Source organism: Mesorhizobium prunaredense (assembly GCF_900156895.1).
Lineage (GTDB): Bacteria > Pseudomonadota > Alphaproteobacteria > Rhizobiales > Rhizobiaceae > Mesorhizobium > Mesorhizobium prunaredense.
In genome coordinates, this window is sequence record NZ_FTPD01000023.1 from 61257 (window position 1) to 291942 (window position 230686).

The following is a 230686-nucleotide window of genomic DNA, read 5'->3' on the forward strand; positions in this document are numbered from 1 at the left end:
TGGTCGCGGGATTGCTGCCCTGGCTGTTGACCGATCGCTATCGTCTGCCATGGTCGACCCTGCCGGGCCTGGTCGCGGTCGGCTGGTTACTGATTGTCGTCGCAACGGCCTTGCTGCTTCATGCCTTCGCCCGTTTTGCTCTCGAGGGCCTGGGCACGCCCGCTCCGGTCGCGCCAACCGAGCGACTGGTTGTCGGCGGCATCTACCGCCATGTCCGCAATCCGATGTATGTGGCCGTGCTGGCGATCATCCTTGGCCAGGCGCTGCTGTTTTCGAGCGCGGCTCTCGTCGCCTATGCCGCTGTCGCCGCCGTCGCCATGGTCTCGTTCGTGAAGTTCCATGAGGAACCGACGCTTGCCCGCCGCTATGGCGCCGAGTACGAGGCCTACCGCCATGCTGTTCCAGGCTGGCTGCCCCGCCTGACGCCATGGCGGCCAACGAGGGATGATCGTCCGCGGTGATAGCGCAGACGATTTGCAGAAGGTTTAGAACGACCAGCTTCGGGCCTTGGCGATGATGAAATCGCGGAAGACGTGCAGCTTCGCCTGGTTCTTCATCGCATCGGGATAGGCGAAATAGGTGTCGAAGGACGGCACTTCGGTCTCCGGCAGCAACTGCACCAGCCCTGAGTCCTTGCTGACCACATAGTCGGGCAGCATGGCGATGCCGGCGCCACCCTGTACCGCGCGCTTGATCGACAATATGTCGTTAATCTGCAGCGTCGGCACCCTTTGCCCGCCTTCGAAATCGCCGACCGTTTCCAGCCAGTTCAATTCCGACAGATGCGCCGGCACCGGCACGCCGAAGGTGACGATGCGATGGCTCTTCAGCTCGGCGATCGACGCCGGCTTGCCATATTTGTTGACGTAGGAAGGGGCGGCGTAGAGATGGAAATGCACGGTGAACAGGCGGCGCTGTATGAGATCGGGCTGCTGCGGCTGGCGCAGTCGGATCGCGCAGTCCGCCCGGCGCATGGTGAGGTCGAGTTCCTCGTTCGCCAGGATCAGCTGCAGGCTGATCTCGGGATAGAGCTCGATGAATTCCTGCACGCGCTCGGTCAGCCAGCCGGCACCGAGCCCCACTGTGGTCGTTACCCTGAGCACGCCGGAAGGCCGATCCTTGGCCTCGGTCAGCCGCGTCTTGATCGTCTCCAGCTTCATCAGCACGTCATGCGCCGTGCGGAACAGCATCTCACCCTGCTCGGTCAGCACCAGGCCGCGGGCATGGCGATTGAACAGCGGCACGCCGACATCATGTTCGAGCGCGCTGACCTGCCGCGAGATCGCCGATTGCGACAGATGCAGTGTCTCGGCGGCATGGGTGAACGACCCAGCTTCCGCCGCAGCGTGAAACACGCGTAGCTTGTCCCAGTCCAACGCCATAATGCCCCTCGCTTGTTATTTGGCGTTTGCCTGTTTTTAGCACCTGAATGAAAAATCAGGCTTTTGCGCGGCTTTTCTCGGCCGCTTGTTTACTCCGCAGCTTCGCGGTGAACTTCGATCCCGGCGAGGTACTTTTCCGCCTCGAGCGCGGCCATGCAGCCGAGCCCCGCCGCCGTCACCGCCTGGCGGTAGATGTCGTCGGTCACGTCGCCGGCGGCGAACACGCCTGGCACGTCGGTGCAGGTCGAATCCGGTGCCGTCCACAGATAGCCGTTCGGCTTCTGCTTCAGCTTGCCGGCGAACAGCTCGACCGCCGGCGCATGGCCGATCGCGACGAACACGCCGTCGACCGTCAGATGCATCTCCTGGCCGGTCACAACATTGCGCAGCTTCAGCCCTTCCACCGACGGCGGCAGCGGCATCTTGCCGGACTGACCGGTGATCTCGTCGACGACGGTGTCCCAGATGACGCGGACATTGTCCTTCTTGAACAGCCGCTCGCTGAGGATGCGCTCGGCGCGGAAGTCGCTGCGCCGGTGGATGACCGTCACGCTCTTGGCCAGATTGGAAAGGTAAAGCGCCTCCTCCACCGCCGAATTGCCGCCGCCGATCACCGCGACATCCTTGCCGCGATAGAAGAAGCCGTCGCAGGTGGCGCAGGCCGATACGCCGAAGCCCATGAAGGTCTGTTCGCTCGGGATGCCCAGCCATTTCGCCTGCGCACCGGTGGCGATGATCAGCGCGTCGGCGGTATAGGTGGTACTGGAATCGCCCTTGGCACGGAACGGCCGCACGTTGAGGTCGACCTCGGTGATGATGTCGTTGATGACGTCGGTACCGACATGCTCGGCCTGTTTCAGCATTTGCTCCATCAGCCACGGACCCTGGATCGGATCGGCGAAGCCCGGATAGTTTTCGACATCGGTGGTGATCATCAACTGGCCGCCCTGTTGCAGGCCGGCGACCAGCATCGGCTTCAGCATGGCGCGGGCGGCGTAGATTGCCGCCGTATAGCCGGCGGGACCGGAGCCGATGATGAGAACGGGTGCGTGCTTGGACGTCATATCAGGGCTTTCACAACAACCGGACGCGAATGAAGCGTCCGGCACAGGGATCGATTTCGGCCCTAATCTAGGTGTTGCGGACGACGCCAGCAAGACGACCTGGCCTTCGTCCCCGGAAAGCTTCCGCACAAACAGACGATCCATGAACATCTTGGCGCGGTGGCTGTGCCAAAATCACCGACTTAGAGACTGTTTCGAAATTCGCTCTGGCGAGTCATATGGTGGTGGTTTCGAGAACCGGCGCGCAGCGGACATTGGGTCCGTGAGCACCGGAAGCGCAGAAAATGCCATCAGATGGCCGCCAGAGTAGAGTTTCCAAACGGTCTCTGAAGGGATGGAATGGACACCGACGTGGTTTAATTACAAAATTACGAAAGATTCTTGCGTGAAGCGCCAAAGGTATCCATGCCGCTCAAAGCCGATCTCGATGCCATCGACTGGAAGATCCTGCGCGAGCTTCAGCACGACGGGCGGATGACCAATGTCGAGCTGTCCGGCCGTGTCGGCATTTCGGCGCCGCCATGCCTGCGTCGCGTCAGGCGGCTGGAAGAGACCGGCATCATCCGCGGCTATCGCGCCTTGCTCAATGCGCCGGCGCTCGGCCTGGATGTCGTCGCCTTTTGCCTCATCGGCCTGCATCACCAGGCCGACGCGGAGCTGAAAACCTTCGCCGAACGCACCCGCGGCTGGCCGATCGTTCGCGACGCCTGGATGGTGTCGGGCGAATCCGACTTTTTGCTGCATTGCGTGGCGAGCGACCTCGGCGCCTTTCAGACCTTCGTCATCGAGGAACTGGCCTCGGCGCCGAATGTCGACACGGTGCGGACGGCACTGACCATCCGTCGCGTCAAGGACGAGGGCCTGGTGGCTTTCAGCGAAGCGAGACCTTAATCCCGGCCGAGCTCGGCGACGGCGTCGCAGAGTTTGCTGTGATCGTTATCGGTCGTCAGCTTGCGCGTCCTGAACATACGTTCGCCGGAAGTCCGATTGGACCTGCCGTTCACCAGCCAGCCCTCGCCTAGCCCGGCTCGCCGCCCGGCTTCCATGTCATCGGCCTTGTCGCCGACGATGATCGATCGGCTGATATCCACGCCCAGCAGATCGCGGGCGCGCAGAAGCATGCCCGGATTGGGCTTGCGCATTGGATGATCACCTGCTGCCAGTTCGCCCGTCCCGCTCGAATGGTAGGCGCAGGCGAGCACCAGATCGATCCGGCAATTCTGCGCTTCGAGAAGCGCCAGCAGCCGGGCATTGACCGCGGCGAACTCCGGCCAGCCGAAATAGCCGCGGGCTATGCCTGACTGGTTGGAGACCACGATCGCCGGCAGGCCGGCCATGTTGGCCGTTCGGATCACCGGCAGCATCTGCGGCCGCAGCACGATGTCAGCCGGATCGCTGGGATAGCCGCTATCGACATTGATGGTGCCGTCGCGGTCGAGGAACAACGCCGGCGTGCCAGCTGGAAAAACCGGGCTACCGATCCACTCGACCCACAGGCCCGGCGCTTCGAGCGGGTAGTGATCGGACCTCACGACCGGGCCGGTGTCAGCCATCACAGAGGCGCGCTTCGACCATTTCGCACAGATGATGATAGAGGCACAGATGCCCCTGCTGGATGATCGGCGTCGAGGTCGAGGGCACGTTGAGCAGGATGTCGGAGAGCGGCTTGAGCTTGCCGCCGCTGTCGCCGGTCAGGCTGATCACCGTCATGTCCATCACGCGCGCCTGTTCGGCGGCGGCGAGGATGCTGGCCGAGTTGCCGCTGGTCGAGATGGCGAGCAGCACAGCCCCCGCGGCGCCATGCGCCTCGACCTGGCGTGAAAACACCGTGTCGAAGCCGTAATCATTGCCCCAGGCGGTCAGCACCGCCGCATTGGCCGGCAGCGCGATGACGTTGTAGGCCTTGCGCTCCTTAAGGAAGCGGCCGACCAGTTCGCCGGCGATGTGAATGGCGTCGCTGGCCGAGCCGCCATTGCCGCAGATCAGCAGCGCCTTGCCCTGCGAAAGTGCGGCGACGACGGCGGTAACCGCCCGCTCCATCTCGCCAGTGAGGTCGCGCTCGACCATCGCAGTGATCGCGGCCGCCGAGCGGGCCAGGTAGTCGTTCAGTTCGGACATGAAAACCTCAGTTTGTGCTGCCGGCGCGCAACTTGCCGATGGTGCCGGTGGTGCTCTTGCCGGCGACGAGATCGACCAGCACGACGCGGCCGCCCGCCTTTTGGACGATTTCGGCGCCGACCACCTGATCGATCGTGTAGTCGGCGCCCTTGACCAGTATGTCTGGCTTCAGCGCCTCGATCAGCGCGAGCGGCGTGTCTTCCTCGAAGACGACGACGGCATCGACCGAGGCAAGCGCGGCCAGCACGCAGGCGCGATCATGCTCGTCGTTGACCGGGCGTCCCGGCCCTTTCAGCCGGCGCACCGAGGCATCGCTGTTGAGGCCGAGAACCAGCCGGTCGCACTGGCTGCGCGCCGCATGCAAAAGGCTGACATGGCCGGCATGAAGGATATCGAAGCAGCCATTGGTGAAACCGACGCTCAGGCCTTCGTCCTTCCACGTCGCCACCAGCCGTGCGGCGGCAGCAGCATCGAGGATTGCATCCTTGTGGGCAATCGGTCCATGCGAGCGAAACAGCGCGCCGGTGAGTTCTTCGACCGTCAGCCGTGCGGTGCCGCGCTTTCCCACCACCACGCCACCGGCCGCATTGGCGATGGCCGCGGCAATGACGCGGTCGGCGCCCGCAGCCAGGGCCAACGCAAACGTAGCGATGACAGTGTCGCCGGCGCCGGAAACGTCGAACACCTCCCGCGCCTGCGTGGCAATGTGGCGGGCATCGTCCGCGTCGACGACGCTCATGCCTTTTTCGCTACGCGTCGCGACGACGAAATCGAAGCCATGTGCCGAGATCAACTCACGCGCCGCGGCCACGATCTCGTCATCGGCAAACACCGCGCGTCCGACCGCCTCGCCAAGTTCCTTGCGATTGGGCGTGATCGCCGTCGCCCCGCAATAGCAAGCATAGTCGCGGCCCTTGGGATCGACCAGCACCGGCTTGCCCGCCTCACGGCAGATCGAGATCAGCTCGCCGGCGACGCCGTCGAGCAATATGCCCTTGCCGTAGTCGGACAGGATAACGATGTCGGCTTGCGCGAGCGCGGTGCGGAAATGCCGGACCAGCGTTGCCCGCTCAGCGTCGCGCAGCGGCTTGATTTCCTCTTCGTCGAAACGCAGCACCTGCTGGTTGAGCGCGCTGAAGCGGCTTTTCGACGAGGTCATCCGGTTGGCGTCCTGCGCGAGACCGCCAGTGTCGACGCCAAGCTCGGCGAGCATGCGCATGAGATTGTCGCCGGCCGGATCGGCGCCGATCACCGAAACCGGTATCGCGGCAGCGCCGAGCGAGACGATGTTGGCGACGACATTGCCGGCGCCACCCATCGCCGAGGTTTCGCCACGCCCGCGCAGCACCGGAATGGGCGCTTCAGGCGAAATCCGCTCGATGACGCCGTTGACGAAACGGTCGAGGATGAAGTCGCCGACCACCAGCACGGTGACGTTGCCGAACCGCGAGATGGCGCGGTGAAGCGGTTCGGGAGAAGGCAGGTATTGCTCGCTCATGTCATCTTCGACGTGCAATGAGAGCCGGTCCCGATGCTGTGAAAACGCTGGACTGGCAGGGCTGGTCGTTCATGGCGAAGCCGATATACCGCAATTCGGCTCAACGCAACGGCAGGCTCGGAACGGACCACAGCCAACGCCGGTTGGCGGATCAACTTTCTGCAAAGCCACATGAATACCCAATCCGACGAGCACCGCGCCGCCCGCACGCCGCATCAGGCGTTGCGCGTCGTTTGACGCTCGCCCAACCGCCGGATTGCGACCTGCTTTATCGACAGCCCCGCACGCCTCCCCTATAAGGGCCGGAATCGGCACAAGATACCAGAGGCTTTCATGATCATCGTCACGGGCGGCGCCGGCATGATCGGCTCAAACATAGTCGCCGCGCTCAATGCCGAAGGGATTAGCGACATTCTCGTCGTCGACGACCTGACCGACGGCCACAAGATCGCCAATCTCGCCGACCTGCAGATCGCCGATTATCTCGACAAGGACGATTTCCTGCCGCGGATGGAGGCCGGGGACCTCGGCCGCATCGAGGCCGTCTTCCACCAGGGCGCCTGCTCGACCACCACCGACTGGAACGGCAAGTTCATGATGGAGGTGAACTACGCCTATTCGAAGCGCCTGCTGCATGCCTGCCTGGCGCTGCGGCTGCCATTCCTCTATGCCTCCTCGGCTTCCGTCTATGGCGGCGGCGCCGAGTTTCGCGAGGAGCCGGACTGCGAGCGCCCGCTCAATGTCTATGCCTATTCAAAGAAGCTGTTCGACGACTATGTCCGCCGCACCGTCTTCGATACCGATCATTCGCCGGTGGCCGGTCTGCGCTACTTCAACGTCTATGGGCCGCGCGAGGCGCACAAGGGCGCCATGGCCTCGGTCGCCTACCATCTGTTCAACCAGGTCGAGCAAGGCCACAACCCAAAGCTGTTCGGCGCCTATGACGGTTTTGGACCTGGCGAGCAGAGCCGCGACTTCATCCATGTCGGCGACGTTGCCGATATCAATCTGTGGTTGTGGAAACGCGGCTCAAGCGGCATCTTCAACTGCGGCACCGGCCTTGCCCAGCCGTTCCGCGCCATAGCCGAAACGGTGATCGGCACGCTCGGCAAAGGCGAGATCGAGTTCATCGACTTCCCCGATCACCTGAAGGGCAGCTACCAGAGTTTTACGCAAGCTGATATGTCCCGGTTGCGCGCCGCCGGTTACAATGGTCAGTTTCGCACAGTGGAAACCGGCGTCAGAGACTATGTCGAATGGCTGAAAGCCCAACGATCCTCGTGATCGGCCCACGCTGGGTGGGCGACATGGTGATGGCGCAGTGCCTGTTCTCAGCGCTGAGACAGCTTCACCCGGACGCGGCGATCGACGTGCTGGCGCCGGCATGGGCGGCGCCACTGGTCAAGCGGATGCCCGAAATACGCCAGCAGGTCGATCTGCCGCTGAAATCCGGAGCGCTGGAATTCCGCATGCGAAGGCGCTTCGGCCGCCTGCTGCGCGGCCACTACGACATCGCCTATGTCATGCCTGGAAGCTGGAAGTCGGCGCTGGTCCCGTTCTTTGCCCGCATTCCGCGCCGTGTCGGCTACCTCAAGGAAATGCGCTACGGGCTGCTGACCGATATCGTTCCCTTGCCCGACGATGTGAAACGGCGCACGGCGCAGGCTTATTTCGGCCTCGCGCAAGGCGGCACGTTCCGTACTCCCAAGCTCGCCGTCAACACGAAAAACCAGGCGGCATTGCTGGGCCGCTTCGGGCTGGAGGCGAAAAAATTCGTCGCGCTGATGCCCGGCGCCGAGTTCGGCCCCGCCAAACGCTGGCCGAGCGAACGCTATGCCGGCGTTGCCCGCGATTTGATGGCCAAAGGTTTTGCGGTCGCGCTGTTCGGGTCGAAGAACGACGCCGACGTAACGGCGGAAATCGCCACGCTTGCACCGGGCGCTGTCGACCTCGCCGGCCAGACGCGGCTGGAGGACGCCATCGACCTGATCGCCGCGGCCAGGCTTGCGGTGTCGAACGACAGTGGGCTGATGCATGTTGCGGCCGCGGTCGGCACGCCGATCGTAGCCGTATACGGATCGACCTCGCCGCACAATACGCCGCCGCTCGCCGAGCAGCGCGAACTGGTCTGGCTCGGCCTGTCCTGTTCGCCCTGCCACCGGAAAATCTGCCCGCTCGGCCACCTCAACTGCCTGAACACGCTTGAGGTGGCACAGGTCGCGGCGGCGGCGGAACGGCTGCTGGAAATGCCGGCCGCCGCATGAGGGTGCTCATCGTCAAGACATCTTCGATGGGTGACGTCATCCACAGCTTTCCTGCCGTCGAGGATGCGCGCCGCAACCGGCCGGACGTGTCGTTCGACTGGTGTGTGGAAGAGGCCTTTGCCGGCATCGTGGCGCTGCATCCGGCGATCGCAACCATCCACACCGTGGCAATCCGGCGCTGGCGCACAAGCCCGCTTGGCCGCGGCACATGGCGCGAGGCAGCGGGGTTGCGCCGCGCCTTGCGGGATTGCCGCTACGATCTCGTCATCGATGCGCAAGGATTGCTGAAGTCGGCCGTGGTGGCGAAACAGGCCGCGGCGCCGATCGCCGGCTTCGACCGGTCGAGCGCTCGCGAGCCTTCGGCGACCTTGTTCTACGACCGCCACTATGCAGTGCCGCGCGACCTGCACGCCATCGAACGCACAAGGCGGCTGTTCGGGCTGGCGCTCGGCTATGAACCGGATTTTTCCGGGCTCGAGTCCGGCATCGTGCCGCCGGCCGTCGGTTCGACTTTTGTCGGCGGAAAAACCGCCTTCCTGCTGCACGGCACCAGCCGCGAGGACAAGAAATGGCCGGTCGGCAACTGGATCGAGACTGCCCGGCTTCTCGTGGAAAGAGGAATGACGCCGGTCACCACCTGGTCGAACGACAGGGAAAAGGCGGTTGCCGAGGCGATCGCCCAAGCCGTTCCACAGACCGCGCTGGTGCCGAAATCACCGCTTGCCGAGATCGCCGCGATCATCGGCCGGTCGGTGCTGATCATCGGCGCCGATACCGGCCTTACCCACCTCGCCAGTGCCTTCGGCCTGCCGACCGTCGCGGTGTTTGTGGCGACCGAACCCGGCCTGACCGGCCCGCGCGGGCCGTTCTCGTCAACGCTGCTGGCCGCGCCCGGCAGCCGCATCTCGCCGGAGGAGGTGGTGGTGGAGGCAGAGAGGCTGCTTGCGCTCAAATCGCAGGCCGCGACATAGGACCTTTTCAGAATTCGCTCTGGCGAGTCGAATAGCGTGGTTTTCGAGAACCGGAGCGGAGCGTACCTAAAGTACGTGAGCTTCGCGCATGACCCCGAAAATCGGAATCGATTTTCGGAAAGGATCATGCGCAAATCAAAAGACCTACAGCGTCCTTTGCGCGTCCAAAAGACGCGCGGCGCTGTAGGAAGCGCAGAAAACCGCGCTAGTCGGCCGCCAGAGTAGAATTATCAAAAGGTCCTAAATGAACTGCACCTGGACGATCTCATAGCCCCGCGCGCCGCCTGGCGCGTTGACCTCGATGGCATCGCCGACTTCCTTGCCGATCAGCGCCCGCGCGATCGGTGAGGAGATCGAGATGCGGCCGGACTTCACGTCCGCCTCCTGGTCGCCGACGATCTGGTAGGTCTTCTTCTCTTCCGTGTCCTCGTCGACCAGCACCACGGTCGCGCCGAACTTGACCTTTTCGCCGCTGAGCTTGGTGATGTCGATCACTTCGGCGCGGGCGATAAAATCCTCGAGCTCGTTGACGCGGCCTTCATTGAGACTCTGCGCCTCTTTCGCCGCGTGGTATTCCGCGTTTTCAGAGAGATCGCCGTGCGAGCGCGCTTCGGAGATCGCTTCGATGATGCGCGGCCGCTCTTCCTGCTGGCGCCAGCGCAGTTCTTCCTTCAATGACGCGAACCCCTCGCCTGTCATCGGGACCTTGTTCATCATGCCTGACCTTTCCTGCCGCCGCCCCCGCATTCCGGGAGCGACCTTGTCAATGGGTACAAAAAGAAAACGGTCCGGCAGCCTCGGGCTAACGGAACCGTGTCACCGCTATTTCCCTCAATATAGCAATCTTCGCGGGTTTTTCACGCCAAAAAATCGGTTTTGAAAAATTCGCCCGCCATTTGCGGAAATGCCGTCATGGCAGCCCGGCTGGCCGGGCGAGCGGCAATAAAAACCGGCTGCGATTGCTCACAGCCGGTGTGAGGCGTGTTCGGGCTTCGAATCAGCTCTTCATGAAACGGTCTATCTGCTCGGACAGCATGCCGTATTCACGAGATCCCTTGCCGGTGCGCTTCTCGATCTCGCGGAGCTGTTCCCGGGCGCCGGCGAGATCGCCGATCTGCAGATGCGCCTCGCCGAGATATTCACGTACCAGCGTGTAATCAGGATCGATGCGCAGCGCTTCCTCATAATAGCCGAGACCGACGGCGACGCGTCCGGAATGGCGGTGCGAGTAGCCGAGGTAGTTGAGGATGCGAGGGTCTTTCTTGTCCGCAGCCAGGCTGAGCACGACGATCGCCTCGTCATAACGTCGGGCCATCGCCAGCGCGCGGCCGGCTTCATAGATATTGTCGTCGTCCAGCATGCCTTGCTTGGGTGCAACGCATTTCTTCAGCTTCTTGTCCCAGACCTTGCCTTTCTTGCACTGCGTCGTCTGGCCGCCACCATCGCTGCCGGCGCCGCCGCCGCCTCCACCTTCACCGGCCGCAAACGCCGGAACAGCAAACAGCGGCAGGGCGGCAACCGCCAGAACCTGGATCAGCAATCGTCTGCGCATCGAACCCTCCTTGAAGCATGACAATGCAAGACTAACGCCGGGCAAAAGCCGTTTCATCCCGGAAAAAAGTCCCGCCCACTGAAAGCTTTTTTAACGACCCGCGCCAGTCGGAAAATAGAAGCGCGAACAAAACGTGACGAGCGCTGCAAATCCGCTATCATCCAGCAAACGCCAACGGAGTATACGGAGACGGCCAGTGCAGCGGCGCCTTGAAAAAGAATGGGAGCTTTCGATCGGTCCCGACACGGTGCGCCTGTTCATCCTCAAGGCGAAGGCGTTGAGCGCCGCCGTCAACGAAGACTATGCCGATGGCGCCGAGCACGAGGTAGAACTCGATGGCGAGGCGCAAGACAACCATCATCATGACGGTCTCGTCGAGGAACGTTCCGAAGACCTCACCGAAGAAGAGCTGCGCGAGCTGATCAACGACCTCAATGTCGACGAGGCGGCCGAACTCGTCGCCCTCGCCTGGGTTGGACGCGGGGACTATGACGCCTCGGAATGGGCGGACGCGCTGACGGCCGCGCGCGAGCGCGCCAACAAGCGCACGGCGAAATATCTGCTCGGCATGCCGCTGTTGGCCGACTGGCTGGAGGAAGGGCTGGAAGCGATCGGTGCGTAACACCGCGGTTACCGTTTGTGATCGGCCAAAGCCCTCGTTCAGGGCAACTTCCGCATTCGCCCGCCGTTAAGGGCGAATGGCGGCGCTGACTCCTTCCACATCGATCAGATTGGCCGGATTGATCAGATTGGCGCTATCTTTGGCGGCGGCGATGCTGTCCGCAGGAGCGGCCTTGGCCCAAGCTCCGGAATTGCCTGATACCGTGCCCGTCCCGGAGCTCAATCAGTCGCAATCAGCGCAAGAAGCCGCACCTGCCGACGTGCCGATCCCCGAGCCGCGCCCTGGGGATGCGCCAAAGCCTGATCAACCCGCGACCGACAAAATGGACCAGCAGAAGTCGGACCAGCATCAGGAAGCCCGGCCGGAGCCGCCGGCAGTCGCTCCGACGCCGGCCGAAAAGCCCGCCGAGGCAGAACCACCGGCCGCCGCGCCAAAACCACCGGAGAAGCCGGCGCAAGCGCCGAAGAAAGAAATCCCTCCCGACCCGCGCTCGGCCGCTGTGCCGCAGGAGAAAATGCCGGACGAGGAACTGGCCTGCCGCAGGCGGCTGAAGTCGATGGGCGTCGACTTCGAGGAACGCAAAGCCGAGCACGATGCGGCGGTCGGCTGCTCTATCCCCTATCCGATCGCACTGAAGACGCTGGGCAAGTCATTGGATATCAACCCCGAAATCGAGTTGAACTGCCAGATGGCCGAGGCCGCCGCGCGCTTCGCTATCGATATCGTTCAGCCGGCGGCCAAGGCCGAGCTCGGCGCCGAACTCAAGTCGGTCGACCAGGCATCCGCCTTCGTCTGCCGACACCGCAATGGCGGCGGGAAATTGTCGGAGCACGCCTTCGGCAACGCGCTCGACATCGCCAGCTTCACGCTTTCGGACGGCAGGAGGATCGGCATCGGCCCGGCGCCGCCGGAAAAGGACGCGAAATTCCTGAACGCAATACGCAAGGCAGCCTGCGGACCGTTCAAGACCGTGCTTGGCCCGGGCAGCGATGCCGATCATTCGCTGCATCTCCATCTCGATCTTGCACCGCGCCGCAACGGCGGCACCTTCTGCCAGTGATATGGTTCCGCACCGACGCGCGCCGCAATTTGGCCGCAGCCGTAAACGCAGCCGCTGATTTTTCCTTTACTGTTGGCGGGTAAGCTCCGTTTCATCTGATCATGACCCCGAAAAGTGGGATCCGGTTTTCGGAGAAAGATCAATGATCAAACGATGACATAGAGCCTGATCGGCTCGGGGACTGGGAACCTGCCAATGGCCGGGATATTTCGCGCCGCGTCTGTCGCCGTGCGGCAAGTGAGACGCGCGCGCATGATTGCCGGCGGGCTTGCCATCGCAGCGATCTCGGCCTGCACCACCGGCAGCGTGCTTTCGCTGGAACCGGCCGTCGATGTCGGCAGCCAGACATCAGCTGTCCCAGAGTACGCCGGCCAGAAATACGCTGGAATGCAGCGCCTCGTCCCGTCCAACCCTTACATGACCGCCGCCTATCCGCGCATGGACGAGCCGATGGCGCCGACCGAACAGATGCCGGCCAGCGAGGTCGAGTGCCGCAAGGATTTGAAGCGCCTGGGCGTCGTCTACACCGACCTTGCGCCGATCCGCGAAGGCCAGTGCGGCATCGACTACCCGGTCAAGATCTCGGCCATCGGCAGCATCGGGATGAAGCCGGCCGCGACGCTGACCTGCGACATGGCCGCCACCTTCGCCGGCTGGGCCAGGAATGAACTGGTCCCGTCCGCCCGCTGGCGTTATTTCTCCGGCGTCAGGACCATTCGCCAGGGCTCGAGCTATTCCTGCCGCAGGATCGCCGGCGAAGGCACGCTGTCGGAGCACGGCAAGGGCAACGCGCTCGACGTCATGAGCATCGAGCTCGGCAATGGCAAGGAGATCGACGTGCGCAGGCCCGGCCTGTTCGCCTTCCGCACCCGCGGCTTCCTCAACACTGTGCGCGCCGACGGCTGCCAGTATTTCACCACCGTGCTCGGCCCCGGCTACAATTACGACCACCGCAACCATTTCCATTTCGACATCAAGAACCGCAGGAACGGCTACCGCGCCTGCCGCTGAACCCGAGCGCGTGCCCACTGCCCAAGGTCTGCGCCGCCGCGTAGAATGACGCCACATAAGGTGATGTCATATCGCTCGGGTGGTGTCTCGTGAGCCGACGAAGCCTTCGACGACGCGCAACGACCTGGCTGGTGGCGTTCTGTGCCGGCTATCTCATGCTCGCCTATTTGGCCGCGCCGGAATTCTGGACCCTGCGCGACCGCAACTTCCGCACGCAGCGCTTCGAGATGGTGACGCACACGCCGCAAGGCATCGCGGGCGATCCGATCAATGTCGGCCTCGTCGGCACCAAAAAAGAGCTGGTCCACGCCTTCGCAATCGCCGGATGGGACACGGCCGACGCCCTCACGCTGGAGACCGCGGTCGAGATCGGCGAAAGCGTGCTGTTCGATCGGCCCTATCCCGACGCGCCGGTCAGCCGGCTGCTGTTCGAAGGCCGTGCACAGGATCTGCCTTCGAGAAGCCGGTCGGCGACAGTGCCGACCGGCGTCATCATGTCCGCTTCTGGCAGACCGATGCGACCGGAGACGATGGCCGGCCGCTCTGGCTGGGTGCGGCAAGCTTCGATCGCGGCGTCGGCCTCAGCCACGACACCGGCCAGGTCACACACCATATCGGTCCCGACATCGACGCCGAGCGCGACTTGCTGATCCGCGACCTGTCTGCCGCAGGCATGCTGATCTCGACGAGCGAAATCCCAGGCATCGGTGCGACAAAGTCCGGGCGCAATGGCGGTGGCGATCCCTATTTCACCGACGGCAAGGCGGTGGTGGGCGTGCTGCGGCAACTGCCGTAGGCGCAGGACCAACGGCCGGCCTTCCGCCTCGAGTCTTCCGCCTGCTATCGGGACCCGGCGATCACGATCTTGCCGAACGGTCCACTCTCCAGATGTTCGAAAGCCTGCGGCACCTCGTTGAAACCATAGACCTTGTCGATCACCGGCTTGATCGCAAGCGTCTCGATCGCCTCGTTCATCCGCTCGAAGGCGCGGCGGTGACCGATCGAGATGCCCTGCACGACAATCCGGTTTTGCAGGAACGGGATGATCGGAAAGCTGAGCTCCATGCCGCCCAGAAGGCCGATGACCGACAGCCGGCCGTCGGCGCCCAATGCATTGAGCGAGCGCCGCGCATTATCGCCGCCGACCATCTCCAGCACATGCCTGATGCCTGCGCCATCGGTCAGGTCGCGTGCAACTTCGTCCCATGCCGGCTGCGTGCGATAGTTGATCACCTGCCAGGCGCCGAGTTTTCTTGCGCGCTCAAGCTTCTCGTCGCTGCTTGACGTGACGATGGCGCGCAGCCCGAAGGCGGCCGCAAACTGCAGCGCAAACAGCGACACGCCGCCAGTGCCCTGGATGAGCACGGTCTCGCCCGGGATCGGTCTTGTCGCCTCGACCAGGGCGAACCACGCCGTCAACGCCGCGATCGGCAGCGTCGAGGCCTCGGCGTCGCTGAGAGAAGGCGGCGCCGCCACGGCGGCATCTTCGTGGAAAAGCACATAATCGGACAACGTGCCGGGCAGCGACGACCCAAGCGTATGCTTGTGCAAAACAGGCGGTGCGTCGCCGTCCGGCCAATCGGCGATCACCTGGCCAAGCACACGCTGCCCGACGCGGAAGCGGCTGACCTCGCCTCCGATGGCCACCACTTCGCCGACGGCGTCGGATGTCGGCACGAAAGGAAACGCAAGGTCCGGGATCAGCACGCCGTCGACGATCATCCTGTCCTTGTAGTTCAGCGCAACGGCTTTGATCCGCACCAGAAGGTCGCGTGGTCCCGACTCGGGAATCGTTCCTTCAGCCGGCTCCAGCCTTGACAGGCCGAAACCGGTCATCTGCCAGGATTTGTTGATTTCAGGTCTCATTTTCGGTCCGCGCTCCGTTGTTGGTGGCCACGCGAGACATCTAGGCGATTTGACTATAGATAAAAGCGCTTCCATACGGCATATTAGGAAACAAATTGAGGACTTGTATTCTACAATTAAGGGGAAGCTCATGGAATCGGCCAGCCTGCAAGGCGTTCTCGCATTCGTACAGACGGTCGAGGCCGGCAGCTTCACCGGCGCCGGCCAGCGGCTGCATGTGACCAAGTCGGCGGTCGGCAAGGCGGTCGCGCAACTGGAGCAGCGATTGGGTGTCCGCCTGCTCAATCGCACAACCCGCAGCCTGAGCCCGACCAGCGAAGGCTTGGGTTACTACGAAGCCTGCGTCAGGGCGCTGTCCGAAATCGAAACCGCCCAGTCTTTGCTCGCCGCACGTCGGCTGGTGCCTTCCGGCCGGCTACGCGTTGACGTGCCGCTGGCCTTCGGCCGCAGATGCGTTGCACCCGTGCTCTTCGATATTTCCAGACAGTTTCCGGACCTGACGATCGAAATCTCCTTCAATGACCGGCGCGTCGACCTGATCGAGGAAGGCATCGATCTGGCGGTCCGCATGGGCGACCTCGACGACAGTCTGTCGCTGGCTGCGCGCCGCATCTACGCCCAGCATTCGGCGGTCTGCGCGGCCCCCTGCTATCTCGAAAAACACGGCAGGCCGCGATCGATCGAGGACCTCGCCAGCCACAGCGTGATCGGCTATGGCCGCGACGGCATTGTCCGGCCCTGGACCGTAAGACATGCCGACGGCCATGTTGGAAAATTCGTGCCAAGGCCGCGGCTTGTCCTCGGTCACGGCGAACCGATGCTGGATGCAGCCCTTGCCGGCTGTGGCATCGTCTTTCTGCCGACTTGGCTGGTGGCCGACAGCCTCAAGAGCGGCGAACTCGAGACGGTCCTGTCGGACTGTCTCGTCGAAGACATCGTCGTGCACGCCATCTGGCCGGTGACGCGCAGCCTGACGCCAAAAGTCCGCGTTGTCGTCGACGCCCTGATCGAGCATTTTTCGTCGCCGCCATGGGATGCCGCATGAGATGGTTGCGCCCGCCGGCATGAAAAATGACGGCCGTCTATTTTCGAAGACGGCGCCGCAATGCTATTGACCGCGCATGCTTTACGCTGAAATCGCCATCGTGGTCGTCCTCATCTGCGTGAACGGCCTTTTGGCAATGTCCGAGCTTGCCATCGTCTCGTCACGGCCGGCCCGCCTCAAGGCGATGATCGACCGCAACGTCACCGGCGCCGGACGCGCCTTGGCGCTCGGCTCCAATCCAGGCAAGTTCCTGTCGTCGGTGCAGATCGGCATCACCCTGGTCGGTGTTTTGTCCGGCGCCTTTTCCGGCGCCACGCTTGGCGAGCGACTGTCCGTGTTCCTGGCATCGACCGGCATCCGCGAGAGCCTTGCCGACCCGATCGGCGTCGGCATCGTCGTCGCCCTGATCACCTACTTCTCGCTGATCATCGGCGAACTGGTGCCCAAGCAGATCGCGCTGCGCGATCCCGAACGCGTCGCCGCCAGGGTTGCTCCGGCGATGACCATCCTCGCCACCGTCTCGGCGCCGCTGGTCTTCCTGCTCGACATTTCCGGCCGCGCCATGCTGTGGCTGCTTGGCCAACGCGGTGAAAGCGAGGAGAAGGTCACCGACGAGGAGATCAAGATGCTGGTCGCCGAGGCCGAGCATCACGGCACCATCGAATCCGACGAGCGGCGCATGATCGCCGGCGTCATGCGGCTCGGCGACCGCGCCGTCCGCGCGGTGATGACGCCGCGCACCGAGGTCGACTGGATCAACCTGCAGTCCGACGACGCGGCGACCCGCAAGCTCTTGATGGAGACCCAGCATTCGCGCCTGCCAGCCGGCGATGGCAGCGTCGACGCCATGATCGGCGTCGTCCAGACCCGTGACGTGCTGGCCGCGATGCTCGGCGGTCGCGCGCTCGACCCGCGCCGGCACGTGCGCACCGCTCCAATCGTCCATGACCAGGCCGACGCGCTGGATGTCCTTTCGACGCTCAAGGAATCCAACGTGCCGATGGCGCTGGTCCATGACGAATACGGACATTTCGAAGGCATCGTCACCCCGGCTGACATACTGGAAGCGATCACAGGCGTCTTCAGGGCGGACCTCGACGCCGGCGACGAGGAAAACGCCGTCAAACGCGAGGACGGCTCATGGCTGCTCGCCGGCTACATGCAGGCCGACGAGATGGCGGACGTTCTCGGCATCGACCTGCCCGAGAACCGCGACTACGAGACCGTCGCCGGTTACGTGCTGGCGCATCTGCACCATCTGCCGACGACCGGCGAATGCGTCGATGCGCAGGGCTGGCGCTTCGAAGTCGTCGACCTCGACGGCCGCCGCATCGACAAGCTCATCGCCACGCGCCTGCCCGGCGGCCATCGCGAAATCGCGCGGTAGCAGTCAACACAATGTGCCGCTCCGTTGTCGAGGTCCACTTTGACCCTGGGACGAAGCCGCTCGCGCGGCAATGGCGCGCGAGCGGCTTCGTCTTTGACCCTGAGCGGCCGTCCCGAGACGGAATGGCATCTTGGAAGCGGACGTCACCGAAACGGGACCAAAAACCCGCCGCGGCCGCTGAACCGCGAAGGTCCGGATGCCTGATGAGCGACGGCGCAGCCTCAGTTCCAAGTGTGGAGGCAGGCCCTCCAAGATCCATCGCCTTGGCGTCTGAAGATCGTGACGATAGTTCCCTCATAACGCTGCGTTTTACCGCCTTCGCCCAAAGCGTTGGCCGACCATTTCCCTGTTGCATAGGCAATGTCGCCGACAGCCTGCGCATCGATCATCTCGATGCGATGATCCTTCACTCCAGCCGAGATCAATCCATTCCAGAAGTCTTTGATTGCACTCGTTCCCCTGACGACTGCGTGAGTGGATGGCAACACGACCGCGTCTTGTGTGTATAGTGCAGCTACTGCGTCAGCATTGCCGCTGTTGAAGGCCGAATTCCAGCCATCATTTGCTCGCTGAATTTCGTCGCTGATATTCTCAGTTGATTGTGTCATGGCGTCCACCTTGTTTATCGCCTTCCCAATCAATTCGCGGCCCGAAGGCCTTCATTCATTGTTGCGAGCGTCTGTGCTGCTTGCAGGTCAGGCAACGTCAGGCCCTCAGTAAACCCGGAATAAATCAGTGCGAGCCGCTCGCGCGCGCCAGGCGCGGGACAGTCGGCTCGCACGAGGCTCAGTGCAGCACGCAGTTCCCAGAAACGCGCTCCCTGAGCCCGGGCCGTCGCCAGTGCGTCCAACAGGCGGTCCCTCGAATCTCCGGTTTTGTCCTCCCCAAGTTGCAGCAGTACCTCCCCCTGCAGACGCAGTATCTCGGCCGCAAACCAACGCTCTTTAGTGCGCTCAATCCCTGCTTGCGCTGCTTCGAGCAGAAGGAGTGCAGCATCGTGATCGCCGGCTCTGACCTCGATTTGCGCCTGAAGGGCGATGAAATAAGGAACCATGAATTCTGCGCCAGTCGCGCGCCACTCAGTGAGACCTCGTTGGAGTTCCAGGCGGCCACGATCGAAATCGCCCGCATCGGCGATCGCCCAGGCGCTCAAGATTGTGGCGCCGGCGAGCCACAAGCGGAATCCGGCTTCGCTGGCGATGCGGGTCAATTCTGAACACTGTTCCTGGACGCCCTCGTGATCGCCAATGATCTGGCGGATAACCCCGCCGAAGAATAGCGGCAGCGCGAGGCTGTTGCGATGATCCACAGCATGCGCTTCAGCAACCGCTTCGTCGTTTGCCTGTAGAGCCTGATCGGGAAACCCGAGCGGCAGCAATGTGCGAGCGAGATAGACTAGGCACACGACCCGTGGATCGAAGGCGTAAACAAACGCCGGCGATCTGTGCGCTCGGGGGTCGTAAAGGGCAAGCGCCTCCTCCAGATGGATCCGGGCGCGGGTGAACTCGCCGGCAGGAAACGCACTGACGCCGGCTGCCCGATGAGCAAAAAAGGAGAGCCCGCTATCGTTGTCCGCTTCCGCCAATTCAAGCAGGCGATCCGCGACGCTCCGTGCCTCAGTAAATTCGGCAGCATAGATGTGGTAAAGGGATAGGCCGTAAAGCACCGGAAAGAGCTGACGCGTCTCGCCCAACTCTTCACAGAGTTCGCGCGCCCGACCATAGGCCTCCGCTGTTGGAGGTGCGGCGAAGCCATGTGCCGCAACATGCGTGCTGCCAAGCGCCAGCTGAATTGAAAGTTCCCGGCGCGAACGCTCTTCGGACGGGGGTAGCGCCGAAAGCCCGCTCAGGGCGTTGTCGAATCGGGCGAGCGCCTCCGTCAGGACCGAGCGCGAAAGCGCTCGGCGCCCGGCCAGTTCATTGTACTCGACAGCCTTCTCCAAAAGGCCCGCCTGACCAAAGTGGTGAGCAAGCAATTCGGGTTCCGTGGCTACGATTTCGGGGAAGCGCTCCTCGAGAATTAAGGCGATCCGAGCATGCAGCTGCTGACGGCGGCTGTGCAGCAGACTGCTGTACGCCGCATCCTGCACAAGTGCATGTTTGAAGGCATAGCTCGCTTGACTGTCACTGCCACGGCGGAAAACAAGGCCCGACGTGACTAACTGATTCGTTGCGCGCTCAAGTTCCAATTCAGGAAGACCCGTGGCTGCGGCAAGCAGCTCGTGCGTGAACTCGCGCCCGATCACTGCTGCGACCTGCGCCACGTCCCTGATAGAATCCAAACGGTCGAGGCGGGCCATCAGCGAGTCGTGGAGCGTCGCTGGAACCGCCAGCGGAGGTAGCGGGCCAGCCAGAACCAGCTCTCCATCGCGCATTTGAAGCAGGCCTGATTCAAGGACGACCTTGGTCAGTTCTTCGACAAATAGCGGAACGCCCTCGGTCTTGGACAGAATCTGGTCCAGCACTTCGGCCGGCAACTGCTTGCCCCCTGTCATCGCCGCAATGATAGAGGCTGCCTGGGCGCGGCTGAGCCGATTGAGCGTCAAAAATGTCGCGTGCGGGAGACCACTCCAGCGGACTGCGCCTTCCGGTCGCGAAGTTGCAATCAGCAGTACAGGTAGTTGCTGAATTCGGCCTGCGATTTGGTCGAATAGCTCGGCCGAGGTCGGATCTAGAAAATGCGCGTCCTCAAGCAGCATCAGCACTGGTTGGCTGCGGGCAAGAGCCTCTAGTTGCTCGATCAGCAACTCGAACGTGCGCGTCTTCTGTTTTTGCGCCATAAGATCGACCTTGGGATAGCGCCCCTCAGTCGGGATGGACAGCAATGCGGCGATCAGCGGTATTGCCTCGTTTGGGTACTTGGTCGAACCGGCGAGAAGTTGCTCGAGACAGTCAAGCTGACGGTCGGGCGGGTCGGTCCGCCTTATGTCCCCGGCTCGGAGTAACTGATCCGTGACAGGATAAAGGGCGGTTTCTACGTGATAGGGGGAGCAGTAGTACCGCAGTCGCGTGTGTGCCTCGTCTTTCAAGTGCTCCCGCAGCTCTTGCAGAATACGGGACTTGCCAATGCCAGCCTCGCCGAACAGCTCGACTACCTGTCCTTCACCGGACGCCGCGAGCCGCCACCGGTCGAGCAGCAAGGCGACATCGTGTTCGCGCCCGGCAAGCGGCGCAGATTCGTCTGCATGAAGTGCTTCGAACCGACTCTCTGCGCGGCCCTCTCCAATCACTTTGAATGCGCTGACGGGCGTGTCGAACCCTGCCAGCATCTGCGGCCGAATGCTGGTCACCTCGAACAGGTTTCCGATCAGTCGATAGGTAAGCTCAGAGATGACTACCGTTCCCGGCTCGGCGATGGCCTGGAGCCGCGCGGCAAGATTGGGAGTCTCTCCCACGACCGCGTTCTCCTGCGCTGACCCGATGCCAATGAGGTCACCTACGACCACCACCCCGGTCGCGATCCCGACACGAACTGAGAGTTGCTGGCCGCCCTTGACGGACAGACCGTTGACAGCGTTCACTACCGCAAGCGCCGCACGGACGGCGCGTTCGGCTTCGTCTTCGTGCGCCTGCGGCCAACCGAAATAGGCCAACGCACCGTCGCCCATGAGCTTCGCGACGTGCCCCTCGAAGCGAAGGACTTCGCCAGCCGTGGTATTCTGGAACTGCCTCAGGAGGTCGCGCATCTCCTCGGGGTCAAGTCGTCTGGCGAGCGCCGTAGAACCGACGAGATCCACAAACATGACCGTCAGTTGCCGCCGTTCCGCCTCCCGGGGGCGACCAGGTTCGCCGAACCGCTCAACCGAAGCCGACATCGGCGAGGCAGAAGCCGGCTTGGCCGACACTACCTCCGGCTGGCCTTCCATCGCGGCAATCGCCTCAAGTATTCGCTTGCGGTGGCCAAGCGCGCCAACCCCGATTTCTTTCAGGTCTTCGGCGGTGAGGCGGGGCAGGATTTCGGCATCGATTGCGTTGTCGTCGAAAACCGGAACATATTGCTCCAGGCCCAAGTTCTTGAGCCAAACTGCAATATTCATTTGGCCCGTCACGGCCATCGACGCCTCCTTCGGCGGGGCACGAGTTTATCACACTGACATTGCGATAACACGCTCCTTCGTGCATCCACGACGCCGGCGCGACGTGCACGTGCCTCTCGCAGCGGTGCCCTCCGCCTTAGCGCTCCGCGCCGGGCTGGACCTCACCCGGCTCGATGGCAACGGTGACTGCTGACAGCCTTGGGGCCGCGCTCAAAGTCGAGCCTAACCGTCCGTCGCGGCTCCTCTACGCGCTCGCCAGCATCGGTCTCCTCGAAGTGGGGCGCTGGCGACGGCACGGGGGCATCTGCGAGCATAGCGGGGCGGTTTAGGGAGCCCAGGAATGCTGCCGCCGGATAAGGTCATGGCGGGTCGGGCCGCGAGCGTAGCACAGCGCGCTTCATATTGCCGCGAGCGGTGCTCAAGGTCGCTGCGTTCGCTCAATGAAGCAAGTCATCAACGCGGCTGCCGCCTCGGCGTGGGTTTCGAGCAGGAAGTGACCGCCGTCGAAGATGTGCGCTTCCATACGTGGCAGGTCTTTCATCCACGACAGTGTTTCGGCGATATCGAAGAACGGGTCGTGGCGGCCCCACAGCATCAGCGCCGGCGGTTGCCGCGTTTCGATATAGTCGGCGATGAGACTGAAGCGAGCGGCATGGTTGGCGTAGTCGGCGAGGAGCGCGCGTTGCGTGTCCATGCCGCCAGGCTGGTTCATCACCCGCCAGTCCTCGATCCAGGGTTCGCCATTGATCCGGGCGGCGATATCCTCCGGCAAGCCGCCCAAATATTGCTCGCGGGTGCCTTCCAAGGTCAAAAACGCGGTAGCCTCCCTTTCGTTCTCTTCCGTCGGGTTTGACCAGAACTCGAACGTGGCTTGCCATTGCGGTCCGAACCCTGTGCGGTGTGCGTTGGCGCTCTGAATGATGAGGCCTGAGACGAGGTCGGGGGATTGCATAGCGACCTGGAGACCTACAGGCGCGCCCCAATCGTGCAGGTAGATGAAGCGCCGATCGATCCCGAGATGAGTTAGGAGCTCTTTGATTGTGCCGCTGAACGCTTGGAACGAGGGCGCGGGCAACGGCGCCGATTGGCCGTAGCCAGGCAAGTCGGGGGCGATGACGAAGGCGACACGCGCAAGGCCGGGAATGATGCCCTGGAAGGTGCGCGACGAGCTCGGGAAGCCGTGCAGGAGCAGCAGCGCGGGATTGGACGCATCTCCCGCGGTGATGAAGGAAAGCTCGGTCCCGCCGGACAGGCGCAGCCGCTGTTGCGTGGGGGATGTCATGCCTGCGCTCCTCGCACTGGTCCGGGATGGCCGGGGCGCCGATCAGGGTGCATCTCCTGTGTTTCCTTGATGAACTCGATCATCAGGGAGAGGGCTGGTTCGGCGTGCGTCTCGAGCAGGAAATGCCCGCCGTCGAGAATATGCGCTTCCATACGCGGCAGATCCTGCATCCAGGACAGCGTTTCGGCGATATCGAAATAGGAGTCGTGACGGCCCCACAGCATGAGCGCCGGCGGTTGCCATCTCTTCAAATAGGCGGCGATCGTATCGAAACGCGCGGCATGGCTTTTGTAGTCGCCGATAAGCGCGCGGTGGGTCTCCATGCGGCCGGGAAGATTCATCACCCTCCAGTCCTCGACCCAGGGTTCGCCCCTGATCGTTGCGGCGACATCCTCTGGCAGGCCGCCGGTATATTGCTCGCGCGTGAATTCGAGGGTCAGGTCAGGGGTCGCGGCCGCTTCGTTCTCCTTTGTCGGTTCTGACCAGAATTTCAACACGGCGTCCCAAACGGGACCGAAGCCGGTTCGATGCGCGTTTGCGTTCTGGATGATGAGACCAGAAACCAGCTCGGGCGCTTGCGTGGCGATCTGCAGACCCACTGCGGCGCCCCAGTCATGAATGTGGATGAAGCGGCGCCCGATCGCGAGGTGGGTCAGCAATTCGGAAATCGCCTCGCTGATCGCGGCGAAGGAGGGTGTCGGCGGGACGTCGGACTGGCCATGGCCGGGAGGTCGGGCGCGATGACATAGGCTGCGCCCGCCAGACCTGGAATGACATCGCGGAATGCCCGTGCGGAGCTGGGAAACCCATGCAGCAGGAGCAAAGCGGGGTTGGATCGCCCGCAGTGACGTACGCAAGCTCGGTTCCGCCGGAGAGACGCATTTGGCGTGGGGCAGGCAGTCTCATGTCAGGATTCCCTTTTTGCCGTCCGGAATTGGAGTTAAGTCCAAACCGGTGGCGCGAGTTCCGCATCTCGCCGACAGCGTTGGCCGGCGAGACGCGGGGGGTAGTGCGGCTCCTGTTTCGGATTCGCTACTCGGCCGAGGATCAGCGGCCGGCTGGTGTTGCGACAACGCGCTCTATCGCCGTCGCCAGAGCGATCGTGCCGCGCCGGTGCTCGCTGCTGTCCTGGCGCGTGAACAGGCCGTTGGCGATTCCCTCATACATACCGAGCAGCGCATCTGCCACCTCGCCCGGCACGCCTTCCTCGGCAAGCAGTGCGGCACGCTCCTCCGGCGCAACAAGCACAGCCGTTACCGGCCGGCCGAGAACTTCTGCGAAGGCCGATGCCACATCGTTGGCGCTCCAGTCTTCCGGTCCGCCCAGCTCCACGATCCGCTTGCCGGTCCATTCCTCGCGCAGCACGGTCGCTGCCGCGCGCCCGACATCGATCGTGCTCACCATCGGGATTTTCTGCGACGGCTCGATAAAGCTCGGCAATATGCTTTGCGACAGGACCGGTTGCGCCACCTCGCTCCAGGTTTCGACAAAATACCCCGACCGCAGGAAAGCGGTGGCCGGTGCCACGCCGTCGAGCAGCGCCTCGAACCGGTTGAGGGTGGCGATGACGCCGGTGCCGGAGGCATGCTGCGCTCCGATGGACGACAGGACGACGGCCTTTGGCAGACCTGCACGCCGTGCCGCATCGGCAATCGCGGCGCCGATTTCTTCCGTGCGCTGATAGGGATCACCGCTCACCGGCGGCGGGTTGAGCAGGAACGCTGCCCGCGCGCCCGTCAGTGCATCGGCCATGGCGCCGGCATCCTCGACGCTCGCGATCGCCACTTCGGCGCCGAGGGCGGTCCATTCCTCACTTTGTTCCTTGCGACGCAGGACGACGCGCACGGCCTCGCCGCTTTCGATCAGGGCGCGCGCGACCTCGCCGCCGGCCCGTCCGTTTGCTCCAAGCACGACATACATCACTTCTTCTCCTCCTCAGCTCGCTTGACGGGAGAACAATAGGCGCAGGCTTTCCATGCGTCCAATGCATGGCGTATATAGCCATCATGCGCGAAGTGGATTTACGCCGGATCGACCTGAACCTGCTGGTGGCGCTCGAAGCGCTGCTGGACGAGAAGAACGTCACCCGTGCCGCAAGCCGACTCGGCATGAGCCAGCCCGCCGCGAGTCGAGCGCTCGGCCGATTGCGCGCGCTGTTTTCGGACGCGCTGCTGGTCGATGGACCGGGCGGCTATGTCCTCAGCACCCGTGCGGAAGAGGTGCGCCCCGTGCTGCGCGGCATCTTGGCGGGTGTGAGAGAGATGGTGGAGGCGAACGCGTTCGATCCCGCCACGGCCACCGGCCGGATCCGGCTGCTGATGCCCGATCTCCAGGCCGCCGTGCTCGCGCCGCATCTGCTCGCCCGCCTTGGACGCGAGGCGCCGTCCCTCGATCTGGATATCGTCGCGCCGGGCACGGACGCGGTCGAAGCGCTGGAGCAGGGTATCGCGGATGCGATGGTGGCGCTGGTCGACGAAGCCCCGGCCGGCATCCGCCGGCGCGGTCTCTATGACGAGAAGCTCGTGACGCTGATGCGCGCGGAGCACCCAGCTCTCGCCCGAAAGCTGACGCTCGAGCGTTTCCTGGAGCTTGAGCATATCGTGGTGAGCGTCACCGGCGTCGGGCCTGCGCCTGTCGACGAGGTGCTTGCCCGCATCGGGCGAACGCGGCGGGTGAAGCTGCGCGTGCCGAACTTCTTCGCGGCGGTCGAGATCGCCGCTCGCTCCGACCTCGTCATGACCCTGCCTTCGAGCCTGGCGCGAGCGGCCGCCAACATGAAGCGCTTCGTATCGTTGCCGCCGCCCCTCGACCTTGGCAGCTTCACGATGAGCCTTGTCTGGCACGCGCGCCAGCAGGACGCGCCCAGGCACATATGGTTGAGACGTGCCATTGTCACGGCGGCGGCGGACATGTCATCGGCGATTGACGTTGGAAATTGAGGCCGCAAAGCGGCTCTCTGGAGCACAACGCCTGGAGCCGCTCCGCGTTCGATTGCAGCGGATATGACGGTGGAGCACTGCTGCCCGGCCTGCGGTTCAGACCGGCAGGCGGAACTGTTTGCGCAAGCTCTTGTCAAACATCTCTGCGGGGGCAAACCGGCGCAGAATGCTGACCTGGCGCGCTGCCTTGCCGGCGGTATAGCGCCGCCGCGGGCGGGCATCAGTCGCCGCCTTGACCACCACATCCGCCACCATTTCCGGCGCATCGGCTTTGGGCATCACATCGCCCAGCAGCGCCTTCAACCCGGCGCGCGCCCGATCATATTCCTGCAACACCGAATCCGGCTCGATTCCGTTCTGGTCGAAGACGGTACGCACGAATGCCGGCTCGATGACCGAGACGCGAATATCGAAAGCGCGAACCTCATGGTCGAGCGATTCCGAATAGCCCTCAAGCGCGTGCTTGACCGCAGAGTAATGAGCTGAGTATGGCGCAGGCACCAATCCCAGAATCGAGCCGATATTGATGATGCGCCCTTCGCCGCGCTGCCGCATCGACGGCAACACCGCGTTGATCATGCGGATGACGCCGAACAGGTTGACGTCGAACAGGGCCTGCACCTGTGCGACCGAGGATTCCTCGGCACCGCCAAGCAAACCGACGCCGGCATTGTTGACCAGGAGGTCGATCCGCCCGGTCTGCGCCAGCACGGTCGAAACGAGGGCGCCGACAGAAGCGCCATCGGTCACGTCGCAAACCAGCATGATCACCCCGTCCGGGCCGTTGCTGACAGGGCGGCGACTTGTCCCGAACACGGTGAATCCTGCCCGCGAAAGCGCCTCGGCGCTGGCGTGGCCGATGCCCGAGGACGCTCCGGTCACAACAGCGGTCTTTCCGGAATTCGCATTCATTTCGTGCTCCAAATTGTGAGGGCCAGACTTTTCTCGCCGGTTGAATTATGATCATAATAACATATTACAATCATAATGCAATGCCGAAAAGGAATGGCAGTCACGCGCTACAAAAAGGGCCGAAAGAACGCGTCGCGCGGCCGGATCATGGGCGTTGCTGACCCCAACTGCGTCAGGACGAAGTGGTGTCCTGACGTGTCGGGCGCGGGCTGTCTGCCAGGGGTAGCTTTGTCGTAGAGGGTGCCCTTGCCGCTGCCCATATGCAGACCTCGCCGACGGCGACGCTGGAGGTCGCGGCGCGGACCAGGCCGACATTTCCGGCGTGTTCCCTGACCGCTCGTTCGCGCCTTGGCAGGGCGAGCGATCAGCCCGCCGGCTGGCCGCTGGTCGTCGAAGGGATGCGGGCGACGACCTTGATCTCGAAATCGAAGCCGGCAAGCCAATTGACGCCCACTGCCGTCCAGTTCGGATAGGGAGGTGCGCCGATCTCTTCCGCCCGGACGGCCAGCACCGTTTCGATCTGTTGGTCCGGGTTGGTGTGGAAGGTGGTTACGTCGACAACGTCATCGAAGCTGCACCCGGCGGCGGCCAGGACCGCGCGCAGATTGGCAAAAGCCCGCCGAACCTGATCCTCGAATGCGGGCTCGGGCGAGCCGTCCTCACGGCTGCCGACCTGACCCGAGACGAAGAGAAGATCGCCAGAGCGAATGGCCGCGGAATATCGATGAATATCGTACAACGCGTGGCGTTTGGCCGGATAGATGGCGTCACGTGCAGGCATTTCGTGTTCCTTTCTGTCTTGAAAACGGGAGCGGACCGGCAGCGCGCCGGAGCTGGGGGAATCTATCGGGATCAACGCTGCACGATGGTGCCATGCAGCTGTGGATCGGCGGGACAGGGTGGGTCACAGCCGCGCCAACTCCTCGTCGGTGAAATCCGCCGCGACGGCGACGTCCTTCTGCCGGTCGAGCTCCTCGATGCGCCCGCCGAGTGTCCTGCGGATGCCGGCATAGGCCTCGGCACCGAGCACCAGCCGCTTCGGAAGCGGACCATGCTGGTCGGCAAGCCTGATCATTGCGTCCGTCATGCGCTCGGGGTCGCCCTTGATCACCCAGGAGCCACCGAGCGCCTCGCGGATCCGACCGGCGGGTGTTCCCTCATAGGCCGCGAGCGGCTTGGTCCGCGCGAGATTGCCGCCGAACCCGGTCCGCGCCGGCCCAGGTTCCACAAGGGTGAGCTCGATGCCGAAGGGAGCAGCCTCCTGCGCCACGGACTCGACGAACCCCTCGATACCCCACTTGGTCGCGTGATAGAGGCTGAAAGCCGGATAGGCGATCTGGCCTCCCTCGCTCGATACCTGAAGAATCCGGCCGCCACCCTGGCTGCGCAGGTGCGGCAACGCCGCCCGGATGAGTGCGATCGAGCCGATGAGATTGGTGTCGATGATGTCCCGAACCTGCGCATCGCCAGCCTCTTCCGCCGCGCCGAGCAGGCCATAGCCGGCATTGCTGACGACGATGTCGATCCGAGCGGATGCGGCGAAGGCGCGGTCGACCGCGGCACGGACCGAGCTCTGGTCCTTGAGGTCCATTGCAACGATGCGGAGCCGTTCGGGGTAGCGTGCACGCAGGTCGGGAAGTGCGCCCTCGCTGCGGCTGGCACCGGCAACGCGGTCTCCCCTGATCAGGGCCTTCTCCGCCAGCAGCCGGCCCAGTCCGGACGACACACCTGTGATGAGCCAGGTCTTTGCCATTTCTCATATCTCCAATTGATCCAGGCAGGAGATAGCGCGATCGCATTGCGCGGGTTAGCCGTTGAAATCGGCATGAGATGATGCAAAATCCCCATCAATGCCCCGCCCGTCGCTCAACGATCTCACCGCCTTCGTCGCCGTTGCCACACACCGCAGCTTCCGCCGCGCAGCCGACGAGATCGGCACGGCGCCTTCCACATTGAGCCACGCCATGCGTGCGCTCGAGGAGCGCATGGGCGTGCGCCTTCTCAACCGCACCACACGCAGCGTCTCGCCGACGGAAGCCGGTTTCCAGTTGCTCGATCGCCTTCAGCCGGCGCTCGCCTCGCTGGACGAGGCGCTCGACAGCGTCGCCGGGTTCCGGGGCAATGTCGCGGGCACCGTCCGCATCAACGCACCGCGACTGGTGGCCGGGCTTCTCGTTCGCGGGGTTCTTCCGCGGATGGCGGAGCGCCATCCGGATGTGACCGTGGACATCGTCGTCGAGGGGCGGCTCATCGACATCGTGTCCGGCGGCTTCGATGCCGGCGTGCGCCTCCTCGGATCGGTCCCCAAGGACATGATCGCCGTGCCGCTTGCACGCCGATTGAGGTTCATCTGTGTCGCGTCGCCCGCCTACCTCGATCGCTTTGGCGACCCGGGAACCCCCGAGGAATTGCAACGCCACCATTGCATCGGCCACCGTATGCCCAGCGGCAAGCTTTACCGATGGGAGTTCGAACGCGCCGGCCAGGAACTCGTGATCGAGGCAAACGGCCCCATCGTCCTCGACGACGAGGAGCTGATGGTTGAAGCCGCAATTGAGGATCTGGGCGTCGCCTACGTGGCCGATTGGGCCGCCGAAGCGGCCTTGTCCGACGGCCGGCTGCGCAAGGTCCTGACCGCGTGGATGCCCGCTCCGGAAGAAGTTGCGGTTTACTACCCCGGACATCGAGCCGTACCGCCCGCACTGCGGGCCTTTCTCGATGTCGTCAAAGACCTGCGGAACAAAGAACCTTGACCAGAGCGACGAGCAGCCGCGCCGGTCGTTGGGCCAGGGGCTTCGGAGTGCTCAGTTCGTTGCTATAGCGCCAACGAACCAGTGTTCTGCCAATGATCGCAGTGCGGACGAATCCTGCATTAGGCCGATGACCTTCGATCGGTCAGGCTGAAGCAAGCGATGACGCAAGTTGGGGTCGAAGAACGAACCCGCTGCGGTAGTTCGCTCGCCCTCGGTCGAACTCACGCCCATGACCCTAAGCCCTTATCCGCCACACACGTGTCCCGGCCTAGGATCGTTGCAGATCTGCCGATACCGTTCGGGGCAAGATACGACCGCGGGCAAACCGTCAGCCGAATACAAGCTCCGGCAGAACCGCTTCCCAGACATCTCGGTGAAGGTGCACCCGGAACTCTTCCTCATTATCGGACTTGCGCCAGCGCACGATGGCGCCGACCTCGCCACGCAGGAAGCTGAGGCCTTCGGGAGGCGACCAGCTTCTGGCCATGCGTCCGAGGGCCTGCCCTTGTTTGTCCTGTATCATCCAGAGCGGGCCATCGCGGACGATCTGGATCGGATCTCCTACCTTCGCCGCCGAGATGGCGGCGAGGGAGGGATGGCCCGGCCTGAGACGCCCTGCCCATGAAAGGTCCACGGTCTTAAGGTTCGGCACCTGGTACAGCGCGGTCGCAAGAGCGACGCCGTCGGCGACAGCCGGCGCGGCTCGGCGCAGCACATGCTCTTCGTCCTGCTGGACGAACGGATGCTGCCCTTGAGCAATGATCGCGAGGCTGCGTCGCGCCCGGGTCATGGCGACATAGAACAGGCGGCGCGGCGCATCGGGGTCCTCGCCTTTGGAAGGCTTGTCCCAACCGCCATTCAGGATGACGACATCCTCGAATTCCAGGCCTTTCGATCGATGCGCCGTCAGCAGCAGCAGCGCACGCTGATCGCTGCGGGCATCATAGGCCCACTCAGCGAACCACTCGACAAGGTCCGGCACGGGCATGGTCTTGTTCGCAAGCTCCTTTGCAAGCGCGGCGATGCCTTCGGCGATCAGATCCGTCCAGCGGTTGGACGGTATCGCGTTCAGCATATCCACCAGATCACGGACGGCCAGCAGACGGGTATTATCGCGGCGCAGTGTGTCGATGAACTGCTGCATCTCGCGCAGGCGCCAGATGCTGGGCAGGCTCTCGTTTGCCATCTCCACCGGGATGCCAAGCGTTTCGGCATAGGCCCGCACCGAAGCCAGCCGCCGCCAGTCGCGCGCGATGATCGCGGCGCGCGACCAGTTCCACTCCGGATCAAGGCGCGAAAGCCGGACGAGTTCATCCATCGCGGCCATTGCCTGCGCCACGTCACCGGCCCGGCAGTCCAGCACATGCACTCGCCCTTGCGCAACCGGATCGAGCGCCGCCATGTCTCCGCCGGGCGGCGCTACGCTGCGCTTGCGATCTAGGGCAATGTCGTGTCCCGCTTTCATGCGGTCAGCGGCGGGCGCAATGACTGCGTTGGCCGCCGCAATGATATGTCCGGTCGAACGGTAATTCTCGACCAGGAATTGCGGTCGTGCACGAAAGTCGGCCTCGAACTGCCGGATGAAGCGGATGGACGCACCGGCGAAGGCGTAGATGTTCTGATCGTCATCGCCCACCGCAAAAAGGCTGAGCCGAAGGTCCGGATCGTCCAGGGAGCGGCCCGCAACGGCCGAGATCAGCGCGTATTCCTCAGGGCCGATGTCCTGATACTCGTCCACCAGAATCCAGCGATAACCCTGGATCAGGGTGTCGCGTTGTGCCTCCGCCTCGGGCTTGCTGAGCCCTTCGCCGTTCAACTGGCGCACGGCCTCCATGACGATCCCGTCGAAGTCGTGCGTCGTCTCGTTCGCACTTCCGGCAAAGCTCGCCCCCACCAGCCGCATGGCGAGGGCGTGGCATGTGGATATGGTCACCGCATTCGCGTCATCGCCGATCAGGTGGCGGAGCCGGATGCGTATCTCGGCGGCGGCGTGACGGTTGTAAGTCAGCACCAGGATGCCGCGCGGATCCTCGCGACGGACCCGGATGAGATAGGCGATGCGGTGCACCAGAACGCGCGTCTTGCCCGAACCCGGTCCTGCCAGGACCAGGACGCTGGTCTTTTCGCGGTCGTCGGCGACGATCTCTTGCTGAACCGGGTTCTTCAGTGCCTCAACGATTGCTTTCCAGGAGGTGCCGGTGGTTTGACGCCGGATCTCGCCGCCCTTGCCGGGCATCCAGCGGCGCAGGAAGGCGTCGCGATCGAGCACGAAGTAGTCCTCGGACAGCCGCAGCGCCTGATCCATCGCGGCAAGGCCCTTTTCGGCATAGGCCGCCATCACATGGGTCTGGATCGTCTGCTCGGCGTAGTGTTCCTCGAGGGGTACAAAATCCTTCGCGGTGAACTGGCCGCCCGAAGGGTTCAGATAGACCGTCATCGCCGGCCGAAAGATCGTCAGCCCCTTGCCTAGCGTCACCACCTCCTGCTCGTGCAGCCACAGAAGTGCGCGGTCCATCAGCTTGGTCATGTCCTGAATGCCGCCGCCGCGCAGCAGGGCGTCTCCGGTCAGGGTGGCGAGCAGATCGCCCATCGTGGTTTCGACCTGGATGTCCTTGCCGCGGCTGCCATTCGGCAGCTTGCCCAGAAGATGCCCCAGCAAAAGTTCGGCGCCCTGCTGCCGCAGGCTTGCCGTCTGTTCCAGTGCCTGCCAGGTCCGTTGCAGTGTCACCATCAATGTGTTGCGCGAAGCCTTGCGCAGCCGCAGATTGCCCTTGCCGCCATCCTGATCGCGCCCGTCACGGCCCATGCTGCGCAGCAGCTTTTCCACGATGTCTGGTCGCACTGCGCTGTGCCCCTGATTGCGGAGCGCCTGACAGGTTTCGGCCAGATGCAGGGGAATGCCTCCGGCACCTTCGGCATCGGGGGCGGCCTCGCGCATCAGGGCGATCAGCGCGGTTTCAAGCCGTGCGGCCTGCGCCAGTCGCTGCTGCGAATGCCCCTCGACGGCGACATGGACAAAGACTGTGACCGTCACGTCATTGCGGGCCACCCCGAGCGCCTCGAGGTCGGCCATTGCCTTGATCAGCATGCCGCCTGTCAATCCGCTGACCCCGGCCAGCTCATCGGTGGAAATTCCCTGATCGGGGGGCGCGTTCATCAGGTGACGGGTGATGTCCAGAAGCTGCTTGCTACGGGTGCCGGTGATCATGGCCTTGGCCAGGATCGCCTCGACTTCTTTCAGGTTGCGGATTCTAAGGGATGAGGGGAAGACCTGAACTCGGTTTTCGTCGCGGCTCAGGAGCGTGGCCTCTTCCAGCCAGGACACCGCGGTTTTCACCCTCGTGTCGTCGGTGGCGCTGTCGCGCTCGAACTCCTGATCGCGTTCGGCTCGCACGACTTCGCCCGGGGTGGCGACCACGGTGCCGGTCTTCTTCGTCCGGTCGTCCAGCCGTCGCAGCGCCTTGAGTATGGCCCCGATTTCGTGCCGGGCCAGGCGCGAGCGCGCCGAAAGCGAAAACTGCCGCTCGACATCCTCGACGGCGAACAGCAGCACGCAATTGGCATGCGCGCGATCGCGGCCCGCTCGCCCGGCTTCCTGCAGGTAATTCTCCAATGATCCGGGAATATCGCCATGCACCACCAGCCGAATATCGGGCTTGTCGATCCCCATGCCGAAAGCGTTGGTCGCGGCGATGATGCGCAGCTCGCCGATGCGGAAGCGTTCCTGAATGTCGCGCTTTTCCTCGGGCGTCAGACCGGCGTGGAACCGTTCCGCCGACAGACCCTGCTGTTTGAGGAAATCGGCGACGCGTTGCGCCTCGCTGCGGGTGGCACAGTAGACCACCGCACCCGAAGCGCCATCCTGTGGCAGCTTGGCCTCGATCACGTCGAGGATATCGGCCAGCTTGGTGCCGGGCTGCGTCGGCCGGACCTCGAAGCTGAGATTGGTGCGCACCGCGCCGCCGTCCAGCAGCATCAGTTCGCGCTCCAGACGTGATCGGAAATGGTCGCGGATGTCGCGCACCACTTCGGGCTTGGCGGTGGCGGTCAGACAAAGCACCGGGGCAGCAGCTTCATCCCCTACGGATTCCTTGATGAAGCGGCTGATATAGCGGTAGTCGGGCCGAAAATCGTGGCCCCATTTCGACACGCAATGCGCCTCGTCCAGCACCCAGAGTCCGATTTCACGCTGCGCCAGGACCGAGCGGACCGAATTGCTGCGCAATTGCTCGGGCGAGATCAGCAGCATTGCCGCCTCGCCCATACGCACTCGGTCCAGCGCATCCTGCCGCTCGGGCATCGACAGCATTCCGTTGACGGTGACGGCCGAGGAAATGCCGGCCCGCGCCATGCCCTGCACCTGATCGGCCATCAGCGCGACCAGCGGCGAGATCACCACTGTCAGCGCCCCCGTCTTGTCGAATTTCGACAGGGCGGGAATTTGGTAGCAGACCGATTTGCCGGTGCCGGTCGGCAGAATCCCGAGGACGCTCGCCCCGCGCATCGCCTCATCGACGATTCGCTCCTGCAGGGGGCGGCCCATATCGTCCACCGGCTCCGCGCGGAAGGCATTGAACCCGAACCAGCGCGACAGCGCGCGGACCGGGTCGTTTTTCTCGCTGCACCAGGCGCAATCCGGGCTTTCGCAATTGGTATCGCGCAGGTGCCGCACGATCAGTGCAGACTCGCGGAATTGCGCCCGCACCCAGGGCGGCATGACGGAATCCCCGCCCGCGACCAGGACCCAGGACAAAGCATAGGCCATGGGCCATCCGAGAAGCGGGTTCGAAAGGCGGCTCAGCGTCTGCTCGGCCCGCCTCTCGCAGGCACGCCCCGCCAGCAGCCGGGAAATCGCTTCTCTCGCCGCAAGAGGACCCGGCGCAGGAGCTCCCCGAACCTCCTGGAACACTGCGTCGAACCCACCTGGGTTTTCCATTCTCGTAGTAAGGAAATGAAAGGCTGCTACGGCATCGGGCTGGTCGGCATTCTGCTGCGTCAAAGCCGCCAGTTGATTGCGCAGCACCTGAAACACCAGTCGCGCATCCATTTCCGGATCGTTGACGTGGCCCGCTTGCAGGCGCCCGTCATGATAGTGCTTGACCAGGTGGTGGTAGGGATTGCGCGGAAATGCGAGCGGGTTGAGCCATAGGGTGTCGATCGGCGATCGAAAAATATTCGCGAGTCCTGGCCGCAATGCGACCAGATGAGGCAAGTCATGTCGAATGATGTTGTGGCCGAGCAGATGCTCGGCCGCGGCTGACTCTGCTTCCAGACGGTCAAGGGCCGCTTCGAGATCGCGTTTCTTTGCGAGGATTGAGGGACGAGCGTCATCACGCACCGCCGCAAAGGCGAAAATGGTAGCGGTTGCAGGATCCACTTCCAGATCGATCGAAACGCAACGCTGCAAAAAGGGTTGGAAAGGCTCAGTCATAGTGCAACGCTGTACTCACGGGATGAAATGTTTAGCGATCATGGTCGCGCTCGACGAAAGGTCAACGTTCAACTTGAGCCACAAAAACGTTGCCCGACAGCCACCTATCCAGCTCAGTTCAATAACGCGACCCGTAACTGCGCAGGTTGTCGACTAATCCTGATTGTGCCTCACAGAGGTTAATGTGCGCAGCGACAACCATCCGAGAAGCAATATCTGCCAAATGCCGCAATCTGGGGGCTATAGCACACGGTGCTTGCCTAGAGGTGCCGCGAAGGGTTGAGGAGGCTGAAGGTTTCGATTTGAAATTGCTCGCTGCGACTGATGGGATGAGAAAGTCGCGCGAACTTGCTGCCACAAGTGCGGACCGTCCGCAATCAGCGCGGAACTGTCAGAAAGCGGAAGTAGCGACAGTAGCAGATCGCTCACCTGTCCCAACAAACGACGCGCGGTGAGACGGGCGGCACGCCAAACGTGCTGTCAGGGCTGGGCGGAACGCCGCAGAGCGGCGTTCCGTGGCTTCGTTCACAAGTCTAGTTCTTGACCACGTCTTCCAGAAAGAACCGGCCCAGCGGATTCTGGTAGAAGTTCTCGATGTTATTACGCGAGACGTTGATGAACGGGCTGTAGTACAGATCGATCCAGTTGACGTCCTCTTTGGCCATCTTCTGCAGATCGGTGTACATTTGCTCGCGCTTGGCCGGATCCATCTCGATGCGCGCCGCCGCGACCAGCTCCTTGACCTTCTCGTTGTTGTAGCGGGTCATGTAATTCATGTTCGCGTCGTGGCCGAGAACGAAGGTGGTCTTCTGGTCTGGGTCGAGGATGTCGTTGGTCCAGTAGTTGACACAGACGTCATAGTCGCCGGCCACCAGCATGTCCCATTCCTGGCTCGGGTCGACCTTCTGGATTTGAACGGTGACTCCGGCTTTGGCGAGTTGCTGCTGCAGCAGCACGGCCGTCTGCTCGACGATCTCGTCGCCGGCCCGCACGACGTAGTTGAGCGTCAGGTCCGAGGCCCTGGCGTCGGCCAGCATCTGCTTGGCCTTTTCCGGATCGTAGGGCCGCTTCAGATTGTCGGCGTAGTAATAGAGCGCGCCCTTCGGGACGTAAGAGTTTGCGACCTCGCCGTAGCCGAACGTCACCGTGTCGACCACAGCCTGCTCATCGATGGCCAAGTCGAGGGCCTGCCGCACCTCCTTCTTCGCCAGCGCGCCATGCTCGTGGTTAATCAGCAGGTGATCCTCGCGGGTCGACGGGTCGAGATGGACGGTGAGGTTGGAATCCTTCTGCAGTTCGGCTACGCGTGAGAACGGCACAAAGATCGCGGTGTCGAGCTGGCCGGCCTGCACGTTCAGCATGCGGGTGTTATCGTCCGGCACGGAGATCCACTCGACGCCGTCGAGGCTGACGCGATCGGCCTCCCAGAAATGCGGGTTTTTCGTCAGGATGACACGGTCGCCGCGCCTCCATTCCGTGATGGTGAAGGCGCCAGAGCCGATGGGTGTTTCGGCATATTTCTCCGGACCGAGCGTCTCGAAGCCCTTCTTGGAAAGAACCGAGGCGATCGGGAAGGCCAGCGTCGCCAGGAACGGCGCGGTCGCCTGCTTGAGTTTGATCGTGACGGTCTTTGGATCGGTTGCCTCGACCGTATCCATCACCTTGAAAGGATCCGCCCATAGCGAGCCCTCGTCATCCCTGATGCGGGTGAGGCTGAACACCACGTCGTCGGCCGTCAGGTCGGAGCCGTCCGAGAACTTTGCGTCGCGCAGCTTGAGCGTATAGGTGAGGCCGTCCGGGCTGACCTCCCAACTCTCGGCGAGACCGGGCTCCAGCTTGGTGCCCGTCTTGTCGACGCGGATCAGCACGTCATAGACGTTGGCGAACACCCACAGGTCGATGTTCTGGGCGGTCTTGATCGGATCGAAGGTGGTCGAGTCTTCGCGCCGGCCAATCGTGAGTACGCCGGCGGCTTCTGCGAGCGTCGCCCCCAGGGACAGGCTGGTCATAACGGTGACCAAGCCGATGCGCATCCATTTGCTTCTCAACATCCGTATTCCCCTTCTGGTTTGCCTTTGGTTTCAGTTTGCGACCCCGTCGGCCTGCGGGGTCGCCATCTTCGAGGGAGCAAGCAGCGGCTTGTCCGGATCGATATGCGGAACGGCGGCAATCAGCGCGGCGGTGTAGGCATGCTTCGGCCGGGAGAACACTTCCTCCGACCGACCTTCCTCGACGATCACGCCGCGGTGCATCACCACAACACGCTGGCAGAGATTGCGAACGATTGCGAGATCGTGGGCGATAAATATCAGCGTGAGCGACATACGTTCCACCAGTTCGCGGAACAACTCCACGATCTGCGCCTGGATGGTGACGTCGAGGGCGGCCACGCACTCGTCCGCAATGATAAGTTTCGGGTCGACGGCCAGCGCGCGAGCTATGCCGGCCCGCTGGCATTGGCCGCCGCTCATCGAGCGCGGCTTGCGGTCGAGGAACGCGCGCCCCAAGCCGACCAGGTCGAGCAGTTCGCCGCAGCGTGCCGGAATTTGCGCGGTCTCGATCTTGCCCTGTACCCGCAGGACCTCGGCCAGCATCTTGCCAACGGTAAGATGAGGATTGAGGGCGTTGTAGGGGTCCTGGAAAACCATGGCGGTTTGACGTCGCAGCATGCCGAGGACTGCGCGACCCGATGCGATGTCCGTACCATCGAACCGTATCGTGCCTGACGAGACCGGCGTAAGTCCAAGGACGGCGCGCGCCAGAGTGCTCTTGCCGCTTCCGGATTCGCCGACAATGCCGACCGTTTCGCCCGGCATGACACGGAGTGTGACCCCATTGACGGCATCAACCGCGCCTCGCCGGAACAGGCCGCCCGTGGCGAAGCGCACGTGCAGCTTCTCGATATCGACCACCGGCACCGCTCCGGGTGTCCGGAGCTTCTCAGCCTTTGCCGGCATGTCCTCCTCCGGCAGCGAGGGATGACTGGCGATCAGCGAACGGGTGTAGGCATGCGCCGGCGCCGCAAGCAGACCGCGCTTCTCTCCAATCTCCACCAGTCGACCTTGCCACATCACCGCGATGCGGTCGCAGACTTGGGCGACGATGCCGAGATCGTGGGTGACCAGGATCACCGAGAGTCCACGCCTGGCGCGGATGTCCATCAGAAGCCGCAGGATCTGCGCCTGTATCGTCACGTCGAGTGCCGTCGTCGGCTCGTCGGCGATCAGGATCCTGGGATTGCTCGATAGCGCCGCGCCGATCATGGCGCGCTGGCGCATGCCGCCGGAGAATTCGTGCGGGTAGCTATCGTATTGCCGAGCCGGATCCGGAAACCCGACCTGGGCGAGGATATCCACCGCCGCGGCGCGCGCCGCCTTGGCGTCCAGCCGCTGGTGAAAGCGGATGCCCTCGGTGATCTGGTCGCCGATCCTCATGACCGGGTCGAGATGGCTGCTCGGATTCTGAAAGATCATGCCGATTTCACCGCCGCGCACCGCGAGCATCTCGGCTTCTGGCGCGGTCGTCAGCTCACGCCCGGAGAGTGTGATCGAGCCACCGCTGATCCTGAGCCGGCTCGATGGCAGCAGCCTAACGAGTGAGCGGCAGAGCAGGCTCTTGCCCGACCCGCTCTCGCCGACCAGCCCGAGCACTTCTCCCGCGGCGAGATCGAACGACACGGCATCAAGCAGGGTACGCTCCCCGCCGTCACCGTCATGGACGACCGTCAGGTCGGTGACCTTGAGCAGCGCCGCGATCACTCGTGAACCCCGAACAAATCGGCCAGCCCGTCGCCGATCATGCTGAAGGCGAAGGCGAGCGTCACGATCGCAAGCCCCGGGAACAGTGTAATCCACCACGCGGTGGTGACGAAGGCTTGGCCTTCCGCCACCATCACGCCCCACTCCGCGACTGGCGGCTGCACGCCCAGCCCGAGATAGCTAATGGCCGCGCCATTCAGCAGGACGAGGACCGCGTCGGACATCGCGAAGACGACCGAGCCGGCAGCGGCATTGGGCAGGAGGTGACGGAACATGATGCGCATGCGGCTGAAGCCGAGGCTGACCGCCGCAACCGCGTAGTCGTGGTTCTTGAGCACGAGCATCTGGGCGCGGATGAGCCGCGCGTAGGAAACCCAGCCGACGAGGGCTATGGCGATGTAAAAACTGGCCAGGCCAGGCCCCAGGATCGCAATGATCGACAGCATCAATACCAGGAACGGGAAGGCCAAGATGACGTCGACCAGCCGCATGAAGATGGCGTCGACTATCCCGCCGAAGAAACCGGCTACCGTACCCAGCGTGGTGCCGATGAGAAAGGGGAAGATAACGCCGATGACGGCGATCTTGAGGTCGATGCGCGTACCCCAGATGACGCGCGAGAGGATGTCGCGGCCGAAATTGTCGGTCCCGAACGGGTGCAGCCAGGACGGCCCCTGGAGCCGTGCTGTCGCGTCCTGGGCGATCGGATCGTAGGGCGCGATCAGCAGCGCGCCGAGCGCGAGGACGACGAACGCCCCAAGCAGGAAAACGCCGGCCGCCAGCGTACCGCGGCGGCGAAAGCGGCCCTTCCTGCCGAGCGCGGGCGCGGCCAAGGGCTCGCTCACAGCTTCACCCTCGGATCGAGAGCCACCGTGACGATGTCAGCCAGGAAGTTGATCAGCACGGTGGCGCAGGCGAAGACCATCGCCACGCCCTGCACGACCATGTAGTCGCGCGAGAAGATGGCGCGCACCAAGAGCTGGCCCATGCCGGGCAGCGCGAAGACGGTCTCCACCACGACGGTGCCGCCTAGCAGCCAACCTATGTTTACGGCGAGAAGGTTGACGGTCGGCACCAACGAATTTGGCAGCACGTGGCGCCAGAACACGATGCTCTCCGGCATGCCGCGCGCGCGCGCGGCAGTCGCCACGTCGGACTTCAAGCCTTCGACCATCGCCGCCCGCAAGCTGCGCGCCAGAACGGTCGACAGCGACAGCGAGACAGTGAGGCTCGGCAGCACGAGATGTGCAAGCTTTCCAGAAAGCGTGTTGCCGTAACCGGACACCGGGAGAATGGCGAGTTCGACGCTGAACAGGATGATCAGCATCAGGCCGAGCCAGAAGGGCGGGAAGCCGATGCCGAAGGTGGAAACGATGCGGATAACTTGGTCCGCCAGCCTGCCCTGATTGCGCGCCGCGATCGCCGCCACTGGCACGGCGATCAATACCGACAGCACAACGCTGCAAAGCACCAGCGTCAGAGTGGGCTCGATGCGCGTGGCGATCAGCTTCAGTACATCGATCTTGTAGAGGATCGAGCGTCCCATCTCGCCGTCGGCGAGGTTGCGCAGGAAGTAGAAATACTGGGCGAGCATGGGCTCATCGAGGCCGTACTGCGCGCGGATGCGGGCGATCGCTTCGGGGGTGGCGCGGGTGCCGAGCAGAACGCGAGCGGGGTCGCCGGGGATCAGCCGGACAAGGATGAACGTGATCACGCTGATGCCGAACAGCACCGGCAGGAACTGAAGCGGACGGTATAGAACGAACTTATAGCGGTGCATGGCCCTGAGGTGTTTCCCCGTCCGCTCCCTTCCCCCTGCATTCCGCCTGCATCAGCCTGCCTTGTTGCGCGAGAGGAACCCCGAAAGGATCGGATAGTATGCAGCTGGGTTCTCGTAGAAGGGCATGTGACTCGCATTCGGGATGATGTGCAACTCCGACTGCGGCAGGCCAAGCTTCATGCGCAGACCACAGGCTGGTGTCAGTTCGTCGTGCTCGCCATGCATGATCAGCACCGGCACCTTGATCCTGGGCAGGTCGGGCACCCGGTTCCAGTCCTTGAGATTGCCGATGTAGAGAAACTCGTTCGGACCTTGCATGGTCGCGTAGGGTCCCATGTTCCAGTCGTCGAGCGAGCGGCGCACCGGCGCCGGCCATTCGGGCAGGCGGCAGACATGGCGGTAGTTGAGGATCGTCACCGCCGCCATGTATTCCGGATGATCGTAGGTTCCCTGCGCCTCGTGCTTCTGCATCATCGATACGGTCTCGGGTCCCAGCGAGGCGCGCAGGCGTTCCAGTTCCAGAACAAGATGCGGCATGTCGGCGACGGTATCCTCGAGGATCAACGTCTGCAGGTTCTCCTGGTAGGCAAGCGCATAGTCGATCGCCAACCAGCCGCCCCAGGAATGACCCAGCATGTGTACATTGCCGAGTCCCAGCGTCTTGCGAACCGTCTCGGTCTCCTCGACGTAGCGCGCGATAGTCCACAACGAGGTGTCCGTCGGCCGGTCGGAGGCGCCGGTGCCAAGCTGGTCGAACGCCACGACCCTGTATCCCTGGTCTACCAGGCAGGAGTGCGATTCGCGAAGGTAGTCGCAGGCCAGGCCAGGCCCGCCGTTGAGGCAGAACACCGTCTCGGTGCTGGAGCCGAAGCTGTAGGCGACGACCTTAAAGCCGTCGACATTTACCTCGATGCGATCGTCCGCCGCCATCTCACGCCACATGATACGCTCCGAATGCACAGCTTTTAGGCATGCTCATATATTAAGCGAAACGTTGGGAGTGCGTCAGCTATAAGAAGTGATAGGGTGGGTCCGGGAGGATGTCGGCGGAAGAGCTCATGCTGGACGAAATCACAACGATCAGGCAGCGTTTCACTCGCCATGGCACCTTGGACGAATGCATCGACGAGGCGTTCGCCGCCCTGTCCGGCCTAGGCTACGACGCGCTGGTCTACGACTACACGCCCATCCCGTACGATCTCGACGGCGCTATCATGATCCCGTCGATGCTCAAGCTGCGTAACATCGATGATGACATGCGCGACTATTGGTGCGATCGAGGTTACTTCCGCATCGATCCGGTGCAGATCGTGGCGGCGCGCAGCTCCACCCCCTTCGCCTGGAGCTACGACAAGGAGATCGACACCGAGATAGGAGCGCTCCTCGACGAGACTACGGAACCCGTTGCGCGCTATCTGCGCGAGCGCGACCTCACTAGCGGCGTCACGATCCCTATCCACATGCCGCGCGGCGGCTATGCCACGGTTACCGGCATCCGCCTCGGCGCGGACGAGATGGTAGATCGGGATGCGGGAACCATCGCGCGCTTTAGCTTGCTGGCGCATGTCTTCCACGACACGGCCTACGCCCTCTACGACCGATCGGCTCTCAGTCCGCTCCTGCCGTCCTTGACTGAGCGCGAGCGCGAGTGTCTCCGCCATTCGGCACATGGCCTCTCTGCCAAGGAGATCTCGCGCGTCATCGGGCGCTCGATTCCTACGGTCGTCATGCACCTCACCGCCGCCGCCAGGAAGCTGGGCGCCAGGAACCGCACGCAGGCCGTCGTTCGCGCCGCGCATTTCCGCCTGCTCGACAACTGACGGAGAGACCCTATCACTTTTCATAGCTGCCCCCTCTGACAGGCTCGCCCTATGATGCTCGCCGCAATGAGGAGAGCCGCCGTGCCGGAAGCGAAGGAAGGCCATGTCGCGTTCGCGGCTACCGCACTTGGTACCGCATCACCGGCAACCTGGATTCGCCGAGGCTCCCCTGGTTGTCGCCCATGGGTGACCAGGCTGCAGCCACGACCATGTCGACGGGAGTTTTGACCGGCGAGGAAACCGCTTTGTTCTTGTTGAGAAGCGGCTGTATCGTGAAATCAGCGCCCATGACAATCCGCAACTGGTCAGCGGCATGGGGAGGCTAAGACACGGAGTCGTGCCATGTCATCGGATAACCATCTCCGGCCAAACCCGAAGCGGAGGCCGAAGGTGGCTTCCTCGGTTCCAGCTAAGCCGGCAGCGCCGGACGCGCGGGGGCCCGGGCCGGACGCCCGCAAGACGGTCACCATCCTCTTCGCCGACATCGTCGATTCCTCGCGGCTTAGCCTCTCCCTCGATCCAGAAGCGCTCCGGAACCTGCTCTCCCGGTACTTCGGCGAGTTGAGCGCCGTCGTTCAACGGCACGGCGGAATCGTGGACAACTATATGGGGGACGCGATCATGGCTGTGTTCGGCATGCCGTTCGTCCACGAAGACGACGCGCTGCGCGCGGTGCGGGCAGCGGTGGAGATGCGCGAAACACTTGCCATCCTAAACCACGAGCTCGAAGCCGGCTGGGGCGTCCGCCTTATGAACCGAATCGGCATCAACACCGGCGAGGTGATCGCCGGCGACCAAACGCAGGGATACTTGTCAGTCGCCGGAGAGGCCGTCATTGGCGCGAAGCGCCTTGAGGAGGCAGCGACGGCGAATGAGATTCTGATAGGGGAGCCGACGCACAAGCTCGTGCGCGATGCGGTCGTCATCGAGCCGAGCGGGCCGCGCGCACTCAAGCGCGGCGCGACCATCCGCGCCCTCGTCGTGTTAGAAGTCCTCGCCCACGCCCCCGGCGTTGCGCGCCGCTTCGACTCGCCTTTCGTCGGGCGCGAACGCCAACGAGCCTTGCTTGAGACCGTCTTCCGCAACGCGGTCGGCGATAGAACCTGCCACCTGGTCACCATTCTCGCCGACGCGGGTGTGGGAAAGTCGCGGCTCGTACGGGAGTTCACGAGCGGCCTTGCCGAGGATGTCACAGTCTTGCACGGCCGCTGTCTGCCCTATGGCGAGGGCATCACCTATTGGCCGCTGGCCGAGATCGTCCGGGAGCTTACCCGCGCGGAGGGACCGGACTCCGGCAAGCAGCTCGCAGCGGTGATCGAGGCGCGGCTCACAGGCGACGAGAAGGCCGGGCTGATTGCCGAGCGTGTGACCGGGGCGCTCGGGCTTGGCGGCGCGGGACCGGGACAAGGGACGACCGAGGAGACCGCCTGGGCCGTCCGGAGGCTGTTTGAGGCGCTCGCGCGAGCGGGGCCGCTCGTCGTTGTGGTGGACGACGTCCATTGGGCCGAGTCGACATTCCTCGACTTAGTCGAGCACGTCGCCGACTTCTCACGCGATTTCCCGATCCTGCTCATCTGCATCGCGCGGCCGGAGCTCTTCGACTCGCGTCCTGGCTGGGGGGCCGGCAAACGCAACGCGACGTCGATCGTCCTCGAGCGGCTCAGCGACGCGGAATGCCGCGAGCTGATCTCCAACCTGCTTGGCCCCGCGCCGCTGCCGCCCGCTGCCGAGTCGAGGATCGCGAGCGCGGCCGAGGGCAATGCGCTCTTCGCTGAGGAACTCGTGGCGATGCTCGTCGACGACGCGTTGCTCAGGCAGGCGCCCGACAGCTGGGTCGCCGCGTCGGACCTCGTTGAGCTGCCCGTTCCCTCGACTATCAACGCGCTTCTCGCTGCCCGTCTCGAGGGCCTCCCGTCCGTCGAGCGCGCCATCCTGACGGCCGCAGCGGTCGAGGGCTCAGTATTCCATCGGAGCGCCGTCAGCGAGCTCGCCGGCCCGGTGCTCGACACATTCGAGGACGGCTTGCTCGCGCTCGTCCGCCGGGACCTGATCCGCCCGGAGGCGCCGTTGTTCGCCGGCGAGAAGGCCTATCGCTTCCGTCACGTCCTGATCCGCGACGCTGCGTATCGCTCCCTGCCGAAGAATGCGCGCGCCGACCTGCACGAGCGCTTCGCCGCCTGGCTCGAGCTAGCGGCCGCGGACCGGCTACGCGAGTTTGAGGAGATTGTCGGCTATCACTTCGAGCAGGCCTTTCAGTACCGTGTCGCACTCGGTCCGCGCGACGTGCGCGCGGCCTCGCTTGCCGCCCGGGCGTGCGAACGGCTCGAGGCAGCCGGGCGGCGGGCGCTTGTCCGCAGCGACCTGCCAGCGGCGATCAGCCTGCTTGAGAGGGTTTCCCGGCTGCTTCCCGCCGATGACACACGGCGGATCGTGCTGCTCGCCGACTTGAGCGGCGCGCTGATCGAAAGCGGCCGGCTGGACGACGCCGGGCGCGCGCTGGACGAGGCGGAGCACTTGGCCGCTACCGCTGACGACCAGCGCTTGGCAGCGCATGTGCTCGTTCAGCGGCAGTTCCTCCGGATCTTCCGCGGCGAAGAGGGCGGGCTGGAGGAGTCGGCACGCGCGGTAGCTGCGGTGATCCCGGTCTTCGAGCGCTTCGGGGACGACCTCGGCCTTTGCCGCGCACGGCGGCTCGAGGCCTGGCTATCCTTCACCGCGGCTCGCGGCGAGGCCGCCATTGCAGCTTGGGAGCAAGCTGCTGCTCACGCGCGACGTGCGGGGGATTGGCATGAGTACTACGAAATCCTCACGTGGATCGCTTCCTCCTTGTGGTTCGGGCCCACCCCTGCAGCCGAGGGCATCCGCCGTTGCGAGGCGATGCGCGTGCAAGTGGGCGAAAGCCCCGAGTCCGAGGCAGCTATCCTCCGCCAGCTCGCGTGCCTCAACGCGATTGTCGGCCGCTTCGCGATTGCCCGCGATCTGATCGCGACGAGCAACGCCACCTACCGCGACCTCGGTCTTACGCTCTACGTGGCGTCCTCAGAGCATGAGGCCGTTGTCGAGCTGCTCGCCGGGAACCCCGCTGCGGCCGAGACGAGCGCGCGCGCAGCGTATCGTGCGCTTGAGGAGATGGGCGAGCGCGCGTTCCGTTCGACGATGGCCGCGTCCCTCGCCGTGGTGATCCTCGAACAGGGACGCGACGAAGAGGCCGAGGACTTTGCTAAACTAAGCGCCCAGCTGGCTGCGAGCGGAGATCTGGTGACGCAGGTCCGTTGGCGCCGCGTGCGCGCACGCGTGCATGCGCGGCGGGCAGAGCTCCGGGCGGCGGAGGCGCTCGCGCGCGAAGCAGTGACGATCGCCGAAGCGACCGACTTCGTCAACGACCGGGCGGATGCACTGGTCGACCTGTCGCACGTGCTCGAGGCCGCCCGCCGAGGCGACGAGGCGGTCGCCGCTGTGTCCGGAGCGCTGCATCTCTACGAGCTGAAGGGAAACGTGGTCGCCGCGGCCGCGACCCAGCTCCGCCTAGGCAAACTCGTCAAAATGTGACACGGTCGGGAGGCGGCAAGGGGTATCGCCCGCACCTCCTTGTGAACCGCTCTGGATCGGAGGTGATGTGATGCCACCGAACTTCGATACGATCGACGAGCATAAATATGTCTCACCGCTGGCCTAGAGCTAGACCCGGGCGAGACAGAGCTGAGGCTCGACACTTGGGTCCTCCAGCCGGGTGCCGCCTGCATGGGCCTTTCTGCTTAATCCCAACTTGTTGAAGGCCCCCTTTGCCATCGGGTGAGGGTGCTACTTCCTGAAATCATTTTCGAAGAGGCCAAGCATGGTCACGAAAAAGACAGCCCCAGCGAAAAAGACACCTGAGCGACTCGGTGCGACGAAGCCTACGAAGCGAAAAGCTGAGACAGCGAACCCAGCCGCAAGCTCCGAAATTGCCGAGCCAGTCCGCGAATTTCTCAAGAAGACATCGATTCCCAAAGGATTCGTTAACCCAAAGCCGATCGTGCTGTCGGAGTTGCGGAAGCGCGTGACCGAAACGAATCTGAGGCCCACCGTTTCGCTGGAGCAACTGTTGGCCAGCGCGAATCGCATCAAGCCGGCGGACCTTCCCGTGGAGAAGTTACCGGAAGACGTCAAAGATTCTATCCTCGCACTGAAGCCGGGGATTCGACGTTTTCACGGCGTTAAAATTCCGCTCTACTGGTTCCCGTTTCCCTGGCTGAGTTCTGCCTGTGCAGATCGCTTCGGGTACATGTCGTCCGCGGCCACCCGTGCGGCAACGAAGTTGCCGTTCAATGTCGCGACGCAAGCACTCCTCGGCCAACTCGGTAACATGATGGGAGACCCCGGCCGTGATCCTAATCCTGCGTCTCACAATCCCGCTGATGCGGGCGTGTCTTCGATACCAGCAGGCTTCACTTATTTTGGTCAGTTTGTGGACCATGACATCACGTTCGACGTCTCGTCGACTCTCGACGCCGCTACCGATGCGAATACGATCAATAACATGCGAAGCCCAGCGCTCGATCTGGAGTCCGTTTACGGCCGCGGGCCTGGCTTAGATCCGTTTCTCTACGTTTTTCCTACATCTGGTCCAGTTACCGCAATCAAGCTGCATAGGGGCTCGAACACTCCTATTGGCCCGGGCGGCCCCAGCAACAACGGTGACAAATCGGGCATGGTCCAGCAGACGAACTGGGATGTGCCCCGCATGCAGGGTACGAACACTGCTGCGATCGGTGATCCGCGCAACGACGAAAATCTGATCATCGTACAGTTGCAGCACGCTATGCTGCGTTTCCATAACGCCGTCGTTGATCTTCTGGTGGCAGTCGCGTTTGCGGGCGACATCTTCGCAGAGGCCAAACGAATCGTGACCCATCACTACCAATGGGCCGTGGTGCACGACTTTTTGAAAAGAATCTGCGGAGTGGCTACCGTGAACAACGCGATGGCGAGCGTATCTGCTCCCATCGGTAGCTCATTCCGAATGCCCGTCGAGTTCGCCGTGGCAGCGTACCGGTTCGGCCACAGTATGATCCGTGATACGTACTGGGTGAATTTCAACTTCCCGGAAGCCACACTTGGAAAGGTGTTTGAGTTCAATCGCGATCCACGGCTGCCGGTCTTTTCCACCTGGGTCGTTGACTTCAACGCGTTCTTTGACACCGGAGTGCCAGTACCGATTCACAACAAGGCCCGGAAAATCGATAGCTTCATCGCTAACGGATTGGAATCGTTGCCCGGATTCTCTGGAATGATGGCGATTCTGGCAACGCGAAACCTCCGGCGCTCTCTAGCTCTCGGTCTGCCGAGTGGACAGGGCATGGCCAACTCATTCGGCATTGCGCCGATGACCGCGGCGCAGTTGACATCTGGGCTGCCGGCGGCCGAAATGGCTGTGCTGAATTCCAGCGGCGGTTTACTGCTGAACAAGGCGCCACTGTGGTATTACGTCCTTCGCGAGGCTGCGGTCCTCGCCGGCGGAAATCAGTTGGGCCCGGTCGGCGGCAGGATCGTGGCGGAGACGTTTGTCAGGATCTTGAAGCGAGATGCGTCATCCTATCTGAACGTCGCCGGTGGGTTCACACCTATCCTTCCTTCGTCCACGCCTGGAAACTTCACGGTGGCCGATCTGGTGACCTTCGCCGGAGTAACGCAACCATAGAGAGCGTCAGCCTGCGCCGACTTCATCTTCGATCCGGTCCAGAACCAGTTCACCTGTCCCGCTGGCGAGCCGCTCATGCAAGTATCGTCGCAACTTCACGTTCCCACTCTCCGACAATGCCAACGGCGGAAACCGGAAACAATCGGTCCAGAAAACGAGACTGCCAACATTGTGAACTCAAGTCCGCTGCTGTGCGACGTTCTCCGCAGCGTCCATGAAGACGCGCGAGGCCGTGCGCACCAAATGGCGGATACGCCCGGTCGAGACGCTGTTCGCACGCCCTAAGACCACGCTCGGCTTTGAACACACGGGATTACGCGGCCCTGAGCGGTGCCAGTGGGGAGTTTCTCATGCCGGACTTATTTCTTTGGCGGAACACCAAAGACGTCGTCCATAGATTCCCCCTGTTTGATTCGATCTACCTTTTGCTTGGCGTCTCGGATCCCCTCTTGGACCGCCTTCTCTATGCTCTCAAGGACCAAAATCTGATCCTCGAAATTCTTGATAAAATCGTTGTCGATGGCCATTTCATCTCTCCATCTATGCCTCGCTCTACAGTTACCGAAAGCTGCTAGTACAGATAGACTAATCCAAACCACCAATTGTATTCAGTAGCCCCGCCATTGCGCGAAGCCAAGAGCGCGATCCCCACTGCCGGCCCGGGTTGGAAGGTTCCGCTTATCCAGCCCGGCCAGTCTGCAGTCCAGCGGTTCGGCGGGAAAGCTGACCAACCTGCACCGTGGGCGGTGCTTTGACTGGGGCCCGGAAGGTCCAGCCCTGGGCCCATGCCGCCGCCCTGCACAGCCCAGGCCTCTACCCACCTGGGGGTGTACCCTGTGCTGACTGTCTGATCACCCTTCGGAAACTCGATCCGGCCGGAGTTAAGAGTCTGATAAAAGTCCCAATTGGCTGCCATTACATATCTCCAATCGCTGCCGGGCGACTTGCCCGGTTTCATGAACAAGAGATCATATGCTCGTCAACTATGTACCATTTCTTCGAAATCGGCTAGGTTATACATTAGGTGTAGGTAATGTGTCATAGGCACTCGCGCACGAACTTCTGGAACGGGTCCGACTGGTTCATCGGGGATGCCTCGAACTTCCGCAGCTGTGCGCAACCGCGACCTCCAGAGTGGTCGCCAACAATGTCTGCTTTCAGTCAGTGGGAACGGTCACCTCAATGGCCGATATCAGGCGCAAAGCGGACAGGTTCCACGATCGGCCAGTGCGCAGTTAATCGACTACACCACTCAAGGTATCAGCACGACCTTGCCGGTCGAGCGACGCTCCTCCAGCGAGCGATGCGCTTCGTTGGCCTGGTCGAGCGGATAGCGGCCGCCTTGCGTCACGGCAAGCTGGCCGCCGGCGACCAGCTGGAAAAGCTCCGACAGGCTGGCCCTGAGGCGATCGGCAGAGAGCAGCGGCAGCAGGGCAAAACCTCGCAGGGACTGGTTCCGGGTGATCATCGCTTCCAGTTCCGAGGCGCCGATCGCGTATCTGCCCAGCGCCGCAAAGACCATCTCTCCGCAAGGTGCCAGAGCATTGAGCGCCGCCGCCGTCATCGAGCCGCCGACTATGTCGTAGATGATATCGAAACCGGCGCCGCCTGCCGCTTCCCGGACACGCGCGGACCAATCCGACATGCCGTAGTCGAACGCGGCATCGGCTCCAAGCGACAGGGCAAGGTTGAGCTTGGCCCTGCTGCCGGCGACCGCGATCACGGCGCTGGCGCCCTGGCGTTTGGCGAGTTGGACCAGCAACGAGCCGACACCGCCCGCGGCTGCAGTGACCAGCACGGATTTGCCGGCGGGCGGGCTTTGCCGCAGCAGATGAAAAGCCGTCAGTCCCTGCACCATCAAAGCCGTCGCATCTTCGAATGAGAGCGCGTCGGGCAGAGGCACGGCCAGCGATGCGTCGATCGTCACATAGTCGGCATAGCCGCCAAGCGGGCGCTTCGAAGCGAACAGCGGCGCCGCGACGCGTGTCCCGGCCAGCGAGATGTCGACCCAGTGACCAAGCGCCTCTACGGTCCCGGCAGCCTCGACGCCGAGAACCATCGGCAATTGCGGCGTCACCGCGTAGCGATCCCCGCGCATCAACACTTCGAAGAAATTCACGCCGGCCGCATGAACACGGATCAGCACCTCGCCTGCTTGCGGCTCTGGCTTCGGCATCTCGATGATGTCGAGGACGTCGGGACCGCCGAAACGGCTCAGTTGAATGGCTCTCATGGCATGCACCCATCGCTATGGCATCGGCTGCTGTTTGCCACTATCTGCCTGATCGCGACTACACACTCATTTGTCCCCTGCTGACCAGGAGGTGACCATGGCCATGCCGACCAAAACGGGGCCGACCAAAACGGGGCCGACCAAAACGGGGCCGACCAAAAGGCTGCCAACCAAGAGACTGCCTCTGCTGCCGGCGGAACGCGCGCTGAAAGTGATCTCGGGCCGATGGAAGGCTGTCATTCTCTACCATCTCTTCGACGGCCCCCGGCGGCTGTCGGTGCTGAAGACGCTGGTGCCTGATATCACCCAAAAAGTGCTGATCCAGCAGCTTCGCGAAATGGAGGAACACGGCCTTGTCAGACGCGAGATCTTTGCCGAGATTCCCTCACGCGTCGAATATTCGGCGACGCGCCTCGGCCTCAGCCTCGAGCCTATCCTTCTGGCGCTCTGCGCGTGGGGCCAGCACCATGCGGATGAGCTGAACGAGATGGACCGCCTCGCCGACTGCATCATCAGGCCCCGACAGGCGCGGCAGCCAGCCATCGCCTGAATACCAACCATCGCCTGAATCAAAAGGGGCGACGCAAGCGCCGCCCCTGGGATCCTTGGGAGGATTGTTCTGGTCTGCGGTTCAGGCCGCCTTGACTTCCTCGGCCACCGCGTCGGCCTGGCGCGCCGCCTTCAGCACTTTGGCCCACCATGCAACGTCGTTGACCAGCGCAGTCGCCGCCTGGTTCAGGTGCTCGAGCTCCTCGAGCTTCTTTTCACCTTGCCGGACGGCAAGGAAATCGCCCCAGGCGATATGGACGGCGGACTTGACCGGCGCCATCTGCAGCTCGACCGCATGCAGCCTCAGCTGCTCGACGGCACGCGCGCCACCGACGCTGCCATAGCCGACGAAACCGGCCGGCTTCTTGTTCCATTCATTGGCGGCGTAGTCGATCGCGTTCTTCAGCACGGCGGTCGGACCATGGTTGTATTCGGCGGCGGTGAAGATGAAGCCATCGAACTCGGCGACCTTCTTCTGCCAGCGCTTGGCCACTTCATTCTGCGACGGCGCCCAGGCGGACGATGCGACCTCGTCGAAGAACGGCAGCGGGAAGTCGCGCAGGTCGACCACTTCCACGTCGATGTCGGCATGCGACCTGGCGATCTTGGCGATCCACTGGGTCGGAACGTCGGCGAAACGTGCGGCGCGGGTCGAACCGACGACAATGGCGATTTTGGGTTTGGACATTTGGGAGGCTCTCCTTCAGGCAAATTTATGGTATCGTTTAGATACCTGAGCTATATGAGTGACTGCGCCAACGAGGCGCAAGGAGGCACCTTTTTGATACCAAGGCACCCGCACCGCACCGAGGACTGCCGCGCCATCTCGGAAATCCTGCAGCGCGTCGGCGACAAATGGACCGTACTCGTCGTCGGCAAGCTCGGTGACGGGCCGCTGCGCTTCAACGAATTGCGCAGCGCCGTCGGCGGAATCTCGCAAAAGATGCTGACCACCACGTTGCGCGGGCTGGAGCGCGACGGCTTCGTCACCCGCACCGTGTTTCCGACCATTCCGCCACGCGTCGACTATGAGCTGACCGACCTTGGCTACGAGCTTCTTGTGCCGGTCGGCGCGCTCGGCGAATGGGCGCGCAAGAACACCGAGCGGGTCAAGGCCGCGCGCGCGAGGTTCGATGAGATCCATGCCTGAAACTCTTGCGCTGCAAGGCTTTTGCGCACGGCGGGTAGCGTAGACGGATTCTACGGCTGCATCTGCATTCCGGCCCGCACGGCTTCTGTCCCGTTTCGATTTCGGGCTCGATGACCACCTTGCCGTCGAGTGTCGCCCCTTGCCGCAAGTGCTGACGCTCCTCGCGCCGGTGTCTTACGTCGTCGCAGGCAGATTTCGCAGCTCGGCACTTGCCGCTTGAGGGTGCGGTTTTCGGAGCCGCAACTGGCTGCGGCTAGTCTCGTTTGACCTCGGTTAGGCGGTCGCGGCCATCAGGCAGAACAAGGCTGCAAGCGCGCCTGCCAATGCGCCGTTCAGCAATCGTTGACGCATTGTCCATGCCGTGCCGGACATGGTCACGGAAATGTGCGAACGCGACGCATCGCCGTTCGCATGCGGGAGGCTGGCAGCGGCGTTGCCGTTCGACTTAAGCCGACTGCATCCAGCCGGTCAGCTTTCCGCCGGAACTGCCTTCGGCTTGCCTTCGCCGTCCAGCGCCACCATGACGAAGTCGGCGTGGGTGACCTTTTCCATCAGGTCGGAGAGGTAGCGCTGCGCCCATGCCTCGACCTTGAGCGTCATCGAGGTGCGGCCGACGCGCTCGACATGCGTATAAATGCACAGCGTGTCGCCGATCTTCATCGCCTTGGCGAACGACATTTCCTTCACCGCCGCCGTCACCACGCGCCCCTTGGCGCGCTCGGCGGCGCGGATGCCACAGGCCAGATCCATCTGCGCCATCACCCAGCCGCCAAAAATGTCGCCCGCCGCATTGGCGTCCGAAGGCATGGCCAAGGTCCTCAGCGTCAGATCGCCAATCGGCCGCCCGTCCGCGTAATGCACCATGCGCCATATCCCCTCGATATCGATCTTCTCCCGTATCGGGATGGCACCGATGCGTCAACGCGCACTGCCAGGTGCTAGACTGCGCACAGGGAGTTGAGAAAGGCAGCTGACATGAAACTTACCTCTCGCCCTCTGACGCCAAATCTATGGCCCGCGCTCGAGGAACTGTTCGGTGAGAGCGCCGTCTGCAGTCGCTGTTGGTGTATGTACGGGCGTATCGGCAGTTCTTATCGAAAGCGACCAGGCGAGGAAAACAAGGCTGCGTTCCGGCAAGCCGTCGAGCATGGTCCCTCCCCAGGCGTACTTGCTTTCGACGGCGCTATTGCTGTCGGCTGGTGCCAGGTGACGCCCAGAGATGCCGTGGCCTGGCTCGATCGGCTGTGGCAGTTGAAGCGAGTGGATGATGCGCCGGTCTGGTCCTTGTCCTGCCTCTACGTGCGAAAAAAATACCGCCGGCAAGGCATCACATCTCACCTGATCGCAGCGGCGCTGGAAGCTGCAAGGCGCGCAGACGCCCCTGCACTTGAGGCCTATCCTTTTGATGCAGACGTATCGCCGAGCGCTTCCGGCAGTGGATACGCCTCCACCTTCGCTCGCGCCGGGTTCGGGGTCGTCGCTCGCAGGGTGCCAGCCCGCCCGATCATGCGTTATGATTTCCAGCAAAATGCTGATGATGGCGTGTAATGCTGGATCGCTTGGCCACGCGGCAAAGGCCGCTTCGGGCAGGACACCAAACGAAGTGCCGGTCGCTTTTTTCACAGGCGATGCCGGAAGCTCAGGTGATCGCGGCGGCTTGCGGCGTCTAGGTTGAGCGAGAATTCGGAGCCGGCCGCAGCCATCATGCAGACCTATGATTTCATCATCGTTGGCTCCGGCTCAGCCGGCTCGGTTGTGGCCGAAAGACTTTCGGCCTCCGGCCGCTTCTCGGTTCTGGTGCTCGAGGCCGGCGGCAGCGACCGGCGTTTCTACGTTCAGATGCCGCTCGGCTACGGCAAGACCTTCTTCGACCCGGCGGTCAACTGGAACTACAAGACCGAGCCGGACCCCGGCCTCGCCGGCAATGTCGACCACTGGCCGCGCGGCAAGCTGCTCGGCGGCTCGAGCTCGATCAACGCCATGGTCTGGATGAGGGGCGCGCGCGAGGATTTCGACGCTTGGGCAGCGGCCGGCAATCCCGGCTGGGCCTTCGATGACCTGCTGCCTGTCTTCAAGGCGCTGGAGGACAATCAGGCCGGCGCCGATCAATGGCGCGGCGTTGGCGGCCCGCTGCATATCACCGACTGCTCGACCTCGGTCCATCCGCTGACCAAGCGCTATCTGGCGGCCGCCAATCAGGCCGGCCTGCCGTTCAACCCGGATTTCAACGGCGCCTCCCAGGAAGGCGCCGGCATCTATCAGATCACCACCAAAAACGGCCGCCGCATGTCGGCCGCCCGCGCCTTCCTGCGCCCGGCGATGAAGCGCAAAAACCTCCGCGTCGAGATCAACGCGCTGGCCACCAAGATCCTGTTCGAGGGCAAACGCGCCGTCGGCATCGAGTATCTCCAAAATGGTGAGACGAAAACTGCCCGCGCCGGCCGCGGGGTCATCCTGTCCGGCGGCTCGATCAACTCGCCGCAATTGCTGCAGCTTTCTGGGGTCGGCCCGTCGGCCCTGCTCGGCGCGCTCGGCATTGCCGTCGTCCACGCCAACGAGAATGTCGGGGCAAACCTGCAGGATCATGTCGGCATCAACTACACTTTCAAGGGCAAGCTGCCGACGCTCAACCAGATCCTGCGCCCGTGGTGGGGCAAGCTCATGGTCGGCATGCAATATGTCCTCTTGCGCTCCGGCCCGCTGTCGCTGTCGATGAACAATGCCGGCGGCTTCTTCCGCACCGACCCGACTATTTCACGGCCCAACATGCAGCTTTATTTCCAGGCGTTCTCGACCGTCATTCCGAAGAGCGGCGAACGCCCGATCCTGACCCCAGATCCGTGGCGGGGCTTTTCCATCGGCCTGTCCAACTGCCGCCCCTCGAGCCGTGGCGAGATCATGATCCGCTCCGCCAATCCGCGCGACTATCCGAAGATCGCCGCCAACGCCTTTTCGACCGAGGCTGATGTCGCCGAGATGCTGGCGGCAGTGAAATTCGTGAGGAAGATCGCCGCCATGCCGGCGATGGCCGAGATCATCGAGGAAGAGGTATTGCCGGGCCCGTCAATCACCTCCGACGCGGATCTGATCCAGGATTTCAGAAAGCGCTCGGGCACTGTCTACCACCCGGTCTCGACCTGCCGCATGGGACCGGACGCTGCCGCTGCCGTCGTCGACGCGCGCCTGCGGGTTCACGGGCTCGCCGGGTTGCGGGTCATCGACGCCTCGATCTTTCCCGATAACATCACCGGCAACACCAACGCCGCCGCGATCATGACCGGATGGAAGGGCGCCAAACTGGTTCTGGAGGATCAAAAATGAAAATCACCGACGTAAAAACCTGGGTTGTCGGCAATCCGCCGCCCGGCATCGGCGGCAAGTATTTCATCTTCGTCAAGCTCACCACCGACGGCGGCGTCGTCGGCTATGGCGAGGCCTACAACGCCACCTTCTCCGCCCACGTCACCGCGAGAATGATCGAGGACATGGCCGAGCGCTATCTCATCGGCCGCGATCCGCACGACATCGAGAACTTCTTCCGCCGTGCCTATTCGTCGGGCTTCACCCAGCGTCCCGACGTGTCCGGCATGGGCTGTTTTTCGGCGCTCGAAATCGCCTGCTGGGACATTATCGGCAAGGAGGCCGGCAAGCCGGTCTACAAGCTGCTCGGCGGGCAGGTGAACGAAACGCTGCGTTCCTATACCTACCTCTATCCGCACAGCGGCAGCGTCCATTCGGAAGATGCCAGCGGCAAGAACGTCTACAACGACCCCGACCTGGCGGCCGAATGCGCGCTCGAATATGTCGAGCAGGGTTTTAATGCCGTCAAGCTCGATCCGGCCGGCCCCTACACTGCCTTTGACGGTCACCAGCCGCGTCTCGTCGACATCGATCTCTCCGCCCGCATGCTCAAGGCGATCCGCGAGGCGGTCGGCACAAGGGCCGACATCCTGTTCGGCACGCATGGCCAGTTCACCGCATCGGGCGCGCTGCGCATGGCCCGCGCCATCGAACCTTACGACCCGCTGTGGTTCGAGGAGCCGGTGCCGCCCGACATGCCTGAAGTGATGGCGCAGGTGGCGCGCGGCACGTCGATCCCGATCGCCACCGGCGAACGGCTGACGACCAAGTTCGAGTTTGCCCGTGTCATCGAGAACCGCGCCGCGACCATTCTGCAGCCCGACCTCGGCCGTTCCGGCGGCATTCTCGAAACCAAGAAGATCGCAGCGATGGCCGAGGCCTATCACATCCAGGTCGCCCCGCACTGCTATTGCGGGCCGGTCGTCGGTGCGGCCAACATCCAGCTTGCCGTGACCTTGCCCAACTTCCTCATCCTGGAGTCGCTGAAGCAGTGGGACGGTTTTCACGGAAAGCTGCTGAAGAAGAAGATCGAATGGCAGGATGGCAACGTCATTCCGTCGAAGGAGCCGGGCCTTGGCGTCGAGCTCGACGAAGCCGTCTGCGAAGCGCATCCCTGGACCGGCACGGACCTGCATTTGCAGATGATGCAGACGCCGTTGATGCCGTGAGCGCGCGCGAGCGTTACGCCTTCATCGGCCTCGGCCATCTCGGCGGTCACCTCGCCGACAGCCTGATCCGCAATGGTTTCACCATCACCGTCTTCGACCGCGATCCCGCGGCTGTCGAGCGCCTGTTGACGCTCGGCGCGACCGTCGCAAAGAGCCCAGCCGAGGCAGCCGCCCTGGCCGGCAACGCCATCACATGCCTGCCGTCGCCTGATATCAGCGAGGCCGTGCTGGCCGGTCCCGGCGGATTGCTCGAAGGCCTGCGCAAGGGCGGAAGCTGGATCGAGATGTCGACCAATGGCCAAGACGAGATAGTGCGCCTTGCATCCCTGGCTTCGGCATGCGGCGTCGAGACGCTCGAATGTCCAGTTACTGGCGGCGTGCATCTTGCGGCCGTCGGCAAGATCACCGCACTGGTCGGCGGTGATCCGGCACTCTATAAGCGCCACCGTCCGGCCATCGAGGCGATGTGCGCAAGGTCTTTCCTGATGGGGCCGATCGGTTCGGCGGCGGTGATCAAGGTCATCACCAACATGCTGGCCTTCATCCATCTTATCGCCGCCGGCGAAGCGCTCATGCTGGCCAGGAAGGGCGGGCTGGATCTTGCCCAGTCCTACCACGCCATATCAGCCTCGTCCGGCAACAGCTTCGTCCACGAGACCGAGAGCCAGCTGGTGCTGAACGGCTCCTACGACATCGGTTTCACCATGGACCTCGCATTGAAGGACCTGGGCTTCGCACTGGGCATGGCCGAGAAATTCGGCGTGCCGCTCGAGCTTGCCTCGCGCGTCAACGCCATATTCGAACAAGGCAGGGACACCTATGGCGGCAGCGCCTGGTCGACCATGATCGTCAAGCTTCTGGAAGATGCGGTCGGGACCGACCTTCGTGCGCCTGGTTTCCCCGCCAAGCTCGACGTCTGACATCAGGTAATTGTCACGCGATTTCAGTACATTGACTGGATCGCCGAAATCACGCCCGTAACGACTTGAATCAGTCTCTCAGCGCGTTGATTCAATACCTCAGCGTAAGCGCGCCCGGCAGGATCTCGAAGGTCGCCGGTATGCGCCCCGGCGATTCACCGTCTACGTCGACCAGCGCGCCGTTCTTCTGCACATCGCCCAACGGTTCGACAACCACTTTCTTGCCGCGCAAAATGGTGATCGCCGGATGGTTGCGATGCCGCCCGCCATAGAGCAGACGGATATCCCAGATCAGTTTCAACTTGCCCGCCGCCCGCAAGATGACGATGTCGAACTGCCCGTCGTCCAGTTCGGCATCCGGCGCGATCATCATGCCGGCGCCGAAGAATCTTCCGTTGGCCACCGCCACCAGCGCGACGCGCGCCTCGACCGGGACGCCGTCGTCGACGGTGATCACGACGTCCTGGAACCGGTAGCGCATGAATTCCCACACGGTGCGCCAGTAGAACAGCGCCTTGGCCGACACATTGCCCTTGCGCTTGTCGGCGTTGACCGCGCGGTCGGTGGCGCCCGACAGACCGAGGCTGGCGATGTTGATGAAATGGCGGCTGGCCAGGGCGCCATGGTCGTCGACATAGGAGATGCGGCCCGCATCGACACTGCGAGCCTTGGCCTCGGCGATGCGCTTCAGCGTCAAGTCGACCTCGTCCGAAAGACCGAGCCCGCGGGCGAAATCGATGCCGGCGCCGCAAGGCAGCAGGCCGAGCTCGGCCGTCCGGCCGCTTTCTGCAAACGCCTGCAGCAGCCCGTCGGCGACTTCGCTGGCGGTGCCGTCGCCGCCCGCCGCGATCACCAGGTCGAAGCCGCCGGCGGCAAGGACGAGCGCCAGCCGTTCGGCGTCGCCGGTCGCCTGCGTCTCGCGCAGCTCGAAATCGCCGAAATGTTTCCTGAGCGAAGCGCTGACCTCGGGCCAATGCCGCTTGAGCCAGCCGCCGCCGGCAATCGGATTGAGAACCACCCCGACCTTCAAGAATGCCTCCCCATAGGACAGCAACGACACTGCTGTCCTAAAATCCTTCGCCGGCATTGAAGCCCGCGCCGCAGTGTGGGGCAAGGGCAGAATCCTGCAGCTCGCCGCAGGATGGGCGTGTCCCGCCCCGCATCCCGGCAAAATAAACGCGCCAATGCAGGCCTTGGTCCCCGATAATCCCGCTATCCACAGGCTCGCAGCCGTTTCGCCAAACCCTTACTCGGCGTACATTAAACCCATCTCAGGCGGCTACCGATTGCCAAGTCGAAAGGCGAAGCGAAACGGCGGATTTCCTGAGGCCCGTACGGCCCCGAACGAAGGCAGGCTTGCCTATTTTGAGGACCGATACCTACGGGGCCGCGGAAAGCGTGCGAACGCCTACGGCGGACCGATGCTGCCATGAAGGACGGCAAAAACCTTCGATGGCGCGCTGGACGAAGCCCGCAAGGGTGGAGACTGGCGAGGTCCCGAACGGACGCTGCCCTCGGGCGGTGGCTGGCAGGACCGTCAACATCAAGGCCGGCATGGCGCGACGTCTTTACGGAAGTTGCTGCCGCGACCGTGTCCTGATCTGACAGGGAGGCGCTGGGAGAAATCCCGGCGCCGACTGTCGTTTGGGCTCCTCTCGCGATTTGACCGCCTGTCTCACGCGGTTCGCCCGGAGGGAAGCTTCCTGGTGTTGGTTCAGAAACTGGCAGCAGACCTCACGTTCGGGCTAACCCGCCGCCGCGTCCTTTGCGCCGATCTTGCGCACCAGCGCCGCCGTCGCCAGCATCGCCCCGATGTCGGCGATGATAGGCGCGACATGCTTGGCGTAGTCGAGGGGCACCGAGATATCAGGCAACTCGAAGAAATTCCTCGTCTGCGGCAGGAGTAAAAAGCCGTCGCTGCCATTGAGCGCGACCCGCGCCGGATCATCAGGCCATGTCTCCTTGAGCCATGTCAGTGCCTGCGCCAGCCTGCCGCTCACCAGCGGCTGCGCCGCCTCGATGTTGTCGCTGCGGAAGTCGTAGGCGGCATCGAGTTCGGGCACCCCGCATGACAATTCCTGCATCTTGCTGGCGAACATGCCGCGGAAGAACCCGACGGCCATGTCAGTCCGGCGCGCCGCCACCAATATGCCGGGGAACGGCACCATAGTCTCGAAGGCGACGACGATCCCCTTGAATGCTATCGTGCCGCCCGTGCCTTGCCGGAGATCGGCTTCGTAAAGCTCGAACGGAAATCCCTCGTAGCGGCCGGAGACGATGTCGTCGAAGCGTTTGGTGTTGAACGTGCCGATCGTCTCGCGCGGCAGCCGGTCGAACGAATTCGGCGTCACCTCATGCTGGTAGCGCATATCCCTGATAAAACCGAAGATGATCGGCAGCAGTGTCTTGCGGTGCTGCAACCTGCTCATCGGCTTGGTCGCCTGGAAATAGAGCAGGATCGCCGCCACCAACCCGACGACATAGAGCAACACATGCGGTGTCGAGAACCATCGCTCGTATGGATCGGCGATCCTGTTGAAAAGCCAGGCGACGAGTGCCACGAACAACAGCACCAGTCCGATGAACAGCGGCACCCGCCAGCGGACTTGCCGGTAGGCCGAAGCCCTTTCGGCCTCGTAGGCCGCGAGATTGCTCTTGATGCCGGCGATGTCAGCTTCATCAGGCATGAAATCCGCTGCTTCCATCGCCATCCCACCGTCGAGAGACCGAACACCCAGCTCGGACAATAGCCGATTTTGCGGAAAGTCGCGCGACCACAGCGTTGGGGTGGTGGTGAGCCCACACGATTTATCCGAGCCGCCAGTCAACTGTGGCCATCAATTCCGGTTACCAAAAACCGCAACGAAACGGTCCGTAACGTTTTGTCTTAATGCGCCCTCCAGCGCCTCAACCGGAACCAGCCGCTCGTGGTCGCCGGCGCGCAGCCGCATGAACGGATGCAGCCGATAGGCGGCAACGGCGCCACGCGTGCCCCCGTCAGCGCTGATATCGACGGTCAGGATGGCCCCGATGCGGCCGGGCCATGGCTGGCGCGCAAAGGCGGTGCCAAGAAAATCGCCGAGCCCATAGGCGACCAGCGCCTTGCCGATCCGCTCCACCGGCTGCACGACATGGGCATGATGGCCAGCGATCAGCCCGGCGCCTTGCGCGGCCAAATGGCGTGCCAATGTCCGAGTTTCAGCCTGTGGAAAATGCCGGAATTCCCAATCCCAATGTGGCACGGCGCAGGTAAGGTCGACGGCGTCGCGGCGCGGCCATCGTGCCGGCTCGCCCTGCATCGACACACGGCCGGCGAACACCGCCGCGCCGGCGTTGCGCCACAGCGTGAAAGCGGCAAAGCCTATTGTCAGCGGCCCGACTGCGAGGCATTCGACCGGACCGGCGGCTGCGGTACCGATGCTGCGGATGCCAAGCCGTTCTAGCGCTGCCACGGTCTCGTCGAAGCCCTCGACGCCTTGGTCGAGCACATGGTTGTTGGCGAGCGACAGCACCAGTTTATCGCGCGAGATGCCAACGGCGGCCAACGCCTCGGCAAGGAACCGCTCGGTCATGGCATGATGGGTGCCAAGCTTCGTGCCCATCGCCGCGCTCGGTCGCTCCACCACGGGGCTTTCGCAATTGCCGACCACCAGATCGGCGGAGGCGAGCAGCGTGGCGATCGCCGGGTCGCATTGCGGCGCGCTGCGATTGGCCACCGCCGAGATATCGCCGACAAAGGCGAGCCGCACCGTCCGCGCCGGTGGCGGCTCGATCATGATTCCTGCCGCCGGCGCAAAGCCTTGTCGATCGCCGCTGAGCGACGGCTTCAAGAAGCGTGGCAGCCAGGACAATTTGTAGGAAAGCGGATAATTCGACACGCGCAGCCTGCACCGGGATGAACGGCCACGGTAGACGATGCGCCCGATATAGCGAAGCGCCTCCGTTCGCAATCGTGCGGCCAGATGCCCCGCAGTAGGCGCAACACACAAGATGCGTATATGGTTGCCGCCGAACGGCATACCGGAGGACAAAGATGACGCGATTTCCGAGCCTGCTGGCATCCGCCCTTCTTCTGCTGCTGCCGGTTGCTTCCGCCGGTGCCGCGGCCCGCGAACCGGCCGCCCTGTTCGAGGCAAAAACCGTAGCCGACCGCGACAGCACGCTTACCGCGCTGGAAGCCGCTGCGCCCACTGATCCTGCGTCGGCCTACGCCGCCGGCGCCGGCCAATTCTTCACCGCGCTGGAGATGCTGGCCGGCGGCCTGCACCGCCACGGTTTCGAAAGCCCGCAATCCTTCATACTGCCGCTGATGCGGCTGCCGGTGCCGGACAATCCCAATCCCGCGCCGCTGACCTACGACGGCTTCCGCGCCATCCTGATCGCCTTCCGCGATCGTCTGGAAAAGTCCGCCGCCACGCTTGGATCCGTGCCTGCTGATGCCGACATCGGCATCGAGGTCGACCTCACCCGCCTCGGCATCGATCTCAACGAGGACGGCCAGATCGCGCCGGACGAAAGTGCCGCCGCGATCATGGCGTGGCTGTCACGCGGCGGCGGTGCGCCAGACCCGGCCGCACCCGCCCTCACCTTCCGCTTCGACCGCGCCGACGGCTATTGGCTGCAGGGCTATGCCGAATTCCTGATGGCGCAGGCGGATTTCTGGCTGGCGCATGACTTCAGCAACGCCTTCGACGGCTCGTTCCACATGTTGTTTCCGCGCGCCAAACTGCCGCTGCAGGACACGCTCGTGCCGCTGGACGGCGGCATGAGCGGCGGCATGTTGTCGTCCGAATGGCGCATCGCCGATTTCATCTCGCTGGTGCATCTGGTCAACTGGCCGGTGGTCGAACCGGAGCGCCGGCAGGCGGCGCGTCGCCATCTCATGGAGATGATCCGGCTGTCCCGCGAAGACTGGAAGGCGATCCGCGCCGAGACCGACAACGACCGTGAATGGCTGCCCGGCCCGCAACAGAAAGGCGCCAGCCCGGTCACCGGCCTGGAGGTCGGCGAGGAGCAGGTCCAGGCCTGGCACGCCGCGCTTGATATGGCCGAGGACCTGCTCGAAGGCCGCATCCTGCTGCCGCATTTCCGCTTCGCCGACAAAGGCATCAACATGAAGCGCTTTTTCGACGAGCCAAAGCCCTTCGATCTGGTGCTGTCGATCACCGGCCCGGCCATCGCGCCCTATCTCGAGAGCGGAAAGATCCTCACCAGCGAAGAGTTCGATCAGATCCGGCGCCAGTTCGGCGGCGCCGGGTTTTTGACCTTTGCGCTGTGGTTCAACTGATGGCGCGTTCGACATCGCTCCTGACACCCTTGTGTCAGGAGCCTGGTTTCGTCTCGCACCGCGCGCCACTCCGCTCTTTCCATTTTGGCCGATACCTCCCATATTTGGGGCATGGCCAAACTTCCTGACAAAAAAACGCCGCCGCCGGCGCGTGACGATCGCGCTTCGCCGCCCAAGCGGCGCAGCCCGCTGACCGATTTCCTCGATGCGTCGGAGCCGCTGCACAAGCGCGGTTTTGCCGAGGCGCCGCAGGCTGAATTGTCAGGCACGCCGGTGACCGGCTCGATCGCCGATTGGGCCGAGCAGATCGAGCAGGAGGCCGAAAAGGAAGGGCGCCAAATCTCCCCCCTTGAGGGGGAGATGTCGCCTAAGGCGACAGAGGGGATCGGCAAAGGAAGCGCTCAACATAAGGGCACGCCGAGCGCTGCCGCACCGACCCCACCCGGCGGCTCCGCCGCCACCCTCCCCTCAAGGGGGAGAGAAGGCGCCAAGGCGAAAAAAATCCCCGAACGCTCCTCCTCCCCCGGCCGCACGGCACGCGGCACTTCGATGGGTGGCGCGGCTTCGGCGCGGGAGCGAACCGCGGCCGGCCTCAATCCGGTCGCCGGCCTCGATGTTTCGCTGGAGGAAGCCGAGACCATGGCCTCCGGCGGCGTCACCGCCACCGTTGCGGCGCTGTCGGCGCTGATCGAATCCGGCAACCCGCTGCACAAGGACGGCGTGCTGTGGACGCCGCATCGCCCGGCCCGGCCCGAAAAATCCGAAGGCGGCATCGCCATCAAGATGGTGTCGGATTTCGAGCCGGCCGGCGACCAGCCGACGGCGATCAAGGATTTGGTCGAAGGCGTCAACGACAGCGACCGCACCCAGGTGCTGCTCGGCGTCACCGGCTCGGGAAAAACCTTCACCATGGCCAAGGTGATCGAGGAGACGCAGCGCCCTGCCTTGATCCTCGCCCCCAACAAGACACTGGCCGCCCAGCTTTATTCCGAGTTCAAGAAATTCTTCCCGGAAAACGCCGTCGAGTATTTCGTCTCCTATTACGACTACTACCAGCCGGAAGCCTATGTGCCCCGGACGGATACCTTCATCGAGAAGGAATCATCGATCAACGAGCAGATCGATCGCATGCGTCATTCGGCGACGCGCTCGCTGCTGGAGCGCGACGATGTCATCATCGTCGCCTCGGTGTCCTGCATCTACGGTATCGGCTCGGTCGAGACCTACACGGCGATGACCTTCCAGATGCAGATCGGCGACCGGCTCGACCAGCGCGCGCTGCTCGCCGATCTCGTCGCCCAGCAGTACAAGCGGCAGGACATCAACTTCGTCCGCGGCTCGTTCCGCGTCCGCGGCGACACGATCGAGATTTTTCCGGCTCACCTTGAGGACCGCGCCTGGCGCATTTCGCTGTTCGGCGACGAGATCGAGGCGATCACCGAGTTCGACCCGCTGACCGGCCAGAAGACCGGCGAATTGAAGAGCGTCAAGATCTACGCCAATTCGCACTATGTGACGCCACGCCCGACATTGAATCAGGCCATCAAGTCGATCAAGGAAGAGCTCAAGCAGCGGCTGGTGGAACTCGAACGGGCAGGACGCCTGCTCGAGGCGCAGCGGCTGGAGCAGCGCTGCCGATTCGACCTCGAGATGCTGGAAGCCACCGGCTCCTGCGCCGGCATCGAGAACTATTCGCGCTATCTCACCGGCCGCCAGCCGGGCGATCCGCCGCCGACCCTGTTCGAGTACATCCCCGACAATGCGCTGGTCTTCATCGACGAAAGCCACGTTACCGTGCCGCAGATCGGCGGCATGTATCGCGGCGACTTTCGCCGCAAGGCGACGCTGGCCGAGTACGGTTTCCGTCTGCCGTCCTGCATGGACAACCGGCCGCTGCGTTTCGAGGAATGGGACGCCATGCGCCCGCTTTCGGTCGCGGTTTCGGCGACGCCCGGCGCTTGGGAGATGGAGCAGTCCGGCGGCGTCTTTGCCGAGCAGGTCATCCGCCCGACCGGCCTGATCGATCCGCCGGTCGAGGTGCGCCCGGCCAAGACCCAGGTCGACGACGTCGTCGGCGAAATCCGCGAAACAACCAGGGTCGGCTACCGCACGCTGGTCACCGTGCTGACCAAGCGCATGGCCGAGGACCTGACCGAATATCTGCACGAGCAGGGCATTCGCGTCCGCTACATGCACTCCGACATCGACACGCTGGAGCGCATCGAGATCCTGCGCGACCTGCGCCTCGGCGCCTTCGACGTGCTGGTCGGCATCAACCTTTTGCGCGAAGGTCTCGACATCCCCGAATGCGGCTTCGTCGCCATCCTTGATGCCGACAAGGAAGGTTTTTTGCGCTCCGAAACCTCGCTGATCCAGACCATCGGCCGCGCCGCCCGCAACGTCGACGGCAAGGTCATCCTCTACGCCGACCAGATCACCGGCTCGATGGAGCGGGCGATGGCCGAGACCAACCGCCGTCGCGAGAAGCAGATGGAGTGGAACGCGGCCAACGGCATCACGCCGGAATCGGTCAAGTCGCGCATCTCCGACATCCTGGATTCGGTCTACGAGAAGGATCATGTCCGCGCCGACATCTCGCAGTTCACCGACAGCGCCGGCGCGATGATGGGCAACAATCTGAAAGCCCATCTCGACGCGATGGACAAGCAGATGCGCGACGCCGCCGCCAATCTCGATTTCGAGAAGGCGGCCCGCATCCGCGACGAGATCAAGCGGCTGCGCGAGATGGAGCTGTCCATCTCCGACGATCCGCTGGCCAAATATGCCGATATGGAAAGCCCGGTTTCAGGCCGCGAAAAAGGCAAGCACAACAAGGGCCGCGCCATCCATCGCACGGTCGACGATGACGGCAAGGGTCTGTTCCGCAAGCCCGCGCTCGACGAGATGGGCGCCGACGGCGCGGTGCCGGTCAAGAAGCCGCTCTTCGCAAAACCTTCGCTCGACGCCATGGGCCCGGGCACCGATATGCCGACTCCCGCCGGTGCGGTGTCGCGCTCGCTGTTCAAGAAACAGTCGGCCGAAGAGGCGCACGGCTCCGATTTCGGCATCCCCGGCGAGCCAACCAAGCCGCTGTTCAAGAAGAACTCGCTCGATGAGATGACCGTCCGGCGGACCGAAAAGCCTGTTGAGGGAAAAGTGCCGGCCAAGCCACAGCCGATCTCCCCCCATGTGGGGGAGATGCCCGGCAGGGCAGAGGGGGGCGCGAAGGATCACGATGATTCCGCCAAGCCAATCGTTCGCCAGCGCGCCGGCATCGGCTCCTATGAGGACCCAGGCGACGCCCGCCGCGAAAAACGCCGGCCTGGCAAGACGGGCAGGCCGGGACGGTAATCTGCTGTGGCGCTGCTTGAGCGCCACAGGTATTCTCATGCCATCGCTTGGGTGGCTGCCGATGATGACACGCCGTTTCTTTGGACTTTTCGCCGCCGTTGCTGCAGCGTTCCTGCCGTCCCGCGCGACGTCTCAAACAAGTAGCGCGCCGCGGCGTTTGCAGGATGACATTCCGGTCGCCGCGCAATGGATATCCAACGCATTGCAAAGCTCGAACTATCGCGCCGATTTCTCACCACAGAGCATATCCGAGGTGGAACGTTTCTTTCGCGAGCAGACGAAGGATGGAGAGCCCATCTCCGACGGTTTGATGGCACAAGATATCGGGCCGCGCCTGTTTGCGTTGGGAAGTTACTGCGGCGAGGTGCTTCGCAAGGAACTTGGTGGGCACTGGCTGACGAATGATGACGATCCCGAGGGGGAAATCAACGCGGCTCTCGAAGCCGCAAACGGCGTTACCTGCTGGCCCATGCAACGGGTCATGAAGCGGTTGCGCAGCAGCGAGGACGACCTGGTGGTTTGGGCCGAAGGGATCAGGCGAGCCTGAAAGGCGCATTCGTCGGCCACTTGCCACCAACCCCGCCTTCGGTGTATTCGCCCTCCAAACACTCAACGTCTTGAAAGGAGGGCTGCGTGACTTTCGACCACCACCGTCAGCGCGGCCCTGTCCCTGCCCTGCGAGCTTGCTTGCAGGGCTGACCAGGGACGGTCCGGGTTCTCCCGCTTCGATTTTCTTGGTCTGCCCTTCGTGGTGCTGCAACGCCGAGCCTGCTGGCCCGCCTGCGCACCGTCAAAGTGCATCGAACCGGAGTGTTCCTCCGGGCAGACCAGAGGAACCAACATGGCCCTGATCAGCCTCAAGTCCCTCGGCGTCACCATGAGTGCGCCGCTCTTTTCCAACCTCGATCTCACCATCGGCACCGGCGACCGGCTCGGCATCGTCGCCGCCAACGGCCGCGGCAAGTCCACCTTGCTGAAATGCCTGACCGGCGAGATGGAGCCGACATCAGGCGACATCACCCGCACGCGCGGCCTGCGGGTCGGCTTTGTCGAGCAAGCCGTCCCTGCGGCGCTGGCCGAGCACGGCTTTCAGCAGGTGGTGGCCGACGCCTTGCCGGCCGAGCAGGCTGAAAGCGAGCAATGGCGCGTCGACGTGGTTCTCGATTCGCTCGACGTACCGCAACCGATGCGCGAGCGGCCGATGCGGGCTTTGAGCGGCGGTTGGCAAAGGCTGGCGCTGATCGCCCGCGTCTGGGTCACCGATCCCGACGTCCTGCTTCTCGACGAGCCGACCAACCATCTCGACCTCGCCAAGATCGCCCAGCTCGAAACCTGGCTGAACGCACTGCCGCGTGAGGTGCCGGTGGTGATCGCCAGCCACGACCGGGCTTTCCTCGACGCAACGACCAACCGGACGCTGTTCCTGCGCCCCGAACAGTCGCCGGTATTTTCGTTGCCCTATTCGCGGGCGCGCGATGCGTTGAGCGAAGTCGACGCCTCGACTGAGCGCAAATTCCAGCGCGACATGAAGGTGGCGCAGCAATTGCGCCGGCAGGCGGCCAAGCTCAACAACATCGGCATCAATTCGGGCAGCGACCTTTTGACGGTCAAGACCAAGCAGCTCAACCAGCGCGCCCAGCGCCTCGAGGAGGTCGCAGCGGCGGCGCACCGCGAAAAATCGGCGGGCGCGATAAAGCTCGCCAATCGCGGCACCCATGCCAAGGTGCTGATCACGCTCGACGACGTGGCGGTCGAAACGCCTGACGGCACACTGCTGTTCAGGACCGGCAAGCGCCATATCTGCCAGGGCGACCGCGTCGTGCTGCTTGGCCGCAACGGCGTCGGCAAGTCACGGCTGATCAGCCTGATCAGGAATGCCATCGTCGAGTCGGAGACGGCGGCGCAAGGCGTGAAGGTGACGCCGTCGACGGTGCTCGGCTACAGCGACCAGGCATTGTCGGGCATCAGCGGCGACGACACACCGCTGGCGATGCTCTCGCGCCGATTCGACGTCGGCGAGCAGCGTGCCCGCTCGCTGCTGGCGGGTGCGGGCGTCGGCATCGACATGCAGGAGCGCAGGATCGGCATGCTGTCGGGCGGGCAGAAGGCGCGGCTGATGATGCTGGCGCTGAGGCTCGCCAATCCCAATTTCTACCTGCTCGACGAGCCGACCAACCATCTCGACATCGACGGCCAGGAAGCGCTGGAAACCGAATTGCTCGCCCATCAGGCGAGTTGCGTGCTGGCATCGCACGACCGCTCCTTCATCAGGGCGATCGGCAACCGCTTCTGGCTGATCGAGAAGCGGCGGCTGGCCGAGGTCGACAGCCCGGAGGATTTCTTCCGATCGGTGGCAGAAACGGGCGGTTGAAGCTTTGCGCCAAAAAATTTCGCCAGTCCTGTCGAATCATGGCCGCGCGCCACGTCCTTGGGATGCCGACACGGTGATGCCGGCGCCAATCGAGGAGAGAGCATCATGTCCATTCTGTCGTCCGTTGGTCGCATCGCGACCCGTTACTCGGCGGCTCGCGCCCGTTACCGCAGCGAGCGCGCCCTGCTTTCATTGCCGATCGAACTGCGCAAGGACATCGGCTGGCCGGAGATCGTCGTCGACGCGCAAAACAGCCGCCGAATTGCAATCTCCTTGTCTGAGGCAAGATGATCCGAGGCAAATTGAAGAGACCAACCGGCCGCGGCGCCGTCATCAGCCTTGCGCGTCGCCCAAGGTCACTCCAACCGCCGATGGCCCGGCGCATCTGGTCCCGTCATTAAAAAAATGCATCTGACGTGTAGGATCGCCGCCGCTTCATTCGTCCTGTGGTCCGCAAGGTCAAACCAAACGCAGAGAGGAGCAAAAAGATGAACGACCAGCCCCAAACCCAGCCTGCAGCGAAAGTCCTCGGCGGATTGACGCCCTACCTTCAGCTGGACGGCGCCTTCAAGGCTTCGGAATTCTATAAGAAGGCCTTCGGCGCCGAGCAGGTCTTCTTCTATCCGCCGGACGAGCAGGGCCGGACGATGCACATCCATCTCCACATCAACGGTTCGACCTTGATGATTTCCGACTTCTATCCCGAGCACGGAATGGCCCCGGTGAAGCCGCAGGGCTTCACCATGCAGCTGCATCTCGGCAGCGACGACATCGACGCCTGGTGGCAGCGCGCCATCGATGCTGGTTGCCAGGAAGTGATGCCTTTGCAAGTGATGTTCTGGGGTGATCGCTGGGGTAACATGCGCGATCCGTTCGGTGTCGAGTGGGCAATGAACGCGCCCGTGAAGGCCGCCTAGCGCCTTCTTCCCTCTCCCCTTGTTGTGGGAGAAGGAAAAATCCAACAAGGAGAAACAAAATGTCCTATGTCGATGGTTTCGTACTTGCCGTGCCCAAGGCAAATCTCGACGCCTACAAGGAGCTGGCGGAAACAGCCGGCGCCGTCTGGAAGGAGCATGGCGCGCTCGCCTTTGTCGAATGCCTGGGCGACGACGTGCCCTATGGCGAGGTCACCTCGTTCCCGCGCGCCGTGCAGGCCAAGGACGACGAAGTCGTCGTCTTCTCATGGGCCGTCTATGAATCGCGGCAGAGCCGCGATGCGGTCATGGCCAAGGTGATGGCCGACCCACGCTTGAAATCCGACTGGTCGGCGATGCCGTTCGACGGCAAGCGCATGATCTTCGGCGGCTTTCAGCCCTTCGTCGAGCTGTAGGCCCGCAACGCATTACGCCAGCCGGTCGAGCAGCGGCTTGAGCCGGTCGCCATAGCGTTTCCACAGATCGACCGAGCCCTGGTACATCGGCTGGCGCACCTGCGCCGCCGACGCCGTGCGCACCGGCCGGTCGGTTTCGTGGAACGACAGCACTGCATCGTCCCATGGCAGGCCGAGATGGGCTATCAGCGACCGCGTCTGCCCTTCCTGCTCGGCGACGAAATCCTCGTAGCGCACATCATGCACGACATCAGGCAAAACGGTGCGCCAATGCGCCATGATGTCGGTGTAGAGATTGTGAAAATCGGCGAGCTCGCCGAGATCGTAGCCGTAGCGGTGGCTGTCGCCGCGGAAATGCACCTTGTAGATCGACAGGCAGGTCGCCGCCGCGTCGCGCGCGCAATGGATGATCTTGGCCTTGGGCAGCATCAGATGGATGAAGCCGACCAAAAGGAAATTGCCGGGCATCTTGTCGGTGACATGCCGGAAACCCGGATAGCGGGCGTGCAGCAGGTCTAGATAGGCCTGGCCTGCCTCGGCAAAGGCCTTGTCGGGCATGTCGACGATCCCGCTGGGGAAACCGCCCTTCATACCAGGCGGAAACTGTTTTCCTACCGCCGTCTTCAATATGCCGAGTTCGCCCGCGCCATAGACCTGCGGATGGCTGGCGATGATCTGCTCGACCAGCGTGGTGCCGGAGCGCGGCATGCCGACGACGAAGATCGGCGTGGCGTCGGCAATCCCGCTCGGTCTGTGCTTGTCGAAGAAGGCCTTGTCGAACACCGCCTTCATCGTTTCGAATTCGGCGCGTGTCTTGCCCGCATCATAGTCGATGCCCGTGCGGCGGATGGCATTGCCTTCGGCGAAATAATCGAAGGCACGGCCATAATCCTTCAGATCGTCATTGGCCTTGCCGAGGCCGAACGAAAGCTGCATGCGCGCCAGGCTGCCTTCCGGCGCCTTGGCGTGCTGCGCCTCCATCCCGGCAAGCTCGGCGTCGCGCTCCTGCTGGCGCTTGACCTGGGTGAGCATCAGCCAGGCCCTGGCCATGCCGGGATCGACCGCCAGCGCCTGCCGGAAATGCTCCGCTGCCTCTGCGAGGTTGCCCTTTTCCATCAGCCCGACGCCGAGACCGTGCAGCAGGTCGGCGTCCTTCGGCCGAATTGCCAATGCTTCGCGGAAGACGGCGAGCGCCTCCTCCAGCCGCCCTGCCTCCTGCAGCGTTTCGGCAAGCCCGATGCGGGCGCGGACATGGAACGGGTTGCGGCCGATGGTGCCGCGATAAATCTCCTCCGCGCCCTCGAACTGGCCGAGTTGCTTCAGCGAGGAGCCGAGATTGTCGTGCGCCGCGAGTTGGTCCGGCCGGATTGCCACCGCGCCACGGAAGAAATCGACGGCTGCACCGACACGGCCGAGGTCGCGCATCACCGTGCCGAGATTGTTGAGGAAATCTGGATTCTTGGGTTGCAGGCGCACCGACTGTTCGAGCAGATCAAGTCCTTCGGCGCTGCGCCCGGTCTGGTGCAGCAGCAAACCGAGGAAATGTGCTGCCGCCGCATGATTGGCCTTTTGCGCCAGCACCTGCCGGTAGAGCATCTCGGCTTCCTGCCGGCGCCCCGCCTGATGCAATTGCAGTGCCTGCTGCACGCGCTGGTCGAGCCCCAGCGGCGGCTGTCCGCCTGAGCCGAAATTGCCGCCCGCGCCTGCCGGTCTTCTCGGATCTCTGTTGATGGGAAACCTGCCGTGTTTTGTCCGCCTGCCGCGATCTAGGCCATCGGCGCGGCAGGTTCAAGGGTTCGCAGGCCAGCTTATCGGAAATCCTGGGTTCAGGGCCCGGCCATGTCAGATCAGGCGGTTGGTCTCCGCAACCTGTCTGGCCCTTCGCAGCGTGCCGTCGGTATCGGCGATCTTGCGCCTTGCTGCCTCGTCACTTCGTATCGTCAGCCGTGCCGACATGACTTTCGCAGGCCCGGCGACCTGCTTGACAATCGGCTTGATTGTTACGGCCGAACCATCAGGTGTTTTCACGGAAACCATGGTTTTTCCTTTCAGATCTAAATAAAAATCGATGCCGGGATGAATTTTTCCGGCACAATCTCAAACAATTATTGTGAAGTTTTCGGACCGTATCACCATTTTACAAATAGCCCTAGAAAAGTAATTTCGCGAAAAGATCGACACCAGGCGGGAATCTTCTTGAATAAACCGCAATTTTGGATTAATGAATTGAGATCGTTTTTTGGGCCAAGCTTGGCATCTCGCGGCGTCAGAAGTTCTCGACCCGCCAACTCATTCCAGATCGCCGATACCCAAATTGCCGAACAGGGACGCACGACCTTAAGTCCCGGTGCCGCGAAGCGGGCACCACCTTATCGGATCCAAGCCGGGACGACACTTCGAGGCACGAGAATGTCTGGCCGAACTACCCATTCCATCGTGCATTTCGAGGCACCCTTCATGATTGGCGGCCTGGACGGACAATTGCCGCCCGGCGACTACGACATCGACCACGACGAGGAGCTTGTCGATGGCATCTCGTGGCTTGCCTGGCGCCGTGTCGCCACTTTCATCCATCTGCCGGCAAGGACGGTGAAAAGCCAGACCAGCCAATTGGTCGCCATCGACTTCGCCGAACTCGAAACCGCGCTGAGGCGCGACCAGGAGAATGCCGCATGATCCGCTTCCAGCAGAACGCGCGCCCGCGCACCGACACGCCCGCGCATCTTTTCGCGATCGGCCAGACCGTTCGCATGAAGAGCCGCACCGGCCTTGTCCAGAAGACCGCCGAACTGTTCCAGATCAAAAGCAAGCTGCCGGTCAAGGACGGCTCGCCGCAATACCGCATCCGCAGCGACGAGGAGACCCATGAGCGGGTCACCACGGAAGACAATCTCGAAGTGGCCGACGATCCAAACAGCTAGCCGCCCATCAACCGTCGCCACCATGTTCACCAATCACGAGGACCAGGAAATGGCCAAGGGTCAACAGCGCAGCAACCGCGAAACACGCAAGCCCAAGAAGGACAAGACGGCAGCAAAACCGGCCTCGCCCTTCGGCTCGGCTGTCAAGCAGGCGGACGCCGGTTTGAAACCGAAATCCAAGGGCTAGCGGCGGACGGATGAGCAGCCCTGCATTCATCCAGCCGCCGCGCGGATCGGATCAAAGATCACATAATTTCGAAGCCATGGTCAGGATTGGCTAGGGCCGAGTTCATCGCCTATTGCCGCAAGGCGAAGCTGCCGGCGTAGAGGCAAGAGCCGCCAGCTGCCCTTGCGCGGCTGCGCCCAATTGATGGATGAGCCCTCCCCGCCCGGAGACGGGGAGGAAACCAGCCTCTCAGCAGGGACCGTCGTCGACGATGCGATAGTCGGCGGCGCGAGCCTCGCAGGCGTTGGGGAAGGTGCGCAACCCGCTGCCGCGGCGGGCGCAGACCGGGCGGTATTCGCGCGTGCAGAATGTCTGCTCTCCATCACCGCCACCGTCGCGGCACTGGCCGCCGCTGATGATGCGATATCCGGCCCGCTCGGCAAGGCAGGCATTGGCGAAGGTCTGGCGGTCGCCACCGCGCCGGGCGCAGACCGGATCATATTGTCTGGTGCAAAATTGCGGCTCGGGCCGAGGCGGGCGGTACCCCGGTCCGTCCTCCTCCACCACCACCGCGGTACAGGCTGCAAGAACTGCCGACAGCAACAGGATCGCAAAACCCTGTCGCGAGAAGATTGCCGCAGGAAATTTCATCACCAGACCTCCTCGAGCCCCCGCTCCAATGCATTTCACCCAAAAGCATGCCCACGGGCTCCGACCCGAGGGTGCGGGCGGTTTGGGACGACGGCATGCGCAAAAAAATGCAAATGCGCCCCCGCCGATCCTCGCCATTCCACCCGCCGAATGCAACCCCTGTTTGCAGACTCCCAGCCGGCTGGACCATGCGTGGCCGGGCTATGGCTTATGACCACCGGGCGAGCACCCCCGCTTTGTCGATGCCATGTGTGCGAATGCGTCCACGAGCGGCCGTTGGCGCTACCTTGCAACCATCGCGTTTCCGTGCGATAAATTTTGTGTTCGGGCATTTGCGACCCGGAGAGCGGAACGTTTTGGACGACCTTTCCCCGATACTGTGAATCTCTGACGGCCCCGTTTTTCGGCGGGGGTTCTAATCATGCGCCAATGCATGACTGCCGAAGCAACCACCGGGACTTGCCCACGGCGTCAGGCGGCGGGCAAACCACAAAGACTGACACGGGTGAAGGAGTTTCCCCAATGGCCCAGACCGGCACCGTTAAATTCTTCAACGCTACCAAAGGCTTCGGCTTCATCACGCCAGATGACGGCGCCAAGGATGTGTTCGTCCACATCTCCGCGATCGAGGCTTCGGGCCTGCGCACGCTCGTCGATGGCCAGAAGGTCACGTTCGATGTCGAGCCCGACCGCATGGGCAAGGGGCCGAAGGCGGTCAATCTCCGCGCGGACTGAACCGTCAGCGCGCATGTCCGCCCGGACGTGCCAGGCCGGAGGTGCCAGGAATGAGCCCGAGGCCCCTCCAAGGCCTTGAACCGGCTTTCAGCGCCGGACCCGAGTTTTCGAAGGCGCGGCGGTTTTCGTCGCGCCTTTTTTCGTGGCAGAGCGGCAAGCCAATGCTCGCAAAACTTTCTCTTGCCGATGACGCTAAAATAAACGACAAATTTCCACTCGGGCATTTGCCGGCCCGAGACTGGACTTGATGGGATCAAAGGAGCTTCCCATGCCGCAGACCGGCACCGTCAAATTCTTCAATCATGCCAAAGGCTTCGGCTTCATCACGCCGGATGATGGCGCGAAGGATGTCTTCGTCCATATTTCGGCCGTGCAGGCGTCGGGTCTTCCCGGTCTTGAGGATGGGCAGAAGGTAACATTCGACACCGAGCCGGACAAGCGCGGCAAGGGTCCGAAAGCCGTCAACCTGTCGATCGGCTGAGCCGAGTTCGAGACAGCGTCGGGCGGTCCGCTAGCGCAGCTCCGCTCCTTGTTGAGCGTACGATATTTGTGCCTTGCGCCATGCCTGATCGATAAATCGACTGGTCCCAGCCCGCTAATTTCGTTCAGCCCGCGTTCAGCCACGGTCGCCTAGTAATCTTCGGTAAAGCCGGACCGCATCCCCCAGATTACCCGGGCCGGCATGAAGAAGACCGAGATGAACCGAATTTTCAAGACCGCCGTCCTGTCCGCCGCGATCGTTGCAACCACGCTCGCGACCTTGCCGGCGGCCAGCGCTGGTGACTGGCGCCACCGGCACCACCGGGGTAATGGCGATGCGATCGCGGCAGGCGTCCTTGGCCTCGCGGCCGGCGCCCTGATCGTTGGTGCGCTCAACAACCCGCAGCCCAGCTATTACGACCCCGGCTATGACGATTATGGTCGTTATCCACGGCCCGCCCCGGTGCGCCGCCACTACGCGGAACCGCGGGTCGTCTACAATGACGGCTATGCCGAGCCATGGACCCGTGGCTGGTATGAATATTGTTCGGATCGCTATCGCTCTTTCAACGCCCGCACCGGCACGTTCACCGGCTATGACGGCGAACAGCATTTCTGTACCGCGAACTGAGGCTTCCCTGCCCCCAAAAAAGCGCTGTCCGCAAGGCCAGCGCTTATTTGTTGTCGGCATCATAAAGGCAAGAGACCGACGCGCGTCGCGTAAGGCTCCTCAGCCACGACGCGTTTTAAATCAGGAATGGATTGCTCCGGCGCTCCTCGCCGAAGCGGCCGCCGGGACCATGGCCGCAGATGAAGCCGATGTCGTCGCCGAGCGGCAGAAGCTTGTCCTTGATCGAGGCGATCAACGCGGCGTGGTCGCCGCCCGGCAGGTCGGTGCGCCCGACCGAGCCGCGGAACAACACGTCGCCGACATGGGCGAACTTCGCAGCACGATTGTAGTAGACGACATGGCCGGGCGCGTGGCCGGGGCAATGAAAGACTTCGAACGCGTGCTGGCCGAACGAGACGGTATCGCCTTCGCCGAGAAAGCGGTCGGGCACGCAGTTGCGCACAGGATCGGTGATGCCGTAGTGTTTCGCCTGCTTCTCGAGATTGGCAAGCAACGGGCGGTCGGCCTCATGCGGGCCGATGATCTCGATGCCGAGCGCCTCCTTCAGCTCCATGGCGCCGCCGGCGTGGTCGATGTGACCATGCGTGATCCAGATCGCGCCGGCATTGATCGCATTCTCCTTGAGCGCTGCCAGCACCTTGTCGATGTCGCCGCCGGGATCGACGACGACGCCTTGCCTGTCGTCCATGTCGAAGAGGATGGTGCAGTTTTGCTGGAAGGCCGTGACCGGCACGATGCCGGCGTTGAGCTGACCCATGATCGTCCTTTCGCTGTGTCGCTTCTGATTTAGAGACACACGCGAACGTCGTCCACCGCATCCGGCTGTCGCGACAACGCAAAATGAAATGGGCGGCCGAAGCCGCCCACGCAAAAGCCCGAAACCGCTAAGGCGCGTCGCGGCTGAATGGATTCATGCGACGCGCTTTAAGTTATTGTTTTTATGCATGTCGTTATCGCAAAACCGCTGCGCACCTCGGGTCAAGCCCTGGGTCAGGCCGGGGGGGCATGCTTTTGCGCGACATGCATTTGGCTTACTTCTTCGTCGCATTCATGACCGCGCCGATGATGGCCGTCAGAATGGCGCCACCACCGGCACCGCCGAGGATGTTCTGCACATTCAGCGCGCTGCCCAATCCGCCCGTTGCCGCTGCGGCCGCGGCCGGATCGATCGTGCCGCCGCCGAGCAGGCTGCCGAGGATGGCCGCACCGCCGACGCCGCCAAGCGCGCCGCCAAGGATTTTGGTAAGCTGCCCCATTGCCGCTGTCTTGAGCGCCGCGCCCACCGCCTGGCCACCAATGACACCCATAATCACCTGAACAATGATCTGAAGAAGCGTGTTCATGTCCATATTACCAGTCCCTCCATAGCTGCCAGCCTCCCGGGCCGACAGCATCATGAGACGCCGAACTGAACGAAAGTCAAATGCAGAAGTGCTTAAATAAAAGGGGCAGTCCGAAAACCGCCCCTACTTGTTAAAAAAGTTGTGACTTTTGTTATTCTGCGGCAATCGCATGCTTGGGTTGAACGGCTGCAGAATATTCGTTCATCAGAGTCTTGGCGATTTCGCCCACCTCGAATCGGTATGGACCGATCTCTGAAACGGGCGTCACCTCGGCCGCCGTCCCGGTGAGGAAGCACTGCTGGAAGCCTTCGAGCTCTTCCGGCATGATGGTGCGCTCGATCACCTCGAAGCCGCGATCCTTGGCAAGACCAATGACTGTACGGCGGGTGATGCCGTCGAGGAAGCAATCGGGGGTGGGGGTGTGGATCTTGCCGTCCTTGACGAAGAAGATGTTGGCGCCGGTCGCTTCCGCAACCTGGCCGCGCCAGTCGAGCATCATGGCGTCGGCATAGCCCTTGGCTTCGGCGGCATGTTTGGACATGGTGCAGATCATGTAGAGGCCGGCAGCCTTCGATTTCGACGGCGCGGTGCGCGGATCGGGGCGGCGCCATTCGGCCAGATCGAGGCGGACGCCCTTCAGCTTCTGTGCCGGATCGAAATAGCTCGGCCACTGCCAGATGGCGATGGCGCAGTTGATCCGGCTGTTTTGCGCCGAGACGCCCATCTGTTCGCTGCCGCGCCAGGCGATCGGCCGGACATAGGCATCCTGAAAACCCTGCTTCTTCAACAGCGTGCGGCAGGCGTCGTCGATCTCGGCAACCGAATAGGGAATCTTGAAGCCGAGCAGGCGTGCCGATTCATGCAGGCGCTCGCTGTGGTCGGTCAGCTTGAAAATCTCGCCGCCATAGGCGCGTTCGCCCTCGAACACCGCGCTGGCGTAGTGCAGGCCATGGGTCAGCACGTGGATCTTGGCGTCGGCCCATTGGACGAACTCGCCGTTCATCCAGATAAAGCCGTCCAATTGGTCAAAGGGAACGGATGCCATGGTAACCTCCCGCGGGCGGCCGCCCGCACATTATCGTTGCGCGTTTCTTGTCAGCCGCATCGGGCGGCCGGTTCTCGAAGCGTAGGCGGATATATAAGATCTGGCAAACACAGGAAGTTCCGGAAAAACGGCTTTCCCTTGCCTTTTCGTTCGCAATCCGCCGAAAAGCTTGTCAAAAATTACCATTGCAGGGAAATTACGTCAATAGTACTGACATAATTTCCCTTTCGCACGGAGAAATGATGACGGATCGCAGCCACCCAGCCGGAAAACCGATCAGGACGGCGATCACCGACGAGGACGGCATCGACTTTGCCATCATCGAACTGTTCTTCTTCGCCTATCGCGATTTTACCTCCGATCCGGACCAGATCCTGTCCGACTATGGCTTTGGCCGCGCCCATCACCGGGTTCTGCATTTCGTCAATCGCAGGCCGGGCCTGACGGTCGCCGAACTCCTCGACGTGCTGAAGATCACCAAGCAGAGCCTGGCGCGCGTGCTCAAGCAACTGATCGACACCGACCACATCGTCCAGTTGCAGGGTCCGCGCGACCGCCGCCAGCGCGAGCTCTATCCGACAGCCAAGGGCCGCGCCCTGGCGCTGGCGCTGGCACGGCCACAGTCACGCCGCATCCATGCTGCATTGGAAGATTCCGGAGCCACCGAACGCGCCTTGATCGAGCGCTTCCTGGAAGCGATGGTCAATCCGGAACTAAGGGCGCAGATCGACATTGTGCCCGCAAAAACGTCAGGGAAAAGCCATGGAGACCATTGAAAGGGTTGATCAACCGGCAGCACCGGACGACGACGCGCCGCATCTGCTGGTGATTGATGACGATACCCGTATCCGTAATCTTCTCAAACAATATCTGACCGAAAACGGCTTTCGCGTCACCGTTGCCGGAAATTCCGGCGAAGCGCGGCGCAAGCTCGCCGGCCTCGATTTCGATCTGCTCGTGCTCGATATCATGATGCCGGGCGAAACCGGCGTCGATCTCGCCAAGGCGCTGCGGGCAACCAAGAACGTGCCGATCCTGATGCTTACCGCGCTCTCCGAGACCGACAGCCGGATCACCGGGCTCGAGGCCGGCGCCGACGACTACCTGCCGAAGCCTTTCGATCCCCGCGAGTTGATCCTGCGCATCAACAACATTCTGCGCCGCGGCGGTCCGGCAACGACGCCCAAGGTCGAGCAGCTGGTCTTCGGGCCTTACACGTTCCAGATTGCCAGGCGGGAGCTCAAGCGCGGCGGCGAGGCTCTGAAGCTGACCGACCGCGAGCAGGAGATCCTGGCGATCTTCGCGGCCCGGGCCGGCGAAACGATACCGCGTCATGAACTTGTCGGCGACGAGTCCGAAGTCGGCGAGCGCACCATCGACGTCCAGATCAACAGGCTGCGCCGCAAGATCGAGCGCGACCCGTCCAATCCGGTCTGGCTGCAGACCGTGCGCGGTATTGGGTATCGGCTCAGCGTGGAATAGACTGCCGCCCGCAGCCCCTTGTCGAGTGGCTGCAGATGAGCAAAAAGGGCGAATGGCGACCACGCAACTGGAACGGCCGGGAGATCGCGGCTTGAGCGCTCGCGCCAGGCGGGCGTTGAAGGCGGTGCCGCTCGCCTGGAAACGGTTCTGGCGCCTCGTTTCGCTTTACATGCCGAAGCGGCTCTATGCCCGTTCGCTGATCATCGTCATCGCGCCGATGATCCTGCTGCAATCGGTCCTCGCCTTTGTCTTCATGGAACGCCACTGGCAGACCGTGACGCAGCGCCTGTCGCAGGCCACGGTCCGCGACATTGCGGCGATCGTCGACCTGGTAGAGACCTATCCGAACGACGCCGACTACGCCAACATCATCCGCATCGCGCAGGATCGCATGCAGCTGAAGATCGACTTGCTGCCGCCCGATCCGCTGCCGGCGCCAGGTCCAAAGCCGTTCTTCTCGATCCTCGACGAAATTCTCTCGTCCGAGATCACCCATCAGATCAACCGTCCGTTCTGGATCGATACGGTCGGCAATTCCAATATCATCGAGGTCCGCGTCCAACTCGAGGGCAAGGTGCTGCGCGCCTTCGTGCGCCGCAGCCAGGCCTATGCCTCGAACACGCACATTTTCCTGATCTGGATGGTCGGCACCTCGCTGGTGCTGCTGATGATCGCCATCCCGTTCCTGCGCAACCAGATCCGGCCGATCCTGACGCTGGCCGAGGCCGCTGAAAGTTTCGGCAAGGGCCGGCCGATGCCGCTCGATTTTCGTCCGCGCGGCGCCGAGGAGGTTCGCCGCGCCGGCTTTGCCTTCATCCAGATGCGCGAACGCATCGAACGCCAGCTCGAACAGCGCACCGCCATGCTGACCGGCGTCAGTCACGACTTGAGGACCATCCTCACCCGTTTCAAGCTGCAGCTTGCGCTGACCGGGACCAAGGCCGACACCGAGGCGCTCGGCCAGGACATCGACGACATGCAGTCCATGCTGGAAGGCTATCTCGCCTTTGCCCGCGGCGAGGCAACGGAAGACGCCGGCCGTTTCAACCTTGAAGCCTATTTCGACAAGCTCGGCGAGGAGGCCACGCTGCGCAAGCGCAAACTGTCGACCTCGCTCGCCGGCGATCCAAATGTGCATGTGCGGCCCCACGCCTTTGCCCGGCTGTTGTCCAATGTCGTCGGCAACGCCTTCCGTTATGCCAAGACGGTTGAGATCAACGCCAACCACGGCCGCGGCTCGCTGCTCGTCACCATCGACGACGACGGTCCGGGCATTCCGCCCGAAAAGCGCGAGCACGTGTTCAAGCCTTTCGTGCGGCTTGACGAAGCCCGCAACCTCGACGCCAGCGGCACCGGCCTTGGCCTTGCCATCGCACGCGACATTGCCCGCAGCCATGGCGGCGACATCATGCTCGACAAGAGCCCGCTCGGCGGCTTGCGCGCCGTCATCAAGGTTCCGGCCTGATTAGAACGACGTGCGTCCTTGGACGCACAAAGCACGCTCTAACACTTGAACTTACGCATCGTGCTTTCAGGTGGTTGTAGACGGCGATCGGCTATGCCTTCATCGGCCCGTCATGAAACCATGCTGAAGAGCGCGCATGAAGCGCGTGATCCTGATTGATTCGGCCTTGCGGCCCCGCATCAAGGAAACCGACGACCTTTCAAGCAAAGGCCTGCTATGCGCATCCTGATGGTCACCGACGCCTGGCGCCCGCAAGTCAACGGCGTTGTCCATACGCTGGAACGGCTTTCGGAGACCCTGAAATCCTTCGACGTCGAGACGGACTTCCTGACCCCGAATATCTTTCGCACCTTGCCGCTGCCGACCTATCCCGACATCCGGCTGGCGCTGACGACGCCAGGCCACGTCGCGCGTCTGATCGAAGCGCGCAATGCCGATCATATCCATATCGTCACCGAGGGCCCGCTCGGCATCATGGCGCGGCGCTATTGCCGCAAGGCCGGCCGGCCGTTCACGACAAGCTATCACACGCGCTTTCCGGAATATCTGAGCGCGCGGCTGCCTATACCGGAAGCCTGGGCCTATCGCTGGCTTCGCGATTTCCACAATTCCGGACAAGGCACGCTGGTCGCCACCCAATCGCTGGCGGACGATCTGGCGGCGCGCGGCTTCACCAAGCTCAGGCCATGGACGCGCGGCGTCGATACCGACCATTTCCGACCGGACAAGAAAAAGGATCTGGGGCTCAAACGACCGATCTTCCTCTGCGTCGGCCGCGTCGCGATCGAAAAGAACCTGGCCGCCTTCCTCGACCTGGATTTGCCTGGCAGCAAGGTGGTCGTCGGCGAGGGGCCGGAGTTGGCCAGGCTCAAGGCCAGATACCCCGATGCCCACTTCCTTGGCCACCGCCCGAACGACGAACTGGCCGAAATCTACGCCTCTGCCGATGTCTTCGTCTTTCCCAGCCGCACCGACACGTTCGGCAATGTCATCATCGAGGCGCTGGCCAGCGGCACGCCGGTCGCAGCCTATCCGGTGACCGGGCCAATCGACATTGTCGGCGACGGCGTCGGCGGAGCGGTGTCGAACGATTTGCGTGAGGCCGCGCTCGCCGCGCTCGACGTCGACCGCGCCGAGGCGCGCCAACGGGCAATGCGCTATAGCTGGAAAGCCTGCACGGAAATGTTCCTGGAAACGGTTGGAGAGGCGCTGGGCACCCAGCGAAAACTGACACCACCTTTCGTCATCCACGGGCGAAGCGGCGACAAAGCCGACGCGCAGACCCGAGGATCCATTCCGTGACCTGCGAGCGGCCCCTTCGGTGAAGAACTTGTCGGGTTGAGGCGGCGGCGGGCCGCACTTGCTCCACAGGAGCGGCCAAGGAAAGCCTGCGCGTCGGCTTCGCTCCCGCTCCGCCCGTGTGTGACGAAGCTAGAACAGTCGGCCGCCGTCAGGCACCCTGCGTTCGATCGCACCGAGGACGACCGCACCCTCTTCGTCGGGAAAGCCAAGCGTCAGCACTTCCGACATGAAGGGGCCGATCTGCCGCGGCGGAAAATTGACCACGGCGAACACCTGCCGACCGATCAGCGTCTCGGGCGCATAGTATTTGGTGATCTGCGCCGACGATTTCTTGACCCCGATCTCAGCGCCGAAATCGATCTTCAGCTTGATCGACGGCTTGCGCGCCTGCGGAAACGGCTCAGCCTCGACGATCGTGCCGGCGCGAATGTCGACACGGTCGAAATCGGCGAAGCTGATCTCGGGCTTGCGCTGGCTGCTCGAACTCATGGAGGGTCAGGACCTGGCTCAGGCGTTTCCGTAGGTCTCGAACAGGACGCCGGCCAGCGCATCCTTGGCCGAAGTTCCCGACCAGACGACGAACTGGAACGCCTGGAAGTAGCATTCACAGGCTTCCAGCGCCGACGATAGCAGCACCTCGACCTGCTGGCTCGACGGCTCGACCCCGCCGGCGAGCAGCAGCGACTGGCGGAACATGATCGCGCCTTCCTGCTCCCAAAGGTCGAAATGGCCGAACAGCATCTGCTCGTTGATCAGCGAAAGCAGCCGCATCACTTCGAGCGCGCGCGCCTCCGGCACCTTGACGTCGAAAGCGCAGGCTAGGTGCAGCGCCTCGAAATCCTCCATCCAGGAAAATGAGACGTGGTAGTCGGTCCAGCTTCCGGCAACCGAAATCGAAATCTCGTCGTCGCCGGCCCGTTCGAAGGACCAGTCGTTGTTGTGCGCCACCTGCTCGATAACATCCACCGGATGGATTTCGCGCGAGAATTCGAGTTCGAGAAGTTCCATGAATGCTTCCTGTCGTTCAGGGGAGCGCCTCACGCTCCGCGGGGCACACACAGCGAACAATTTTGTCTAGAACTCGGACGGCCGGGACTTCGTCAACACAAAGACCCCAGACCGGACCCCACCGCCCGGCGCATGATCCTGCTCCGAATCATGCAACAAATTCAGTCTATTGATCGGGAGTCGCGTGACCAGCCCAATTTTTCGCACTGCGTCATTCGCATGTGGAAAGCCGCTGTCACAAAGATTCACGCAATGCCGGTAAGCGATTCACGACAAAGCGCTTTTTGCGATTGTGCTTTGTGGAAAAGTTTAGCGATTATTTTTTTGGTCTGGGCTTTGCCGCAGCCGCAGGCGTGGCCTGCCCGGTCAATTCGGCGAGCTTCGCCTCGAGCGCTTCGACGCGCGTCGCGAGACGGGTGTTTTCTTCCCTGGCTTTTACCGCCATGTCGCGGGCGGCCTCGAATTCTTCGCGCTGCACCAGGTCCATCGAGTTGAGAACACGCTCGGCCTGCCCTTTGAAGGCGGTTTCCACTTCGCGGCGCACGCCTTGCGCGGCACCCGCAGCGTCGGTCATCAGCTTGGCGAATTCATCGAGAATGCGGTTCGGTCCGGTCGACATGGCAAATCCTCGCTTGCTCGATTTGACGTAGTGGCGCGCGACGCGGAATGCAAGCATCCACGTCGCCTTGACCCCGTCAAAACCCTGCCGCATGGTCCGCGCCCGAACGTGATCGCAACCGGGAGATCCTGTTGAGCGAGTATCTTATGCTGCCGCTGGCCGCCCTGCCCTTCCCCAACATCGACCCGGTCATCGTCCAGATCGGACCGCTGGCGGTGCATTGGTATGGCGTCGGCTACATCGTCGGCATTCTCTTCGCCTGGTGGTATGCCAAGCGGCTCGTCACCAATGCAAGGCTCTGGCCCGACGGCACCGTGCCCATGAAGCCCGAGGATCTCGACGACTTCATCGTCTGGGCGGCCATCGGCGTGGTGCTTGGCGGGCGTGTCGGCTACGTGCTGTTTTACGACCTGCCGCGCTACATCGCTCATCCGCTCGATATCCTTGCCGTCTGGCAGGGCGGCATGTCTTTCCATGGCGGGCTGCTCGGCGTCATTCTCGCCATGACGCTGTTTTCCTGGTCGCGCGGCATCCGCGCATGGTCGCTGTTCGATGTGGTGGCGGCCGGCGTGCCGGTCGGCCTTGGCCTCGTCCGCATGGCGAATTTCATCAACTCCGAACTCTGGGGCCGGCCGACCGACGTGCCATGGGCGGTCGAATTCCCCAATGGCGGGCCCTTTGCGCGCCATCCGAGCCAGCTCTACGAGGCGCTGCTCGAAGGCCTGGTGCTATTCCTGGTCCTGCGCTTCCTCACCCATTCCAGGCTCAAGCTGAAGACGCCGCGCTTCGTCGGCGGCGCTTTCATCGCCGGTTATGGTCTCTCGCGCATCCTTGTCGAATTCTTCCGCGAGCCCGACCAGCAGCTCGGCTACCTCCTCGGCACCAGCTGGCTGACGATGGGCATGGTGCTGTCGCTGCCGATGCTGCTGGCCGGCATATGGGCGATGGCGACCGCAAAGCCGGTTACGCAATCGCAGCCGGTATGACACGGCTGAAAACCCGCATCGTCGAGCTGATCGGTGCGGCCGGGCCGATTCCCGTCAACCACTACATGGCGCTTTGCCTGTTCGATCCGCTGGACGGCTATTATACGACGCGCGAGCCGTTCGGGGCTGCCGGCGACTTCGTCACCGCACCGGAGATCAGCCAGATGTTCGGCGAGTTGATCGCCGTCTGGCTCTACGAAGCCTGGCTGGCGACCGGCCGGCCGATGCCGGTCACCATCGCCGAGATCGGCCCCGGCCGCGGCACGCTGATGAAGGACATGCTGCGCACGCTTTCGCGGCTCGATCCGGCGCTGACCGCCGGTGCGTCGTTCGCCTTGATCGAGACCAGCCCGCGGCTGGCCGATGTCCAGAAGCAAACGCTTGCCGCCACGCCGGCCGCGATCGGCTGGCACGAAAGCATCGACACGCTGCCGCAGACCCCGCTTTTCATCGTCGGCAACGAATTGTTCGACGCGGTGCCAATCCGCCAGTTCGTCCGCGCCGGAACAGGCTGGCGCGAACGGATGATCGGCCTTGATGGCGCCGACGAACTGCATGTCTTCGCCGGCGCCGGCTCGGTCGATCCAACGCTGTTGCCGGGCGATGCCGAAAACGCGCCACAGGGCGCGATCGTCGAGGTCGCGCCGGCCCGAGCCGCGCTGATGGCGAGCATCGCCGAGCGATTGGCCGGGCTCGGCGGCGCCGGCCTGTTCCTCGACTATGGCTATCTCCGGCCAGGGATCGGCGACACGCTGCAGGCCTTGCGCAAGCACGATCACGAAGATGTGCTGGCCAATCCGGGCGAAGCCGATCTCACCGCCCATGTCGATTTCGCCGCCCTTGCCGCAATCGTGCGGGCGCATGGCCTCGATGCCCATCTCTCCACGCAAGGCGAATTCCTGGTGGAAATGGGGCTTCTCGAACGCGCCGGCCAACTCGGCGCCAATGCCAATGAGGCGGCTCGCGAAAAGATTGCGGGCGAGGTCGAACGCCTCGCCGGTCCGCAAGCCATGGGCGACCTGTTCAAGGTGCTTGCCGTCCTGCCTGCCGGCATCGCCGTTCCGCCCTTTGCAACGGCGGATTGACTTTTCGCTGCCGCCTCTCCCACTCTTCCGACTGTCGCCGATCTGTCGCGATCTTTGGACTGTCGTCATCTTTGGACTGTCGTCATCTTTGGACTGTCGCTTGACGAAATCGCTCTCACGGACAACAACGCAGCCATGCTGAATCAGACCAAACCGGATCCCGTTCGGTCGCCCTTGCTGGAGAAAGCGCGGGCGCAAGGCATTCGCCACGGCTATTTCACCCGCGTCGGCGGCGTCTCCAGCGGCATCTATCATGGCCTCAACATCGGCACCGGCTCGAGCGACGACCAGACGCAGGTCGCCGAGAACCGCCGCCGTGTCGCCGACTGGATGGGCGTGCCATCAAGTCATCTGTTGACCGCCCACCAGATCCATTCGCCCGACGTCGTCATCGCCAGGGAGCCTTTTCCCGGCGAGCGGCCGAAGGCCGACGCCGTCGTCACCGACCGGCCGGGGATTGCGGTGGGCGCCTCGACGGCCGATTGCGGACCGGTGCTGTTCGCCGATGCCGAGGCGCGAATCGTCGGCGCAGCCCATGCCGGCTGGAAGGGCGCCTTGTCAGGCGTGCTGGAAAACACCATTGCGGCAATGGAAAGCCTCGGCGCCCGGCGCGAGCGCATCGTTGCGGTTCTCGGCCCGTCCATCGGCCCGGAAAACTATGAAGTCGGCCCGGAATTCATCGCTCGTTTCATCGAGGCCGATGCCGACAATATCAGCTATTTCGCGCCCTCCACGAAGTCGGAACATGCAATGTTCGACCTCAACCGCTATACGGTCGATCGGCTGACCCGCGCCGGCGTCACCGCCGATGGGCTCGGCCGCTGCACCTACGCCGAGGAGGATCTGTTCTATTCCTACCGGCGCAGCACCCATCGCAAGGAGCCGGATTACGGGCGGCAGATTTCGGCAATCGTTTTGGAGACAGAATAATGGCGCTGCATTTCGAACGGTCGGAATTTGACGCGCGGCGCGATCGGCTGATGATCGAGATCGCCGAGAAGAAGCTCGATGCCGTCCTTTTGTTTGCGCAGGAGAGCATGTACTGGCTGACCGGCTACGATACGTTCGGCTTCTGCTTCTTCCAGTGCCTTGTGGTGAAGGCGGACGGCTCGATGATCCTGCTCACGCGCTCGGCCGATCTGCGCCAGGCGCGCCACACCTCGATCATCGACAACATCGTGCTGTGGACCGATCGCGACGGTGCCAATCCGGCGATCGACCTGCGCAATTTGCTCAACGACCTCGACCTGCTCGGCGCCCGCATCGGTGTCGAATACGACACCCACGGCCTGACCGCCTACAATGGCCGGCGCCTGGACGAGCAATTGCAGACCTTTGGCCAGATCGCCGACGCGTCCGGCATCGTCAGCCGGCTGCGCCTGTTCAAGAGCCCGGCCGAGATCGCCAAGGTGGAAAAGGCCGCAAATCTCGCCGACGACGCTCTGGACGCGGCCCTGCCGCTGATCAAGCAGGGTGGCGACGAAGCCTTGATCCTCGCCGCCATGCAGGGCGCGATCTTTGCCGGCGGCGGCGACTATCCGGCCAACGAGTTCATCATCGGCTCTGGCGTGGACGCACTGCTTTGCCGTTACAAGGCTGGCCGCCGCAAGCTGAGCAAGAACGACCAGCTGACGCTCGAATGGGCCGGCGTCTTCCATCATTACCATGCGGCGATGATGCGCACGGTGCTGACCGGCAAGGTGTCGAAACGTCACCAGGAACTGTTCGATGCTGCGCGCGCCGCACTTCTGGCGGTCGAAAAGACGATGACGCCCGGAAATACCTTCGGCGACGTGTTCGACGCGCATGCCCGCACGCTCGAAACCCACAATTTGACCAAGCACCGGCTCAACGCCTGCGGCTATTCGCTCGGCGCCCGCTTCACCCCATCATGGATGGACATGCCGATGTTCTATCAGGGCAATCCCGAACCGATCGCGCCAAACATGACGCTGTTCGCCCACATGATCATCATGGACTCCGAAACCGAGACGGCAATGACGCTTGGCCGCACCTATCTGACGACTGAATCGCAGCCGAAGCCGCTGTCCCGCCATGATCTCGACTTGATTGTGCAATGAATCCATAATGGTAAGAATGCAAGAGGCGTTCATCGCCAGGGAGTTTTGAGGCAAATGAGGCGATCGCATGCGACGACCGTGTCATTGCTCGCGGCGCTGATACTGGCCGCCTGCACCAACGCGAAGGACGTTCTCGAACCCTCGGCCATCGCCCCGCAGTCGACGCAGGCCGTGCCAACGCCCGGAAGCGGCACGGCTGCAACGCCCACTGCACCTGCAACCACCACCCAGCCGTCCGCCACGGCCCAGCCTTCCGCGACAACACAGCCTTCCGCGACGGCACAGCCCGCAACCGAGCTGCCGGCAAAGAGCGCCGCCGTCATCGCACGCACCCGTCTGCAGGTGGCGCCGATCGTCGGCGCCTCGGTGGAAGCCGCGACACCATTGACCGCACAGCTTCAGACGCGAGCCAAGCAGCGCGGCATCACCTTGGCAGGAAGCGCCGGACAGACCCCGACGCACGTGCTGAAAGGCTATTTCTCGACGATGTCGGAAGGCAAGGATACCACCGTCATCTATGTCTGGGACGTCTATGACCCGGCAGGCAACCGGCTGCATCGCATCAACGGCCAGCAGAAGGCGCCCTCGGTCAATGATGGCGAAGGCTGGGCTGCGGTCGCGCCGGAGACCATGCAGGCGATCGCCGACCAGACGATCGACCAGTTTGCCACATGGCTTGGCGGCCAAGCGGGCTGACCGGCGGGCTGACATGTTGCCGGCTTTCCTCGCCGTTGATGTTTATTGAGATTAGCCGGCGGATTCCGATCACGACGCTTGCAATACCGGCACGGGCCGCTAAAAGCCCCGACTAAGGGGCTCAAGAGAGTCTGCCAGAGTCTCCATCCTTCACCAGGAACGGTGCATGAAGCTTTTCGCGGGCAATTCCAACAGGGTGCTGGCCGAAGCGGTCGCCCGCTATCTCAACATCCCGCTGGGCAAAGCCAGCGTCAGGCGCTTCGCCGATCAGGAAATCTTCGTCGAAATACAGGAGAATGTGCGTGGCGAGGATGTCTTCATCCTGCAGTCCACCTCGTTCCCGACCAACGATCACCTGATGGAACTGCTCATCATGATCGATGCCTTCATGCGCTCGTCGGCCAAGCGCATCACGGCGGTCATTCCCTATTTCGGCTATGCAAGGCAAGACCGCCGCGCCTCGGGCCGCACACCGATTTCGGCCAAGCTGGTCGCCAACATGATCACGCGGGCCGGGGTCGATCGCGTCTTGACGCTGGATCTCCACGCCGGCCAGATCCAGGGCTTTTTCGACATCCCGACCGACAATCTCTTCTCGGTGCCGGTCATGGCCCGCGATGTGAAGGCGAAATACAAGCGGCTTGCCAATGTCATGGTCGTGTCGCCGGATGTTGGCGGCGTGGTCCGTGCCCGCGCGCTCGCCAAGCGCATCGATGCCCAGCTTGCCATTGTCGACAAGCGTCGCGAGCGCCCTGGCGAATCGGAAGTCATGAACGTCATCGGCGACGTGCGCGGCAAGGATTGCCTGCTGATCGACGACATCATCGATTCGGGCGGAACCTTGTGCAATGCGGCCGATGCGCTGCTTGCCGCCGGCGCCACCAGCGTCACCGCCTATACCACCCATGGCGTTTTGTCCGGCGGTGCCATCGCCCGCATCGGCGCCTCGAAGCTGCAGGAACTGGTCATCACCGATTCCATCCAGCCGACCCAGGCGGTGCTCGACGCCAGCAACATCCGCGTCGTCTCCATCGCCGACCTGATGGGTGAGGCGATCTCGCGCACGGCGACCGAAGAGTCGGTGTCGAGCCTGTTCGACTGAAATCTGCCCGCGATACAGCGCCGCGCGTCCAGAGACGCGCAAAGGACGCTGTAGCACCTTGATTTTGCGCATGATCCTTTCCGAACCGAAGGTTCGCGGTCATGCGCTATCCGTTCGACACCCTGATGTTGTCCCTTGAGCCGCGCATATAGCCGCGCGGCGACGCTCCCAGCATGCGCTTGAACATGGTGATGAAGGCCGGCACGCTGTCATAGCCGAGATCGAGCGCTACCCTTGTGATCGGCTCGCCGTCGGCCAGCCTCGGCAAGGCCGCGAACAGGCAGGCCTGCTGGCGCCATGTCGACAACGACAATCCGGTCTGGCGATGAAAGGCGCGGGTGAAGGAACGCCGGCTCATGCCGACGATATCGGCCCATTCGTCGATCGTCGCGTGCGGCGAGGGTGCTGCGACGAAGCGCCGGCACAGTGCCGCCAGCCTTGGATCTGAAGGAAAAGGCAGGCCGAGCGGCCGTTCCGGCAGGTTCGGGATTTCATGCAGCAGGAGGCTCATGATCAGCCCGCCGCGCCCCTCAAGCTCGGCGCCCTGCGGCAGCTTTTCCGATTCCACGATCAGGCTGTGCATCAGATCGGTGATGCCGACGACGCGTAAGCCATCCGGCAGCCCGGCAATGGCGTCCGGCATCACATAGACCGAGCGCATGCTGACGTCGCCAAGCATCTCGACGGAATGCTCGGTGCCGGCAGGAATCCACATCGCATGATCGGGCGGCACCATCCAGCGCCCATGCCGCGTCGTCACCAGCACGACGCCGACAAGCGCATGCAGCAATTGACTGCGGCTGTGACGGTGCTGCGGCACGTGGTAGCCGTCGGGAAATTCGGTCGGCAGGGCCACCGCCGGCCCGACAGCCTGCTCCAGCCATTGCCAGCGGCGCAACAGCCCGGGATCGGTGAACTGGCCGAGATCGGTGTCGCCCGCTTTGAAGATTTTGGTGCCATGCGGCATTGGGTATTGGCCCACTCGCGAAACTATTGGACCAAACCACGAAAGAAGTCGCCCGGCAAGTAACTTATAAGGCAGCGGGGGGCCATAAGGGCCGCCTGCGGGAGCGTCCGCCAAAAAGACCATGGAGCCTGCGTTGACCGATACGACAGCCACCTCCGCCGCCACGCCGGCGACGGCCAGCCACACTTCGGCGCAAGCGACGGCCTTCACCGTCATCCTTGCGGTGAGCTTCTGCCATTGTGTCAACGACATCATGCAGTCGCTGCTGTCGGCCATCTATCCGCTGCTGAAGGACAATTACCATCTCGATTTCTGGCAGATCGGTCTTTTGACCTTCACCTTCCAGGTGACGGCGTCATTGCTGCAGCCGCTGATCGGCATGGTCACCGACAAGCGGCCGATGCCCTATTCGCTGCCCTATGGCATGGCGTCCTCACTGATCGGCCTGATCGTGCTGGCCTATGCCGGGCACTATTGGCTGCTGCTGATCGGCGCGTCGCTGATCGGCATCGGCTCGGCGATCTTCCACCCGGAATCCTCGCGCATCGCCCGCTTCGCCTCGGGCGGCAGGTTCGGCCTGGCGCAATCGCTGTTCCAGGTCGGCGGCAATCTCGGCCAGGCCATCGGGCCGTTGCTGGCCGCTTTCATCGTCGTGCCGTTCGGCCAGACCAGCATTGCGTGGTTCGCCGCCGGCTCGCTGATCGGCATCGTCGTGCTGTGGCGGGTCGGCGGCTGGTACAGCCGGCTGCGCGCCTCGCTCGCCAACCGCAAGGCGGCAGGCTTCGTCTCACCCTTCCCGCGCCGCAAGGTGATGGGCGCGCTGGCGGTGCTGACCTTGCTGGTGCTGACCAAGAACGCCTACGTCGCCAGCCTCGCCAGTTACTACACCTTCTACGCCATCGATAAATTCGGCGTTTCGGTGCAGATGTCGCAGGTCATGCTGTTCCTGTTCCTCGGCGCCTCGGCGCTGGGCATCCTGCTTGGCGGCCCGTTCGGCGACCGCTACGGACAGAAGCCGATGATCTGGTTCTCGATCGTTGGCGTGCTGCCGTTTACGCTGGCCCTGCCCTACGCCAATTTCGAATGGACCATGATCCTGACCGTGCTGATCGGCCTGACCCTGTCCTCGGCCTTCTCGAACATCGTCGTCTTCGCCCAGGAACTGGTGCCCGGCCGCGTCGGCATGATCGCCGGCATCTTCTTCGGCTTCGCCTTCGGCATGGGCGGCATCGCCGCCGCCGTGCTCGGCGTCGTCGCCGATATGAAAGGCATCGACTTCGTCTTTCAGATCTGCTCGTATTTGCCGCTGCTCGGGCTGCTGACGGTTTTTCTTCCCAATATGAGGCAAGCCAGGAAGATCGAGGAAGAGACTACGATCGGGTGAGGCTTGGATTTAGGCCTCGACCGAGGTGTACAATCGCTATCTGCGTGCCAAGCTCGGACCGGATGCATCGGCTAGCATTCAGACGGTCCGTGGGATCGGCTACTTGCTGGTCGAGCGGAAGCCATAGAAGGTAGAGCGAACCTCTTTCGCCCGTCCGAGCCGGAAAGGATATACTCGATCACGACCGAACCGGCTGCAATTACTGGCTGATCGCAACCAGGACGGAGCCCGCTTCCACCTTGGCCGGATAAGTCCTGAGATTGATGCAGGGTGGCAGGCGCTTCGCCGCACCGGTGCGATAGTCGAAGGCGCCCGCATGCTTGGGGCATTCGACCTCGTAGTCCATCACCAGCCCCTCGGCGAGATGGATCGCCTCGTGCGTGCACAGGCCGTCTGTACAAAACACCTCGTCGTCCGGCGAGCGGAAGACGGCGTAGGTCCGCCCGCCATGGTCGAAGCGGCGGGCGCCTTCCTGTTCGATGTCGTCGAGGCTGCAGGCCCTGATCCAGCTGGACATGTGCTTTCCTTCGATAATGAACCGTAGGGCATCGTCCGGGACGGCCCGTTGCAGCCGTCCTGGAGGTTTTGCTGCGGTCTAGTTCTTGTTGAGGTAGTCGGCCATGTTGGCCGGCGTCACCAGTTCGAACGGGACGTAGACGACCCGATCGACCTTCTCACCCTTGGCGAGTGCGAGTGCGGCGTCGACGCCGCCACCGCCTTGCCCCTTGGCGTTCTGGAACACCGTCACCGACAGGTCGCCCGCCTTCATCGACTGCAGGCCATCCTGGGTGGCATCGATGCCGCCGACGACGACGTCCTTCATGTCGACGCCGCTCGCCTTCAGCGCCAGGATGGCGCCGATGGCGGATTCGTCATTGTTGGCGATGACGGCGTCCGGCGCCTGATCGGCGGTCAGCCAGTTGGTCATCAGGTTCTGCGCATTGTCGCGCGCCCATTCGGATGATTGCCTGTCGACGATCTTGATGAAATTGCACATGTCGGTGCTGAAGATCTGTTCGACATCCTTCGTCCGCTGCAGCGCGGCCTGGTGAACCAGGCTGCCCATGACGATGTAAGCCCTGGCGCCCGCCGACTTGCCCTTGGCGCGCAGCAGCTTGCACACCTCGAACGCCTCCAATGTGCCGGATTCAACCTCGTTCGAACCGACATAGACCTGCTTGTCGGGAAGATTGGCCATGTCAGTGGGCTCGAGATTGACGAAGACGAGCGGAATACCGGCTTTCGCGGCTTCCTCGCTGATGGTCTTGGAAGCGTTGGTGTCGACCAGCGTCACAATGATGGCGTCGACGCCACTGGCGATGAAATTCTTCACCTGGTCGAGCTGCTTGGCGACATCATTCTGGGCATCCTCGACCTGGATGCCGGCACCCTTTTCCTTGGCACGGTCCTGCATGCCGTGCATCAACAGCGTCTGGAAGTTGTTGTCGAAGTTGACGATGCTGACGCCGATCTTTTCTGCCATCGCACCGGTCGACATCATTGTCACCAACGCTGCCGAACAAAGAAGTTTCTTCATGGATTTCCTCCCTGTGGACTGGAGTGCCGGCTCACTCCTCTTTTTGATCACCGGCCCTTTCGGGATGGCTAAGCGGGCGGCGGCTGCCACCTCGCTTGGCTATTCAAATGGGCTATTCATCCGGCCGAATTGGCTCGCGCTTTCTTCTTCTCGTAGCGGGCCTGCATGCGGGCCTCGCCTTCCGGGCTGCCGTCGTGGAAAGTGCCGAACCACCTGTCGAACGGGATGAGGCCGTCGCCGTAGTTCACCTCGAAATATTTGTGGTGGAGGTAGTGGATGTAGGCGTGGCTATCGACTGCCTTGTCCTCGCCGAGTTCGACCTTGTCGAAGCCGACATGGCCGGGGATGGCGCCGAAGCCGGCGAAGTGAAGTTGATAGAGCGCCAGGATCGGGTTGGACGGGAGGATGAGATGCCACAGCGCGACCCCGAGATAGCCGAACTGCTCGACCGGATGCATCGACAGCGACGACCATGGCGAGGGGTTCACCGAATTGTGGTGGACCGAGTGCACCCATCTGTAGAGCGGCCCCCAATGGATGGCCCTGTGCAGCAGGAAGAAATGGGTCTCGTGAATGATCGGCGCGGCCAGCGCCAGGCAGAACAGGTAGACGGGATGCGCGGCAAAGGTGAGCCATGGCACGTAGCCGTTGGCGTAGGCATGGAGGATGGCGACCTCGATCGCCGTCCAGATCGGCAGCCCGCTGCCGAAGGTACGCAGCATGTTGTCGATGTTCTGGCTTCCGAAGAAAAAGGCGTTGCTCTTCTGCTCGGACGGCCATTTGCCGTTGTATTTGAACCGGTTTCCCTGCGCCCTCAGGATATAGAGCCGCAGTTCGAAGACGCCGAAGAACAGAAGCAGTGCCGCACAGTTGACGAGGAACAGCCTGACGATCCAGCCCCAGGACAGCGTCTTCATCGCCTCGACATCGGGCAGCACGAAGTGCCACCAGGCCACCGCCGAAAGGGCGAACAGCAGATTGTAGGGCAGGAAGTACTGCGGCAGCCAATTTAGCAGCGCGAGCGGCCGCGGCGGGAAGACGAAGAGCGGCGCGGTGCCGGCCGGTTCGTCGGGGACCCAGTCGCCGCGCTTGTTGCGCTTGCCGTATTTCAGGTCGTCCATGTCGGTCTCACAAGGATTGGGAGAGGGTCAGGAAGCGGTCGAAGACGGCATCGTCCATGTCGACCCGGTGCCTGGCTTCGGGATAGCGGCCCTCGGCGACCTCGCGGCCGAAAGTGCGGAAGGCGGCGATGCGCTTTTCCTGCAGCTCGGCCTCCAGCGTGACGAAGTCGGCGTAGCGCTTGGAATGGCGGGGGTAGTGGCCGGTGTGGGTGCCCAGCACGTCGCTGGAAAACAGGTATTGCGTGTCGCAGGCCGAGCCACAGCCCATGCCCATTGTGACCAGCGGCGTCGACCGGGTGATGTGCTCGGCCAACCGCACCGGCACGACCTCGATTTCGACACAGGCAGCACCCGCATTCTCCAAATCCTTGATGGCGTGCAAGACCTTGAGGGCCTCTTCGGCTGTCCTGCCCACAGCGCGAAAGTTCGTCCAGGTGGCGCGGTTCGGCACCAGGCCGACATGGCCGGTGACGGGAATGCCCTCCGCCGCCATCGCCTCGATGAAGCGGGGCGAATGCGAGCAGTAGATCGCATCGGCGCCGCGTCGCATCATCGCAAAGCCGAGACGTATCGCTTCGTCGGGCGAGGCAACCGCGCCATGCGCCATGCCCACCGACAGGAACGCGTGAGGTGCGGCGGCGCGGACGGCTTCGAGATTGTGGTCGGGCTCGCAGGACAGGATGGCGATGTCGCATGCAACCGCCGCAGCCGCTTCGGCCGGCGTATCGACATGCAGTTGCAGCCATTTGCGAGTGCCCTTGGCGCTCTGCAGATCGTAGGCCGTCAGCCGTCTGGTCACCTGTCATCCTCCCGTTTGCTGAGGGGATAACATCGCGGCCGGCGGAAGGCCGCTTGTTCCTTGATCGAATCAGATCAAACGTTCTCGGCGGTGAAAGTGACGAAGCGGATCGGCGGATTGTCGACCGGCAGATCGTGCAGGTTCAATTTCGCCAGCACGAGGTCCATGGCGCGTCTGGCCTGCGCCTCCGGCGCCTGGTCGAGCACGACATCCATCGTGCCCTGGCGAAGGGCAGCGGCGCTGCGCTCGGTGAGTTCGTGGCCGACGAAGAATATCTCGCGGCCACGCGGGCGTCTTAGTACGTCGTTCAGCGCGGCGTTGGCGCCGCCGGCATTGTAGAGCCCGGTGAGGTCCGGCCAGCGTGTCAGTGCCTCGACCAGTTGCCCGGCGTTTCGGTCGCCCTCGTCATGGCCGAACAGGGCAGCGACCGGTTCGAAATCGCCGCCGGCTTCCATCAGATAGTCGAAGAAGCCGCGCACGCGGTCGCGATGCACGCGGTAGATCTGGCTATGGCAGATCGCCACCACCTTGCCCGGCCGCCTTTGCATGCGCGACATCAGCAGCCCGGCCATGCGGCCAGCGGCGTAATTGTCGATGCCGACATAGGCGCCGCTGGTGCCCGAAATCTGCGTGACGATCTGCACCGTCGGGATCTTCTCCGCCTCCAGCCGCCTCAGTGCCGCACCGACCAGCGGATGGTCGGGAACCGCCAGGATAAGGGCGGCGCGGCGTATGTCGGGATCGAGTATCCGCTGCGCGATGGCCGCGGGATTTGCCTCATCGAGAAATGTCCGGTGTACGGCGATCGTCCGATCCAACGTGGCGGCGATGCGCTCGAAGGCACGAGACAGCCGGGCAAAGAAGGTGGCGTCCGGACGGACCAGAATGACCTCGATCCTGATCACCCCTCGATGGGCTTCCGGCAAGCGGCGCGGATAGTCGAGAGAGCGCGCGGCAGCGACGACCTTCTCCACGGTTGCGGGCCTGACACCGCCCCTGCCGTTCAGAACGCGTTCGACCGTCGCCGTGCCGACCCCGGCGCGGTTGGCTATCTCAAGGAAGGTGGGCTTCGGAATCTTGGTTCTCCGCCGTCACGATGCCGAAGCCTAGCCAGCCGCATCCGCCTCCAGGATAGATCATCTTCTGGCTCTCCCAAAGGCCCCATCCCGGCGATGTTCGCCAATCGAATGCACCGGCTGTCCGCCAGTCGGTTGCTTCAGGGCTTTCGAAGTGACAATGTCGGCTCCTGGGCCCAAGCCAGACATTAATGCAATGGCCGCCTTTGGCTTGCACCCCGCCCCACCTTCCGCTATAGAGCCGCCACCCGCGTAGACACCCTTGGAGGCAACGCGGCGGAAGGCTGTCCAGCCTGCGTGATCCCAAAAAGATTTTTGGACCAGATCATGTAAGGCCATGACGGCTTTCGACGTTTACGGCCCAGGCATCTCGCCGGCCGCGAACGCTCCAGAACAACGCGAAAGGAAATGCCATGAGCGATACTTACGAGCTCAAGGCCGAAGCGCGCGAACAGGTCGGTAAGGGGTCCGCCCGTGCAGTTCGCCGCAACGGTAAAGTGCCTGCAGTAATCTACGGCGACAAGCAGCCTCCCCTGGCGATTGCGCTGACCTACAAGGACATCTACTACAAGATCCATGGCGGCGGTTTCCTGACCACGATCGCCACGATCGATGTCGACGGCAAGAAGATCCAGGTCCTGCCCAAGGACTACCAGCTCGACCCGGTCAAGGATTTTCCGGTCCATGTCGACTTCCTGCGCATCGGCAAGGACACCGAAGTCAATGTCGACGTGCCGGTCCACTTCATCAACGAGGACAAGTCGCCCGGCATCAAGCGCGGCGGCGTGCTCAACATCGTGCGTCACGAGGTCGAGTTCCACTGCCCGGCCAATGCGATCCCGGAATTCATCACCGTCGATCTCACCGGCACCGATATCGGCGATTCGATCCACATCTCGGCGGTCAAGCTGCCGGCCGGCGTCAAGCCGGTGATCTCCGACCGCGACTTCACCGTCGCGACCATAGCCGGCTCCGCGGCGATGAAGCCGGAGGCGGAAGAGACGGTCGAAGCGGCTGAACCCGAAGCGGCTCCTGCCGACGAAGAGAAGTAATTCCGCCCGGGGGTGACGATGCTGCTGTTTGCAGGCCTCGGCAATCCGGGCGCGAAATACGCTGACAATCGGCACAATGTCGGCTTCATGGCGGCGGACGCAATCGCCCGCCGCCATTCCTTTTCGCCCTGGTCGAAAAAGTTCCAGGGACTGATCGCCGAAGGCACGCTTGCCGGCGAAAAAATCATCCTGATCAAGCCGCAGACCTTCATGAATCTGTCCGGCCAGTCGGTCGGCGAAGCCCTGCGCTTTTACAAGCTCGACGCTTCGGCGCTGACCGTCTTTTATGATGAGATCGACCTTGCCGCCGGCAAGGTGCGGGTCAAGGTCGGCGGCGGTTCCGGTGGCCACAACGGTATCCGCTCGCTCGACCAGCATGTCGGCAAGGATTTCCGCCGCGTGCGCATTGGCGTCGGCCACCCCGGCGCCAAGGAAATTGTGCATGGCCATGTGCTTGGCGATTTCGCCAAAAGCGACCGCGAGTGGCTGGACGTGCTGCTCGACACCATCGCCGACGATGCCGGACTGCTTGTCAAGGGCGACGACAATTCCTTCATGAATCGCGTGACGCTGGCCTTGCGCGACAAGCTCACGCCGACGGGCGACGACGACCGCCCGCCCAAGGCGCCGAAAGCACAAAGCCACGTTCGCCAGGCGCGGCCGCAGCAGCCGGCGGCCAAGCTGCCCGAAACCGGCCCGATGGCCGCCATGCTGAAGAAGCTGTTTGGCGGCAAGGGCTGAGCCTGGCCACGGATCGGGGCTGCAGGGCTTGACGTTCGTCACCCCTTTCGCCCATAGCCCTCATCAAATTTCGATTTCCCGATAGGACCGGATAAAAATGGGTTTCAAATGCGGCATCGTTGGCTTGCCCAACGTCGGCAAGTCGACGCTTTTCAACGCGCTGACCAGAACGGCGGCGGCGCAGGCCGCCAACTATCCGTTCTGCACCATCGAACCGAACACCGGCGAAGTCGCGGTGCCCGACCCGCGCCTGCAAAAAATCGCCGCGATCGGCAAGTCGAAGGAGATCATCCCGACCCGCATCTCGTTCGTCGACATCGCCGGCCTGGTGCGCGGCGCCTCGAAAGGCGAAGGGCTGGGCAACCAGTTCCTGGCCAATATCCGCGAGGTCGACGCCATCGTCCATGTGCTGCGCTGCTTCGAGGATGACGACATCACCCATGTCGAGGGCCGCATCGATCCGGTCGCCGACGCCGAGACCGTCGAGACCGAGCTGATGCTCGCCGATCTCGACAGCCTCGAGCGCCGCATCGTGCAGTTCCGCAAGCGCGCTTCCGGCAAGGACAAGGAGGCGCTGACCGTGCTTCCGATGATGGAAGCCGCCCTTGAACTCCTGCAGGCCGGCAAGCCGGCCCGCATCCTGCTCAAAAATATCTCCGCGGAGGATCTGCGCATCCTGCAAGGGCTGAACCTGCTGACATCGCACCCCGTGCTCTATGTCTGCAATGTCGCCGAGGCCGATGCTGCCACCGGCAACCCACACACCAAGGCGGTCGAACAGATGGCTGCCACGCAAGGCGCCCGCACCGTGGTGATTTCGGCGGCGATCGAAGCCGAGGTCGCGCAGCTCAGCGACGAAGAGGAAATGGAATTTTTGGCTACCCTGGGCCTCGACGAACCCGGCCTGAACAAGGTGATCCGCGCCGGCTACGAGCTGCTGCAGCTCATCACCTATTTCACCGTCGGGCCGAAGGAGACGCGCGCCTGGACCGTGCACAAGGGCGCCAAGGCGCCGCAGGCTGCGGGCGTCATCCACACCGATTTCGAGCGCGGCTTCATTCGCGCCCAGACCATCGCCTACAACGACTTCGTCACGCTGGGCGGCGAAGTGGCGGCCAAGGAAGCCGGCAAGGCGCGCGACGAAGGCAAGGAGTATGTCGTCCAGGACGGCGACATCATGCTGTTTAAGTTCAACACCTGAACTGATCGGGCGCCTTCTTCCTTCTCTGGTGCCAAGCTAGCTGGAACACCCCTCATCCGACCTCGCTTCGCGAGGCCACCTTCTCCCACAAGGGTGAGAAGGAAGAGCCTTTCCGCGCGGCTTGACTGCCCGCAATGCCCGGTCTAAGGGGCGTCTGTACCCAGCCCCGCGCTTTCGTCGAAAGCGCCCGTCCGGTGCAATCCGAAACGACGCGCCCGTTTGAACCCATCCTTTTGGCCTCAGCAAGGGAGACCCGGCGATGATCAAGGCATTCGTCGTGGACAATGATCGCCTGCGCCTTGCCGACGATCTTTTGGCAAACAGCGACCAGGTCGTCTGGGCCGATCTTGTGAACCCGACAAAGGAAGAGGAAGCGGCCATCGAGGCCTGGCTCGGCGTTGCCATTCCGACGCGCGAGGAGATGGAGGAGATCGAGATTTCGAGCCGCCTCTATGTCGAGGACGGCGCCTATTTCATGACCGCCATTCTGCCGGCCCAGACCGAGGCCGACGATCCCTTGATGTCGCCGGTCACCTTCGTGCTGGCCGGCAACAGGCTGATCACGGTGCGCTACCACGAACCGAAGGCCTTCAAGACGTTTCCGCAGCGCGCCGAGAAAGTGGCGACCGGCTGCACCAGCGGCGACACCATCCTGATCGGCCTGCTGGAGGCGATCGTCGACCGCCTCGCCGACATTCTGGAGCGTGCCGGCCGCGACATCGAGACGATCTCGCGCGACATCTTCCAGCCAAGCTCGACCAAGGCGTCGAAGCGCAACCGCGATTTTCAGGAATTGCTGAAAGCCATCGGCCGCAAGGAGGACATTGCCTCCTCGATCCGCGACAGCCTGATCTCGCTGCAGCGGCTCGCCGGCTTCCTCACCCACGCCTCGACCCAGACCAAGATGAGCAAGGACATCCGTGCGCGCATCAAGACCCTGTCGCGCGATGTGCTGTCGCTCGCCGACCACGCCACCTTCCTGTCGCAGAAGATCAACTTCCTCCTCGACGCGACGCTCGGCATGATCTCGATCGAGCAGAACGCCATCATCAAGATCTTCTCCGTCGCCGCGGTCATCTTCCTGCCGCCGACGCTGGTCGCCTCGATCTACGGCATGAATTTCAATGTCATGCCCGAACTGACCTGGAACTTCGGCTATCCTTTCGCCATCGGCTTGATGATCCTCTCGGCGATCCTGCCATTCTGGTATTTCCGCCGTCGCGGCTGGTTGTAGAGGCTTCGGAGCTTCTATTACGTTGAGCGTGATGGCCTGGCGCACCAGAAATGACTTGACCAAATTGCGCCCCGCCTGCATCCGGGAAGCCCGATCCGTGGCGATCTTCTTGAACCGGATTCCAGACCATGACCGGAAAGAACGTGAAGAACCGGGCCTATGAAAAAACCTGGGCCTATGAGGATTTCGTCGAGGGCGCCTCGCTCGACCTCGGTACGAAGCTGGTGAGTGCGGCCGAGATCATCGAATTCGCGCAAGAATTCGATGCGCAGCCGATGCATCTCGACGAGGCGGCGGGCAGGGCCAGCATCCTTGGCGGGCTGGCGGCATCCGGCTGGCACACCTGCGCGATGTTCATGCGCATGCTGTGCGACGCCTTCCTGCTCGACTCGACCTCGCAAGGCGCCCCTGGTGTCGATCAGGTCCGGTGGAAGAGGCCGGTGCTGGCGGGCGACATCTTGAGCGGCAGCACCACCGTCCTTGCCAAGCGTCTGTCCAGGTCCAAGCCTCAGCTCGGCCTCGTCACCATGCGCAGCGAGCTTTTCAACCAGCGTGGCGAAGGCGTCTTCGAACTCGAGAACACAGTCATGTTCCTCGCCCGTGATGCCGCACAGGGCCGCTCATGACATTGGACGAGTTCTTCTGCATCGGCGTCACCGTCACCCTCGGCTCGCATAGATTCGAGCCCGAGGCGATCAAGGCGTTCGCCAGGAAATACGATCCGCAGATTTTCCATCTCGACGAAGAGGCGGCGAGGAACAGCGTGTTCGGCGGCCTGTGCGCCTCCGGCTGGCACACAGCTGCAACCTGGATGAAGTTGAACCTCAAGACCGGCGTGGAGGCCGATGGCGCCCGTTGGGCCGGCGCAGGGCCCGCGCCCGAATTCGGCCCCTCGCCCGGCTTCAAGAACCTCAAATGGCTAAAACCCGTCTATGCCGGAGAAACCGTGACCTTCACCCGCACCGCGCTTGCCCACCGCCCCATCATATCGCGGCCGGGCTGGCGAGTGCTGACGCTGCGCTCGGAGGCTTTCGATTCGACCGGCGACAAAGTCATCGAGTTCGAAAGCGCCGTGCTGGTGAAGGTGGGATAGTCTCTTCCTTCTCCCCTTGTGGGAGAAGGAAGAACACTCTCTCAATGCCCTTCGAACCCGATCAGCGTCCTGACCGGCACGCCGAGCGCCTCGAGCTTGTCGCGACCACCGAGGTCCGGCAGGTCGATGACGAAGCAGGCGGCGAGGATGTCGGCGCCGATCTGCCGCAGCAGCTGGACCGCTGCCGCTGCCGTGCCGCCGGTGGCGATCAGGTCGTCGACGAGGATCACCTTCTCACCCGGAGACACGCCATCCCTATGCATCTCCATCTCGTCCACCCCGTATTCGAGGCTGTAAGCGACGCGCACCGTCTCGTAAGGCAGCTTGCCCTTCTTGCGGATCGGCACGAAGCCGGCCGAGAGCTGATGGGCGACGGCGCCGCCAAGAATGAAGCCGCGCGCCTCGATGCCGGCGATCTTGTCGACCTTCTGGCCGGCATAGGGATGCACCAGCTCGTCGATGGCGCGGCGGAAGGCGCGCGCATTACTTAGCAGCGTGGTTATGTCGCGAAACAGGATGCCCGGCTTGGGATAGTCCGGAATGGTGCGGATCGCGGCAAGCAGCGTGTCTTCGAGCGAAGGTTTCATGGGCGGCTCTCCGGGCATTCGTCCGATTCGACTTGAAGACGTGAGAAGGAACTCTGGCCGATCGTAACCCGGCGCGGCCGGCGACGGCTACCGCGATGTGGCGCCTGGAAGAAAATTGTCCGGCAAAGGACTGGAGCCGGCGGCCTTCGGAGGCGGTCTTCGGAGGCAGTCCTTAGACATGCAAAAAGGGCGCCGTTCGACGCCCTTTTTGATCTCGTGGTTTTCCGTAGCTCAGTGCGCCACGCCGGCCCACACCTTGCGCTTGGTCAGATAGACCAGCGCGCCGAACAGCAACAGGAAAACCAGCACGCGAAAGCCGGTCTTCTTGCGGGCTTCCAGATGCGGCTCGGCTGCCCACATCAGGAACGCCGACACGTCGCGGGAATACTGGTCGACCGTCTGCGGCGAGCCGTCGTCATAGGTCACCTGATCGTCGGAAAGCGGGTTGGGCATCTTCAGCGAGACGCCGGCTATGAAGTACGGATTGTAGTGGGTGCCTTCCGGTATCTCCATGCCCGCCGGCGGCTGCTCGTCATAGCCGGTCAGCAGCGAGTGGATGTAGTCGGGACCGCCCTGGGCGTATTGCGTGAAGATGTCGAAGACGAAACGCGGAAAACCGCGCGTGACGCCGCGCGCCTTGGCCAGCAGCGACATATCGGGCGGCGCAGCCCCGCCATTGGCGGCCGCTGCTGCCTGATCGTTGGGAAACGGCGCCGGGAAATAGTCGGACGGTATGCCGGGACGATCGAACATGTCGCCGGCATCGTTGGGACCATCGTTGATCGTGTACTCGGCGGCCAGCGCCTTGACCTGCGCTTCCGAATAGCCAAGATCTTCCAGCGTGCGAAACGCCACCAATTTCATCGAATGGCAGGTGGCGCAAACTTCCTTGAAGACCTTCAGCCCGCGCTGCAACTGCGCCTTGTCGTAGGTGCCGAAAGGCCCGGCGAAGCTCCAGTCCATCTCCTTCGGCTGGTGTATCGGGAAATGCGTCGGCGCGGCTTCGCTGTGCGCCTCCTCCTGGGCGATCGCCCCGGTTGTCGCGGCCGCAGTGCCTGCCAGCACAAGGCCGAGCAGCGCCAGCGAGGTGAGAATCGTCTTCATACCAAATCCCCTTGAGATTCTCTGGCGCGCTGTCGTCGTCTCGAGCATGATCTTGTCCGAAAACCGGTCTCCACTTTTCGGGGTCATGCTCAGCCCTTGGTTTCCGGCGCGGCTGTCGCGCGAGCCGGATGCCCGCCACCGCCAGCCTTGTTCTTCTCGAGAACTGCCTCGGTGATCGAGTTCGGCAACCGCCGCGGGGTTTCGATCAGGCCCAGCACCGGCAGCACGACCAGGAAGAAGGCGAAGTAGAACAATGTCGCCATCTGCGCCATGAAGACATAGCTGCCTTCGGCCGGCTGCGAACCCAGCCAGCCAAGCAGGACGGCGTCGATCACGAACAGCCAGAAGAACAGCTTGTACCAGGGCCGGTAGACCGCTGAGCGCACCTTCGAGGTGTCGAGCCACGGCACCAGGAACAGCATGGCGATGGAGCCGAACATCGCGAGCACGCCACCGAGCTTGGAGTTGATCGGCCCGATATTGAAGGTGATGGCGCGCAGGATCGCGTAGAACGGCAGGAAGTACCATTCCGGCACGATGTGGGCCGGCGTCTTCAGCGGGTCGGCGACAACGTAGTTGTCCGGGTGGCCGAGAAAGTTCGGCAAGTAGAAGACGAAATAGGCGAAGATGAACAGGAACACCAGCATCCCGAACGCGTCCTTGATGGTCGCATAAGGGGTGAAGGCGACGGTATCGGTCTTCGATTTGACCTCGATGCCGGTCGGGTTTGACTGGCCGACCACATGCAGCGCCCATATATGCAGCACGACGACGCCGGCGATCATGAACGGCAGCAGGTAGTGCAGTGAAAAGAAACGGTTCAGCGTCGGGTTGTCGACAGCGAAGCCGCCGAGCAGAAGCTGCTGGATCCATTCGCCGACCAGCGGGATGGCGGTGAAGAAGCCGGTGATGACGGTCGCGCCCCAGAACGACATCTGTCCCCAGGGCAGCACATAGCCCATGAAGCCTGTCGCCATCATCAGGAGGTAGATGATGCAGCCGAGGATCCACAGAAGCTCGCGCGGCGCCTTGTACGAACCATAGTAGAGGCCGCGGAAGATGTGGATGTAGACGGCGACGAAGAAGAACGACGCGCCGTTCGAATGCAGATAGCGCAACAGCCAGCCCGAATTCACGTCGCGCATGATCTTCTCGACCGAATCGAAGGCGAGACTGCTGTCCGCCGCATAATGCATGGCCAGCACGATGCCGGTCAGAATCTGCGCACCCAGCATGAGCGCCAGGATGCCGCCGAAGGTCCACGCATAATTGAGGTTGCGCGGCACCGGATAGGCGACGAAGCTGTCATAGACCAGCCGCGGCAGCGGCATGCGGGCATCGACCCAGCGTCCGATACCGGTCTTGGGCGTATAGGTCGAGTGTCCCTCGCTCATCGAAATGTCCCCTCGCCTCAGCCGATACGGATCTTGGTGTCGGAAATGAACTGGAATACCGGCACCGACATGTTCTCCGGCGCCGGTCCGCCGCGGACGCGGCCGGCGGTGTCGTATGTCGAACCGTGGCACGGGCAGAACCAGCCGCCGAACTCGCCTTCCTGGCCGAGCGGAATGCAGCCGAGATGGGTGCAGACCTGGACCATCACCATCCAGGCCTCCTTGCCCGGCGTGGTGCGGTTGGCGTCGGTCGCCGGTGCATCGGCCGGCAGATTGGCGTTGCGGGCGAGCGGATCCTTGAGCTCAGCCAGATTGACGGCCTCGCCGTCCTTCATCTCTTGTTCGGTGCGGTTGCGCACCACCACCGGCTTGCCGCGCCATTTCACGACAAGCGACGTTCCCGGCGTCAGCGAGGAGACGTCGACCTCGACCGAGGCCAGCGCCAGCGTCGAGGCATCCGGGCGCATCTGGTCGATGAACGGCCAGGCGACGGCACCCGCGCCGACCACCGCGGCCATGCCCGTGGCGACGTAGAGAAAATCACGACGGTTGGGATCCTGGATGTCGGTTGCGCTCACGGGTGCCTGATCCTTTCGCCTCTTCCGTGCCGGTGGCCGAGGCTTGTTCCCCGCTCTTTCACGCCAACCCGACAGCGCATGGCGAACAGGCTAGCGAATTCCTCCGGCAATTGGACTTCGGTTTATGCGTGAAGCCCGTTTTTGTCCAGACGGGTGAAGGCACAAGGGCAGATTGTCGCGGGGACGCAATTCGACGGCGGGCGGCGTGGCGACGGGCACATGTCGAACACGGCGAAAACGACCGAAATCAACCCGCGAAGCAGCGCCTGCGTTGCCTCGACAGAAGACGCGGCCCCGGTCTATGCTCGGCGCATGGCGCATGTCATCGATCGCGACAAATGGGCCGGGACGCCCGACCGCTGGCCCGACCATTGGCAGGGCGAACTGCAGTGCGGCGCCTACGGCTCCAGAAGCTGCCTGATCTTCAACTATCTGCCGGAGACTGGCGGCGGCCCGCGGCTGCACATGCATCCCTATTGCGAGATTTTCATCATCCGCACGGGCACCGGGCTGTTCACCGTCGGCGACCGGCAGATCGAGGCGTCGGCCGGCCAGATCCTGATCGTGCCGCCGAACACGCCGCACAAATTCACCAATCTCGGCCCAGGCCCGCTGGAGACCACCGACATCCACGAAAACGGCAGCTTCATCACCGAATGGCTTGAGTAGGCCATGATCACGAACCGAAGGTTCCGCGTCAGCGAAAACCGGAAACCGGAAAAGATCATGGTCGAACTAGTGGTAAAAATCTGACGCTTGGTACCCGAGGTTGACAACCGCTTTGGTGGCTTGCTGCCTATCCGCTATCACGCCGACCACGTTAGAAACTGCCATTCCGCAGATTTCGGAAAACCTCCACTTCCGGATCAGTGCCAGATGTTGTCGCGGCCCATACAGCGGGCCATGTTACGCCCCTTATGACCGCTGTCGCCATGTCGACATCATCGATTCTCGTGGTCGGCAACGCATTGCGCCTTCCGGGCGAGCCTCCGCCCGCAGGATCTCCGGCTCTTCGCAGGCTCGACTTGGCGGAGGCGGCATGAACTATCTCGTCTGGCTTGTTCCAATTGCCTTGGGCATGGGCGTCGCGGGTCTCGCGGCGTTCCTGTGGTCGATGCGCAGCGGCCAATATGAAGATCTCGACGGAGCCGCCGAAAGGGTGCTGGTTTCAGACGCCGCGGACGTTCCCCTTCGTCAGTATGGGTGGAAAAGCGAGGCGGCCGCTCATGAGGCTCGCCCCAAGGGCGGGAAGGCGCCGACCGCCGACGGCGTTTTCTCAAGGAGCAGAACGGACAGAACGGACGGAAGGGTTTGACAATGTCTCAAGCTGGTGACAGGCCGTACGACTGGGTGGCGGCGTTGGCTTTCTACTCGGGAGCCGCCGTGCTTGTCCCAAGCCTCGCCGCCTTGGTCGTTAGCCTTCTGGCGGTCGCCTTGGCATTGCTATAGCAACGAGATGGCTATCCTGCGTAGGGCGGCGGCTCCGCGACTGCTGGCCTCTTCAGTTGCATTCGGATGCGGACGGAGTATCCTTAAGTTTGGGCGCTGGACGTTGCTGCGCCTAGTGCTCGGGCGTCCTCGCACGAGCGAAATTGGGGAGTGGCAGGCATGTCCGTGGCAATGCATCCGGCGGCGCCGCATCATCTTCCGCCTTTCATAACGGCCCCCGGCGAGACCGATGTGTTGTTCACGGGGTCGGTCATCTTCCTTGTGCTGGCCGTGATGGGGATTGGAAGTTTGTACTTCTGGCTCCATTCCTTGCCGGAGCGCATGTCCCACGGCGGCAGTCAGATCCAGTTCCAGCTGGTGGCGGTGCTGTCGCTGCTGGCGTTGTTCACCCACATCCATGCGTTCTGGATTGGGGCGCTGTTTCTGGCGCTCGTCCCCGTGCCCGACTTCTGGACGCCCCTGGCCAGCATGGCCGACTCGCTCGCCAGGATGGCGACGGGGCGGTTTCGATCCCCCGCCGCGGAGGCGCCGTCTGAGCCGGCTCCCGAGGTGCTTGCCAACTATACGCCGGTCAAAGTGGAGGCCGTACCTCCTCCGACCCCCTTGGAGAAAGCCCGAAGCGACCCCCGCGACGAAATCGCCAAGACGCATGCGCCGGAGCCGTCCGACCGCCATCAGCGCCAGCCGGTGTCAGTGGGAGGTCATGAACGATGATCGAAGTTCTGCTTTGTTCGGTCCTGACCGTCCTGCCCGATTTTCTCGTCCGCCGCTTCGTACAGGGAAAGAGGATTGGTCACGAGATCACGCTCTATTCTGTATGGTATGAGCTGCGATACGGAATAACGGCGTGCATAGCTCTGACAGTGATTCTGCTGACGCTCATTCTCTACTATCATCCGTCGACGTCGAGTGCGATTTCGTTCTTTCGCACCATTCCCATCCTCCCCGAAGGCTCCGGCCGCGTCGAGGAAGTCTATGTGGGCATAAGGGACAAGGTCGAGGCTGGCCAGCGCATCTTCAGGCTTGACAGCTCGGAGCAGGAAGCGGCGCTCGAGACCGCGCGACGGCGCATATCGGAGATAGACGCTGGTTTCGAATTGGCCAAGACCGAACTGGTTGGGGCCGACGCCCGCATTCAGGAAGCGCAGAGCGCCTATCAGCAGGCCCTGGACGAATTCGAAACCAAGAGCGAGCTTCAACGGCGAAACGCCAGCACTGTCGCGCAGCGCGAGATCGAGAGGCTCGCCAATATCGTGGAAGGGCGGCAGGCCGCCGTTTCCGCCGTCGTGGCGAGCAAGCAGTCAGTCGAATCACAGATTTCGTCCGTGCTGCCGGCGCAGAAAAAGAGCGCCGAGGCGGCGCTTGCCCAGGCCCAGGTCGAACTGGACAAGACCGTCGTCTACGCCGGGGTCGCCGGCACTTTGGAGCAATTCACCCTGCGCAAGGGAGACATCGTCAATCCCTTTATGCGGCCCGCCGGCGTTCTGATACCGGCGGAAGCCGGACGGAAGGCTCTTATAGGGGGCTTCAGCCAGCTCGAAGCCCAGGTGATGAAGGTCGGCATGGTTGCCGAAGCGACTTGTATTTCGATGCCTCTGACGATCATTCCGATGGTGGTCACCGAGGTTCAGGATCTCATCGCGACCGGTCAGGTTCGGGCGTCGGATCAGTTGATCGACGCCCAACAGGTGGTCCGGCCCGGAACGATCACCGTCTTTCTGGAGCCGCTGTTCGCGGGAGGGTTCGATGGCGTGCCTCCAGGCAGCAGTTGCATCGCCAACGCCTACACCAACAATCACGACCGACTTGCCGAGGAAGATTTGGGCACAGCGCACTGGCTGTTCCTGCACGTCATAGATACGGTCGGGCTGGTGCATGCGATCATATTGAGATTCCAGGCGCTCCTTCTTCCGGTGCAAACACTCGTCTTTTCGGGCGGGCATTGAGGAACCGACGCGCCGTCGAACATGCGGCCAAAGGAAATACCGTCATGTGCACCAAAGTGCGATCTTAAGCTCGCTATGGCCGTTCGTGCTTAAATGGAACGGGATTTGAACCGACATAACGCGGAGCAACAACGACGTCTCAAGGGATCAATGCGGCAAGTCATACGCTTGGCCTGCCGACCTTAGTTCCTCAAGTGTTTTTCCGGCGCAACTTCCCGACCAATCTCCGCCAACTGGCTCGGCCTTGCCTCGGATGGTGATTGTGCCGGCCTGATTGTCGGGGGTTATATAAACGGCAACCCCGTCTGGACCAATTTTGGACAAGTAGTAAGCACGAACGATGCCGCTTAATTCACAACGCACCAAGAAAGGAAAGTCCTCGAACGATCCCTCTTGGGCATGTGCTTCAGGGCTATACATGCAGGCAAGCGACGATTGCGCAATGACAGCGAAAACTGTTCCTGTAAATAGCCAACGAGCCTTCATGCGAATATCCTTCCTAGGCCAAATATACACCATTGATTGCCGTTCCTTGACCACCCGGTTCCGAATAAGCTCGATGGCGCTTCGCCACTCGTCACCGACACGATCAATGCGAAAGCATTATCGGCAGCCCCTCAGTCTGGTGTGACCGAACGCTCCCATGATCATCAGGTCGGCGCCGATTTCGATCGCTCGCTCCTGAAGCGACACCTCGACCGGGCAATCCTCGGATACGAATGGCATGGCCTCGGCTGACAGCCCGCGTAGGTTCAGCCCTTGAGCCAAGCGTCGGGCGGCGTCCGTCTCCTGCAGGGACTTCTCGCCCGTCACGGTGAGCACCGTAATCTTGGAAGCGCGGCGCAACACCTGATGTGCATCCGCCACGGCGCGAGCCGCAACACGGCTGCCGTCCCAGGCAATAGCAACGCTGTGCAGCTTCGTGACAGGCTCGACCTCTGGCAGAAGGATCGTCGGCCTTCCCGACCCGAAGATAATGGCCTGCGCGGTCGTCCTGCTCGTGGGGTTGTTCGCCTCCCAGGCGCAGAGAACGAGATCATAGTAACGCGCTTGAATTGCAGCGGTGTCATTCAGCAAGGGAGCGTTCGACGCGACCGCGTCTGTGGTTGAGTCCACGCCTGCCCGTTTCGCTTCCAGCACAACCTTTGCTAGAAACGCTTCGCCGCGATCCCGGCACAGCGCTTCGGCCTCCCGCGTCATTTTGGGGACGTCGACCAGCCTCCGCGACAGCGCATTCGAGATGTTTCGGATCTCTACGTTTATGGCCAACGCATGCAGTTGCGCGCCGAGGGCCGCCGCCATCGCGACCGCCCTGGGCACTACCATTTCAGGGTTGGGTTCGGGATAGGTGATAACAGGAAGCAGGGCTATCGTTTTCACTAGGGGCCTCCTTCTGAATGCAGGGTACGCGAAGGCCATCTAGTCCCAAAGCACTCATCCGGGATGTGCATGGGTCCGCTCACTCGCCCGGATCGTTGACCACGGCCCAACCGTCATCGGGATCGAACGCCGTGATCTTTTCGGCGAGCGCCGCCGTATCGGGCCCGAGATCCTTTTCGTAGACTGTGCCGTACTGGTTTACGACGAAGGTCATGATGCCTGTGCGGTCGTATTCGGCAGGCATCGCGATCAGCCCAAAGCCGGCGATCATGTTGCCGTTGATGACGTAGTCGTACTGGCCGCCGGCGACGTTAGCGCCTTGACCGTTCAATATGCGGTAGCGGTATCCGAAATAGCCGTCCTCGGCGGCCGTCGCCAACTCGGCCTGGCTGATCAGCGAACCAAATGGGCTTTCCGGCACGCCGTCGCCGGGTTCCCAATAGAGCCCGTCATATGTCCCGGGCGTGCTGATCAACTTCTGAGCATATTCGCCGACGCCATCCTCGTCCCAGTCGGTTTCCTTGTAATCCTCCTGGGCCTCGACATAGGCGCGCAGGTTGGCGACGGTGGTCAGCTCGTTCTCGCCGATCCTGCGGTTGATGACTTCTTCCAGCCCGGCGATGGTATCGAACGCCCATTTGCCCTCTGTCTGCACGACAGGGAATGGAAACGGCCATACCTGGTTACCAAGAAGAAGCGAGCGGCGGTCGGCTGCCAGTTCCTTGACGGCGATGGCCTTCGCCGCCTCTTCGCGGATTTCCGGAAAGCTCGCCTCCACTTCCTTCGACTTCAGCACTTCGCTGGGCGACAGTCCGAGAAGCGAGGCGACGGCCTCCTTGTCATCTTCCTCCAGCGCTTTGCGGAACGCCTCGACGAGTTCGTCGACTGTTGCGAACGGCGTGGGCGTCTCGCCGATGAAGGCATCGAAATCCTGCGTGGTGCTGGTCTGTGCTTCCTGGGCGCCGCCGGTCGAAAGTGCGGGAACGCCGAGCGAAAGTGCGAGAGTTGCGGTAATGAGGTATCGGATCATGATCATGTTCCTGAAATAAACCGGATGTCGCACACGATACGGCAGTTGCTACCGGCGTCCTCCCCCTCGTCCGCCTCCGCCTCGTCCGCCTCCGCCCCCTCCTCTTCCACCTCTGCTCTGTACCTGGCGATGGCCGCCACCCCGGCTATAGGCGCCGCGGTTCGAATGGTTGGTCGCAACCCTGCCGGGCCGCGGATTTCCCATCGCCGAAGGCTTGCGCGGACGATTGTCGGCGCGCGCAGCCGGCTTTTTCCTGGAGGACTTCTTCTGGGCGACTTTCTTGGCCGCAGGTTTGTTGGCCGCCGGTTTCGCCTTCCTGTGCTGGTCCGAGACGCGTTTTGCATCGGGCCGCTTCGTCCCCGACTTCGGCAGCTTGGCCTGCGGCCGGTCCTTCAAACCTTCGGCGACGTTCTTGCGGACATCCTTGCCCTTGAGGTCATGCGCCCGCGCCTGCTTGCCCTTGCCCGACTCCCGGCGGTCCTTGGCCTTGCTGGCAATGTTGTTGAAGTCCTTGCTCTTCAGGTTCTGCTTGAGCTTGTCGCGGTCGATGTTCGCGTTCTTGAGATTGATCTTGTCGCGGTCGATGTTCTTGAGATCGAGGTCCTTCAGTCTGTCGATGTCGATATTGTCGATGTCGATATTGTCGAAATCGATATCGATGTTGTCGCCGATATCGACGTCGAGATCCACGTCTCCGCCCCAGGTTCCCCAGTCGTCCCAGTCGACCACAGCGGCCCACATCGCACCGGTGGCAAGCGCGGCCCAGTAGGGCGCCGTCGGATAGTAGTAGGAGGGGTACGGGTCGTAGGCGATCGGGTCGCCCGCTATGACGTAGTCGGGCTCGTACAGCATTTCGGGGGGATAGGTCGGGATATAGACGGTCTGCGGATCAGCAGACCTGATAACGACATGGTCGCCTTCGTTGACAACCTGCACCTGTTCCGTCGTCTTCAAGTAGTTCTTGGCCACGGCCTCGTCGCGCAACTGCTGGATGGCCACGAGCAGATCCTTCTGCTGGTTCGCGGCCGCGGCCCCCAACTGCTCGGTCCACTCGAGATCGTCGTTCATCATCTTCACGATCTCGGGATAGTTGAGCAGCGAGATCACGCTGCCATCCCATTTGTCGCTCGGCTCGAGGTCGGGAGACTTCGCCTTTTCGTCGAGAAAGCGGGCCGCCTGCACGATCTGCAACGGATAGAGCGACGCCGCGATGGTGAGCGCGACGAGATCGTCAGGATAAAGCGCGATCGGCGCGGTCAGAACCTTCAATTCGTCGAGCGTGAGAGGAGCAGGCTCCTCGGTGGCGGCGGCCGGTTCGCTGTCGACCGCCGGTCGGGGAGTGGGCGTGGGGGTCTGGCCGTAGGCAGGCGCACCGAACGGCGCGGAAAGAAGCAGAAGGGCCGCAAGGCCGACTGAAACGAGGCCGAACCTGGAACAATGGGTCATCTGGCTGCTCCTACGGTAGCGATCGCCGAGCTATTTCTTTTGCACGGTGTTGAAAGTGTCGACGTAGCTCCGCCCAACCGCGCGTACGGCGCGACCTATGTCGTCATGGATATCGTCCTGGAGATTGACAAAGGAGACACGCACGCTCCAGTTGGGAGCATCGAAACCCCCGCCATTGAGCAGCACGATCGAGTGGTTTTCCGCCAGGCGATAGACCAGGTCGTCCAGCGGATGAACATTCTTCTTCAGCCATGTGACCATTTCCTCGCCTTGGTATTTGCGCAGCCAGAATTCGAAATCGAGGGGTTCCGATAGTAAGCCGCAAAATTCGCGATGGGCTGAACATCCAGAGGCAGTCCTTGCGCGTCCGATCTGCATCTGTCCAGCATTCCGCCCGCGCCACCGCTGTTGGAGCGTTCGCGAATATGGCTTGCACTGGAAACCGTTTGCGCGGCATCGGTATGGTTTAACCGGTCACACGGGGTGAGCCGTCGCTTCAAGCTCGGAACAGAGCCAAACTCACTGGAAAATTGATGCGCCACAGGAACACCCCTTCAATGGCCCTCAACTCTCTATTGTTAAACTACTTTCTCGCGCAGTTTTTAGACACACATGATAACACCTTGAATCAGGCACGCAAGGGTGTATTGTACGACTTCAGATTAACTGGCATTACAATCAGCGGTTTCATTTAGACAATTTTCGTACAATTTATCTTAGCGGCGGAAGCAATCGGAGAACTTCTGGCCGCTTGTTCTAGTATTGAACCTGCATCAGGAGGGTATCATGGTTGAATGGGTTCGTGAGCACGCTTCGCAGCTGTCCTGAAATATTGACCTTCATGTCTCTAGCCATTTGCTATTATTTCTGCCCCTTTATGTATGAAGATCTCGGCTTAGGAGCGGTGACAGCGACCCCCATTGCAGCCGTCATCGTTAGGCAGCTTGGGATCACGATTTCTCCGTCGCTGAGGGCGCTGCTGGCAGGACTGGTTGTCGGGCATCTGCGTATGCGCTTCCCTCTCTTCGGTGGGGCCGGGACTGTACCTCGGGCACTACCTGCTCCGTATGAACCCCATACTGCTCCTGGGAGGACTGGCTGGGGCGCAGACCATGACCGCCGGCATGGCGGCGGTGCAGGACCGCTCGGGTAGTCCGGTTGCCGTCCTTGGCTATACGCCGGCGGTTCCGATCGTCCACATCCTGCTCACAACCTGGGGGACGGTGATCGTGGGCGTGATGGCGAACTGAAATCCGACCTGAGAAAGGGACTTCGGTGGCAGTAGGATTACTCGGCAAGCCCCGATCGCGGCAGTTGAGACGCAGCTTCTTTTATGCGCTCGTGCAGCAGCTTCGCGTGGTCTGGCCGATCTTCTCCGGCATCCTTCTCGCCATGGCGGGATGCGGGCTGATCATCGGGCGTATTGAAAATTGGCGCGTCGACGAAGCTCTGTACTTCACCTTCGTGACGGGTCTTACGATCGGCTACGGCGATTTCTCGCCGCAGCACCTTCTGACGCGGTTACTGGCGATAGCAATTGGTTTTGCCGGCATAGTGATGACAGGCCTCGTTGCGGCGGTCGCCGTGCAGGCGCTGAAGGCGGCTGAGCGCAATCTCCTGAATGAGGCTGGAAATGGGCCCCTTGATCAAAGAGATCCGTAGCAACGTCGTTCTCTGGCTTTTGGCGTTTGTTCCGGTGGTATTCGTCGTCCGGCAATTGGAGCCGGAAGCGCACACGCTGCTCTTTGTGCTCTCTGTGCTGGCGATTGTACCGCTGGCCACCTTGCTGAGCGCGGCTACCGAGTCGGTCGCGTCCAAGACGGGCGATGCGGTCGGCGGGCTGCTGAATGCCACGTTGGGAAACCTGACGGAACTGGTCATTGCGCTGGCTGCGCTGCAAGCCGGCCAGTACACGTTGGTGAAGGCTTCTATCGCCGGAGCAATCGTCGCCAATACTCTGTTCATGTTGGGCGCCTCGTTCCTGCTAGGCGGTATCAAGTATCATGTGCAGGAGTACAACAGGGTCAGCGCCAGGCTGCAAACCAGCTTGCTGTTCCTCGCTACGATCGCGATGGTGACCCCGTCCATGGTGGCGCAAGTCGATTCCGTTGCCACGTCCGCGTTCACCCAGCAGTTGAGCGTTGGATTGTCGGTGCTGCTCATCGGCGCCTACGCGATGGGCCTGGTCTTCTCACTGAAGACCCATCGAGAACTTTTCAGCGGAACAGCCCATGCGGAAGAAGGCGAAGCGTGGCCGATGGGCCTGGCTCTCGGAACGTTGGCAGCGGTGACAGTGCTTGTTGCTCTGGTAAGCGAAGTGTTCGTCGAGTCGGTGCAGGAGGCTGCGGTCGCGTTCGGCATGACCCCCGCCTTCGTGGGTTTCATCGTCGTTGCGTTGGTGGGCGGTTCCGCCGAGATGGCGGCGGCGTTTGCCGGCGCGCGAAGGAACCGGCTGGACCTGAGCGTGGGCATCGCGCTTGGGGCCGCATCACAGATCGCGCTTTTCGTTGCCCCGATGATGGTGCTCCTCAGCTATGTCATCGGCCCTGCTCCGATGGACCTTCTGTTCTGGCCGGGCGCGGTCGTCATGGTGCTTATCGCGACGATAACGGCATTTCTGATGACCAATAACGGACGTTCCGCATGGTTCGTCGGAGTGCTCCTGCTGATGGTCTATCTGATCTTCGCCATGACGATCTACCTTCTGCCACCGCAAATCTAGGCAGGTAGCGGGCCGTGGTTCCGTCAGGGCGAATACCTGAGGTGAACACCAAGGATGGGCTGACCGCAGGTTTGGGCGCGCCAGGAGCGGACTTGGAGAACATGACGTGAGAAGATAGGCGAGCGGCGTTGGGAGGGCAGATAATGGATTCGGACGTTTCGCCTCCTCTCGTCCATCCTCGTCAGGATCTCACCCGCGTGACGCTGGCGGTGGTGTTCATCGGCAGTCTTCTCATCGCCAGCGTCTGGGTGATGCAGCCGTTTCTGCCGGCGATCGTATGGGCCACGACGTTGGTGCTTGCCACCTGGCCGCTCATGCTCTGGTTGCAGCGCCATACCGGCAACCGCCGCGGCCTTGCCGTCCTGATCATGACGCTGACCTTGCTGCTGCTTGTGATCGTGCCCTTCTGGCTGGCGCTCAGCACTGTCATCGCGAACATCGACAAGGTTGGCGACCTGGTCCGGACTATCCTGTCGATGCGACTGCCACCGCCACCCAACTGGCTGGAGGGAGTGCCCCTGGTTGGAGCACGCGCTGCCGAAGCATGGCAGAAACTGAACTCGGCGGGCGTTCAGGAACTGGTCCAAAGACTGACCCCTTATGCCGGAACGCTGACCTACTGGTTCGCGTCAGCCACCGGAAGTTTGGGTGGCATGTTCATACATTTCCTGCTGACGACCGCGATTGCCGCGATCATGTATTCGGGCGGTGAACGGGCCGCCGCCACCGCAATTCTCTTCGGTCGCCGGCTGGGCGGCGTTCGTGGAGAGACCGCGGTAAAGCTAGCCGGCCAGGCGATCCGAAGTGTGGCCTTAGGCGTAGTGGTTACCGCCGTTGCGCAAAGCGCTGTAGCGGGTATCGGGCTGGCCGTGGCCGGCGTGCCTTATGCCGCCGTGCTCATGGCATTGATCTTCATTTTGTGTCTGATCCAGCTCGGTCCGGTCCTGGTAATGGCTCCGGCAGTGATCTGGATGTATTATTCGGGCGACACGCTTTGGGCGACGGTGTTGCTGGCCTTTACCATCGTCGCCGCGACAATGGATCAATTTATTCGCCCTGTTCTCATCCGCAGAGGCGCCGACTTGCCTATGCTGCTTATCCTGGCCGGGGTCATCGGCGGCCTGGTAGCGTTTGGCATACTGGGCATTTTCATAGGCCCGACGGTTCTGGCGGTCGCCTACACGCTGCTCAATGCGTGGATGGCGGATGGCGATGATAGAGAACCTCCTGGGGAAACGCGATGAAGCCGGCACGCGTTGCTGCTTTTAAGCTAGGCGGCAGCGCCGCGAGCCAAATCGGCTAGTAGGATGGACTCAATGCGCACGCCCGGCAGTTCACCCTCCAAGCGCTATAGTCGTAACTACCAAGACGCTACCGATTGCCGCCATGGCCAGAGCCATCGGCCAAGGGCTTCTGCCCATATATTTGCCGAGCCGTGCGCCGATCAAAAACAGCATGGCGACGGCTACCGCGTTCGACGCGCGCATCGCCGTCGGCAGATCGTCGATGAACAGGAACGGCATGCTGGGTGGAAGCGTCGATACGACGACCAGCAAGCAGATTGAAACTGCAGCTCTGACATCCCGAATGTTCACAATGCGCCGATTGTCGGATGCTGGAAGAGATCTGATGCGCGTGACGATACTTTCGGCGTCGGCCTCGGATGTGACCAGGCGGACGTCCTTCGGCAACTCGGAGAGGAAGACGCGCCGCGCCTCTGCCAGGGGCATGACGCGGATGGCCTCAAGGAAATTTAGGCGCTTCACCCGCTCCACAGCTGTCGTCAAGGCAAACATGACGCCGTCGACAATTCCCCAAGCGAGGTTGCAGCCCAGGGCAGCCATCAGCACGACCCCCACCTTGTCGCCTTCGCCAACCGCGACGCTCATGGTGCCTGTGAAGGAAAGCGCCATCAATAGTCCGAAAATTACCTCCGACAGACGGTCGATGGGGTCGAGCACGGGTCTAACGGGATCGGGACCGTTCATGGCAGGACAACCGGCACATGACAACACTTGAGCAATCGCACCTTACAGCAAGCGATTTCCGTTTGGAGTCTAATTCCGCTTGCCGAGTTCCCGTGCTTTGGGCAGAGGCGAACGAGTGGCTCCGCTTCAGCCTGGTGGCGCGGCGGTGTAGAACCTGTCCCATAGCGCATCCTTTGATTCGGATGGCAATGATGCGCCATTAAAGTCCGGGATCAAACACCTAGCTACTACCTCGTCGCGACGGACGACCGCATGATCCCGCCGCCTGCACAGCGCATGATGGCTGAACGCGCCGGATCTACCGTTGTTGAAACGGCCGGCAGCCACGCAGTCTATGTCTCGAGACCGCAGGCCATTGCCGACCTCATCGAGCAGGCCGCCACCGCCCAGTGAATATTTTCTGTTAGATACCGGAGCGTCGCAAAGAACGCTCCGGTATTTTCACGTCAGCGCCTGAGAATCAAATGGCCCAATTGAAGCGCGTTCAATGGCTGTGCCGTCGCGGCGTTTCCCTTCCGAAGTCTACTGCATACTCACCCAATAGCTTGCCTCTGCTACTCCATTGGCGGATTTCGCCGCGTTGCCGCAATTGGCCCTTCTGGAAGGGTGCCGGGATCGACGAGTTCGATCATGATGCCCACGGAGCCCTAACGTAGATCACACGTCGTCCCGCCCAAGGACATCACCAAGCCCGCAAACTATGTCGCAAAACGTCGGCTGCCGCTCACACGCTTGCCAACGACTTCCCTGATAATCGTTAGGGTTTCCCGTGCAGCCTCCTTGGGCGGCAGGGCTGTATCTGCAATATTACTCACCAGTTTTGTAATGTCATGGTCTATTTTCTTTTCGGACCATTGCTTGCCGTTGGCTACAGTAATGTATACCGAGTAGGCATGGTGTGTAGTTCCCGGCCGTTCGCCGATGATGTGAAGAATCCCTCTGAAACTCTTGGGATCTGCGTTCTGAAAGAGCACCTCGCCGATCCGATAACCGGCCCGGACCCTTCCGCTTGTAACCAGGATGTTCTTGTCGCTCATCGGGACATTGGCGTCGGCAAGCAACCTGCGCATCTCTTCGAGATAGGGTGCTAGATGTCCCTCGTCCATGATGGCTTTGGCGTTTAGGCCATCCGAGATAACGATCTGGCCTTTCGGCAAGTCGTCGCCCCAAGAATCCCTTATTCTTTCAATTTCTGCAATCGCTTCCGGGCTTAGTGTTTCACCTGTATTCGGGTGAGCTATATAGTCATTGCGGTCTTTGGATAGTGTGCGGACCGGCACCACATCGGGTATGGCAGCGACAAACTCGGGCGTTAATTCGGCCCAGAGAGACTGCTTGGCGTCATCGTATAATCCCTTCACTTTGGCTGCGAGCTTTGGGTTCAGATCCCAGATATTCTCGCCGTGCCCAATAGCGAGGTCGACGCCTCTCCCTTCAACCTCCTCAATCTTCTGCCTGCCTTCCGCGTAGACCACGTCCTTAGGCCGCTTTTCGCCCTTCGCGAGGCGGTACTGGTAGTACACCCAGAGAGGATCGCCATAGTTCGTGGTGTAATTGTTGTTCTGATCAACAATCCCGATCCGCTTGTAGAAATCCCACATCGCGTCATTGACTTTGAACCCGAATTTTTCCCTCAACCGGACGTGATCCTGGAAGGACGTCGTGAGATAGCTCAACATCGGGTCGCTTTTGGTGGGCAGCGCAATCAGGTAAACAGGATTGGCAGGCATTATCTGGTCCTGGCACCAATCCAAGTCTTCAAGGCTGACCGTCATGTGTAGGGTCGTGCAGATATCCAGGCCGATCGTCTGTCCGTGGAGTTTGCCCATGACCATATCTTCGAGGCAGCACCTCACCAGTTGTTCGCGGCTCTTGAATACCTCCGGACCAATGAATCCGGCAACATCGTTGACATGAAGCCACGGCCCCCTGGGCTGCACCTTTGCGAGTTCAATTCCAACCGCCCTGCTGAAGCCGTATTTTCGGGACTCCAGTACCATCATATCGACGCCGTTTGCCGCGCCATTTGTAAATTCGGAGCCCTGCCCAGTTTCGAAGTAGAGGCCATATCTTTCCCCTTTCTTCGCGCTTGCATACTTCAGTATTGTCTCATTCGTGATATCAAAGATCTTGTTGCAGTCATCTGTTCCAGCAAGGCTCTGGAACATCGTGGCAACTGTTCCAGGATACATTTCGCTTACCTCTGCCTGCACGTCGATATGCGCAAGCACACACCAAGGGATCACGTCGTCCAGCTTGAAGGTATTGACGATGTCCCTAAGCGCCCGTTCAACGCCCACGACGCTGTTGACCGTGCTGTCGACGGGGTTTGTCCCGATGACAATGTCGCCCGTTGCATAGGAGAACGCGTCGAAGACCTGCCAAACCACGTCATCGGGATGATCTGTAGGAGAATTGGGCTGGATTCGTGCACCCATGTATCCCTTTGCGCCCATATTGGTGCCCGGCAACACATTGAAGATTTTCTGACTCAGGGCGATCAGCTCTTCATTACTCATCAGTTTCGGGACACAGCCGATCGTGTCGCTGGTGAGTCCGTGCATTACGCCCTTAATCGTCGCCTCTGGCTCAGTCAGGAGAAAATCTTTCAATTGGCCCATGGTCCAATCTTTGACCTTTGCGTACTGGGCCTGGTCGGTGGTTTGCCATATCAATCGTTGAAGGTCGTCCTCGAGCAATGGGTACTGGTGGAGATCCCCGATCTTCGTATTTGTCAAAAGGGCGCGGGCATTTTTCCGTGTTGCCTCATCCACAGCGCCCACTCCAATGGTCTGATCTCCTTCCTTGAAGTCATTCGCAGCGCCAATCACTTGCTGGTAAACTGTTTGATCAAAGTCCCCTTTGACCCTGTTGATATACGCAAAGACGTCTTCTCCCGGCTGGACCTGGTCGATCGCAATGTTTGCTTGGCCGGGTGCCGCCTTGGCAGCATCGCTGTAGCTTGCAAGGGCCCCAGCAGCTGCTCCCACCATTAAGAGCAGTTCTCTTCTCGAAACCCCTTCATTCTCCTTCGAGGGTAAGCTCTTATTCATGGCTATCTCCTTGTTGCAAAGGACCAGGGCGATCAGCGGTTTCGCGCGCGCGGCGACCGCGTCAATGGCTGACTGAGGTCTGGAACTGAAAGCATTCTTGGATTCTAGCTTCGGAACGGCAGTCTCCGGAAAGATGGATTGCATAGCTTCACCAATTCGGCTCGGGCGATGTTCCAGGGCTGCAGCGTGGGGTCGAACTCTGCAACCGCGCCAACGCTTGATAAGTGCCTCGCACCTCATCACGCCAATCCCAGTTGTCCAACCAGCCCAACCGGTTTATCGTACCTTAAAGACCTATAAAGTTCGATCCATTTTGGAAGCTTGAGCCTTATCGAGCATGATGCCCGTCGCGGGACGAAACCTTGGCTGCATTCCCTTCAAAGACACAACGGGAGAAGCAACATGGCACGTCATATGAAAGCAGCGATCGTTCGGGAATTTCGCGCGCCTCTGGTCATTGAGGAGATGGAGATCCCAACTCCTGGCCCGGGTCAAATCCTGGTGAAATACGAAGCGACGGGCGTCTGTCACACGGACCTTCATGCCGCAAGCGGGGACTGGCCGGTGAAGCCGACACTACCATTCATACCGGGACATGAAGGGGTCGGTTTTGTCTCCGCGGTCGGACAGGGTGTCAAGCGAGTCAAGGAAGGTGATCGGGTTGGAGTCCCGTGGCTTCACACCGCGTGCGGCTACTGCCCCTATTGTCGCACCGGCTGGGAAACCCTCTGTGCATCTCAGTCCAACACTGGATATTCGGTGAACGGAACCTTCGCCGAGTTCGGCCTGGCAGATCCCGACTTCGTCGGAAGCTTGCCGGACAGCCTCGAATTCGGGCCGGCGGCGCCTCTGCTTTGTGCCGGGGTGACCGTCTATAAGGGTCTCAAGGAAACCGAGGTTCGTCCTGGCGAGTGGGTAGCAGTCTCAGGCGTAGGCGGGTTGGGACATATGGCGGTCCAATACGCCAAGGCGATGGGCATGCATGTCGTTGCGGCAGATATTTTCGACGACAAGCTGGCCTTGGCGAAACAGCTTGGCGCCGACGTTACCGTCAACGGAAAGGACAAGGATGCCGTCGAGCAGGTTCAGAAGGCGACAGGCGGTGTTCACGGAACCCTCGTCACGGCGGTTTCTCCGCAGGCGATGGAACAGGCGTTCGGGTTCATGAGGTCGAAGGGAACGATGTCTCTCGTCGGCCTCCCGCCAGGGAAGATCGCGCTGCCGGTCTTCGAAACCGTCCTGAAACGCATCACGGTGCGCGGTTCGATCGTTGGTACGCGTCAAGATCTGGAAGAGTCGCTGCAGTTTGCGGCGGACGGCAAGGTGGCATCCCATTTCTCATGGGAAGATCTTGAGAACATCAACGATATCTTCCACCGGATGGAACAGGGCAAGATAGACGGCAGGATAGTGATGCGGCTTCACTGATCGGATATACACGCGCCGCAAACGCTTCGAAATTATTTCAACTGGGAACGCATCTGTTCGAAGCGGCGGTAGCTTCTTCTAGGTATCGACGAGGCCAGACGCTTTATCGGCGGAAGGTGATCTTTTCATCGGTATCAAAGCCGACAATGTGAAAGACCTCCTTGCCGATATCGACGCCAATCGATTGTAGCTGGCCTGACTTGTAACAATCTAACCAATTACGACGCGGACGTCGTGCGTGAGCCCGTCGTCAGTGAGTGGCACATTTCCGTCAGTCAAAAGACTCCCGTCCATCATTACGGATTGCACTCCCCGGCCGACACTCTTTGAGTTGTCGAAACGGATCCGGTACAACGCCGATCCGTACCTGTAGCTTAACCCATAATCCGGCCAGCGTGTAGGAACGCACGGCTCAAACCGAAGGATGGGACCGTCCCGTCGAAGGCCAAGAATAGCCTCCAGCCCTGCTCGATATAACCAGCTGGCTGAACCCGTGTACCATGTCCAACCACCACGTCCCGTATGCGGCGGCGCGCCATACACGTCGGCGCTGACCACATATGGCTCTACCATGTAGCGTTCGACCTGATCTCTCGTCGCTCCGTGGCAAATCGGATTGATCAAGTTCCACAGATGCATGGCGCGATCACCATCGCCCTGCAAGGCTGTGGCCCAAACAACCCACGCGGCTGCATGGGTGTACTGGCCGCCATTCTCGCGGATACCGGGAACATAACCCTTGATGTAGCCAGGTTGCAGTGGGCCATTGTCAAATGGGGGCTCGAATAGCGCAATCAGCTTGTCCTCCTGTCGCACAAGCCTTTCGTGAACCGCGTGCATTGCCGTTGAAGCACGTTCCACATCGGCCTCGCCGGAAATGACAGCCCAAGCCTGTGGAATGGCATCGATCTGACATTCATCGTTGAGCGACGACCCGAGCGGAGTGCCATCGTCGAAATAGGCTCGGCGATACCAAGTACCGTCCCAGGCGTTGGCTTCCAAGGCCACGCGCAAGGTTTCGGCTCTTTCGCGGCACCACGCGGCGCAGCTCTCATCCCCACGAGCGGCCGAAATCGTGGCAAACGACTTCAGGACTGTAAGAAAGAACCACCCGTTCCAGACGCTTTCACCCCTGCCCTCCGCGCCGACCTTGTTCATGCCGTCGTTCCAGTCGCCCGTTCCCATGAGCGGCAAGCCGTGGCGGCCTAGACGGAACCCGTGTTCCAGGGCTCGAATGCAGTGCTCATAGATTGCAGCGATTTGTTCGCTGGTGTCCGGCCGGTTGAAGTCCTCGTCCTGGTCCTTCTTCAGGAGGGGGGACCTAATGAACGGAATCTGCTCATCGAGCAAACCGATGTCGCCGGTTGTCGAAACATAGTGGTGAACGACAAAGGGAAGGAAATATAGATCGTCGGTCATGCGCGTTCGCACGCCAATGCCGGACGGAGGATGCCACCAGTGCTGAACGTCACCTTCCTCAAACTGCCGTGCCGCCGCTCGCAGGATGTGTGAGCGGGTTTCGTTCGGCGCGCAGTGGACCAACGCCATGACGTCCTGAAGTTGGTCGCGAAAGCCGTACGCGCCCCCCGACTGGTAAAAGCCAGAGCGCGCCCAAACGCGACAAGACAGGACCTGATAAAGCAGCCACCGGTTCATCATCAGATTGAAGCCAATGTCCGGCGTTGAGACCTGCGTTGCATTTAGGATGTCGTCCCACTGACGAGATAAAGCGGCGAAACTTTCGCGAGCGCGGTCGACGTCTGCATGTTCGCGAACAAGTCGGCGGACCTGCTCGAGGCCGGCAGCTTGTCCAAGAACAAAAATAACGTCCTTGGTGTCGCCAGGCTCTAACAAAATGTCCACCATCAGCGCGGCGCAGGGATCTTCCAGGGTTCCGAATCTTTCTGCCAGACTGGTCCGCTGCAATGCAGCGGGCCGAGACACCGAGCCGTATTTGCCAAGAAACTCCGCGCGATCGGAAGTGGCTGAACTCGCAACCTGACTGGCGGCCACGAACGCCAGTTTCCCGGCAAAATCACCGCCCCATGCGTTGTGCGCCACGATGGCTCCCGATTCGACATCGCGTTCGCAGACGACTTGCATCGCAGCGTCTTCACGATGTGTCCCCAGAACCCACTCGGCGAAATATGTTGCCGATATTTGGCGAGGTCGAGAGTCATCGTTCGTCAATTCGAGATGCACGATCTTGATCTCACCGTTAGGCGGGACATACACCGTCAACTTGTGATCCAAAGCTCGGCTGATACTTTCATACCGGCTGTAGCCTTGGCCATGGTGAACGGTCACGACGGCTCGATGTCCCAGTGGCAAGGGCGTTGGCGTCCAGATCTCTCCGGTTTCTTCGTCCCGCAAGTAGACGACCTCACCAGGTGTATCTGAAACCGGGTCATTCGACCAAGGCGTCAGCCGGTTCATCTGGCTGTTGCCCGACCAAGTGTACCCAAGCCCGGCTTCAGTCGTCAGGCAGCCAAATCTCGGGTTTGCGATGACGTTGCTCCAAGGCGCCGGCGGCAGGGACGGCGCTTGCGAATTGACGCCGTCGACCACAATGACGTACTCGCGCCCGTCAGGGGCGAAGCCCCCGAAACCGTTCCAATACAACAAATCCTTGGGCGGGATCGCAGCAGGGCGCGTGAGTGTCTCGCCCGCTCGAGCCGCGGATATTCGACCCGGAGGCGTTTCAACTTCAACTGCGTATGGTCGATCAAGCTGATTGGCCAGTGAACCAGAGTTGCTTGAAAGGATGACGCGCGCAGCGGCGGCGATCGCTGTGATTTGATCGTCTGAGGCCGTGCCCGCCGACAAGACGAAGATTCCTCCTGGTTTGCCTAGCGTTTCGGCTGCCTTTCCGGCTTGCAGTCTCTTGACCAATTGCTTTGCGCTACTGGCGCCGCGTGTATCAAGCAACACAAGGTCAAATTGCAAACCTCTGCGGCGGATAAACCCGTGCCCCTTTGTCACTTCGCGAACGAGCGTCTTATCCCCGTTGCCTTCGATGCGAACCAGCACGATCGGAAGGTCACCGGATATCCCGTGCGACCAAAGAGCTGCGCGATCGAAGAAGTGATTTTTCTTGAACGCCGTCGCCTGCCGCAAAGCCGGATTTGCAAATGCGATACTTCCAACCAAGCGATTAAACAAAGAGACCTTGTCGAGAGTCAGCTTTAGGTCGTGAAGCTCAGCTTGATAAGTTTCCGATGCCTCGCGGAACGTCTTATCGACGGCATCGATACTTGAGAATCGCTCTGCGATCGCGCGGACCGCCTGATGGTTGTCGCCGGCGCCCGTCACAAAGGCTACGCGCGCCGTATCACCCGCTTCCAGATGGACCGTCCTTCGCAGGCAGAAGACGGGATCGAGAACCGGGCCGGTCGTGCCGGATAGAGCTGCCCCCGCGTCAAATATGGTGGGATTTTCTGCCGTGCGGCCGCGTCCAAGGAATTTGCGTCGATCAGTCTCATACTCGACCACTTGGCCGACCTGTTGACTCGACGACGAAACATGAACCGCCCAGATCGGTTTTTCTTTCGCATCGCGCGGCCTGCGACGCGCAAACAAGGCGCCGGTCGCCTCGTCGTACTGCGTTTCCACGAAGAGCTTGGCAAACGTCGGATGTGCTCTGTCCGCGCGGCGATTGTTCAGACAGATCTCGGAATAGCTGGTTAGTTCGAGGGTTCGTGCCTTCCTGCCATGGTTGACAATCGTAAGTGCCCGCACTTCTGCGTCGACATCTGGTGCGACGCATACTTTCCAGGAAATTTCGATGTCTTCGGCTCGACAGCGAAACTCGGCCCTGTCTCCATGAAACGTATGCGTGTAGATATTATGAGGTCGGAAAAGTGGTTGCTTGCCGATGGACCATGGAGTGTTGTCCGCCTGGTCTCGGACGTAGCAAAACTGGCCCCAACAATCGCGGGTGACATCCTCTCGCCACCGGGTAACGTCAAGGTCCTTCCATGTGCCCCAACCGGCTCCTGTAGCAGTGAGCATGACACTGTAGCGACCGTTAGAGAGCAAAGCGACGGTGGGGGCCGGATCCATCGATTCAGGAGCGCTACTGTGTCTCGTCGGCTCGGGCGCGCTATCGCCGTGAATTGATTTTGCCATCAACGTTTTCCCACTCAAACGACGACACCGGCTTCGAAGGCAATCGTCACTGCAACCACCGCCGACAACTTTCCCGCGGCCTCATCGGCGACATGTCCATTCCAGATCCTTACTGCGGGTATCTCCCGATAGTAAGTGAGAACGCTCCACGTACCGGTATTCAGAAGAAAATGTTGTCCGGCTCGCGGTGGAAGCCCGATCCAACGCGCCGCAAGCACGCGCAGCACGTGCCCATGCGCGAACAGAGCAACGTCGCCGTTCGCAGCCCGCGCCCGCGTCACGACTTGATCCACACGCGCGCCAACTTGCCTCGGCGTCTCGCCCCCCGGGCATCCATCCCGGAAAATCAACCAGCCCGGTCTTTTCGCCTGGATTTGCTGGGGCGTCAGCCCCTCGTATTCGCCGTAGTCCCACTCGATCAAGCTTGGGTCGACGATGGCGCCGGCGCCGAGACCCACCAACTCACAAGTCTCCCGTGCGCGCTGTAGTGGGCTTACGAGAACGAGCGCAAACGTCTGCCGCGCCAACACCGGACGCGTCCGTTCTGCCTGTCGTCGTCCGTTGTCGGTCAAGGGGAGATCTGTTGTACCTGTGTGTTGCCCGCTCAGGCTCCACTCGGTCTCCCCATGCCTGATCACGAATACGTTCACGTCCAGCTCTCCTGGCTTAGACGCTGTCAGCCGCCGTCGATCGCAGCGCTCCCAAGGCCGTTGCTTGTCCCGACACTCCGCCCGCGATTTCGGTCAGGTCGCCGCCGTGTAATGCGATGTACCCCCTGTGCTCGATCAGATCGTGACGGATGGCCTGCTTGAAGTAAGCGGCTCAAGCTGCCAGCCGCGGCAACCGGTCGATGACGTCGCCTGGCCCATGGAAGCGGGTCAGGTCGTTCACGACGGACATATCTAAAGGCATGGGGGCATCTCGTTCAGCTTCGCTCCCTCGAGGTAGTGCGGCTTGTGCCCATACTCCACCGCCCGGCTGGTCGTGATGCGGCGGACTACCAAAGCCCACCTATGCCGCCTCCATCTCATCGGTGTACGTCCCAAGACTAGCCGCGCCGTTACAGCGAGCCCGGTGGTAAAGGGCCTGTTGGCCCATCTTCAGCTCCTCGTCGCGTCCATGCCACGCCTCCAGCGCCGGATCCTGGAGTGCGCGCCCGTAGGAGAAACTGATCTTCCAAGGCTTTGGCCCGGGCAGTTGGTTGATCGCCTTGAGGTGGGCGGTGGCCACCCGGTCGTTCTGACCACCCGACAGGAACACGATGCCGGGGACCGCCGCGGGCACGTGCCGGCGCAAGCAGCGGAGCGTGGCGCCTGCGACGTCCCGCAAGGGAACCGGACGAGAGTAGTCCTCACCCGCGATCACCATGTTGGGCTTGAGCAGCATGAACTCCAGCACGACACGCTGTTCGAACAGGGCACGGAACACGGCGTGAAGGACCACGCCAGTGACATCCTCGCAGCGCTCGATCGTGTGCGATCCCTCCATCAACACCTCCGGTTCAACGATTGGCACGAGTTGCTGCTCCTGGCAAAGCGCGGCGTACCGCCCTAAGGCGTGTGCGTTGGCACTCACGCACGCGGCGCTCGGCAGCGTCTCCGCAATGCGTATGACTGCCCGCCACTTCGCGAAGCGGGCGCCCATGCCGCGGTATTCGGAGAGGCGATCCCGGAGCCCGTCGAGCCCTTCGGTGACTGTCTCCTCGGGAGAGCCGGCAAGCGGCTTCGCGCCTGTGTCAACCTTGATCCCGGGCAGGATCCCCTGGCTGGAGAGGACCTGAGTGAACGGCGTCCCGCCGGAACTCTTCTGGCGGATGGTCTCGTCGTGCATGATGACGCCGCTGATGAACTCGGCCGCGCCCGTGGAGGTGAAGAGCATTTCACGGTAGGTGCGCCGGCTTTGCTCGGTGGAATGGATTCCGAGCGCATCGAACCGCTTGGTCAATGTGGGCACGGTCTCGTCCGCCGCCAAAATACCCTTCCCCTCGGCGACTAACGCCGCTGCGATGCTCCCCAGATCGTGGTTCATCGTGGGCCCTCCCGTTTGCTCTCCGTCGTACCCTCCCGTTTGCTCTCCGTCGTACTCGTGCACCCTTTATCCGAGCAAGAAATTATGTGGCGCAAGATCAGATGAGATCAAGAGTACGAGAAAGAATGTCGCAACAAGTCAGCGGGTTTCCCAAACAGGATTGCCTGCCTCAACCGTGTTGGCGGCAGTCCGGTCGCTGCTGAAGTGTGCCTCGCTCCCTGCACCCGACAGCTCAGTGTGCTCGCATGCCCTGATGTTGTCCTACAGCGCTACAGCCATCCTCCCGCGAAACCTGCTCGACGCAATCCCTCTACCACCGGCGAACAGCGGCGCATGAGGTTCCAGAGCAAGCCAGTCCGGTAGTTTTCGATCATAAGCACGACCGGTCCCTGGTCGATCCCAAAGTGGTACGGGGACACCCACCATCCCGTGGGACTATCTTCTATCGTGAATGACGGATTGAAGGACGGTTTGAATCCGTAAAGCCGTGTCATGCCGAGATTCATCCGGGCAAAATTGCGGGCAGTGGGGATAACGATCTCTGGCGCGAATGGCAGCGAGGCTATGACAACCCAAGGTGCGACCGTCCCGTCGTCGGGCCCGAACGGAGCGCCGCGGGCAATGTAATCGAAGAACTGCCGCTCAAGGCCATTGACCGATCGCGTGATCCAGCCCGGCCCGTCGCAGGCCGTGAACCCCCAGCAATGTTGGCCATAGCCGGCGAACTCCATCGGGTTTCGAATTGCATACTCCTGCTGCACGAAAGTTGCTTGCCGGCTGTTCTCGAAATAGTCGCTGTCGTGGTGACGCATGAACGCATCGCGGATGCCGCGAAAGTCCACCCACATGTGCGACAGCTGATGAGTAAAGAGCGGGCCTGAATAAAGCAGCTCGCGGCCGTAGATTTTCTTCCATTCGTAGGTTGCGGTGTAGGCGGCATAGCTCTGCGGGTGCAACGGGTGGGTCGGCGAGCCAAGGCCGAGGATGTAGAGTAGCAAGCCCTCATCGTAACCCCGCCACCGATGCGGGATGAATCCGCTTTCCGGGCGCCAGCCATGCGTCAGCGAAAGACCGCCATTGCAGGCCCAGTTCCAGTCGGCACGCTCATACAGCGTAGTAGCGAGGTGGCGGATTTCCGCTTCATCCGGAGTGTCGCGATCGAAATAGGTAGCAACGGTTAGGGCGCCTGCAAACAGGAACGCGGAATCGATCGTGGACAACTCGCACTGCCAAACGCGGCGACCCGTCTCGATATCCAGAAAATGATAGAAGAAGCCTTTGTAACCAGATGTGTTTGGCTCCGGTCCCTGCGGACAATCCGTCAAGTATCGCAATCGTTTGCGGGCGATCTTTGCCGCGAATTCGCGGATAAGAATTCCTCGTTCTACAATGACGGGAATTGTCGCGAGCGCCATGCCGATTGCGGCGATGCTTGCCGGAGCATTCGGTTCCGTCTTGTCGCGTACCAGCCCGTTGTCGGGGTTCGTCTCATGCAGATAGTACAGCAATGTCGAGAACTGCAATCGCGCCAGGTCTTGATCGGTCGGCAACCGATCAAGCTCGGCATCCGTCGACAGCGTGTCGGGCATAGCGCGTAAGTGCTCCGTTAACCGAGGTTTACCGGGGCATCGGGCATGTTCGCCTCAAAGACTGATTTGGATTGCAGCTCAACTCAAATATTGTCGCTTTCCGTTGACGTCCGTCGAGACTCGCCGCCCTTGTCCATCAAGCCCCATTTCCAACCGCTGATGTCCGGCAGATCATCACCATACTTCTCGATGTACTGTCTGTGTTCGATCAGCTTCTCGTGAATAGCCTGCTTGAAGTAAGCGGCGCGGGCGCCCAGTTGCGGCAGGCGATCGATTACGTCCTCCACCAGATGGAAACGATCGAGGTCGTTCAACACCACCATATCGAAGGGAGTAGAGGTCGTGCCTTCTTCCTTGTAGCCGCGGACGTGCAGGTTGTCGTGGTTGGTTCGGCGATAGGTCAGCCGGTGGATTAGCCAGGGATAGCCGTGGAAGGCAAAGATGATGGGCTTATTCTTGGTAAACAGCGCATCGAAATCGCGACCCGGCAAGCCATGCGGATGTTCTTCCGGCGGCTGCAGCTTCATCAGATTCACCACGTTGACCACCCGCACCTTTAATTCCGGTAAGTGCTCGCGGATCAACGCCACTGCAGCCAGCGTCTCCAGGGTCGGGACATCGCCGCAACACGCCATCACCACGTCGGGCTCGCTGCCCTTGTCGTTGCTGGCCCACTCCCAAATGCCAAGACCTTGAGTGCAGTGCTTGACGGCTTGGTCTATCGTCAGCCATTGCGGCGCGGGTTGCTTGCCGGCGACCACGACATTGACATAGTTGCGACTGCGCAGGCAGTGATCGGTCACCGCCAGGAGGGTGTTGGCATCGGGCGGCAAATAGATCCGGATCACTTCCGCTTTCTTATTGGCGACATGATCGAGGAATCCCGGGTCCTGATGGCTGAAGCCATTGTGGTCCTGGCGCCAGACGTGCGAGCTGAGGAAGTAGTTAAGCGATGCGATTGATCGGCGCCAGGGAATCTCGTGGCAGACCTTCAGCCACTTGGCGTGCTGGTTGAACATCGAGTCGATGATGTGGATGAAGGCTTCATAGCAGGAGAAGAAGCCATGCCGGCCGGTTAATAGATAGCCCTCCAGCCAGCCTTGGCACTGATGTTCGCTGAGCACCTCCATCACGCGGCCATCTGGCGCCAAATGGTCGTCCTCCGGGTAGATTTCGGCCATGTAACATCGGTTGGTAACCTCCAACACGTCCTGCCAACGATTGGAGTTGTTTTCATCCGGGCTGAACAGGCGGAAATTGTTGCTTTCCAAATTCAATTTCATCACATCCCGGAGAAACTTGCCCATCAGCCGTGCCGACTCGACCGTGGTTGCGCCTGGGCTGGGCACCGCCACTGCATAGTCCCGGAAGTCTGGCATCTTAAGGTCGCGCAACTTCAAACCGCCATTGGCGTGCGGATTGTCGCTCATTCGGCGATGCCCCATCGGAGCCAGCGATGCCAGTTTGGAATTGAACCGGCCATCTGCATCGAACAGGTCGTCAGGCCGGTAGCTCTTCATCCACTTTTCAAGAATCCGGATGTGCGCCGGCTTGTCCATGTCGCCCATGGGAACCTGGTGGGCGCGCCAATAGTCTTCACACTTCTTGCCGTCGATTTCCGGCGGGCAAGTCCAACCCTTCGGCGTGCGGAAGACGATCATCGGCCAAGCCGGGCGTTTCAGGTTGCCGTTGTTTCGGGCATCAGCCCAGATTTGTTTGATTTCCGCCACTGCGGTGTCCAGCGCGTCAGCCAACTGCTGGTGGACGTCCTCCGGGTCGTGTCCCTCGACGAAGTAAGGCGTATAGCCCATGCCCTCGAAAAACTTTTGCAATTCGTCCTTCGGAATGCGCGCTAAGAAGCACGGGTTGGCGATCTTGTACCCGTTGAGGTGAAGAATGGGCAGCACGCAGCCATCGCGGGCCGGATTCAGGAATTTGTTTCCATGCCAGCCGGTCGCGAGAGGCCCGGTCTCGGCTTCGCCGTCGCCAACGACACAGGCGACGATCAGGTCCGGGTTGTCGAAGGCCGCACCAAAGGCGTGGCTCAAGGCGTAACCGAGTTCCCCGCCCTCATGAATGCTGCCGGGCGTCTCCGGGGCAACGTGACTGGGAATGCCACCGGGAAAGCTGAACTGCTTGAACAGTCTCTTCATACCCTCCGCGTCTTGGCTGATATTTGGGTATACCTCGCTGTAGGTACCTTCCAGATAGGCGTGAGCAACCAGGGCAGGGCCGCCGTGTCCCGGTCCGATGATGTAGATCATGTTGAGGTCGTCGCGTTTGATGACCCGGTTTAGGTGGACATAGAGCATGTTCAGACCGGGCGTCGTGCCCCAGTGGCCGAGCAGGCGAGGCTTGATGTGCTCGCGTTTCAGCGGCTCCTTCAACAATGGGTTGTCGAGAAGATAGATCTGGCCAACCGACAGATAGTTGGATGCCCGCCAGCAGGCGTCCATCGCCTGTAATTCGTCAGTCGAGAGGGCGCTAACGGCCGCCGCCGAAATTTCGCCAGAACGACCTTTCTTTTTCGTTGCGGTCTTAATCGATGCCATCGTTCGCTCCTCTTCCAGAATGGGATCGGTCGCGTTGACACGGTCTTGGCAAGCCGCAGTTACTGCGCAGTTGGCATGGATATGAGCACGATGAACCGATACGGCTTATCCGAGGCCGACTTGGACGCTAGTATAGACCAAAATGGGCAAGGATGCTCGCGATTTCGCCTGGCGTTCTGACCTTGGCGGGACCGCGGGTGTCGTCACAAATCTGCCATCACCGGCACCGCATAGTTCTCATTGACCCGCCGCGGTGCTAATCAGGCCGAGCCTACTATCAGAGGGGATCGTGCTGGGAAAAGCTCCTTCTAGGCTGGATCAGCCACTCCACAAGTGTTTGCAGAGGAGACGTCATGATCGCTCGCAGAAGTCAGATCGCCGGCGGCGACTTTGCCAACCCGTTCTCCCCCTTTGCTCCGGCGCTCAACTATCTTGTCGATGCGGCACAGCGGAGCGTTCTGTTCTGGGATGTCATGGGGAAGCGCGCCAACCAGTATCACGAGCATCTGGCCAAGGAGGCGCCGCACGTCCTGAATTACGAGACCGAGGTGGTGATGGACGGGCGCACGCTCGACCGGCCCGTCAACTATGCTCTGGTCCGCATCATTCCGCCGGCGGGCGCCACTGTCAGTCAAGACCGCCGTCCATTCGTCGTCGTTGATCCTCGCGCTGGACATGGTCCGGGGATCGGAGGCTTCAAGGCAGACAGCGAGATAGGCGTCGCTTTCAAGGCCGGGCATCCCTGTTATTTCGTAGGCTTCCTGCCAGAACCCGTGCCCGGACAGACGATCGAAGATATTGCGCTGGCGGAGGCGATCTTCCTTGAAAAAGTGATCGCGCTGCATCCGCAGGCCGATGGCAAGCCCTGCGTGATTGGGAACTGCCAGGCGGGTTGGGCGATGATGATGCTCGCGGCCCTGCGTCCCGAACTCTTCGGAACGATCATCCTAGCCGGCTCTCCGCTCTCCTACTGGGCCGGAGTGCATGGCAAGAATCCGATGCGCTACTCTGGCGGACTGTTGGGCGGCAGCTGGCTCACGGCGCTGACAAGCGATCTTGGCGCGGGCAAGTTCGATGGCGCATGGCTGGTGCAGAATTTCGAGAACCAAAATCCGGCCAACACGCTTTGGAGCAAGCAATACAATCTGTATTCCAAGATCGACACCGAAGCGCCTCGATATCTGGGTTTCGAGCGATGGTGGGGTGGTCATGTCAATCTGAACGCTGAAGAAATCCAGTTCATCGTTGACGAACTTTTTATCGGGAACAACCTCGCGGCCGGCCGCATCAAAACGTCCGACGGGGCCACGATTGACCTGCGCAACATTCAGGCCCCGATCGTCGTGTTCTGTTCAAAGGGAGACAACATCACACCGCCGCAGCAGGCGCTCGGGTGGATCCTCGATCTCTACGACGACGTGGGCGAGATCCGCTCGCACGGACAGACGATCGTCTACACGGTTCACGAAACCGTCGGTCATTTGGGAATCTTCGTTTCGGCGGGCGTTGCCCGCAAGGAGCACGGGGAGTTCTCCAGCAACATCGATCTCATCGATGTGCTGCCGCCCGGATTATACGAAGCGGTGTTTGAGGAAAAGACTGACGAGACTGCGGGATCCGACATCGTCATCGGTGATTGGGTGATGCGTTGCGAAGCGCGGACACTCGATGACATACGGTCCCTGGGTGGGAATGATACGGCAGACGAACGCCGGTTCGCCACGGCGGCCAGAGTATCCGAGATCAACCTTGCCCAATATCGGACGTTTGCCCAGCCGTTCGTTCGCGCCTTTATGCCGGAGGCGGCGGCCGATCAACTGCGGCAGTTCCACCCGCTTCGACTTCAGTACGAAATTTTCTCGGATACGAATCCTCTGATGACTTGGGTCAACGCATTGGCCGATCACGTTCGGGACGATCGCAAACCCATCGCGGCCGAGAATCCCTTCGTCGCTCTGGAGCAGACCGTATCCAGGCAGATTGAAACGGGCCTCGACGCGTGGCGCGTCATGACCGAAGCGTTGGCAGAGGCTACATTTCTGTCGGTCTATGGATCGCCGGCTCTACAGGCTGCGGTCGGCATAGATCCCGCGGATTATGGTCCGCAAAGGAGGGCCGGAAAAACCCACCTCCATTGGCAAGTCCTGCAATCCCGGATCGAGGAACTGCGGTCGCGCATTTCTTCGGGCGGCCTTCGCGAATGCATGGCGCGAGCCCTGCTTTATGTCGGCGCGGCGCGTGGCGGCGCTGACGAGCGGGGATTCGCTGCCATTCGCCGCCTGCGCGCTATGAAGGACGGCGGCCTGCGGATGACGCTGGCCGAGTTCAAGGCTCTCATACGTGAGCAATTTCTGATGCTGCTCATGGATCAGGAGGCAACGCTTAAGGCTATCCCCAATCTGCTGCCTGCGGACGAGGACGCACGCCGCCAGGGCCTCGCCGCGCTCCACGAGGTGCTCAGTGCACGCGGTGACATGTCCGGGGAGGCGGCGGAGCGGTGGCAGCGAATTATCGGCCTGTTCGGCATCGACGCGGAGGCGGCCGTTTCCGAACTGTCGGGCAAAGCGATCAAGCCAGCCCGATTGGTCAAGGTATCCTAGCGACGGGGGAAGCCCTCAAAGGACTGTCTCGGAGGACACGCTTTTGGTCCAGATTGACTCAGACAAAGCCGAAACTGCTCACGAAAAATACGAGCGCTTGATTGCGCGCGCGAAGCTTGTGCCGGCAACGAAGACCATCGTCGTGCACCCTTGCGACGAGACTTCATTGCGTGGCGCTGTTGAGGCAGCCGACGAAAGCCTGATCGTACCGATCCTGGTGGGACCATGCCGCAAAATCCGCGCGGTGGCGGAGGAACACAGTCTCGACATCGGTCGTTTCCAGCTTGTCGACATGGCGCACAGCGATGCCGCGGCCGCGAAGGGTGTTGAACTGATCCAGGAGGCGAAGGGAGAGCTACTGATGAAGGGCAGCCTCCACACCGATGAGTTGATGCGGGCCGTCACCGCGTCCGCAACGGGGTTGCGCACGGCGCGGCGGATCAGCCATGTGTTTGTGATGGATGTGCCAGCCTATGCCGAGACATTGTTCATCACCGATGCGGCGATCAATATCTTTCCCGATCTCGACGCCAAGCGCGACATCATCCAGAACGCCATCGATCTCTTCACTCAGGTCGGTCTCGGCGAGCCGCGTGTCGCTATACTTTCCGCCGTGGAAACCGTCACCTCGAAAATACCGTCAACCATCGAGGCCGCGGCGCTGTGCAAGATGGCCGATCGCGGCCAGATCACGGGCGGCGTGCTGGATGGTCCGCTCGCCTTCGACAACGCCATTGACCCGGAGGCGGCTAGAATCAAGGGCATCCGGTCCGTCGTGGCGGGGCGCGCGCAGATCCTGGTGGTTCCCGATCTCGAAGCCGGCAACATGCTTGCCAAGAATCTAACCTTCCTTGCCAAGGCGGACGCCGCCGGCATCGTGCTCGGCGCGCGCGTCCCGATCATCCTCACATCGCGGGCTGATTCCATTCGCACGCGGCTGGCTTCCTGCGCAGTCGCAGTGCTCCTTGCCGACGCGCGCCGTCGCTCGGCAGCCTTGCCGGCAACGTAGCCATGGATGCGATCCTGGTCCTCAATGCCGGCTCCTCGAGTCTGAAGTTCCAGGTATTCGGATTTGACGGGTCGGGCGGTCTGCAAAGGCAAGTCAAGGGTCAGATCGATGGCGTCGGCACATCACCGCGACTGCTTGCCATCGGGCCTGACAAGAAGCCGTTGGTAGATCAAGCCTATTCCCCGGGCGATGTCCCGGATCTTCCCGCCGCCACAAACGTCGCGGGAACCTGGCTGCGGAAGACGCAGGGATTCAAACTCACCGCTGTCGGCCACCGCGTCGTTCATGGCGGGCCGGACTATGCTGAGCCCATACAGGTGGACGAGGACGTCCTACGAAATCTTGAACGTTACGTCCCGCTTGCTCCGCTGCACCAGCCGAATAACCTGGCGCCTATCCGCGCCCTGTTCGAGCGACGTCCGGAACTGCCGCAAGTTGCCTGCTTCGACACGGCATTCCATCGAGGCCACAGCGCGTTAGCCGACCACTATGCGATTCCTGAGCGCTTTTATGCGGAGGGGGTGCGGCGGTACGGGTTTCACGGACTGTCCTACGAGTATGTCTCCGGACGTCTGCGCGAGATTGCACCCAATATCGCGAGCGGACGTGTGATCATCGCGCACCTCGGAAGCGGCGCCTCCATGTGCGCGCTATCAGAAGGCCGCAGCGTTGAAAGCACGCTTGGATTTACGGCGCTCGACGGACTACCGATGGGAACGCGCTGCGGACAGATCGATCCGGGCGTGATCCTCTACCTCATTACGGAAAAGGGCATGACGGCGGCGCAGGTGCAGGATTTGCTGTACCGTGAATGCGGCCTGAAGGGGCTGTCTGGAATCAGCAATGACGTTCGCGACCTGCTGAAGAGCGATGATGCCTACGCCGCCTTCGCATTGGACTATTTCGTTTACCGTATCGGCCTGTACGCAGGGACGTTGGCGGCAGCGCTGGGTGGTCTCGACGCCTTCGTATTCACGGCAGGGATCGGCGAGAACTCGGCCGAGATCCGGGCGCGCATAGTCGAGAAACTTGGCTGGCTTGGCGCCGAGCTGGATCAAGCCGCCAATACAGCCGGAGAGTTAGTGATCTCGAGCGAGGCAAGCCGTATTGCGCTGTTCGCGGTCCCGACAGACGAAGAACTGATGATCGCGCGTCTCACACTGGAACTTATCGGGGCGGACAAAAAGGACGGTCTGGGCGAAAGCACGCGTATCAGTGCGGAGCGTTCGCCCTAGAACCACTACTGTCGATCGCAAAGTAAGGCTTGCCCGGCGGCAAGCCCACGGAGGAAAGGCCCGTCGCATGATTCCCGTCGCAAAAGCGCAATTGCTTGAAGGCAAGAAGGGGCTCATCGTTGGCATCGCGAATGACCAATCAATCGCGTGGGGCTGCGCCAAGGCTTTCCGCGCACTGGGTGCGGAGCTCGCTGTCACTTATCTGAATGACAAGGCGAGAAAGTACGTCGAACCGCTTGCTCAGGAGTTGGAAGCGCCGATCATGATGCCGTTGGACGTCGGTGTGCCGGGTCAGATAGAGGCGGTCTTCGAGCGCATTGAGAAAGCCTGGGGCGAACTCGATTTTCTCGTCCACTCGATCGCCTTCTCACCGAAGGATACACTCCAGGGCCGCGTGGTCGATGCGCCGCGGGAAGGTTTTCTCACGACCATGGACGTGTCTTGCTGGTCGTTCATCCGTATGGCGCATTTGGCGGAGCCGCTGATGAGACAAGGCGGCACGCTGTTCACGATGACGTACTACGGCAGCCAGATGGTAGTGGAAAACTACAACATCATGGGCGTGGCGAAAGCAGCACTTGAAAGCGCAGTGCGCTATCTGGCGGCCGAGCTCGGTCCCAAGGGTATTCGCGTGCATGCCATTTCCCCTGGGCCGCTGGCGACGCGAGCCGCTTCCGGGATCCCTGAGTTCGATGAATTGCTCGACAAAGCTAAAGCAAAGGCGCCAGCGCGCAGCCTTGTCAGCATTGACGACGTCGGCATGGCGACAGCGTTCCTTGCCCACGACGCCGCGCGCCTCATTACTGGCGAGACGCTCTACGTCGATGGTGGCTACCACATCATCGACTAGAGGCATGGTCGTCCTCGTGCACAGGGCAAGGTGGCGGATCCGGATCCGCACCGGCCGCAAGCAGCAATCCGCCGCGTTTCGTCAGGACACGAAACACGATGAGGACCAGAAGGTGGTATGCAAACGATCACGACAGTTATCCATCTGATTTTCTTTTGGTGTTGAACAGCGAACACGGTAGCGGTTCACACATCGCTTGTCGCAGCACCAGTGGGCGGCATTCGAACAAGCGCCTCAGCCAAGCCCGCGTCCGGGCCAATGGCGCGGCTGCGGCCCACGCGTGGATACGCTTTGGCAGAAGGGGGTGCGGATTCGAAGTTGCTGCGGCGCGTCGGCGCTTGGATTTTGTATGAGTTGCGCGGAGCATTGCGGCCGACAAAATTTTTCTTTGTAGGCTTCAACTTCATCGTTCTGACGACGAACCTCCTAGTCGCCGACTATGCCGTGGCCGTTAGTAATTTCATGCTCGGCACCGTCGCGGCGCTTGTCGTCGGAAAGGCCGTGATCCCCGCGAACGCGATGCCCTTCCTCAAACCCTTCGACCGGGCCCCGCTCATCCAACCAATCTTGTTCAAGACGGCGATCTATTGGATTGCGACATTCATTGCTGGCGGAGCGCTTCGTGCATTTCTGGATCGTTGAAGGGAACCGGCCGGGCGATTTCGCGACCTATCTGATCTCCGACTTCTTGTGGCAGCGCTTCAGCGCCATCTCCCTCTGGATACTCATCAGAGAGTCCGCGTCGACGTCTCCGGGATTGATCTCGCGGGATGATTTTCGACTGGTCGGCTGTTGCGCTGTTCGAGCATGCCAGCGACCTTGTCCAAGCCTGCCAGTCGACCTCTGCGTTCCTCACGCAGTAAGGGATCTTACACCGCGCCAGGAAACGGCCCGATACGGCAGGGGCGGTATGCAGCTAGTAAGATATTACTGTCGAGATCGGTGATCCACCGCTTACCTTTTGCTGACGCCGGACAATTGGCCTACGCGCGGGTTGACTGCGCGGCGATCCATTTGGCGGTGACCTGCTGGACAGCGGAGATGAAGAGGGCCGTGGTGATCCCGAACATCATCAGACCATTGGCAGCCTGAAGCGGCCCAAGCAGCCGCATCCGACCATCTAGCACGATGTCACCATAACCGAGCGAGGTGAAGGTCACGCCCGAAAAATACATCGCCGTTTCAAAGTCCTCAAATGCACCGAGCAGTTTGTAGAGCAATGCCCAAAACGCAACCTGGACGATGTTGCCGATCATGAGCACCACCATCAGAATCGAGAATTGCAGGAAAATCCCGCGCAACGGCTTTGGGCCGAGCGGTTGCTTCGAGGCCTGGGCGAAGTAACGGGCGGCGAACACCGATGCCAGCACCTGAAGTGCAAGGCATGCCAACATCGCCAGCAAGCCGAGAGCAATAACCGCGATCATGGCCGGGGATCGTCGGTTTGCGGCCTGCCCTCGATGGGGTCGTACCGCAGCCACTCCATAAGCAGTACGTAGCCAACGGCCAGGAGCACAGGCCCCACAAACAGGCCGAGAAGCCCGTCAGCGATCATGCCGCCAATCACACCAATGAGAATGACCGGCATTGGAACTTCAAGTCCGCGGCCGAGCATCAATGGCTTGAGGAAGTTGTCGCTGAGCCCCGCAATGACGGTCCAGATCGAAAAGATGATCGCCGGCGTGGTCGCTTCGGTCGCAAGAACATAGGCTATGACAGGAAGTGTTACCAGCACCGCCGGCACCTGCACGATGGCAAACAATAGCACCACGAGCGTCAAAACTCCGGCCGATGAAAGACCTATGGCGAAAAAGCCTACCCCGATCAGCAGCGACTGGATGACCGCTACGCCGACTACGCCGACCGCCACACCGCGGATCGTAGCGGCGGTCATCTCAACCAGCCGCGGGCCTTGTGCCTTGCTGCCAGTGATACGTTCCAACAGGCGACTGGCGAATTCGGTAGCGCCGTCGCTATAGGCGATGAGCACGGCAGCGACTGCGAACGAAAGTACGAAAGACAATTGACCGGCGGCTAAACCGGCCGCGAACGACGCCAGCCATGCTGCAATCCCGCTTAGCTGCTGGCCGTACTTGGCAAGCGCCGCAGGCATGTTTGTTGCCACGAGTGACCATGTCTCTGTTAGCTTTTGGCCGACCAGTGGCAGGTCTGCGAGCCGCGGAGGCGGTGGCGGCACGGTCAGGCTGCCGTCTTGCAAGCCCGAGACGAACGCAAGAATGGACGATCCAAGCGACGTCACCACCATTACCAACGGCACCAGCATCAGCGCAACGCTGACCAGCCCGATCAACATCGCTGACCAGCGATTGCCGACCCGGAGGACCAAGCGTTGGTGCAGCGGATAAAGCATCACCGCGAGGATCACCGACCAGAGCAGGATGCCAGTAAAGGGCAATATGATGCGGCTACAGGCAAAGATCAGTAAGGCCACAAGTGCGATCTGAAGCACCGCGTCGAGCATTCTCAAGAGCGACGGTGGGCGCTCAGGGATTGTCACGTTCGGGTCCATGTAGCTGCCCCCCTTCCCAGCCATCTGGATTTCCCAGGTAGCTCCGTGCTCCGCCTGACTATTTACCTGTTTCGGCCTTTCTGCAAGACGGGCGCTGGTGCCCGCGAAGACGCGAGGCCCATTGAGAAACCTGATGTAGCCTCAGCCTGCCGCGGCTGTATGGGTGGATTCCTTGGACTAGGCATCGCGTTTGTGCCCGTTGCGATGGCGACGGCTGAGGACTAAGTTGCAATTCCAACGCAGGTGCCGACGCTCGATGATATCAAGCCGTGGCGCGATGGCCGCGTGACCATAAGGGGAAACGTCATGGCGTCGGAAGCAACTGAGGCCTCTCGTGATCATGCTCCAGATGTAGTGGGCCCGCCTCAGAAAGAGAAAAACCCGCAGCGCACGGTCGCAATTACCGTGCTCCTGGTGGCTTTCCTGCTGTTTGTCGTGACGGTTTTCATGGAGCGGCGCACTCCTTCATCCTCGCAGGCGACCGTCAGTGCATATGTCGTCGGCGTAGCGCCGGAGGTTACCGGGCGGGTCATTGAAGTGGGCGTGACTGACAACAGCGCCGTGACGCCCGGCCAGATGCTGTTTCGCCTGGACCCGGAACAGTACCGGCTTGCCGTTGCGGAGGCGGAAGCACGCCTTGCAGGGGTAGGTCAGTCGATCGGCGCTTCGACTGCGGCCGTCGATGTCGCCCAGGCTCGGGTGGTGGAGGCAAAGGCAGTCCGCGTCAACGTCCAGGATCAAGCCACCCGCGCGATGGAACTTGTCAGGCGCGGTGTCTATGCCCAGGCGAAGTATGATGAGGCCGCGGCCGCGCTGGATCAGGCAGATGCAGGCGTGGATGCAGCCGAAGCCGACCTCGCGCGGGCTCAGGAGGAGCTTGGACCCGCAGGAAAGGACAATCCGCAGTTGAAGGAGGCGCTCGCGGCGCTTGAAAGCGCTCAGCTTGATCTGCTGCGCACGACGGTTTCAGCGCCGGCGGAAGGCGTGGTCACCAATCTTCAGCTTTCCGTCGGAGGCATGGTCAGCGCTGGCGAGAGTGCAATGACCTTCATCGATACCGGCACGATTTGGATCACGGCCGCGTTCAAGGAAAACAGCCTCGAGATGGTTGCCGCAGGCGACCGTGCGGAGGTGTTTTTCGATATCCTCCCCGGTCAGATTTTTGCCGCCACCGTTGAGGGCATCGGGATGGGGGTGGCTCAGGGAAGCGTCGACCCAGCGACGGGCCTGCCGAAGATTTCCACAGACACTGGATGGGTGAGAACACCGCAGAGCTTTCCCATCCGCCTGGTTCTCGACGAAGGGCGGCCCAAGGGCGTGCGGTACGGTTCGCAGGCGAATGTGGTGATCTATACCGGGGACCATCCGGTCACCAATGCCCTCGGCAGCATCTGGATCCGAGTTCTGTCGATCCTTACCTATGTCAGTTGACACGCATCTTTTGCACGAGGCGGACCGCGTTAATGTAAGGCGCAAGGGTCTGCGCATAGCGCTTGCCGTTGCGGTCGGCTTTTCCTGGTTGGTCTATTCGGGGGCTATCATCCCCTTCCTTGGGCCGTTGTTTGCGGCACAGTTTCTAATCTCCAGTTCCCGCCCTATGCCGTTGCAAAAGGCGTTGGCAGTCACGGTGCTCATTCTTGTTGTCGGAGCACTTTTGCAATTCGTAGCGGTGCTGACTGGCGACCGGCCGCCGGTTCTGCTGCTGCTGCTCGGGCTGATTTACTTTGGATGTTTCTACCAGCAGGCGAACGGCAAGGGCGGCCCCACAATCTTTCTTGTCCTGGTCATAGCGGTTATGGTGCCGCTCCTCACAATTCTGAACGAGGATCTCGGCGACACCATTCTTATGATCCTGGTTCAGAGTGTGGTGACCGGAATGCTTTTGATGTGGCTGGCCCATGTACTAATCCCGGACAGAGGTAGCCCCGCCCTTAAGGCCGCGACGGCGACGACATATCCGCATGCGGCACGCTACGCTGCCGCCAACACCGCCATACTCCTGATCGCGGTGGTTGCCTGTCTGACACGCGAAGGGCTGGCAACGGCGATTGTCATTCCGATAACAGTCGTGTCACTGCTGTCCCAATTCGACGTCGCAGCCAGCACGCGCGCGGCCTTGGGGATCGTGATAACCAATATTACTGGAGGCTTGGCCGGGTCCGTCGCATTCGGATTGCTTCAGGTATGGCCGTCCCACATTTTCCTCTTTCTATTGGTACTGCTGGCCGGGTTGGTATTTGGCGGTCGTGCTGCCATGCGTGCGCCGGCCGCCAAACTTTACGCTGGCGCCTTGACGATCTTCCTCCTCGTATTCGGAACAGGCGTGTCACCGCTTCCGGGGTCTGCCGCCGAGTCCTTTTCCACCCGGGTCACTTACATACTGGTGGCCATCGCCTATGCGATCTTCATGACAACGTTGCTTTGGCCTCGGCAGGAAGACAGTCGCGATTGAACGCTTGTCGGCGGCCGACGCGCGCCGATTGATCGGCCTCCCGCGAGCAGCCGCCGTGTACGAAACGGCGGGCCTCCTGGAGTTGTCAGTCGAGCGATCGACAATGCGGACAATAACGAAATCGCCCACTCCTGTAGGCGAACGGCCCATGGCCCGAAGTTCGATTTTGCGGGCAAACTCGGTAGAGTCCGCAATTGGCGGATATCGTTGAAAAAGTCGCCAGCTATGCCACCGGCGACGCTCGCTTAGAATATCGGTTCATGAGGACTGGAATCGCGAATCTTGATTCCAGGAGGAGCCTCATCAAGAAATGGGATTCAGCGCTTGTTTCGCCACGGATCGGACTTTTTCAACATTGGGTAATGGGCGGCGGCTCTTCGCGGAGACCGATAAGATCGGCTCCGATTTGAAGAGGAGACCGACCATGGAGTATTTTGCAGGTTTGGATATCTCAATGGAAGAGACGCATGTCTGCGTTCTCGACCGTGAGGGTGCAGTCGTTCACGAAGCGAGGACGATTTCGACGGCTGAGGCGATCTTTGCTTCGCTGGCGAAGGCGCCCAGTTGCCGACGGGTCGTGTTCGAGACCGGTCGCATGACTCCGATGCTCTACCACGGCCTGCGAGAACGCGACGTCCCTGTCGTCTGCATCGAGAGCCGCCAAGCCTAGCAGGCGCTGAAGTCGCTGGCGACCCACAAGACCGACCGCAACGATGCTCGTGGCCATCTCGCCCGCACCGGGTTCTTCAAACCGCCCCATGTGAAGTCTCTTCCGGCGCATGCCATCCGCTCATTGGTCATCGCGCGCAAGAAGCTGGTCGGCCAGCACGTCATGCTGGAGAACCAGATCCGCAGCCTCGCCGTGGTGTTCGGCGTCCGGCTACCACGGGCACTCAGCCCGGCCTTCATCGATCAGGCGCTCTGGGCCAGCGAAGGGATCGACGGACTGTCCGCCACCATGCGAGGCCTCATCGCGGCGCGAGCTGCCGTGCTTTCGGCTGTCTCGGCAATCGATACCGACATGAAGAAGATGGCCAAGGCTTCCAGCGTAGGCGGCTGATGGCCGTTCCCGGCGTCGGCAAGCTCACTGCGCTCGCCTTCGCGGCCGCCGTCGATGATCCTGAGAGCTTTCGCCGGTCTCGCGACATCGGCGCCTATCTCGGCCTGGTGCCGCGTCACTACCAGTCGGGCGAAGTGGACTACACCGGCAGCATCTCAAAGTGCGGCCACCGGCGAACGCGATCGCTGCTCTATGAAGCGGCGAACGTCATGCTGACGCGCTACAAGGGGCCGCTCAAGCTGAAGGACTGGGCGCTGGCCATCGCGGCGCGGTGCACGATGCGAGAGGCGCGCATTGCTCTGGCCCGGCGGCTTGCAATTAGCCTGCCGGTTCACTTCGTCGGCACAGCAATCCTGACAGAACCGCTGGCCGAATCGTCACTCGCTGGCGCGCTCCTGCGTTACGGGAACGGCAGCGCTCTGGCTGAATTGCATCACCTCCTCGGCGATTTCTCCGTTCAGTATCTCTTCGAACCTGTGGAGCGCGCGGGCGACGTTGGCGCCGTCCATCACCCGGTGGTCGTAAAGGATGCGGACGGTCACCGATCCGTCCTCGCCGATCGGCCCGTAATTGAGCAGCGTGGTCAGCGGCGTAAGCGGGTTGAGGGATTCGGCCCCGAGGCCCGAATAGACGGAGAACTGGAACGTGCCGAAATAGTTCGGCCTCTGCCGGGCGATGTTCAGCCCGAGCCACATCAGCGCCCTGCGGATCGGCGTCGGCACGCGGGCCATCGTCAAGGCGCGCCGGAACTCCTTGATCTCCATGACGGGGCGTGACCGCGCCGCGTGGATCGATGCATGCAGTTCGGCGATCGAGCAGCGCTCTGGTCCCTTGATGCGGCTCAAAAGTACAGCCCGCTCGCCCTCATATTCGCGCTCATGCGCGATCGAGGCGACGCTCACCGGGTATTCGTAGAATTGCGGCCAGGGAAACTTGACGTAGGCACGCCGGAACTCGGGCGTTTCCCGGGCGAGAAGCGCGTATCCCTTCACGAAGATCGCGCTCCAGGACGGTTTGGGCTGCTGCGCCATTCTGGCTGCCACGAGCGGCGCGAGATTCATGTGACGCTGCACGGTTACCCGCGGTACTCCGATCGAAAATCGCATCAGGTCGCCGACCAGGCGTCGGGGCGCCGAAATCTTTAGTGCTCGGCCTCGCATGACAGGACCTCTAGTAAATATAAGGGATTATTCTTTTGGTCCCTCCATATAGACCCGATATTGCGGGCCGAAATTCTCCAGCATCATACGCTCTTCCTTGTCCACTCGCAGGAAAAAAGGATTGCGAAGCCGACAAGCCCTGCCAGGCCCGCGACCCAGTTCGACAGCAGAAATGCCTGGCCGAGGCCCATCAGCATGAAAGAGGTGTACATCGGGTGACGGATGACGGCGTATGGCCCGGCGCAGACCAGCGCGTGCCTCTCGCGGATCTCAAGCGTGATCGACCAGTTCCGACCGAGTTCCTTGTGCGACCCTGCGAAACACCCACTGCGCCAGGGCGAAGATGATAGCCCCGAGCGCGACCGCCCACCATCTCGCCGTAAAGTCGGCTGACTCGGAGATTCCGGTCGCGACATAGAAGCCGGGCAGAATCGCCAGGCCGAAGAGAGCCGAGACAAGTCCGACGATTTCGGAAGGCGAGCGGCGATTGGTTACGACTCGCACGCGCTTGGCCCGGTGCTCGAAAGGATATCGAATCACATACCAGCCGACGATCCCGAGCACCCATACGATCTCGCCGACTGAACTCGCTTCCATGCTCAATTTAGCTCACCGGCGCCCTTTCGGCGGTATGGACGTCTTGAGGAGGCGCGGCCGCCTCGACATTCTCGATCTGCTAACGGGGGGCCGTTGCGACGGGGGCATTTCCGGATTCAACCCCCGGCGGGCCGGTATAGCCGATCGCATTCGGCCCGCCATTCATCTGTCGAAGCTTTGTGATGAAATCACGCGGCATAAGCCAGATACTTGGCGTCTTGTAGCCCATGAAGCTTGCGATGTCGGCCACGAAGGCGTTGCAATTGTAGAGCGACGCGTGCCAGAGCGGCGACTTGGCCTGCAGCTTGCGTATATATGCCACGACCCTCCTGTATTCAGGTTCGGTAAGCGGAACTGTCCAGCTCGCCGACCGGTAGGCGATTTCCAGATCGCCGTCGGTCCATCCGGTCGAGGCCGGCACCGGCGCGAGATGGCCGAGCATATAGATATTGGGATCGTTGGATTTCGGCGCGAGCCCGGCGACTTCGGCATTGATCATCTTTCCCGATTTGTCCATGCGCCCGAAAATCACGAAGGAGTGCCCGTATGTATAGGCGTAGCGGGAGCGGAACTCGATGAAGTACCGGCCTTCTGCTGAATTCACCGTGCTCGTCGGCGCCCCGGCAGCCGCTAGGGTCCGTTCATCGGACGTGAAATTCAGTTGAGGTTTATCCTGCGATTGCGATTGGCATGATGCCGCCGCGAGCGCGAACAGGGCCACGGACAGTGAACGGCCACTTACAAGCGTCATTTCATTCCCGAACTCCGAGGAGCGCAGATCAAAAGCGGGTCCTGCCCGCCACTGCTGACCTCACGACCGAGCCGAAGAGTCGCCCGATCCGGATTGCTGGCTGATGGGGAAAGGCCAGCGGCCTTTCCCCATCCCGACCTAGGCCGGTTTACTTGTACACGGGCGCCGGTGCAGGCTCTTCGACGACGACAGGCGGCGGAGCCTTCCCCTTCCCTTTGCCGATGTCCATATTTGCGCAGCCGCTTAGGCTGGCGACGGCGAGCGCCGCGACCACTGCGATTAGAATTCTGCTCATCACATATTCCCCTCGGGCGAATCGGTTCAAGGTACAACACGCAAACTAACGGGGGACCACACCGCAGCTAGTGCAGGAAAGACACACCTAGCCAGTTTAACTGTCGGTTGATGGTTGGGAGAGGCATTCTGTCGGGTTCCGTTGCAAAATTGGGCTGTGTTGCAAAGTTTTCGGTAACCAGGCGCATGGCATGGCCTCTGGTGGTTCGCCGGAGAGTTCAGATGTTCAAGGGCCGCCATTTCGACCAGTCCGTCATTCTGCTTTCTGCTTTGCGCTCGCTGGTATCTGGCCTACGGCTTGAGCCTTCGCGATTTGAAGGAAATGATGGCCGAGCGCGGCATCAGTATCGATCATTCGACGATCCACCGCTGGGTCGTTCACTTCTCGCCCTTGCTGCTGAAACGCTTCAATCGGCGCAAGCGTGCCGTCAGCGGAAGGTGGCATATCGACGAAACCTATATCAAGGTTCGCGGCCGCTGGATGTATCTCTATCGCGCCATCGACAGCGTCGGCGACACCGTCGAGTTCTGGTTCAGCGAGCATCGTGATCTGCCGGCGGCCAAACGCTTCCTGCGCAAGGCGTTGCAGCGTCACGGCCACCCCGAGCGCATCGTCATCGACGGCAGCCAGACGAATCGCGAGGCAATCCTTTCCTGTGACGCGGAAAGCCGGCTGCGGGATCGGTCGCGGCGGCAGCTCAAGCCGATCCGCATCCGAAAGAGCCAGTACCTCAACAGCCGCATCGAGCAGGATCACCGGCGCATCAAGTGTCGTGTGCGGCCTATGCTCGGTTTCAAATCATTCGCAAGCGCTATCGCCACGCTGGGCGGGATCGAGATGATCCACATGATGCGAAAACGACAGCCGAGGTACGCCTTCAATCCAAATCCGCCATCGTCGAGCAATTGGAAATCATCGCCGCCGCGTGAGGCTGGGGTCGTTCCCAGAGTTTCTATTGCCAGACGACAATTTTGCAACGGAACCGTTCAGATCATTGCTGCACCCTCACCACGGCGCCATTGCCGCGCGAGCGGCTTAGTCCAAGGGTCAATTCTTCCGGTCTGCGAACAGGAAGGACGCGCCATTTCTTGACATTGCCGGCGCTTCTCCGAAGCTGACCTTCCCCGAGGCAAGAGCATGGGCAAGTCATGACCTCAGAGCAGGCATCCTTTCGAGAAGCGCGATGCTCGTCGTCAGGCCACCCGTTCCACGCCGATATCTCCGTTTCAGCGGCCTCTTCCAAAGAGATTCCGCCTACTCCATCGATTTGGGATATAGTTGGGAGAACAGGGCAGCCCCCCGCAGCCGAAGAGGAGAAGGGGCGTGGATATCGCGAAATGGCTACGGAGCCTCGGCCTGCAGCAATACGAGCAGGCTTTTCGCGACAACGACATTGAAGCTGAAACGCTTCCCCAGCTCACGGCCGACGATCTCGTGGCGCTCGGGGTCACATCGATTGGTCATCGCCGCAAGCTGCTCGCCGCTATCGCCGCCCTGCGCGCGAATTCGGATACAGCGGCCACCTCGACCACGCGATCCCTGGCGGCGATCTCAGGGACAGCCCCGCCGCTTCCAGAGGCTGAGCGGCGGCAGCTAACGGTCATGTTCGTTGACGTCGTCGGCTCGACGGCACTCGCAGGCCGCCTGGATCCGGAGGACATGCGCGAGGTCATCGGAACCTACCATCGCTGCGTCGCCAGACTGAACCGAAATTCCTGGAGTAGGATACAGTTAAGTACCTTCCTTGCCGAGGAGTTACGCCCTAGCTAGACTAGGTTGAGAACCCATAACTGACATCGGCAAGGTCGCTCGATTGACGAGCGCTGGCAAAGCGGCGTGAAAAAGCCCTCGATTGTTGCAATCCAACGCCTCGACGTGGTCGCAGGCCTGACGGCCGCAGCCGTCGTCCTGCCAAAGGCGATGGCCTACGCGACGGTTGCGGGCCTGCCGGTGAGTGTCGGACTTTACACGGCCTTCGTGCCGATGATCGTCTACGCGTTGCTTGGCACATCGCGCGTCCTGAGTGTAAGCTCTACGACCACCCTTGCGATCCTCACTGGGACACAGCTCGGGTTCGCAGTTCCGGACGGTGATCCGGATAAGCTGATCACGGCAACTGCGACGCTCACCGCGCTGACCGGAGCCCTGCTGATCGGGGCCTCAGTGCTTCGCCTCGGGTTCGTCGCCAATTTCATTTCGTCTCCCGTTCTGACCGGCTTCAAGGCCGGTATCGGTCTTGTGATCGTACTCGATCAGGTGCCGAAGCTGCTCGGCGTGCACATTGCGAAGGAAGGCTTCCTCCGCGACATTCTGAGTGTGGCGCACCATTTACCCAACACGTCGCTGCTCACTCTGACCATCGCCATCGCGGCAATACTGGCGCTGTTGGCGATGGAGCGGCTCTGGCCCCATTCGCCGGCTCCCCTCGTAGCGGTGAGCGCGGGGATTGGGCTCTCATGGTTCGTCGGTTTGGATTCTGCGGGCGTCGCGATTGTGGGGTTCATCCCACAGTCGCTCCCGTCGATCACCCTACCGACTCTCAGCCTCGTCCAGCAACTCTTGCCGGGCGCGCTCGGCATCGCATTGATGAGCTTCACTGAATCGATCGCCGCCGGGCGAGCCTTCGCCGCCCCCGCCGAGCCGCTCATCAAGGCCGACCGCGAGCTTCTTGCAACAGGGGCCGCCAACTTGGCGGGTGCGTTGTTCGGCGCCATGCCGGCGGGCGGTGGTACGTCCCAGACTGCCGTGGTCCGCGCGGTCGGAGGACAAACGCAGAAGGCATCTCTCGTCACGGCCTGTGCCGCGGCGGCCACCATGCTGCTCCTGGCCCCGCTGCTCAGCCTGTTGCCTCAGGCTGTGCTGGCGGCAATCGTGATCGTCTACTCGATCGGACTGATCAAGCCGGCCGAGTTCGTGTCGATCCGCAAGGTACGGCGAATGGAGTTTCGATGGGCGCTGGCGGCCTTCCTTGGCGTACTTGCCTTCGGCACGCTGCAGGGCATCGTCGTGGCGATCGTTCTGTCGCTCGTTGGCTTGGCCAGTCAGTCGGCCAACCCAAATGTCTACGTGATCGGCCGCAAGCGGGGCACCGACGTAATCCGTCCGTTGTCACCCGAGCACCCGGACGATGAGACATTCGAGGGCCTGCTTATCCTCCGGCCGGAGGGACGGCTCTTCTTCGCCAATGCCCAACGGGTCGCGGATCAGATCCAGGCCCTGGTCGTCGAGCACAAGCCGCGCGTCGTCGCGCTCGACATGAGCCGGGTCTTCGACATCGAGTATTCCGCCCTCCAGATGATAATGGAGGGCGAACGCCGCATAACCGAGCAAGGAATGACGTGTTGGATAGTGGCGCTGAACCCCAGCGTACTCGAATACATCCGGGCCTCTGGCTTCGCCGATCGACTAGGACCCGAGCGCCTATTCTCCAGCGTACGGGGAGCCATCCAGCACTATACGACGAGTTTCAATCAAAACTAGGCACCCATTGGCGCTCGGTCGTGAGCCACCACTCGGTGGGCGTGAATATTAGCAGGATTGCGGGGAAACGCCATCAGCGCAAAGTTTGGTCTGTCAAGTATACAATCGCCGCGTCTTCCGGAGGCCAAAGCCGGGCCAGCGATCTCCATCCAGCGGGGCCGGTCACTTCCAGAAGGGGCGGGTCTCGTCGAGGCTTCCCCACAAGGTTTTTGCGCCAGCCCAGCCAAATTCGGCGCGCGCCTGACTCGCTCCGATCACCCATCCGATGGCGCGTTGCGCGGCCGGATCGCCGGCGCCGGGCGCTTCCGCTCCCGTCAACATGGCTCTGACGGCCGCCGCGTCGTTCAGATCGCCGAAGACCGTCTGAAGTTTCTTCAAGCGTTTCAGGAATGGATCGACACGCTTGGCCGGGTACAAGGGAGAGAAGAACTCGACCGCATAGCGCAGCTTCTTTAGTTCCTTGCGCAACTCGTGGCGCTGCTCCACATCGAGAGTCTCCAGTCCACGTGCGTGCTTGCTAACTTTCTTCCAGCGCTTGCTGAGTGCCTTGCCAGCCAACTCGACGACCGGCGCTGCAAGCCGCTCGGTCTGGCCAAAATCTTGAGGAACGAGCCAGCCTCGCGCCTCCACGAAACGCGCCAGGTCGAGCAGGAACGCCTGCACGCGCGCGTCGGGGAGAACCTTGCGAAGGTGATCGCGCAGTCCCCCCGCCTGCCTCGAGAGAGCATCGGCAAGGGGCGGCAGACCCGGTTCATCCGCGTGGGCCTCGGCCTCCCGTCGTACGATATTGTTCGCCACCACATCGATATCCCTGAGACGCCCGACCTCCTGGCCAAGCCAGCGGGCTTCCATGCTGAGCCGCGTCATTTCCGGGCTCTTCAGAACGGAAGCGCAGACAGAGAACGCGCTTCGCAATCGGCGCAGGCCGATCCGCAACTGGTGCGGCCCTTCGGGATCGTCCAGCTCCCGGATCACCACGACATTCGTGGCGACCTGATCGAGGCACTCGCGAAGGACGTCGCGTGCCGCCTGCTCGGCGATCTGAGCCCGATCGAGTGCAACGTCCTCGGCATTGCGGGGCGCGAGCGGCGGGTCGATCCATCCCTGTTCCGCGAGCAGATAGCCGCGCGCCGCCTTGGAAAGGCGGGAGAACCTCAGGCCCCCCACAGGAAACAGTAGATGTGCAATGTCGAACAGTCCGCCCAGGCTGCCCTCGATGAGTTCGATCTCGAGTTCACGCAACTCGGCCGAGCGCCCCCCGGCGTGGATTTCGCCGATGTCTATTGCCAACTCCGCGCGTGTGCCGTCGTCAAGCGAAAGTTCGCTGGCGGAGCGCCTGATCACGGTCTCGCAGACCGGCTGAAGCGGCGCGCCACTCACGCGATGGACGACCTCCTCTCGGACTGCTGCGTCCGGAATCGCATCGAGACACAGCCGCCCACCCGGAGCCGGGTTCTCCACCTCGCCAACCTGCGAGAGGCCGCCATGCAGCTCGGCCCTGGTCTTGACAGTCTGTATCCATCGCCGCCCGTCGCGCCGGAGTCTGAGCGCGATCCCCGCCTTCTTCAGCGCGTGTTCGGGAGTGTCCAAATAGATGCTTCTGAGCGTTCTCGTTTTTGGGCTGCCGCTGGCCAGCTTCAGCGCCTTCGCGCGCCCCCAAAGCTCGCTCGACGTCAGTTCGTCGAGGAGAAATTTTAGCTCGATCTCGCTCATGGCTGTGTTGTCAGGCCCGGTGCAAGACTATAGAGTATCTGAAGCTAATAAAATAGCTATGCCAGCTAAGGATTCAACCCGGTGGGCTTGCGCCTTCCTGTGCTTACGAGCCTTTCCGGTTATCAACCGGGCTGGGTGCGGAGCGATGTCTCTGCCGGGCTTGCAGTTGCCGCGGTTGGGCTTCCCAGTGCTATCGCCTATCCTGCGATAGCGGGCCTGCCGCCTGAGACCGGCATCTACGCGAGCATCGCGCCGCTGGTTGCCTACGCGATCTTTGGCCCCTCGCGTCAGCTCATAGTCGGCCCGGACGCGGCTACGATGACGGTGCTTGCGGCGGTTTTGGTCGCGGTTACCGCGAGCGTGCCAGTCGGGCTCGAAGTGGACCGAACTGCGATCGCAGCAATCCTCGCGCTTGGTGTCGGTTTGTTTTGCCTGGCGGCGTGGGTGCTTCGGCTCGGCGTTCTTGCAACCTTCCTGTCGCGTCCCATCCTGACGGGGTTCTTCATCGGCATCTCGCTTTCGATCCTGATCGGCCAAATCGGTCGCTTCACCGGAGTCAAGATCGAGGCGGAAGGCCTGCTCGCACCGGTCCTCGAACTTCTGCGCAAGGCCGGATCGATACATTGGCCGTCTCTTCTGCTGGCCTTGGGGATGTTCGGTTTGTTGCAGATCGCGCGGGCCATGCGTTTTCCGGTTCCCGGGCCAGTGCTGGTCGTGGTCCTCTCCGTAGTGCTTTCGGCCGTTTTCGACTTTGAAGGACGCGGCATCGCCGTAGTCGGCGATATTCCGACAGGGTTGCCCTCGTTGTCGTTGCCAGCGATCGCTGACCTTCCGATCCAGACATTGGCCCTCGGCGCCGCGGCGATCTTCCTCGTGAGCTACGGCGCCGGCATCATTACGGCCCGCAGCTTTGGGGCAATAGGCGGCTACCCGGTCGATCCAAACCGCGAACTCATCGGATTTGGCGCTGCGAACATAGGGGCGGGCCTTTTCGGCGCCTTCCCGGTGACGGCCTCTGACTCGCGCACGGCGGTCAACCTTACCGTTGGCGGACGCTCGCAGGTGACGAGCATCGTGGCTGCCGCGACCCTGATCGCGACACTGCTGTTTCTCGGTCCGACCCTAAGGATTATCCCGATCCCTGCGCTCGGGGCGATTCTTGCGGCTACTGCTATCAGCCTGATAGATCTCGCCGCCCTTAGGCAGATTTGGCGCATCAGCCGCATGGAGTTCGTCTTCGCCCTCATTGCGATGTGGGGTCCGATCGGTCTGGGCGTCCTTAACGGGGTTGTCATCGCGATCGGCGTGACGCTGGTCTATGTTTTGCGCAAGCTGATGTTTCCCCGCGACGCTATGCTCGGCCGTGTTCCAGGCCATGACGGTTTCTACAAACTGCATCGAACGCCCGAGGCCCGTCAGGTACCCGGCCTCGCCGTATGCCTCATTCAAGGCAGCCTGCTGTTCTTCAACACTGACTACGTCGCATCGCGGCTGCGGTCCATTGCCGAGGAATTGCCGGCAGACACACGCTGGCTGCTGATTGATGCAAGTGCAATTTCCCAGATCGACAGCTCGGCAGCGGCAATGCTGGAGGAGCTATGTGACGAATTGCGCAATCGCGGGATCAGGCTTGGCGTAGCGGAGCTTCACGCCGAAGCGCGCGATATCCTTGTTCGCGCCGGCGTGATCGAGCGCATTGGCTCCGACATGGTCTTCGACATTCTCGAAGAGGCGTATCATGCGTTCGAGGCCCAAGCGTGACAGTTCAGGGACTCTCCTGCTGTCACCCAACTGTCATTTTAATGGCTGCGTGCCAGTGGAGTGGAGGAAGACATGAGTAAGAAGAATAGAGACAGGGCGGCGGCTACGATATCCGAACCGGCGGAGGAAGCGAAATCGGGAGGAAAAAAATATGCGAAGGAACTCGCCCGGTTGCATGTTGAGCTTGCCCACCTTCAGGCCTGGGTGAAGAAGTCTGGTGCCCGCATCGCGATCATTTTCGAGGGCCGTGACGCCGCCGGGAAAGGCGGCGTGATCAAGCGCCTGACCGAGCGGGTCAGCCCACGAGTGTTCCGCGTCGTCGCCCTGCCGGCTCCGACCGATCGAGAGAAGACCCAGATCTACATGCAGCGCTACATCCAGCACCTGCCCGCCGGAGGCGAGATCGTGATATTCGACCGCTCCTGGTACAACCGTCCTGGCGTCGAACGCGTCATGGGTTTCTGTAGCGAGAAGCAGGCGCGGCGCTTTCTCGAACAGGCACCGACGTTTGAAACCGCCCTGGTCGAAAGCGGCATAACGCTGCTCAAATACTTCCTCGATGTGAGTGATGAAGAACAGGAGCGGCGTTTCCGACAGCGGGCCGACGACCCCCTTCGACAGTGGAAACTGAGCCCGATGGATGTCGAATCGTACAACCGCTGGTGGGATTACACCCGCGCTTACGACGAGATGATCCGTGCAACAGACACAAGGCATGCGCCCTGGTGGATTGTGCCGTCAAACGACAAGAAGCGCGCGCGCATCAACTGCATTTCGCACATTCTGAGCTCCATCCCCTATGAGCGCGTCGAGTTCGAAAAACCTAACTTCAGCAAACGCCAGAAGCGGCCCGACAACTTCGTGGACGATGCAACTCCGCGCAACCTGGTGCCGGACGTGTTCTGACCGAGTGGCACTCGGAACCTATTTAGTTTCCGGGGCCCAACTGAGAAAGAAGCCGATGTCACCAGGCATTCCGCCTGGGAAGTTAATAACCATGGCCTTGAGTTTGTAACCCTGCGGCTTCGCATTCTTAACATAACGTTCGTACAACTGCTTGGCCTTACCCTGGAGCGTTTCAGTCCATTGCGGATCAGCACTGTTGATAGCCCGGCCGCTGTCGGTGCAAAGCTCCGACGGAAAGCTGTATACTAGTGCTTCGTACTTGCCGTTCTTGACGGCATTCATCACGAGGCGGCGAACCATTGCAAGTTCATCATTACTCACTTGGTCCTTTAGGAAGCTGTTTGTGAACTTCGTGAGTTCCTCATTCTGCCGCGCTCGCAGCTTTTCCTGCTTGTCTGCCTCCGCCATCTGCTCCTCTAGGAGAGCCATTCGCAGTTGCTCAGCGCTCGGCGGCGCCGCATTTATGTCTAAAGCTGTGTCTTTGATGTTGGCCATTTTCTCCTCCACTCGAAACCGTTCGAGAATAGAACACAGAGGCAGATCGACGTCTTGCCAATCTCGTTCGTTGGGCTCAATTCATGCCCACCCAACCGCAAGACGTAAATCAGCAGGGTAGTCGACTGAGGCAGGCTGCCAGCCGCACGTTGAAGGGATCGGCCGCCGCGGCAAGAAGTCTTGTCTTCGCAGTCCAGCTACCATTCCATGATGCCATGTGGGCACATCAAGGTCAAATTCGCGATAGGCGGTAGAATGTGTCGCGACAGGCCGCGCTAGTAGCAATTACCGGAATCGGCTTCCCGGGGCGAGCATGGGCGATAGGACCTGTTTGAGTGATACCCATTGCCATAATACCGGTCGCCATAATACCGGTTGCGGTAATACCGGTCGCGGTAATACGGTTCGCCATAATAAGATCCGCCATAATAGGATCCGCCATAATAAGGTCTGCCATAATAAGGTCTGCCGTAATAGGGTCTGCCGTAATAGGGTCTGCCGTAATAGGGTCCGCCGTAATACGGATCGCCGTAGAAGCCGCTTCGGTAATACCCGCCGTAGTAGCCGTTGTTGTTGGCGATCATGCTGCCGAGCAGCGCTCCAGCGACAAATGCGCCGGCGGGGAACCAAAAGTCGTTGTGCCTATGGTATCCCGGACGATAGTGGCGGTAGCCGCGATAACCCCTGTACCAGCCATCTCGAATTTGAATGACATCGGACTGCGCGCTTTGTGCCCTGGGCACGAAGATCGGTGCGGCATCAACTGGAACAGTGCTCGTAAGTGCAAAAGTGGCGACCAGGGAGGTCGCTATACCTGACAGGAACCTCATGATCGCGTCCTCGCTGGTGGCAATGTTTGCCGTATGCGAAACGTCGTCATTAACTGGAAGAAACGTCGTCGATCCAAATTTGTTCCCGAGACCGGCAAATTGTCTCAAGCCGCTCCGAACCTTTGACGGTCAGACAGGCCGCCGTCCCGCCCAGATATACGCTTGGGTGGCCCGCTGGAAATACATGTCGTCGACCGCTTTGTCACTGCGGGCGATCCGACCTAAGCCTCCTTCACGGACAAGACATTGCCTTCGGTATCCACCAGGCAGCTTGGCTTCTTGCCGCTGGCATCGAGTTCGACCTGATAGGTTTTGGAATCGATCTTGTTCGAGGAAACCGGAAGGATCTTGGTGCTGTCGACGCCGCTCGCCTTGGCGGCCGCATTGGCGCAAAGAAGCTGCAGATCGGCTGGAGCCGTCTCGACCTGCGTCCTCGACATCTGCTCCTGAGGCGGCGGCGCCGCGCTGACGCAGGCGCTCAGGGCCCCGCCAGGCATCCAATTGCTGTTGCCCGGATCGAAGTTCCCACTGCACGTTTTGCCGACATTGCTTGTCCCTCTCCGAATGCCGCTTCACACACCCCTGTAAAGGGCGGCCCCTTGCATGAGAACGATGACCTTGGCGCCAACCTTGACGCGGGATGCGAGATTGGTGCGTCGCATTGAGAAGGCCGCCCACCCGTATCGCCCGTCTTGGTCGCCACCGACCCGGTGGCGTAGTTCAGCAGCGCGGCCAGCGGCACGATCGCCAGCACGGAAAGCACAAAAAGCAGCGTGTGTGCTTCGGGCTCGAGTGCTTGGGCGACGAACACCGCAGGCACAAAGGCCAACAACCAGAGAACGGGATTGTCACGGATTTCTTTGAGCAAGGGGGGCCATGGATACGATCAGCGAAATACTGCTTGTCTTAGAACGAGCGCTGGCTGGTCCATGGCTTCAACCCCGCTAGCAGGCTTCCGAGCCATCAGTGCTGGTTGCCAAAAATGTCAGCTATCAGGCAGCGAAATGGGCTGATGAAGGGCGGCTTCGGGTCAACTTATTCCGTAGCGCGAGCGATCTGGACGACTGGAACGGGGTCGAAATCGGTATTTCGTCTTCGGTACCATCAGATTTTCAACACTATTGTCTATTTCGCGCCGAGCCTGGCCAGCACGGCCTTGGGAATATTGTATTCCCGGATCACTGCGTCGTGCTTGCGCAAGCCGCACAATTCGCGCTGGATGAAATAGCCGTGGACCGCCTCCGCCGCGTCCTTGAGCAGCCGAGCACGATGTTCGCCGTCGTCGCCATGTTCACGCAACTTCGCCAGCGTTTCATCCACGCGCCGGCCGGCGCGGCCGAGCGCCGCCGCCTTTTCGCCGAGGATTTCATGGCCGAGCAGGTCGAGCGCGCTCTCCCGCGCTCCCGACCGTCCGAAATTCGATGGCATTCTCACCGACATGCTTCACTCCGGTTTTTGCTGAAATCTGGCCCTACTCCGCCGGCCGCGTCTCCTCCAGCACGCTCTCCTCGTTGAACAGGAAGCCGCCGGACTGCCGCTTCCACAGCCGCGCATAAAGCCCGTCGATAGCGACCAGTTCGTCATGCGTGCCTTGTTCGACGATGCGGCCGCCGTCGAGCACCACCAGGCGATCGAGTGCCGCGATGGTCGACAGCCGGTGCGCGATGGCGATGACCGTCTTGTTCTCCATCAGCCGCGCCAGATTTTCCTGGATGGCCGCCTCGATGTCGGAATCGAGCGCCGACGTCGCCTCGTCGAGTATCAGGATCGGCGCGTCCTTGAGGAAGACGCGGGCGATCGCCACGCGCTGGCGCTGGCCGCCAGACAATTTCACGCCGCGCTCGCCGACAAAGGCCTCATAGCCCTGGCGATCGCGATTGTCGCGCAAGTCGAGGATGAAGTCGTGCGCCTCGGCCTTCTTCGCGGCCGCGATCACCGCGGCGTCGGTTGCTTCCGGCATGCCGAGCTTGATGTTGTCGCGCAAGGAACGGTGGAAAAGCGCGGTATCCTGGCTGACGACGCCGATGTTGGCACGCAGCGAATTCTGCGTCACCTTTGAGACGTCCTGGCCGTCGATGGTGATCTTGCCGCCCTCGAGGTCGTAGAGGCGCAGGATCAGATTGGCCAGCGTCGTCTTGCCGGCGCCGGACGGCCCGACCAGTCCAACCTTCTCGCCCGGCCGCACGACAAGGTCGATGCCATTGAGCACGCCGAACCCCTTGCCGTAGTGGAACTCGACGTTCTTCACTTCGATCCGGCCGCCGGTCACGACAAGCTCCTTGGCGTCGGGCGCATCGGTCAGGCCGAGCGGCTGCGAGATCAGCGCCTTCGAGTTTTCCAGCACGCCGAGATTCCGCAGGATGCTGTTGAGCTGCATCATCAGCCGGCCGAGCAACATGTTGAGCCGCAACACCAGGGACAGCGTGAAGGCGACGGCGCCGACTGTGATCGAGCCTTCGATCCAGAGATAGACGGCAAAACAGGCGATCGCGGTGATCATGATCCCCGACAGCGTCGTCAGCGCCATGCGCACGCCGGTCAGCCTGCGGGTGAACGGGCGCAGCGCATCGAGATAGATATCGAAGCCGCTCCTGATGTAACGGTCGTCGCCATCGGCGGAGAACAGCTTCAGCGTCTGCACGTTCGAGTAGGAATCGACGAAGCGGCCGGTGATCATCGAACCGGCCTCTGCGGTTTGCTCGGCATGCTTGCGGATCGCCGGCAGATAGCGCCTGGCCAGCCAGCCGAAGGCGGTGATCCAGATCACCACCAGCACCGCCAGCCGCAAGTCGAGGCCGGCGACCAGCACCAGCGTCGTCACCGTATAGACGACCATGAACCAGACGACCTCGATGAAGCTTTGCATCAAATCGCCGGTCGCCTGCCCGGCCTGCCAGACTTTTGTTGCGATGCGGCCGGCGAAATCGTTCTGGAAGAAGGCGTAGGACTGGCGCGAGACATGGCGGTGCGCCTGCCAGCGCACCAGATTGTAGAAGCCAGGGGTGATCGTCTGCTCGTCGACCAGCGCCGCCAGGCCGACGACGATGGTGCGGACGACCAGCACCACGGCGGCCATGAAGACAAGTTCGGGACCGGCGGCAGTCCACAGCGCGTCCCAGCTGCGCTCGCCGGGGAGCTGGTCGAGAATGTCGACCAGCCTGCCGACGAAGTAGAACAGCCCAGCCTCGACCAGCGGCGCAATGCCGCCGATGACAAGCATGGCGAAGAAGGCGACCTTCGCCTGGCCGACATAGTGCCAGAGGAAACCGCTGACGCTGACCGGTGGCCGAAGGCCCGCGGGCTCCCTGAACGGATAGACCCAGTTCTCGAACCAGCGGTAGACGGCAATCATCATTCGGCGGCCATCATTCTGCTGCCCGTCATTCTGCTGCTTGACCCTTGACGATGGATTCGTTGGCGGCCGCACCCTCGTCGAGCAGGAAGCCGCCCGACTGACGCTGCCAAAGCTGCGCATAAAGCCCGCCGCTGGCGACGAGTTGCTCATGCGAACCCTCCTCGATGACGCGGCCCTTGTCCATGACGACGAGCCGGTCCATCGCCGCGATGGTCGAGAGCCGGTGTGCGATGGCGATGACGGTCTTGCCTTGCATGAGTTTGTAAAGGTTCTCCTGGATCGCCGCCTCGGCCTCTGAATCCAGCGCAGACGTCGCCTCGTCGAGGATGAGGATCGGTGCGTCCTTCAGCATAACACGGGCAATCGCGATGCGTTGCCGCTGGCCGCCGGACAATTTGACGCCGCGATCGCCGACATGCGCATCGAAACCCGTGCGGCCACTGGCGTCCGAAAGCTTTGATATGAAATCGAGCGCCTCGGCGCGGCGTGCTGCCTCGACCAGCATCTCGTTGCTGGCGTCCGGTCGGCCATAAAGGATGTTCTCGCGCACCGAGCGATGCAGCAGCGAGGTATCCTGCGTGACCATGGCGATCTGGGCGCGCAGCGAATCCTGCGTCACCGCCGCGATTTCCTGGCCGTCGATCAGGATCTTGCCGCTTTCAAGGTCGTAGAAGCGCAACAGTAGGTTGACCAGCGTCGACTTGCCGGCGCCCGAGCGGCCGACGATGCCGACCTTTTCGCCCGGCTTCACCGTCAGCGAGAGGCTTTCGATCATGCCTTTCTGCTTGCCGTAGTGGAAGCGGATGTCCTCGAAACGGATCTCGCCCTTGGTCACGACAATGTCCTTGGCGCCCGGCCTGTCTTCGACGACGCGCGGCAGCGAGATCGAGCTGATGCCGTCCTGCACCGTGCCGATATTCTCGAACAGGGTGGACATCTCCCACATGATCCATTGCGACATGCCCCAGAGCCGAAGAACGAGGCCGATGACCAGGGCGACGGCGCCGATCGTCACTACCTGGCCGAGCCACAGCCACAGCGAGATCGCAGTGACCGAAAACAACAGCAGTGAGTTCAGGACGTAGAGCAGGCCATAGAGCTGCGTCACCAGCCGCATCGACTGGTAGACCGTATCGAGAAAGCCGGCCATGCCTTCCCGGGCGAAGGACGCCTCGCGCCGCGCATGCGAGAACAGCTTGACCGTCTGGATGTTGGAGTAGCTGTCGACGACGCGGCCGGTCATGGTCGAGCGCGCGTTGGCCTGCTCCTCGCCGACCTTGCCCAATCGCGGGATGAAATAGCGCAGGAGCAAGACATAGCCGGCAAGCCAGACGGCAAGCGGTGCCGCCAGCCGCCAGTCGGCCGAGCCGACAATCAACAGCATGCCGAGGAAATAGACCACGACATAATTGAGCACGTCGATGAGCTTGATGACGCATTCGCGTACGGCGAGCGCCGTCTGCATCAGCTTGGTCGCGATGCGTCCGGCGAACTCGTCCTGGTAGAAGGCCATCGACTGCTTGAGCAGGTAGCGATGCACCTGCCAGCGGATACGCATCGGATAGTTGCCCATCAGCGTCTGCTGGTTGAGGAGCGCATGGAACCAGACCGTCGCCGGCAGCGCGAAAACCACGATGAAAGCCATGCCTGCGAGCTTCCAGCCCTCGGTCTGCAGGAATGTCTCGCGATTCTGCACCGACAGCCAGTCGACGATCCGGCCCATGAAGCCGAACATCCACACCTCGGCAAGGGCGATAGCCGTCACCAGCATCGCATCGATTGCGATGTAGGGCCAAGCGCCGCGCGTATAGTGGACGCAGAAGGCGATCAGCGTCTTCGGCGGCTCGACCGGCTCCTCGGCAGGGAACGGATCGAGCCTTGTTTCAAACCAGCGGAACATTGTCTTGGTACTCACATGCTCGTTTTCGCTCTCGCCGCGCGGGAGCGTGTAGCGTCCTGGGAGCGCATGGCGTCCTGGGTAGCGTCATGGGTCGCGTGGCAGCAAAGACCGGCGTCCCGGAATCACCCGGGCCGCCGATCCTGCTTCGCCCAATATAGGATGTTGCGGGCTTTTCGCCGACAGGCTCGTTTGACGATCCTGACAGCGCTGTGTCGACGACCCGGAGTTTCGCGCCGGTTTTTGCGCCAGGGCGGATCAGCCTGATGATCCGGCGCACCAGCGACGGCCGGCTGCGGTCGGGAACCGCGCGCGAGAAATCGACGTCCGGCAGCATGCCGCGATGCGGGCGCCGGCGGGTTTCGGCGTGAACCGCCGACGAGTAGGTTTCGCCGACCAAAAGCGCCCAGGTCGCCATCCTGCGCTCGTGCAGGTTTCTTGAACCGGGAATTTTGCAGGGATCGAACATCGGTCCGTCCTCCATGTGAAAATAGGGAAAAAAATCCGGCCTGTTCGCAGGTGAATGGCCGGCGAAAGGCGGGGGTTGAACAGCAGCGTGCTCAGGCGGGGCGTTCAGCCCCTTCGACAGCTTGAAAAACATCGCAGGATTCCTTCGAAGACCGAAAAAGTGTTTCGGCTAAGAATCGGTGCGATCGAAGTCTAAAAGGTCAGGAGAATCGTCGAACCGAAACCGCCGGCAGGCTGGTAAGCCCACATGAGGGGCGCTGGTTGTGCATGATCATCATGAATTACCCCTCCATCGGTTCGGGTTGACAATGCCCGGCGTATAACCGACTTCGCAGAAAATGACCACCCGCCGGTCCAGAAATTTCCAAAACCGCGAACCTGTTGTGGCCGATCTGCCACTTATTAGAAGGATGCGGAAATGAACAACCGTCTCCGCATCGCGCTCTACCAGCCGGATATCGCCGGCAACACCGGGACAATCCTGCGCTTCGCGGCTTGCCTCGGTCTCGGCGTCGACATCATCGAACCGGCCGGCTTCCCGCTCTCCGACCGGGCGCTGAAACGGGCCGGCATGGACTATCTCGAAATGGCGGCGCTGACCCGGCATGTCGACTGGCAAGGCTTCGAGCACTGGCGCAGAGGCGAAGCGCGGCGGCTGGTGCTGCTGTCGACCAGAGCCGCGACCGCCTATACGGATTTCGCCTTCGCCGATGCCGACATTCTTTTGTTCGGCCGCGAATCCGCAGGCGTGCCGGATCCTGTCCACGAGGCGGCGGATGCGCGACTGATCATCCCGATGCAGCCGGGCGCGCGCAGCATCAACGTCGCGCTTTCCGTCGCCATGGTGGCCGGCGAGGCGATTCGGCAGCTCGGATAGGATTTGCAGAGGCGCAGCGAACATGGCCGCTTTCTGGCCGACGACTGCACCGTCTCTTGTCATTCTTACCCAGGCGCACATCGCCTTCTCCTGCGGTTTGCATATCAAGGGTTTCTTCGTTACAAGCCCAACTTAACTTGAGGTCAAGCGGAAAATTCAAATGGCTGCGGTGACGGAATTGACGGTCGGCCACGTGGCCACGCGCAGCGGGGTCGCAGTGTCGGCGCTGCATTTCTACGAGGCGCGCGGACTGATCCGCAGCCACCGCACATCAGGCAACCAGCGGCGCTACGGCCGCGACGTGCTGCGGCGGGTGGCGATCATCAAGGTGGCACAGGAGGTCGGCATCTCGCTGGCCGAGATCGGCGAGGCATTGGCATCCCTGCCCGAAGGCCGCACGCCGACGCGCGAGGACTGGAATGTGCTTTCAACCGCCTGGCGCGACCAACTCGATCGCAAGATTGCCCAGCTGAAGAAGCTGCGCGACGGGCTGACCGACTGCATCGGCTGCGGCTGCATGTCGATCGACAAATGCCCGCTGCGGAACAAGGGCGACCGGCTGGCGAAGGAAGGGACTGGGGCTAGAAGACTAGTGGTCCCTTCATCCCGCTGACGTCAGCGCTGCCCTCAATTCTGCGGCGTTGCTGATTGGCGAAACCATTGACGACGGTGTCCTCCCCGTCACTATACGGGGAGAAATGTCCGGCAGGACAATGAGGGGCAGCGCCGGCCTTGGCAATTTGCCCTGGGGAAGGTACGTCCCGCCAGGTTCTAATCCGCCGCCGGCAATCGCCTGATGGTGAATTCGATGACGTCGCCCGGCCGCTCGAACCAGCTTTCGATCTCGGTCCAGTAGGCCTGCTTGGGAAAGCGCTCGAACCATTCCTTCGCCTTGAGCCGCGCATCGGAGCGCGGCAGGACGAAGGTCTCGCGCAAAAACCCGTCGCGCGGCATGCGTTCGCGCTCGGCGCGCGAACGGTCGAGCCTCTTCTTCAGGCCATCCAGCGGCGGTCTTGCCGGGGTGCGCACGAAAGAGCTCCATTCACACTTGACCCTTGCACCTAAGAGATTAGGGATCGCGGCCGGAAAAGACGAGTCATTTGTCGGGGTACGCGCCCGACAACCGGAGACAGCATTTGCAACGACCCGAAATACCGGCGGGGCTGCCGGCCGACATCGAGCAGAAGAAGATGAAGGCGCGGCTGTGGTTCGAGACGCTGCGCGAGCGCATCTGCGCCGCCTTCGAGCAGATCGAGCAGGACCTGCAGGGGCCGCAGGCTTCATGGTCGCCCGGCCGCTTCGAAAAGACGCCGTGGGAGCGCGACGCCGGCAAGGGCGGCGGCGGCACCATGTCGATGATGCGCGGCCGCGTCTTCGAGAAGGTCGGCGTCCACACCTCGACGGTCTATGGCGAGTTCTCGCCGGAGTTCAGGAAGCAGATGCCGGGCGCCGAGGAAGACCCGCGCTTCTGGGCGAGCGGCATTTCGCTGATCGCCCATCCGTGGAACCCCAACGTGCCGGCGGTGCACATGAACACGCGCATGGTCGTCACCTCGCGCCAATGGTTCGGCGGCGGCGCCGACCTGACGCCGGTGCTCGACCGTCGCCGCAGCCAGGAGGACCCGGACACGGTCGCCTTCCACCGCGCCATGCAATTTGCCTGCGAGAAGCACGCTGGCGTCGCCGACCACGCGACATTCAAGGCCTGGTGCGACGAGTATTTCTATCTGCCGCACCGCAACGAACCGCGCGGCACCGGCGGCATCTTCTTCGACTGGCTTCATTCGGACGAGGACAGAGGCGGCTGGAACGCCGATTTCAACTTCGTCCAGGATGTCGGGCGCACTTTTCTCGTCGTCTACGGGCATCTGGTGCGGGCCAATTTCAACGACAACTGGACCGACGGCGACCGCGAAGAACAGCTCATTCGCCGCGGCCGCTATGTCGAATTCAACTTGCTTCACGATCGCGGCACCATCTTCGGGCTGAAGACCGGCGGCAACGTTGCCGCGATCCTGTCCAGCCTGCCGCCAGAGGTGAAATGGCCGTAAAATCTCGGTGAGTTGGATGTGAGTCGCAATCAGGTCCAAATCGCAGGATTCTGGCGGCGAATGTGGCGCGCATAATTTCTTTTTCGTCTAATATCCATTTGAAAAAGCAGGACTATTTTTCGTTACGGGCCGGGAAACGCCGGCGGTTCTTGCCTCCCTGGAACCGCGACCCGACGCGACCGGACGGCCCATGATTGAGTGGGGCACCTTCCAAAAATGGTGCCTTCATTTCCAGGAGAGCATGCCATGCGCAAGCTTATAATGTCGGTTGCGGCTGCTGCCGTCCTTGCCTCTGGTGGCGCTGCCTTCGCAGCGGTCAAGCACACCACGGGCACGGTCAAGACCTATGATGGAACGGCGATGAGCCTTGTTCTGGATAACGGATCTACCTTTACGCTGCCCAAGGCCTTCAAGAATCCTGGCCTGAAGGCCGGCGAAAAGGTCCGCGTTTCGTGGGACATGAGCGGCAAGCACAAAATTGCCGAGGCAGTCAGGATCGTGAAGTGATGGCCTGCCCGCTGGAGCAAGACGAGGTCTTGCCTCCGGGGTAGCGTCAAGAGGGCGGAGCAGCGATGCTCCGCCTTTTTCGGTCTCTGCAGCAACCAAAACCATCCGATCGTGTTATGCTGGTTCGGCCAGCGCATGACCCGTATACCGAACCGGTTTCCGACAGAGATCATGCGTCGATCAAAGGTGCTGGAGCTTCCGTGTCAGAGCAGATGCGGCGCTTCGAGGAGGAAAAGGGAGAAATCCGATGAAGGAATTCCACTGCGGCTCGCTCGTTCCGGGTTGTGACTGGCATACGCGCGCCGACGAGGAAGCCGAGATCATGCGTCGTGCGGTCGAGCACATGCGTGAGACGCATGGCGAGACGATCATTCGCGAGACGATGATCGAAGCGATCCGTTCGCGCATCGAAAAGGCTCGCGACGCGGCCTGATTGCCTAAAGCGCGTCGCGTTTGAAGGGATTCATGCGACGCGCTTTAAGTTCCGTTTTGTGCATGTCGTTATCGCAAAACCGCTGCGCATCCTCGGTTCAAGCCCGAGGCCGTGCTTTTGCGCGACATGCATCAGTTTTCGAGTGCTTCTGCGGCGCGCTTGAGAAGTGCGCCGCGATCCAGCGCAAAGCCGGATTCGATCCACTCGTTTTCGAGGTTCTTCAGGGTTGCGCCGAGTTTTGGCCCGGGCGACGCGCCAAGCCTCGTCAGATCGGCGCCCTTGAGCGGAAAGTCGGGCTTTTTCCATTTTCCGGCAAAGGCCAGCAGCCGCGAGAAGCCGCCAGCTTCGAGCAGCGCGTCGTTGTCCTCGACCGCGCGGGCTCGAGCGGAAGCGAGCGACAGCCGCAAGCGATCGACAAGGCCTTGACGATCGCCACGATAGAGCCGTTTTGCGAGTTCCGCTTCGGTCGTCTTCGGCTCGACGGGCGCTGTCAGCGCCCACTGCCTGAGACGACCGGCGTCGCTGACGGAGAACCTCAACCGCTCGGCGAGCGTCTTCATCCGCGCTGCGTCCGGCGGCACGATCGCTTCCAGCCTGAGCAGTGGGTCCGGCGTCCAGCCGAGATCCTTCTCGGCCCTGGTCAGCGCATGGATCGCATCGATGCCCCATTTCTCGCTCTCCGGCAGAACGCTGGTGAGCACGCCCGCCTGGCGCATCCACAGCAGGGCGCGCGATGGATCGGGGGCCGACAGCAGCTTCTTCAGTTCGGACCAGACGCGCTCGACCGAGAGTTGGCCAAGCCCCTCCTTGAGCCGGGCGCAAGCCTTCAGCCCTTCGGCATCCGGCCGGCCGTCGCCATACCAGGCGAAGAAGCGGAAAAAGCGCAGGATGCGCAGATAATCCTCGCGGATGCGCGCCTCCGGATCGCCGATGAAGCGCAGCCGGCGCGCCTCGATATCGGCAATGCCGCCGACCAGGTCGACGATCGTGCCGTCGGCCTCGGCATAGAGCGCGTTGATGGTGAAATCGCGCCGTTCCGCATCGGCCTTCCAGTCGCGCCCGAACAACACTTTTGCCCGCCGTCCGTCGGTCTCGATGTCGGCGCGCAGCGTTGTCACCTCGAACGGCTTCCCGCCGGCGACAATCGTGATGGTGCCGTGCTCGATGCCGGTCGGCACGGCCTTGAAACCCGCCGCCTCGGCGCGGCGGATGGTCTCATTAGGCACGGTCGTGGTGGCGATATCGACGTCGGCGACCGGCTGGCCGATGAGCGCATTGCGCACCGCACCGCCGGCGACGCGCGCCTCCTCGCCGCCATCCGCCAGCGCCGCCAGCAGGCGCTGCAAATGCCGTTCCCCGAGCCAGTCGGCTTTGCCCGCGAGCGACACTCGGCCGCTCACGTATAGAGCCTTTCATAGAGCGTGCGGATGATGCCCGCGGTGACGCCCCAGATGCGTTGTCCGTCATAGGGCATTTCGTAGAAGACCCATTCGAGATCGTTCCACATGCGGCTGTCGCGGCCGTGGTTGGCCGGGTCCATCAGAAAGCGCAGCGGCACTTCGAAGGCGGCGTCGACCTCCTCGGAATTCAGCGTCAGTGAAAAATCCGGCCGCACGATTCCCAGCACCGGGGCGATCCGGTAGCCGCTGCCGGAGACGTAATCGGGCATGCGGCCGATGATCGCGACCCGGTCCTGACCAAGCCCGATCTCCTCGAATGTCTCGCGCAATGCCGCCGCCTCCGGGCTCGGGTCGGTAGGATCGATCGTGCCGCCGGGAAAGGCCACCTGCCCCGAATGGTTGCGCAGCTTTTCCGCCCGCTTGGTCAGCAGAACCGTGGCGTCGCGTCCGTGATCGACCACCGGGATCAGCACGGCGGCATCGCGCAGCGCCTTTGCGGGCTTCAAACGCGGATGTCCGGGGTTGAAGCGATGGTCGCCATAATCGTCGGCGGCATGCGCCAGCGGCTGCGCCGCGACGCGGGCGCGAAAATCCGCGGCCGAAAACGGCGCCCCGGTCACTTGGTCCATAGCGTCACCTGGTCCATCATGCCCCGGTTCATTTGGCCCCGGTCCATTTGGCGCTGCCCTCTCATGCGCTCAGCCGCTGCAGTTTTTCCGCCGGCATGATCGGATAGACCGCACCCTTCGAGCGGACCGCAAACATCCTTCGGCCGCCGACCTCGATCTCCTCGCCATGCTCGACCAATTCATACATGACCGGCCGCGCCACCAGCGCCTCCAGCCGTCCGCGCACCAGCACATAGGGTTTCAGGCCGCCAGTCGCCTCCTCGTCGACAAAGCGCACCGGATGCTCCGGTCCGGCCTCGACCACGTCGCCGACATTGGTACGAAAGGTGATGACTTGGCCATCGCCGGTGCCGCAAACATCCATCTCGACGGCGATGAACGGCGCATCGACGACGCGGATGCCGACCCTTTCCACCGGCGTCACCAGGTAGGTCCTCCCGTCTTCGTCCTTGCGCAGCACGGAGGAAAACAGCTGCACCAGCGGCATGCGGCCGATCGGCGTGCCCTGGTAGAACCAGGTGCCGTCCTGCCTGATCTCCATGTCGAGATCGCCGCAAAAGGCCGGATTCCAACGATCCACCGGCGCCGGCCCTTTGCCCGCGCGGGCGGCACGCGAGATCAGCGCCTCCAATCCGCGCGCCTCGGTCGCGGTCGTCAAACTTCCTTCACGATCGTCGGCGCGTTCTGTCATGGTCACGAAATAGTCACTGTTGTTCCGCTTGTCAGCCTAAGTCTGTGATTTAAGTTCAAAGACAGGCGCCACGCGAGGCCGAATCGCGGCACTCTGTGTGGCGTCGAAGCTGCAAGCCGGTATTTCCAACGAGAAGGATCGATGCTGCATGAGCGTGATGATCAAGGAAAGCCCGATCAGCGAAAAGGACATGATCGCCCAGGCCGAGACGGCGCTGGCCGACATTTCCAGGGTTCGCGAGGGCGTCGGCCGCGTCATCTTCGGCCAGGAAAGCGCCGTCGAACGCACGCTGGTGGCGCTGCTCGCCGGCGGCCATGCGCTGCTGGTCGGCGTGCCCGGCCTCGCCAAGACCAAGCTGGTCGAGACGCTGGGCATCGTTCTCGGCCTCGATTCCCGCCGCATCCAGTTCACGCCCGACCTGATGCCGTCCGATATTCTCGGCTCGGAGGTGATGGAGCAGGACGAATTCGGCAAGCGCTCGTTCCGCTTCATCTCCGGGCCGATCTTCGCGCAGCTGCTGATGGCCGACGAGATCAACCGCGCCTCGCCGCGCACCCAGTCGGCGCTGCTGCAGTCGATGCAGGAATACCACGTCACCATTGCCGGTGTCCGCCACGACCTGCCGGCGCCCTTCCACGTGCTGGCGACGCAGAATCCGCTGGAGCAGGAGGGCACCTATCCGCTGCCCGAGGCGCAGCTTGACCGTTTCCTGATGCAGGTCGACATCCTCTATCCGGAAATCGAGGCGGAGCGCCGCATCCTCCTGGAGACCACCGGCATTGAGGACGCCAAGGCGCAGAACGTGCTGCAGCCGGCGCGGCTGAAGGAGATCCAGACCCTCATTCGCCGCATGCCGGTGCCGGAAAGCGTCGTCGAGGCGATCCTCCAGCTGGTGCGCTCGGCGCGCCCCGGCCAGGGCAATGCCGAGACCGACAAGCACGTCGCCTGGGGCCCGGGCCCGCGCGCCAGCCAGTCGCTGACGCTGTGCGCCCGCGCCCGCGCCCTCTATGACGGACGGCTGGCACCGTCGATCGACGATATCAGAGCGCTGGCCGAGCCGGTGCTGCAGCACCGCATGGCGCTGACCTTTGCCGCCCGTGCCGAGGGCACGACCGTGCGCGACGTGGTGGCGAAACTGGCAAAAGGCATCTGATGGCGCGTATAGGCGAGGCCCAGGCACCGGCGGCGACGCGTGACGCGCTCGCCCGCGGCCGGTTGCGGGCTTCGCTGGTGCCGGACCTGCTGGTCGAGGCGCGTCGCATCGTCAACACGGTGATCGCCGGCTGGCACGGCCGCCGCAAGCGCGGCATCGGCGAGAATTTCTGGCAGTTCCGGCCCTATGTCGAGGGCGACTCCTCGCGCATCGACTGGCGCCGCTCGGCCCGCGACGACCACATCTATGTGCGAGACCGCGAATGGGAGGCCGCCCATACGGTGTGGCTGTGGGCAGATCCCTCGCCTTCAATGCTCTACAAATCGACCGGCGCCACCGTCTCGAAGGAGTCCCGAGCGCTGGTGCTGGCGCTGGCCATGGCCGAGCTTCTGTCGCGCAGCGGCGAGCGCATCGCCTGGCCCGGGCTGACCGATCCGTTCACCGCCCGCAACGGCGCCGAGCGGATCGCAGCACAACTCAGCCATGCCGGCGAGCTGCCGGCAAAGCCCGACCTGTCCGCCATCCGCCGCTTCTGCGACATCGTCATCGTCAGCGACTTCCTCGACCCGGTCGAGGACACCATAGCCTGGCTCGACGTGCTCGCCCGCCACGGCGTGCGCGCCCATCTGATCGAGGTCGCCGACCCGGCCGAGGAGAGATTCCCCTATGCCGGCCGCACCGAATTCACCGATCCCGAGACCGGCGACAAGCTGACCGCCGGCCGCGCCGAAACGCTGGGCGATGACTACCGACTGCTTTACATCGCCCGCCGCCAGGAACTGACCGACTGGTGCAAGCGCCTCGGCTGGAGCTTTACCGTCAACCACACCGACCGCCTCGCCTCCGATGCGCTGGTGCGTGTCCACATGGCGATGACCGTCGATGGCAGCTCAGCCGGGAGGATCCGCGGATGAGCTGGCTGCCGCTCTCCTTCGGGGCGCCGATGGTGCTGTGGGGCTTTCTGGCCCTGCCGGTGATCTGGTGGCTTTTGCGGTTCACCCCGCCCAAGCCGCAGACCGAGGTCTTCCCGCCGCTGAAGATCCTGGCCCGCGTGCTGAAGCGCGAGGAGACCCCGCAACAGAGTCCGTGGTGGCTGACGCTGCTCAGGCTGCTGATGGCGGCCCTTATCGTTGCGGCGCTGGCCGAACCTGTGTTCAACCCGCGTGAAAGACTGCCGGCCGAGGGCGCCGCTCTTGCGCTGGTCATCGACAATAACTGGGCAAGTGCCGCCGACTGGGGCCAGCGCGTCGCCACTGCCGAACGGCTGATCGCCGATGCCAGCTCCAACGACGTGCCTGTCATCATCGCCTTCACCGCCGAAAAACCGAATGCCGAGATCGGCCCGTTCGACGCCGCCACCGCGCTCGACCGGCTGCGCGCAGCAAAGCCGCGGCCGATCCCGACCGACCGCCCGGCCGTCTACGCCCGCGTCGCGGCAACCCTGGAGAGCTTGCCGGGCGCCAGCGTCGCCGTGCTCGCCGACGGTCTGGCGGCGGAAGGCGACGAGGCCGCCTTCAACACGCTTTTGTCGAAGAACGCCGCCCGTGTCGTCTGGGCCGCCTCCGACCGGCCTGGCCTGATCGGCCTGACTGGCGCCGACAACCAGGTGGACGGCTTCGAGCTGACCACCATCCGCCCACCGGGCGATCCGGCGCCGGCTCAGGTGATCGCCGGCGCCTTCGACGACAAGGGCCGCCGCATCGCCGACGCCACGCTGACCTTCTCGCCGGGCGAATCCACCGCCACCGGCACGATGGCGGTGCCTTTCGAGCTGCGCAACGACTTCGCCTCGATCGCGCTCGACGGTCAGCGGCAGGCCGGCGCCGTCCGCGTGCTCGACGAGAGTTCCAAGCGCCGCCGCGTCGGACTGCTGTCGCAGGCCGAAGCCGACCAGGCGCAGCCGCTTCTGTCGCCGCTGTACTACATCCGCCGCGCGCTGCAGCCCTTCGCCGATCTGGCCGAGCCGTCGAGCGCCGACCTTGCCGACGCCATCCCGCAGCTCCTCGACCAGAAGCCGGCGATGATCGTCATGGCCGATGTCGGCACCATTCCGCAGCAGGTGCGGCAAAGGCTGGTCGACTGGGTCGACAATGGCGGCACGCTGGTGCGGTTCGCCGGCTCGCGGCTGGTCGCCGCCGGCAATGACGACGACCTGCTGCCGGTCAGGCTGCGCACCGGCGAGCGCTCGCTCGGCGGCGCGCTGTCGTGGACGACGCCGCAGCCGGTCACCGATTTTCCGAAGACCGGCCCCTTCGCCGATCTCGCACCGCCCGCCGAGGTCACCGTCACCAGGCAGGTGCTGGCCGAGCCGACGCCCGATATCGTCGAGCGCAGCTGGGCCACGCTTGCCGACGGCACGCCGCTGGTGACCGGGATGAAGAAGGGCAAAGGCACGCTTGTCCTGTTTCATGTCACGCCGGAGGCGACCTGGTCGAACCTGCCGATCTCCGGCAGCTTCGTCGAGATGCTGCGCCGCATCGTGCAACTGTCGCGCAACCAGGGCGCGGCGGTCGCCAATGCAGAAGCCGCCGCCGCCTCGCTGGCGCCCTACCGCATGATATCAGCCGACGGCACGCTGGTGCCGCCGACGCCGGATGCACGGCCGCTGGTGCCGGGTGCCGGCCCGCTGCCGGTGACGTTCGAGAATCCGCCCGGCCTGTACGGCTCCGACACCGGCGTCATCGCTCACAATCTGCTCAATGCCGAAAGCAGCTTCGCACCGTTGGTGCGTCCTCAGATCACCGTGCCGGTCACCACCATCCAGTACGCTTTCGACGAATCGCACAATTTGAAGGGCCCACTGGTGGCGGCAGCTCTCCTGCTGATGGTGCTCGACACGCTGGCGGTGTTCTGGATGGGCGGCCTGTTATCGCGCCGGCCGCGGCGCCGCGCCGGCACAGCCGCCGCAACCACCGCGGCCCTGCTGATTGCGCTCGGCGCCCTGGTCGGCCACACCGACATCGCCCGCGCCGACGATGCCAAACCTGGCGACGCCAAACCCGGTGATGAGCGGGCTATCGAGGACATTTCGAAGACCCGGATCGGCTATGTGCAGACCGGCGACCGGAGCGTCGATTCGATCAGCCAGGCCGGGCTGGAAGGCCTGACCCGCTTCCTGATCGAGAAGACCGCGCTCGAGCCGGGCGCGCCTGCCAGCGTCGATATCTCGAAGGACCAGCTTGCCTTCTATCCGCTGATCTACTGGCCGATCGACCCTGCCGCACCGATGCCGAGCCAGGCCGCGATTGCCCGCGTCGACGCCTATATGCAGCAGGGCGGCACGGTGCTGTTCGACACGCGCGACCAGTTCGCCACCGGCATCGGCGCGGAGCAGGCCAGCCCGGCGACGGAGCGGCTGCGCGACATCCTCGGCAACCTCAACGTGCCGGCGCTGGAGCCGGTGCCGTCGGACCATGTGCTGACCAAATCCTTCTACATACTGCCTGAGTTTCCCGGACGCTTCGCCGGTGGCCCGCTCTGGGTCGCGGCGTCGCTCGAAGCCAGCAACACCGAGAACCGCCCGGTACGCACCGGCGACGGCGTCTCGCCGATCATGATCACCGCCAATGATTTCGCCGGCGCCTGGGCGGTCGACGAGAACGGCGACCCGCTTTTGCCGACTGTGCCGTCGGATCCGATGCAGCGCATTTATGCCCTGCGCGCCGGCGTCAACATCATGATGTACATGCTGACCGGCAACTACAAATCCGATCAGGTGCATGTGCCGGTGCTGCTCGAACGGCTGGGGCAGTAAGCCATGAACTTGTCGCTCGCCTTCGAACCGCTCATCTCCTGGCCGCTGCTCGGCCTGGTGCTGGCGCCGCTGTTGCTGCTGGCATTTGTCGGCCTGTGGTTTCGCCAGCGCGGCGCAGTCTTCCGTTTTGCCGCCCTGCTGGCGCTGACTGCGGCCCTGCTCAACCCGGTGTTGCTCGACGAAGAGCGCGAGGCGCTGAAAAGCGTCGTCGCCGTCGTCGTCGACCGCAGCCAGAGCCAGGACATTGGCGAGCGCACCAAGCAGACCGACGAGGCGCTGGCCGGGCTTCAGCAGCGTCTCGGCCGCTTCAAGCAGTTCGACGTCCGTGTCGTCGAGGCCGGCAAGTCGGAAGCCGCCGAGGAGCGCACCGAAACGCGGCTTTTCGGGGCGCTTGAGAGCGCTTTCCGCGACGTCCCGCCTTCGCGCATCGGCGGCGCCATCATGATCACCGACGGCGAGGTGCATGACGCCCCAGGCGGCACGCCCGACTTCAACGCCCCTCTGCACGCGCTGATCACCGGCAACGACCAGGAAAAGGATCGCCGCATCCGCTTCGAGAATGCGCCGCGCTTCGGTCTGGTCGGCAAGCCGCTGGAAATGACCTATCGCGTCATCGGCACCAACAACGAGGCCGGCTCGGTCGATGTGCGCGTCTCGGTCAATGGCGAGCAGGTTTCGGTCGAGCGCGCCACCATCGGCCAGGCCATGCCGCTGCAGGTGACCATTCCCGGCGCCGGCCGCAACATCGTCGAACTCGCCATCGAACCCGAGCCCGACGAACTCACCGACACCAACAACCGCGCCATCGCGCTGATCGACGGCATCCGCGAGAATTTGCGCGTGCTGCTGGTCTCGGGCGAACCGCACGCCGGCGAACGCACGTGGCGCAATTTGCTGAAATCCGACGCCTCGGTCGATCTGGTCCACTTCACCATTCTGCGGCCGCCGGAAAAGCAGGACGGCACGCCGATCAACGAATTGTCGCTGATCGCCTTCCCGACGCGCGAACTGTTCGTCGAGAAGATCAAGGATTTCGACCTGATCATCTTCGACCGCTACCAGCACCGCGACGTGCTGCCGGTCCTTTATTACGACTACATCGCCGAATATGTCGAAAAGGGCGGCGCGCTGCTGATCGCGGCAGGACCCGAATATGCCGGCGAAAGTTCCATCGCCCGCACGCCTTTGATGTCGGCGCTGCCGGCGATGCCGACCGGCGAAGTCGTCGAAAAGGCCTTTTATCCGCGCCTCACCGAGCTCGGCCAGCGCCATCCGGTGACGCGCGGGCTTGACGGCTCCGCCACCGAGCCGCCGCACTGGAGCCGCTGGTTCCGCACCATCGGCGTCGAGAACCCCGGGGGCGAGGCGGTGATGAAGGGCGCCGACAACCGTCCGCTGCTGCTGCTCGACCGCAAGGGTGAAGGCCGCGTCGGCATGTTCTTGTCCGACCAGGGCTGGTTGTGGGCGCGCGGCTTCGAGGGCGGCGGCCCGCATGTCCAGCTCTATCGCCGCATCGCCCACTGGCTGATGAAGGAGCCCGAACTCGAGGAGGAGCGGCTGACTGCCGACGGCCGCGGCATGATGCTGGAAATCCGCCGCCAGACGATGAGCGACGATCCCGGCCCGGCGCAAATCATCACCCCGTCCGGCAAGGCGATGACCGTCAAGCTCGAGAGAGCCGAACCCGGCGTCTTCCTGGGCAGCATCGAGACCAGCGAGATCGGCCTCTATCAGGTCGGCAATGGCGACCTGAAAGCGCTTGCCCATGTCGGCCCGGTCAACGCACCGGAATTCACCGACGTCGTCTCCACCGAGAACCGGCTGAGAGCCCCGGCCGAGGCCACCGGCGGCAGCGTGCGCCGGCTGGCGCAATCGTCGACCCTTGGCAATCTCGCCGGCGGCGTCACGCTGCCGTCGGTCGTCCCGGTCCGCTCCACGGGCGCGGCGGCCGGCAACGACTGGATCGGCCTGCGCACCACCGACGACAGCGTGCTGAAGGCCGTCTCGCGCGTGCCACTGTTCGGCGGGTTCCTAGGCCTCGGCCTGCTGCTTCTGGCATTGGGCTCGATGTGGTACCGCGAGGGGCGGTAGCTCCCTTCTCCCCGTCACCGGCAGGCGGATGAGGGGCGGCGCAGGCTGCGGAGTTTTCTTCAAACATCGCGCTGCCCCTCACCCTGCTCCGCCCGGCGGGCCGGGCTTCGCTTCCCTCTCCCGTAAACGGGGCGAGGGAGGAGCACTACTCCTCCGGTTCCGTCGTGAACATCAGCGGGTAGCCCTTGGCCTTGCCGGCATCGGTCGCCCGTGTCGCCTTGGTCTCGGCGACGTCCCTGGTGAAGACGGCGACGACGCAGACGCCGCGCTGGTGCGCGGTGATCATCACCCTCCGCGCCTGGTCCTCGCTCAGCTTGAATTCGCCCTTGAGCACCGTCACCACGAACTCGCGCGGCGTGAAATCGTCATTGAGGAGGATGACCTTGTAGAGCTTCGGCCGTTCGATTTGCGGCTTCGTTTTGGTGCGGGGTTTTGTGACGATTTCAGGCATCGGAACCGGCAATTGTGCGCAAGAATTTCGCTTTTATTCTGACATGGACGAAAGCGATCGTCCATTTTGGACCGCCCGCAAACCGCCTTCCCGGCGGGCGCGGCCGTTCACAAGTCCGTGCCCATATGGGACCGCCGCCAAGCCGCGCAGACCGCGAAGAAACGATACGGGCCGTTTCGTTTAGAAAATAGCTACCGCCGCAACACCGCCGACAGCACGTCCCTGATGCCGATGGCGCCGACGAAGCGCGACTGGTCGTCGAACAGCGCCACGGGTGCGGTCTGCGAGCGGTGCATGGCCAGCATCACCGTCTTCAGCGAGGTGCCGGGATTGGCCCAGAAGACCTGCGTCGTCTCCTCCGGCTGCGCCTCGACATCGGCGCACGACACCCAGAACGCCGGCTTGCCGTCGCGCTCGGCCGCCGCCACCAGCCCGTGCGCGTCGATCTTGAAACGCGTCGTCTTGCGGCGGTCGAGCCATACCCAGCCGTCCTCGCCGTGGTCGAGGTCGCGGCGGTCGCGCATCACGTTCCAGGCAGTCAGCACCGAGAGCGGATTCACATTGGCGATGAAGTCGCGGACATAGTCGTTGGCGGGGCGCAGCACGATGTCTTCCGGCGCGCCGGTCTGCACGATACGCCCGCCTTCCATGATGGTGATGTGGCTGCCGATCTTCAGCGCCTCCTCGAGATCGTGGCTGACGAAGATGATGGTCTTCTTCAACTCGGCCTGAAGCTGCAGCAATTCGTCCTGCAGCTTGGTCCGGATCAGCGGGTCGAGCGCCGAGAACGGCTCGTCCATCAGCAGGATCGGCGCTTCGGTGGCAAACGCACGCGCCAGCCCGACGCGCTGCTGCATGCCGCCGGAAAGCTCGTGGGCGTATTTCGACGCCCACTGGTCGAGGCCGACGAGCTTCAACTGGCGCTCGACGCGCGCCTTGCGCTCGGCTTCGGGCACGCCCGAAAGCTCGAGGCCGAAGCCGACATTTTCCGCGACGGTGCGCCAGGGCAGAAGGCCGAACTGCTGGAACACCATGGCGACCCGCGTCTGTCGGATGTGGCGCAGCGTGGCGGCGTCGCAGGCCGCGACATCGATCATGCGGTCGCCGTCCTTGACCATGACGTTGCCGCGCGCCGGCACGTTGAGCAGGTTGACGGCGCGGAGCAGCGTCGATTTGCCGGAGCCGGAGAGGCCCATCAGGACGGAAATCTCGCCCTCGTTGACGGTCAAATTGGCGCCGGCGCAGCCGAGCACGGCGCCGGTCTTTTCCAGGATTTCCTGACGCGTCGCGCCCCTGTCTACGAGTGCCAGCGCTTCCTTGCGCGCCGCGCCGAAGACGATGTCGACATTCTTGAAATCGACCGCGGCGCTCATTTGGCGGCTCCCGTGCCGATGCGGCTGATGCGGTCGAGGATGATGGCGAGCACGACGATGGCGAGGCCGGCTTCGAGGCCGAGCGGGATATTGACCGAGTTCAGCGCGCGCACCACCGGCTTGCCAAGGCCGTTGGCGCCGATGAGCGCAGCGATCACGACCATGGAGAGGCAGAGCATGATGCACTGCGTCAGCCCCGCCATGATGGTCGGCAGCGCCGCCGGCAGCTCTACTTTCCACAGCAACTGGCGTTTTGTCGCGCCGAAGGCTTCGCCGGCCTCGATCATCGGTTTCGGCACCGAGGTGATGCCGAGATGCGTCAGGCGGATCGGCGCAGGAGCGGCGAAGATGACGGTGACGATGAGGCCGGGAGCGATGCCGAGGCCGAAGAGAATGAGCACCGGGATCAGGTAGACGAAGGTCGGCATGGTCTGCATCAGGTCGAGGACTGGCTGGAGATAGCGGTAGCCGCGCTCGTTATGCGCCGCCCAGATGCCGATCGGAACGCCGATGGCCATCGAGGCCGCAGCAGCGCCCACGACCAACACCAGCGTCTCGACGGTTTCCTGCCAGAGATCCTGGTTGACGATAAAGAGCAGGCCGAGCGCGACAGCAAGCGCCAGCTTCCATGATTTCTGCAGGTACCAGGCAAGCCCGGCTATGGCGGCGACCAGGAGAACCGGGGGGACGAGCAGCAAAAGATCGACCAGCCCGTCGAGAACGACGGTGAGCCCGTCGGCGATACTGTCGAAAAACCACTCGAAATTGGTGGTCAGAAAGTCGAAGAAGGTCTTGCCCCACCGCCCGATCGGGATCTTGAAGCTCGAAATCAGTTGCGAAACCGGATCCATGGCAAATGTCCCCTCATTCTTCTTCACCTCTCCCCTGACGGGGTGGGTCGAACTGCGCAGCCTAGCGGGGTGGGATGGTCACGGCTATGCTCCGTTCCGAACCATCCCAACCGCGGCGCGTGCCGCGCCGAACCTCCCCGCAAGGGGAGCCTGCTACGAACCCAGTGCGGTTTTCACGGCGGCCGCGGCGTCGCCGCCGTCGAAGGTCGTCACGCCGGCGAGCCATGGTGTCATCGCGTCCGGATTGGCCTTGAGCCATTCGGTGGCCGCGGCTTTCGGGTCGGCGCCGTCATTGAGGATCGCACCCATGATCTCGTTTTCCATCTTGAGCGAGAACACCATGTTCTTGAGCAGCGCGCCGACGTTCGGGCATTCGGTGGTGTAGCCGGCCCGGACATTGGTGGCGACGGTCGCGCCGCCGAAATTCGCGCCGAACACTTCGTCGCCACCTGACAGATAGGCCATCTTGATGTTGGCGTTCATCGGATGCGGCTCCCAGCCGAGGAAGACCACGTCTTCGCCCGATGCGGCCGCCTTCTGCACCGCTGACAGCATGCCGGCCTCGGAGCTTTCGACAAGCTCGAAATCCTTCAGGCCGAACTTGTCGGCGGTGATCATGTCGAGGATCAGGCGGTTGCCGTCATTGCCGGCTTCGATGCCGTAAATCTTGCCGTCGAGCTTGTCCTTGAATTTGGCGATATCGGCGAAATCCTTGAGACCGGCGTCATAGGTGTGCTGCGGAACGGCGAGCGTATATTTCGCGCCTTCGAGGTTGGTCACGACCGTCTCGACCGACTTGTCTTCGAGATAGGGCTTGATGTCGGCTTCCATGGTCGGCATCCAATTGCCGAGGAAGACGTCGACGTCCTTGTTCTTCAGCGAGGTATAGGTGACCGGAACCGACAGCACCTGCACGTCGGGCTCGTAGCCGAGCGCTTCGAGGATGACGCTGGCGGTAGCGGTGGTGGCGGTGATGTCGGTCCAGCCGACATCGGCAAAACGCACCGGCTTGCAGCTTTCCGGCTCGGCGGCGAGTGCGCCGCTCGCCGAAAGAAATGCCGCCAGACCGAAGCCGGCGGCGAATAGTTTCATACGCGACATCTGTATTCTCCCATTGTGATCTATCGGCGAAGCGAAATTGCGGTTTTGTCTCCGCCTTGTTTCGTCAGCCAAACACCATTCTGGTGCGGTTTCAAGCGATAAGACAATCGCGAGCAACGGCGCGGGCTGGCCGACCAGCGACAGATTCGCCGCTTTTCCGGTGGCCAGGCGCTTTTCCGGTGGAACGTCGGGACGCCCCCTCCCCGCGCCGGGACAACTCGGCTTAAAAGGGGCGGCATGGCCAAGCTGTACTTCCACTACGCGACGATGAATGCCGGCAAGACGACGATGCTGCTGCAGGCCTCCTACAATTACCGCGAGCGCGGCATGACGACGATGCTGTTCGTCGCCGGCCACTACCGCAAGGGCGACACCGGGCTGATCTCGTCGCGCATCGGCCTGGAGACGGAGGCCGAGATGTTCCGCGACGGCGACGACCTGTTCGCCCGGGTCGCCGAGCATCACGACCACACGACCGTGCATTGCGTCTTCGTCGACGAGGCGCAGTTCCTCGAGGAGGAGCAGGCGTGGCAGCTTGCCCGCATCGCCGACCGGTTGAACATCCCGGTGATGTGCTATGGCCTGCGCACGGATTTCCAGGGCAAGCTGTTTTCCGGCTCGCGCGCGCTCCTGGCGATAGCAGACGATCTGCGCGAGGTGCGCACCATCTGCCGCTGTGGCCGCAAGGCGACGATGGTTGTGCGCCTCGGCGCGGACGGCAAGGTGGCGAGACAGGGCGAACAGGTGGCGATCGGCAAGGATGTTTATGTCTCGCTCTGCCGCCGCCACTGGGAAGAAGAAATGGGCCGCGCCGCGCCCGACGATTTCATCGGGTTCACCAAAGCCTGACCAGCGCCGTCGGCGAAGCTGCCGATCTCCCCCGCAAGGGCCCGCAAGGGGGGAGATCGGGTGTCGCTTCGGCTTTTCGCCAATCACCAGCGTTGGAAGGCAGGCCGATGGGTCGGGTTTTGTTTGAGGTATCGCGGCATCTTCCGCCTTTCCTTCCCCCCTTGCCATACATATATTCGCGGCGTTCGCGACACGAACAATTGCCGAAGCGGGAGGCTCCTATGGCGACATTGCAGAATTTCGATGCCGAAATTGCCAAGACCAATCAGGTCGTGCAGGACATGCGCACCAAGATCGAGCAGTCCGGCGCCGTGCTCGACACGCTTGCCAAGACCGACAAGAAGATCGGCGACGCCAATTTCGACCTCGAGAACGCCCGCATCGAGGATGTGCTGAAGCAGCAGAAGGTGATGGAAGGCAACATCGCCGACCTGATCATCGGGCTGGAGGACGCCACCAACGTCTTCGGCGCCGAATTCGAGAGCATGAAGAACTACACCGGCTGGGAAAGCTTCGTCGGCATATTTTCCGACCAGAGCAAGCAGCGAATGCGCACCGACCGCGTCCGCAACATGTCGCTGGCCGGCAATCTGCAGGAGCTTTTGGCGAAATCCGACACCATCGTCGGCATCCTCAAGGCGCAGAAGCAGATCCTCGACCAGCGTTACAAGACCTCCGAGGCCAGCCTGTCGCAGGTGATCGAGCGCCGCAAGGCGACCATGTCGAATCTCGAGACCGTGCAGAAGCGCATCGAGGAGCTCAATCCGATGCTGCTCGACATCGAGAACAAGATCGCCGCCTCGACCAGCCAGAAGGAGCGCACCGAGCTTGAAGGCGAGCGTTCGAAACTCGCCACCGAGTACAACGAGAAGCAGGCCAAGGAGCAGGAGCTGCTGGCCGAAAGCCAGACGCTGGAGCGCTACACCTCGATGTTCCAGACCTTCGTCGATTCGCTCAACAACCAGATCGCGGCGCAGTCGACGCTGATCAACAAGCTGACCATCGATACCGAACAACGCATCGTGCTCTACAAGGCCCTGGAAGATTCGCTGAAGACCGCCGCCCAGCAGGACGTCGCCCACAAGATCAACACGCTGGGCAGCCAGGTCGACAACACCGCCGAGGAAACCATGGCCGGCATCGGCGCGGCCTCGCAGAAGCACATTGGCGATCTCCTCGAAATGCACGAGAAGAACATGGTGGCGACCGCCGACATCCAGCGCCGCAAGAAGCTGGCCGACGATGCCTTTGCCCGCCGCTTCGACGACGTGCTGAAAAAGCACAATGCGGCAAACTACGTGCAGTCGTAATTGCTGCACCCGCTCCAAGGGCTGGCTGCATGACCCCCGAAAACGAAGCGGCAACGCGTTATTTCTCGGCGATCACGGCGGCGCTCAGCGGCCTCGAAGTGTTCATGCGCGACGATCGCTCGCCGCTCTACCGGCACGGCATCGTCGCCAAGATCGTCGCCGAATACATCGCGCGGCTCGACAACTCGTTTTCCTGCTGGCGCAACCGGCTGGGCTTCATGGAGACGTTCCGCATCTCGCGCGCCGAAAGCGGCTTTCCGGTCTTCCAGAACGTGCTCGAACTGGAAAACGACCGCCGCCAGGCAGATACGCGTCTCGCCAACATACCGCTGGCCGACGAGTTGCGCGAGGAAATGGCCGATTTCATCCTGCGCCACAAGGAATTCCCCGAGGCGCTGCAGAAGTCGATGGCCGAGCGGCTCTATCTGGAGGGCGTCAGGAGCGAGACGACCTTCGGGCCGTTCACCTTGGCGCAGACGGCAAAAGTCTCGGTCAATCCGAAGACCGGACGGCCTTACTACCTCGTCCATTGGGCCGCCTTCGACGGCAGCGCCAACCTGCCGCTGGTCTACATGGTGACTGTCGAGGATTCCTCCGAAGAGATGATCGGGCAGCTTGTCGACCGCAATGGCAAGCTCAACGACAAGGTCGACATTCCGCTTCCCGTTGAAGGACTGCTCAATCCCGAGCTTGCGCACCGCTTCGACGACTTCACCGAGAAGAACTCCGCCTATACGCTGTCGCCGGCTACCATCGCGGTCAACCTCGACAAGGATTTCGAGCAACTCCACCCCAAGCAACTGCGCCGCGTCGTGCTCGGCCCGTTCTATTCGGCCGGGATCACCGACAACAATTCGACGGTCACCGACATTCTGGACAAGGTGCGCAAGCCGGAAAACGCCTGGCTGCTGACCTGGACCATCCAGGAGGTCTATTCGAAGTCCGAAAAGCCCGGCCGCAAAGGTCTGTTTTCGAGCGAGAAGGCGACGCAGGAATTCTTCATCGACACCGACGATCTGGAGGCCGCGCGGCAAGGCGTGTCGAGCTACGAGAAGCATGCGCTGATCCCGCATGAGGCCTACCAGGCACTCTACGCCGCCGGCGAGGCGCAGAAGATCTTTTCCGGCTACAAGGTCCACATCCTGTCCAAAGGGCAGGTCATCAGTGACGTCTGACCGTCAAACCGCGGAGCATCCTTCATGGACACCGGCCTGACCACGATTTCGGAAGCGGCAATCGAAAAGCACCGCGCTACCGCGCAGAGCTTCATCACCCGCATCGTCGTGCTGGAGGACCCGTCGCGGGAATCCGGGACCGCGCTTGCCGGCACCAACCGCCGCTTCGTCTCGACCGTCTCGGTCGGCTCGGTGCGCCGCACGCGCGAGGTCGAGCTTTCCAAGACCGTGGCCGCCGTCCATCCCGACGACCAGTTGCTGAGCATTGCACAGCACATGCTGCTTTATCGCACCCGGCGCGGGCTGGCGATCGCGCTGGCCATCGCCGATGTCTTCGCCGAAGGCTCAGATCTCGAGAGCCTGAAGGCGAAAAACGCCCGCGCGCCGCTCGAAGGCGACGAGGCCGCCGCCTTCAAGAAGCTGCTGTCGGCCTCGGCCTATATTTCGGCCTTCAGCCTCGCCTCCTATCTGTTCCAGCTGATCGACAGCGATGGCGAGGCGCCGAACGACACACCCGAGCCGGACTTCTTGTTCGACACGCCGCAGGATGCGGTGAAATCGATCGTGGCCGGCCTCGACAGGGCGATAGCGGGCGCCAAGGACGATGCCGACCTGATGACCCGGGCGCGCGCCTTCGCCCGTGTCGCCATCGACGGGCTTTTGGCGCGAAAGGGCCGCTTCGACGGCATCGGTCCGTTCGAGAACGCGCATATCCGCATCGACGTCGACGACTTCACCCTTGACGGCTTCGACGTCGCACCGGGCAAGCGGTCGAAGCCGCTGGTGATGACCTTCAAGAATCCGGAAGAGGTCGTCGGCAACCACATCGCCAAATACCAGTCGGTGAAGCTCGCCAAGATGCTGATGGCTTACGATTTCGAGCGCGAGCTGAACCCGTTCGTCGAGCTCGGCGGCTTCCTGTTCACCTTCATCGGCGACGGCGCGCCCGGCACCGGCAAGACGACGCTGATCCAGATGATCGCCGGTCTCGTCAACGGCTACTGCCAGGTCGCCGGCTATCCCTTCGCCTACGAGAATTTCGGCGTCGACCAGATCTCCTCCTACCAGGGCAAGTCGGGCCAGAACTGCCGCCAGTTCATCAACAATGTGCTGAACCCGCGCGTCATCGGCTTCGGCACCATCGACGACATCGACCAGGTGGCGGCCCGACGCTCCGACGATCGTGCCTCGGCCGGCCAGCAGGAAATCACCGGCGTTTTGATGGACGCATTCGGGGGTGCGGCCACGGTGGTGCGCGGCAACTGCTCCTTCGGCATGTTCTCCAACTATCCCGAAAACGTCGACGACGCGCTGCGCCAGCGCGCCGGCGCCCGCTGGCTGGTCGATGGGCCACAAACGCGCGACGACTATATCGACATCTTCGTGCTGCTCGCCGGCAAGAACCACAAGATCCCGCTCGGCGACCACAAGCTCTACGCCGCCCAGGAAATCCAGCGCGCGGTGATGGAGGCCTATGAAGAGCACGAGAAGCCCAGGGAAGACGGGCTGATGAAGGTCTATGAGCGCTACATGAAGGAGAACGGCGCGCCGAAGTCGATGGCTGACATCGGCACCTATCTGCATATGATCAAGGAGGCCGAGCCGCGCTTCACCGGCCGCGCCATCAAGAACGTCACCGACGCGATCAAGATGCGCGCCATGGACATCGAGCTGCCGGACGAATGGTTCGAGAAGCCGGAAGTCTTCATGCACAAGGGCTACGACGACAAGAAGGCGATGATCGAGGAACTGCGCGGCCCGTTCTCGATGGACATGGCCATGCAGGAGGTCAACCGTTACGCCGACTCGGAGTTCCGCTACTCCGACAGATCCGACGACGCAGCGGTGACCAAGATGATCCGCGACACCCGCCTGCGCGACCGCGCGATGCGCGAGATCGAGGAGCTGAAGAACAAGGGCCTGTGGAATGCATGAAATGCGCCGACGCCCCCTTCTCCCCTTGTGGGGTCCGAAGAACGGGGCGAGACCAGTGGCTCGCCCCCGGGCGGTGTCTCCGAAGGCGACGGATGAGGGGTTTTCGTCAAGCTGGAACACCCCTCATCCGTCTTGGCGCTGCGCGCCAATCCACCTTCTCCCACAAGGGGAGAAGGGAGAATGAGCCCCGCCAAATCATCCGATCTGCTGCGCGAGAACGAGCTGATCTACGGCCGGCTGCTGACCATCGACGAGCCGCATCTGATCCAGCGCTACAACAAGGCTTTGGTCGCCTTCGGCCTGAAGCCGACGAAGTTGAAAAGCTTCGAGATCGATCGCACCGGCTTCTCGCCGCAGGTGGCCGAGGAATGCGGCGACTACAGCTACCTCGATCCCAACGAGATCAACCGCCGTTTCATCATCCTGACCCCGTCGCAGATCGACCTGCCGGTGGTGCACACCGCCTTTTCCAACACGTCGCAACTGATGTTCGAGTTCATGTCGACGAACCAGCGCGCCATCGACGCGCTGACCATCAAGGATGTCATCTATGGCGAGATCGAGGATTCGGTCCCCAAGATCGACGACATCGAGGACCTGCTGTCGATCAACCAGGTCGAGTTCAAGGTTCTGTCGGCGGAGGACGTGCTCGGCAAGGCCGCCGAACTCGGCAAGCTCGTCGACCGATTGAAGCAGGAACCGGACGCCTGGCGCGACAGTGCCATGCTCACCCGCATGGTCGAGCTGGCCAAGATCTGCGGCGACATCCGCGAGAACGCGCTGGTGCCGGATCAGGTGATCTTTCGCCACAGCGCCTATTGGACCAGCCATTTCGGCGGGCTCTATGCGTTTATCGACCCCGACATGACGACGGTGATCAGCGACCCCGCAGCCCCCGGCTTCCGCCGCTCGCGGCCGTGGCAGGTGAGCTACCTCTCGATAAACGATGCCGACAGGGTGTTCAAGTTCCTCGCCGCGACCGGCCGCATCGAACTGCCGCGGGCCTCGTGGATCGAAACATCAGGCTATCTCGAGCACCGCGCCGAAATGGTGGTGCGCGCGCTGATCCGCGACGCCGAGCCCGACCGCAACCTGACCGACGTCGACAAGGTCTGGCTGCAGACCTGGATCCACGGCCATGCCGACCTAATCACCAGGGACGGCAGTTTCCCCTTTCTCAACGCCGCCAAGCGCGAGATCGCTCACCTCGGCTATCTCAAGATCGAGGACGTATTCCCGCAGCAGCGTTTTCTGGTGATCCGGGCCAAGCCCGGCCATCCCGACGCCTGGCTGACCAACCAGCTGATCTCGGATTTCGTGCCGCAGGATTTCGTCTCGCGCTACGTCTTCAACAAACCGGGTTTTTACAAGGACTATGACGGCTTCAGCGACGCCTGGCGATCGCATGTTGTGGACGTTCTGAAAACCACATATCTGAAAGACAAGGTGGCGTTTCGCACACGCCTCTACGGCCTTACCGATTGAATGCCTAACCTTATCGAATTCTTGGCTGACTGACGAGGGGTGACATCGCCATGCTTGATCCGATCGTGAATTTCTTCACACGGATGTTCCAGTGGATTGGCCGCGGCATCGGCTTCGCCGTCGGCGTGATCCTGTGGCCGTTCATGTGGGCCGGGCGCTGGTATACGCAGCGCGGCTGGATCCTGAAGGCAGTGCTCGGCCTCGCTCTGCTCATGCTGATCGGCCTCTACGGCTATTTCATCTGGAACACGCAGGTCTGGAGCAATTTCAATCCCGCCTATGCGGAAGCATATAAGTTCACGCGGCCGGCCGGAACCGCCCCGGCACAGCCCGCTCCTTCCGCCACCGGGGAAACCGCTGGCGTCGAGGGAGAGGTCAAGACCTGCACCCACTCGGCCATTGTCCAGGTTACGGCCGATCTCATCGACTTCAACGTCAACGAGAATGCCTGGATCTCGTCGATGATACTCTACAAGCTCGGGCTCTTCGGCATGGACTGGGACCGTACGCCGTTTCTCGACAACAAGGCCTCGTTCCAGCGCGGCGTCAATCAAGCCATCCGGCGCACCACGGTCGAGCTTGTCGACACGCTGGGCCGCGTCCGCGGCACCAGCCAGATCGACCAGAACCTGCAGGATGCGCGCGGCGCGATCACCTTCGACGAGGAAACCTGGTATTTCGGCCTCAGGCCCTTTGGTCCGAAAACCCCGACGCCGAGTTTCTATCGCACGGCGGCGAGCAGCCTTCGCGCCTTCAACGACCGGCTCATGAAATGCGAGGTTGTCTTCAACGCGCGCGCCGACAATCTGTTGCAGTTCGTCGATCGGATCGCGAGTGACATAGGCTCGACGTCCGACCTGATCCGTGACCGTTCGCAGAACTTCAACAGCGGCTGGTTCGACACGCGCGCTGACGACCGCTTCTGGTTCGCCTACGGCCAGCTCTACGGCTATTACGGCATCCTGACGGCGGCGCATCACGACTTCCAGCAGGTTCTCGACAATCGCGGCCTCACGCCGCTTTGGAACAGCGTGGAAGGCCAGCTCAAGGCAGCGCTCGCCATCCAGCCTCTGATAATATCCAACGGCCGCGAGGATGGCTGGATCATGCCCACCCACCTCACCACGATGGGATTCTATGTGCTTAGGGTGCGATCGAACCTCGTCGAGGTCAGGTCCGTCCTGGATCGGTGAAGGGGCCGAATAGTGAAAGACGTCCTGGCTTGAAATCACCGCTGCCGTTGGTCGAGATCGGCAACGTCCTGCCGCAGCTGTTCGGCGCGCATCTCCGGGAGCGGAACCTGATCGTCTCGCCGTCGTTCAACCATGGGCGGCAGTCAGCGAGGACACGCGATGGATATCCGGGAGATTGCTCGAAATTTCTATGCCACGATCGATGCGCAAGACTGGGATAAACTGGCCAGTCTGGTCTCTCCGGATCTCACAGTTCATCTCGCCAGCGCCAGTCCGATCGGCTTCGATGACTGGCGAAAATCGCTGACCGAATTCTTTGTTGGATTCCCGGACGGACATCACGTCATCGACGACTTTGTCAGCGATGCCGACAAGGTGGTCACGCGCGGTCGCTTTCAGGGCACGCACACCGGCATGTTCCACGGCGTCGAACCGAGCGGAAATTGCGTGTCGGTTGGTGTGATTAACATTGATTGCGTTGAGAACGGCATCGTGGTCGAACATTTCGGCCAGCTTGACGGCTTGGGGCTGATGCACCAGATCGGCGCATTCTAATGCATGTCGCGCAAAAGTGCGCAGCGGTTTTGCGATAACGACATGCATCAAACAAGAAGTTAAAGCGCGTCGACGCGCTTTAGCGCCACCGCTCAAAGCGCCGACCGGCGCTTGAACCCTGTCGCATTCCGTGCATTCCGCGGCTGTTTTGAGACGGCAGGACGGCGCGTGCTCTGGCTTCTATACGGCGCGACAACCGGGCACGAAGATCCGGGACAGGTCGACCGGGAAACAGACAGCCGTCTTTCTCTAGAGGAAACATAGTTGCATGCAAGTTGACGCCACGGCAGCGACAGGGGTAGAACGTGCCCTCGCCTGCAGCGCCAAGCTGTTCCGAACAGGCTTGCGACCACACTGATCAAACCCGTCCCCTCCACCGTCCAATCCAGAGGAAAGCCGCCATGGCCGAAGTGAAGTCCGACATCGAGATCGCGCGCGCCGCCGACAAGAAGCAGATCCAGGCGATCGGCCAGAAGATCGGCATTCCAAGCGAGCATCTTTTGCCTTACGGCCACGACAAGGCGAAGATCTCGGCCGAGTTCATCAAGTCGGTGAAGGCAAACAAGGACGGCAAGCTGATCCTCGTCACCGCCATCAACCCGACGCCGGCCGGCGAAGGCAAGACGACGACGACGGTGGGCCTCGGCGACGGTCTCAATCGCATCGGCAAGAAGGCCATCGTCTGCATCCGCGAGGCTTCGCTCGGGCCGAATTTCGGCGTCAAGGGCGGCGCTGCCGGCGGCGGCTATGCGCAGGTCGTGCCGATGGAGGACATGAACCTCCACTTCACCGGCGATTTCCATGCCATCACCACGGCGCACAACCTGCTTTCGGCGCTGATCGACAACCACATCTACTGGGGCAACGAGCTCGGCATCGACATCCGCCGCGTCGTCTGGCGCCGCGTCATGGACATGAACGACCGCTCACTGCGCGAGATCATTTGCTCGCTCGGCGGCGTCGCCAACGGCTTTCCTCGCGAGGCTGGCTTCGACATCACCGTCGCCTCGGAAGTCATGGCGATCCTCTGCCTCGCCACCGACCTGAAGGATTTGGAAAAGCGCCTCGGCGACATCATCGTCGCCTATCGCCGCGACAAGTCGGCCGTCTACGCCCGCGACCTCAAGGCCGACGGCGCCATGGCCGTGCTGCTCAAGGACGCCATGCAGCCCAACCTCGTGCAGACGCTGGAGAACAACCCGGCCTTCGTCCATGGCGGCCCCTTTGCCAACATCGCGCATGGCTGCAACTCGGTCGTCGCCACCACGACGGCGCTAAAACTTGCCGACTATGTCGTCACCGAAGCCGGTTTCGGCGCCGATCTCGGCGCCGAAAAATTCTTCGATATCAAGTGCCGCAAGGCCGGCCTGAAGCCGGCGGCCACGGTCATCGTCGCCACCGTGCGCGCCATGAAGATGAATGGCGGCGTCAAGAAGGAAGACCTCGGCAAGGAGAACGTCGAGGCGGTCAAGAAGGGCTGCGCCAATCTCGGCCGTCACATCGAGAATGTCAGGCAGTTCGGCGTGCCTGCGGTGGTCGCCATCAACCATTTCTATTCCGATACCGACGCTGAAATCAGGGCGATGAAGGACTACGTCGCCTCGATGGGCGAAGAGGCGATCCTGTGCAAGCACTGGGCCCACGGCTCGGCCGGCATCGAAGAACTCGCCAACAAGGTGGTGACGCTGGCCGAATCCGGCTCCTCGCAATTTGCGCCGCTCTATCCCGACGCCATGCCGCTGTTCGAGAAGATCAACACCATCGTCCAGCGCATCTATCGCGGATCAGAAGCGATCGCCGACAAGTCGGTGCGCGACCAACTCCACGCCTGGGAGCACGCCGGCTACGGCAACCTGCCGGTTTGCATGGCCAAGACGCAATATTCGTTCTCGACCGATCCGAACCTGCGCGGCGCGCCGACCGGCCACACCGTGCCGGTGCGCGAGGTCAGGCTGTCTGCCGGCGCCGGGTTCATCGTCGTCATCTGCGGCGAGGTCATGACCATGCCCGGCCTGCCCAAGGCGCCGTCCTCGGAGAAGATATTCCTGAACGAGATGGGCCAGATCGAAGGCCTGTTCTGAGAATTTTGAAGGCCGGAATGATAAGGGCGCCGCAGCGATGCGGCGCCCACTTTGCTCGGCCGCGCCAACCTTCTAAGCGGCGCTGCGTACCAGCGCGCGCTGGTTGGAGGCATAGGGCGTATCGCGCTCGGGCAGCACGCCGGTCTTCAGGCAGTCGATCCATTCGGCGGTCTTGAGAACGGCGGCGAAGCGCGACTGCAGGACAACAGTCACCACGCGATGGATGTCCTCGGCCGAGGCGTAGCCGGCGCTGTTGGCATAGGGCAGCGACCCCGTCGCATCCGACAGGAACTCGACGGCAAAGCCCATATGGACGGCGTGGATGACCGTCGACAGATCGCAATTGTGCGTCATGTAGCCGATGACCGTAATCGTATCGATAGCGTTGGCGCGCAGCCACTCCTCCAGGTCGGTGCCGGTGAAGGCGCTTGGCAAGGTCTTTTCGATGTAGTGGTCGCGGCGTCGCCTCGCGATCTCGGGATGCAATTCGCCGCCATGGCTGCCCTTGGCGAAGACCGGTGAGGTTTCCGGCGCCAACTGCTTGACGACCACCACCTTGACGCCCGCCTCGGCGGCCGCATCCATGGCGCGTGCCACATTGGCGACGGTGTCGCGGAAGGGCGGGTGCTTGATGGCGAGATTGCCGCCGTCATAGTCGTTCTGAACGTCGATGACGATGAGGGCACGGCGCGGCGCTTTGCCTTTGGCTGATTCCGACATGGAGTTTTCCTTTCCGTTGACAATGATGGTCGAGGATAGACTCGGCATCGGTCCGCAAAAGTGTCCCGATTGACATTGTTCGAAATGATTGGGACATTCGGGTCTGACCCCTCATTGGTGCTCATCATGGCCGATCCGATCGTTGCCGCCATCGCCTTCGATGGCATCAGCCCTTTCCACCTCTCTGTCCCGTGCCTTGTATTCGCAGAGGATCGCGCCGCACTTGGCCTGCCGCGCTTCGAGTTCCGGGTCTGCGCGATTGAGGGCGGGCCGATCCGCACCGATGCGGGGCTGACCATCAGCGTCCCGCACGGGCTTTCCGCGCTTGATGGCGCCGACATCGTCATCGTGCCCAGCTGGAAGAACCTCGAAGTCCCACCGCCGGCGGCACTGATCGAGGCGCTGCGTCGCGCGCACCGACGCGGCGCGCTGATTGTCGGACTGTGCTTGGGAACGTTCGCTGTTGCGGCGACCGGCCTGCTTTCGGGGCGGCGAGCCGCGACACACTGGGCTTTTTCCGACCAGCTGCAGGCCCTCTATCCCGACATTCTTGTCGAGCCGGAGGTGCTCTACATCGACAACGGCGATGTCCTGACCTCGGCCGGTGTCGCCGCCGGGCTCGACTGCTGTCTCCACATCATACGGGCTCGCTATGGCGCGGAGGCGGCACTCCGGCTTGCCCGGCAGATCGTGCTTTCTCCTCATCGTCAGGGCGGGCAGGCGCAGTTCATAGAACGTCCAATCGCCAGGACCGGCAATGCCGACCGCTTCACCCAGGCGCTCGACACCGTGTGCAAGACGCTGGGCGAAACGCACAGCCTGGACAGTGTCGCCGCTACCGCCGGCCTCACCCGCCGGACATTCACGCGCCGCTTCCAGAAAACAATCGGCACCAGCTTCGGCGACTGGCTGATCGACCAGCGCGTCGCTCTGGCGCAGCGGTTGCTGGAAATAACGGAAAAATCGATGGACATGATTGCCTTCGAGGCCGGCTTCGGCAGCGCCACCTCGCTGCGCCAGCATTTTGCGGCGCGGCTCAGAACCACGCCCGCGCAGTACCGGCGTGAATTCTCGAAGAACGCACAGGAGCGCGTGGCAAGATAGCTCCAACTCATGTTGGAACAATCACCGTCGATGTCGGCGCCGCCCCTCATCTGCCTGCCGGCATCTTCTCCCCGTATAGCGACGGGGAGAAGGGGCTGGCCGCAACCTCGGTACCCTTTCTGCAACGCTGGTGATTGGGGAAATTGCCGATGACGGCATCTTTCTCCCCGTCACTATACGGGGAGAAATGCCCGGCAGGGCAATGAGGGGCAGCTCAAACCTGGAGCGATTGCCCGCGCTCGATCCTGCCCTTCTTGAAAGGGCTTGCGTCATCTGTCATATTTTAGAATGACAGATGACGTTAGGAGGCAGACCCGTGGCGATGGCGTTGAAAAAGGCACCTGCGGCGCCAAAAAACAATGAACTGCAGAAGGTGGCCAGGTTGCTCGGCGGCACCCGCATTCTATCACGGAACCTCAGGAGCGCATTGGACGCCCATGAGTTGCTTGTGCACGGCCTGCCGGGTTCGGCGCTGGACCATCTCCTTGGACAGCTCGTCTTCATCCAGAAGACTGATTCGCTCGAGAAGGCCGTCGGCATGAGCTTGCGCACCTACCAGCGGCGGAAGGATGCCCCTTCCAAGCCGCTCAGCCAGGATCAGAGCGGACGAACCTGGAAATTCGCCGAGATCCTGTCGAAAGCGACCGACGTGTTCGGTTCACAGGCGGAAGCCGAGCAATGGCTGGAGCGCCCGGCGATCGGGCTCGACCAGCGGCGTCCCATCGATCTTCTGGCAACCCCGGCCGGTGTCGAGCTTGTGCAAGACTATCTCGAGCGGCTTGAATACGGCGTTTATGCATGACGCCGCTGCCGGCGGTGCTTGGCGGCTCCGATCTCGTTGGCTGGCGTCTCGATCAGGCTGCGCTCGCGCCGACATGGGACAGTGGCGAGGGCGCATACAGGGTCGGCGGACGATGGAACAGCAGGGGCGTGCGCGCAGTCTACTGCTCAATCGAGCCTTCGACGGCGATTCTCGAGGTCGCAGTCCACAAAGGTTTTAGGGCGCTCGACACGATCGCGCATGTGATGACGGCGGCGATAATCAGCGATGTCACGGATGTGCATATCGTCGACCCTGCCGCCGTTCCGAACCCCAACTGGCTGCGTCCGGGCATCCCGAGCTCCGGGCAACAGGGATTCGGCGACGATCTTCTCAAACGGCACCGTTTCGTGGTGATTCCGAGCGCGGTGTCCCAGAATAGCTGGAACCTGATCTTCGACGCGAGCGTCGCGAAGGGCGCCTATGCAATGAAGATCCAGGAGGCCTTTGCGCTCGATACGCGGTTGCATCCACCTCCTGCCAAATGATCGTGCTTATCTCACCAATACCGTTCATGCTCATCGGGCCGCCGCTTCGCTGATCCAACTTGGGCAAAGGATGCTCAGCCGCGCCTGACTGGCCGCGCCGGGTTGCCGACGACCGTGGTGTTTGCCGCGACGTCGCGCGTCACCACAGCACCCGCTCCGACGATCGCGCCGGCGCCGATGCTGATCCCGCCGAGAATGACGGCACTGCCGCCGATCCAGGCATTGCCGCCGATCTCGACTGGCTTCGCGATCTCCACCCCGGCTTGTCGACCGGTAGCCTCCTTGTGATGCTCTGCGCAGTAGATCTGCACGTTGGGACCGAGCAGCGTTGCCTTGCCGATGCGGACTGGCGCGGTATCGAGAATGGTGCAGCCGGCATTGAGAAAGACGCCGTCGCCGAGAAAGAGATTGAAGCCGTAGGCGCAGTGGAACGGCGCTTCGATCCGGGCGCCCTCGCCCACAACGCCGAGCAGCGACTTCAAGGCAGGTCCGATGTTCCCACGTTGCCGGGGCGGCAGTGAATTATGCTCGAACATTGCGTCGCGCGCCATGACGCGCAGAGCCTCCAACTCCGGATCGAGGCAAGTGTACCACTCGCCCGCCGCCATTTTTGTGCGTTCGCTTCGAGCCATGGCGGCCCTCCCGTCTTACCCCTGCTATTTCAATATGGTGAACGCCAGAGATCGCAGGCCTCTGGTCAAATGCCGAACCTATGCTAGCCTGCCCCGGCTGGGCTGTCCCAGACCGTGTGATCGAGGGGTCAATCATGCTGTACATTCTTGCACTTCTGATCGGCGTCGTTGCCGGCCTTCGCGCCATGACCGCGCCTGCCGCCGTCGCCTGGGGCGGCTGGGTCGGCTGGCTGCCGGTCGCCGGAACCTGGGCCAGCTTCATGGGCCACTGGATCGCCGTCGGCATCTTCACCATCCTGGCCATTGCCGAATTGGTCACCGACCAGTTGCCATCGACGCCGAGCCGCAAGGTGCCGCAGCAGTTTGGCGCGCGCATCATCGTGGGCGCCTTCACCGGCGCGGTGATCGGCGCGACCGGCGGCGCCACCGTCGGTGGCCTGATCGCCGGCGCCATCGGCGCGGTTATCGGCACGCTGGGCGGCGCCGAGCTGCGCAAACGCCTGGCGCTGGCTTTCGGCAAAGACCAGCCCGCCGCCCTCATCGAGGACGCGGTGGCGATCATTGGCGGTCTGCTGATCGTGGCGGCCGTGGCATGACGGCAAAGACATTCGACGCCATCATCATCGGCGCCGGACAGGCCGGCCCGCCGCTCGCCGGTCGGCTGACGGCGGCTGGCATGAGCGTGGCGCTGATCGAGCGAAAGCTGGTCGGCGGTACCTGCGTCAACACCGGCTGCATGCCGACCAAGGCCATGGTGGCCAGCGCCTATGCCGCGCATCTCGCCCGCCGCGCCGCCGACTACGGCGTGACGCTCTCCGGCCCGGTCGGCGTCGACTACACGGCGATCAAGGCGCGCAAGGACAAGGTGTCGAACGACGCCCGCGGCAACCTCGAAAGCTGGATTGCCGGCATGGACAGATGCACGCTCTATCGCGGCCATGCACGCTTCGAATCCGCCAACACCGTGCGCGTCGGCGACGACCTGCTGAGCGCCGAAAAAATATTCCTCAACACCGGCGGCCGTGCCTCGGTGCCTGACCTGCCGGGCGTCGACGACATTTCGTTCCTGACCAACGCGTCGATGATGGATCTCGACGTGCTGCCGCGCCACCTCGTCGTCATCGGCGGCAGCTACATCTCACTCGAATTCGCGCAGATGTTCCGCCGTTTCGGTTCACAGGTCACGGTGATCGAAAAGAGCCCGCGGCTGATCGGCCGCGAGGACGAGGATGTCTCGGCCGCCATCCTGTCCATCCTGGTGAACGAAGACATCACGGTTCATCTCGGCGCCGGCGACATCAGCTTTGCCAGAAAGGGCAACGACATTGCCGTGACTTTTTCTGCCGGCAAAGCGCCGGCGATCGGCTCGCATGTGCTGCTGGCAGTAGGCCGGACGCCCAACACCGACGATCTCGGCCTCGACAAGGCCGGCGTCGAGGTCGACAAACGCGGCTTCATTGTCGTCGACGACCAGCTGCGCACCAGCGTGCCCGGCATCTGGGCGATGGGCGACTGCAACGGCAAGGGCGCCTTCACGCACACCTCCTACAATGACTACGAGATCGTCGCCGCCAATCTGCTCGACAACGACCCGCGCAGGGTGAGCGACCGCATCGAGGCCTATGCGCTCTATACCGACCCGCCGCTCGGCCGCTGCGGCATGACCGAGGCAGCGGTAAGAAAGTCCGGCCGCCGCGCGCTGGTCGGCCAGCGGCCGATGACCCGCGTCGGCCGCGCCGTCGAGAAAGGCGAGACGCAAGGTTTCATGAGGATCCTGGCCGATGCCGACACCAACGAAATCCTCGGCTGTTCGGTGCTCGGCCCCGGCGGCGACGAGGCGATACACTGCGTGCTCGATCTGATGTACGCCAAGGCGCCGATCAGCACGCTCGCGCGCGCCATGCACATCCACCCCAACGTCTCGGAACTTCTGCCCACCATCGCCCAGGAGTTGAAGCCGCTGGCATAGGCCGGGCAGGCGTTGGACCAGTATGTCCACCGCGCCCGGCCGAGCAGAGTCTTGCGCCCATAGCGTGAAAAGCTGGACCAATCGACAGCGTATCGACGAAAGGGCATGTGTTTTCCTGGAGGAATATCATGCAGAAATCGATCGAGCGTATCGTCGGCGACAGCGAGGGCGTTTCCTACGAATTCCCAGTGCTCCGCTTTGACGGCAGCGACAAGGCGGCATCTTCGGCCTATCTGCAGGCCGCACTGCATGCCGGCGAACTGCCGGGCGTCGTCGCCATCGACGCGCTGATGCCGATGCTTGAAAAGGCCGAGGCCGAAGGCCGCATCAAGGGCAATATCACCGTCGTGCCGCAAGCCAATCCGATCGGTCGCGCCCAGTATCATTTCGGCGAGCACCAGGGCCGTTTTCACCTGGGCACGCGCACCAACTTCAACCGCGGCTTTCCGCTGCTGGCCGCGCCTGACCCGACGCTCTTGCCGGACGCCACGTCTGGCACGGCCGACCAGCGGCTGAAGACGCGGCTGCTGCTGCTGTCGATCGGCCACGACATCGTCCTCGACCTGCACTGCGACGACGAGGGCCTCGCCTACCTCTATGTCCACACCAGCCTGTGGCCGGCCATGGCGGATTGTGCGGCGGCCATGGGCGTCGATGCGGTGATCCTGTGGGATGAAGATACCGACGGCACCTTCGAAGGCGCCTCGATCACGCCGTATCTGAACCTCCCTGCCGATGTGGCGCGGTTCGACCGGCGCGTCGCCACCACGGTCGAGTATCGCGGCATACTCGATGTCGACGGCGCTCTGGCCGGCTCCGATGCCGAAGGGCTTTATCGGCTGCTGGTGGCGCGCGGCGTGATCCTGGACCAGGCCCTTTCCACGCCCGGCAGCTTTACCGGTGTCGTCGCGCCGCTCGAAAACATCGACATGATGCCGGCGCCGCGGGCGGGCGCGGTCCTTTATGACGTGAAGCCCGGCGACCGTGTGGCAAAAGGCGCGCTGCTCGCCACCATCGTCCATGCGCCGGGTGAAGCCGGCGGCCGCACCCAGGTTTTCGCGCCGCAGGCGGGCATCATCCTGACACGGCGTTCCCGGCGCATCATCCGCGCCGGCGAAGATCTGCTGAAGCTGGTCGGCGACAGCAAAAGCGCCGATGCACGGTCGGGAACGCTGGAGGATTGAGGGCTCATGCCGTTCTCCATGCCCTCCCCCTTCTCCACCCCTTCATTGAATCCACCCTCCATTGAATCCAGTTGCGCGGCCGTGCAATCGCCGCTATTGGAATCGCCATGAACATGCGCTTGATCAAGACCGTTTGGTGGTGGGCTCGCTGACAGCGGCCTGTTCGAACGCGTGCGCGTGAAAAATAGAAGGTGGCCGCAACGGAATGTCCGGGCGGCCATTTGTTTTTTAAAGCCATGCCCCGGGTCCGTTGCCCCAAGACGCTGAAATAGCCAAGACGCTGATGGAGACGGCAATGACGACGAAAATTCTGGAGAACGGGGCGGAGCGCTTCGTCACGGCGGGTGGCGTGACGATTACCCGCGAGCGCCATGACCGGCCTTACCAAGGCGCGATCGACGGCTATGTCGACGGGCTGAATTCACGCCGCGGCGCCGTGTTTTCGTCGAATTATGAATATCCCGGCCGCTATACGCGCTGGGACACCGCCATCATCGACCCGCCGCTGGTGATCTCGGCGCGTGGCCGCGCCATGCGCATCGAGGCGCTGAACAGCCGTGGCGAGATGCTTCTGCCGGTGGTCGGCAAGGCGCTCGGCGGCCTTGACGACGTGACGATCGCCGAGACCTCGAAAAAACTCATCCGCCTCGATGTGGCCAAGCCCGCCCGGGTCTTCACCGAAGAACGTGTCTTCACCGAGGAAGAACGCAGCCGCGTTCCCTCCGTCTTCACCGTGCTGCGCGCCATCACCGCTCTGTTCAAGACGGAGGAAGACGCCAATCTTGGCCTCTACGGCGCCTTCGGCTACGATCTCGCCTTCCAGTTCGATCCGGTCGACTACAAGCTCGAGCGCCAGCAAGGCCAGCGCGACCTCGTGCTGTTCCTGCCCGACGAGATTTTGGTCGTCGACCACTATTCGACCAAGGCCTGGACCGACCGCTACGATTATTCCAGCGATGGGTTTTCGACGGAGGGATTGCCGCGCGACGAAATCGTCGAGCCGTTCAAGACCGCCGACCGCATCCCGCCGCGCGGCGACCATGAGCCCGGCGAATATGCCAAGCTGGTGCGCAAGGCGATGGAGAGTTTCAAGCGCGGCGATCTGTTCGAGGTGGTGCCCGGCCAGATGTTCTACGAGCGCTGCGAGACACCGCCCTCCGACATCTCCCGCAAGCTGAAGACCATCAACCCCTCGCCCTATTCCTTCTTCATCAATCTCGGCGAGGGCGAATACCTGATCGGCGCCTCGCCCGAAATGTTCGTGCGCGTCAACGGCCGCCGTGTCGAGACCTGCCCGATCTCCGGCACGATCAAGCGCGGCGGCGACGCCATTTCCGATAGCGAGCAGATCTTGAAATTGCTCAATTCGAAGAAGGACGAATCCGAGCTGACCATGTGCTCGGACGTCGACCGCAACGACAAGTCGAGGGTCTGCGACCCGGGCTCGGTGCGCGTCATCGGCCGCCGCCAGATCGAGATGTATTCGCGGCTGATCCACACCGTCGACCATATCGAGGGGCGGCTGCGCGAAGGCATGGACGCCTTCGACGCGTTCTTGTCGCATGCCTGGGCGGTCACCGTCACCGGCGCGCCGAAATTATGGGCGATGCGCTTCATCGAGCAGAACGAAAAGAGCCCGCGCGCCTGGTATGGCGGGGCGATCGGCATGGTCAATTTCAACGGTGACATGAACACCGGCATGACGCTTCGCACCATCCGCATCAAGGACGGCATCGCCGAGGTGCGCGCCGGCGCCACGCTGCTCTTCGACAGCATTCCCGAGGAAGAAGAAGCCGAAACCGAACTGAAGGCATCCGCCATGATCTCCGCCATCCGCGACGCCAAGACCGGCAATGCCGCCGACACCGAACGCGCCACCGCGCGCGTCGGCGACGGCGTCAACATCCTGCTGGTCGACCACGAGGACTCCTTCGTCCACACGCTGGCCAATTATTTCCGCCAGACCGGCGCCAATGTCTCGACCGTGCGCACGCCTGTGCCGGACGAGGTCTTCGACCGGCTGAAACCCAATCTCGTCGTGCTGTCGCCCGGTCCCGGCACGCCGAAGGATTTTGATTGCGCCGCCACCATCAAGCGGGCGCGCGCGCGCGACCTGCCGATCTTCGGCGTCTGCCTCGGCCTGCAGGCGCTGGCCGAAGCCTATGGCGGAGAGCTGCGCCAGCTGCACGTGCCGATGCATGGCAAACCGTCGCGCATCCGCGTGTCGAAGCCGGGCATCATCTTTTCCGGCCTGCCCAAGGAGGTGACGGTCGGCCGCTATCACTCGATTTTCGCCGATCCGGTGCGGCTGCCCGACGGCTTCGTCGTCACGGCGGAGACGGAAGAAGGCGTCATCATGGCCTTCGAGCACAGCAAGGAGCCGATCGCCGCGGTGCAGTTCCACCCGGAATCGATCATGACGCTCGGCCACAATGCCGGCATGCGCATGATCGAGAACATCGTTGCGCATCTGCCGCGCAAGGCCAAGGAAAAGGCGGCTTAGGGCGAGGAGTTTTCGTGTTGAGGTTTGCGCTCTACGTCGCCCAAAGAACCCGGCTTCCTCAATGACAACAGCCGAAATCAAGGCGACCGCCAAGCGCAAGGTCGCCAGCCTCGCCTTCTGGTCGATCATCATCGCATTCGTCGTACTCGGCCTGAAGCTGGCCGCCTGGTACGTCACCGGTTCCGTGGCGCTCTATTCGGACGCGCTGGAATCGATCGTCAACGTCATTGCCTCGGCCGCCGCCTACTGGGCGATCCAGGTCAGCCACAAGCCGGCCGACCAGGATCATCCGTTCGGCCATCACAAGGCCGAATATTTCTCGGCTGTCCTGGAAGGCGTGCTGATCGTGCTGGCAGCCCTTCTGATCCTCAACGAAGTGTGGTGGTCCTTGCGGCATCCCGTCCCGCTCGAACAGCCCTGGACCGGCCTCGCCATCAACGGCGTCGCGACGGTGATCAACGCCTTCTGGGCCTTGACGCTGATCCGTGCCGGCCGTGCCGAGAAGTCACCGGCACTGGTTGCCGACGGCAGGCACATCATGACCGACGTGGCGACCTCGGCCGGCGTGTTCATTGGCCTGGTCGGCGCCGTGCTGACCGGCTGGCAAGTCCTCGATCCCGCTCTCGCCGTCATCGTCGCGCTGAACATCCTGTGGCAGGGCTGGCACGTCATCGGCTCGTCGATGAACGGTCTGATGGACCGCGCCGTCGACACGCAGGAGCACATGCGCATCCGCGACATCATCTCGGCCAATTGCAAAGGCGCGCTGGAAGTCCACGATCTGAAGACGCGGATTGCCGGCCGCGCCACCTTCATCGAGTTCCACCTGGTCGTCGACGCCGACATGTCGGTGGGCGCCAGCCACGTCATCTGCGACCGCATCGAGGATTCGCTGAAGGCAGAAATCCCCTCGGTGCGCGTCACCATCCATGTCGAGCCCGATGACGAGGCAAAACTGCCCAAGGGCACGACCGCCGTGCCGTTCGCGTGAGGCGGCGATCACAGTATCTAGGTCGGCCGCTCTAAAGCTGCCTCGACAAAGTCGTCGTCAAGCGGCCCAGTCACCTGGTCGAGCCAGCCCCAATCCTGCTCGAGCGGCTCGAGGACGACCGCTCGGCCTTGGCGGCGGATCGAAACCTCCTTGGTTTCGAAACGAAATTCCTTGGGCAGACGCACCGCCTGCGAGCGGCCTGACCAGAACACCTTCGCCTTGTCCATTTGGCATCCTTTCTGATCCGAAAATCTCAAGGCGCGCAGGCAGCCTGTGGCATCGGCTCCAGCCGATAGACCTTGTCGTCGGATGCGGTCTCGCCGTCGGTCGCCTTCGAGCAGAGGTCGACGATCGGCAGGCTGCTGTTGGGGTTGGCCAGCATCATCGTGCCGTTGGCGCCGCGACGCAGAAGAATCTCCCTGGCCGCGATGTCGCAGGAAAAGTCGCTCGTCCTTCCGCTCGCCACACAGCGCCACTGGTCCGCTTCGCCGTCACAACTGTAACTCTGCGTGACCTTGGCGGCATTCTGGCGCGTGGTGACGGAAACGGCAATCTCGGCGCCACCAGGCCAGCTTGCCGGTTCGCCGTCCTTGGCGAAGGCGGCCAGTTCGATCGGGCCCCGGAAAACCCGGATGGTGTGGGTAAGCTGATCGGGATGCGAGCCGAGATGCGCGGCATCGTAGTCGCGCCCGTAGCAGAACGGCTGGTCCGGTTTCAGCCGCTCGCGCAGCGGTGTTCCCAGCGCCGGATCGACCGGATCGATGCGCGCGAATTCGGCCTTGCAGGTCTGCGCCGGCATGCGGTCGAGCCGGAAGCCGTCGTCTTCCGTGCCGAGTGCCTGCCTGGCAAACTCCTTTTCGCCCAGTTCATCCTCGGCGCCGGCATCGAGATAAAGGTTACGATGCACGCCGGAGACGATCAGCCGGCCTTTTTCGTCGACGTTCACCAAGGCCATGGTGCGGTCGCATTCCATGCCGCAATGGATCTCGCCCGACTGCGGATCGTCCGTACCGCACCAACCGCCGACCCATTCAGGCCTCTTGGCGCCGCGCACCGTCGTCGCCAAAAAACCGTTGTAGCCGGATCGACCACTGCTCGGCTCCTCGTTCGGATGGCTGACCGGATCGCTGCCATAGTAGAAGAAAATCCGTCCCACCTTCTGGTTCGGGTGCACCCTGAGATGCGCGGCATCGTAGATACGCCCAAAACAGGCATCCTTGCCGTCCGGGCTGAGTTCGGTGAGCTCAGGCGTATCGTCGGCAAGGGCCGTGCTGGCGACAGCGGCTAGCAAGGCGACAGCAAGTCCGGCGCCCACAATGGTCTTCCCCACAATGGTCTTCGATGTCATGTGCCCCTCTCGCCCGACCAGGACGTAACTTCAATTTATGCTAGGATCGAGGTCGAAGCCACGCAATTTGCGAGGACGTACTGGAGAACGACATGATGCGACGCCGCGATATTTTCCGCGTAGGCCTTGCCGGAGCCGCCGGTCTTCTCGGGCTGCGCCAGGTCAAGGCGGCGGCCGTGGAAGAGGAAAGGCAAAAGGTCGCCTATCACCTCAGCGACCTCGACAAGGTCGGCTTCGTTTTGGGCAATATCAAGAACCACTATGAGGGCAGCGGCGGCAAGGTCGACATCGTGCTGGTTGTGCACGGACCGGCACTCGCCGCCTTCAAGTCGAAGAGCGCGTCGGCTGCCATTTCCAGCCGTTTTGCCGGTCTAGTCCGCGACGGGCTGGCCCCGCATGCTTGCGCCAATACCATGCAGGGCATGGACGTTGCGCTCACCGATCTGCTCGACGGCTTCCATGCCGCCGAGACCGGCGGCGTCGTCAAGCTCGCCGAATTGCAGCGCCAGGGCTACGCCTATTTGCGGCCCTGAACCTCTACGGACTTGAACATGAGCACGGCGAGGTCCTACGAAGAGCAGGAGAGTCCCGGAGGAATAGACGTGCCAGCCACCACAACCGCCCCTGTCACCTCCACCCCTGTCACCTCTACCCTTGTCACCCCCACTTTGGTCATCCCCGACCTCGCCGGAAAGGCGGTGCTGATCACCGGCGCTTCGACCGGCATCGGGGCGGCACTTGCGCTGGCCTACGCCGCGCAGAAGTGCCGCGTCGCGCTGCATTACAATTCAAGTGGGGCGGCTGCCGAAAACCTGGCCAAAACCATCCGCAACGGCGGTGGCGAGGTATTCCCGGTCCAGGGCGATTTCTCGATCGCTGCCGAGGTCGAGCGCGTCGTCGAGGACAGCGCGCAACATTTCGGCCGGCTCGATGGCCTGGTCAACAATGCCGGCGGCATGCTCGGCCGCGTGCCTTATGCCGAACTGACCGAGGCGCATTACGATGCGGTGATGGACCTCAACGCCCGCTCCGTGCTGACCGCATCACGCCAGGCGATGCCATGGCTGAAGCGCCAGGGCGGCTTCATTGTCAATACCTCGTCGATCGCGGCACGCAATGGCGCCGGCGGCGGCGCCGGCCTTTATGGCTCGGCCAAGGCCTTCGTCTCCAATGTGACCCGCGGCATGGCCAAGGAACTGATCGGCTTCAACATCCGCGTCAACGCGGTGGCGCCGGGCACCATCGCGACAGCTTTCCATGAGCGCTATTCGACCGAGGAGCATATGAGGGCCATGGTGGCCACCATTCCGCAGGGCCGCGCCGGCACGCCCGAGGACTGCGTCGGCGCCTATCTGTTCCTCTCGTCCGCTCTGTTGAGCGGTTACATCACCGGCCAGGTGATCGAGGTGAACGGTGGCCAGTTGATGCCGTGAGCGGCGACCTGCATACTTGTCGCAACAAGCAACGGAGAACCGGCAATGTACGGTCTGATCGGCAAGATGCGGGCGACGCGCGGCCAGCGCGACGCAATGATGGATGTCCTGCTTGCCAGCACCGGCGCCCTGCCTGGCTGCCTGAGCTACATCATCGCCACCGACCCGGCTGATGCCGACGCGATCTGGGTGACCGAGGTATGGACCGACCAGGCAAGCCACAAGGCTTCGCTGCAATTGCCGGAAGTCCAGGCAGCGATTGCCAAGGCGCGGCCGATCATCGCCGGGTTTGAGTTCCAGGTCGAAACGCATCCTGTTGGTGGATTTGGGTTGGCTGAGGCCAAGGCGGGATAGCTGGCGGGACAGCGTCCCCTTGGGGGGAGACCGGCCGTCGTCCCGGCTTTCGCCAATCTCTGATGGAGCAAGAGTGGGCGGGACGCTGAAGCTGCCAATCTCCCCCCTCGTGGAGGAGATGTCCGGCAGGACAGAGGGGGGCGCGAAGGATCGCGACGCAAGGCGTTGTACCACCCGCCACCATACTCCCCGCAAAAACGGTTCGCATTTTTCCCCGGCCGGTCTAAGAGCCGGATATGGACTCTCTCCCGAACCCGCCGGCCCTGAACCCGCCGGCCCTCGAGCATCTGGCGCGGATACCCAAAGTCTGGCAGTGGCTGGCCCTCCTGATCTTCTCGATCCTGTTTGCCGGCGCGCTGGAATTCGGCGCCTTGCCGGCAGCGCTGCTGATCGGACCGATGCTGGCGGCGATCCTGGCCGGCACCAACGGCGCCACGGTGCGTGTGCCGCGCCCTTTGTTCGGCGCCGCCCAGGCGATCGTCGGCTGCCTTGTCGCCGCTTCGATCTCCGCCGATATCTTTCCGCTCTTCTACAAGGAATGGCCGCTGTTCCTCGGCGCCGTGGTGGCGACCGTCGCGGCATCCAGCCTGCTCGGTTGGCTCATCAGCCGCTGGCGTATCCTGCCCGGCACCACCGCGGTCTGGGGCTCATCGCCGGGCGCGGCCACCGCCATGGTGCTGATGGCCGGCGCCTTCGGCGCCGACCAGCGCCTCGTCGCCTTCATGCAATATCTGCGCGTCATCTTTGTCTCGATGACTGCCGCACTTGTCGCAAAGGTCGACACATCAGGCATCGAGATCCCGGCCATCGTCTGGTTCCCGCAGATCGATCCGACAGCCTTTGCCGCAACACTTGGCGTGGCGCTCGTCGGCAGTCTTATCGGAAAGCTGTTCAGGCTGCCGTCACCCTTGTTCCTCGGCACCTTCATTTTCGGCACTGCGGTGCATCTCGGACTTGGCGTGACGATGCAGTTGCCGCCCTGGCTGCTCGCCCTCGGATATACGATGATCGGCTGGACCATCGGCCTGAATTTCACCAGGGCAATTCTGCGGCACGCGACGCGGGCACTGCCGCAGATCATCGGCTCGATCATCCTCCTCATCGCCTTTTGCGGCGGCCTCGGCTTCATGATCAGCCATGTCCTCGGCATCGATCCGCTGACCGCCTATCTGGCGACCAGCCCCGGCGGCATAGACAGCGTCGCCATCATCGCCGCCGCCGCACAACACGTCGACATCTCCTTCGTCATGGCGTTGCAATCGGCCCGCTTCCTGATCGTGCTGCTGGTCGGACCGAGCGTGGCGCGGCTGGTGGCGCGAAGTCTGAGGGAATGACCCGCTCACGCTGCCAACTGGCACTATCAGTCCAGCCGATGCATCAGGTCATCGTCCAGCCAGCGGGCGAAGAAATAGACCAATTGCTTGTGCCACCACGGCCAGTCATGGCTGACATCGCCCCCCCAATAGTCGACCCAGGCGGGAATGGACTTTTCGCGCAGCACCTGTTCCAGCGCCCGCGTCTCGACCAGCATCCGTTCTTCCCACGCCCCCTGCCCGCAGCAGAAGATCAGCCTCAGCGCCTTCAGCCGGCCAAGCAGTTTCTGATCGACGATGCCAGGCAGATAGTCGAGGGGCGAGTTGAAGAAGACGTTGCCGTCGAGCGCCTCACCGAAGAAGTCGCGGGTCGAATAGACGCCCGACAGCGCGATGACGCCGCTGCTCAGTTCCGGAAAGCGGAAGACGAAGTTCGATGCGTGATAGCCGCCCATCGAACAGCCTGAAAACAGCGGCTTCAGGGTGCGCCCGCCATTGGCCCCGTCGGCGACCGCCAACAATTTGGGCAGCGCCTCCTCGCGCACGTAGCGGAAATAGGCTTCGTGGCGGGCGATGCGGTCGGCTGGGTCGGCATGCTTGGCGAAGAAGGATTCCGAATCGATCCCGTCGAGGGTGAACAGCTGGATGCGGCCGGTGTCGATGAACTCCGAAAGCGCTGCGACCCCGCCGGAATCCTCGAACTGATAGAACCGTCCTTGTGAGGTCGGGAACACCACCACTGGCCGCCCGGCGTGGCCGTAGCGCTTGTATTCCATGTCGCGGCCAAGGTTCCGGGCAAAGCCCTTATGATAAGAGATATCCATCGGCCTCACGCCTTTTCCGCGTGGATGTAGCCGACCGCCTGGCGCAGCGCTTGGGCGTCTTTCGACCGCATCTGATAGGCGTAGTGTCCCATGGCGCGGCTGAAAACCTCTTCTATGGCCTGATGGTGGACGATCTTGTCGCCATGGGCGGCTAGCACGTCGGCATGGCTATGCAAATAGTGGAGGTGCCGCTTGCGGCTGGCATAGGCGGTGAAATACTTGCCCTTGTAGGGCCCGCCGGCGGCATCCCTGACCACCATCTCGGCCCACGCCGCATAGACGTCGATGTCGAACGTGTAGTTGATGGCGTCGGTCATCCAGGCGCCGGGCGGCCGCATGTTGACCTCGAGCGCGATGATGCGGTCGTCCTTCGTCTCGAACAACTCGATGTGGAAGAAGCGCTCACGCACATCGAATGCCCGGAGGATCTTCCGGCCTGCCTCCTCCACCGCTGGGCTGATCTCGGGAAAGCAGGTGTAACTCATATGGCGGTCGCGGTTGACCACCTCCATGACGCTCTGGTCGTAGCGGTGGCTGGCCGCCAGAACCACATCGCCGTCGCGGTTGACCAGCCCGTCGAAGGTCACTACCAGCCCCTCGATGAACTGCTCCATGACGAAGCTGACATCTTCCGGCTTGCCCTTGAAAAACTGGTCGAGTTCCCTCGTATTGGAAATCTTGAAGGTGTTCGAAGCGCCGGAGCCCGAATCCGGCTTGACCACCACGGGATAGCCGACACGGCGGATGAAGGTCATGGCGCCGGCCCGGTCGGAGCATTTGCGCTGCGGGATGGTCTCGACGCCGCCCTTGCGGAAGAAGGCCCGCATGCGGCTCTTGCGCTTCAGGTTCTTCACGAAATCGAGTTTGGTGCCAAAGATGTTGAAGTCGGTACGGATGTTGGCTTCCAGTTCCAGCCAGTGCTCGTTGAGCGACTCGAAGCGGTCGATGCGGCCCCATTTGTGGATGAAATGGCCCATCGCCCGGAACACCGGCTTGTAGTCCTCCATGTCGGCGACGCGGTAATATTCCGACAGCGCCGTCTTCAGCTTTCCGTTCAGCGCTTCATAGGGCGCATCGCCGATGCCGAGCACGGTGGCGCCGGCCTTCCTCAGCCGATCGCAGAAGTCGGCCCCGTTGGCGGGAAAATGCGGCGAGAAGAACACGAAATTCATGGACGGCATCCCCCGGCATTGTCACCAAGTCGACAGCCCAGTCTGGCGCATTTGCCGCGTGTGGGGAAGGGCGCGCACAGCGCTGCCATGCAGCCCACTTGCCTCTCCTTAGCCGCTCCTGTATGAAAATCGCCATGACCAACCGCGCCACCTCCATCGCTTCCCGTCAGACCGGCTTTGCTGGCGAGACCGTGCGCGCGCTTGCTTCCGCCCTGCTGCTTCTCGGCCTTATCGGCGATCGCCGGGTTCGCTGAAGGAGCGCCCGGCGGTCGAACCGCCGCTCACGCGCATGCTCCTTGGCCATTCTCAAAATTGGCAAGTCAACATCAAATGAACATCTGCTAAAGGCGCCGCTCGGCACCAAATCCGCCTGAAGGCGGATCCGCGAGCCGCCGGGAGAGACGACAATGAACGCACGAGATGAGATCCGCGCAGACAGCGGGGCGATGGGCAAGGATGCCCGGGGCATGCCAGGGGCAGCCCGGGGCATGCCGGGGGCAGCCCGCAAATACCAACCCTACCCGACCGTCGGTCTCACCGACCGCGTGTGGCCTTCGAAAGTCATCGACAAGGCACCGATCTGGTGCTCGGTCGACCTGCGCGACGGCAACCAGGCGCTGATCGATCCGATGGGCCACGAGCGCAAGGCGCGCATGTTCGCCCTGCTCCTCGACATAGGCTTCAAGGAGATCGAGATCGGCTTCCCGTCGGCCTCGCAGACCGATTTCGATTTCGCTCGCTGGTGCATCGAAGAGGGTAAAGTATCAGACGATGTCTCGCTGCAGGTGCTGGTGCAGTGCCGGCCGGAACTGATCACCCGCACTTTCGAGGCGCTGCAGGGCGCCACCAACCCGATCGTGCATTTCTACAATTCGACCAGCGAATTGCAGCGCCGCGTCGTCTTCGATAAGGACGTCGCCGGCATCAGGCGGATCGCCACCGATGCGGCCAAGATGATCACCGACATGGCAGCGAAGGCCGGCGGCTTCTATCGTTTCGAATATTCGCCGGAGAGCTTTACCGGCACCGAGCTCGAAGTGGCGCTGGAAATCTGCAACGCCGTCACCGAAATCGTGAAGCCGACGCCGGAAAACAAGCTGATCATCAACCTGCCGTCTACGGTCGAGATGTCGACACCCAACATCTATGCCGATCGCATCGAATGGATGTGCCGCAATCTCGACAACCGCGAGAACCTGCTCGTCTCGCTGCATCCGCACAACGACCGCGGCACCGGGATCGCCACCACCGAACTCGGCCTGATGGCGGGCGCGGACCGCGTCGAAGGCACGCTGTTCGGCAATGGCGAACGCACCGGCAATGTCGACATCGTCACGCTGGCGCTCAACATGTACACGCAAGGCGTCGATCCCGAGCTCGATTGCTCCGACATCAACCGGATGAAGGACGTCTACGAATATTCGAACCAGTTGAAGATCCCCGAGCGCCATCCCTATGTCGGCGAACTTGTCTACACCGCCTTTTCCGGCTCGCACCAGGATGCCATCAACAAGGGCATGAAGGCGTTGCGCAAGGCCAACACGCCGTACTGGGAAGTGCCCTATCTGCCGATCGACCCGGCCGATGTCGGGCGCAACTACGAGGCGATCATCCGCATCAACTCGCAGTCCGGCAAGGGCGGCATCGCCTATGTGCTGCAGGCGGACTACGGCCTCAATCTGCCGCGCAACCTGCAGATCGAGTTCAGTCAAGCGATCCAGGCGATCACCGACGCCGAAGGCAAGGAGGTGCCGGCCAAGCGCATCTACGAGCGCTTTCTCGAAGCCTACGTCGATCAGCCTGGCGCGCGGCTAAAATTCCTCGACCACCACACTTATCCCGACATCGAGATCAAGGGGCGGCGCGCGGTGGAGGCGATCATCCTCGACAGGGGCAAGGAGGTGACGATATCAGGCTCCGGAACTGGTCCGATCGACGGCTTTGTCGACGCGCTGTCGCGCCATGTCGGCGTGCCGATGTCGGTGCTCGACTATTCGGAGCACTCCATGCAGCGCGGCTCGAATGCCTCGGCCATCTCCTATGTCGAGATGGAGCATCCCGGCGGCAAACTGTTCGGCGCCGGCATCAACACCAATATCGTGGCCGCTTCGCTGGAAGCCGTGGTTTCCGCCGCCAACCGCATCGTCGGCCGAAAGGTCGACTAGACCAGCTGTCGAAAGCTATGAGCTGGAGCAAGATGAGCCCGGATCGTATCATCTTGCTCCAGTCTTTCGCACCATTAACCACCGGAATATTATCCGGTGGGGTACGCGATCGCATAATGGATGCATGCTTGTATGGCAGTGCAGGCGCTATATGATTGCGTCTTAACCTGTGCCGACTTCGAGAGGATCGACACTTGCAGCATGCCACGCCTGCCGCCCCCGCAGTGCGCGAGACGCTGGAGCGATTGCTAGCCAGCGAAACGTTCGGGAGATCCGAACGAGCGCGCAAGCTGCTTCGCTACCTGGTCGAGCGCGAGCAGGCAGGCGAAGCCGACAAGCTCAAGGGCTTTTCCATCGCAATGGACGTTTTCGGCAAGGACGGCGATTTCGATCCGTCGACCGACGCCGTGGTGCGGGTGCAGGCGGGCAGGCTGCGCGAGCTTCTGCAGCATTACTTCGCCAATGAGGGCGTTGCCGAGCCGATCCGCATTGCCATTCCGCGTGGCGGCTATGTTCCATCCTATGAACTCAACGCGAACCGCCTGCCGGTCGAGCCGGCGGCGGCGGAACACGGCGAAGCGGCGGCCACCTTGCCGGAATCGGCCGAAGAACCCGGCATGGCCGCACCTGCCGCATCGTTGATGTCCCCCGTCGTTCGCCAGCCGGCACCCTCGCTGCTGCGCCATCTCCAGTTCTTCTGGCTGGCGATCGCTCTGGTCATCGCCATGCTGGGCGTGCTGATCCTTCGTCAGGGAAGCAGCGCATTGCTGGCGGGAAGCGATGCCGCGCCGACGATTGAAAATGCGGTGGCAACCGGCAGCATTGCGCCATGGGCACCGGTTGAAAGCCTTCCGCTCGTCTACATCGAGGTGAAAACCAACAGTGCCGAGGCTGCCCGCGTCGCCGCATCGCTGCGCGCCGGCCTCAGCCGCTTCGACACGGTCACCTTCATCGGTCGCGATGCTGACGGCCCGCCCGATCCGGTCGCCGATGCGATCAGCTTCGTATTCGATGTCTTGCCGGGACCAACGGCCGGCGATGTCACGTTGGAGTTTCAAAGCGTGGCGACCGGACGGGTCCTGCTGTCACGCAACTTGACTGCCGCCGACAGCACACCCTCCACCGTCGAGAACAGTGTCGCCGGTATTTTGAGTTCGGCCGTTCCCGCCTCGGGCGCGATCTACAACTATATCGAACAGAGCGGCCTTCAGACCGGCCTGACGGAATGTCTGCTGCTCAACGACAAATACTATCTCGACCAGGGCGCCAAAACGCATGAGGCTGCCTATCGCTGCCTCGAAATCCTGGTCGATCGGGATGCGAAATCGTCGCTCGTCTTTTCGGAGCTGGCGACCCTGCATCTCGAGGCGGCCACAGATCACTACGCCTATCCAGCCGGCGCAACGATCGAACAGGCGATGTCGCTGGCCCGTCGCGCCGTGCAGATGGGGCCGACCAGCCCCTATGCCCACCGTGCCTATGGCTATCTCAATTCCCGCCTCGGCAATTCGGAGGAATCGATCCGCTGGATGCGCAAGGCCTACGAACTCAACCCTTATGACCTCAGCATGGCGGCAGCTTACGCCTACGGGCTGATTTTCGCCGGCAGGTACAGGGAGGGAACACCGATCCTTGCTCACGCTGCCGAAACCTCCAGCGCCCATCCGACCTGGTGGGATTACGGGCTTTTCGTCGGCCAGTTCATGGCTAGCGATATGAACAAGGCCGCGCTTGCCAGCGATGCGTTGCAAGCGACGCCGACGAAATCGCACTATCTGGCAGCGCGGCTGATCACTGCCAAGGCCGCCGGCCGCGATCAACTGGCGCACGAACTTCTGGGCGAGTTGACTGTCAAGTTCCCGAAATTCGCTGCCGATCCGCGCGCGACTTTTGTCGAGCGGAGATACCCCGCCGATCTGACCGAGCGGCTGGTCGAGGCTTTGCGTGCCGCCGGGCTCGGCAATGCCAGCTAGTCCTTCCGACCAGCACGGCCGATCGCGAAATCTTATTGGCCGTCGAACTTGGTACAAGACGCAATCCAGCCACATCCGAATTCGCATAAAACCATAGTATTTCATGATTTCATCGCTTTACGTTGCCGAACGGGGCGCCGGCCCGAAGACGGTTGTCTTTCTGCATGGCTTCGGCGGTTGCCACGGCGACTGGCACGAGGTGATTTCGACACTGACACCTGGTTCACGGACGCTGGCCTATGATCTTCCGGGCCATGGGCTGTCCCTCGATTTCCCGGGTGGCGGCCCGGCCAGGACAGCTGCCCGGGCTGTTCTTGCAGACCTCGCCGCACGCAGAATCAGGAGGGTGCATCTCGTCGGCCATTCGATGGGCGGGGCGGCGGCTGTGCTGATGGCACTGGCCGAACCCGCAAGGATAGCCTCGCTGACGCTTCTGGCGCCGGGCGGGTTTGGCACTGAGATCAATGGCCCGCTGTTGCGCCGTTACGCCGCAGCAGCCAGCAAAAGTAAAATTCGCGCCTGCCTCGCCGCCATGTCCGGACCGCAAAGCCCGCCCTCGGAGCGCATCGTGGATGTGCTTGGCGAAATGCGTGCGCGTCCCGGCCAGTTGCACAAACTTGTCAAGATCGCGGCCGCCATGACCAGGGACGATCGGCAGGGCGTCATCCCGCGCGAACGGCTCGAAACGCTGGATATGCCGGTGATGGTGGTTTGGGGGACAGAAGACACGGTGCTGCCCTTCAGCCAGGCCGATGGTCTGCCGGCGCATTTCCACCTGCACCAAGTGTCGGAGGCCGGCCATATGCTGGTCGAGGAAGCGCCCGGCCTGATCGCCGAGATCGTCCGCCACAACATGAAACGCCGCAGCAGGCCGCTTCGTCCAAACTCCGCTCCCGCAACGGGCTGATCCCTGCCAAAGCGCGGCTTCGGGCCGAATTTTGCAAGCCGCCTATCGATCTCGCAAGTGCATTTTGCTGCATTTTGCCAACGACTGTGTTAATTCGGTGTTAACCAAACGCGAGGCAACGCCGATGAAGGATGCAGCCGAGAACATAAGCCAGGCCGATCAGTCGCGAAAATTGTCCGACGCCATCCGCGACGTGAAAAACGCCTTCGCCGACCGCGACGACGTCGTGGTCGACATGCGCGAAGCGCATCGCATGCGGCTCGAGTTGCTTGCCGCCGAACTCGAGCCGATCTTCGCAGACGTGCCAGCCGACATGGACAATTTCGACTTCGCCGTCTCGTCCGGGCTGCAGCCGCGCCTCTGGATCGACGCCGTCAGCCATGTCGCCATGGGGCGCGACCGCCGCACCTATCGCTTCCTCAAGGACACGCGCATCGGCCGCGTGGTGCTCGCCGAATCGACCGAGATGAAACCGGTTGCCGATCAGGTGACGCGCTACGTCGCGGAGCGCGTCGTCGAACGCCAGAGAATGCTGGAAGGAGGCGTCGAGCAGGCTGTCGCCGGCCTGAAACGTGCCTTGGTCCCGGAAGCCGAGCCGCCGCTGCGATCCGTCACGCGCCGCAAGCGTTGGTCAACCTTTCTCTCCGGTCTTGGCCTGATCGCCGCCGGCGCCCTGGTCGGGCTGGCTGTATCGATCGTGTTGTTCTGGGACCGCCTCGTTGCGATGGGACTGAGTTTTGGACCATGATCCTGAAAAGTGGAAACCGGTTTTCGGAAAAGATCATGGTCAAACAAAAAGATAGAGCCCCATCCCGATTCTATCGGGATGGAACAGGCTCTAGGCCATAGCGTCCGCGCCAAGCTCCAGAACCTCCAGATCGACAGGCGGGATGGCCGGCCCGGTCAGGCCACGTCGCGTCAGCCTGAGCCGCCAGTTGCCTATTTCACCATCGATCTCCAGCAGATTATATTGCGCGGCTGGACGCCTGCCGCCTGGCGCCTGCCCCGCGGCAGCGACGCCGACCACTGGAATTTTGGCGCCGCGCCCATTGATGGAGAACAGCGTCGGCTCGTGCGAATGGCCGTGCAGCACAAGCTCGGCCCCGTGCCGCTGAACGACTTTTTGGAAGCGGGCAATGCCGAACAGCCGCTTGGGCTGCGAAACAGCGCCACGCACTGGCGGATGGTGGATCATGATCACCCGGAACAGCCCGCGTTTGGCCGTGGCATCGAGCACGTCGCGCAGCCTTTCCGCCTGGTCTTCCAGAAAAAAGCCGTTGGCCATGAACGGAGCCGTGGCCCGCGCCGTCGTCACACCGATCAGCGCGACGTTGCCACGCACGCGCAGATAGGGAAAGGCTTCGCGGTCGACCGGCGTACTGACGCCGTCGCCGGTCATCCACGCCGTCCACGACCGGCAGGACTTGTCGAAAGCGCCAGGCACATAGGCGTCGTGGTTTCCCGGAACGACCGACACATCATCGGGAGAGCCCAGCGTCTCTAGCCAGTGCTTGCCCATCTCGATCTCGCCGTCGAGCGCCAGATTGACCAGATCGCCGGTGACGGCAAGGTGATCGGGTGCGCTCGCCTTGATATCGGCGACGATCGTGTCGATGACCGCGTCGCGCATGTGGCGGCGGCGATTGCGCTGCCAGTTGACGTAACCGACCACCCGCTTGGAGGCGAGATCGCGATAGGTTACACCGGGAAGCGGTCCCAGATGGATATCGGAAATATGCGCGAGCCTGAACATCCCTCCTTCATAAGCGACGCGCGCGCTGCTTTCCACCCACGGTTTCGTGGGTGACGATGCGGCCCGATCCGGATCAAGCTTTCCGCCAGACCGGCTGGCCGGGTCTCAGGGCAAGGCTGTTTCATCTGTATTTCGTGCTGCGGCGGCCGATGACGCTCGGGGTGCGTGGCTTGATCCACGATCGCACGTCCAATTCCGTCTTCCTCATTCGCCACACCTATGTACCGGGCTGGCAGCTTCCCGGCGGTGGCGTCGAACTGGGCGAGACGATGATCGAGGCGTTGGCGCGCGAGCTCTGCGAGGAGGGCAATATTGCGTTGACCGCGCCACCGGTGCTGAAATCGATGCATTTCAACCGTCGGGCCAGCCGCCGCGACCATGTCGGCCTCTATTTGGTCGAGCAGTTCAACCAGACGGCGCCGAAGCTGCCGGACCGCGAGATCGCCGCAGCCGGTTTCTTTCCGCTCGACCGCCTGCCGGAAGGAACCACGCCGGGCACGTTGCGGCGGATTGCCGAGATTTTTAGCGGCGCCGCGGCATCGCCCTACTGGTAGATCACGCTGCCTTCCTGAACCGCGCCCGATCATGCGACGCCGCATAGTCCAGTTCCGGCCCGACCGGCACGATGTGCGTCGGGTTGATCGCTTCGTGGCTGCCGTAATAGTGCGCCTTGATGTGGTGCAGGCTCACCGTGCCGGCGACGCCCGGGACCTGATAGAGGTCGCGCAGATAGTTCGACAGGTTTGGATAGTCGGCGATGCGGCGCAGGTTGCACTTGAAATGGCCGACATAGACCGGGTCGAAGCGGACCAGCGTGGTGAACAGCCGCCAATCGGCCTCGGTGATGCGGCCACCAACGAGATAACGCTGGCGAGATAGGCGATCCTCGAGTTGATCGAGCGCCGAGAACAGTTCGCCGAACGCTTTCTCATAGGCCGCTTGCGTGGTGGCGAAGCCGGCGCGATAGACGCCGTTGTTGACTGAGGGATAGACCAGAGCGTTGACCGCGTCGATTTCGCCGCGCAGTGCTTTCGGATAGAAATCGAGGCTGGCATCGCCCCATTCGTCGAAGGCTGAATTGAGCATCCGAATGATCTCGGAGGACTCGTTGCAGACGATTGTCTGTTCTCGCCTGTCCCACAGAACCGGCACCGTCACGCGGCCGGAATAGGCGGGATCGGCCTTGGTGTAGATCTGATGCAGGAAGTCGAGGCCGTAGAGCGTGTCGCCGGTGGCGCCGTCCTCGGCCAGGAAGGTCCAGCCGTTGGCGCCCATGAAATGATGGACGACCGAAACGGAAATCACGTCCTCGAGCTTTTTCAGTGCCCGAAAGATCAGCGTCCGGTGCGCCCAGGGACAGGCAAGCGAGACATAGAGATGGTAGCGGCCCGGCTCGGCCTTGAAGCCGCGCGTGCGGCCTTCGGCCGGCGTACCGTCAACCGTGACCCAGTCGCGCCATTGCGACTGCGCCCGCACGAATTCGCCGTCGCTCGCCTTGGTGTCGTAGCCGCTGTCCTGCCATTTGCCGCCGACCAGCAATCCCATGTGATGTCCTTTCCTCTTCGTAGGGATGTAGGCACAAACCGACGATGCGGAAATCGCCAGGCGTTGAACAGTTCGTCAATCGCCAAGGCGGCAAACGAATGGCGGCAACCGAAGGGCGGCAAGCAATACGGCCGATTGCAGTGGCTGAAGATTGGTGCTAGCGGAAAATCCGCATGTTTGACTTTGCTTTGATCCGGTTTGACCGACGACGAAAGGACGCCCGCGCTTGATGAAGCGCTGACTGGCGAACGCTGCCGTTTGCAGCAAACCTTTCCCCGTCTACCGGAACGCAAAGACCATGAGCCTTGCCGACGTGAAATACCTGCCGGAAACGCCGGCGCATGACCCTGAAATCGAAGCCATCAACGACGAAGCCTTCGGGCCGGGCCGTTTCGTGCTGGGCGCCTACAAGATCCGTGAGGGCGGCCCGCATGAACGCGCTCTGTCCTTCGTGGCCGTCGATGGCGATATCGTTGTCGCCTCTGTGCGCATGACGCGCATCGCGGCCGGCGCCGGCCGCGCGCTGATGCTCGGACCGCTTGCCGTGCGGCCGGCCTACAAGAATCTCGGCATTGGCCGCCGGCTGGTGGCGATCGCGCTGGAGGCCGCCGCCAAGGCCGGCATGCCGGCCGTGATGCTTGTCGGCGACGAGCCCTATTACGGCCCGCTCGGCTTCAAGAGAATCCCGCGTGGGCAAATCTCCATGCCGCGCCCGGTCGATCCTGACCGGCTTTTGTCGCATGAGTTCGTGCCGGGCGCGATGGCACGGCTGGTGGGGGAGGTTTGCCACGCCGATCAGGCAAGAATTGCCGCGCAAATCGCCGCGATGGCGTGACCATCCGGGTGCGGTTGCGCCATCCTGTCGGGCTTCGTAGCATGTGGCCGGCAGCAGGATGGAGGACGGCGACATGAACCCGAACGGCCAGATTGCGATCGTCACCGGCGGCGGCTCCGGCCTCGGCGAGGCGACGGCACGTGCACTGGCCGCAAAGGGCGCCGGCGTTGCCATCCTCGACCTCGGCATCGAGCGTGCGGCGAAGATTGCGGCCGATATCGGCGGCATCGCCATCCAATGCGACGTAAGCAGCGCCGACGGCGGTGCTGCTTCAGTGGCGGAAGTGGTAAAAAAGTTCGGCGAACCCCGTATTCTGGTCAATTGCGCCGGCATCGCCATCGGCGTGAAGACGATCGGCAAGGACGGTCCGCACCCGCTCGACCAGTACCGCAAGGTGATCGAGGTCAATTTGATCGGCACCTTCAACATGATCCGCCTCGTCGCCGACCGGGCCGCGAAGCTTGAGCCGCTGGACGGCGGCGAGCGCGGCGTCATCGTCAACACGGCATCGGTCGCCGCCTATGACGGTCAAATCGGCCAGGCGGCCTACTCGGCCTCCAAAGGCGGCGTCGTCGGCATGACGTTGCCGGTGGCGCGCGACCTTGCCCGGTCGGGCATTCGCGTCTGCACCATCGCGCCTGGCATCTTCAAGACGCCGATGATGGCCGGTATGCCGCAAGAGGTGCAGGATTCGCTGGGCGCCGCGGTGCCCTTCCCGTCCCGTCTCGGCGAGCCTTCCGAATATGCAGCCCTTGTGCTGCACGTCATCGAAAACCAGATGCTCAACGGCGAGACCATCCGCCTCGATGGCGCCATCCGCATGGCGCCGAAGTAGCCGTCCATGAGTGCCGAAGTCGCCCTTCAGGCGAAGACCGGCCCGCTCGCCGGCCTGACGGTGATCGAGATGGCCGGGCTTGGACCGGTGCCGCTGGCCGGCCTGATGCTGTCGGAGATGGGCGCCGAGGTGCTGCGCATCGAGCGGGCTGGGTGGAGCCAGCCGTTTCTGGCGCTACCGGACGAATACGACATCGACTGTCACGGCCGCTCCATCCTGCGGATTGACCTGAAACGCTGGGAAGGCGCCGAACTGGTGATGCGCCTTGCCGAAAAGGCCGACATGCTGGTCGAAGGGTTTCGTCCCGATGTCATGGAGCGGCTTGGTCTCGGGCCCGATGCGGTACTGGCGCGCAATCCGGCCCTGATCTACGGCCGCATGACGGGGTTCGGCCAGGACGGTCCGCTATCGGGACGTGCCGGCCACGACATCACCTACCTCGCCTATTCGGGTGTGCTGCATGGCATCGGCCAGCAAGGAGGCCGGCCAGTCCCACCGCTCAACCTTGTCGCCGACTACGGCGGCGGCGCCATGATGCTGGTCGCCGGCGCACTGGCCGCCCTGTTTGAGCGCTCGCGCTCCGGCAAGGGTCAGGTGATCGACGCCGCGATGACCGAGGGCGCTTCAATGCTGGCGACACCTGTGCACGCCCTGATGGCGGCGGGCCTGTGGAGTGACACGCGTGGCGCGAACCTGCTCGATTCCGGCGCGCCCTTTTACGACACCTATGAGACCGCGGACGCACGGCACGTCGCCGTCGGCTGCCTTGAGCCCCGGTTCTTCGCCGAATTCGCAAGACTGCTGCCGCTCGACCAAATTTTTGTACGCGGCCAATACGACAGGAATTTGTGGCCGCAGATGCGGGCCGCCATTGTCGATCGGGTCGGGCAGAAGTCACGGGACGACTGGGACCGTCTCTTTGCTGCAACCGATGCTTGCGTCGCACCGGTCTTGTCGCTGCGGGAAGCCAGGGATCATCCGCACAATCGCGCTCGCAACGCCTTCTTGAAGTCGGGTGCGCTTGAGCGCCCTGCCCCAGCGCCGCGCTTTTCGCGCTCCCGGCCCACGCTTGCCGCCATGCCGGCCGATCACGATTGTCAGGCGGTGACGGTGCTGGCACGCTTCGGCCTTTCGGAAAGCGAGACTGAGGCCCTTGTCAAATCCGGTGTGATAGGTTGATAACTGGAGAGCAAAGATCAGCTTAAGACGGTGTGGATTTGAACGATCGAAAGAAGGACGTGATCCGCGAGACCGACGCCGAAGCGATCAGGCTGGCGAAGACGCTGATCCGCAGTGCCCGTTTCGGCGCGCTGGCGGTGATCGAGCCCGGGACCGGTTCGCCGCTGGCCAGCAGGGTTGGTGTCGCCACCGATATCGACGGCACGCCGCTGATCCTTGTATCGATGCTGTCCGCCCATACCGGCGCGATCCTTGCCGACCCGCGCTGTTCGCTGCTTGTCGGCGAGCCCGGCAAGGGCGACCCGCTGGCGCACCCGCGGCTGACGCTCGCTTGTCGGGCGGCACGGCTTGAGCGTGGATCCAACGAGCACGCCCACGCCGAACGGCGCTATCTCAACCGCAACCCCAAGGCGAAGCTCTATGCCGGTCTCGGCGACTTCTCGATCTTCCGCCTCGAGCTGGAGCGCGCCAGTCTCAACGGCGGCTTTGGCAAGGCCTACCTGCTCGAACGCGCCGATCTGGTCACGACCGCGCCGATCGTCGAAGAGCTTGCCGCTGGCGAACAATCCGCCCTCGACCATATGAATGCCGACCATAGCGACGCAATTGCCGTCTACGCGCGCCACTTCGCCAAGGCGGCGGGCGACGGCTGGGTCGTCACCGGCTTTGACGCCGACGGCATGGACCTGGCATTGGGCGACGATGTCTGCCGGGTGTTCTTTCCCGAGCGATTGAGGACGGCGCGCGAGCTCAGACATGTTCTGGTCGACATGGCAAAAACCGGCCGAGTGGCGGATTAAACACAGTCCGACAGTTAATCGCGTCGGGTCGAAAGCAAGTCTTGAGGTTTGAGCGAGATGTTCTACGCTTTCCCGGTGACGTTGAATCGCCAGCGCACATTCGCAAGTGAGCCTATGGAATCAGACGCTATTGCCCCCATAGCGCCGGAGGAGCAGGAAGGTATGGGGGATCGATGGTCTCGAAAAAGCTAATCGCCAATGCCGAAGCAGCGGCTTCGTTTCTAACGCTGATGGGCAACGAGAAACGACTGTTGATCATGATCTACCTGGCCGACGGTGAAATGTCGGTCGGCGCTATCGCCGAAAAGGTTCTGCTCAGCCAATCCGCCCTGTCACAGCATCTAGCCAAACTGCGGGCGCTCGATCTCGTCGAGACCCGGCGCGACCGGCAGATGATTTACTATTCCTGTAAATCCGATGCCGTGCGCGAACTTCTCAGCACGCTTGACGGGATTCTCGGCGAGGGTGAGCTATCGCAGATGGCTTACCGCCCGCGCCGCTCCGGGACTTGACCGGCCAATGCATGTCGCTCAAAGCCGGCAACATGCATAAAATAAGAACTGGTCCGAGCGCCCCTTGCCTCGCTGACGACCCTAATGCATGTCGCGCAAAAGCATGCCCTCGGGCCTGACCCCGTTAGCGCGTATGGAGCCTGACCCGAGGGTGTGCAGCGGTTTTGCGATAACGACATGCATAAAACAACAACCTAAAGCACGTCGCGAGAGGTCGGTTGAGGTCGGTCGAACGCCACGCGCTTTAGAGCGACTTGCGTCCACTTGGACGCAGAAGGTACGCTCTGACACTTTGGATCCACGCGTCGTGCTGTCGCAAAACCCACCACGATCGGGCCGATGCGGGTCAGTTGAGGCAAGCATGCGCCGCATTCGTATCGACGACCCGCAAGACCCGCGCGTCGCCGCCTATCTCGACATTCGCGAGCGCGATCTTGCCGGGCGGCAGGGTCGTTTCGTTGCCGAAGGCAAGGTGGTGCTCGAAATGCTGCTCGCGGCCAAACGCTTTGCCGCCGAATCGGTGCTGGTGCTCGAAAACCGGCTGGCAGGCCTCGACGCAACCCTGCGCAAGGCGCCCGCGGACCTTCCGGTCTACGTGGCGGCCAGCGAGGTCATGGACAGGATTGCCGGCTTTCACATGCATCGCGGCATATTGGCGATCGGCCGCAAGGGCGAGGCGCAGCCTGCAGAGGCCTTGCTGGATACCCTGCCCGCCCGCGCGTTGATCGTCGTGCTGGTCGGAATCGCCAACCATGACAATATGGGCTCGATCTTTCGCAACGCCGCCGCCTTCGGCGCCGATGCCGTGTTTCTGGACGCGACCTGCTGCGATCCTCTGTACCGCAAGGCGATCCGCGTTTCGGTCGGCGCCGCACTGAAAATTCCTTTTGCCTCCTTCACTGAGACCGTCGGCTTTACCGCGGCGCTCGATCGGCTGGGCTTCGGCCAATTCGCATTGTCGCCGCGCGGACAAACCGACATCCGCGACGCGAAAAGGACCGAACGGCTGGCACTCTATCTCGGCACTGAAGGCGAAGGCTTGCCCGAGATGCTGCTCGCCCGCCTGCGGACGGTGCGGATCGATATGACAGAAGGGTTCGACAGCCTGAATGTCGCCGCCGCGTCAGCCATCGCCTTACATCATTTCTCGGCAAGCAGGACCTGAGCCGCAGAAGTCAGCATCACTGCCTGGGCTCAATGCGCTGATTCGGCCTGCTGCAGCGCCCGCACGCGATCGGCAAGGCTGCGTTCACCGCTTCCCGGTGGGCTGGGTGCCGCAAGAATCTTTGCGATCGGCGATTCCGGCCCGTCGAGCTTCGCCGTCAGGGCCACGACCTGCGCCGCCAGGTCACTCATCTGCTCGCGCAACGCAGCGCTGGCGCCTTCGGATTTGGATGCCGCGTAGGCGGCAAGATCCGTTTTCAGCCTCTTGTTCTCGCTGGCCAGTGCCGTCAATCTCGCCTCCAACTGCTCCCGGCCGCTGTCGAGCTTGGCCATAGCTTTTTCCATATCGCCCTTGACGGCCACATCGGACTGACTGCCTTGCGCTCCGACGGGACGCACCGCCGCCGACGCGTTCTCCACGCTTTCGCTTTTCAGCTTTTCGCGAAGCCGCGCGATTTCCTTTTCGCGGCGTTCAAGCTTGTCCTCGCGATCGGCAAGCGTGGCGAGCAGGCGCTCGATCTTCTTGTCCAGTTCGCCGGTCCTTTTCTTCTCGGCTTTCAACGCGTCTCGCGCGGCCTTGCTCTCCGCCGCGATCTCCTGTTGGCGCCTGTCCGCCTCCTTGCGCTGGCCGCGCAGCACTGAAATGTCATCGGCCAGCTTTTGCAATTCGGATTCGCGCGCCACAAGCTCGATCTGACGGCTGCTGGAAGAAAAGCTGGCGTCGTCATACATGTGCTCCAGTTTTTTCAGCTCGAGCACGCGCTTTTCCAGGGCATGCTCGGTTTGAGCAAGCCGATCCGACAAAAGCTGCAACTGGTCTTTGCGGTGTCGAAGGTCTTCGCCCTTGGCCTCGAGCGCGGTAAGGGCCTGTTCCTTATCCTTCCGCTCGAGCGCCAGTTCCTTAAGTGCTTCGCGGCCACGGCCGATCTCGACAAGCTGTTCGGCCGATTTCTCGCGCAACGACTTGACGCTCATCTCAAGCCGACGCGTCGACATGGCGAACTCGGCGCGGATGCGATCCTTCTCCGCCTGGATCTCGGCCAGCGTCAGCGGCATCGAGCCCTCGATGCGTTTACGCGTCAGCATCACGGCCCGCCGCCAGATGGCCGGGGCAATCATCAGCGCCAGAAAGCCGGCGCAGAGAAAGCCGAGGACAAAGAACAGGACCGACTGAACCAAGGTGACTATCCGTTATGAACGGCAAACAACCGAAAGGGACTGTGCCACGTTCGCATGACGGAATTCCAGTGCCGCGGCAAGGGTCTGCCGCAGCAATGTTCAGACCGTCGATCCTGGAAACAATCGCGGTGACGAGGCAACCGCTTGCTCAGAATGGATTCCAGGTGGCGCGCTGGGTAAGCTTGAGATAGCCGAGATTAACGCCAAGCCGGGCGCCGACGCCGGTACGGATCGGCACCAGCAGCACATTGTTGTTCTTCATCACGTTGAAGCCGACGCCAGCCACGAGGTAGGCGGAGCCGGCAAGGCCGCCGAAACGATTGTAGAGGCTGTTCACATCGTCGAGATTATAGACCAGCATCATCACCCGCGAGCCCTCGCCACCAAAATCCCAGCCGAGCGACGGGCCCTGCCAGAACACTTTGTGATCGCCGGCATTCTTGGTGTAGAGTGTGCCTTCACCATAGGTCAGGCCACCGATCAGGGCGCCCGAGCCCTCCTCGCCCAGCAAATAGCCATTGGGCAGGCCATAGGAGGAGAAAATCTTCTCCACGACGGTGGCGAGCCCGCCCGACGTCGCACCGAAGAATTTATGACCGGAATCGACGATCTCCTGAGCGGTGTATTCCTGGGCCCGCGAAGGCGAGGTTGAAAAGACGACAAGGCCCATGAGAGCGATCGCCATTGAGAAGACACGGAAAAAACTCCGGTCGCAGTATCGGGAAAACATGCTTCCAATCTCCGTCAGGGAGCACTTTCGCCGACGCCTCGCATCCGTGCGGCTCTTTGGCGGCCGTTAAGGATGACTGTTATGGACAAACTATGACGTAATCCTTTTTCAACCATTAAGCTTTCACATGAAGATGGCGGTTAGAGGCTGGTTTCGAGCTGGTTTCGCGTCGGCCCGCAGAATCCACGCTGCGTGAACACACCATTTTCAATAACGACAAATCCGGATTTGTTGCTGCACGCTCAGACGCTGTGTATTCAGAAGGCCTTGGGAGAGCGAGCGTGATTCGTGTGGACAGGCGTGATCATTGATCGCCCGGCCATTTCCAGTGAAATTTTGCAGGGACTTTCGCCGATGGCCGAGCTTTTCACCCTTTCCGCACCCGATCTCGCCGCGCTTTTGTGCAGCCGGGTCTGCCACGACATCATTTCGCCGGTCGGCGCCATAAACAACGGACTTGAGTTGCTCGACGAAGGCGGCGCCGACGAAGACGCCATGAAATTGATTCGCCAGAGCGCCAGAAACGCTTCGGCCCGCCTGCAATTCGCCCGCATCGCCTTCGGCGCAGCCGGTTCTGCCGGCATGATGATCGACACCGGCGATGCCGAGGCCGTTGCGATCGCCTTCTTGAAGAATGAGAAGCCGGAACTGATCTGGAACGGAACCCGTGCGCTGCTGCCCAAGAACAAGGTAAAGCTGCTGCTCAACCTCATTCTCGTCGCCAACGCTGCCATTCCGCGCGGCGGCAAGCTTACGGTCACGCTTGAAAACCTCGACACGGAACCACGCTTTGCGCTCGCCGCGAGCGGTCCGATGCTGCGTGTGCCGCCCAAATTCCTGGAGCTCCATTCCGGCAACAAGCCTGAAGAACCGATCGACGCGCATTCGGTGCAGCCCTACTACACACTGCTTTTGGCGCGCGAGGCGAACATGACAATATCGATCCACGCGACCGCAGAAGAAATCGTTCTCTCGGCCGCTTGAATTACCAAGCTGATTGAAACGAACAGACGAGCGTTGTTCAGACAATATTTACCGCGGCATCACGGTCGAATGAAATGAACCCCCAAAGGCTAGATCGGCCGAAGCATCGGTAAAGAAGTTTCCGTAAAAGCTGTTCTTGCAAGAATTTTACCTATTGGCTTTTCAGCTTCTTTACCGGATTGACCCTACGGTGCCTTCCAGACCGCGACGCTGCCGGATTGCCGCATGGCAAAGAGGGCCCGGAAATGAAACGCTGCATGTTCATCGACGATTCGAGCGTCATCAGGAGGGTTGCAAAGCGCATCCTGGATGGTCCCGACATGCTGGTCATCGAAGCTGCCAGCGGGCTTGATGCGGTTGAGATGTGCACTGCCGACATGCCGGATATCATCATTGTCGACGGCGCCCTGCCGGACATGCAGGCCGAGGACGTCATCCGCCGCGTACGCGCCATGGAAGGTCCGATACAACCCCACATCCTGATTTCGCTGGTTGAGGTCGACGTCGCTTCGATCATGCGGGCAAAGCGCGCCGGCGCCCAAGGCTATCTGCTGAAGCCGTTCACTCGGCCGCAACTTCTCGAGCGCTTCCGCACCTTGAGATTTGCAGCCTGATTCGCCGCCGCTGGCGCATGGCCGCGGAAATCGGCGCTCCAATATCTGCGACATGACATAAAAACGCAAAATCCGGCCGAAGCCGGATTTTTGTCGGAAAAATCGATCGGATCGGCGTCGTCAGCTCAGGCGCTGACGCGGATGTCTTCCGGCTCGCGCAGCACGTAGCCGCGACCCCAAACCGTCTCGATGTAGTTCTGGCCGCCGGAAGCAGCGTCGAGCTTCTTGCGCAGCTTGCAGATGAAGACGTCGATGATCTTCAGTTCCGGTTCGTCCATGCCGCCGTAAAGGTGGTTGAGGAACATTTCCTTCGTGAGCGTAGTGCCCTTGCGCAGCGAGAGCAGCTCCAGCATCTGGTATTCCTTGCCGGTCAGATGCACGCGCTGGCCACCGACCTCAACGGTCTTGGCATCAAGGTTGACCACCAGGTCGCCGGTGGTGATGACCGACTGGGCATGGCCCTTGGAACGCCGCACGATGGCGTGGATGCGGGCGACCAGTTCGTCCTTGTGGAACGGCTTGGTCATATAGTCGTCTGCGCCGAAGCCGAGGCCACGTACCTTGTCCTCGATGCCAGCCATGCCGGAGAGGATAAGGATCGGCGTCTTCACTTTGGAAAGGCGAAGTGTTCTCAACACCTCGTATCCCGACATGTCGGGGAGATTGAGATCGAGGAGGATGATGTCGTAGTCGTAGAGCTTACCTAGATCGACCCCTTCTTCGCCAAGATCGGTCGTATAGACATTGAAACTTTCCGATTTCAGCATCAGCTCGATGCTCTGTGCGGTCGCACTGTCATCTTCTATCAGCAGAACACGCATTTCATTCCCCTTTTCTGCTGCCGGACCATTTCACGACCCGTCCAGGACCGGAGCAGTGATTGCCTGAGCAGAGGCTGCCATCGAATGGTTAACAAAACCTAATTCCGTGCTGTCGACGGTATCAGATTTTTTAACCCCTTTCTACACCTTGTTGAATCTAATAGTGAATCACAGAACCAAACCGCTAATGCAAAACATTAATAAGCCAGACTAAGTGACTCCAGGGACTCGCTAGCCGTGCTTCCGCATCGGGGCCGGAATTTTTACCCGGCCTTAAGTCCTGAGCCGTATGATTAACAATGCCCGTAAACGAATGGTTACCGCCGGCAAAAAACTTTAGGAATTTGTTTCCCATAGTTCTGGTAAAGTCGGTGGAAACGGGTCGAAGCCTGAGTTTGCCAGGCGGATTGGACGATATGAGCAGGTGTGCGTTTCCAGGAGTACCGAATCATGAAGTCACGTGAAAACCTCGTTCGGCTGAAGCAGTTTCAGGTGAACGAGAAGCGGCGGCAGTTGCTGCAACTCGACATGATGATCGCCGAATTCGAGCGCATGGCGGTCGAACTGGAGCTCCAGATCACTGCCGAAGAAAAGAAAGCCGGCATCACCGACATCAACCATTTTGCCTATCCGACCTTCGCCAAGGCAGCGCGCCTGCGCCGCGACAATCTCAGGAATTCGCAAAGCGACCTCGCCCAGCAGCGTAGCGTTGCCGAATCACTGCTCGGCGAAGCCGAAGCCGAGCTTTCCAAAGCAGAAATGCTCGAATCACGCGACACCAAGATCCGCGACGCCGAGACCGGCGGCCGCAGCGCAATGATCGGCTGAAAACAGGGCTTTAAGGCCGGTCAACACCCAGCGATCAGGGCGTTGCTCGCCTCTCATTGGTCGAGCAGCCGCCAGTTTCAGCCCTACGCTACCAAATCCCTTGATGTTCCGCGACCGCCCGCACCCGGGCATCCTGATGTCGGGCGCAGGCGATTCCTGCAAGGACCTTATCTGACTGAGCAGCCCACCGGTTCTGGCAGAGTTCGGCGCGTCGAGCGGATGTCCGTCGGGCCCGATCGCGCAGGCTTGTGGAACGCGGCAAGGTCGATGCGAAAATGCTTGCCGTCCCCTGTGGCAAAGACCCGCTCCAAGAAGCAGGCGCCGCTCATGCCTTTCTCGGCCGATCGGCAGGTGCTAACCGTCTGAAGCAGAGAGAACCGTTGCGGCAAAGCAAAAAGGGCGCAGATTGCCGCGCCTTTTGACTTCCTTGAACCAGCCCTAATGCCGATATTGCTGGATGCGCGTCGTGCGCAGGCCGGCAAGCCCGTATTCGTCGATCGACGCTTGCCAGGACAGGAATTCCTCGGTGGTCAGCTTGTAGCGCTGGCATGCCTCCTCGAGGCTCAAAAGCCCGCCGCGCACCGCCGCCACCACTTCGGCCTTGCGCCGGATAACCCAGCGACGTGTGTTCGTCGGCGGCAGATCGGCAATCGTAAGGGGGCTGCCGTCAGGCCCGATAACATATTTGACGCGCGGTCTAACAAGATCGGTCATCGTACTCTCTACTAAAAACTCAAAGACCCAATCCCCACCACATTACCGCCACAGCTTTAAAAATTGCCTAAGCGAACCCTAATAGCTAGGTAAGGATCATGAACGCCGCGTTAGTCTTTTCGTCGGCATTTGAGATATCTGCCCGCGAGCGCCCGAATCCGTTCAAAAAAATCGGCCGGTTCGCGAAGCTGGCGCACCCGGAAAGCTTGACCTATATTCCGGCCATTGGCATTCAAGCACCCTCATCCAGAGCGCCGTGCAGAACGAAAGAACCATGAACAGCCTCGACCTTCCCGGACGCCCCGAAGATACCCGCATCGTTGTCGCCATGTCGGGCGGCGTCGATTCGTCGGTCGTGGCCGGCCTTTTGAAGCATGAAGGCTATGATGTTGTCGGCGTCACACTGCAGCTCTACGACCATGGCGCGGCAACGCACCGGGCCGGCTCGTGCTGCGCCGGCCAGGACATCGACGATGCCCGCCGCGTCTCCGAGACGCTCGGCATTCCGCATTATGTGCTCAATTACGAGGAGCGCTTCCGCAAGGCGGTGATCGACCCCTTCGCCGAGAGCTATGTGGCCGGCGAAACGCCGATCCCTTGCGTTTCCTGCAACCAGACGGTGAAATTCGCCGACCTCCTGGCGACCGCCAAGGAACTCGGCGCCGAGGCGCTGGCCACCGGCCATTACATCCGCTCCGGCGCCAACGGCGCCCATCGCGCGCTGTACCGGCCGGTCGACGCGGACCGCGACCAGAGCTATTTCCTGTTCGCCACCACACAGGCGCAGATCGACTACCTGCGCTTTCCGCTCGGCGGCCTGTCGAAGCCGCAGGTTCGCGCCATCGCCGAGGAAATGGGGCTGACGGTCGCTGCCAAGCAGGACAGCCAGGACATCTGCTTCGTTCCGCAGGGCAAGTACTCCGATATCATCGCCAAGCTGAAGCCGACTGCTGCCAATCCGGGCGACATCGTCCATATCGACGGCCGCGTGCTCGGCCGCCATGAAGGCATTTTGCGCTACACGATCGGTCAGCGCCGCGGCATCGGCATTGCCTCGGGCGAGCCGCTCTACGTCGTCCATCTCGACGCCGACCGGGCCCGCGTCGTCGTTGGCCCGCGCGAGGCGCTGGAAACGCACAAGATCTATTTGCGCGACATGAACTGGCTGGGCGACGCTGCGCTGTCAGATATCCCGGCCGCCGGGCTGGAGCTTTTCGCCAAGGTCCGCTCGACACGCCCGCCGCGCCCGGCCGTGCTGCGTCACAACGCCGGCATCACTTCGGTGGAACTGGTCGACGGCGAATCCGGTATCGCGCCCGGCCAGGCCTGCGTGCTCTATTCCGACGACGGCAACGAGGCCCGCGTTTTCGGCGGCGGCTTCATCGAACGTTCCGAACGCGGCGCCGAGGCCGAGGCGATGCTGACGCGGCTGGCGGCCCGGCCGGCGCAGATTCCCGCCGAATAGACGATAATCCCGATTCTATCGGGATGGATCAGGCTCTGATACAGCCGCACTTTCTCTCAGGAAGACGATCCGGTGTGGGCAACCGTGCCAGCGGTCAGGATACGCAGCACCCTGATGGCTTCCTCGCCGCTGGTACGCGGTTCTGCCCGCGTCTCGATGCACTGGATGAAATGCTCGAGCTCTCGCGTCAGCGGCATGCCCTCGCCCACTGCCACATAGGACGGCTCGTTGGTGGTGAAGGCCCATTGGCCGCTGTCTTGCCATACCGCGTGGCGGTAGACGGCGAGCTTGCGCTCCCACGGCTCGACATCGTCGAACACCGCCATCGCCTTGGTGCCGACCACGGTCAGCCGCCGTTCGCGGTAGGGATTGAGCCGCGACGCGAAGAGGTGGCTGCGCAGACCGTTGGGAAAGCGCATGTGCAGATGCGCGAAATCGCTGAGATTGTCGAGGAGCGCTGCCCCCTCGCCACGCACCTCGATCGGTTCCGTGCCGGTAATGGCCAGGATCATCGACAGATCGTGCGGCGCGAGATCCCACAGCGCATCGTTCTCGGTGTGAAATTTGCCGAGCCCGAGCCGGTGCGAATGGATATAGCGGACCTCGCCGAGCTCGCCATTGTCGATCAGCGCCTTCAACGTCTCGAAGGCGGGATGAAAACGCAGCACATGACCGACCATGAAGACGCGGCCATTGTCGGCCGCCGCCTTCACCGATCGCTCGGCATCGGCCACCGTCAGCGCGATCGGCTTCTCCACCAGCACGTCCTTGCCGCCCTGGACGGCGCGCACCGCCATATCGGCGTGGAACTGCGGCGGCAGCGCCATCACGATGGCGTCGATGTCGTTGCGCACAAACAGCGCCTCCGGCTCGATCGCCAAGCAATCCTGCTCACTGGCGAAACCTTCGGCGCGGGCAGGGTTGACGTCCGAGACCGCGTGCAGCGCGCCGAGCGCCTTGAGGGTGCGGATGTGGTTGCTGCCCCAGTATCCGCAACCGAGGACTGCAATGCGCGGTTTCATCATTCCAACTCTAGAATTTCGTGGCCGAGACATAGCGGCGCGCCCCGCCGAACTCAACCCGGCATTTCTGTGCCCAATTATCTGCCCGGCAAAGCTTTTCGGCCATCAGAGCGACGTGCGTCCGCCTGGACACACAAAGTACGTCTCAAGACCGTGAAGCTTGGCGACGCGACAGGATGCGATAGAGTGTGGCGCCAGACTGGCTGCATCGACACCGGCTGCATCGATGCTTGACAGGCTTGGCGTCCCAACCTTATATCCGCCCGACCTTGGCGAACGCTTCGACATGCCGTCTGATTTGAGGCGGATTTCGGGCCTTTCGCCGCCCTGGCGGGGTAGCTCAGTTGGTTAGAGCACGGGAATCATAATCCTGGGGTCGGGGGTTCAAGTCCCTCTCCCGCTACCAAATTTCTCTTAATAGAACCAACTGGTTGATTGATATGGCGCCTGAGCAAAGGCGCCCTATCATGTTGCGCCATGTTGCAAACTGCTACCGTTGATTTCCAAGGGTTTCCTGCAACTATCGGCAGGTCCACGCGACATGAACGCGACACAGGGGGCGACATGGCCGAGAATTTGAACGTTGGATATATGCGCACGGGCACGGCCGAAAAGGACGGGTAAGTGCATGAGACGCTGATCCATTTCGATGACCCGCTGCACACACTGTCAGAACGGGATATGCTGATGGTATCCACGCCCAACGGTGGTTCTTTGGCTTGCAGCCGGTCGAAATCAAAGGCGAGACTCTGGTTGTCTCAGTCATGGTGAAGCCCGCCATGATCTTACATTTTAGGTTGAAGCCGGTCGACAGGCATACGCGCCGCCTCGAACTGGTTTGCAGTTTGCACACCCGAGGGATTTGAACCATGTCGAGCGCGGTCGCCTACTATCGGGTCTCTACACAGCGGCAAGGACGTTCAGGCTTGGGCATCGAGGCCCAGCGTGCCGCGGTCGCCCGCTTTGCCGTGGCCGAGGGGATGATCATCCTCCAGGAGTTCACCAAGGTCGAAACCGGAAAGGGCGCGGATGCTCTTGATCGACGGCCGCAATTGAATGCCGCCCTCGCCCTTGCCCGCCAGACAAAATGCCCAGTCGTTGTGGCGAAGCTCGACCGACTGTCGCGTGATGTCGCCTTCATTGCCGGACTGATGGTGCAGCGGGTCCCGTTCATTGTCGCCGAACTCGGCGCCGATGCTGACCCGTTCATGCTTCACCTGTATGCAGCGCTGGCCGAGAAAGAGCGGCGATTGATCTCGGAGCGCACCAAAGCCGCCCTCGCCTCTCGCAGGACCACTGGAATGAAGCTCGGCAACCCGACCAACACACTGCAGCGAGAGGTCGGAAAATCTCGATCCGGGAAGCTGATCGATTTGCCCAGACCGTGCTGCCGATCATCGCCTCCATCCAGCAGTCCGGCATCACCAGCCTGCGTGGCCTGGCAATCGCCCTGAACAATCGCGGGGTGCGCACAGCCAGGAACGGACTTTGGCAGGTGTCGAATGTACGCAACATTTTGGGGCGGCAAGCTTCTGCGAACTTGCTTTTATAAACGGGAATTTGCTGACCAGCATGTCCCCATGGAAGCAATCTTTGATGACCGCTCCAAAGCCGTTGCGCACCCTCGCCGAGACACGCTATCGGCCGCGCCCTCATACCAACCAGTGGCTTCCTCGACCACCTCTTCAGCGCGCTCCGCGAGCGTCCGATTGATCTTGTTGATCTCGCGCTTCAGCTGCGCAACTTGCTTCTCCAAGGCTTCCTGAGCTTCGCGCTGCGTCTCCGTCGGCGTTGCGTCTTCGTTTGGGTCGTCGGCCATTGTGATCTCCCTTTTGGGTGGGGGCTCAACGGCCGCCGCAGCGTAAGGTTCCTCAGCAACAAAAAGGCCCACCACCGTGAGGCCGCGGGCTAGCAGCGGATGCGAGAGGAACCATCTTGGGTACGCTCCATTTACGACGAGGGTACATGGCTTGCTGGTAAGCTCCGTATGGCGTCAATAGTCTGAAGGGAGCGACCCGGTGCCAAAATTTGTGACGATCGGATATGGAGACCGCGAGGGGT

At 62.3% G+C, this 230686-nt stretch carries 211 protein-coding genes, 1 tRNA gene and 9 pseudogenes (2 of these 221 only partly in view); 123 read left to right on the plus strand and 98 right to left on the minus strand.

Going from position 1 to position 230686, the window contains the following annotated elements:
- A protein-coding gene (locus BQ8794_RS17965) for a methyltransferase family protein (RefSeq protein WP_077379867.1) crosses the window boundary here: on the plus strand, positions 1-461 show its 3' portion. The gene continues 58 nt to the left of window position 1, outside the view; 461 of the gene's 519 nt are visible here — the last part of the coding sequence; the start codon falls outside the window, past its left edge; its stop codon occupies positions 459-461.
- A gap of 24 nt (positions 462-485) precedes the next feature.
- On the opposite strand, the gene BQ8794_RS17970 is transcribed toward BQ8794_RS17965, so the two are convergent.
- Positions 486-1382, minus strand: a complete 897-nt coding sequence (locus BQ8794_RS17970; RefSeq protein ID WP_077379869.1) for a LysR family transcriptional regulator — start codon at positions 1380-1382, stop codon at positions 486-488.
- Between the two features lie 89 nt (positions 1383-1471).
- Entirely contained in the window at positions 1472-2446 is a 975-nt protein-coding gene (trxB, locus tag BQ8794_RS17975) for a thioredoxin-disulfide reductase (RefSeq protein WP_077379871.1), read from the minus strand.
- 405 nt (positions 2447-2851) lie between these two features.
- On the opposite strand from trxB, the gene BQ8794_RS17980 reads away from it, so the two are divergent.
- The gene (locus BQ8794_RS17980) at positions 2852-3337 is read left to right on the plus strand and encodes an Lrp/AsnC family transcriptional regulator (protein WP_077379873.1); all 486 of its coding nucleotides are present in this window, start codon (positions 2852-2854) and stop codon (positions 3335-3337) included.
- Here the strand turns inward: BQ8794_RS17980 and BQ8794_RS17985 are convergent.
- The 4 genes and pseudogenes from BQ8794_RS17985 to BQ8794_RS36595 all read right to left on the minus strand — a co-directional run.
- On the minus strand, positions 3334-3999 hold the full coding sequence (locus BQ8794_RS17985; protein ID WP_077379875.1) for a D-glycero-alpha-D-manno-heptose-1,7-bisphosphate 7-phosphatase: 666 nt from the start codon (positions 3997-3999) through the stop codon (positions 3334-3336). The two genes, BQ8794_RS17980 and BQ8794_RS17985, sit on opposite strands and share 4 nt — an antisense overlap.
- Positions 3992-4564, minus strand: coding sequence for a D-sedoheptulose-7-phosphate isomerase (locus tag BQ8794_RS17990; protein WP_077379877.1), 573 nt, complete (start codon positions 4562-4564; stop codon positions 3992-3994). The genes BQ8794_RS17985 and BQ8794_RS17990 overlap by 8 nt, the downstream gene beginning before the upstream one ends.
- A gap of 7 nt (positions 4565-4571) precedes the next feature.
- Entirely contained in the window at positions 4572-6062 is a 1491-nt protein-coding gene (gene rfaE1 / locus BQ8794_RS17995; RefSeq protein WP_077380392.1) for a D-glycero-beta-D-manno-heptose-7-phosphate kinase, read from the minus strand.
- A 156-nt stretch (positions 6063-6218) separates the two neighbouring features.
- Positions 6219-6305: pseudogene (locus tag BQ8794_RS36595) on the minus strand (LysE family translocator); the annotation flags it as partial.
- Positions 6306-6395: 90 nt separating this feature from the next.
- Here BQ8794_RS36595 and rfaD point away from each other — a divergent pair.
- From rfaD to waaC, 3 genes are read left to right on the plus strand one after another with little or no spacing between them, the layout of a single operon-like run.
- Positions 6396-7346 carry an ADP-glyceromanno-heptose 6-epimerase gene (gene rfaD / locus BQ8794_RS18000; RefSeq protein WP_077379878.1) on the plus strand — a complete coding sequence of 317 codons (951 nt, stop codon included), beginning with the start codon at positions 6396-6398 and terminating at the stop codon, positions 7344-7346.
- Complete coding sequence (gene waaF / locus BQ8794_RS18005) at positions 7319-8326, plus strand: lipopolysaccharide heptosyltransferase II (RefSeq protein WP_077379880.1); 1008 nt, start codon at positions 7319-7321, stop codon at positions 8324-8326. The genes rfaD and waaF overlap by 28 nt, the downstream gene beginning before the upstream one ends.
- Positions 8323-9297 carry a lipopolysaccharide heptosyltransferase I gene (gene waaC / locus BQ8794_RS18010; protein WP_077379882.1) on the plus strand — a complete coding sequence of 325 codons (975 nt, stop codon included), beginning with the start codon at positions 8323-8325 and terminating at the stop codon, positions 9295-9297. The genes waaF and waaC overlap by 4 nt, the downstream gene beginning before the upstream one ends.
- Positions 9298-9537: 240 nt before the next feature.
- On the opposite strand, the gene greA is transcribed toward waaC, so the two are convergent.
- Both greA and BQ8794_RS18020 read right to left on the minus strand, forming a co-directional pair.
- Positions 9538-10011 (minus strand): transcription elongation factor GreA, encoded by a 474-nt coding sequence (gene greA, locus BQ8794_RS18015; RefSeq protein ID WP_023799806.1) that lies wholly within the window; start codon positions 10009-10011, stop codon positions 9538-9540.
- A 283-nt stretch (positions 10012-10294) separates the two neighbouring features.
- Positions 10295-10849, minus strand: a complete 555-nt coding sequence (locus tag BQ8794_RS18020) for a tetratricopeptide repeat protein (RefSeq protein WP_077379884.1) — start codon at positions 10847-10849, stop codon at positions 10295-10297.
- 196 nt (positions 10850-11045) lie between these two features.
- Here BQ8794_RS18020 and BQ8794_RS18025 point away from each other — a divergent pair, with 196 nt between their 5' ends.
- From BQ8794_RS18025 to BQ8794_RS18040, 4 genes and pseudogenes are all read left to right on the plus strand, one after another.
- The gene (locus BQ8794_RS18025) at positions 11046-11471 is read left to right on the plus strand and encodes a DUF3775 domain-containing protein (protein WP_077379886.1); all 426 of its coding nucleotides are present in this window, start codon (positions 11046-11048) and stop codon (positions 11469-11471) included.
- Positions 11472-11547: 76 nt separating this feature from the next.
- Complete coding sequence (locus tag BQ8794_RS18030; RefSeq protein WP_077379888.1) at positions 11548-12531, plus strand: extensin-like domain-containing protein; 984 nt, start codon at positions 11548-11550, stop codon at positions 12529-12531.
- 195 nt (positions 12532-12726) lie between these two features.
- Entirely contained in the window at positions 12727-13542 is an 816-nt protein-coding gene (locus tag BQ8794_RS18035; RefSeq protein WP_077379890.1) for an extensin-like domain-containing protein, read from the plus strand.
- Positions 13543-13631: 89 nt separating this feature from the next.
- Positions 13632-14338, plus strand: a pseudogene (locus tag BQ8794_RS18040) (LssY C-terminal domain-containing protein).
- A 44-nt stretch (positions 14339-14382) separates the two neighbouring features.
- Here the strand turns inward: BQ8794_RS18040 and BQ8794_RS18045 are convergent.
- The gene (locus tag BQ8794_RS18045; protein ID WP_077379892.1) at positions 14383-15408 is read right to left on the minus strand and encodes a zinc-dependent alcohol dehydrogenase family protein; all 1026 of its coding nucleotides are present in this window, start codon (positions 15406-15408) and stop codon (positions 14383-14385) included.
- 130 nt (positions 15409-15538) lie between these two features.
- Here BQ8794_RS18045 and BQ8794_RS18050 point away from each other — a divergent pair, with 130 nt between their 5' ends.
- Together BQ8794_RS18050 and BQ8794_RS18055 are read left to right on the plus strand one after the other, a co-directional pair.
- On the plus strand, positions 15539-16453 hold the full coding sequence (locus tag BQ8794_RS18050) for a LysR family transcriptional regulator (RefSeq protein WP_077379894.1): 915 nt from the start codon (positions 15539-15541) through the stop codon (positions 16451-16453).
- 76 nt (positions 16454-16529) lie between these two features.
- Entirely contained in the window at positions 16530-17840 is a 1311-nt protein-coding gene (locus BQ8794_RS18055) for a hemolysin family protein (protein WP_077379896.1), read from the plus strand.
- Between the two features lie 221 nt (positions 17841-18061).
- Here the strand turns inward: BQ8794_RS18055 and BQ8794_RS18060 are convergent, their stop codons facing one another.
- The 5 genes from BQ8794_RS18060 to BQ8794_RS18080 form a co-directional block, all read right to left on the minus strand.
- The gene (locus BQ8794_RS18060; RefSeq protein ID WP_167378781.1) at positions 18062-18448 is read right to left on the minus strand and encodes a YybH family protein; all 387 of its coding nucleotides are present in this window, start codon (positions 18446-18448) and stop codon (positions 18062-18064) included.
- Positions 18449-18477: 29 nt separating this feature from the next.
- Positions 18478-21894 (minus strand): adenylate/guanylate cyclase domain-containing protein, encoded by a 3417-nt coding sequence (locus BQ8794_RS18065; protein WP_077379900.1) that lies wholly within the window; start codon positions 21892-21894, stop codon positions 18478-18480.
- Between the two features lie 400 nt (positions 21895-22294).
- Entirely contained in the window at positions 22295-23158 is an 864-nt protein-coding gene (locus BQ8794_RS18070) for an alpha/beta fold hydrolase (RefSeq protein ID WP_077379902.1), read from the minus strand.
- Complete coding sequence (locus tag BQ8794_RS18075) at positions 23155-24015, minus strand: alpha/beta fold hydrolase (protein WP_210189844.1); 861 nt, start codon at positions 24013-24015, stop codon at positions 23155-23157. Before BQ8794_RS18075 ends, BQ8794_RS18070 begins: the two co-directional genes overlap by 4 nt.
- 190 nt (positions 24016-24205) lie before the next feature.
- A complete protein-coding gene (locus BQ8794_RS18080; RefSeq protein ID WP_077379904.1) occupies positions 24206-25078 on the minus strand; it encodes an NmrA family NAD(P)-binding protein in 873 nt (290 codons plus the stop codon).
- Between the two features lie 86 nt (positions 25079-25164).
- Here BQ8794_RS18080 and BQ8794_RS18085 point away from each other — a divergent pair, with 86 nt between their 5' ends.
- A complete protein-coding gene (locus BQ8794_RS18085; protein ID WP_077380393.1) occupies positions 25165-26097 on the plus strand; it encodes a LysR substrate-binding domain-containing protein in 933 nt (310 codons plus the stop codon).
- Positions 26098-26193: 96 nt separating this feature from the next.
- Here BQ8794_RS18085 and BQ8794_RS18090 read toward each other — a convergent pair whose 3' ends face one another.
- The 3 genes from BQ8794_RS18090 to BQ8794_RS18100 form a co-directional block, all read right to left on the minus strand.
- On the minus strand, positions 26194-27009 hold the full coding sequence (locus tag BQ8794_RS18090; RefSeq protein WP_077379906.1) for an oxidoreductase: 816 nt from the start codon (positions 27007-27009) through the stop codon (positions 26194-26196).
- 364 nt (positions 27010-27373) lie between these two features.
- Positions 27374-27790, minus strand: a complete 417-nt coding sequence (locus tag BQ8794_RS18095) for a RidA family protein (RefSeq protein ID WP_077379908.1) — start codon at positions 27788-27790, stop codon at positions 27374-27376.
- Positions 27791-27913: 123 nt separating this feature from the next.
- Complete coding sequence (locus BQ8794_RS18100) at positions 27914-28762, minus strand: SDR family oxidoreductase (RefSeq protein WP_077379910.1); 849 nt, start codon at positions 28760-28762, stop codon at positions 27914-27916.
- Between the two features lie 97 nt (positions 28763-28859).
- On the opposite strand from BQ8794_RS18100, the gene BQ8794_RS18105 reads away from it, so the two are divergent.
- On the plus strand, positions 28860-29762 hold the full coding sequence (locus BQ8794_RS18105; RefSeq protein WP_077379912.1) for a LysR family transcriptional regulator: 903 nt from the start codon (positions 28860-28862) through the stop codon (positions 29760-29762).
- A 328-nt stretch (positions 29763-30090) separates the two neighbouring features.
- Here the strand turns inward: BQ8794_RS18105 and BQ8794_RS18110 are convergent, their stop codons facing one another.
- From BQ8794_RS18110 to BQ8794_RS18135, 6 genes are all read right to left on the minus strand, one after another.
- Positions 30091-35193 carry a RecQ family ATP-dependent DNA helicase gene (locus tag BQ8794_RS18110; protein ID WP_077379914.1) on the minus strand — a complete coding sequence of 1701 codons (5103 nt, stop codon included), beginning with the start codon at positions 35191-35193 and terminating at the stop codon, positions 30091-30093.
- A gap of 533 nt (positions 35194-35726) precedes the next feature.
- The gene (locus tag BQ8794_RS18115; RefSeq protein ID WP_143744622.1) at positions 35727-37226 is read right to left on the minus strand and encodes an ABC transporter substrate-binding protein; all 1500 of its coding nucleotides are present in this window, start codon (positions 37224-37226) and stop codon (positions 35727-35729) included.
- A 48-nt stretch (positions 37227-37274) separates the two neighbouring features.
- On the minus strand, positions 37275-38951 hold the full coding sequence (locus tag BQ8794_RS18120) for a dipeptide ABC transporter ATP-binding protein (protein WP_077379916.1): 1677 nt from the start codon (positions 38949-38951) through the stop codon (positions 37275-37277).
- Positions 38948-39796 carry an ABC transporter permease gene (locus BQ8794_RS18125; protein ID WP_077379918.1) on the minus strand — a complete coding sequence of 283 codons (849 nt, stop codon included), beginning with the start codon at positions 39794-39796 and terminating at the stop codon, positions 38948-38950. Before BQ8794_RS18125 ends, BQ8794_RS18120 begins: the two co-directional genes overlap by 4 nt.
- Positions 39793-40731, minus strand: a complete 939-nt coding sequence (locus BQ8794_RS18130; RefSeq protein WP_077379920.1) for an ABC transporter permease — start codon at positions 40729-40731, stop codon at positions 39793-39795. Before BQ8794_RS18130 ends, BQ8794_RS18125 begins: the two co-directional genes overlap by 4 nt.
- Before the next feature lie 51 nt (positions 40732-40782).
- Positions 40783-41673 carry a proline iminopeptidase-family hydrolase gene (locus BQ8794_RS18135; RefSeq protein ID WP_077380395.1) on the minus strand — a complete coding sequence of 297 codons (891 nt, stop codon included), beginning with the start codon at positions 41671-41673 and terminating at the stop codon, positions 40783-40785.
- Positions 41674-41789: 116 nt separating this feature from the next.
- On the opposite strand from BQ8794_RS18135, the gene BQ8794_RS18140 reads away from it, so the two are divergent.
- The 3 genes from BQ8794_RS18140 (at position 41790) to BQ8794_RS18150 (ending at position 48231) form a co-directional block, all read left to right on the plus strand.
- The gene (locus tag BQ8794_RS18140; RefSeq protein ID WP_077379922.1) at positions 41790-42551 is read left to right on the plus strand and encodes a LuxR family transcriptional regulator; all 762 of its coding nucleotides are present in this window, start codon (positions 41790-41792) and stop codon (positions 42549-42551) included.
- 390 nt (positions 42552-42941) lie between these two features.
- Complete coding sequence (locus tag BQ8794_RS18145) at positions 42942-46100, plus strand: ATP-binding protein (RefSeq protein ID WP_244555021.1); 3159 nt, start codon at positions 42942-42944, stop codon at positions 46098-46100.
- Between the two features lie 286 nt (positions 46101-46386).
- Complete coding sequence (locus tag BQ8794_RS18150; RefSeq protein WP_077379926.1) at positions 46387-48231, plus strand: peroxidase family protein; 1845 nt, start codon at positions 46387-46389, stop codon at positions 48229-48231.
- 359 nt (positions 48232-48590) lie between these two features.
- Here BQ8794_RS18150 and BQ8794_RS35680 read toward each other — a convergent pair whose 3' ends face one another.
- Together BQ8794_RS35680 and BQ8794_RS18155 are read right to left on the minus strand one after the other, a co-directional pair.
- Complete coding sequence (locus tag BQ8794_RS35680; protein ID WP_167378783.1) at positions 48591-48758, minus strand: hypothetical protein; 168 nt, start codon at positions 48756-48758, stop codon at positions 48591-48593.
- Between the two features lie 725 nt (positions 48759-49483).
- On the minus strand, positions 49484-50464 hold the full coding sequence (locus tag BQ8794_RS18155) for a quinone oxidoreductase family protein (RefSeq protein WP_077379928.1): 981 nt from the start codon (positions 50462-50464) through the stop codon (positions 49484-49486).
- A gap of 97 nt (positions 50465-50561) precedes the next feature.
- On the opposite strand from BQ8794_RS18155, the gene BQ8794_RS18160 reads away from it, so the two are divergent.
- A complete protein-coding gene (locus BQ8794_RS18160; protein WP_425293548.1) occupies positions 50562-51014 on the plus strand; it encodes a winged helix-turn-helix transcriptional regulator in 453 nt (150 codons plus the stop codon).
- A gap of 81 nt (positions 51015-51095) precedes the next feature.
- Here the strand turns inward: BQ8794_RS18160 and BQ8794_RS18165 are convergent, their stop codons facing one another.
- Complete coding sequence (locus BQ8794_RS18165) at positions 51096-51701, minus strand: NADPH-dependent FMN reductase (protein WP_077379930.1); 606 nt, start codon at positions 51699-51701, stop codon at positions 51096-51098.
- A gap of 93 nt (positions 51702-51794) precedes the next feature.
- Here BQ8794_RS18165 and BQ8794_RS18170 point away from each other — a divergent pair, with 93 nt between their 5' ends.
- A complete protein-coding gene (locus BQ8794_RS18170) occupies positions 51795-52163 on the plus strand; it encodes a winged helix-turn-helix transcriptional regulator (RefSeq protein ID WP_167378795.1) in 369 nt (122 codons plus the stop codon).
- Positions 52164-52631: 468 nt separating this feature from the next.
- Here the strand turns inward: BQ8794_RS18170 and BQ8794_RS18175 are convergent, their stop codons facing one another.
- Positions 52632-53027, minus strand: a complete 396-nt coding sequence (locus BQ8794_RS18175; RefSeq protein ID WP_027151084.1) for an acyl-CoA thioesterase — start codon at positions 53025-53027, stop codon at positions 52632-52634.
- Between the two features lie 204 nt (positions 53028-53231).
- On the opposite strand from BQ8794_RS18175, the gene BQ8794_RS18180 reads away from it, so the two are divergent.
- The 4 genes from BQ8794_RS18180 (at position 53232) to BQ8794_RS18195 (ending at position 57612) form a co-directional block, all read left to right on the plus strand.
- On the plus strand, positions 53232-53711 hold the full coding sequence (locus BQ8794_RS18180; protein ID WP_077379934.1) for a GNAT family N-acetyltransferase: 480 nt from the start codon (positions 53232-53234) through the stop codon (positions 53709-53711).
- A gap of 156 nt (positions 53712-53867) precedes the next feature.
- The gene (locus BQ8794_RS18185) at positions 53868-55484 is read left to right on the plus strand and encodes a GMC family oxidoreductase (RefSeq protein ID WP_077380397.1); all 1617 of its coding nucleotides are present in this window, start codon (positions 53868-53870) and stop codon (positions 55482-55484) included.
- On the plus strand, positions 55481-56692 hold the full coding sequence (locus tag BQ8794_RS18190; RefSeq protein WP_077379936.1) for a mandelate racemase/muconate lactonizing enzyme family protein: 1212 nt from the start codon (positions 55481-55483) through the stop codon (positions 56690-56692). The genes BQ8794_RS18185 and BQ8794_RS18190 overlap by 4 nt, the downstream gene beginning before the upstream one ends.
- Complete coding sequence (locus BQ8794_RS18195; protein ID WP_077379938.1) at positions 56689-57612, plus strand: NAD(P)-dependent oxidoreductase; 924 nt, start codon at positions 56689-56691, stop codon at positions 57610-57612. Before BQ8794_RS18190 ends, BQ8794_RS18195 begins: the two co-directional genes overlap by 4 nt.
- A gap of 91 nt (positions 57613-57703) precedes the next feature.
- On the opposite strand, the gene BQ8794_RS18200 is transcribed toward BQ8794_RS18195, so the two are convergent.
- The 3 genes from BQ8794_RS18200 to BQ8794_RS18210 form a co-directional block, all read right to left on the minus strand.
- Positions 57704-58642 (minus strand): diacylglycerol/lipid kinase family protein, encoded by a 939-nt coding sequence (locus BQ8794_RS18200; protein ID WP_077380398.1) that lies wholly within the window; start codon positions 58640-58642, stop codon positions 57704-57706.
- A 715-nt stretch (positions 58643-59357) separates the two neighbouring features.
- Complete coding sequence (locus BQ8794_RS18205) at positions 59358-60317, minus strand: DUF3137 domain-containing protein (protein WP_077380399.1); 960 nt, start codon at positions 60315-60317, stop codon at positions 59358-59360.
- A 132-nt stretch (positions 60318-60449) separates the two neighbouring features.
- On the minus strand, positions 60450-61490 hold the full coding sequence (locus BQ8794_RS18210; protein ID WP_077380400.1) for a CapA family protein: 1041 nt from the start codon (positions 61488-61490) through the stop codon (positions 60450-60452).
- 155 nt (positions 61491-61645) lie between these two features.
- On the opposite strand from BQ8794_RS18210, the gene BQ8794_RS18215 reads away from it, so the two are divergent.
- The 7 genes from BQ8794_RS18215 (at position 61646) to BQ8794_RS18245 (ending at position 69951) form a co-directional block, all read left to right on the plus strand.
- A complete protein-coding gene (locus tag BQ8794_RS18215) occupies positions 61646-62899 on the plus strand; it encodes a hypothetical protein (RefSeq protein WP_077379940.1) in 1254 nt (417 codons plus the stop codon).
- A 111-nt stretch (positions 62900-63010) separates the two neighbouring features.
- Entirely contained in the window at positions 63011-66250 is a 3240-nt protein-coding gene (uvrB, locus tag BQ8794_RS18220; RefSeq protein ID WP_077379942.1) for an excinuclease ABC subunit UvrB, read from the plus strand.
- A 61-nt stretch (positions 66251-66311) separates the two neighbouring features.
- On the plus strand, positions 66312-66797 hold the full coding sequence (locus BQ8794_RS18225) for a hypothetical protein (RefSeq protein ID WP_077379944.1): 486 nt from the start codon (positions 66312-66314) through the stop codon (positions 66795-66797).
- Positions 66798-67091: 294 nt separating this feature from the next.
- A complete protein-coding gene (locus BQ8794_RS18230; protein ID WP_077379946.1) occupies positions 67092-68621 on the plus strand; it encodes an ABC-F family ATP-binding cassette domain-containing protein in 1530 nt (509 codons plus the stop codon).
- Positions 68622-68726: 105 nt separating this feature from the next.
- Positions 68727-68912, plus strand: a complete 186-nt coding sequence (locus tag BQ8794_RS18235) for a hypothetical protein (protein WP_023799860.1) — start codon at positions 68727-68729, stop codon at positions 68910-68912.
- 197 nt (positions 68913-69109) lie between these two features.
- Entirely contained in the window at positions 69110-69538 is a 429-nt protein-coding gene (locus tag BQ8794_RS18240; protein WP_077380401.1) for a VOC family protein, read from the plus strand.
- A 59-nt stretch (positions 69539-69597) separates the two neighbouring features.
- The gene (locus BQ8794_RS18245; protein WP_077379948.1) at positions 69598-69951 is read left to right on the plus strand and encodes a DUF1428 domain-containing protein; all 354 of its coding nucleotides are present in this window, start codon (positions 69598-69600) and stop codon (positions 69949-69951) included.
- Between the two features lie 12 nt (positions 69952-69963).
- Here BQ8794_RS18245 and BQ8794_RS18250 read toward each other — a convergent pair whose 3' ends face one another.
- On the minus strand, positions 69964-71598 hold the full coding sequence (locus BQ8794_RS18250; RefSeq protein ID WP_077379950.1) for a tetratricopeptide repeat-containing sulfotransferase family protein: 1635 nt from the start codon (positions 71596-71598) through the stop codon (positions 69964-69966).
- Positions 71599-71793: 195 nt separating this feature from the next.
- Complete coding sequence (locus tag BQ8794_RS18255; protein WP_077379952.1) at positions 71794-71988, minus strand: hypothetical protein; 195 nt, start codon at positions 71986-71988, stop codon at positions 71794-71796.
- Positions 71989-72360: 372 nt separating this feature from the next.
- Between BQ8794_RS18255 and BQ8794_RS18260 the strand changes: the two genes are divergently transcribed.
- From BQ8794_RS18260 to BQ8794_RS35685, 3 genes are read left to right on the plus strand one after another with little or no spacing between them, the layout of a single operon-like run.
- Positions 72361-72627 carry a hypothetical protein gene (locus BQ8794_RS18260; protein ID WP_077379954.1) on the plus strand — a complete coding sequence of 89 codons (267 nt, stop codon included), beginning with the start codon at positions 72361-72363 and terminating at the stop codon, positions 72625-72627.
- Positions 72624-72872 carry a hypothetical protein gene (locus BQ8794_RS18265; protein ID WP_077379956.1) on the plus strand — a complete coding sequence of 83 codons (249 nt, stop codon included), beginning with the start codon at positions 72624-72626 and terminating at the stop codon, positions 72870-72872. The genes BQ8794_RS18260 and BQ8794_RS18265 overlap by 4 nt, the downstream gene beginning before the upstream one ends.
- A 49-nt stretch (positions 72873-72921) precedes the next feature.
- Positions 72922-73059 (plus strand): hypothetical protein, encoded by a 138-nt coding sequence (locus BQ8794_RS35685; RefSeq protein ID WP_167378784.1) that lies wholly within the window; start codon positions 72922-72924, stop codon positions 73057-73059.
- Between the two features lie 228 nt (positions 73060-73287).
- On the opposite strand, the gene BQ8794_RS18270 is transcribed toward BQ8794_RS35685, so the two are convergent.
- Positions 73288-73689, minus strand: a complete 402-nt coding sequence (locus BQ8794_RS18270; protein ID WP_077379958.1) for a Kazal-type serine protease inhibitor family protein — start codon at positions 73687-73689, stop codon at positions 73288-73290.
- Between the two features lie 522 nt (positions 73690-74211).
- On the opposite strand from BQ8794_RS18270, the gene BQ8794_RS18275 reads away from it, so the two are divergent.
- The 3 genes from BQ8794_RS18275 to BQ8794_RS18285 all read left to right on the plus strand — a co-directional run bounded on the left by BQ8794_RS18275 (position 74212) and on the right by BQ8794_RS18285 (position 75535).
- On the plus strand, positions 74212-74424 hold the full coding sequence (locus tag BQ8794_RS18275; RefSeq protein WP_023799871.1) for a cold-shock protein: 213 nt from the start codon (positions 74212-74214) through the stop codon (positions 74422-74424).
- Between the two features lie 268 nt (positions 74425-74692).
- On the plus strand, positions 74693-74905 hold the full coding sequence (locus BQ8794_RS18280) for a cold-shock protein (RefSeq protein ID WP_006202521.1): 213 nt from the start codon (positions 74693-74695) through the stop codon (positions 74903-74905).
- 216 nt (positions 74906-75121) lie between these two features.
- Positions 75122-75535 carry a BA14K family protein gene (locus tag BQ8794_RS18285; RefSeq protein ID WP_077380402.1) on the plus strand — a complete coding sequence of 138 codons (414 nt, stop codon included), beginning with the start codon at positions 75122-75124 and terminating at the stop codon, positions 75533-75535.
- A gap of 115 nt (positions 75536-75650) precedes the next feature.
- Here BQ8794_RS18285 and BQ8794_RS18290 read toward each other — a convergent pair whose 3' ends face one another.
- From BQ8794_RS18290 to BQ8794_RS18300, 3 genes are all read right to left on the minus strand, one after another.
- Positions 75651-76292, minus strand: coding sequence for an MBL fold metallo-hydrolase (locus tag BQ8794_RS18290; RefSeq protein ID WP_077379960.1), 642 nt, complete (start codon positions 76290-76292; stop codon positions 75651-75653).
- 274 nt (positions 76293-76566) lie between these two features.
- Complete coding sequence (locus BQ8794_RS18295) at positions 76567-76884, minus strand: hypothetical protein (RefSeq protein WP_027151066.1); 318 nt, start codon at positions 76882-76884, stop codon at positions 76567-76569.
- A 145-nt stretch (positions 76885-77029) separates the two neighbouring features.
- Positions 77030-77923: a branched-chain amino acid aminotransferase gene (locus BQ8794_RS18300; RefSeq protein WP_077379962.1), complete on the minus strand. Its 894-nt coding sequence runs from the start codon at positions 77921-77923 to the stop codon at positions 77030-77032.
- Positions 77924-78165: 242 nt separating this feature from the next.
- Between BQ8794_RS18300 and BQ8794_RS18305 the strand changes: the two genes are divergently transcribed.
- From BQ8794_RS18305 to BQ8794_RS18320, 4 genes are all read left to right on the plus strand, one after another.
- On the plus strand, positions 78166-78699 hold the full coding sequence (locus BQ8794_RS18305; protein ID WP_031255243.1) for a MarR family winged helix-turn-helix transcriptional regulator: 534 nt from the start codon (positions 78166-78168) through the stop codon (positions 78697-78699).
- Positions 78686-79405, plus strand: coding sequence for a response regulator (locus BQ8794_RS18310; protein WP_036261013.1), 720 nt, complete (start codon positions 78686-78688; stop codon positions 79403-79405). The genes BQ8794_RS18305 and BQ8794_RS18310 overlap by 14 nt, the downstream gene beginning before the upstream one ends.
- 52 nt (positions 79406-79457) lie before the next feature.
- Positions 79458-80870, plus strand: a complete 1413-nt coding sequence (locus tag BQ8794_RS18315; protein ID WP_077379966.1) for an ATP-binding protein — start codon at positions 79458-79460, stop codon at positions 80868-80870.
- Positions 80871-81086: 216 nt separating this feature from the next.
- Positions 81087-82172 carry a glycosyltransferase family 4 protein gene (locus BQ8794_RS18320; protein WP_077379968.1) on the plus strand — a complete coding sequence of 362 codons (1086 nt, stop codon included), beginning with the start codon at positions 81087-81089 and terminating at the stop codon, positions 82170-82172.
- Between the two features lie 129 nt (positions 82173-82301).
- Here the strand turns inward: BQ8794_RS18320 and BQ8794_RS18325 are convergent, their stop codons facing one another.
- From BQ8794_RS18325 to BQ8794_RS18335, 3 genes are all read right to left on the minus strand, one after another.
- Entirely contained in the window at positions 82302-82661 is a 360-nt protein-coding gene (locus BQ8794_RS18325) for a tRNA-binding protein (protein WP_077379970.1), read from the minus strand.
- Positions 82662-82679: 18 nt separating this feature from the next.
- Positions 82680-83180, minus strand: a complete 501-nt coding sequence (locus BQ8794_RS18330) for a type III secretion system chaperone family protein (RefSeq protein WP_077379972.1) — start codon at positions 83178-83180, stop codon at positions 82680-82682.
- 316 nt (positions 83181-83496) lie between these two features.
- Positions 83497-83799 (minus strand): accessory factor UbiK family protein, encoded by a 303-nt coding sequence (locus BQ8794_RS18335; protein WP_077380403.1) that lies wholly within the window; start codon positions 83797-83799, stop codon positions 83497-83499.
- Between the two features lie 131 nt (positions 83800-83930).
- On the opposite strand from BQ8794_RS18335, the gene lgt reads away from it, so the two are divergent.
- The 6 genes from lgt to BQ8794_RS18365 all read left to right on the plus strand — a co-directional run bounded on the left by lgt (position 83931) and on the right by BQ8794_RS18365 (position 89749).
- Positions 83931-84785 carry a prolipoprotein diacylglyceryl transferase gene (gene lgt, locus BQ8794_RS18340; protein WP_077379974.1) on the plus strand — a complete coding sequence of 285 codons (855 nt, stop codon included), beginning with the start codon at positions 83931-83933 and terminating at the stop codon, positions 84783-84785.
- On the plus strand, positions 84782-85870 hold the full coding sequence (locus tag BQ8794_RS18345) for a class I SAM-dependent methyltransferase (RefSeq protein ID WP_077380404.1): 1089 nt from the start codon (positions 84782-84784) through the stop codon (positions 85868-85870). Before lgt ends, BQ8794_RS18345 begins: the two co-directional genes overlap by 4 nt.
- A gap of 135 nt (positions 85871-86005) precedes the next feature.
- The gene (pgeF, locus tag BQ8794_RS18350; RefSeq protein WP_077380405.1) at positions 86006-86800 is read left to right on the plus strand and encodes a peptidoglycan editing factor PgeF; all 795 of its coding nucleotides are present in this window, start codon (positions 86006-86008) and stop codon (positions 86798-86800) included.
- Entirely contained in the window at positions 86800-87951 is a 1152-nt protein-coding gene (locus BQ8794_RS18355) for a M24 family metallopeptidase (protein ID WP_077379976.1), read from the plus strand. Before pgeF ends, BQ8794_RS18355 begins: the two co-directional genes overlap by 1 nt.
- Before the next feature lie 54 nt (positions 87952-88005).
- Positions 88006-88647 carry a hypothetical protein gene (locus BQ8794_RS18360; protein ID WP_077379978.1) on the plus strand — a complete coding sequence of 214 codons (642 nt, stop codon included), beginning with the start codon at positions 88006-88008 and terminating at the stop codon, positions 88645-88647.
- 166 nt (positions 88648-88813) lie between these two features.
- Positions 88814-89749 (plus strand): ribose-phosphate pyrophosphokinase, encoded by a 936-nt coding sequence (locus tag BQ8794_RS18365; protein WP_023799890.1) that lies wholly within the window; start codon positions 88814-88816, stop codon positions 89747-89749.
- Between the two features lie 106 nt (positions 89750-89855).
- On the opposite strand, the gene BQ8794_RS18370 is transcribed toward BQ8794_RS18365, so the two are convergent.
- A complete protein-coding gene (locus tag BQ8794_RS18370; protein ID WP_077379981.1) occupies positions 89856-90716 on the minus strand; it encodes an AraC family transcriptional regulator in 861 nt (286 codons plus the stop codon).
- A gap of 133 nt (positions 90717-90849) precedes the next feature.
- On the opposite strand from BQ8794_RS18370, the gene BQ8794_RS18375 reads away from it, so the two are divergent.
- Both BQ8794_RS18375 and BQ8794_RS37205 read left to right on the plus strand, forming a co-directional pair.
- Positions 90850-92100: an MFS transporter gene (locus BQ8794_RS18375; protein WP_280174605.1), complete on the plus strand. Its 1251-nt coding sequence runs from the start codon at positions 90850-90852 to the stop codon at positions 92098-92100.
- A 25-nt stretch (positions 92101-92125) separates the two neighbouring features.
- A complete protein-coding gene (locus BQ8794_RS37205; protein WP_077379985.1) occupies positions 92126-92227 on the plus strand; it encodes a helix-turn-helix domain-containing protein in 102 nt (33 codons plus the stop codon).
- A 72-nt stretch (positions 92228-92299) separates the two neighbouring features.
- On the opposite strand, the gene BQ8794_RS18385 is transcribed toward BQ8794_RS37205, so the two are convergent.
- The 5 genes from BQ8794_RS18385 to BQ8794_RS18405 form a co-directional block, all read right to left on the minus strand.
- Entirely contained in the window at positions 92300-92617 is a 318-nt protein-coding gene (locus BQ8794_RS18385; RefSeq protein ID WP_077379987.1) for a MocE family 2Fe-2S type ferredoxin, read from the minus strand.
- A 78-nt stretch (positions 92618-92695) separates the two neighbouring features.
- Positions 92696-93637, minus strand: coding sequence for a substrate-binding domain-containing protein (locus BQ8794_RS18390; RefSeq protein ID WP_077379989.1), 942 nt, complete (start codon positions 93635-93637; stop codon positions 92696-92698).
- A 116-nt stretch (positions 93638-93753) separates the two neighbouring features.
- A complete protein-coding gene (locus BQ8794_RS18395) occupies positions 93754-94758 on the minus strand; it encodes a sterol desaturase family protein (protein ID WP_077379991.1) in 1005 nt (334 codons plus the stop codon).
- Between the two features lie 7 nt (positions 94759-94765).
- The gene (locus BQ8794_RS18400) at positions 94766-95557 is read right to left on the minus strand and encodes a 3-methyl-2-oxobutanoate hydroxymethyltransferase (protein WP_077379993.1); all 792 of its coding nucleotides are present in this window, start codon (positions 95555-95557) and stop codon (positions 94766-94768) included.
- A 74-nt stretch (positions 95558-95631) separates the two neighbouring features.
- The gene (locus tag BQ8794_RS18405) at positions 95632-96633 is read right to left on the minus strand and encodes a LacI family DNA-binding transcriptional regulator (protein WP_077379995.1); all 1002 of its coding nucleotides are present in this window, start codon (positions 96631-96633) and stop codon (positions 95632-95634) included.
- 413 nt (positions 96634-97046) lie between these two features.
- Here BQ8794_RS18405 and BQ8794_RS18410 point away from each other — a divergent pair, with 413 nt between their 5' ends.
- From BQ8794_RS18410 to BQ8794_RS18435, 6 genes are all read left to right on the plus strand, one after another.
- A complete protein-coding gene (locus BQ8794_RS18410) occupies positions 97047-97685 on the plus strand; it encodes a 50S ribosomal protein L25/general stress protein Ctc (protein WP_077379997.1) in 639 nt (212 codons plus the stop codon).
- An 18-nt stretch (positions 97686-97703) separates the two neighbouring features.
- Entirely contained in the window at positions 97704-98426 is a 723-nt protein-coding gene (pth, locus tag BQ8794_RS18415) for an aminoacyl-tRNA hydrolase (RefSeq protein ID WP_077379999.1), read from the plus strand.
- Between the two features lie 97 nt (positions 98427-98523).
- On the plus strand, positions 98524-99627 hold the full coding sequence (ychF, locus tag BQ8794_RS18420; RefSeq protein ID WP_077380001.1) for a redox-regulated ATPase YchF: 1104 nt from the start codon (positions 98524-98526) through the stop codon (positions 99625-99627).
- A gap of 259 nt (positions 99628-99886) precedes the next feature.
- Positions 99887-100861: a magnesium/cobalt transporter CorA gene (gene corA, locus BQ8794_RS18425; protein ID WP_077380003.1), complete on the plus strand. Its 975-nt coding sequence runs from the start codon at positions 99887-99889 to the stop codon at positions 100859-100861.
- A 128-nt stretch (positions 100862-100989) separates the two neighbouring features.
- Positions 100990-101487 (plus strand): MaoC family dehydratase, encoded by a 498-nt coding sequence (locus BQ8794_RS18430; RefSeq protein ID WP_077380005.1) that lies wholly within the window; start codon positions 100990-100992, stop codon positions 101485-101487.
- Positions 101484-101954, plus strand: coding sequence for a MaoC family dehydratase (locus BQ8794_RS18435; RefSeq protein WP_077380007.1), 471 nt, complete (start codon positions 101484-101486; stop codon positions 101952-101954). Before BQ8794_RS18430 ends, BQ8794_RS18435 begins: the two co-directional genes overlap by 4 nt.
- Before the next feature lie 41 nt (positions 101955-101995).
- Here the strand turns inward: BQ8794_RS18435 and BQ8794_RS18440 are convergent, their stop codons facing one another.
- The 4 genes from BQ8794_RS18440 to petA form a co-directional block, all read right to left on the minus strand.
- Complete coding sequence (locus tag BQ8794_RS18440; protein ID WP_077380009.1) at positions 101996-102541, minus strand: adenine phosphoribosyltransferase; 546 nt, start codon at positions 102539-102541, stop codon at positions 101996-101998.
- A 231-nt stretch (positions 102542-102772) separates the two neighbouring features.
- A complete protein-coding gene (locus BQ8794_RS18445) occupies positions 102773-103645 on the minus strand; it encodes a cytochrome c1 (RefSeq protein ID WP_077380011.1) in 873 nt (290 codons plus the stop codon).
- 89 nt (positions 103646-103734) lie between these two features.
- Positions 103735-105039 carry a cytochrome b gene (locus tag BQ8794_RS18450; protein ID WP_077380013.1) on the minus strand — a complete coding sequence of 435 codons (1305 nt, stop codon included), beginning with the start codon at positions 105037-105039 and terminating at the stop codon, positions 103735-103737.
- 17 nt (positions 105040-105056) lie between these two features.
- Positions 105057-105617 (minus strand): ubiquinol-cytochrome c reductase iron-sulfur subunit, encoded by a 561-nt coding sequence (gene petA / locus BQ8794_RS18455; protein WP_077380015.1) that lies wholly within the window; start codon positions 105615-105617, stop codon positions 105057-105059.
- Between the two features lie 312 nt (positions 105618-105929).
- On the opposite strand from petA, the gene BQ8794_RS18460 reads away from it, so the two are divergent.
- The 4 genes from BQ8794_RS18460 (at position 105930) to BQ8794_RS18475 (ending at position 109012) form a co-directional block, all read left to right on the plus strand.
- A complete protein-coding gene (locus tag BQ8794_RS18460; RefSeq protein ID WP_077380406.1) occupies positions 105930-106286 on the plus strand; it encodes a cupin domain-containing protein in 357 nt (118 codons plus the stop codon).
- Between the two features lie 370 nt (positions 106287-106656).
- Positions 106657-106932, plus strand: coding sequence for a cbb3-type cytochrome oxidase assembly protein CcoS (gene ccoS, locus BQ8794_RS18465; RefSeq protein ID WP_077380017.1), 276 nt, complete (start codon positions 106657-106659; stop codon positions 106930-106932).
- A gap of 293 nt (positions 106933-107225) precedes the next feature.
- Positions 107226-107780 carry a hypothetical protein gene (locus BQ8794_RS18470; RefSeq protein WP_174654471.1) on the plus strand — a complete coding sequence of 185 codons (555 nt, stop codon included), beginning with the start codon at positions 107226-107228 and terminating at the stop codon, positions 107778-107780.
- Positions 107777-109012, plus strand: coding sequence for an HlyD family secretion protein (locus BQ8794_RS18475; protein WP_077380019.1), 1236 nt, complete (start codon positions 107777-107779; stop codon positions 109010-109012). Before BQ8794_RS18470 ends, BQ8794_RS18475 begins: the two co-directional genes overlap by 4 nt.
- Before the next feature lie 147 nt (positions 109013-109159).
- Here the strand turns inward: BQ8794_RS18475 and BQ8794_RS34865 are convergent, their stop codons facing one another.
- From BQ8794_RS34865 to BQ8794_RS18495, 5 genes are all read right to left on the minus strand, one after another.
- Positions 109160-109498: a hypothetical protein gene (locus tag BQ8794_RS34865; protein WP_143744607.1), complete on the minus strand. Its 339-nt coding sequence runs from the start codon at positions 109496-109498 to the stop codon at positions 109160-109162.
- A gap of 117 nt (positions 109499-109615) precedes the next feature.
- Complete coding sequence (locus BQ8794_RS18480) at positions 109616-110392, minus strand: universal stress protein (RefSeq protein WP_143744608.1); 777 nt, start codon at positions 110390-110392, stop codon at positions 109616-109618.
- Positions 110393-110471: 79 nt separating this feature from the next.
- Entirely contained in the window at positions 110472-111422 is a 951-nt protein-coding gene (locus BQ8794_RS18485) for a DUF2950 domain-containing protein (RefSeq protein ID WP_077380407.1), read from the minus strand.
- Positions 111423-111470: 48 nt separating this feature from the next.
- On the minus strand, positions 111471-112868 hold the full coding sequence (locus BQ8794_RS18490) for a DUF3300 domain-containing protein (protein ID WP_077380023.1): 1398 nt from the start codon (positions 112866-112868) through the stop codon (positions 111471-111473).
- Between the two features lie 30 nt (positions 112869-112898).
- Positions 112899-113129 (minus strand): hypothetical protein, encoded by a 231-nt coding sequence (locus tag BQ8794_RS18495; RefSeq protein ID WP_174654474.1) that lies wholly within the window; start codon positions 113127-113129, stop codon positions 112899-112901.
- A 767-nt stretch (positions 113130-113896) separates the two neighbouring features.
- On the opposite strand from BQ8794_RS18495, the gene BQ8794_RS18500 reads away from it, so the two are divergent.
- The 4 genes from BQ8794_RS18500 (at position 113897) to ydiK (ending at position 116834) form a co-directional block, all read left to right on the plus strand.
- Positions 113897-114118 (plus strand): aspartate-alanine antiporter-like transporter, encoded by a 222-nt coding sequence (locus BQ8794_RS18500; RefSeq protein WP_244555035.1) that lies wholly within the window; start codon positions 113897-113899, stop codon positions 114116-114118.
- Positions 114119-114224: 106 nt separating this feature from the next.
- Positions 114225-114530: a potassium channel family protein gene (locus BQ8794_RS18505; RefSeq protein ID WP_342188182.1), complete on the plus strand. Its 306-nt coding sequence runs from the start codon at positions 114225-114227 to the stop codon at positions 114528-114530.
- Entirely contained in the window at positions 114502-115590 is a 1089-nt protein-coding gene (gene cax / locus BQ8794_RS18510) for a calcium/proton exchanger (protein ID WP_077380026.1), read from the plus strand. The genes BQ8794_RS18505 and cax overlap by 29 nt, the downstream gene beginning before the upstream one ends.
- Positions 115591-115733: 143 nt before the next feature.
- Complete coding sequence (ydiK, locus tag BQ8794_RS18515; RefSeq protein ID WP_077380028.1) at positions 115734-116834, plus strand: AI-2E family transporter YdiK; 1101 nt, start codon at positions 115734-115736, stop codon at positions 116832-116834.
- A gap of 90 nt (positions 116835-116924) precedes the next feature.
- On the opposite strand, the gene BQ8794_RS18520 is transcribed toward ydiK, so the two are convergent.
- A complete protein-coding gene (locus BQ8794_RS18520; RefSeq protein ID WP_077380030.1) occupies positions 116925-117578 on the minus strand; it encodes a VIT1/CCC1 transporter family protein in 654 nt (217 codons plus the stop codon).
- A gap of 198 nt (positions 117579-117776) precedes the next feature.
- Between BQ8794_RS18520 and BQ8794_RS18525 the strand changes: the two genes are divergently transcribed.
- A complete protein-coding gene (locus tag BQ8794_RS18525; RefSeq protein ID WP_425293557.1) occupies positions 117777-117971 on the plus strand; it encodes an alpha/beta fold hydrolase in 195 nt (64 codons plus the stop codon).
- A gap of 305 nt (positions 117972-118276) precedes the next feature.
- On the opposite strand, the gene eutB is transcribed toward BQ8794_RS18525, so the two are convergent.
- Entirely contained in the window at positions 118277-120631 is a 2355-nt protein-coding gene (gene eutB, locus BQ8794_RS18530; protein ID WP_077380408.1) for an ethanolamine ammonia-lyase subunit EutB, read from the minus strand.
- Between the two features lie 402 nt (positions 120632-121033).
- Between eutB and adhP the strand changes: the two genes are divergently transcribed.
- Positions 121034-122059 carry an alcohol dehydrogenase AdhP gene (gene adhP / locus BQ8794_RS18535; protein WP_077380032.1) on the plus strand — a complete coding sequence of 342 codons (1026 nt, stop codon included), beginning with the start codon at positions 121034-121036 and terminating at the stop codon, positions 122057-122059.
- 210 nt (positions 122060-122269) lie between these two features.
- On the opposite strand, the gene BQ8794_RS18540 is transcribed toward adhP, so the two are convergent.
- From BQ8794_RS18540 to BQ8794_RS18560, 5 genes and pseudogenes are all read right to left on the minus strand, one after another.
- The gene (locus BQ8794_RS18540) at positions 122270-126187 is read right to left on the minus strand and encodes a GH36-type glycosyl hydrolase domain-containing protein (RefSeq protein ID WP_077380034.1); all 3918 of its coding nucleotides are present in this window, start codon (positions 126185-126187) and stop codon (positions 122270-122272) included.
- 86 nt (positions 126188-126273) lie between these two features.
- Positions 126274-126837: pseudogene (locus BQ8794_RS18545) on the minus strand (histidine phosphatase family protein); the annotation flags it as partial.
- A gap of 361 nt (positions 126838-127198) precedes the next feature.
- Positions 127199-128215 (minus strand): class I fructose-bisphosphate aldolase, encoded by a 1017-nt coding sequence (locus BQ8794_RS18550; RefSeq protein WP_077380409.1) that lies wholly within the window; start codon positions 128213-128215, stop codon positions 127199-127201.
- A 269-nt stretch (positions 128216-128484) separates the two neighbouring features.
- On the minus strand, positions 128485-129804 hold the full coding sequence (locus tag BQ8794_RS18555) for a glucoamylase family protein (RefSeq protein WP_077380036.1): 1320 nt from the start codon (positions 129802-129804) through the stop codon (positions 128485-128487).
- A gap of 83 nt (positions 129805-129887) precedes the next feature.
- Positions 129888-132356 carry a phosphoketolase family protein gene (locus BQ8794_RS18560; RefSeq protein ID WP_077380038.1) on the minus strand — a complete coding sequence of 823 codons (2469 nt, stop codon included), beginning with the start codon at positions 132354-132356 and terminating at the stop codon, positions 129888-129890.
- 353 nt (positions 132357-132709) lie between these two features.
- Here BQ8794_RS18560 and BQ8794_RS18565 point away from each other — a divergent pair, with 353 nt between their 5' ends.
- From BQ8794_RS18565 to BQ8794_RS18585, 5 genes are all read left to right on the plus strand, one after another.
- Complete coding sequence (locus BQ8794_RS18565; RefSeq protein WP_077380040.1) at positions 132710-134956, plus strand: DUF3141 domain-containing protein; 2247 nt, start codon at positions 132710-132712, stop codon at positions 134954-134956.
- 43 nt (positions 134957-134999) lie between these two features.
- Positions 135000-135965: a phosphate acetyltransferase gene (locus tag BQ8794_RS18570; protein ID WP_167378785.1), complete on the plus strand. Its 966-nt coding sequence runs from the start codon at positions 135000-135002 to the stop codon at positions 135963-135965.
- A 2-nt stretch (positions 135966-135967) separates the two neighbouring features.
- Positions 135968-137200 carry an acetate/propionate family kinase gene (locus BQ8794_RS18575; protein ID WP_077380042.1) on the plus strand — a complete coding sequence of 411 codons (1233 nt, stop codon included), beginning with the start codon at positions 135968-135970 and terminating at the stop codon, positions 137198-137200.
- A 67-nt stretch (positions 137201-137267) separates the two neighbouring features.
- Positions 137268-138050: an enoyl-ACP reductase FabI gene (gene fabI / locus BQ8794_RS18580; RefSeq protein WP_077380044.1), complete on the plus strand. Its 783-nt coding sequence runs from the start codon at positions 137268-137270 to the stop codon at positions 138048-138050.
- Positions 138051-138368: 318 nt separating this feature from the next.
- Positions 138369-138692 (plus strand): hypothetical protein, encoded by a 324-nt coding sequence (locus BQ8794_RS18585; RefSeq protein WP_143744610.1) that lies wholly within the window; start codon positions 138369-138371, stop codon positions 138690-138692.
- A 341-nt stretch (positions 138693-139033) separates the two neighbouring features.
- On the opposite strand, the gene BQ8794_RS18590 is transcribed toward BQ8794_RS18585, so the two are convergent.
- Both BQ8794_RS18590 and BQ8794_RS18595 read right to left on the minus strand, forming a co-directional pair.
- Positions 139034-139477, minus strand: a complete 444-nt coding sequence (locus BQ8794_RS18590) for a potassium channel family protein (RefSeq protein WP_077380048.1) — start codon at positions 139475-139477, stop codon at positions 139034-139036.
- The gene (locus tag BQ8794_RS18595; protein WP_077380050.1) at positions 139474-140580 is read right to left on the minus strand and encodes an AI-2E family transporter; all 1107 of its coding nucleotides are present in this window, start codon (positions 140578-140580) and stop codon (positions 139474-139476) included. The genes BQ8794_RS18590 and BQ8794_RS18595 overlap by 4 nt, the downstream gene beginning before the upstream one ends.
- A 306-nt stretch (positions 140581-140886) precedes the next feature.
- Here BQ8794_RS18595 and BQ8794_RS18600 point away from each other — a divergent pair, with 306 nt between their 5' ends.
- From BQ8794_RS18600 to BQ8794_RS18610, 3 genes and pseudogenes are all read left to right on the plus strand, one after another.
- Positions 140887-142011, plus strand: a complete 1125-nt coding sequence (locus BQ8794_RS18600; protein WP_077380411.1) for an HlyD family secretion protein — start codon at positions 140887-140889, stop codon at positions 142009-142011.
- On the plus strand, positions 142001-143032 hold the full coding sequence (locus tag BQ8794_RS18605) for a DUF2955 domain-containing protein (protein ID WP_077380052.1): 1032 nt from the start codon (positions 142001-142003) through the stop codon (positions 143030-143032). Before BQ8794_RS18600 ends, BQ8794_RS18605 begins: the two co-directional genes overlap by 11 nt.
- Before the next feature lie 424 nt (positions 143033-143456).
- Positions 143457-144412, plus strand: a pseudogene (locus BQ8794_RS18610) (IS110 family RNA-guided transposase); the annotation flags it as partial.
- Between the two features lie 57 nt (positions 144413-144469).
- Here BQ8794_RS18610 and BQ8794_RS18615 read toward each other — a convergent pair.
- The 4 genes and pseudogenes from BQ8794_RS18615 to BQ8794_RS36065 all read right to left on the minus strand — a co-directional run bounded on the left by BQ8794_RS18615 (position 144470) and on the right by BQ8794_RS36065 (position 146895).
- Positions 144470-145252 (minus strand): hypothetical protein, encoded by a 783-nt coding sequence (locus BQ8794_RS18615; RefSeq protein ID WP_077380054.1) that lies wholly within the window; start codon positions 145250-145252, stop codon positions 144470-144472.
- A 10-nt stretch (positions 145253-145262) separates the two neighbouring features.
- Positions 145263-145849: pseudogene (locus tag BQ8794_RS18620) on the minus strand (protein-S-isoprenylcysteine O-methyltransferase).
- 79 nt (positions 145850-145928) lie between these two features.
- Positions 145929-146600: a hypothetical protein gene (locus tag BQ8794_RS18625; protein ID WP_077380056.1), complete on the minus strand. Its 672-nt coding sequence runs from the start codon at positions 146598-146600 to the stop codon at positions 145929-145931.
- Positions 146601-146748: 148 nt separating this feature from the next.
- Entirely contained in the window at positions 146749-146895 is a 147-nt protein-coding gene (locus BQ8794_RS36065; protein WP_077380058.1) for an ABC transporter, read from the minus strand.
- 221 nt (positions 146896-147116) lie between these two features.
- Between BQ8794_RS36065 and BQ8794_RS18635 the strand changes: the two are divergent.
- The 3 genes and pseudogenes from BQ8794_RS18635 (at position 147117) to BQ8794_RS18645 (ending at position 150375) form a co-directional block, all read left to right on the plus strand.
- Positions 147117-147824, plus strand: a pseudogene (locus BQ8794_RS18635) (IS6 family transposase).
- Between the two features lie 394 nt (positions 147825-148218).
- Positions 148219-148593: pseudogene (locus BQ8794_RS18640) on the plus strand (SAM domain-containing protein); the annotation flags it as partial.
- Positions 148594-148731: 138 nt separating this feature from the next.
- Positions 148732-150375: a SulP family inorganic anion transporter gene (locus BQ8794_RS18645; RefSeq protein ID WP_280174606.1), complete on the plus strand. Its 1644-nt coding sequence runs from the start codon at positions 148732-148734 to the stop codon at positions 150373-150375.
- Between the two features lie 162 nt (positions 150376-150537).
- On the opposite strand, the gene BQ8794_RS18650 is transcribed toward BQ8794_RS18645, so the two are convergent.
- Entirely contained in the window at positions 150538-152088 is a 1551-nt protein-coding gene (locus tag BQ8794_RS18650) for a CYTH and CHAD domain-containing protein (protein ID WP_077380062.1), read from the minus strand.
- An 81-nt stretch (positions 152089-152169) separates the two neighbouring features.
- Between BQ8794_RS18650 and BQ8794_RS18655 the strand changes: the two genes are divergently transcribed.
- Together BQ8794_RS18655 and ppk2 are read left to right on the plus strand one after the other, a co-directional pair.
- A complete protein-coding gene (locus BQ8794_RS18655; protein ID WP_077380064.1) occupies positions 152170-153849 on the plus strand; it encodes a SulP family inorganic anion transporter in 1680 nt (559 codons plus the stop codon).
- Between the two features lie 72 nt (positions 153850-153921).
- A complete protein-coding gene (gene ppk2, locus BQ8794_RS18660) occupies positions 153922-154755 on the plus strand; it encodes a polyphosphate kinase 2 (protein WP_077380066.1) in 834 nt (277 codons plus the stop codon).
- Positions 154756-154773: 18 nt separating this feature from the next.
- On the opposite strand, the gene BQ8794_RS18665 is transcribed toward ppk2, so the two are convergent.
- The 8 genes and pseudogenes from BQ8794_RS18665 to BQ8794_RS18695 all read right to left on the minus strand — a co-directional run bounded on the left by BQ8794_RS18665 (position 154774) and on the right by BQ8794_RS18695 (position 161335).
- On the minus strand, positions 154774-155250 hold the full coding sequence (locus tag BQ8794_RS18665) for a histidine kinase (RefSeq protein WP_077380413.1): 477 nt from the start codon (positions 155248-155250) through the stop codon (positions 154774-154776).
- Between the two features lie 275 nt (positions 155251-155525).
- Complete coding sequence (locus BQ8794_RS36070; protein WP_210189845.1) at positions 155526-156188, minus strand: hypothetical protein; 663 nt, start codon at positions 156186-156188, stop codon at positions 155526-155528.
- A gap of 113 nt (positions 156189-156301) precedes the next feature.
- Complete coding sequence (locus BQ8794_RS18675) at positions 156302-156520, minus strand: hypothetical protein (RefSeq protein ID WP_244555023.1); 219 nt, start codon at positions 156518-156520, stop codon at positions 156302-156304.
- Positions 156521-156652: 132 nt separating this feature from the next.
- Positions 156653-156730, minus strand: a pseudogene (locus tag BQ8794_RS36600) (L,D-transpeptidase); the annotation flags it as partial.
- A gap of 4 nt (positions 156731-156734) precedes the next feature.
- Positions 156735-156948, minus strand: a pseudogene (locus tag BQ8794_RS36605) (calcium/proton exchanger); the annotation flags it as partial.
- Positions 156949-157205: 257 nt separating this feature from the next.
- A complete protein-coding gene (locus BQ8794_RS18685) occupies positions 157206-157520 on the minus strand; it encodes a DUF6665 family protein (RefSeq protein ID WP_077380070.1) in 315 nt (104 codons plus the stop codon).
- Positions 157521-157551: 31 nt separating this feature from the next.
- Entirely contained in the window at positions 157552-159435 is a 1884-nt protein-coding gene (locus BQ8794_RS18690) for an ABC transporter ATP-binding protein (RefSeq protein ID WP_077380071.1), read from the minus strand.
- 25 nt (positions 159436-159460) lie between these two features.
- Entirely contained in the window at positions 159461-161335 is a 1875-nt protein-coding gene (locus tag BQ8794_RS18695) for an ABC transporter ATP-binding protein (protein ID WP_077380073.1), read from the minus strand.
- 883 nt (positions 161336-162218) lie between these two features.
- Here BQ8794_RS18695 and BQ8794_RS18705 point away from each other — a divergent pair.
- Together BQ8794_RS18705 and soxR are read left to right on the plus strand one after the other, a co-directional pair.
- Entirely contained in the window at positions 162219-162677 is a 459-nt protein-coding gene (locus BQ8794_RS18705; protein WP_077380075.1) for a tRNA (cytidine(34)-2'-O)-methyltransferase, read from the plus strand.
- A 160-nt stretch (positions 162678-162837) separates the two neighbouring features.
- Positions 162838-163290, plus strand: coding sequence for a redox-sensitive transcriptional activator SoxR (soxR, locus tag BQ8794_RS18710; RefSeq protein WP_077380077.1), 453 nt, complete (start codon positions 162838-162840; stop codon positions 163288-163290).
- Positions 163291-163448: 158 nt separating this feature from the next.
- Here soxR and BQ8794_RS18715 read toward each other — a convergent pair whose 3' ends face one another.
- A complete protein-coding gene (locus BQ8794_RS18715; protein WP_006202578.1) occupies positions 163449-163706 on the minus strand; it encodes a hypothetical protein in 258 nt (85 codons plus the stop codon).
- A 107-nt stretch (positions 163707-163813) separates the two neighbouring features.
- On the opposite strand from BQ8794_RS18715, the gene hemF reads away from it, so the two are divergent.
- The 3 genes from hemF (at position 163814) to BQ8794_RS18730 (ending at position 165668) form a co-directional block, all read left to right on the plus strand.
- Complete coding sequence (gene hemF, locus BQ8794_RS18720; protein ID WP_077380079.1) at positions 163814-164728, plus strand: oxygen-dependent coproporphyrinogen oxidase; 915 nt, start codon at positions 163814-163816, stop codon at positions 164726-164728.
- Positions 164729-164974: 246 nt separating this feature from the next.
- Positions 164975-165235, plus strand: a complete 261-nt coding sequence (locus BQ8794_RS18725) for a DUF1344 domain-containing protein (protein WP_027151030.1) — start codon at positions 164975-164977, stop codon at positions 165233-165235.
- 247 nt (positions 165236-165482) lie between these two features.
- Complete coding sequence (locus BQ8794_RS18730) at positions 165483-165668, plus strand: DUF1059 domain-containing protein (RefSeq protein ID WP_023799945.1); 186 nt, start codon at positions 165483-165485, stop codon at positions 165666-165668.
- Between the two features lie 131 nt (positions 165669-165799).
- Here BQ8794_RS18730 and BQ8794_RS18735 read toward each other — a convergent pair whose 3' ends face one another.
- The 3 genes from BQ8794_RS18735 to BQ8794_RS18745 all read right to left on the minus strand — a co-directional run bounded on the left by BQ8794_RS18735 (position 165800) and on the right by BQ8794_RS18745 (position 168388).
- Entirely contained in the window at positions 165800-167068 is a 1269-nt protein-coding gene (locus BQ8794_RS18735) for a CCA tRNA nucleotidyltransferase (RefSeq protein WP_077380081.1), read from the minus strand.
- A complete protein-coding gene (locus BQ8794_RS18740; protein WP_077380083.1) occupies positions 167065-167697 on the minus strand; it encodes a CoA pyrophosphatase in 633 nt (210 codons plus the stop codon). The genes BQ8794_RS18735 and BQ8794_RS18740 overlap by 4 nt, the downstream gene beginning before the upstream one ends.
- A 61-nt stretch (positions 167698-167758) precedes the next feature.
- Complete coding sequence (locus BQ8794_RS18745; protein WP_077380085.1) at positions 167759-168388, minus strand: DUF1285 domain-containing protein; 630 nt, start codon at positions 168386-168388, stop codon at positions 167759-167761.
- 148 nt (positions 168389-168536) lie between these two features.
- On the opposite strand from BQ8794_RS18745, the gene BQ8794_RS18750 reads away from it, so the two are divergent.
- The 4 genes from BQ8794_RS18750 to BQ8794_RS18765 are packed head-to-tail and all read left to right on the plus strand — an operon-like array spanning position 168537 to position 175386.
- Positions 168537-169541 (plus strand): AAA family ATPase, encoded by a 1005-nt coding sequence (locus tag BQ8794_RS18750; protein WP_077380087.1) that lies wholly within the window; start codon positions 168537-168539, stop codon positions 169539-169541.
- Positions 169541-170455 carry a DUF58 domain-containing protein gene (locus tag BQ8794_RS18755; RefSeq protein WP_077380088.1) on the plus strand — a complete coding sequence of 305 codons (915 nt, stop codon included), beginning with the start codon at positions 169541-169543 and terminating at the stop codon, positions 170453-170455. Before BQ8794_RS18750 ends, BQ8794_RS18755 begins: the two co-directional genes overlap by 1 nt.
- Positions 170452-173295, plus strand: coding sequence for a DUF4159 domain-containing protein (locus BQ8794_RS18760; RefSeq protein WP_077380090.1), 2844 nt, complete (start codon positions 170452-170454; stop codon positions 173293-173295). The genes BQ8794_RS18755 and BQ8794_RS18760 overlap by 4 nt, the downstream gene beginning before the upstream one ends.
- A 3-nt stretch (positions 173296-173298) precedes the next feature.
- Complete coding sequence (locus BQ8794_RS18765; protein ID WP_077380092.1) at positions 173299-175386, plus strand: hypothetical protein; 2088 nt, start codon at positions 173299-173301, stop codon at positions 175384-175386.
- A gap of 145 nt (positions 175387-175531) precedes the next feature.
- On the opposite strand, the gene clpS is transcribed toward BQ8794_RS18765, so the two are convergent.
- The 4 genes from clpS to BQ8794_RS18785 form a co-directional block, all read right to left on the minus strand.
- Positions 175532-175837, minus strand: a complete 306-nt coding sequence (clpS, locus tag BQ8794_RS18770; protein WP_029349886.1) for an ATP-dependent Clp protease adapter ClpS — start codon at positions 175835-175837, stop codon at positions 175532-175534.
- Positions 175838-176028: 191 nt separating this feature from the next.
- Positions 176029-177210 carry a choline ABC transporter ATP-binding protein gene (gene choV / locus BQ8794_RS18775; protein ID WP_077380094.1) on the minus strand — a complete coding sequence of 394 codons (1182 nt, stop codon included), beginning with the start codon at positions 177208-177210 and terminating at the stop codon, positions 176029-176031.
- A complete protein-coding gene (gene choW / locus BQ8794_RS18780; RefSeq protein ID WP_023799956.1) occupies positions 177207-178061 on the minus strand; it encodes a choline ABC transporter permease subunit in 855 nt (284 codons plus the stop codon). The genes choV and choW overlap by 4 nt, the downstream gene beginning before the upstream one ends.
- 153 nt (positions 178062-178214) lie before the next feature.
- The gene (locus BQ8794_RS18785) at positions 178215-179162 is read right to left on the minus strand and encodes a choline ABC transporter substrate-binding protein (protein ID WP_077380096.1); all 948 of its coding nucleotides are present in this window, start codon (positions 179160-179162) and stop codon (positions 178215-178217) included.
- 237 nt (positions 179163-179399) lie between these two features.
- Between BQ8794_RS18785 and BQ8794_RS18790 the strand changes: the two genes are divergently transcribed.
- The 8 genes from BQ8794_RS18790 to BQ8794_RS18825 all read left to right on the plus strand — a co-directional run bounded on the left by BQ8794_RS18790 (position 179400) and on the right by BQ8794_RS18825 (position 189745).
- A complete protein-coding gene (locus tag BQ8794_RS18790) occupies positions 179400-180011 on the plus strand; it encodes a thymidine kinase (protein ID WP_077380098.1) in 612 nt (203 codons plus the stop codon).
- A 221-nt stretch (positions 180012-180232) separates the two neighbouring features.
- The gene (locus BQ8794_RS18795; RefSeq protein WP_077380100.1) at positions 180233-181321 is read left to right on the plus strand and encodes a hypothetical protein; all 1089 of its coding nucleotides are present in this window, start codon (positions 180233-180235) and stop codon (positions 181319-181321) included.
- 29 nt (positions 181322-181350) lie between these two features.
- Positions 181351-182496: a hypothetical protein gene (locus tag BQ8794_RS18800; RefSeq protein ID WP_077380102.1), complete on the plus strand. Its 1146-nt coding sequence runs from the start codon at positions 181351-181353 to the stop codon at positions 182494-182496.
- Between the two features lie 24 nt (positions 182497-182520).
- Positions 182521-184431 carry an AAA family ATPase gene (locus BQ8794_RS18805; RefSeq protein WP_077380104.1) on the plus strand — a complete coding sequence of 637 codons (1911 nt, stop codon included), beginning with the start codon at positions 182521-182523 and terminating at the stop codon, positions 184429-184431.
- A gap of 180 nt (positions 184432-184611) precedes the next feature.
- Positions 184612-185916: a DUF6638 family protein gene (locus BQ8794_RS18810; protein WP_077380106.1), complete on the plus strand. Its 1305-nt coding sequence runs from the start codon at positions 184612-184614 to the stop codon at positions 185914-185916.
- Between the two features lie 50 nt (positions 185917-185966).
- Complete coding sequence (locus BQ8794_RS18815) at positions 185967-187109, plus strand: DUF2333 family protein (protein WP_077380108.1); 1143 nt, start codon at positions 185967-185969, stop codon at positions 187107-187109.
- Between the two features lie 159 nt (positions 187110-187268).
- The gene (locus tag BQ8794_RS18820; RefSeq protein WP_167378786.1) at positions 187269-187664 is read left to right on the plus strand and encodes an ester cyclase; all 396 of its coding nucleotides are present in this window, start codon (positions 187269-187271) and stop codon (positions 187662-187664) included.
- 401 nt (positions 187665-188065) lie between these two features.
- The gene (locus BQ8794_RS18825) at positions 188066-189745 is read left to right on the plus strand and encodes a formate--tetrahydrofolate ligase (protein WP_077380111.1); all 1680 of its coding nucleotides are present in this window, start codon (positions 188066-188068) and stop codon (positions 189743-189745) included.
- Positions 189746-189817: 72 nt separating this feature from the next.
- Here BQ8794_RS18825 and BQ8794_RS18830 read toward each other — a convergent pair whose 3' ends face one another.
- On the minus strand, positions 189818-190465 hold the full coding sequence (locus tag BQ8794_RS18830; protein WP_077380414.1) for a cysteine hydrolase family protein: 648 nt from the start codon (positions 190463-190465) through the stop codon (positions 189818-189820).
- A 126-nt stretch (positions 190466-190591) separates the two neighbouring features.
- On the opposite strand from BQ8794_RS18830, the gene BQ8794_RS18835 reads away from it, so the two are divergent.
- From BQ8794_RS18835 to BQ8794_RS18850, 3 genes are all read left to right on the plus strand, one after another.
- Complete coding sequence (locus BQ8794_RS18835; protein ID WP_077380415.1) at positions 190592-191569, plus strand: helix-turn-helix domain-containing protein; 978 nt, start codon at positions 190592-190594, stop codon at positions 191567-191569.
- A 322-nt stretch (positions 191570-191891) separates the two neighbouring features.
- Complete coding sequence (parS, locus tag BQ8794_RS18845) at positions 191892-192371, plus strand: type II RES/Xre toxin-antitoxin system antitoxin (RefSeq protein WP_143744624.1); 480 nt, start codon at positions 191892-191894, stop codon at positions 192369-192371.
- Entirely contained in the window at positions 192368-192877 is a 510-nt protein-coding gene (locus BQ8794_RS18850; protein WP_077380115.1) for an RES family NAD+ phosphorylase, read from the plus strand. The genes parS and BQ8794_RS18850 overlap by 4 nt, the downstream gene beginning before the upstream one ends.
- A gap of 74 nt (positions 192878-192951) precedes the next feature.
- On the opposite strand, the gene BQ8794_RS18855 is transcribed toward BQ8794_RS18850, so the two are convergent.
- Positions 192952-193509 carry a sugar O-acetyltransferase gene (locus BQ8794_RS18855; RefSeq protein WP_077380117.1) on the minus strand — a complete coding sequence of 186 codons (558 nt, stop codon included), beginning with the start codon at positions 193507-193509 and terminating at the stop codon, positions 192952-192954.
- Positions 193510-193643: 134 nt separating this feature from the next.
- Between BQ8794_RS18855 and BQ8794_RS18860 the strand changes: the two genes are divergently transcribed.
- The 5 genes from BQ8794_RS18860 (at position 193644) to BQ8794_RS18880 (ending at position 200156) form a co-directional block, all read left to right on the plus strand.
- A complete protein-coding gene (locus tag BQ8794_RS18860) occupies positions 193644-194105 on the plus strand; it encodes a DUF4126 domain-containing protein (RefSeq protein ID WP_077380119.1) in 462 nt (153 codons plus the stop codon).
- Entirely contained in the window at positions 194102-195478 is a 1377-nt protein-coding gene (locus tag BQ8794_RS18865; protein WP_077380121.1) for an FAD-containing oxidoreductase, read from the plus strand. Before BQ8794_RS18860 ends, BQ8794_RS18865 begins: the two co-directional genes overlap by 4 nt.
- 128 nt (positions 195479-195606) lie before the next feature.
- Positions 195607-196662, plus strand: coding sequence for a M14 family metallopeptidase (locus BQ8794_RS18870; protein ID WP_077380123.1), 1056 nt, complete (start codon positions 195607-195609; stop codon positions 196660-196662).
- Between the two features lie 295 nt (positions 196663-196957).
- Positions 196958-199165: an anthranilate synthase gene (locus BQ8794_RS18875; RefSeq protein WP_077380416.1), complete on the plus strand. Its 2208-nt coding sequence runs from the start codon at positions 196958-196960 to the stop codon at positions 199163-199165.
- A gap of 61 nt (positions 199166-199226) precedes the next feature.
- Positions 199227-200156, plus strand: coding sequence for a cation diffusion facilitator family transporter (locus BQ8794_RS18880; protein ID WP_077380125.1), 930 nt, complete (start codon positions 199227-199229; stop codon positions 200154-200156).
- 17 nt (positions 200157-200173) lie between these two features.
- Here the strand turns inward: BQ8794_RS18880 and BQ8794_RS18885 are convergent, their stop codons facing one another.
- Complete coding sequence (locus tag BQ8794_RS18885; protein ID WP_077380127.1) at positions 200174-200383, minus strand: antitoxin; 210 nt, start codon at positions 200381-200383, stop codon at positions 200174-200176.
- Positions 200384-200409: 26 nt separating this feature from the next.
- Positions 200410-201504 (minus strand): hypothetical protein, encoded by a 1095-nt coding sequence (locus BQ8794_RS18890; protein ID WP_077380129.1) that lies wholly within the window; start codon positions 201502-201504, stop codon positions 200410-200412.
- Between the two features lie 95 nt (positions 201505-201599).
- Here BQ8794_RS18890 and BQ8794_RS18895 point away from each other — a divergent pair, with 95 nt between their 5' ends.
- From BQ8794_RS18895 to BQ8794_RS18910, 4 genes are all read left to right on the plus strand, one after another.
- A complete protein-coding gene (locus tag BQ8794_RS18895) occupies positions 201600-202037 on the plus strand; it encodes a DsrE family protein (RefSeq protein WP_077380417.1) in 438 nt (145 codons plus the stop codon).
- A 69-nt stretch (positions 202038-202106) separates the two neighbouring features.
- Positions 202107-202937 carry an SDR family NAD(P)-dependent oxidoreductase gene (locus tag BQ8794_RS18900; RefSeq protein WP_425293553.1) on the plus strand — a complete coding sequence of 277 codons (831 nt, stop codon included), beginning with the start codon at positions 202107-202109 and terminating at the stop codon, positions 202935-202937.
- Positions 202938-202982: 45 nt separating this feature from the next.
- The gene (locus BQ8794_RS18905) at positions 202983-203291 is read left to right on the plus strand and encodes a putative quinol monooxygenase (protein WP_077380133.1); all 309 of its coding nucleotides are present in this window, start codon (positions 202983-202985) and stop codon (positions 203289-203291) included.
- Between the two features lie 236 nt (positions 203292-203527).
- A complete protein-coding gene (locus BQ8794_RS18910; protein ID WP_077380135.1) occupies positions 203528-204625 on the plus strand; it encodes an AbrB family transcriptional regulator in 1098 nt (365 codons plus the stop codon).
- A 26-nt stretch (positions 204626-204651) separates the two neighbouring features.
- Here the strand turns inward: BQ8794_RS18910 and BQ8794_RS18915 are convergent, their stop codons facing one another.
- Both BQ8794_RS18915 and BQ8794_RS18920 read right to left on the minus strand, forming a co-directional pair.
- Positions 204652-205428 (minus strand): esterase family protein, encoded by a 777-nt coding sequence (locus BQ8794_RS18915; RefSeq protein WP_077380137.1) that lies wholly within the window; start codon positions 205426-205428, stop codon positions 204652-204654.
- A 5-nt stretch (positions 205429-205433) separates the two neighbouring features.
- Positions 205434-206600, minus strand: coding sequence for an ATP-grasp domain-containing protein (locus tag BQ8794_RS18920; RefSeq protein ID WP_077380139.1), 1167 nt, complete (start codon positions 206598-206600; stop codon positions 205434-205436).
- 407 nt (positions 206601-207007) lie between these two features.
- Here BQ8794_RS18920 and leuA point away from each other — a divergent pair, with 407 nt between their 5' ends.
- From leuA to BQ8794_RS18945, 4 genes are all read left to right on the plus strand, one after another.
- Positions 207008-208765 (plus strand): 2-isopropylmalate synthase, encoded by a 1758-nt coding sequence (leuA, locus tag BQ8794_RS18930; protein WP_077380141.1) that lies wholly within the window; start codon positions 207008-207010, stop codon positions 208763-208765.
- 194 nt (positions 208766-208959) lie between these two features.
- Positions 208960-210738, plus strand: coding sequence for a tetratricopeptide repeat protein (locus tag BQ8794_RS18935; protein WP_077380143.1), 1779 nt, complete (start codon positions 208960-208962; stop codon positions 210736-210738).
- Between the two features lie 103 nt (positions 210739-210841).
- Complete coding sequence (locus BQ8794_RS18940; RefSeq protein ID WP_077380145.1) at positions 210842-211645, plus strand: alpha/beta fold hydrolase; 804 nt, start codon at positions 210842-210844, stop codon at positions 211643-211645.
- Between the two features lie 124 nt (positions 211646-211769).
- Positions 211770-212393: a hypothetical protein gene (locus BQ8794_RS18945; protein ID WP_077380147.1), complete on the plus strand. Its 624-nt coding sequence runs from the start codon at positions 211770-211772 to the stop codon at positions 212391-212393.
- A gap of 90 nt (positions 212394-212483) precedes the next feature.
- On the opposite strand, the gene BQ8794_RS18950 is transcribed toward BQ8794_RS18945, so the two are convergent.
- Entirely contained in the window at positions 212484-213398 is a 915-nt protein-coding gene (locus BQ8794_RS18950) for a metallophosphoesterase family protein (RefSeq protein WP_077380419.1), read from the minus strand.
- A gap of 56 nt (positions 213399-213454) precedes the next feature.
- Here BQ8794_RS18950 and BQ8794_RS18955 point away from each other — a divergent pair, with 56 nt between their 5' ends.
- Positions 213455-213952 (plus strand): NUDIX domain-containing protein, encoded by a 498-nt coding sequence (locus tag BQ8794_RS18955; RefSeq protein WP_077380149.1) that lies wholly within the window; start codon positions 213455-213457, stop codon positions 213950-213952.
- Between the two features lies 1 nt (position 213953).
- Here the strand turns inward: BQ8794_RS18955 and BQ8794_RS18960 are convergent, their stop codons facing one another.
- Positions 213954-214943, minus strand: a complete 990-nt coding sequence (locus tag BQ8794_RS18960; protein WP_077380151.1) for a glutathione S-transferase family protein — start codon at positions 214941-214943, stop codon at positions 213954-213956.
- A gap of 298 nt (positions 214944-215241) precedes the next feature.
- On the opposite strand from BQ8794_RS18960, the gene BQ8794_RS18965 reads away from it, so the two are divergent.
- The 6 genes from BQ8794_RS18965 to BQ8794_RS18990 all read left to right on the plus strand — a co-directional run bounded on the left by BQ8794_RS18965 (position 215242) and on the right by BQ8794_RS18990 (position 220269).
- The gene (locus BQ8794_RS18965; RefSeq protein ID WP_077380153.1) at positions 215242-215778 is read left to right on the plus strand and encodes a GNAT family N-acetyltransferase; all 537 of its coding nucleotides are present in this window, start codon (positions 215242-215244) and stop codon (positions 215776-215778) included.
- Between the two features lie 73 nt (positions 215779-215851).
- The gene (locus BQ8794_RS18970) at positions 215852-216613 is read left to right on the plus strand and encodes a 3-hydroxyacyl-CoA dehydrogenase (protein ID WP_077380420.1); all 762 of its coding nucleotides are present in this window, start codon (positions 215852-215854) and stop codon (positions 216611-216613) included.
- A gap of 6 nt (positions 216614-216619) precedes the next feature.
- Positions 216620-217792, plus strand: a complete 1173-nt coding sequence (locus tag BQ8794_RS18975; RefSeq protein ID WP_077380155.1) for a CaiB/BaiF CoA transferase family protein — start codon at positions 216620-216622, stop codon at positions 217790-217792.
- Between the two features lie 38 nt (positions 217793-217830).
- On the plus strand, positions 217831-218592 hold the full coding sequence (locus tag BQ8794_RS18980; protein WP_077380421.1) for a HugZ family pyridoxamine 5'-phosphate oxidase: 762 nt from the start codon (positions 217831-217833) through the stop codon (positions 218590-218592).
- A gap of 173 nt (positions 218593-218765) precedes the next feature.
- On the plus strand, positions 218766-219104 hold the full coding sequence (locus tag BQ8794_RS18985; protein WP_077380157.1) for an ArsR/SmtB family transcription factor: 339 nt from the start codon (positions 218766-218768) through the stop codon (positions 219102-219104).
- Positions 219105-219465: 361 nt separating this feature from the next.
- Entirely contained in the window at positions 219466-220269 is an 804-nt protein-coding gene (locus BQ8794_RS18990; RefSeq protein WP_077380159.1) for a TrmH family RNA methyltransferase, read from the plus strand.
- A gap of 29 nt (positions 220270-220298) precedes the next feature.
- Here the strand turns inward: BQ8794_RS18990 and BQ8794_RS18995 are convergent, their stop codons facing one another.
- The gene (locus BQ8794_RS18995) at positions 220299-221447 is read right to left on the minus strand and encodes a coiled-coil domain-containing protein (protein ID WP_077380161.1); all 1149 of its coding nucleotides are present in this window, start codon (positions 221445-221447) and stop codon (positions 220299-220301) included.
- Positions 221448-221595: 148 nt separating this feature from the next.
- Positions 221596-222177: a DUF1134 domain-containing protein gene (locus tag BQ8794_RS19000; RefSeq protein WP_077380163.1), complete on the minus strand. Its 582-nt coding sequence runs from the start codon at positions 222175-222177 to the stop codon at positions 221596-221598.
- A gap of 354 nt (positions 222178-222531) precedes the next feature.
- Between BQ8794_RS19000 and chpT the strand changes: the two genes are divergently transcribed.
- Together chpT and BQ8794_RS19010 are read left to right on the plus strand one after the other, a co-directional pair.
- Positions 222532-223161 (plus strand): histidine phosphotransferase ChpT, encoded by a 630-nt coding sequence (chpT, locus tag BQ8794_RS19005; RefSeq protein WP_077380165.1) that lies wholly within the window; start codon positions 222532-222534, stop codon positions 223159-223161.
- A gap of 245 nt (positions 223162-223406) precedes the next feature.
- On the plus strand, positions 223407-223775 hold the full coding sequence (locus tag BQ8794_RS19010; RefSeq protein ID WP_077380167.1) for a response regulator: 369 nt from the start codon (positions 223407-223409) through the stop codon (positions 223773-223775).
- Positions 223776-223900: 125 nt separating this feature from the next.
- On the opposite strand, the gene ctrA is transcribed toward BQ8794_RS19010, so the two are convergent.
- On the minus strand, positions 223901-224596 hold the full coding sequence (gene ctrA / locus BQ8794_RS19015; protein ID WP_006203583.1) for a response regulator transcription factor CtrA: 696 nt from the start codon (positions 224594-224596) through the stop codon (positions 223901-223903).
- 450 nt (positions 224597-225046) lie between these two features.
- On the opposite strand from ctrA, the gene BQ8794_RS19020 reads away from it, so the two are divergent.
- Positions 225047-225424: a flagellar export protein FliJ gene (locus BQ8794_RS19020; RefSeq protein ID WP_029349790.1), complete on the plus strand. Its 378-nt coding sequence runs from the start codon at positions 225047-225049 to the stop codon at positions 225422-225424.
- A gap of 438 nt (positions 225425-225862) precedes the next feature.
- Here the strand turns inward: BQ8794_RS19020 and sciP are convergent, their stop codons facing one another.
- Positions 225863-226138 carry a CtrA inhibitor SciP gene (sciP, locus tag BQ8794_RS19025; protein WP_006203587.1) on the minus strand — a complete coding sequence of 92 codons (276 nt, stop codon included), beginning with the start codon at positions 226136-226138 and terminating at the stop codon, positions 225863-225865.
- 274 nt (positions 226139-226412) lie between these two features.
- On the opposite strand from sciP, the gene mnmA reads away from it, so the two are divergent.
- A complete protein-coding gene (gene mnmA / locus BQ8794_RS19030; RefSeq protein WP_077380422.1) occupies positions 226413-227603 on the plus strand; it encodes a tRNA 2-thiouridine(34) synthase MnmA in 1191 nt (396 codons plus the stop codon).
- 56 nt (positions 227604-227659) lie between these two features.
- Here mnmA and BQ8794_RS19035 read toward each other — a convergent pair whose 3' ends face one another.
- Positions 227660-228625, minus strand: a complete 966-nt coding sequence (locus BQ8794_RS19035; RefSeq protein ID WP_077380423.1) for a Gfo/Idh/MocA family protein — start codon at positions 228623-228625, stop codon at positions 227660-227662.
- A gap of 329 nt (positions 228626-228954) precedes the next feature.
- Between BQ8794_RS19035 and BQ8794_RS19040 the strand changes: the two genes are divergently transcribed.
- Positions 228955-229031: transfer RNA gene (locus tag BQ8794_RS19040), tRNA-Met, on the plus strand.
- Between the two features lie 463 nt (positions 229032-229494).
- Complete coding sequence (locus BQ8794_RS19045) at positions 229495-230079, plus strand: recombinase family protein (RefSeq protein WP_342188209.1); 585 nt, start codon at positions 229495-229497, stop codon at positions 230077-230079.
- Between the two features lie 92 nt (positions 230080-230171).
- Here the strand turns inward: BQ8794_RS19045 and BQ8794_RS19050 are convergent, their stop codons facing one another.
- Positions 230172-230444, minus strand: a complete 273-nt coding sequence (locus BQ8794_RS19050) for a hypothetical protein (RefSeq protein ID WP_143744612.1) — start codon at positions 230442-230444, stop codon at positions 230172-230174.
- Between the two features lie 199 nt (positions 230445-230643).
- On the opposite strand from BQ8794_RS19050, the gene BQ8794_RS19055 reads away from it, so the two are divergent.
- A protein-coding gene (locus BQ8794_RS19055) for a YciI family protein (RefSeq protein WP_077380171.1) crosses the window boundary here: on the plus strand, positions 230644-230686 show its beginning. It continues 290 nt past the right edge of the window; only the first 43 of its 333 coding nucleotides appear in the window; its start codon is at positions 230644-230646; its stop codon lies off the right edge, out of view.

Coding starts and splice junctions, on each gene's coding strand:
- BQ8794_RS18085 (WP_077380393.1), top strand. CDS start 25,165: ATGCGCGAAGTGGATTTACGCCGGATCGACCTGAACCTGCTGGTGGCG.
- BQ8794_RS18765 (WP_077380092.1), top strand. CDS start 173,299: ATGAACTTGTCGCTCGCCTTCGAACCGCTCATCTCCTGGCCGCTGCTC.
- waaC (WP_077379882.1), top strand. CDS start 8,323: ATGAGGGTGCTCATCGTCAAGACATCTTCGATGGGTGACGTCATCCAC.
- BQ8794_RS18395 (WP_077379991.1), bottom strand. CDS start 94,758: ATGGACGACCTGAAATACGGCAAGCGCAACAAGCGCGGCGACTGGGTC.
- BQ8794_RS18540 (WP_077380034.1), bottom strand. CDS start 126,187: ATGGCAAAATCAATTCACGGCGATAGCGCGCCCGAGCCGACGAGACAC.
- BQ8794_RS18115 (WP_143744622.1), bottom strand. CDS start 37,226: ATGCGCATCGGCTTGGTCACCGTTATGACCAGCCTGTCCCTGGGGGCG.
- BQ8794_RS18095 (WP_077379908.1), bottom strand. CDS start 27,790: ATGCCTGCACGTGACGCCATCTATCCGGCCAAACGCCACGCGTTGTAC.
- BQ8794_RS18035 (WP_077379890.1), top strand. CDS start 12,727: ATGGCCGGGATATTTCGCGCCGCGTCTGTCGCCGTGCGGCAAGTGAGA.
- choW (WP_023799956.1), bottom strand. CDS start 178,061: ATGGATCCGGTTTCGCAACTGATTTCGAGCTTCAAGATCCCGATCGGG.
- BQ8794_RS18675 (WP_244555023.1), bottom strand. CDS start 156,520: ATGTCGAGGACGCAGGTCGAGACGGCTCCAGCCGATCTGCAGCTTCTT.
- leuA (WP_077380141.1), top strand. CDS start 207,008: ATGAACGCACGAGATGAGATCCGCGCAGACAGCGGGGCGATGGGCAAG.
- BQ8794_RS19000 (WP_077380163.1), bottom strand. CDS start 222,177: ATGTTTTCCCGATACTGCGACCGGAGTTTTTTCCGTGTCTTCTCAATG.
- BQ8794_RS18600 (WP_077380411.1), top strand. CDS start 140,887: ATGGCGTCGGAAGCAACTGAGGCCTCTCGTGATCATGCTCCAGATGTA.
- BQ8794_RS18725 (WP_027151030.1), top strand. CDS start 164,975: ATGCGCAAGCTTATAATGTCGGTTGCGGCTGCTGCCGTCCTTGCCTCT.
- BQ8794_RS18880 (WP_077380125.1), top strand. CDS start 199,227: ATGACAACAGCCGAAATCAAGGCGACCGCCAAGCGCAAGGTCGCCAGC.
- BQ8794_RS18225 (WP_077379944.1), top strand. CDS start 66,312: ATGATGACACGCCGTTTCTTTGGACTTTTCGCCGCCGTTGCTGCAGCG.
- BQ8794_RS18485 (WP_077380407.1), bottom strand. CDS start 111,422: ATGATCCGATACCTCATTACCGCAACTCTCGCACTTTCGCTCGGCGTT.
- BQ8794_RS18810 (WP_077380106.1), top strand. CDS start 184,612: ATGAGCCCCGCCAAATCATCCGATCTGCTGCGCGAGAACGAGCTGATC.
- BQ8794_RS18560 (WP_077380038.1), bottom strand. CDS start 132,356: ATGGCATCGATTAAGACCGCAACGAAAAAGAAAGGTCGTTCTGGCGAA.
- corA (WP_077380003.1), top strand. CDS start 99,887: ATGATCAAGGCATTCGTCGTGGACAATGATCGCCTGCGCCTTGCCGAC.
- BQ8794_RS18990 (WP_077380159.1), top strand. CDS start 219,466: ATGCGCCGCATTCGTATCGACGACCCGCAAGACCCGCGCGTCGCCGCC.
- BQ8794_RS19035 (WP_077380423.1), bottom strand. CDS start 228,625: ATGAAACCGCGCATTGCAGTCCTCGGTTGCGGATACTGGGGCAGCAAC.
- BQ8794_RS18755 (WP_077380088.1), top strand. CDS start 169,541: ATGGCGCGTATAGGCGAGGCCCAGGCACCGGCGGCGACGCGTGACGCG.
- BQ8794_RS18575 (WP_077380042.1), top strand. CDS start 135,968: ATGGATGCGATCCTGGTCCTCAATGCCGGCTCCTCGAGTCTGAAGTTC.
- BQ8794_RS18820 (WP_167378786.1), top strand. CDS start 187,269: ATGGATATCCGGGAGATTGCTCGAAATTTCTATGCCACGATCGATGCG.
- soxR (WP_077380077.1), top strand. CDS start 162,838: ATGGCTGCGGTGACGGAATTGACGGTCGGCCACGTGGCCACGCGCAGC.
- BQ8794_RS18290 (WP_077379960.1), bottom strand. CDS start 76,292: ATGGGTCAGCTCAACGCCGGCATCGTGCCGGTCACGGCCTTCCAGCAA.
- BQ8794_RS18970 (WP_077380420.1), top strand. CDS start 215,852: ATGAACCCGAACGGCCAGATTGCGATCGTCACCGGCGGCGGCTCCGGC.
- ctrA (WP_006203583.1), bottom strand. CDS start 224,596: ATGCGTGTTCTGCTGATAGAAGATGACAGTGCGACCGCACAGAGCATC.
- BQ8794_RS18590 (WP_077380048.1), bottom strand. CDS start 139,477: ATGATCGCGGTTATTGCTCTCGGCTTGCTGGCGATGTTGGCATGCCTT.
- BQ8794_RS18205 (WP_077380399.1), bottom strand. CDS start 60,317: ATGGAAGCAGCGGATTTCATGCCTGATGAAGCTGACATCGCCGGCATC.
- BQ8794_RS18865 (WP_077380121.1), top strand. CDS start 194,102: ATGACGGCAAAGACATTCGACGCCATCATCATCGGCGCCGGACAGGCC.
- BQ8794_RS18830 (WP_077380414.1), bottom strand. CDS start 190,465: ATGTCGGAATCAGCCAAAGGCAAAGCGCCGCGCCGTGCCCTCATCGTC.
- BQ8794_RS18960 (WP_077380151.1), bottom strand. CDS start 214,943: ATGGGATTGCTGGTCGGCGGCAAATGGCAGGACAGCGGCTACGACACC.
- BQ8794_RS18430 (WP_077380005.1), top strand. CDS start 100,990: ATGACCGGAAAGAACGTGAAGAACCGGGCCTATGAAAAAACCTGGGCC.
- pgeF (WP_077380405.1), top strand. CDS start 86,006: ATGCTGAATCAGACCAAACCGGATCCCGTTCGGTCGCCCTTGCTGGAG.
- parS (WP_143744624.1), top strand. CDS start 191,892: ATGGCGTTGAAAAAGGCACCTGCGGCGCCAAAAAACAATGAACTGCAG.
- BQ8794_RS18565 (WP_077380040.1), top strand. CDS start 132,710: ATGATCGCTCGCAGAAGTCAGATCGCCGGCGGCGACTTTGCCAACCCG.
- BQ8794_RS18345 (WP_077380404.1), top strand. CDS start 84,782: ATGACACGGCTGAAAACCCGCATCGTCGAGCTGATCGGTGCGGCCGGG.
- BQ8794_RS18750 (WP_077380087.1), top strand. CDS start 168,537: ATGAGCGTGATGATCAAGGAAAGCCCGATCAGCGAAAAGGACATGATC.
- BQ8794_RS18740 (WP_077380083.1), bottom strand. CDS start 167,697: ATGGACCAAGTGACCGGGGCGCCGTTTTCGGCCGCGGATTTTCGCGCC.
- BQ8794_RS18945 (WP_077380147.1), top strand. CDS start 211,770: ATGAAGGATGCAGCCGAGAACATAAGCCAGGCCGATCAGTCGCGAAAA.
- BQ8794_RS18090 (WP_077379906.1), bottom strand. CDS start 27,009: ATGAATGCGAATTCCGGAAAGACCGCTGTTGTGACCGGAGCGTCCTCG.
- BQ8794_RS18185 (WP_077380397.1), top strand. CDS start 53,868: ATGCAGACCTATGATTTCATCATCGTTGGCTCCGGCTCAGCCGGCTCG.
- BQ8794_RS19045 (WP_342188209.1), top strand. CDS start 229,495: ATGTCGAGCGCGGTCGCCTACTATCGGGTCTCTACACAGCGGCAAGGA.
- BQ8794_RS18215 (WP_077379940.1), top strand. CDS start 61,646: ATGACGCGATTTCCGAGCCTGCTGGCATCCGCCCTTCTTCTGCTGCTG.
- BQ8794_RS18915 (WP_077380137.1), bottom strand. CDS start 205,428: ATGGATATCTCTTATCATAAGGGCTTTGCCCGGAACCTTGGCCGCGAC.
- BQ8794_RS18875 (WP_077380416.1), top strand. CDS start 196,958: ATGACGACGAAAATTCTGGAGAACGGGGCGGAGCGCTTCGTCACGGCG.
- BQ8794_RS36065 (WP_077380058.1), bottom strand. CDS start 146,895: ATGAGCAGAATTCTAATCGCAGTGGTCGCGGCGCTCGCCGTCGCCAGC.
- BQ8794_RS18940 (WP_077380145.1), top strand. CDS start 210,842: ATGATTTCATCGCTTTACGTTGCCGAACGGGGCGCCGGCCCGAAGACG.
- BQ8794_RS35680 (WP_167378783.1), bottom strand. CDS start 48,758: ATGGCCATCGACAACGATTTTATCAAGAATTTCGAGGATCAGATTTTG.
- BQ8794_RS18905 (WP_077380133.1), top strand. CDS start 202,983: ATGTACGGTCTGATCGGCAAGATGCGGGCGACGCGCGGCCAGCGCGAC.
- ychF (WP_077380001.1), top strand. CDS start 98,524: ATGGGTTTCAAATGCGGCATCGTTGGCTTGCCCAACGTCGGCAAGTCG.
- greA (WP_023799806.1), bottom strand. CDS start 10,011: ATGAACAAGGTCCCGATGACAGGCGAGGGGTTCGCGTCATTGAAGGAA.
- BQ8794_RS18555 (WP_077380036.1), bottom strand. CDS start 129,804: ATGCCCGACACGCTGTCGACGGATGCCGAGCTTGATCGGTTGCCGACC.
- rfaE1 (WP_077380392.1), bottom strand. CDS start 6,062: ATGAGCGAGCAATACCTGCCTTCTCCCGAACCGCTTCACCGCGCCATC.
- BQ8794_RS18850 (WP_077380115.1), top strand. CDS start 192,368: ATGACGCCGCTGCCGGCGGTGCTTGGCGGCTCCGATCTCGTTGGCTGG.
- BQ8794_RS18165 (WP_077379930.1), bottom strand. CDS start 51,701: ATGTCCAAACCCAAAATCGCCATTGTCGTCGGTTCGACCCGCGCCGCA.
- BQ8794_RS18475 (WP_077380019.1), top strand. CDS start 107,777: ATGATCGAAGTTCTGCTTTGTTCGGTCCTGACCGTCCTGCCCGATTTT.
- BQ8794_RS18365 (WP_023799890.1), top strand. CDS start 88,814: ATGAAGCTTTTCGCGGGCAATTCCAACAGGGTGCTGGCCGAAGCGGTC.
- BQ8794_RS17990 (WP_077379877.1), bottom strand. CDS start 4,564: ATGTCCGAACTGAACGACTACCTGGCCCGCTCGGCGGCCGCGATCACT.
- cax (WP_077380026.1), top strand. CDS start 114,502: ATGGGCCCCTTGATCAAAGAGATCCGTAGCAACGTCGTTCTCTGGCTT.
- BQ8794_RS18790 (WP_077380098.1), top strand. CDS start 179,400: ATGGCCAAGCTGTACTTCCACTACGCGACGATGAATGCCGGCAAGACG.
- BQ8794_RS18860 (WP_077380119.1), top strand. CDS start 193,644: ATGCTGTACATTCTTGCACTTCTGATCGGCGTCGTTGCCGGCCTTCGC.
- BQ8794_RS18440 (WP_077380009.1), bottom strand. CDS start 102,541: ATGAAACCTTCGCTCGAAGACACGCTGCTTGCCGCGATCCGCACCATT.
- BQ8794_RS18835 (WP_077380415.1), top strand. CDS start 190,592: ATGGCCGATCCGATCGTTGCCGCCATCGCCTTCGATGGCATCAGCCCT.
- BQ8794_RS18275 (WP_023799871.1), top strand. CDS start 74,212: ATGGCCCAGACCGGCACCGTTAAATTCTTCAACGCTACCAAAGGCTTC.
- BQ8794_RS18745 (WP_077380085.1), bottom strand. CDS start 168,388: ATGACAGAACGCGCCGACGATCGTGAAGGAAGTTTGACGACCGCGACC.
- BQ8794_RS18255 (WP_077379952.1), bottom strand. CDS start 71,988: ATGGTTTCCGTGAAAACACCTGATGGTTCGGCCGTAACAATCAAGCCG.
- BQ8794_RS19020 (WP_029349790.1), top strand. CDS start 225,047: ATGAAGTCACGTGAAAACCTCGTTCGGCTGAAGCAGTTTCAGGTGAAC.
- BQ8794_RS18135 (WP_077380395.1), bottom strand. CDS start 41,673: ATGTGGCGTGAGATGGCGGCGGACGATCGCATCGAGGTAAATGTCGAC.
- BQ8794_RS19050 (WP_143744612.1), bottom strand. CDS start 230,444: ATGGCCGACGACCCAAACGAAGACGCAACGCCGACGGAGACGCAGCGC.
- BQ8794_RS18520 (WP_077380030.1), bottom strand. CDS start 117,578: ATGAACGGTCCCGATCCCGTTAGACCCGTGCTCGACCCCATCGACCGT.
- BQ8794_RS18690 (WP_077380071.1), bottom strand. CDS start 159,435: ATGATGATTGCCGTCTACCGCTGGTTCGAGAACTGGGTCTATCCGTTC.
- BQ8794_RS18650 (WP_077380062.1), bottom strand. CDS start 152,088: ATGAGCGAGATCGAGCTAAAATTTCTCCTCGACGAACTGACGTCGAGC.
- mnmA (WP_077380422.1), top strand. CDS start 226,413: ATGAACAGCCTCGACCTTCCCGGACGCCCCGAAGATACCCGCATCGTT.
- BQ8794_RS18160 (WP_425293548.1), top strand. CDS start 50,562: ATGGCCATGCCGACCAAAACGGGGCCGACCAAAACGGGGCCGACCAAA.
- BQ8794_RS18065 (WP_077379900.1), bottom strand. CDS start 21,894: ATGGCCGTGACGGGCCAAATGAATATTGCAGTTTGGCTCAAGAACTTG.
- BQ8794_RS18355 (WP_077379976.1), top strand. CDS start 86,800: ATGGCGCTGCATTTCGAACGGTCGGAATTTGACGCGCGGCGCGATCGG.
- BQ8794_RS18955 (WP_077380149.1), top strand. CDS start 213,455: ATGCGGCCCGATCCGGATCAAGCTTTCCGCCAGACCGGCTGGCCGGGT.
- BQ8794_RS18300 (WP_077379962.1), bottom strand. CDS start 77,923: ATGGCATCCGTTCCCTTTGACCAATTGGACGGCTTTATCTGGATGAAC.
- BQ8794_RS18260 (WP_077379954.1), top strand. CDS start 72,361: ATGTCTGGCCGAACTACCCATTCCATCGTGCATTTCGAGGCACCCTTC.
- uvrB (WP_077379942.1), top strand. CDS start 63,011: ATGGCCAAACTTCCTGACAAAAAAACGCCGCCGCCGGCGCGTGACGAT.
- BQ8794_RS18030 (WP_077379888.1), top strand. CDS start 11,548: ATGGCGGCGCTGACTCCTTCCACATCGATCAGATTGGCCGGATTGATC.
- BQ8794_RS18175 (WP_027151084.1), bottom strand. CDS start 53,027: ATGGTGCATTACGCGGACGGGCGGCCGATTGGCGATCTGACGCTGAGG.
- BQ8794_RS18335 (WP_077380403.1), bottom strand. CDS start 83,799: ATGTCGACCGGACCGAACCGCATTCTCGATGAATTCGCCAAGCTGATG.
- BQ8794_RS18760 (WP_077380090.1), top strand. CDS start 170,452: ATGAGCTGGCTGCCGCTCTCCTTCGGGGCGCCGATGGTGCTGTGGGGC.
- BQ8794_RS18315 (WP_077379966.1), top strand. CDS start 79,458: ATGGCGACCACGCAACTGGAACGGCCGGGAGATCGCGGCTTGAGCGCT.
- fabI (WP_077380044.1), top strand. CDS start 137,268: ATGATTCCCGTCGCAAAAGCGCAATTGCTTGAAGGCAAGAAGGGGCTC.
- BQ8794_RS18495 (WP_174654474.1), bottom strand. CDS start 113,129: ATGGTCACATGGCTGAAGAAGAATGTTCATCCGCTGGACGACCTGGTC.
- BQ8794_RS18240 (WP_077380401.1), top strand. CDS start 69,110: ATGAACGACCAGCCCCAAACCCAGCCTGCAGCGAAAGTCCTCGGCGGA.
- BQ8794_RS18695 (WP_077380073.1), bottom strand. CDS start 161,335: ATGTTCCGCTGGTTTGAAACAAGGCTCGATCCGTTCCCTGCCGAGGAG.
- BQ8794_RS18855 (WP_077380117.1), bottom strand. CDS start 193,509: ATGGCTCGAAGCGAACGCACAAAAATGGCGGCGGGCGAGTGGTACACT.
- BQ8794_RS18100 (WP_077379910.1), bottom strand. CDS start 28,762: ATGGCAAAGACCTGGCTCATCACAGGTGTGTCGTCCGGACTGGGCCGG.
- BQ8794_RS18050 (WP_077379894.1), top strand. CDS start 15,539: ATGGAATCGGCCAGCCTGCAAGGCGTTCTCGCATTCGTACAGACGGTC.
- BQ8794_RS18800 (WP_077380102.1), top strand. CDS start 181,351: ATGACCCCCGAAAACGAAGCGGCAACGCGTTATTTCTCGGCGATCACG.
- BQ8794_RS18985 (WP_077380157.1), top strand. CDS start 218,766: ATGGTCTCGAAAAAGCTAATCGCCAATGCCGAAGCAGCGGCTTCGTTT.
- BQ8794_RS18550 (WP_077380409.1), bottom strand. CDS start 128,215: ATGAACCACGATCTGGGGAGCATCGCAGCGGCGTTAGTCGCCGAGGGG.
- BQ8794_RS18795 (WP_077380100.1), top strand. CDS start 180,233: ATGGCGACATTGCAGAATTTCGATGCCGAAATTGCCAAGACCAATCAG.
- BQ8794_RS18605 (WP_077380052.1), top strand. CDS start 142,001: ATGTCAGTTGACACGCATCTTTTGCACGAGGCGGACCGCGTTAATGTA.
- BQ8794_RS18920 (WP_077380139.1), bottom strand. CDS start 206,600: ATGAATTTCGTGTTCTTCTCGCCGCATTTTCCCGCCAACGGGGCCGAC.
- BQ8794_RS18730 (WP_023799945.1), top strand. CDS start 165,483: ATGAAGGAATTCCACTGCGGCTCGCTCGTTCCGGGTTGTGACTGGCAT.
- BQ8794_RS18890 (WP_077380129.1), bottom strand. CDS start 201,504: ATGACATCGAAGACCATTGTGGGGAAGACCATTGTGGGCGCCGGACTT.
- BQ8794_RS18370 (WP_077379981.1), bottom strand. CDS start 90,716: ATGCCGCATGGCACCAAAATCTTCAAAGCGGGCGACACCGATCTCGGC.
- adhP (WP_077380032.1), top strand. CDS start 121,034: ATGGCACGTCATATGAAAGCAGCGATCGTTCGGGAATTTCGCGCGCCT.
- rfaD (WP_077379878.1), top strand. CDS start 6,396: ATGATCATCGTCACGGGCGGCGCCGGCATGATCGGCTCAAACATAGTC.
- BQ8794_RS18150 (WP_077379926.1), top strand. CDS start 46,387: ATGGTCACGAAAAAGACAGCCCCAGCGAAAAAGACACCTGAGCGACTC.
- BQ8794_RS18450 (WP_077380013.1), bottom strand. CDS start 105,039: ATGAGCGAGGGACACTCGACCTATACGCCCAAGACCGGTATCGGACGC.
- BQ8794_RS34865 (WP_143744607.1), bottom strand. CDS start 109,498: ATGAAGGCTCGTTGGCTATTTACAGGAACAGTTTTCGCTGTCATTGCG.
- waaF (WP_077379880.1), top strand. CDS start 7,319: ATGGCTGAAAGCCCAACGATCCTCGTGATCGGCCCACGCTGGGTGGGC.
- chpT (WP_077380165.1), top strand. CDS start 222,532: ATGGCCGAGCTTTTCACCCTTTCCGCACCCGATCTCGCCGCGCTTTTG.
- BQ8794_RS18305 (WP_031255243.1), top strand. CDS start 78,166: ATGACGGATCGCAGCCACCCAGCCGGAAAACCGATCAGGACGGCGATC.
- BQ8794_RS18625 (WP_077380056.1), bottom strand. CDS start 146,600: ATGACGCTTGTAAGTGGCCGTTCACTGTCCGTGGCCCTGTTCGCGCTC.
- sciP (WP_006203587.1), bottom strand. CDS start 226,138: ATGACCGATCTTGTTAGACCGCGCGTCAAATATGTTATCGGGCCTGAC.
- BQ8794_RS18785 (WP_077380096.1), bottom strand. CDS start 179,162: ATGTCGCGTATGAAACTATTCGCCGCCGGCTTCGGTCTGGCGGCATTT.
- trxB (WP_077379871.1), bottom strand. CDS start 2,446: ATGACGTCCAAGCACGCACCCGTTCTCATCATCGGCTCCGGTCCCGCC.
- BQ8794_RS18595 (WP_077380050.1), bottom strand. CDS start 140,580: ATGGACCCGAACGTGACAATCCCTGAGCGCCCACCGTCGCTCTTGAGA.
- BQ8794_RS18235 (WP_023799860.1), top strand. CDS start 68,727: ATGTCCATTCTGTCGTCCGTTGGTCGCATCGCGACCCGTTACTCGGCG.
- BQ8794_RS18310 (WP_036261013.1), top strand. CDS start 78,686: ATGGAGACCATTGAAAGGGTTGATCAACCGGCAGCACCGGACGACGAC.
- BQ8794_RS18975 (WP_077380155.1), top strand. CDS start 216,620: ATGAGTGCCGAAGTCGCCCTTCAGGCGAAGACCGGCCCGCTCGCCGGC.
- BQ8794_RS18435 (WP_077380007.1), top strand. CDS start 101,484: ATGACATTGGACGAGTTCTTCTGCATCGGCGTCACCGTCACCCTCGGC.
- BQ8794_RS17970 (WP_077379869.1), bottom strand. CDS start 1,382: ATGGCGTTGGACTGGGACAAGCTACGCGTGTTTCACGCTGCGGCGGAA.
- BQ8794_RS18180 (WP_077379934.1), top strand. CDS start 53,232: ATGTACGGGCGTATCGGCAGTTCTTATCGAAAGCGACCAGGCGAGGAA.
- ccoS (WP_077380017.1), top strand. CDS start 106,657: ATGAACTATCTCGTCTGGCTTGTTCCAATTGCCTTGGGCATGGGCGTC.
- BQ8794_RS18950 (WP_077380419.1), bottom strand. CDS start 213,398: ATGTTCAGGCTCGCGCATATTTCCGATATCCATCTGGGACCGCTTCCC.
- BQ8794_RS18705 (WP_077380075.1), top strand. CDS start 162,219: ATGAACAACCGTCTCCGCATCGCGCTCTACCAGCCGGATATCGCCGGC.
- BQ8794_RS18445 (WP_077380011.1), bottom strand. CDS start 103,645: ATGAAGACGATTCTCACCTCGCTGGCGCTGCTCGGCCTTGTGCTGGCA.
- BQ8794_RS17985 (WP_077379875.1), bottom strand. CDS start 3,999: ATGGCTGACACCGGCCCGGTCGTGAGGTCCGATCACTACCCGCTCGAA.
- BQ8794_RS18815 (WP_077380108.1), top strand. CDS start 185,967: ATGCTTGATCCGATCGTGAATTTCTTCACACGGATGTTCCAGTGGATT.
- BQ8794_RS18295 (WP_027151066.1), bottom strand. CDS start 76,884: ATGGACATGAACACGCTTCTTCAGATCATTGTTCAGGTGATTATGGGT.
- BQ8794_RS18245 (WP_077379948.1), top strand. CDS start 69,598: ATGTCCTATGTCGATGGTTTCGTACTTGCCGTGCCCAAGGCAAATCTC.
- eutB (WP_077380408.1), bottom strand. CDS start 120,631: ATGAATAAGAGCTTACCCTCGAAGGAGAATGAAGGGGTTTCGAGAAGA.
- BQ8794_RS18060 (WP_167378781.1), bottom strand. CDS start 18,448: ATGACACAATCAACTGAGAATATCAGCGACGAAATTCAGCGAGCAAAT.
- BQ8794_RS18070 (WP_077379902.1), bottom strand. CDS start 23,158: ATGACATCCCCCACGCAACAGCGGCTGCGCCTGTCCGGCGGGACCGAG.
- BQ8794_RS18965 (WP_077380153.1), top strand. CDS start 215,242: ATGAGCCTTGCCGACGTGAAATACCTGCCGGAAACGCCGGCGCATGAC.
- choV (WP_077380094.1), bottom strand. CDS start 177,210: ATGAGCGCCGCGGTCGATTTCAAGAATGTCGACATCGTCTTCGGCGCG.
- BQ8794_RS19010 (WP_077380167.1), top strand. CDS start 223,407: ATGAAACGCTGCATGTTCATCGACGATTCGAGCGTCATCAGGAGGGTT.
- BQ8794_RS18615 (WP_077380054.1), bottom strand. CDS start 145,252: ATGCGAGGCCGAGCACTAAAGATTTCGGCGCCCCGACGCCTGGTCGGC.
- BQ8794_RS18665 (WP_077380413.1), bottom strand. CDS start 155,250: ATGGCCAACATCAAAGACACAGCTTTAGACATAAATGCGGCGCCGCCG.
- clpS (WP_029349886.1), bottom strand. CDS start 175,837: ATGCCTGAAATCGTCACAAAACCCCGCACCAAAACGAAGCCGCAAATC.
- BQ8794_RS18045 (WP_077379892.1), bottom strand. CDS start 15,408: ATGAGACCTGAAATCAACAAATCCTGGCAGATGACCGGTTTCGGCCTG.
- BQ8794_RS18265 (WP_077379956.1), top strand. CDS start 72,624: ATGATCCGCTTCCAGCAGAACGCGCGCCCGCGCACCGACACGCCCGCG.
- BQ8794_RS18320 (WP_077379968.1), top strand. CDS start 81,087: ATGCGCATCCTGATGGTCACCGACGCCTGGCGCCCGCAAGTCAACGGC.
- BQ8794_RS18130 (WP_077379920.1), bottom strand. CDS start 40,731: ATGCACCGCTATAAGTTCGTTCTATACCGTCCGCTTCAGTTCCTGCCG.
- ppk2 (WP_077380066.1), top strand. CDS start 153,922: ATGAGTAAGAAGAATAGAGACAGGGCGGCGGCTACGATATCCGAACCG.
- BQ8794_RS35685 (WP_167378784.1), top strand. CDS start 72,922: ATGGCCAAGGGTCAACAGCGCAGCAACCGCGAAACACGCAAGCCCAAG.
- BQ8794_RS18280 (WP_006202521.1), top strand. CDS start 74,693: ATGCCGCAGACCGGCACCGTCAAATTCTTCAATCATGCCAAAGGCTTC.
- BQ8794_RS18330 (WP_077379972.1), bottom strand. CDS start 83,180: ATGGAACTTCTCGAACTCGAATTCTCGCGCGAAATCCATCCGGTGGAT.
- BQ8794_RS18825 (WP_077380111.1), top strand. CDS start 188,066: ATGGCCGAAGTGAAGTCCGACATCGAGATCGCGCGCGCCGCCGACAAG.
- BQ8794_RS18230 (WP_077379946.1), top strand. CDS start 67,092: ATGGCCCTGATCAGCCTCAAGTCCCTCGGCGTCACCATGAGTGCGCCG.
- BQ8794_RS18805 (WP_077380104.1), top strand. CDS start 182,521: ATGGACACCGGCCTGACCACGATTTCGGAAGCGGCAATCGAAAAGCAC.
- BQ8794_RS18470 (WP_174654471.1), top strand. CDS start 107,226: ATGTCCGTGGCAATGCATCCGGCGGCGCCGCATCATCTTCCGCCTTTC.
- BQ8794_RS18410 (WP_077379997.1), top strand. CDS start 97,047: ATGAGCGATACTTACGAGCTCAAGGCCGAAGCGCGCGAACAGGTCGGT.
- BQ8794_RS18270 (WP_077379958.1), bottom strand. CDS start 73,689: ATGAAATTTCCTGCGGCAATCTTCTCGCGACAGGGTTTTGCGATCCTG.
- BQ8794_RS18460 (WP_077380406.1), top strand. CDS start 105,930: ATGGCGCATGTCATCGATCGCGACAAATGGGCCGGGACGCCCGACCGC.
- BQ8794_RS18325 (WP_077379970.1), bottom strand. CDS start 82,661: ATGAGTTCGAGCAGCCAGCGCAAGCCCGAGATCAGCTTCGCCGATTTC.
- BQ8794_RS18390 (WP_077379989.1), bottom strand. CDS start 93,637: ATGAAGAAACTTCTTTGTTCGGCAGCGTTGGTGACAATGATGTCGACC.
- BQ8794_RS18895 (WP_077380417.1), top strand. CDS start 201,600: ATGCGACGCCGCGATATTTTCCGCGTAGGCCTTGCCGGAGCCGCCGGT.
- BQ8794_RS18490 (WP_077380023.1), bottom strand. CDS start 112,868: ATGACCCATTGTTCCAGGTTCGGCCTCGTTTCAGTCGGCCTTGCGGCC.
- BQ8794_RS18685 (WP_077380070.1), bottom strand. CDS start 157,520: ATGTCGGTGAGAATGCCATCGAATTTCGGACGGTCGGGAGCGCGGGAG.
- BQ8794_RS18885 (WP_077380127.1), bottom strand. CDS start 200,383: ATGGACAAGGCGAAGGTGTTCTGGTCAGGCCGCTCGCAGGCGGTGCGT.
- BQ8794_RS18360 (WP_077379978.1), top strand. CDS start 88,006: ATGAGGCGATCGCATGCGACGACCGTGTCATTGCTCGCGGCGCTGATA.
- BQ8794_RS18140 (WP_077379922.1), top strand. CDS start 41,790: ATGCTGGACGAAATCACAACGATCAGGCAGCGTTTCACTCGCCATGGC.
- pth (WP_077379999.1), top strand. CDS start 97,704: ATGCTGCTGTTTGCAGGCCTCGGCAATCCGGGCGCGAAATACGCTGAC.
- BQ8794_RS18285 (WP_077380402.1), top strand. CDS start 75,122: ATGAACCGAATTTTCAAGACCGCCGTCCTGTCCGCCGCGATCGTTGCA.
- ydiK (WP_077380028.1), top strand. CDS start 115,734: ATGGATTCGGACGTTTCGCCTCCTCTCGTCCATCCTCGTCAGGATCTC.
- BQ8794_RS18055 (WP_077379896.1), top strand. CDS start 16,530: ATGCTTTACGCTGAAATCGCCATCGTGGTCGTCCTCATCTGCGTGAAC.
- BQ8794_RS18870 (WP_077380123.1), top strand. CDS start 195,607: ATGCAGAAATCGATCGAGCGTATCGTCGGCGACAGCGAGGGCGTTTCC.
- BQ8794_RS18020 (WP_077379884.1), bottom strand. CDS start 10,849: ATGCGCAGACGATTGCTGATCCAGGTTCTGGCGGTTGCCGCCCTGCCG.
- BQ8794_RS18105 (WP_077379912.1), top strand. CDS start 28,860: ATGCCCCGCCCGTCGCTCAACGATCTCACCGCCTTCGTCGCCGTTGCC.
- BQ8794_RS18190 (WP_077379936.1), top strand. CDS start 55,481: ATGAAAATCACCGACGTAAAAACCTGGGTTGTCGGCAATCCGCCGCCC.
- BQ8794_RS18110 (WP_077379914.1), bottom strand. CDS start 35,193: ATGACTGAGCCTTTCCAACCCTTTTTGCAGCGTTGCGTTTCGATCGAT.
- BQ8794_RS18385 (WP_077379987.1), bottom strand. CDS start 92,617: ATGTCCAGCTGGATCAGGGCCTGCAGCCTCGACGACATCGAACAGGAA.
- BQ8794_RS18155 (WP_077379928.1), bottom strand. CDS start 50,464: ATGAGAGCCATTCAACTGAGCCGTTTCGGCGGTCCCGACGTCCTCGAC.
- BQ8794_RS18080 (WP_077379904.1), bottom strand. CDS start 25,078: ATGTATGTCGTGCTTGGAGCAAACGGACGGGCCGGCGGCGAGGTCGCG.
- BQ8794_RS18910 (WP_077380135.1), top strand. CDS start 203,528: ATGGACTCTCTCCCGAACCCGCCGGCCCTGAACCCGCCGGCCCTCGAG.
- BQ8794_RS17980 (WP_077379873.1), top strand. CDS start 2,852: ATGCCGCTCAAAGCCGATCTCGATGCCATCGACTGGAAGATCCTGCGC.